General features: G+C 66.4%; 197 protein-coding genes, 5 tRNA genes and 3 rRNA genes. 85 read left to right on the top strand and 120 right to left on the bottom strand.

What is annotated here, in order from left to right; genetic code table 11:
• Positions 1–50 precede the first annotated feature (50 nt).
• Positions 51–2,033, top strand: a complete 1,983-nt coding sequence (gene parE / locus OF829_RS15860; protein ID WP_264941086.1) for a DNA topoisomerase IV subunit B — start codon at positions 51–53, stop codon at positions 2,031–2,033.
• A 64-nt stretch (positions 2,034–2,097) separates the two neighbouring features.
• On the top strand, positions 2,098–3,417 hold the full coding sequence (locus tag OF829_RS15855; protein WP_264941084.1) for a class A beta-lactamase-related serine hydrolase: 1,320 nt from the start codon (positions 2,098–2,100) through the stop codon (positions 3,415–3,417).
• Here the strand turns inward: OF829_RS15855 and OF829_RS15850 are convergent.
• Positions 3,404–3,949 carry a GNAT family N-acetyltransferase gene (locus OF829_RS15850; protein WP_264941083.1) on the bottom strand — a complete coding sequence of 182 codons (546 nt, stop codon included), beginning with the start codon at positions 3,947–3,949 and terminating at the stop codon, positions 3,404–3,406. The two genes, OF829_RS15855 and OF829_RS15850, sit on opposite strands and share 14 nt — an antisense overlap.
• Positions 3,946–4,779: an AIM24 family protein gene (locus OF829_RS15845; protein ID WP_264941082.1), complete on the bottom strand. Its 834-nt coding sequence runs from the start codon at positions 4,777–4,779 to the stop codon at positions 3,946–3,948. The genes OF829_RS15850 and OF829_RS15845 overlap by 4 nt, the downstream gene beginning before the upstream one ends.
• A 373-nt stretch (positions 4,780–5,152) precedes the next feature.
• Between OF829_RS15845 and OF829_RS15840 the strand changes: the two genes are divergently transcribed.
• Positions 5,153–6,154 carry a glycoside hydrolase family 43 protein gene (locus OF829_RS15840; RefSeq protein ID WP_264941081.1) on the top strand — a complete coding sequence of 334 codons (1,002 nt, stop codon included), beginning with the start codon at positions 5,153–5,155 and terminating at the stop codon, positions 6,152–6,154.
• A 32-nt stretch (positions 6,155–6,186) separates the two neighbouring features.
• Positions 6,187–7,131, top strand: a complete 945-nt coding sequence (locus OF829_RS15835; RefSeq protein ID WP_406701440.1) for an alpha/beta hydrolase — start codon at positions 6,187–6,189, stop codon at positions 7,129–7,131.
• Between the two features lie 9 nt (positions 7,132–7,140).
• On the opposite strand, the gene OF829_RS15830 is transcribed toward OF829_RS15835, so the two are convergent.
• From OF829_RS15830 to OF829_RS15820, 3 genes are all read right to left on the bottom strand, one after another.
• The gene (locus OF829_RS15830; protein ID WP_264941079.1) at positions 7,141–8,154 is read right to left on the bottom strand and encodes an inorganic phosphate transporter; all 1,014 of its coding nucleotides are present in this window, start codon (positions 8,152–8,154) and stop codon (positions 7,141–7,143) included.
• Complete coding sequence (locus OF829_RS15825; RefSeq protein WP_264941092.1) at positions 8,154–9,272, bottom strand: DUF47 family protein; 1,119 nt, start codon at positions 9,270–9,272, stop codon at positions 8,154–8,156. Before OF829_RS15825 ends, OF829_RS15830 begins: the two co-directional genes overlap by 1 nt.
• A gap of 65 nt (positions 9,273–9,337) precedes the next feature.
• Entirely contained in the window at positions 9,338–9,931 is a 594-nt protein-coding gene (locus OF829_RS15820) for a phage baseplate assembly protein V (RefSeq protein WP_264941078.1), read from the bottom strand.
• Positions 9,932–10,038: 107 nt separating this feature from the next.
• Between OF829_RS15820 and OF829_RS15815 the strand changes: the two genes are divergently transcribed.
• On the top strand, positions 10,039–10,431 hold the full coding sequence (locus tag OF829_RS15815; RefSeq protein WP_264941077.1) for a DUF4280 domain-containing protein: 393 nt from the start codon (positions 10,039–10,041) through the stop codon (positions 10,429–10,431).
• A gap of 10 nt (positions 10,432–10,441) precedes the next feature.
• Here OF829_RS15815 and OF829_RS15810 read toward each other — a convergent pair whose 3' ends face one another.
• From OF829_RS15810 to OF829_RS15800, 3 genes are all read right to left on the bottom strand, one after another.
• Positions 10,442–11,233, bottom strand: coding sequence for a LysR family transcriptional regulator (locus OF829_RS15810; RefSeq protein ID WP_264941076.1), 792 nt, complete (start codon positions 11,231–11,233; stop codon positions 10,442–10,444).
• 160 nt (positions 11,234–11,393) lie between these two features.
• Positions 11,394–11,792, bottom strand: a complete 399-nt coding sequence (apaG, locus tag OF829_RS15805; RefSeq protein ID WP_264941091.1) for a Co2+/Mg2+ efflux protein ApaG — start codon at positions 11,790–11,792, stop codon at positions 11,394–11,396.
• Between the two features lie 13 nt (positions 11,793–11,805).
• Positions 11,806–13,014 (bottom strand): trans-sulfuration enzyme family protein, encoded by a 1,209-nt coding sequence (locus OF829_RS15800; RefSeq protein WP_264941074.1) that lies wholly within the window; start codon positions 13,012–13,014, stop codon positions 11,806–11,808.
• 187 nt (positions 13,015–13,201) lie between these two features.
• Between OF829_RS15800 and OF829_RS15795 the strand changes: the two genes are divergently transcribed.
• Complete coding sequence (locus tag OF829_RS15795) at positions 13,202–14,512, top strand: phospholipid carrier-dependent glycosyltransferase (RefSeq protein ID WP_264941073.1); 1,311 nt, start codon at positions 13,202–13,204, stop codon at positions 14,510–14,512.
• Between the two features lie 109 nt (positions 14,513–14,621).
• Here the strand turns inward: OF829_RS15795 and OF829_RS15790 are convergent, their stop codons facing one another.
• The 7 genes from OF829_RS15790 to uvrC all read right to left on the bottom strand — a co-directional run bounded on the left by OF829_RS15790 (position 14,622) and on the right by uvrC (position 24,458).
• On the bottom strand, positions 14,622–15,716 hold the full coding sequence (locus tag OF829_RS15790) for a glycosyltransferase (RefSeq protein ID WP_264941072.1): 1,095 nt from the start codon (positions 15,714–15,716) through the stop codon (positions 14,622–14,624).
• Positions 15,713–16,765, bottom strand: a complete 1,053-nt coding sequence (gene leuB, locus OF829_RS15785; protein ID WP_264941071.1) for a 3-isopropylmalate dehydrogenase — start codon at positions 16,763–16,765, stop codon at positions 15,713–15,715. Before leuB ends, OF829_RS15790 begins: the two co-directional genes overlap by 4 nt.
• A 46-nt stretch (positions 16,766–16,811) precedes the next feature.
• The gene (recO, locus tag OF829_RS15780) at positions 16,812–17,543 is read right to left on the bottom strand and encodes a DNA repair protein RecO (protein WP_264941070.1); all 732 of its coding nucleotides are present in this window, start codon (positions 17,541–17,543) and stop codon (positions 16,812–16,814) included.
• A 115-nt stretch (positions 17,544–17,658) separates the two neighbouring features.
• The gene (locus tag OF829_RS15775; RefSeq protein WP_264941069.1) at positions 17,659–18,588 is read right to left on the bottom strand and encodes a GNAT family N-acetyltransferase; all 930 of its coding nucleotides are present in this window, start codon (positions 18,586–18,588) and stop codon (positions 17,659–17,661) included.
• Complete coding sequence (locus OF829_RS15770; protein ID WP_264941068.1) at positions 18,585–19,541, bottom strand: polysaccharide deacetylase family protein; 957 nt, start codon at positions 19,539–19,541, stop codon at positions 18,585–18,587. Before OF829_RS15770 ends, OF829_RS15775 begins: the two co-directional genes overlap by 4 nt.
• A gap of 122 nt (positions 19,542–19,663) precedes the next feature.
• A complete protein-coding gene (locus OF829_RS15765) occupies positions 19,664–22,465 on the bottom strand; it encodes a DUF3857 domain-containing protein (RefSeq protein ID WP_264941066.1) in 2,802 nt (933 codons plus the stop codon).
• A gap of 70 nt (positions 22,466–22,535) precedes the next feature.
• Positions 22,536–24,458, bottom strand: a complete 1,923-nt coding sequence (gene uvrC / locus OF829_RS15760; protein WP_264941065.1) for an excinuclease ABC subunit UvrC — start codon at positions 24,456–24,458, stop codon at positions 22,536–22,538.
• Between the two features lie 102 nt (positions 24,459–24,560).
• Here uvrC and OF829_RS15755 point away from each other — a divergent pair, with 102 nt between their 5' ends.
• Together OF829_RS15755 and OF829_RS15750 are read left to right on the top strand one after the other, a co-directional pair.
• The gene (locus OF829_RS15755) at positions 24,561–25,028 is read left to right on the top strand and encodes a surface-adhesin E family protein (RefSeq protein ID WP_264941064.1); all 468 of its coding nucleotides are present in this window, start codon (positions 24,561–24,563) and stop codon (positions 25,026–25,028) included.
• Between the two features lie 68 nt (positions 25,029–25,096).
• A complete protein-coding gene (locus OF829_RS15750; RefSeq protein ID WP_264941063.1) occupies positions 25,097–25,852 on the top strand; it encodes a class I SAM-dependent methyltransferase in 756 nt (251 codons plus the stop codon).
• A 40-nt stretch (positions 25,853–25,892) separates the two neighbouring features.
• Here OF829_RS15750 and OF829_RS15745 read toward each other — a convergent pair whose 3' ends face one another.
• Positions 25,893–26,174 (bottom strand): hypothetical protein, encoded by a 282-nt coding sequence (locus OF829_RS15745; RefSeq protein ID WP_264941061.1) that lies wholly within the window; start codon positions 26,172–26,174, stop codon positions 25,893–25,895.
• 149 nt (positions 26,175–26,323) lie between these two features.
• On the opposite strand from OF829_RS15745, the gene OF829_RS15740 reads away from it, so the two are divergent.
• A complete protein-coding gene (locus OF829_RS15740) occupies positions 26,324–26,758 on the top strand; it encodes a surface-adhesin E family protein (protein WP_264941059.1) in 435 nt (144 codons plus the stop codon).
• Positions 26,759–26,820: 62 nt separating this feature from the next.
• On the opposite strand, the gene OF829_RS15735 is transcribed toward OF829_RS15740, so the two are convergent.
• Genes OF829_RS15735 through OF829_RS15715 form a run of 5 tightly spaced genes read right to left on the bottom strand, consistent with a single transcriptional unit; the run spans position 26,821 to position 29,257 of the window.
• A complete protein-coding gene (locus OF829_RS15735) occupies positions 26,821–27,387 on the bottom strand; it encodes a F0F1 ATP synthase subunit B family protein (RefSeq protein WP_264941058.1) in 567 nt (188 codons plus the stop codon).
• An 11-nt stretch (positions 27,388–27,398) separates the two neighbouring features.
• Positions 27,399–27,884 (bottom strand): F0F1 ATP synthase subunit B family protein, encoded by a 486-nt coding sequence (locus OF829_RS15730; protein ID WP_264941057.1) that lies wholly within the window; start codon positions 27,882–27,884, stop codon positions 27,399–27,401.
• Between the two features lie 18 nt (positions 27,885–27,902).
• Positions 27,903–28,127, bottom strand: coding sequence for an ATP synthase subunit c family protein (locus tag OF829_RS15725; RefSeq protein ID WP_264941056.1), 225 nt, complete (start codon positions 28,125–28,127; stop codon positions 27,903–27,905).
• Between the two features lie 28 nt (positions 28,128–28,155).
• Positions 28,156–28,941: a F0F1 ATP synthase subunit A gene (locus OF829_RS15720; protein ID WP_264941054.1), complete on the bottom strand. Its 786-nt coding sequence runs from the start codon at positions 28,939–28,941 to the stop codon at positions 28,156–28,158.
• A 7-nt stretch (positions 28,942–28,948) separates the two neighbouring features.
• Positions 28,949–29,257: an AtpZ/AtpI family protein gene (locus OF829_RS15715; RefSeq protein WP_264941053.1), complete on the bottom strand. Its 309-nt coding sequence runs from the start codon at positions 29,255–29,257 to the stop codon at positions 28,949–28,951.
• A 272-nt stretch (positions 29,258–29,529) separates the two neighbouring features.
• On the opposite strand from OF829_RS15715, the gene radC reads away from it, so the two are divergent.
• The 5 genes from radC (at position 29,530) to OF829_RS15690 (ending at position 32,415) form a co-directional block, all read left to right on the top strand.
• The gene (gene radC / locus OF829_RS15710) at positions 29,530–30,216 is read left to right on the top strand and encodes a RadC family protein (protein ID WP_264941052.1); all 687 of its coding nucleotides are present in this window, start codon (positions 29,530–29,532) and stop codon (positions 30,214–30,216) included.
• A gap of 66 nt (positions 30,217–30,282) precedes the next feature.
• The gene (locus tag OF829_RS15705) at positions 30,283–30,744 is read left to right on the top strand and encodes a hypothetical protein (RefSeq protein ID WP_264941051.1); all 462 of its coding nucleotides are present in this window, start codon (positions 30,283–30,285) and stop codon (positions 30,742–30,744) included.
• Positions 30,745–30,758: 14 nt separating this feature from the next.
• The gene (locus OF829_RS15700) at positions 30,759–31,202 is read left to right on the top strand and encodes a hypothetical protein (protein WP_264941050.1); all 444 of its coding nucleotides are present in this window, start codon (positions 30,759–30,761) and stop codon (positions 31,200–31,202) included.
• A 21-nt stretch (positions 31,203–31,223) separates the two neighbouring features.
• Positions 31,224–31,721 (top strand): hypothetical protein, encoded by a 498-nt coding sequence (locus tag OF829_RS15695; RefSeq protein WP_264941049.1) that lies wholly within the window; start codon positions 31,224–31,226, stop codon positions 31,719–31,721.
• 1 nt (position 31,722) lies between these two features.
• Complete coding sequence (locus OF829_RS15690) at positions 31,723–32,415, top strand: hypothetical protein (protein WP_264941048.1); 693 nt, start codon at positions 31,723–31,725, stop codon at positions 32,413–32,415.
• 60 nt (positions 32,416–32,475) lie between these two features.
• On the opposite strand, the gene OF829_RS15685 is transcribed toward OF829_RS15690, so the two are convergent.
• Positions 32,476–32,883: an EF-hand domain-containing protein gene (locus tag OF829_RS15685; RefSeq protein ID WP_264941047.1), complete on the bottom strand. Its 408-nt coding sequence runs from the start codon at positions 32,881–32,883 to the stop codon at positions 32,476–32,478.
• A gap of 311 nt (positions 32,884–33,194) precedes the next feature.
• Here OF829_RS15685 and OF829_RS15680 point away from each other — a divergent pair, with 311 nt between their 5' ends.
• Genes OF829_RS15680 through OF829_RS15670 form a run of 3 tightly spaced genes read left to right on the top strand, consistent with a single transcriptional unit; the run spans position 33,195 to position 36,051 of the window.
• The gene (locus tag OF829_RS15680; RefSeq protein WP_264941046.1) at positions 33,195–33,806 is read left to right on the top strand and encodes a DUF1287 domain-containing protein; all 612 of its coding nucleotides are present in this window, start codon (positions 33,195–33,197) and stop codon (positions 33,804–33,806) included.
• A gap of 44 nt (positions 33,807–33,850) precedes the next feature.
• Positions 33,851–35,161, top strand: coding sequence for an adenylosuccinate lyase (purB, locus tag OF829_RS15675; RefSeq protein WP_264941045.1), 1,311 nt, complete (start codon positions 33,851–33,853; stop codon positions 35,159–35,161).
• 53 nt (positions 35,162–35,214) lie between these two features.
• Positions 35,215–36,051, top strand: a complete 837-nt coding sequence (locus OF829_RS15670; RefSeq protein ID WP_264941044.1) for a peptidoglycan-binding domain-containing protein — start codon at positions 35,215–35,217, stop codon at positions 36,049–36,051.
• Positions 36,052–36,142: 91 nt separating this feature from the next.
• Here OF829_RS15670 and OF829_RS15665 read toward each other — a convergent pair whose 3' ends face one another.
• Positions 36,143–36,547, bottom strand: a complete 405-nt coding sequence (locus tag OF829_RS15665) for a glycine zipper 2TM domain-containing protein (RefSeq protein ID WP_264941043.1) — start codon at positions 36,545–36,547, stop codon at positions 36,143–36,145.
• A 151-nt stretch (positions 36,548–36,698) separates the two neighbouring features.
• Between OF829_RS15665 and OF829_RS15660 the strand changes: the two genes are divergently transcribed.
• The gene (locus OF829_RS15660; RefSeq protein WP_264941042.1) at positions 36,699–37,364 is read left to right on the top strand and encodes a Fe2+-dependent dioxygenase; all 666 of its coding nucleotides are present in this window, start codon (positions 36,699–36,701) and stop codon (positions 37,362–37,364) included.
• Positions 37,365–37,399: 35 nt separating this feature from the next.
• On the opposite strand, the gene dnaJ is transcribed toward OF829_RS15660, so the two are convergent.
• A complete protein-coding gene (gene dnaJ, locus OF829_RS15655; RefSeq protein WP_264941041.1) occupies positions 37,400–38,515 on the bottom strand; it encodes a molecular chaperone DnaJ in 1,116 nt (371 codons plus the stop codon).
• 66 nt (positions 38,516–38,581) lie between these two features.
• Entirely contained in the window at positions 38,582–40,492 is a 1,911-nt protein-coding gene (dnaK, locus tag OF829_RS15650; RefSeq protein WP_264941040.1) for a molecular chaperone DnaK, read from the bottom strand.
• A 155-nt stretch (positions 40,493–40,647) separates the two neighbouring features.
• Here dnaK and OF829_RS15645 point away from each other — a divergent pair, with 155 nt between their 5' ends.
• Together OF829_RS15645 and OF829_RS15640 are read left to right on the top strand one after the other, a co-directional pair.
• Positions 40,648–41,088, top strand: a complete 441-nt coding sequence (locus OF829_RS15645; protein ID WP_264941039.1) for a copper chaperone PCu(A)C — start codon at positions 40,648–40,650, stop codon at positions 41,086–41,088.
• Entirely contained in the window at positions 41,085–41,582 is a 498-nt protein-coding gene (locus tag OF829_RS15640) for a GNAT family N-acetyltransferase (RefSeq protein ID WP_264941038.1), read from the top strand. Before OF829_RS15645 ends, OF829_RS15640 begins: the two co-directional genes overlap by 4 nt.
• On the opposite strand, the gene OF829_RS15635 is transcribed toward OF829_RS15640, so the two are convergent.
• On the bottom strand, positions 41,579–42,166 hold the full coding sequence (locus OF829_RS15635; protein ID WP_264941037.1) for a hypothetical protein: 588 nt from the start codon (positions 42,164–42,166) through the stop codon (positions 41,579–41,581). The two genes, OF829_RS15640 and OF829_RS15635, sit on opposite strands and share 4 nt — an antisense overlap.
• A gap of 96 nt (positions 42,167–42,262) precedes the next feature.
• Between OF829_RS15635 and OF829_RS15630 the strand changes: the two genes are divergently transcribed.
• Positions 42,263–42,781, top strand: coding sequence for a PH domain-containing protein (locus OF829_RS15630; RefSeq protein WP_264941036.1), 519 nt, complete (start codon positions 42,263–42,265; stop codon positions 42,779–42,781).
• A gap of 16 nt (positions 42,782–42,797) precedes the next feature.
• Here the strand turns inward: OF829_RS15630 and OF829_RS15625 are convergent, their stop codons facing one another.
• On the bottom strand, positions 42,798–43,235 hold the full coding sequence (locus OF829_RS15625) for a hypothetical protein (RefSeq protein WP_264941035.1): 438 nt from the start codon (positions 43,233–43,235) through the stop codon (positions 42,798–42,800).
• Between the two features lie 82 nt (positions 43,236–43,317).
• On the opposite strand from OF829_RS15625, the gene OF829_RS15620 reads away from it, so the two are divergent.
• Entirely contained in the window at positions 43,318–43,767 is a 450-nt protein-coding gene (locus OF829_RS15620) for a vgr related protein (RefSeq protein ID WP_264941034.1), read from the top strand.
• Between the two features lie 50 nt (positions 43,768–43,817).
• Here the strand turns inward: OF829_RS15620 and OF829_RS15615 are convergent, their stop codons facing one another.
• The 3 genes from OF829_RS15615 to OF829_RS15605 form a co-directional block, all read right to left on the bottom strand.
• Positions 43,818–45,377, bottom strand: a complete 1,560-nt coding sequence (locus tag OF829_RS15615; RefSeq protein WP_264941033.1) for a hypothetical protein — start codon at positions 45,375–45,377, stop codon at positions 43,818–43,820.
• 217 nt (positions 45,378–45,594) lie between these two features.
• On the bottom strand, positions 45,595–46,800 hold the full coding sequence (locus OF829_RS15610) for a hypothetical protein (protein ID WP_264941032.1): 1,206 nt from the start codon (positions 46,798–46,800) through the stop codon (positions 45,595–45,597).
• Between the two features lie 2 nt (positions 46,801–46,802).
• Positions 46,803–47,129 (bottom strand): hypothetical protein, encoded by a 327-nt coding sequence (locus tag OF829_RS15605; RefSeq protein ID WP_264941031.1) that lies wholly within the window; start codon positions 47,127–47,129, stop codon positions 46,803–46,805.
• Between the two features lie 225 nt (positions 47,130–47,354).
• On the opposite strand from OF829_RS15605, the gene OF829_RS15600 reads away from it, so the two are divergent.
• Positions 47,355–49,238, top strand: a complete 1,884-nt coding sequence (locus tag OF829_RS15600; RefSeq protein WP_264941030.1) for a transferrin-binding protein-like solute binding protein — start codon at positions 47,355–47,357, stop codon at positions 49,236–49,238.
• 10 nt (positions 49,239–49,248) lie between these two features.
• On the top strand, positions 49,249–50,601 hold the full coding sequence (locus OF829_RS15595; RefSeq protein ID WP_264941029.1) for a surface lipoprotein assembly modifier: 1,353 nt from the start codon (positions 49,249–49,251) through the stop codon (positions 50,599–50,601).
• Positions 50,602–50,765: 164 nt separating this feature from the next.
• Here the strand turns inward: OF829_RS15595 and OF829_RS15590 are convergent, their stop codons facing one another.
• Complete coding sequence (locus OF829_RS15590) at positions 50,766–51,188, bottom strand: hypothetical protein (RefSeq protein WP_264941028.1); 423 nt, start codon at positions 51,186–51,188, stop codon at positions 50,766–50,768.
• A gap of 345 nt (positions 51,189–51,533) precedes the next feature.
• Complete coding sequence (locus OF829_RS15585; RefSeq protein WP_264941027.1) at positions 51,534–53,105, bottom strand: DNA methyltransferase; 1,572 nt, start codon at positions 53,103–53,105, stop codon at positions 51,534–51,536.
• 212 nt (positions 53,106–53,317) lie between these two features.
• Between OF829_RS15585 and OF829_RS15580 the strand changes: the two genes are divergently transcribed.
• Positions 53,318–53,833, top strand: coding sequence for a hypothetical protein (locus OF829_RS15580; protein ID WP_264941026.1), 516 nt, complete (start codon positions 53,318–53,320; stop codon positions 53,831–53,833).
• A gap of 66 nt (positions 53,834–53,899) precedes the next feature.
• On the opposite strand, the gene OF829_RS15575 is transcribed toward OF829_RS15580, so the two are convergent.
• A complete protein-coding gene (locus OF829_RS15575; RefSeq protein ID WP_264941025.1) occupies positions 53,900–55,060 on the bottom strand; it encodes an HNH endonuclease in 1,161 nt (386 codons plus the stop codon).
• 183 nt (positions 55,061–55,243) lie between these two features.
• Here OF829_RS15575 and uvrA point away from each other — a divergent pair, with 183 nt between their 5' ends.
• From uvrA to OF829_RS15560, 3 genes are all read left to right on the top strand, one after another.
• On the top strand, positions 55,244–58,288 hold the full coding sequence (gene uvrA, locus OF829_RS15570; protein WP_264941024.1) for an excinuclease ABC subunit UvrA: 3,045 nt from the start codon (positions 55,244–55,246) through the stop codon (positions 58,286–58,288).
• A 115-nt stretch (positions 58,289–58,403) separates the two neighbouring features.
• A complete protein-coding gene (locus tag OF829_RS15565; RefSeq protein ID WP_264941023.1) occupies positions 58,404–59,555 on the top strand; it encodes an ATP-binding protein in 1,152 nt (383 codons plus the stop codon).
• The gene (locus OF829_RS15560; RefSeq protein ID WP_264941022.1) at positions 59,552–60,238 is read left to right on the top strand and encodes a hypothetical protein; all 687 of its coding nucleotides are present in this window, start codon (positions 59,552–59,554) and stop codon (positions 60,236–60,238) included. The genes OF829_RS15565 and OF829_RS15560 overlap by 4 nt, the downstream gene beginning before the upstream one ends.
• 311 nt (positions 60,239–60,549) lie before the next feature.
• Here OF829_RS15560 and OF829_RS15555 read toward each other — a convergent pair whose 3' ends face one another.
• Positions 60,550–60,873, bottom strand: a complete 324-nt coding sequence (locus OF829_RS15555) for a DUF5615 family PIN-like protein (protein ID WP_264941021.1) — start codon at positions 60,871–60,873, stop codon at positions 60,550–60,552.
• Positions 60,870–61,121 carry a DUF433 domain-containing protein gene (locus OF829_RS15550; RefSeq protein ID WP_264941020.1) on the bottom strand — a complete coding sequence of 84 codons (252 nt, stop codon included), beginning with the start codon at positions 61,119–61,121 and terminating at the stop codon, positions 60,870–60,872. The genes OF829_RS15555 and OF829_RS15550 overlap by 4 nt, the downstream gene beginning before the upstream one ends.
• Positions 61,122–61,254: 133 nt before the next feature.
• Here OF829_RS15550 and OF829_RS15545 point away from each other — a divergent pair, with 133 nt between their 5' ends.
• Entirely contained in the window at positions 61,255–61,494 is a 240-nt protein-coding gene (locus OF829_RS15545; protein ID WP_264941019.1) for a hypothetical protein, read from the top strand.
• A gap of 273 nt (positions 61,495–61,767) precedes the next feature.
• Here the strand turns inward: OF829_RS15545 and OF829_RS15540 are convergent, their stop codons facing one another.
• Positions 61,768–62,130, bottom strand: a complete 363-nt coding sequence (locus tag OF829_RS15540) for a hypothetical protein (RefSeq protein ID WP_264941018.1) — start codon at positions 62,128–62,130, stop codon at positions 61,768–61,770.
• Positions 62,131–62,226: 96 nt separating this feature from the next.
• Positions 62,227–62,598, bottom strand: a complete 372-nt coding sequence (locus tag OF829_RS15535; protein ID WP_264941017.1) for a hypothetical protein — start codon at positions 62,596–62,598, stop codon at positions 62,227–62,229.
• Positions 62,599–62,835: 237 nt separating this feature from the next.
• On the opposite strand from OF829_RS15535, the gene OF829_RS15530 reads away from it, so the two are divergent.
• The 5 genes from OF829_RS15530 to OF829_RS15510 all read left to right on the top strand — a co-directional run bounded on the left by OF829_RS15530 (position 62,836) and on the right by OF829_RS15510 (position 65,275).
• Positions 62,836–63,048, top strand: coding sequence for a cold-shock protein (locus tag OF829_RS15530; RefSeq protein ID WP_264941016.1), 213 nt, complete (start codon positions 62,836–62,838; stop codon positions 63,046–63,048).
• A 59-nt stretch (positions 63,049–63,107) separates the two neighbouring features.
• The gene (locus tag OF829_RS15525; protein ID WP_264941015.1) at positions 63,108–63,302 is read left to right on the top strand and encodes a hypothetical protein; all 195 of its coding nucleotides are present in this window, start codon (positions 63,108–63,110) and stop codon (positions 63,300–63,302) included.
• A 96-nt stretch (positions 63,303–63,398) separates the two neighbouring features.
• Positions 63,399–64,415: a GGDEF domain-containing protein gene (locus tag OF829_RS15520; RefSeq protein ID WP_264941014.1), complete on the top strand. Its 1,017-nt coding sequence runs from the start codon at positions 63,399–63,401 to the stop codon at positions 64,413–64,415.
• Between the two features lie 49 nt (positions 64,416–64,464).
• Positions 64,465–64,710, top strand: a complete 246-nt coding sequence (locus OF829_RS15515; RefSeq protein ID WP_319951559.1) for a hypothetical protein — start codon at positions 64,465–64,467, stop codon at positions 64,708–64,710.
• A 139-nt stretch (positions 64,711–64,849) separates the two neighbouring features.
• The gene (locus OF829_RS15510) at positions 64,850–65,275 is read left to right on the top strand and encodes an OsmC family protein (protein WP_264941013.1); all 426 of its coding nucleotides are present in this window, start codon (positions 64,850–64,852) and stop codon (positions 65,273–65,275) included.
• Between the two features lie 23 nt (positions 65,276–65,298).
• Here OF829_RS15510 and OF829_RS15505 read toward each other — a convergent pair whose 3' ends face one another.
• The 10 genes from OF829_RS15505 to yajC all read right to left on the bottom strand — a co-directional run bounded on the left by OF829_RS15505 (position 65,299) and on the right by yajC (position 73,302).
• Positions 65,299–65,700 (bottom strand): low affinity iron permease family protein, encoded by a 402-nt coding sequence (locus tag OF829_RS15505; protein ID WP_264941012.1) that lies wholly within the window; start codon positions 65,698–65,700, stop codon positions 65,299–65,301.
• 827 nt (positions 65,701–66,527) lie between these two features.
• Entirely contained in the window at positions 66,528–66,962 is a 435-nt protein-coding gene (locus OF829_RS15500) for a cupin domain-containing protein (RefSeq protein ID WP_264941011.1), read from the bottom strand.
• Positions 66,962–67,600: a TMEM175 family protein gene (locus OF829_RS15495; RefSeq protein ID WP_264941010.1), complete on the bottom strand. Its 639-nt coding sequence runs from the start codon at positions 67,598–67,600 to the stop codon at positions 66,962–66,964. Before OF829_RS15495 ends, OF829_RS15500 begins: the two co-directional genes overlap by 1 nt.
• A 39-nt stretch (positions 67,601–67,639) precedes the next feature.
• The gene (locus OF829_RS15490; RefSeq protein ID WP_264941009.1) at positions 67,640–68,038 is read right to left on the bottom strand and encodes a hypothetical protein; all 399 of its coding nucleotides are present in this window, start codon (positions 68,036–68,038) and stop codon (positions 67,640–67,642) included.
• 113 nt (positions 68,039–68,151) lie between these two features.
• A complete protein-coding gene (locus tag OF829_RS15485; RefSeq protein WP_264941008.1) occupies positions 68,152–69,339 on the bottom strand; it encodes a glycosyltransferase in 1,188 nt (395 codons plus the stop codon).
• An 89-nt stretch (positions 69,340–69,428) separates the two neighbouring features.
• Positions 69,429–69,779, bottom strand: a complete 351-nt coding sequence (locus OF829_RS15480; RefSeq protein WP_264941007.1) for a glycine zipper 2TM domain-containing protein — start codon at positions 69,777–69,779, stop codon at positions 69,429–69,431.
• Positions 69,780–69,979: 200 nt separating this feature from the next.
• The gene (locus tag OF829_RS15475) at positions 69,980–70,351 is read right to left on the bottom strand and encodes an Mth938-like domain-containing protein (protein ID WP_264941006.1); all 372 of its coding nucleotides are present in this window, start codon (positions 70,349–70,351) and stop codon (positions 69,980–69,982) included.
• Between the two features lie 11 nt (positions 70,352–70,362).
• The gene (gene secF, locus OF829_RS15470) at positions 70,363–71,352 is read right to left on the bottom strand and encodes a protein translocase subunit SecF (RefSeq protein WP_264941005.1); all 990 of its coding nucleotides are present in this window, start codon (positions 71,350–71,352) and stop codon (positions 70,363–70,365) included.
• Between the two features lie 13 nt (positions 71,353–71,365).
• Positions 71,366–72,961: a protein translocase subunit SecD gene (gene secD / locus OF829_RS15465; protein ID WP_264941004.1), complete on the bottom strand. Its 1,596-nt coding sequence runs from the start codon at positions 72,959–72,961 to the stop codon at positions 71,366–71,368.
• Positions 72,961–73,302 (bottom strand): preprotein translocase subunit YajC, encoded by a 342-nt coding sequence (gene yajC / locus OF829_RS15460; protein ID WP_264941003.1) that lies wholly within the window; start codon positions 73,300–73,302, stop codon positions 72,961–72,963. Before yajC ends, secD begins: the two co-directional genes overlap by 1 nt.
• Before the next feature lie 170 nt (positions 73,303–73,472).
• On the opposite strand from yajC, the gene OF829_RS15455 reads away from it, so the two are divergent.
• A tRNA-Pro gene (locus OF829_RS15455) sits at positions 73,473–73,549 on the top strand.
• A 185-nt stretch (positions 73,550–73,734) separates the two neighbouring features.
• Positions 73,735–74,208 carry a MarR family winged helix-turn-helix transcriptional regulator gene (locus OF829_RS15450; RefSeq protein ID WP_264941002.1) on the top strand — a complete coding sequence of 158 codons (474 nt, stop codon included), beginning with the start codon at positions 73,735–73,737 and terminating at the stop codon, positions 74,206–74,208.
• Positions 74,209–74,354: 146 nt separating this feature from the next.
• Here OF829_RS15450 and OF829_RS15445 read toward each other — a convergent pair whose 3' ends face one another.
• From OF829_RS15445 to OF829_RS15430, 4 genes are all read right to left on the bottom strand, one after another.
• Positions 74,355–76,766 carry a TonB-dependent receptor gene (locus OF829_RS15445; RefSeq protein WP_264941001.1) on the bottom strand — a complete coding sequence of 804 codons (2,412 nt, stop codon included), beginning with the start codon at positions 76,764–76,766 and terminating at the stop codon, positions 74,355–74,357.
• A 127-nt stretch (positions 76,767–76,893) separates the two neighbouring features.
• A complete protein-coding gene (locus tag OF829_RS15440; protein ID WP_264941000.1) occupies positions 76,894–77,760 on the bottom strand; it encodes an amidohydrolase family protein in 867 nt (288 codons plus the stop codon).
• Complete coding sequence (locus tag OF829_RS15435; protein ID WP_264940999.1) at positions 77,757–78,812, bottom strand: 4-oxalomesaconate tautomerase; 1,056 nt, start codon at positions 78,810–78,812, stop codon at positions 77,757–77,759. Before OF829_RS15435 ends, OF829_RS15440 begins: the two co-directional genes overlap by 4 nt.
• The gene (locus OF829_RS15430; RefSeq protein ID WP_264940998.1) at positions 78,805–79,476 is read right to left on the bottom strand and encodes a 4-carboxy-4-hydroxy-2-oxoadipate aldolase/oxaloacetate decarboxylase; all 672 of its coding nucleotides are present in this window, start codon (positions 79,474–79,476) and stop codon (positions 78,805–78,807) included. Before OF829_RS15430 ends, OF829_RS15435 begins: the two co-directional genes overlap by 8 nt.
• 92 nt (positions 79,477–79,568) lie before the next feature.
• Between OF829_RS15430 and OF829_RS15425 the strand changes: the two genes are divergently transcribed.
• The 9 genes from OF829_RS15425 to OF829_RS15385 all read left to right on the top strand — a co-directional run bounded on the left by OF829_RS15425 (position 79,569) and on the right by OF829_RS15385 (position 87,617).
• The gene (locus OF829_RS15425; RefSeq protein ID WP_264940997.1) at positions 79,569–80,771 is read left to right on the top strand and encodes a LysR family transcriptional regulator; all 1,203 of its coding nucleotides are present in this window, start codon (positions 79,569–79,571) and stop codon (positions 80,769–80,771) included.
• Between the two features lie 77 nt (positions 80,772–80,848).
• Positions 80,849–81,709 carry a DUF1932 domain-containing protein gene (locus tag OF829_RS15420; RefSeq protein ID WP_406701441.1) on the top strand — a complete coding sequence of 287 codons (861 nt, stop codon included), beginning with the start codon at positions 80,849–80,851 and terminating at the stop codon, positions 81,707–81,709.
• Positions 81,706–82,728, top strand: coding sequence for an amidohydrolase family protein (locus OF829_RS15415; protein ID WP_264940995.1), 1,023 nt, complete (start codon positions 81,706–81,708; stop codon positions 82,726–82,728). Before OF829_RS15420 ends, OF829_RS15415 begins: the two co-directional genes overlap by 4 nt.
• A 133-nt stretch (positions 82,729–82,861) precedes the next feature.
• Positions 82,862–83,272 (top strand): protocatechuate 4,5-dioxygenase subunit alpha, encoded by a 411-nt coding sequence (ligA, locus tag OF829_RS15410; RefSeq protein ID WP_264940994.1) that lies wholly within the window; start codon positions 82,862–82,864, stop codon positions 83,270–83,272.
• Positions 83,272–84,123 carry a class III extradiol dioxygenase subunit beta gene (locus OF829_RS15405; protein ID WP_264940993.1) on the top strand — a complete coding sequence of 284 codons (852 nt, stop codon included), beginning with the start codon at positions 83,272–83,274 and terminating at the stop codon, positions 84,121–84,123. The genes ligA and OF829_RS15405 overlap by 1 nt, the downstream gene beginning before the upstream one ends.
• Positions 84,120–85,061, top strand: coding sequence for a Gfo/Idh/MocA family oxidoreductase (locus tag OF829_RS15400; protein ID WP_264940992.1), 942 nt, complete (start codon positions 84,120–84,122; stop codon positions 85,059–85,061). Before OF829_RS15405 ends, OF829_RS15400 begins: the two co-directional genes overlap by 4 nt.
• Positions 85,058–85,447 carry a hypothetical protein gene (locus tag OF829_RS15395; protein ID WP_264940991.1) on the top strand — a complete coding sequence of 130 codons (390 nt, stop codon included), beginning with the start codon at positions 85,058–85,060 and terminating at the stop codon, positions 85,445–85,447. Before OF829_RS15400 ends, OF829_RS15395 begins: the two co-directional genes overlap by 4 nt.
• Positions 85,444–86,607 carry a 4-hydroxybenzoate 3-monooxygenase gene (gene pobA / locus OF829_RS15390; RefSeq protein ID WP_264940989.1) on the top strand — a complete coding sequence of 388 codons (1,164 nt, stop codon included), beginning with the start codon at positions 85,444–85,446 and terminating at the stop codon, positions 86,605–86,607. Before OF829_RS15395 ends, pobA begins: the two co-directional genes overlap by 4 nt.
• Complete coding sequence (locus tag OF829_RS15385; protein WP_264940988.1) at positions 86,604–87,617, top strand: aldo/keto reductase; 1,014 nt, start codon at positions 86,604–86,606, stop codon at positions 87,615–87,617. Before pobA ends, OF829_RS15385 begins: the two co-directional genes overlap by 4 nt.
• A gap of 4 nt (positions 87,618–87,621) precedes the next feature.
• On the opposite strand, the gene OF829_RS15380 is transcribed toward OF829_RS15385, so the two are convergent.
• On the bottom strand, positions 87,622–88,734 hold the full coding sequence (locus tag OF829_RS15380; protein ID WP_264940987.1) for a 5-methyltetrahydropteroyltriglutamate--homocysteine S-methyltransferase: 1,113 nt from the start codon (positions 88,732–88,734) through the stop codon (positions 87,622–87,624).
• A gap of 156 nt (positions 88,735–88,890) precedes the next feature.
• On the opposite strand from OF829_RS15380, the gene OF829_RS15375 reads away from it, so the two are divergent.
• The 4 genes from OF829_RS15375 to OF829_RS15360 all read left to right on the top strand — a co-directional run bounded on the left by OF829_RS15375 (position 88,891) and on the right by OF829_RS15360 (position 94,791).
• Positions 88,891–90,243: an MFS transporter gene (locus OF829_RS15375; protein WP_264940986.1), complete on the top strand. Its 1,353-nt coding sequence runs from the start codon at positions 88,891–88,893 to the stop codon at positions 90,241–90,243.
• A gap of 47 nt (positions 90,244–90,290) precedes the next feature.
• Complete coding sequence (locus OF829_RS15370) at positions 90,291–91,721, top strand: aldehyde dehydrogenase (protein WP_264940985.1); 1,431 nt, start codon at positions 90,291–90,293, stop codon at positions 91,719–91,721.
• 72 nt (positions 91,722–91,793) lie between these two features.
• A complete protein-coding gene (locus OF829_RS15365; RefSeq protein ID WP_264940984.1) occupies positions 91,794–92,651 on the top strand; it encodes a p-hydroxycinnamoyl CoA hydratase/lyase in 858 nt (285 codons plus the stop codon).
• A 46-nt stretch (positions 92,652–92,697) separates the two neighbouring features.
• Complete coding sequence (locus OF829_RS15360) at positions 92,698–94,791, top strand: acetate--CoA ligase family protein (RefSeq protein WP_264940983.1); 2,094 nt, start codon at positions 92,698–92,700, stop codon at positions 94,789–94,791.
• Here OF829_RS15360 and OF829_RS15355 read toward each other — a convergent pair.
• The gene (locus OF829_RS15355; protein WP_264940982.1) at positions 94,734–94,925 is read right to left on the bottom strand and encodes a hypothetical protein; all 192 of its coding nucleotides are present in this window, start codon (positions 94,923–94,925) and stop codon (positions 94,734–94,736) included. The genes OF829_RS15360 and OF829_RS15355 overlap by 58 nt on opposite strands.
• 170 nt (positions 94,926–95,095) lie before the next feature.
• On the opposite strand from OF829_RS15355, the gene OF829_RS15350 reads away from it, so the two are divergent.
• On the top strand, positions 95,096–95,965 hold the full coding sequence (locus OF829_RS15350; RefSeq protein WP_264940981.1) for a methylenetetrahydrofolate reductase: 870 nt from the start codon (positions 95,096–95,098) through the stop codon (positions 95,963–95,965).
• A 40-nt stretch (positions 95,966–96,005) separates the two neighbouring features.
• Here OF829_RS15350 and ligM read toward each other — a convergent pair whose 3' ends face one another.
• The gene (gene ligM, locus OF829_RS15345; protein ID WP_264940980.1) at positions 96,006–97,415 is read right to left on the bottom strand and encodes a vanillate/3-O-methylgallate O-demethylase; all 1,410 of its coding nucleotides are present in this window, start codon (positions 97,413–97,415) and stop codon (positions 96,006–96,008) included.
• Between the two features lie 136 nt (positions 97,416–97,551).
• Here ligM and purU point away from each other — a divergent pair, with 136 nt between their 5' ends.
• The 4 genes from purU to OF829_RS15325 all read left to right on the top strand — a co-directional run bounded on the left by purU (position 97,552) and on the right by OF829_RS15325 (position 100,556).
• On the top strand, positions 97,552–98,409 hold the full coding sequence (gene purU / locus OF829_RS15340; RefSeq protein WP_264940979.1) for a formyltetrahydrofolate deformylase: 858 nt from the start codon (positions 97,552–97,554) through the stop codon (positions 98,407–98,409).
• Between the two features lie 4 nt (positions 98,410–98,413).
• Positions 98,414–99,274: a bifunctional 5,10-methylenetetrahydrofolate dehydrogenase/5,10-methenyltetrahydrofolate cyclohydrolase gene (locus OF829_RS15335; protein WP_264940978.1), complete on the top strand. Its 861-nt coding sequence runs from the start codon at positions 98,414–98,416 to the stop codon at positions 99,272–99,274.
• Complete coding sequence (locus tag OF829_RS15330) at positions 99,264–99,629, top strand: dihydroneopterin aldolase (protein WP_264940977.1); 366 nt, start codon at positions 99,264–99,266, stop codon at positions 99,627–99,629. The genes OF829_RS15335 and OF829_RS15330 overlap by 11 nt, the downstream gene beginning before the upstream one ends.
• A gap of 471 nt (positions 99,630–100,100) precedes the next feature.
• Positions 100,101–100,556, top strand: coding sequence for a MarR family winged helix-turn-helix transcriptional regulator (locus OF829_RS15325; RefSeq protein ID WP_264940976.1), 456 nt, complete (start codon positions 100,101–100,103; stop codon positions 100,554–100,556).
• A gap of 3 nt (positions 100,557–100,559) precedes the next feature.
• Here OF829_RS15325 and OF829_RS15320 read toward each other — a convergent pair whose 3' ends face one another.
• The 7 genes from OF829_RS15320 to OF829_RS15290 all read right to left on the bottom strand — a co-directional run bounded on the left by OF829_RS15320 (position 100,560) and on the right by OF829_RS15290 (position 109,728).
• A complete protein-coding gene (locus tag OF829_RS15320; RefSeq protein ID WP_264940975.1) occupies positions 100,560–101,054 on the bottom strand; it encodes an aromatic-ring-hydroxylating dioxygenase subunit beta in 495 nt (164 codons plus the stop codon).
• Positions 101,051–102,391 (bottom strand): aromatic ring-hydroxylating oxygenase subunit alpha, encoded by a 1,341-nt coding sequence (locus OF829_RS15315; RefSeq protein ID WP_264940974.1) that lies wholly within the window; start codon positions 102,389–102,391, stop codon positions 101,051–101,053. Before OF829_RS15315 ends, OF829_RS15320 begins: the two co-directional genes overlap by 4 nt.
• On the bottom strand, positions 102,388–103,692 hold the full coding sequence (locus OF829_RS15310; protein WP_264940973.1) for a spinster family MFS transporter: 1,305 nt from the start codon (positions 103,690–103,692) through the stop codon (positions 102,388–102,390). Before OF829_RS15310 ends, OF829_RS15315 begins: the two co-directional genes overlap by 4 nt.
• The gene (locus tag OF829_RS15305; RefSeq protein WP_264940972.1) at positions 103,689–105,317 is read right to left on the bottom strand and encodes a thiamine pyrophosphate-requiring protein; all 1,629 of its coding nucleotides are present in this window, start codon (positions 105,315–105,317) and stop codon (positions 103,689–103,691) included. Before OF829_RS15305 ends, OF829_RS15310 begins: the two co-directional genes overlap by 4 nt.
• Positions 105,314–106,270: a TauD/TfdA dioxygenase family protein gene (locus tag OF829_RS15300; protein WP_264940971.1), complete on the bottom strand. Its 957-nt coding sequence runs from the start codon at positions 106,268–106,270 to the stop codon at positions 105,314–105,316. Before OF829_RS15300 ends, OF829_RS15305 begins: the two co-directional genes overlap by 4 nt.
• A gap of 79 nt (positions 106,271–106,349) precedes the next feature.
• The gene (locus OF829_RS15295) at positions 106,350–108,803 is read right to left on the bottom strand and encodes a TonB-dependent receptor (RefSeq protein ID WP_264940970.1); all 2,454 of its coding nucleotides are present in this window, start codon (positions 108,801–108,803) and stop codon (positions 106,350–106,352) included.
• A gap of 154 nt (positions 108,804–108,957) precedes the next feature.
• Entirely contained in the window at positions 108,958–109,728 is a 771-nt protein-coding gene (locus OF829_RS15290; protein ID WP_264940969.1) for an IclR family transcriptional regulator, read from the bottom strand.
• Positions 109,729–109,822: 94 nt separating this feature from the next.
• Between OF829_RS15290 and OF829_RS15285 the strand changes: the two genes are divergently transcribed.
• Both OF829_RS15285 and OF829_RS15280 read left to right on the top strand, forming a co-directional pair.
• Positions 109,823–110,218, top strand: coding sequence for a nuclear transport factor 2 family protein (locus OF829_RS15285; RefSeq protein WP_264940968.1), 396 nt, complete (start codon positions 109,823–109,825; stop codon positions 110,216–110,218).
• Positions 110,215–111,588 carry a spinster family MFS transporter gene (locus OF829_RS15280; RefSeq protein ID WP_264940967.1) on the top strand — a complete coding sequence of 458 codons (1,374 nt, stop codon included), beginning with the start codon at positions 110,215–110,217 and terminating at the stop codon, positions 111,586–111,588. The genes OF829_RS15285 and OF829_RS15280 overlap by 4 nt, the downstream gene beginning before the upstream one ends.
• On the opposite strand, the gene OF829_RS15275 is transcribed toward OF829_RS15280, so the two are convergent.
• Genes OF829_RS15275 through OF829_RS15265 form a run of 3 tightly spaced genes read right to left on the bottom strand, consistent with a single transcriptional unit; the run spans position 111,573 to position 114,177 of the window.
• Positions 111,573–112,022 (bottom strand): DUF3237 domain-containing protein, encoded by a 450-nt coding sequence (locus tag OF829_RS15275; protein WP_264940966.1) that lies wholly within the window; start codon positions 112,020–112,022, stop codon positions 111,573–111,575. The genes OF829_RS15280 and OF829_RS15275 overlap by 16 nt on opposite strands.
• On the bottom strand, positions 112,019–113,686 hold the full coding sequence (locus OF829_RS15270; RefSeq protein WP_264940965.1) for a CocE/NonD family hydrolase: 1,668 nt from the start codon (positions 113,684–113,686) through the stop codon (positions 112,019–112,021). Before OF829_RS15270 ends, OF829_RS15275 begins: the two co-directional genes overlap by 4 nt.
• An 8-nt stretch (positions 113,687–113,694) precedes the next feature.
• Positions 113,695–114,177, bottom strand: a complete 483-nt coding sequence (locus OF829_RS15265) for a DUF3237 family protein (protein WP_264940964.1) — start codon at positions 114,175–114,177, stop codon at positions 113,695–113,697.
• A 107-nt stretch (positions 114,178–114,284) separates the two neighbouring features.
• Between OF829_RS15265 and OF829_RS15260 the strand changes: the two genes are divergently transcribed.
• Entirely contained in the window at positions 114,285–114,797 is a 513-nt protein-coding gene (locus OF829_RS15260; protein WP_264940963.1) for a MarR family winged helix-turn-helix transcriptional regulator, read from the top strand.
• Between the two features lie 9 nt (positions 114,798–114,806).
• Here the strand turns inward: OF829_RS15260 and OF829_RS15255 are convergent, their stop codons facing one another.
• Positions 114,807–115,730 carry a ketopantoate reductase family protein gene (locus tag OF829_RS15255; protein WP_264940962.1) on the bottom strand — a complete coding sequence of 308 codons (924 nt, stop codon included), beginning with the start codon at positions 115,728–115,730 and terminating at the stop codon, positions 114,807–114,809.
• The gene (gene mdlC, locus OF829_RS15250; protein ID WP_264940961.1) at positions 115,727–117,280 is read right to left on the bottom strand and encodes a benzoylformate decarboxylase; all 1,554 of its coding nucleotides are present in this window, start codon (positions 117,278–117,280) and stop codon (positions 115,727–115,729) included. The genes OF829_RS15255 and mdlC overlap by 4 nt, the downstream gene beginning before the upstream one ends.
• Positions 117,281–117,368: 88 nt before the next feature.
• On the opposite strand from mdlC, the gene OF829_RS15245 reads away from it, so the two are divergent.
• Positions 117,369–118,820: a carotenoid oxygenase family protein gene (locus OF829_RS15245; protein ID WP_264940960.1), complete on the top strand. Its 1,452-nt coding sequence runs from the start codon at positions 117,369–117,371 to the stop codon at positions 118,818–118,820.
• A 6-nt stretch (positions 118,821–118,826) separates the two neighbouring features.
• Here OF829_RS15245 and OF829_RS15240 read toward each other — a convergent pair whose 3' ends face one another.
• From OF829_RS15240 to OF829_RS15230, 3 genes are all read right to left on the bottom strand, one after another.
• Positions 118,827–119,888, bottom strand: coding sequence for an amidohydrolase family protein (locus OF829_RS15240; protein WP_264940959.1), 1,062 nt, complete (start codon positions 119,886–119,888; stop codon positions 118,827–118,829).
• Entirely contained in the window at positions 119,885–121,315 is a 1,431-nt protein-coding gene (locus OF829_RS15235; RefSeq protein WP_264940958.1) for an NAD-dependent succinate-semialdehyde dehydrogenase, read from the bottom strand. The genes OF829_RS15240 and OF829_RS15235 overlap by 4 nt, the downstream gene beginning before the upstream one ends.
• A gap of 116 nt (positions 121,316–121,431) precedes the next feature.
• A complete protein-coding gene (locus OF829_RS15230) occupies positions 121,432–122,235 on the bottom strand; it encodes an alpha/beta hydrolase (protein WP_264940957.1) in 804 nt (267 codons plus the stop codon).
• Between the two features lie 63 nt (positions 122,236–122,298).
• Between OF829_RS15230 and OF829_RS15225 the strand changes: the two genes are divergently transcribed.
• Positions 122,299–122,484, top strand: coding sequence for a hypothetical protein (locus OF829_RS15225; protein WP_264940956.1), 186 nt, complete (start codon positions 122,299–122,301; stop codon positions 122,482–122,484).
• Positions 122,485–122,631: 147 nt separating this feature from the next.
• On the opposite strand, the gene OF829_RS15220 is transcribed toward OF829_RS15225, so the two are convergent.
• The 5 genes from OF829_RS15220 to OF829_RS15200 all read right to left on the bottom strand — a co-directional run bounded on the left by OF829_RS15220 (position 122,632) and on the right by OF829_RS15200 (position 127,690).
• Positions 122,632–123,024, bottom strand: coding sequence for a response regulator (locus OF829_RS15220; RefSeq protein WP_264940955.1), 393 nt, complete (start codon positions 123,022–123,024; stop codon positions 122,632–122,634).
• Between the two features lie 88 nt (positions 123,025–123,112).
• Positions 123,113–123,727, bottom strand: coding sequence for a response regulator FixJ (fixJ, locus tag OF829_RS15215; protein ID WP_264940954.1), 615 nt, complete (start codon positions 123,725–123,727; stop codon positions 123,113–123,115).
• A complete protein-coding gene (locus OF829_RS15210) occupies positions 123,720–125,237 on the bottom strand; it encodes a PAS domain-containing sensor histidine kinase (protein WP_264940953.1) in 1,518 nt (505 codons plus the stop codon). The genes fixJ and OF829_RS15210 overlap by 8 nt, the downstream gene beginning before the upstream one ends.
• A gap of 142 nt (positions 125,238–125,379) precedes the next feature.
• Entirely contained in the window at positions 125,380–127,254 is a 1,875-nt protein-coding gene (locus OF829_RS15205; RefSeq protein WP_264940952.1) for an ABC-F family ATP-binding cassette domain-containing protein, read from the bottom strand.
• A gap of 49 nt (positions 127,255–127,303) precedes the next feature.
• Positions 127,304–127,690: a hypothetical protein gene (locus tag OF829_RS15200; protein WP_264940951.1), complete on the bottom strand. Its 387-nt coding sequence runs from the start codon at positions 127,688–127,690 to the stop codon at positions 127,304–127,306.
• 194 nt (positions 127,691–127,884) lie between these two features.
• Here OF829_RS15200 and OF829_RS15195 point away from each other — a divergent pair, with 194 nt between their 5' ends.
• A complete protein-coding gene (locus tag OF829_RS15195; protein ID WP_264940950.1) occupies positions 127,885–128,298 on the top strand; it encodes a holin family protein in 414 nt (137 codons plus the stop codon).
• Positions 128,299–128,341: 43 nt separating this feature from the next.
• Here the strand turns inward: OF829_RS15195 and OF829_RS15190 are convergent, their stop codons facing one another.
• Both OF829_RS15190 and OF829_RS15185 read right to left on the bottom strand, forming a co-directional pair.
• The gene (locus OF829_RS15190) at positions 128,342–128,938 is read right to left on the bottom strand and encodes a Yip1 family protein (protein ID WP_264940949.1); all 597 of its coding nucleotides are present in this window, start codon (positions 128,936–128,938) and stop codon (positions 128,342–128,344) included.
• A gap of 225 nt (positions 128,939–129,163) precedes the next feature.
• Positions 129,164–129,823 (bottom strand): Yip1 family protein, encoded by a 660-nt coding sequence (locus tag OF829_RS15185; protein ID WP_264940948.1) that lies wholly within the window; start codon positions 129,821–129,823, stop codon positions 129,164–129,166.
• Between the two features lie 72 nt (positions 129,824–129,895).
• Between OF829_RS15185 and hslV the strand changes: the two genes are divergently transcribed.
• The 4 genes from hslV to OF829_RS15165 all read left to right on the top strand — a co-directional run bounded on the left by hslV (position 129,896) and on the right by OF829_RS15165 (position 134,973).
• Positions 129,896–130,450, top strand: coding sequence for an ATP-dependent protease subunit HslV (gene hslV, locus OF829_RS15180; RefSeq protein ID WP_264940947.1), 555 nt, complete (start codon positions 129,896–129,898; stop codon positions 130,448–130,450).
• Between the two features lie 99 nt (positions 130,451–130,549).
• The gene (hslU, locus tag OF829_RS15175) at positions 130,550–131,842 is read left to right on the top strand and encodes an ATP-dependent protease ATPase subunit HslU (protein WP_264940946.1); all 1,293 of its coding nucleotides are present in this window, start codon (positions 130,550–130,552) and stop codon (positions 131,840–131,842) included.
• A 145-nt stretch (positions 131,843–131,987) separates the two neighbouring features.
• On the top strand, positions 131,988–132,611 hold the full coding sequence (locus OF829_RS15170; RefSeq protein WP_264940945.1) for an outer membrane protein: 624 nt from the start codon (positions 131,988–131,990) through the stop codon (positions 132,609–132,611).
• A 235-nt stretch (positions 132,612–132,846) separates the two neighbouring features.
• The gene (locus OF829_RS15165) at positions 132,847–134,973 is read left to right on the top strand and encodes a S9 family peptidase (protein WP_264940944.1); all 2,127 of its coding nucleotides are present in this window, start codon (positions 132,847–132,849) and stop codon (positions 134,971–134,973) included.
• 41 nt (positions 134,974–135,014) lie between these two features.
• On the opposite strand, the gene OF829_RS15160 is transcribed toward OF829_RS15165, so the two are convergent.
• The 8 genes from OF829_RS15160 to ypfJ all read right to left on the bottom strand — a co-directional run bounded on the left by OF829_RS15160 (position 135,015) and on the right by ypfJ (position 140,698).
• Positions 135,015–135,407, bottom strand: a complete 393-nt coding sequence (locus OF829_RS15160) for a hypothetical protein (protein ID WP_264940943.1) — start codon at positions 135,405–135,407, stop codon at positions 135,015–135,017.
• Positions 135,408–135,412: 5 nt separating this feature from the next.
• On the bottom strand, positions 135,413–135,793 hold the full coding sequence (locus OF829_RS15155; RefSeq protein WP_264940942.1) for a hypothetical protein: 381 nt from the start codon (positions 135,791–135,793) through the stop codon (positions 135,413–135,415).
• A gap of 39 nt (positions 135,794–135,832) precedes the next feature.
• On the bottom strand, positions 135,833–136,567 hold the full coding sequence (gloB, locus tag OF829_RS15150; protein ID WP_264940941.1) for a hydroxyacylglutathione hydrolase: 735 nt from the start codon (positions 136,565–136,567) through the stop codon (positions 135,833–135,835).
• Complete coding sequence (locus OF829_RS15145) at positions 136,564–137,595, bottom strand: NAD(P)H-dependent flavin oxidoreductase (RefSeq protein ID WP_264940940.1); 1,032 nt, start codon at positions 137,593–137,595, stop codon at positions 136,564–136,566. Before OF829_RS15145 ends, gloB begins: the two co-directional genes overlap by 4 nt.
• 1 nt (position 137,596) lies before the next feature.
• Positions 137,597–138,013, bottom strand: coding sequence for a VOC family protein (locus OF829_RS15140; RefSeq protein ID WP_264941089.1), 417 nt, complete (start codon positions 138,011–138,013; stop codon positions 137,597–137,599).
• 130 nt (positions 138,014–138,143) lie between these two features.
• Entirely contained in the window at positions 138,144–138,884 is a 741-nt protein-coding gene (locus OF829_RS15135) for a tetratricopeptide repeat protein (protein WP_264940939.1), read from the bottom strand.
• On the bottom strand, positions 138,863–139,603 hold the full coding sequence (locus OF829_RS15130) for an alpha/beta fold hydrolase (protein WP_264940938.1): 741 nt from the start codon (positions 139,601–139,603) through the stop codon (positions 138,863–138,865). Before OF829_RS15130 ends, OF829_RS15135 begins: the two co-directional genes overlap by 22 nt.
• A gap of 198 nt (positions 139,604–139,801) precedes the next feature.
• Entirely contained in the window at positions 139,802–140,698 is an 897-nt protein-coding gene (gene ypfJ / locus OF829_RS15125) for a KPN_02809 family neutral zinc metallopeptidase (protein ID WP_264940937.1), read from the bottom strand.
• 260 nt (positions 140,699–140,958) lie between these two features.
• On the opposite strand from ypfJ, the gene OF829_RS15120 reads away from it, so the two are divergent.
• From OF829_RS15120 to OF829_RS15105, 4 genes are all read left to right on the top strand, one after another.
• Positions 140,959–142,089, top strand: coding sequence for a patatin-like phospholipase family protein (locus OF829_RS15120; protein WP_264940936.1), 1,131 nt, complete (start codon positions 140,959–140,961; stop codon positions 142,087–142,089).
• A 122-nt stretch (positions 142,090–142,211) separates the two neighbouring features.
• Positions 142,212–142,997, top strand: coding sequence for a 3-hydroxybutyrate dehydrogenase (locus OF829_RS15115; protein ID WP_264940935.1), 786 nt, complete (start codon positions 142,212–142,214; stop codon positions 142,995–142,997).
• Between the two features lie 20 nt (positions 142,998–143,017).
• Positions 143,018–143,638 carry a DUF4893 domain-containing protein gene (locus OF829_RS15110; protein WP_264940934.1) on the top strand — a complete coding sequence of 207 codons (621 nt, stop codon included), beginning with the start codon at positions 143,018–143,020 and terminating at the stop codon, positions 143,636–143,638.
• Positions 143,639–143,779: 141 nt separating this feature from the next.
• Complete coding sequence (locus OF829_RS15105; RefSeq protein ID WP_264940933.1) at positions 143,780–145,102, top strand: amidohydrolase; 1,323 nt, start codon at positions 143,780–143,782, stop codon at positions 145,100–145,102.
• A 9-nt stretch (positions 145,103–145,111) separates the two neighbouring features.
• Here the strand turns inward: OF829_RS15105 and OF829_RS15100 are convergent, their stop codons facing one another.
• On the bottom strand, positions 145,112–145,876 hold the full coding sequence (locus OF829_RS15100; RefSeq protein WP_264940932.1) for a COG4705 family protein: 765 nt from the start codon (positions 145,874–145,876) through the stop codon (positions 145,112–145,114).
• A 51-nt stretch (positions 145,877–145,927) separates the two neighbouring features.
• Between OF829_RS15100 and OF829_RS15095 the strand changes: the two genes are divergently transcribed.
• On the top strand, positions 145,928–146,653 hold the full coding sequence (locus OF829_RS15095) for a phosphatase PAP2 family protein (RefSeq protein WP_264940930.1): 726 nt from the start codon (positions 145,928–145,930) through the stop codon (positions 146,651–146,653).
• Positions 146,654–146,656: 3 nt separating this feature from the next.
• Here the strand turns inward: OF829_RS15095 and OF829_RS15090 are convergent, their stop codons facing one another.
• The 4 genes from OF829_RS15090 to OF829_RS15075 all read right to left on the bottom strand — a co-directional run bounded on the left by OF829_RS15090 (position 146,657) and on the right by OF829_RS15075 (position 149,838).
• Entirely contained in the window at positions 146,657–147,310 is a 654-nt protein-coding gene (locus OF829_RS15090) for a ferredoxin (protein WP_264940929.1), read from the bottom strand.
• A gap of 20 nt (positions 147,311–147,330) precedes the next feature.
• On the bottom strand, positions 147,331–148,281 hold the full coding sequence (locus OF829_RS15085; protein ID WP_264940928.1) for a cation diffusion facilitator family transporter: 951 nt from the start codon (positions 148,279–148,281) through the stop codon (positions 147,331–147,333).
• A 333-nt stretch (positions 148,282–148,614) separates the two neighbouring features.
• Positions 148,615–148,944, bottom strand: a complete 330-nt coding sequence (locus OF829_RS15080; protein ID WP_264940927.1) for a hypothetical protein — start codon at positions 148,942–148,944, stop codon at positions 148,615–148,617.
• A gap of 129 nt (positions 148,945–149,073) precedes the next feature.
• Complete coding sequence (locus OF829_RS15075) at positions 149,074–149,838, bottom strand: Bax inhibitor-1/YccA family protein (RefSeq protein WP_264940926.1); 765 nt, start codon at positions 149,836–149,838, stop codon at positions 149,074–149,076.
• 130 nt (positions 149,839–149,968) lie between these two features.
• Here OF829_RS15075 and thpR point away from each other — a divergent pair, with 130 nt between their 5' ends.
• Both thpR and OF829_RS15065 read left to right on the top strand, forming a co-directional pair.
• Positions 149,969–150,520: an RNA 2',3'-cyclic phosphodiesterase gene (gene thpR / locus OF829_RS15070; protein ID WP_264940925.1), complete on the top strand. Its 552-nt coding sequence runs from the start codon at positions 149,969–149,971 to the stop codon at positions 150,518–150,520.
• A complete protein-coding gene (locus tag OF829_RS15065) occupies positions 150,517–150,885 on the top strand; it encodes a cupin domain-containing protein (protein WP_264940924.1) in 369 nt (122 codons plus the stop codon). The genes thpR and OF829_RS15065 overlap by 4 nt, the downstream gene beginning before the upstream one ends.
• A gap of 22 nt (positions 150,886–150,907) precedes the next feature.
• Here the strand turns inward: OF829_RS15065 and OF829_RS15060 are convergent, their stop codons facing one another.
• Positions 150,908–151,375: a low molecular weight protein-tyrosine-phosphatase gene (locus OF829_RS15060; RefSeq protein ID WP_264940923.1), complete on the bottom strand. Its 468-nt coding sequence runs from the start codon at positions 151,373–151,375 to the stop codon at positions 150,908–150,910.
• 176 nt (positions 151,376–151,551) lie between these two features.
• Here OF829_RS15060 and OF829_RS15055 point away from each other — a divergent pair, with 176 nt between their 5' ends.
• Positions 151,552–153,171 carry a spinster family MFS transporter gene (locus OF829_RS15055; protein WP_264940922.1) on the top strand — a complete coding sequence of 540 codons (1,620 nt, stop codon included), beginning with the start codon at positions 151,552–151,554 and terminating at the stop codon, positions 153,169–153,171.
• A 164-nt stretch (positions 153,172–153,335) separates the two neighbouring features.
• The gene (locus OF829_RS15050; RefSeq protein WP_264940921.1) at positions 153,336–154,214 is read left to right on the top strand and encodes an OmpA family protein; all 879 of its coding nucleotides are present in this window, start codon (positions 153,336–153,338) and stop codon (positions 154,212–154,214) included.
• 149 nt (positions 154,215–154,363) lie between these two features.
• On the opposite strand, the gene OF829_RS15045 is transcribed toward OF829_RS15050, so the two are convergent.
• The 3 genes from OF829_RS15045 to OF829_RS15035 form a co-directional block, all read right to left on the bottom strand.
• Positions 154,364–154,921, bottom strand: coding sequence for a hypothetical protein (locus OF829_RS15045; protein ID WP_264940920.1), 558 nt, complete (start codon positions 154,919–154,921; stop codon positions 154,364–154,366).
• A 78-nt stretch (positions 154,922–154,999) separates the two neighbouring features.
• Positions 155,000–155,644 carry a hypothetical protein gene (locus OF829_RS15040; RefSeq protein WP_264940919.1) on the bottom strand — a complete coding sequence of 215 codons (645 nt, stop codon included), beginning with the start codon at positions 155,642–155,644 and terminating at the stop codon, positions 155,000–155,002.
• Entirely contained in the window at positions 155,641–155,943 is a 303-nt protein-coding gene (locus tag OF829_RS15035; protein WP_264940918.1) for a PadR family transcriptional regulator, read from the bottom strand. Before OF829_RS15035 ends, OF829_RS15040 begins: the two co-directional genes overlap by 4 nt.
• Before the next feature lie 375 nt (positions 155,944–156,318).
• Between OF829_RS15035 and relB the strand changes: the two genes are divergently transcribed.
• Positions 156,319–156,615, top strand: a complete 297-nt coding sequence (relB, locus tag OF829_RS15030) for a type II toxin-antitoxin system RelB family antitoxin (RefSeq protein WP_264940917.1) — start codon at positions 156,319–156,321, stop codon at positions 156,613–156,615.
• Positions 156,612–156,812, top strand: coding sequence for a hypothetical protein (locus tag OF829_RS15025; protein WP_264940916.1), 201 nt, complete (start codon positions 156,612–156,614; stop codon positions 156,810–156,812). The genes relB and OF829_RS15025 overlap by 4 nt, the downstream gene beginning before the upstream one ends.
• A gap of 41 nt (positions 156,813–156,853) precedes the next feature.
• Here OF829_RS15025 and OF829_RS15020 read toward each other — a convergent pair whose 3' ends face one another.
• The 3 genes from OF829_RS15020 to OF829_RS15010 form a co-directional block, all read right to left on the bottom strand.
• Complete coding sequence (locus tag OF829_RS15020; RefSeq protein WP_406701439.1) at positions 156,854–157,396, bottom strand: superoxide dismutase family protein; 543 nt, start codon at positions 157,394–157,396, stop codon at positions 156,854–156,856.
• Positions 157,397–157,458: 62 nt separating this feature from the next.
• Positions 157,459–160,386: a hypothetical protein gene (locus OF829_RS15015; RefSeq protein WP_264940915.1), complete on the bottom strand. Its 2,928-nt coding sequence runs from the start codon at positions 160,384–160,386 to the stop codon at positions 157,459–157,461.
• A gap of 191 nt (positions 160,387–160,577) precedes the next feature.
• A complete protein-coding gene (locus tag OF829_RS15010) occupies positions 160,578–161,549 on the bottom strand; it encodes a hypothetical protein (RefSeq protein ID WP_264940914.1) in 972 nt (323 codons plus the stop codon).
• 695 nt (positions 161,550–162,244) lie between these two features.
• Between OF829_RS15010 and OF829_RS15005 the strand changes: the two genes are divergently transcribed.
• The 4 genes from OF829_RS15005 (at position 162,245) to OF829_RS14990 (ending at position 167,723) form a co-directional block, all read left to right on the top strand.
• Positions 162,245–164,131: an SEC-C domain-containing protein gene (locus tag OF829_RS15005; RefSeq protein ID WP_264940913.1), complete on the top strand. Its 1,887-nt coding sequence runs from the start codon at positions 162,245–162,247 to the stop codon at positions 164,129–164,131.
• 183 nt (positions 164,132–164,314) lie between these two features.
• On the top strand, positions 164,315–166,984 hold the full coding sequence (acnA, locus tag OF829_RS15000) for an aconitate hydratase AcnA (protein WP_264940912.1): 2,670 nt from the start codon (positions 164,315–164,317) through the stop codon (positions 166,982–166,984).
• Positions 166,981–167,331 carry a hypothetical protein gene (locus OF829_RS14995; protein WP_264940910.1) on the top strand — a complete coding sequence of 117 codons (351 nt, stop codon included), beginning with the start codon at positions 166,981–166,983 and terminating at the stop codon, positions 167,329–167,331. Before acnA ends, OF829_RS14995 begins: the two co-directional genes overlap by 4 nt.
• Positions 167,328–167,723: a DUF2147 domain-containing protein gene (locus tag OF829_RS14990; RefSeq protein WP_264940909.1), complete on the top strand. Its 396-nt coding sequence runs from the start codon at positions 167,328–167,330 to the stop codon at positions 167,721–167,723. Before OF829_RS14995 ends, OF829_RS14990 begins: the two co-directional genes overlap by 4 nt.
• A 3-nt stretch (positions 167,724–167,726) precedes the next feature.
• Here the strand turns inward: OF829_RS14990 and mtnP are convergent, their stop codons facing one another.
• From mtnP to OF829_RS14955, 7 genes are all read right to left on the bottom strand, one after another.
• Entirely contained in the window at positions 167,727–168,599 is an 873-nt protein-coding gene (gene mtnP, locus OF829_RS14985) for an S-methyl-5'-thioadenosine phosphorylase (RefSeq protein WP_264940908.1), read from the bottom strand.
• A 14-nt stretch (positions 168,600–168,613) separates the two neighbouring features.
• The gene (locus OF829_RS14980; protein ID WP_264940906.1) at positions 168,614–170,035 is read right to left on the bottom strand and encodes an amino acid permease; all 1,422 of its coding nucleotides are present in this window, start codon (positions 170,033–170,035) and stop codon (positions 168,614–168,616) included.
• A gap of 90 nt (positions 170,036–170,125) precedes the next feature.
• On the bottom strand, positions 170,126–170,509 hold the full coding sequence (locus OF829_RS14975) for a DUF6916 family protein (protein ID WP_264940904.1): 384 nt from the start codon (positions 170,507–170,509) through the stop codon (positions 170,126–170,128).
• A gap of 136 nt (positions 170,510–170,645) precedes the next feature.
• On the bottom strand, positions 170,646–171,257 hold the full coding sequence (locus tag OF829_RS14970; protein ID WP_264940903.1) for an Isoquinoline 1-oxidoreductase subunit: 612 nt from the start codon (positions 171,255–171,257) through the stop codon (positions 170,646–170,648).
• On the bottom strand, positions 171,254–173,395 hold the full coding sequence (locus tag OF829_RS14965; protein ID WP_264940901.1) for a xanthine dehydrogenase family protein molybdopterin-binding subunit: 2,142 nt from the start codon (positions 173,393–173,395) through the stop codon (positions 171,254–171,256). Before OF829_RS14965 ends, OF829_RS14970 begins: the two co-directional genes overlap by 4 nt.
• Positions 173,396–173,400: 5 nt before the next feature.
• Positions 173,401–173,862, bottom strand: a complete 462-nt coding sequence (locus OF829_RS14960) for a (2Fe-2S)-binding protein (protein ID WP_264940900.1) — start codon at positions 173,860–173,862, stop codon at positions 173,401–173,403.
• 64 nt (positions 173,863–173,926) lie between these two features.
• Positions 173,927–175,486 carry an alpha-amylase family glycosyl hydrolase gene (locus OF829_RS14955; RefSeq protein ID WP_264940899.1) on the bottom strand — a complete coding sequence of 520 codons (1,560 nt, stop codon included), beginning with the start codon at positions 175,484–175,486 and terminating at the stop codon, positions 173,927–173,929.
• Between the two features lie 94 nt (positions 175,487–175,580).
• On the opposite strand from OF829_RS14955, the gene OF829_RS14950 reads away from it, so the two are divergent.
• Positions 175,581–177,635, top strand: a complete 2,055-nt coding sequence (locus OF829_RS14950) for an alkaline phosphatase D family protein (protein ID WP_264940898.1) — start codon at positions 175,581–175,583, stop codon at positions 177,633–177,635.
• Positions 177,636–177,679: 44 nt separating this feature from the next.
• Positions 177,680–178,009 carry a nucleotidyltransferase family protein gene (locus OF829_RS14945; RefSeq protein WP_264940897.1) on the top strand — a complete coding sequence of 110 codons (330 nt, stop codon included), beginning with the start codon at positions 177,680–177,682 and terminating at the stop codon, positions 178,007–178,009.
• A 59-nt stretch (positions 178,010–178,068) separates the two neighbouring features.
• Here OF829_RS14945 and OF829_RS14940 read toward each other — a convergent pair whose 3' ends face one another.
• The 8 genes from OF829_RS14940 to OF829_RS14905 form a co-directional block, all read right to left on the bottom strand.
• Positions 178,069–179,310, bottom strand: coding sequence for a threonine synthase (locus OF829_RS14940; protein ID WP_264941087.1), 1,242 nt, complete (start codon positions 179,308–179,310; stop codon positions 178,069–178,071).
• Positions 179,311–179,318: 8 nt separating this feature from the next.
• Positions 179,319–180,146, bottom strand: a complete 828-nt coding sequence (locus OF829_RS14935; RefSeq protein ID WP_264940896.1) for a glutaminyl-peptide cyclotransferase — start codon at positions 180,144–180,146, stop codon at positions 179,319–179,321.
• Between the two features lie 328 nt (positions 180,147–180,474).
• A tRNA-Met gene (locus OF829_RS14930) sits at positions 180,475–180,551 on the bottom strand.
• Positions 180,552–180,638: 87 nt separating this feature from the next.
• Positions 180,639–180,753 (bottom strand): 5S ribosomal RNA (gene rrf, locus OF829_RS14925).
• 141 nt (positions 180,754–180,894) lie between these two features.
• Positions 180,895–183,689: ribosomal RNA gene (locus OF829_RS14920) — 23S ribosomal RNA — on the bottom strand.
• A gap of 279 nt (positions 183,690–183,968) precedes the next feature.
• Positions 183,969–184,044 (bottom strand) — tRNA-Ala (locus tag OF829_RS14915).
• 38 nt (positions 184,045–184,082) lie between these two features.
• Positions 184,083–184,159: transfer RNA gene (locus OF829_RS14910), tRNA-Ile, on the bottom strand.
• A 191-nt stretch (positions 184,160–184,350) separates the two neighbouring features.
• Positions 184,351–185,839: ribosomal RNA gene (locus OF829_RS14905) — 16S ribosomal RNA — on the bottom strand.
• Together the 16S, 23S and 5S rRNA genes with 3 tRNA genes alongside form the textbook arrangement of a ribosomal RNA operon.
• Positions 185,840–186,285: 446 nt before the next feature.
• On the opposite strand from OF829_RS14905, the gene OF829_RS14900 reads away from it, so the two are divergent.
• Positions 186,286–187,764: a lipopolysaccharide biosynthesis protein gene (locus OF829_RS14900; RefSeq protein ID WP_264940895.1), complete on the top strand. Its 1,479-nt coding sequence runs from the start codon at positions 186,286–186,288 to the stop codon at positions 187,762–187,764.
• 155 nt (positions 187,765–187,919) lie between these two features.
• Here the strand turns inward: OF829_RS14900 and OF829_RS14895 are convergent, their stop codons facing one another.
• The 9 genes from OF829_RS14895 to OF829_RS14855 all read right to left on the bottom strand — a co-directional run bounded on the left by OF829_RS14895 (position 187,920) and on the right by OF829_RS14855 (position 197,735).
• The gene (locus OF829_RS14895; RefSeq protein ID WP_264940894.1) at positions 187,920–188,348 is read right to left on the bottom strand and encodes a CBS domain-containing protein; all 429 of its coding nucleotides are present in this window, start codon (positions 188,346–188,348) and stop codon (positions 187,920–187,922) included.
• Between the two features lie 71 nt (positions 188,349–188,419).
• Positions 188,420–189,949 carry a DUF4139 domain-containing protein gene (locus tag OF829_RS14890; protein ID WP_264940893.1) on the bottom strand — a complete coding sequence of 510 codons (1,530 nt, stop codon included), beginning with the start codon at positions 189,947–189,949 and terminating at the stop codon, positions 188,420–188,422.
• A 10-nt stretch (positions 189,950–189,959) separates the two neighbouring features.
• The gene (locus tag OF829_RS14885; protein WP_406701438.1) at positions 189,960–191,363 is read right to left on the bottom strand and encodes a DUF4139 domain-containing protein; all 1,404 of its coding nucleotides are present in this window, start codon (positions 191,361–191,363) and stop codon (positions 189,960–189,962) included.
• Positions 191,364–191,486: 123 nt separating this feature from the next.
• Positions 191,487–192,248 (bottom strand): DUF4167 domain-containing protein, encoded by a 762-nt coding sequence (locus OF829_RS14880; RefSeq protein ID WP_264940891.1) that lies wholly within the window; start codon positions 192,246–192,248, stop codon positions 191,487–191,489.
• A gap of 260 nt (positions 192,249–192,508) precedes the next feature.
• Complete coding sequence (gene prmC / locus OF829_RS14875; RefSeq protein ID WP_264940890.1) at positions 192,509–193,381, bottom strand: peptide chain release factor N(5)-glutamine methyltransferase; 873 nt, start codon at positions 193,379–193,381, stop codon at positions 192,509–192,511.
• Positions 193,382–193,427: 46 nt separating this feature from the next.
• Positions 193,428–194,501 (bottom strand): peptide chain release factor 1, encoded by a 1,074-nt coding sequence (gene prfA / locus OF829_RS14870; RefSeq protein WP_264940889.1) that lies wholly within the window; start codon positions 194,499–194,501, stop codon positions 193,428–193,430.
• Entirely contained in the window at positions 194,498–195,844 is a 1,347-nt protein-coding gene (gene hisS / locus OF829_RS14865; protein WP_264940888.1) for a histidine--tRNA ligase, read from the bottom strand. The genes prfA and hisS overlap by 4 nt, the downstream gene beginning before the upstream one ends.
• Before the next feature lie 254 nt (positions 195,845–196,098).
• Positions 196,099–196,842 (bottom strand): SDR family oxidoreductase, encoded by a 744-nt coding sequence (locus OF829_RS14860; RefSeq protein WP_264940886.1) that lies wholly within the window; start codon positions 196,840–196,842, stop codon positions 196,099–196,101.
• A complete protein-coding gene (locus OF829_RS14855) occupies positions 196,842–197,735 on the bottom strand; it encodes an SMP-30/gluconolactonase/LRE family protein (RefSeq protein WP_264940885.1) in 894 nt (297 codons plus the stop codon). The genes OF829_RS14860 and OF829_RS14855 overlap by 1 nt, the downstream gene beginning before the upstream one ends.
• Positions 197,736–197,798: 63 nt before the next feature.
• Here OF829_RS14855 and OF829_RS14850 point away from each other — a divergent pair, with 63 nt between their 5' ends.
• The 3 genes from OF829_RS14850 (at position 197,799) to OF829_RS14840 (ending at position 199,956) form a co-directional block, all read left to right on the top strand.
• The gene (locus OF829_RS14850; RefSeq protein WP_264940883.1) at positions 197,799–198,362 is read left to right on the top strand and encodes a methylated-DNA--[protein]-cysteine S-methyltransferase; all 564 of its coding nucleotides are present in this window, start codon (positions 197,799–197,801) and stop codon (positions 198,360–198,362) included.
• An 82-nt stretch (positions 198,363–198,444) separates the two neighbouring features.
• A tRNA-Gly gene (locus OF829_RS14845) sits at positions 198,445–198,518 on the top strand.
• A 199-nt stretch (positions 198,519–198,717) separates the two neighbouring features.
• Complete coding sequence (locus OF829_RS14840) at positions 198,718–199,956, top strand: tyrosine-type recombinase/integrase (RefSeq protein ID WP_264940882.1); 1,239 nt, start codon at positions 198,718–198,720, stop codon at positions 199,954–199,956.
• Positions 199,957–200,259 lie beyond the last annotated feature (303 nt).

Here is a 200,259-nt window from a genome sequence, read left to right as displayed (position 1 = left end):
GCCCACCCCCTCCCTTGCCTCCCCGACTCCCCGCCCCCTATACCCCCCCCATGTCCGACGAAGACCTGTTCGCGTCCCCCAATGCCGTGCCCGGCACCTATGACGCCTCCTCGATCGAAGTGCTCGAGGGCCTCGAGCCCGTCCGCCGGCGCCCCGGCATGTATATCGGCGGGACCGACGAGCGCGCGCTGCATCATCTCGCCGCCGAGGTGCTCGACAATTCGATGGACGAGGCGGTGGCGGGGCATGCCAACCGGATCGAGATCGTGCTGGAGGCCGGCAACCGGCTGACCATCATCGACAATGGCCGCGGCATGCCGGTCGATCCGCATCCGAAATTCCCGGGCAAGTCGGCGCTCGAAGTGATCCTGTCGATGCTCCATTCGGGCGGCAAGTTCGACGGCAAGGCCTATGCGACCTCGGGCGGCCTGCACGGCGTTGGCGTCAGCGTGGTCAACGCGCTGTCGGTCGAAACCATTGTCGAGGTCGCGCGCGACCGCCAGCTCTATCGCCAGCGCTTCAGCCAGGGGAAGACGCTGGGGCCGCTCGAGCATCTCGGCGGCACGCCCAACCGGCGCGGCACCTCGGTCAGTTTCGTCCCCGATGCCGAGATTTTCGGCGAGATGCTGTTCAAGCCGTCGCGGCTCTACAAGCTGGCGCGGTCCAAGGCCTATCTGTTCGCGGGCGTCGAGATCCGCTGGAAATGCGATGCCTCGCTGATCGGCGACGAGACCCCGGCGGAGGCGGTGTTCCAGTTCCCGGGCGGGCTTGCCGATCACCTCAAGGAGCAGATCGGGGGCCGCGAATGCGCGACCGCCGATTTCTTTGTGGGGTCGCAGGATTTCCCGGGCGAGCAGCAGGGCCGGGTCGAATGGGCGGTGGCCTGGCCGCTGTGGAGCGACGGCAGCTATAGCTGGTATTGCAACACCATCCCCACCCCCGATGGCGGGACGCACGAGCAGGGCCTGCGCACCGCGCTCACCCGGGGGCTGCGCGCGTTCGGCGAGCTGGTGGGGAACAAGAAGGCCAAGGACCTGACCGCGGACGATGTGATGACCGGCAGCGAGCTGATGCTCTCGGTCTTCATCCGCGAGCCGCAGTTCCAGTCGCAGACCAAGGACCGGCTGACCTCGCCCGAGGCCGCGGCGCTCGTCGAGCGCGCGGTGCGCGACCATTTCGACCATTTCCTCGCCGACCATATGGACCGCGGCAAGGCGCTGCTGAGCTATGTGCTCGAGCGGATGGACGAGCGGCTGCGGCGCAAGCAGGAGCGCGAGGTCAAGCGCAAGACCGCGACCTCGGCGCGCAAGCTGCGGCTGCCGGGCAAGCTCACCGATTGCTCGGCGGACGATCCCGCGGGCACCGAGCTGTTCATCGTCGAGGGGGATTCGGCCGGCGGCTCGGCGAAGCAGGCGCGCGACCGCAAGACCCAGGCGATTCTCCCGATCCGCGGCAAGATATTGAACGTCGCGAGCGCGACCTCCGCCAAGATTCTGGCGAACCAGGAAATCGCCGACCTCATCCTCGCCATGGGCTGCGGCACGCGCAAGGACTGCGTCACCGACAATCTCCGCTACGAACGCATCATCATCATGACCGACGCCGACGTCGACGGCGCCCACATCGCCACGCTCCTGATGACCTTCTTCTTCCAGGAAATGCCCGAGCTGGTCCGCCAGGGGCACCTCTACCTCGCCCAACCGCCGCTCTACCGCCTCGTCTCGGGCAGCAAGAGCGCCTATGCCCGCGACGAAATCCAGCGTGCCGAGCTGGAGGAGACGCTGTTCAAGGGCAAGAAGGTCGAAGTCAGCCGCTTCAAGGGCCTAGGCGAGATGAACCCGAACCAGCTCAAGGAAACCACCATGGATCCCGCGAGCCGCGGCCTGCTGCGCATCACCCTGCCGCAGGAGTATGAGGAGCGCGCGGGGGTGAAGGACCTGGTCGACCGGCTGATGGGCAACAACCCCGCGCACCGCTTCGCCTTCATCCAGGAAAATGCCGCGCGCCTCGACGAAGAAGTGATCGACGCCTGAAATTGAAAGAAACCCGCTACGCCCCCGACTACCGACGTAGAGGGACATGATGGAGAGGGTTTCGATGCGCAGCCTGTTCGCCTGGATCGCCGCGCTGACGCTGGCCGTGCTCGCACCGCTCCCCGCCCCGGCCCAGGTCGCGCCCGCCGCGCCGGTAGCCTCGGAGCAGCTCAAGGCGCGGATCGCGGAACTCCCCGGGATCGTCGCGGGCACGGGCGATTTCGAGGGCTTCTTCGCCCCCGGCTTCCGCGCGCAGGTCACCAAGGCGCAGCTCGCCGAGCTTACCCGATCGATGATCCAGAGCGCCGGTCCCGTGACGCGCATCGAATCGATCACGCCGTTCAGCCCCTGGGCGGCGGAGTTCACGCTGGGGTTCCAGAACGGCCGGGTCACGGGGAAGATCGCGATCGATTCCAATGCCCCGCACCAGGTGATCGGGCTGCTCTTCACGGGGCTCAGCGGGCCGGAGAAGAGCCTGGACGAGGTGCTGGGGGTCTTGCGCGGGCTCCACGGGGTGACCGGCTATGCGATCGCGCGGCTCGGCGAGGGGGCGCCCCAGCCGATGCTCGGCGCCAATGCCGAGCGGCCCTTCGCGATCGGCTCCGCCTTCAAGCTCATCGTTCTCGCCGAGCTGGTCCGTTCGATCGAAGCGGGCGAGCGCAGATGGACCGACGAGGTGGTGCTCGACGGCAAGCTCCAGATCCCCGGCGGCGCCTATATCATGAGCCCGGCGGGCACCCGGGTGACGCTGCGCGAACTCGCCGCCAAGATGATCTCGGTCAGCGACAACAGCGCGACCGACATCCTGATCCATACGCTCGGCCGCGAGCGGATCGAGGCGATGCTGCCGGTCGTCGGCGTGGCGAACCCGGGGGGCATGCGTCCGCTCCTCACCACGCTGGAGATGTTCAAGCTCAAGGGCATCGATCGCGGCGAGCCCGGCCGCCAATGGCTCGCCACCGCCGAGGCGGGCCGCCGCGCGATGCTCCCCGCGCTCGATGCCGAACCGATCCTCGCGATCGACCAGAGCCTGTTCGCCGACGGCAAGCCGGTGATGATCGGCATCGAATGGTATGCGAGCCCCGCCGACATGGTCCGCATCATGGACTGGCTGCGCCGTCACACCGAAAGCGGCCCCGGCGCCGAGGCGCGCGCGATCCTGGCGATCAACCCCGGCGTGCCCCCCGCCGCCGCGGGCAAATGGCGCTATGTCGGCTTCAAGGGCGGATCGGAGCCGGGCGTGGTGAGCGGCACCTATCTGCTCCAGGCAATGAATGGCGACTGGTATGTGCTGAGCGCCAGCTGGAACGACCCGGACGCTGCGGTCGATACCGGGCGCTTCATCGGCCTGCTCGGCTCGGCGGTCGGCTTCAGCGCACCCTAGGGTCCCACTCCGCCTTGAGCAGTCCGTACAGCGTGGTGTCGCGTATCCCCAGATGCGTCTCCCATTCGGCGCGCAACCGGGCTTCGAGCGTGAACCCCAGCCGTTCGAGCAGCGCGCGCGAGGCGGCATTGTCCGGATCGGTATCGGCGACGACGCGGCGCTGCCCTTCCGCAAAGATCTGGTCGATCAACGCCGTCACCGCCTCGGTCGCCAAGCCGCCGCCCCAATAGGGGCGCATGAGCATATAGCCGATCTCGCTGACATTGCCCTGCCGCTTCTCGCCCGCGGCGGCGAGCCCGATCGCGGTGTCGCTGTCCTTGAGCGTGATCGCCCAGTTCCGCCAGGCCGGATCGGTCTTGGCGAGGTTTTCGCGGGTCTGCCCGATATCGGCGTACGGCGCGTTGGACCAATATTGCATCGTCTCGAAGTCGGCGAAGGCGGGATGCAGCGCTTCGGCATCGTCCACGCGCCGCGGCCGCAGCCGCAGCCGCGCGGTCTCGATCACCGGCGTATCGCGCGGACTGAGGCTCAATTATTGCCCCCGATGAAATCGCCCAGCGGCCCGAGCAGCGATCCCTCGCCGCGATTCTGCCCGCCCGAGGGCATCGCCGTCGCGATCACGCGTCCCGCGAGCCGCGCGAAGGGCAAGGACTGGATCCACACCTTGCCGGGCCCGCGCAGCCGCGCGAAGAACAGCCCCTCGCCGCCGAAGATCACGCTGCGCACCCCGCCCGCGGCGATCAGGTCGAACTCGACCGACGGCGTCAGCGCGGCGAGGCAACCGGTATCGACATGCAGCTCCTCGCCGGGCGCGAGCGTGCGCTCGACCACCATCCCGCCGAACTGGACGAACACCCAGCCATCGCCGTCGAGCTTCTGCATGATGAAGCCCTCGCCGCCGAACAGCCCGGTCATCACCCGGCGCTGGAAGGCGATCCCCATCGTCACGCCCTTGGCGGCGCAGAGGAACGCGTCCTTCTGGCAGATCAGCGTCCCGCCGATCTCGTCGAGCTTGAGCGGGATGATCGCCCCCGGCACCGGCGCCGCGAACGCCACCCGCGCCTTGCCCGATCCGTTGTGGGTGAAGACGGTGGTGAACAGGCTCTCGCCGGTCACAAGCCTTTTGCCCGCGCCGAGCAGCTTGCCCATGAACCCGCCCTCGCCGCCGCTGCCGTCGCCGAACACGGTGGTCATGCCGACGCTGGCATCCTTCCAGACGAGCGCACCGGCTTCGGCGACAGCGCTTTCGCCCGGATCGAGCTCGATCTCGACGAACTGCAGCTCCTGCCCCTTGATCTCGAAATCGATATCGTCGGCGACGCCGGGGCTGCGGCTGTGATGGGCCCAGGGGCTGGTGGACATGGGACGTCTCCTGCGGTCGTAAGTTGACACTAGCTTCACACTATCGGCGGTTTCGGCGGGTCGCACTCTGGTTGACACGGTTGGCACCCATATCGCGAAAACCGGCCTTCTGCGCCGCCACCTTCGATGCCGGTTCGGCAAGCGCTTGGCGGCGCGGCCAGGGAAGCAGGGCAAATCCTACATTGCAAGGGCCGTTGCCGGCCGGCCTGCTCTCGCGCCGCCAACATGCTCGTTATAATAACTCGTACAATAAATTACGTGCTGGGTAACCGGTATCAGTCGATCATTCGAGTTTCCTGGGAGAATGGGTTGCTTCCTCAACACAAATACGTTCAGATACGGTCTGAGTATTTGGGTGAATGGGGCGCACTCGGTGAAGATCGGTCATTGTCTGATCGCGGTCGCGGCGTCGGCCCTTGTCGCCGCAGCACCGGCAAGCCCTGGGGATGGCGCGAAGCCGGGATCCAACCCGATCATCCGCGACAGGTTCACCGCCGATCCCGCCCCGCTGGTCGTCGGCGACACGCTGTACCTCTATGTCGGGCATGACGAGGCGCAGCGCGACGAGATGTTCAACATGCGCGAATGGCTGGTCTATTCGACCAGGGACATGAAGCATTGGACCGCGCACGGCCCGATCATGAAAGTGGCCGATTTCCGCTGGGCCAAGAAGGATGCCTGGGCCTCGCAGACGATCCGCAAGAACGGCAGATACTGGTTCTACGCCGCCGTCGAGCACGACAGCACGCATCCGGGCAAGGCGATCGCGGTGGCGGTGTCGGACAGCCCAACCGGGCCGTTCGTCGATGCCAAAGGATCGGCGCTGATCACCAACGCGATGACGCCCAAGGGCACCCATAGCTGGGAGGATATCGACCCCACCGTCTTCACCGACGAGGACGGGACGAGCTGGATCGCCTGGGGCAACCGGCAATGCTATATCGCGAAGCTCAAGCCCAACATGATCGAGATCGACGGCCCGATCACCGAGATCACCCCGCCGCATTTCGAGGAAGGGCCCTGGCTGCATAAGCGCGGCAAGCTCTACTATCTCACCTATGCCTCGCTCGACCGCTCGACGCAGCGTGACGAGCATGTCTCCTATGCGACCGCGCCGTCGCTCGCAGGGCCCTGGACGTATCGCGGGCTGCTGACGGGATCGGGCAAATACAGCTTCACCATCCATCCCGGCATCGCCCAGTTCCGGGGGGGCTGGTACATCTTCCTGCATAATGCCTCGCTAACGATCGGCGACCAGAATGGCGCGATCGGGCGCCGATCGGTGACGGTCGAATATCTTCGCTACAATGCCGACGGAACGATGAAGCCGGTGGTCCAGACCGACGCCGGCGTCTCGGTCCCGCCACCACGCTGACCAGAGAAACGCATCAAAGGGGAGCTTGCCGCATGACGATTTCCATCCGCATGGCGCGCCGCGCCGGCGCTACGCTCGCGGCGCTCGCGCTCGGCATCTCGGTGCTGGCGGCGCCGGTCGCGGCGCAGAACGACAAGATGACGCCGATCGCGACCCCGGCCCAGCCGACCGCGATCGTGCTCGGCACCGGGCCGATGCCCGGCCAGACCGCGCCCGAATCGTGGCACAGCCAATATGGCAGCGTGTTCGCCCGCAACGTGACGACCGCGACGCTCACGCCCTTCCTGCCCGATCCTGCCAAGGCGACCGGCGCCGCGGTGATCGTCGCGCCGGGCGGCGGCTTCCGGACGCTGTCGATGGAGAATGAGGGCTGGGACGTCGCCAAGGCGCTCGCCGCGCGGGGCATTGCCGCCTTCGTGCTCAAATACCGGCTCAACCCCACGCCGCCTGACATGCCGGGGTTCCAGAAATCGATGGCGGAGATGTTCTCCGGCCCGCCGCGGCCGCGGCCGACGCCCGAACAGGCGCTCGCCGGGATCGCGCCGATGATCGCCGATTCGCGCGCGGCCTTCGCGCTGGTGCGGGCGCACTCGGCCGAGTGGAAGGTCGATCCCAAGTGCATCGGCATGGTCGGCTTCTCCGCAGGCGCGATGCTGACCATGGCGACCACGCTGGCGGGCGAGGACGCCAAACCGGCGTTCATCGGCACGATCTATGGCTCGCTCGCCGCCGTGACGGTTCCGGCGGACGCGCCCCCGCTGTTCGTCGCGCTGGCGGCCGACGATCCGCTGTTCGGAAACTCGGGCTTCGGCCTGATCGAGAGCTGGCGCGCGGCGAAGCGGCCGGTGGAGTTCCACCTCTACGAGCAGGGCGGGCACGGCTTTGGCATGTACCCGAAAACGACGACCAGCACGGGCTGGTTCGACGCCTTTTACCGCTGGATCGTCATGCACGGCTTCACGAAAGCGGGAAGCTGAGGCAGCGCCTCAGAACAGCGTGATCAGCAGGTAGAAGAGCGCGCCGACAGTCGCAGAGGCGGGGATGGTCACCACCCACGCGATCACAACGTTGCGCGCCACGCCCCAGCGCACCGCCGAGGCGCGCCGGGCGGTTCCCGCGCCCACCACGCAGCCCGTGATGGTATGCGTGGTCGAGACCGGGATGCCGAGCAAGGACGCCGCGAACACCATGATCGATCCGCCGAGCGAGGCGCTGAAGCCCTGATGGTGCGAGAGCTTGGTGATGCGCGATCCCATCGTCTCGATGATCTTCCACCCGCCCGAGAGCGTGCCGAGCGCGATCGCGATGTAGCAGGCGATCGCCACCCAGTGCGGCACCTCGAAATCACCGTGGAGATAGCCGGTCGAATAAAGGAGCACGGTGATCACCCCCATCGTCTTCTGCGCGTCGTTGAGGCCGTGGCTGAGCGAATAGGCAGCCGACGAGACGAGGTGGAGCGAGCGGAAGGTCCGGTCCGCGCCGCGCGCGCTGGCGCCTTTCAGCGCCCAGCTCGATGCGAGCATGATGCCCATGGTGAGGATCATGCCGAGCGTCGGCGAGAGCACGATCGCGATGAGGGTCTTGTTGAGCCCGGTCCACTGGATGCCCGTGACGCCGGCATGCGCGACGCCCGCGCCGATCAGCCCGCCGACCAGCGCGTGACTGCTCGACGAAGGGATGCCCTTGAGCCAGGTGACGACGTTCCAGAACATCGCGCCCACCAGCGCGCCGAACACCACGCCGGGGGTCACCAAGTCCTTGTCGATCAGCCCCTTGCCGATCGTCTCCGCCACCTTGTGCAAGGAAGGGAAGACAATCGTCAGGAAATAGGCCGCGAAATTGAAGAAGGCGGCGAAGGCGACCGCGTGGACGGGCTTGAGCAGCCGCGTCGAGACCACCGTCGCGATCGAGTTCGCGGCGTCGTGCAGCCCATTGAGGAAGTCGAACGCCAGCGCGACCAGGATCAGGCCGACCAGCAAAGGAAACGCAAGCTCGTGCATCAGCTATGGTCGATCACGATGCCGTCGATCTCGTTCGCGACATCCTCGAACGCGTCCACGATCCGCTCGAGATGCTTGTAGACCTCGCGCTGGACGGAGAATTTGAGCGGATCGGTCGGCCCCAATTCCTTGAACGCGCGCTTCAGGCCGGCGCGGTGGATCTCGTCGGCATGGCTCTCCATGCGGACCAGCCGCTCGGTGAGCTCGTGGAGGCGCTTGCCGTTGCGGCCGACGTCGCGGAGCAGCGGCATCGCCTCGGCGGTGAGGCGCGCGGCGTCGATGACGATCGCGGCCATGTCCTTCATCTCCTGCTCGAAGCCGGTGACTTCGTAGAGATCGATCGCGAGCACGGTCGCCTGCATCTCGTCGATCGCATCGTCCATCGCGCCGATCAGCGCGGTGATCGCGCTGCGGTCGAACGGGGTAAGGAAGGTCTCGCGCACGGTGCGCAGCATCTGGCGGATGATCTCGTCGGCATCATGCTCGCGCTCGATCACCTCGCGGATATGGTCGCGATTGCCGTCCTGGACGAGCCGGGCGAGCGCATCCGCGCCGGCGGCCACGGTCACGGCATGGGCCTCGAACATCTCGAAGAAATTGCCGGTCTTCGGCAACAGGCGCTGGAACCAGGCGAACATGTGGTTGACTTTCGATTTCTGGGCGACGGCGGTGAGGATATTGCTGCGCTGGGTTGCGGCGCGGAATTCGGACTGGCCGAACGAGCGGATGAGGTCGCGCAGGTCGGGCTCGTCCACGGCGTCGGCCGCTTCCGCCAGGGTGAACCAGCGGCGCTCGCGCTGCGATTCCTCCTTCCACGAGACGAGTTCGGCGCTGACCGACAGGGGAAACACATCGACATCGACCATCAGCGAGGCGCCGTTGCTGCGCTTCTTGCGGTAACGGTACGAGCCGAGCGGGGTCGGGCAGACGAGCCCGCGCACCCCCGCCTCCTCCTCGGCTTCGAGCGAGGCGGCGTTGTGCGCGGCGAGATGGGGCGGGGGATTGCCCTTGGGGATCACCCAGCGGCCGCTCTCGCGCGAGGTCACCAGCAGGATGCTGACGGGCGCGTCGATCGCCAGACCTTCGGTGCGATACGGCAGGGCGGCGATCTGACGAATGGGCGGGACTCGGTTGGTGGTCTGAAGCCGCCCGTTACGCGGTCGGGGCGGGGGGTGGCAAGGCGTTAGAGCACCGTGAGCCCGCCCTCGTTGATCGTGACCTGCGGCTCGACGCCGCTGACGGTCGCCGAGCCATGCGCGATGGTGAAGCCCTCGGCCGTCACCGCGAGGCTTCCGGGTTCGGCGACGATGGTGACGCCGGCTTCGGTCACCGCGATGCGGACCTGGGCCAGGCCGATCGTGATACCCGAGCTCGATCCGCTGACCGTCACCGGCACCGCCACCGCCGGATCGGTCGCGGTCAGCGTGAACCCGCCCTCGCCGGGCAAATCGTCGAGCAGCAGCTTGCACGAGCTTGTCTGGATCATGTGCGAGGTCGGCAATTCGGCCTCGGCCGGGCGCTCGCCCTCGCGCCAGTAGCAGCCGGTCCAGATCGGATAGTCGGGCTCGCCGCCCTCGAACTCGACCCACACCGCCGCGCCGACCGGCGGCATCATGTAGAAGCCCACCTGCATCCCGGCATAGGGGACGCACGGCATCGCCCAGGCGGTCAGCACCTCGCCGAGCACCATCGGGGCGCTCACCTGAAGCCGGCCGAGCATCAGCGGATCCTCGTTATCGACGACGGTCCCGCGATATTTGCCCCAGAATTGCTTCATCGCCCGGCTCCCTCCGGCCTGACCAAGATACCGGTATAGGTGGCGCCCGCCTGCTCGGGCAAGCGCGCGGCTTGGCGATCGTCGCGGGCGGCTTTAGGCTGGGGTCGATGCCAACGCTGGTCAGCCTCGGTTCGGTGGTTTCGTGCAGCTTCGGCAGCGCGCCGATGCCGATGATCGTGCCGCCCGAAGCGCCGATGCTGCTGGAGAATCTGCCCGCCGCGACGATCTTCGATTTCGTGCCGCTCGAGAATATCCCCGCGTTCGGGATGTGCTCCAGCCTCGCCAATCCCGAAGTCGAGGCGGCGACCATCGCGGCGGAAGGCGTGCTGACGCCGATGCCGTGCATGCCGGCGACGGCCTCACCCTGGTTCCCGGGGTCGCCCATCGTGCTGATCGAGGGGAAGCCGGCGCTGTGCACGGGATCGATGTGCCAGTGCGACTGGCTGGGCGAGATCGGGATCGAGCAACCGGGACAGGAAACCGTCGGCACCGAAGGCTGAGCAGCGAGCCTCAGCTGGCCAGCGCGTCGACCAGTGTCTTGACCTTCTTCTGCCGCCACTGGGGCAGCGGGGCCACGAGCCAATAGCCGAGCCGCGACGAGCGGGCTTCGCCGATGGTCACCACCCGGCCCGCGGCGATATCGGTGCGGGCGAGGAGTTCGGGGACGGTGGCGCGGCCCAGGCCCTCCGCAGCGGCGTCGAGCGCGAGCCCGGCATCGGCGACGCGGACCAGCGACGAGGCATCCTCGGCGAGGCAGCCGGGCCAGCTAATCTTGACGTCGGTGCCGCCGCCGGGGCGCTCGACGGTGACCATGCCGTCGCTTTCGAGCGCTTCGCCCTCATGCTCGCCGGGCCCCTCGCCCCAGCGGATCGCGAGGTCGAGATTGGCTTCGGTAAAGTCGATCGCCTCGTCCGCCGCGACCAGCACGAAGCGGACCTCGCCATCGGCGCGAGCGATCTCGGCCAGGCGCGGCATCAGCCATTTGGCGGTGAGATCGCGCGGGGCGGCGATGGTGAGCGACTTGCTGCTCTGCCCCGCCTGCATCGCGCGGACCGATTCCTCGAACTGGAGGAAGCCCGCGCGCAGCGCCGCGAGCCCGGCCTCGCCCTCGGGGGTCAGCTCCAGCCCCTTGGTGGTGCGGCGGAACAGCACGACGCCGAGCGTATCCTCGAGCGCGCGGATCTGCTGGCCGACCGCGGCGGGGGTGACGGCGAGTTCGTCCGCGGCGCGGGTGAAGCTGAGGTGGCGCGCGGCGGCGTCGAGGACACGCAGGCCGTTCAAAGGGAGGTGGGTGCGTTTCATGCGACCACCCGCCCGAGGAGGCGCGCTTCCCCCTCCCCGTTCGGCCCCGGATCCAGTCCGGGGTTGTCGAAGCCCCGCACTTCCTCCTCACCGTCGCGCGAAAAGGAAAGCAGCCCTTCGACAAGCTCAGGGCGAACGGAGGTTTGGATTTTGGGCACGCTCATCCCATCACCGCAGGCGCGGTGAGCGCGAATTTGGGGATCGCCACGTCGAACGCCGAACCGTCCTCGCCGATCATCTGATAGCTGCCCTGCATGCTGCCCGTCGGTGTGGTCAGCGGGCAGCCCGAGACATAGTCGAAGCTGCCACCCGGCGCGATCATCGGCTGTTCGCCGACCACGCCTTCGCCCTCGACGGTGTGCATATGCCCGCGCCCGTCGGTGATGAGCCATTGGCGGGTGAGCAACTGGACGGTGAAGTCGCCCTCATTCTCGATGCGGATATGATAGGCCCAGAACCAGCGGCCGCGCTGGGGCTCGGACTGTTCGGGGAGATAGGAGACCGAGACGCGCACGGTCACCCCGCGCGTCGTCGCCTCCTCGGTGAAGAGGCCCTTGATCAACATATGTTCCTCACAGCCCCACCGCCCGCAGCGCCTGATCGAGATCGGCGATCAGGTCGTCCGGATCCTCGAGCCCCACATTGATGCGGATCATCCCCTCGGTCACGCCCATCTCCAGCCGCTTTTCCTCGCTGACGCCATAATGGGTGGTCGAACTCGGATGCGTCATCAACGAACGGGAATCGCCGATATTGTTGGAGATATCGATAAGGCCGAGTGCGTCGAGCAGCGCGTGCGCCTGCTTGCGCCCGCCCTCGACCTCGAACACGAAGATGGGCCCGCACGCCTCCATCTGCTTCATCGCGAGATTGTGCTGCGGATGGCTGGGCAGGCCCGGGTGGAGGATGCGCGGCACGCGGGTCTCGAGGAAGCGGCCTACTCGCAAGCTGTTCTCGCTCTGGCGGCGGATGCGCAGGTCGAGCGTCTCGAGCCCCTTGAGCACCACCCAGGCGTTGAATGGCGACAGGGTCGGGCCGGTGTTGCGGGTGAAGGGGAGCAGGACGTTGTTGATGAACTCCGCGGTCCCGGCGACCGCCCCCGCGAGCACACGCCCCTGCCCGTCCATCATCTTGGTGGCGGAGTAGGCGACGACGTCCGCGCCATATTCCAGGGGGCGCTGGAGGACAGGCGTCGCGAAGGCGTTGTCGACCACGCTGGTGATGCCGTGCTTGCGCGCGATGCCGCACACGGCCTCCAGATCGACCACGTCCATGGTCGGATTGGCGGGGGTCTCGAAGAAGAAGACCTTGGTGTTCGGCCGGATCGCATCCTCGAACGCCTGGGTGTCGCGCGCGTCGATGATCGTCGTCTCGATGCCGAACTTGGGCAGCAGCGTATCGGTCAGCCAGCGGCACGATCCGAACGCGGCGCGGCCGCCGACGAGATGGTCGCCCGCTTCGAGCTGGCAGAGCAACGCCGCGGTCATCGCCGCCATGCCCGTCGCCATCGAACGGCACGCCTCGGCGCCTTCGAGCAGGGCGATCCGCTCCTCGAGCATCTGGACGGTGGGGTTCTGGAGGCGCGAATAGGTCATGCCGACCTGCTCGCCCGAGAAGCGGTCCGCCGCGTCCCCGGCGCAATCATAGGCATAGCCGGAGGTGAGGAAGAGCGCCTCGCTGGTCTCGCCGAACTCCGAACGCACGGTGCCGCCGCGGATCGCCTGGGTTGCGGGCTTCCACTTCTGGGTGATGCTACGGTCTTGTCCGGTACGGCGCTTCATGGGGGACGCTTTGGGGCGGCAGGGGGCGGCGCGTCAACCACCGTGTGGGGACAGAAGCTTGCTTGTGCTCCGGCGAAGGCCGGAGCGCTGGAGATCGTAGCGCATCGCCCGCCGCCAGGGCTCCGGCCTTTGCCGGAGCACAGCAGCTCTCTTTCGCGGGGATGACGAAACGGCTATCCAGCCGCTCATGCTCGCCCGCCTCAAGGCTTTTGCCGACAGTCTCGCCCAAAGCCCCCTGCGCGTCGCGCTGCTGATCGGCCTAGCCGCCGAGCTGCTGTTCGTCTTTCACCTCGGCCAGCCGACCCAGCCCTTTTTCGACGAGACGCATTACCTGCCCGCGGCGCGGGGGCTGCTGGCGCTCGATATGCCGCGTAACACCGAGCATCCGCTGCTCGGCAAGGAGCTGCTCGCGGCGGGGATCGCGCTGTTCGGGGACAATCCCATGGGCTGGCGGCTGATCCCGACCTTGTTCGGCGCGGCGACGATCATGGGGGTGTTCGCCTTCCTCTGGCTGCTGTTGCGCAACACGCGGCTGGCGGTGCTCGGCGCGGTGCTGGCGCTGTTCAACCAGATGGTGTTCATCCAGGCGCGGATCGCGATGCTCGACGTGTTCCTGGGCGCGTTCATCGTCTGGGCGCTGGTGATGTTCCTCTGGGCGGCCGAGGGCACGCCCAAACAGGTGCGCCGGCGCTGGATCGCGGGGAGCGCGTTGCTGGGCCTCGCGGTCGCGGTCAAATGGGCGGCGATCCCCTATGAGGCGATGGCGGGGCTCGCCTTCATCCTGCTGCGCCTGCGCGACGCGTGGCGCGCGAAAAAGCCGTTCGCCACCGCCTTCGGTGCCAAGGACCAGCCGCACTGGGCCGGGCTCGGCACCTTCCAAGGGCTGCTGCTGATGGGGGCGGTGAGCATCCCCATCTATTTCGTCACCTTCGCGCCCGCCTTTTTCTACGATCAGAACCCGCTGACGCTCGCGACGCTCATCCCCTTCCAGATCGACATGTATGCGCAGCAGACCCAGGTCCTCGCAGCGCACACCTATCAGTCCAGCTGGTACCAATGGCCGCTGATCTCGCGGCCGATCTGGTATTTCTACGAGGAAGATATGGGCACCTGGCGCGGGGTGCTGCTGGTCGGCAATCCGCTGATCATGTGGGGCGGCGTGCTGGCTGTGCTGCTGTGCCTGATCGCGTGGATCGAGACCAGGGCGCTGCGGCCGGCGGCGATGGCGTTGCTGTGGATCGCCTCGGTCGCGATCTACATCATCATCCCCAAGTCACTGGGATTCTACTATTATTACTATCTGTCGAGCATCTTCCTGTGCTTCGTCCTGCCGATCGCGCTCGATCTGCTCGATCCGCAGCGCAAGTTCGGGCTCGGCGAATGGTTCGCGGCAGCCGCGTTCCTCGTCTTCTTCTATTTCTACGCGATCCTCTCGGCCGAGCCGCTCGAAGGGCCGATGAGCTTCCAATACTGGATGTGGTTCGACAGCTGGCGGTGAAGTGGGCCGACTGCATTGAAGCGTCATCCCGGCGAAGGCCGGGCCCCAGGAAACACAGGTGATACCGCTCGTGACTCTGGGTCCCGGCTTTCGCCGGGATGACGACTTTCTAATATCTGCCCCAGGTGAAACGCGAGCTCAGCGCATAGTTCCAGACCGCCGCTACCAGGATCCCCGCCATCGCCGCGAAGCGCCAGTCGCCGTGCTGGACATTGTGCATGAACGCCGCGACCCCGACATTCGCCGCCGCGCCGACCGAGCAGACGAGGCAGAAGCTCACCCAGCCGGCGAACAGCGCCGCCGCACCCTTGAGCCGTTGTTCGCGATAGGTGAGCGCATTGTTGAGGAAGAAGTTGAAGGTCATCGCCACGCCGGTCGCGACGATCGTCGCGGCAACGAAGGACCAGACCAATCCGCGATACAGCGCCGCGAGCACGAGGAAATGGACGAGCGCGCCCAGCGCCCCGATCGCGGAGAACATCGCGAACCGCACCGGCACGATCCGCCCGAAGCGGCGATCATAAAGCGCGATCAGATATTCGAGCGCGACGACGTGATCGAGCTTGGACTCGCCCAGCTCGCGCGTGCGGAACACATAGGGCAGCTCGAGGAAATTCAACGGCCGCGGGCTCGCCGTCATGATATCGAGCAGGATCTTGAAGCCGATCCCCGACAGCTTGGGCACCAGGCTGCGCACCAGACTGGTGCGGATCATGAAGAAGCCGCTCATCGGATCGGTGAGGTCGACCTTGAGGATCGCATGCGAAAGCCTTGTCGCGAAAGCCGATTTGGCGACGCGGTCGCGGTCCCATTCGCCCGTCCCGCCGCCCTCGACGAAGCGCGAGCCGACGACGACGTCGAGCCCCGCATCCCCCTGCAGCGCGCCCAGCATCTCGGGCAGCAGCGTCTCGTCATGCTGCATGTCGCCGTCGATCACCGCGACGACCGGCGCGGCGGTGGCGCACATCCCCTCGATGCACGCGGTGGAAAGCCCGCGCCGCCCGATCCGCTGGATCACCCGCACCCGGCTATCCAGCCGCGCCAGCTCGCGCACAGCGTCCGAGGTGCCGTCGGGGCTGTTGTCGTCGACGAAGATCGCTTCCCAGTTCCGCCCCTTCAGCGCCGTATCGAGCGCCGCGACGAGCCGCGGCACGTTCGCCCGCTCGTTGAAAGTGGGGATGACGATCGCGAGTTCCAGCGTCACGCAAGCGCCTTCAGGATCGCGTCGCCCATCTCGCTCGTGGTGTGGCTGCCGCCGAGATCGGCCGTGCGGAAGCCCGCCGCCAGTGCGCCCGCCACCGCCTTCTCGACCCGCTGCGCCGAAGCCTCGTCGCTCAGCGAATGGCGCAGCAGCATCGCCGCCGAAAGCACCGCCGCGCACGGATTGGCCTTGCCCTGCCCCGCGATATCGGGCGCCGAGCCGTGGATCGGCTCGTACATGCCGACCGTTCCCGTCCAGGCGTTGAGCGAGGCCGAGGGCAGCATCCCGATCGATCCCGCGCACATGCTCGCCTGATCGGAGAGGATGTCGCCGAACAGATTGCCGGTGACGATCACGTCGAACTGGGTGGGGTTGCGCACCAGCTGCATCGCGGCGTTGTCGACATACATATGGGTCAGTTCGACCTCGGGATAGTCGCCCGCGAGCCCGTTCACGACATCGCGCCACAGCTGCGAGGTTTCGAGCACGTTCGCCTTGTCGACCGAGCAGAGCTTGCGCTTGCGGCGCTTCGCCATCTCGAACCCGACGATCGCGATCCGCTCGACCTCGCGCTCGTCATACGACATCCAGTCATAGCCCTGGCGCAGGCCCTCATGCGTCTCGCGCCGGCCCTTCTCGCCGAAATAGACGTCACCGGTCAGCTCGCGGACGATGACGATGTCGAGGTTGCGAACGATCTCGGGGCGCAGCGGCGAGGCGTCCTCGAGCCCCGGAAAGATCGAGGCCGGACGGATATTGGCGAACAGGCCGAGCTCGCGGCGAAGGCCGAGCAGCGCCGCCTCGGGCCGCAGCCGCCGCTCGAGCGCCTCGAACCGCGGATCGCCGACCGCGCCGAACAGCACCGCGTCGCTGCGCTTGGCGAGTGCCAGCGTCTCGGGGGGCAGCGGCCGCCCGGTCGCGAGATAGCCCGCGCCGCCCACCGGCGCCTCTTCGAAGCTCAGATCGAGCCCCAGCGCCTCGAGCACGCGCCGCGCCTCGGCGGTCACTTCGGGTCCGATTCCATCACCGGCAAGCACTGCGATCAACGGCATTGTGGCTCCTCCGAAAGTCGAAGGGCCCTTGCCTTCCCTTGGGAGGTTACGCAACCGCCCGCTTGAGCCGATCGACCAGCCGCTCGCGCGCCGGCAGCACATCGGCCGCTTTCCCGATCAGCAGATCGCGGTCGAGGAAATGGCCGGTGAGCCTGAGCCCATCGAGGATATCGCCCCATTCGGCTGCCCCACCCTCGACGAGGAAGCGCGGCAGCGGGAGCAGGCGGTTCTCGTAACCGACCGCGCCCGACCGGCTCACCGCGATCCCGCTCTTGGGGCTGACAAAGGCGAGATCGTCATTGGCCCCCGTCGCCGCGCAGGTCTCCAGATCGAGGCCGAAGCCCAGCTCCGCCAGCAGCAGCAGCTCGTAGCGCACCAAAGCCACCGCCCATCCCCGCGCCGCGGGCGCCGCCTCGACCGCGCTCAGCACCCCGTCGAGCGCGGCATGGAGGCGCGGATAGGCCTGGCCCTCGGGCAGCAGCGCAGCGGTCACCGCCGTCACCCAGTCGAGCGCCGCGGCGGGAAGCGGCTCGCGGAACAGGGGCGCGCGGCTGTGGATCAGTTCGACGGTGAGCCCCGCCAATTGCTCTTCGGTGCGCGCGCGCCAGGCGCCGAGGATCAGGTTGGCGGGCTGGAGCACGGGCTTGAGCCGCCGGGAACGCCCGCCCCGGACATAGCCCGCCTGCATCCCGTCGCTCTCGGTCAGCGCCCGCACGATCGCGCCATGCTCGCCATGCGCGCGGACGGACAGGACAATGGCTTCGGCGCGCAGGTGCATGGGATGGGCTTACCCACCTAATCCCAAACCGTCATCCCGGCGAAAGCCGGGACACAGAGCCGCAAATCGCCGCGCCCGTAACCCTGGGTCCCGGCTTTCGCCGGGATGACGGCAATTACGAGCCCCGCCGCACCTTCTTCGCCAGCTTGCCCAACCCCGCGGCGTTGACCGCCTTCTTCCCCAGCGCCACGGTGCGGTTGAACCCGCCCAGCGCGAGCGTCGTCAGCCGGTTCATCAGGCTTGGGCGCAGCAGCAGCAGGTCGACGCATTCGACCCCGCCGGTCGAGAATTGGCGCTTGTGCTGCCCCTCCCCTTCGGTGAAGTCGAACCGCGCGTAGCGCTGCTCCTCGAACAGGTCGCGCATCGCTTCGAGCTGGAGCACCTGGCCGGGCGAGAGATCGTTGAACGCCGGATCGTGCCCGACATGGGCATAGATCACCGTATCGCCCACCACCGGGCAATAGAGATAAGCTGCCGGCTCGCCCGCGATATAGAGCAGCCAGGCGCGCACCTGATCCGCCGCGGCCTGGGTCACCATCTCGTGGAGGAATTCGGCGCTGTCGGGCAGGCCCGATCCCATCAGCCGTTCCTGATAGGTGCGCAGCGATATGCGCCGCGCGACATCGTGGAACGCCTCGAGCTCCTCGGGGGTGCGGAAGGCGCGGATGTCGAGATCGCCGCCGGACTCCGCCGCGATCTTCTTGGCCTTGCGGCGCAGCGACTGGCGCGCGTTCGACGAAAGCCCCTCGAACCAGGCATCGAACCCGCCCGCGAAATCGGTGAAATAGCGGGTGTAGCGCTGCCGCACGAAGGGCAGCATCCCGCCCGAGGCATAGACCATCGCCGCCTGGCGATCCTGGGGGAGCGAGGTGACGGTATAGCCGTGCGCCTCGCGTTCGAGCGGCGGCAACTGGGGGAGCCGGCCCTCGCGGGCATCATCGAGGGTGAGCGGCACGCGCGCGAGGCTGCGCGAGATCGCGATCAGCGTACGCGCGCCGACCTCGAACTTGAGCGGAACGGGCCGGGCGGGCAGCGCCACGGTCACGCCGCGCGCTCCTCGACCAGGTTCGACCAGAGCTGCTCGGCCTGGCGCAGCGTGGTGCGCAGCGTGTTCGGCCCCAGCGGCTTGTCGTCGCGGCCCAGCGGCAGATCGGGCCGCTCGGCGAAATGCGTGGTCATCAACACCCCCCGGCGCTCCGCCAGGATCCGGCACAAGGCCTCGAATCGGCGGACATGCACCGCGTTAGGCCGCGTCCCGCCGCGGTTGGCAAGCTCGAAGCCATGGCCGACGATCGTCACCGCGGCGTGATCGGCGCGCACGGCATGATCGAGCGCGTCGCGCATCTCGGCGGCGGAAAGCGCACAGATCTGGAAATGGCGCAGATGCCCGCGCTGGTCCTCGATCAGGGTGACCGGCACCTCGACGATCCCGCGATGCGCGATCGGCGCGATCTGCATGCGATCGAGGCTGATCGCGCTCGGCCAGGGATATTCGGAGCCGTTATGGCTGCTGTCGTAGAGGAAGCCGAGCTCCGCGAGCGCGCCGAGCGTATCGTCGCTCGCCGAATAGCTCCCCGAACGGAACGCCACCGGCTCGGGCACGCCCGCCGCGGTCAGCATGTCGGACGCGCCAGCAATCAGCTCTATCTGCTCGTCATAGCTGTAGTCGATCAGCTCATAGGGGGCGTGGCCTTCGCCGCCGTCCCCGGCCTTGGCGCCCGCCCAATTTGGGTGGAGATGGAGCTGCACCTCCTGCCCGGCTTCGAGGATCGCGGCGACCACGCGCTTCATCCAGTCGGTGCCGTAGAGCAGGCACGGCATCGGATCGACGAAGAAACTGGCCTTGAGATCCTGGCGCCGGAGCTGGTCGAGCTGCCAGCCGATCCCCACCCCCGCGGGCTCGAGCGAGCGCTGGGCGATGGCATCGGCATCGAGCCCGGCGACGTGGTGGCTCCACATCAGCTCGGTGTCGATCGTGAGGAAGACGCGCGTCGCCATGATGGCGGGATAGCGCGGGGGCGGTGAAGAAACTCCAAACTCCGGGAAATTTCAGCACGTTCCCCTTGGATAGCGCGCCTCCCCGGCGAAGGCCGGGGAGGCGTATTCGGATCAGCAGGCCGTTACGGCTTGATCCCGTAATGCGCATATTCCCGGTCGATCCGCGGGGAGATCAGCCGGGCCGCGGCGAGATCGGCATCGCCGCGCTTGTCGCCGCGCTCGCGCCGGATCACGCCGCGCATGAACAGGCTCGCCGCCTGGTTCGGGTCCTGCTTCAGCGCCGCATCGAGTTCGGCGAGCGCCTCGTCGATCCGGCCCATCCGGTAATAGACCATGGCGCGGCTATCAACGATGTTGGCCGGATTGTCGGCCAGCTCAATCCCTAGCGTGCAATCCTTCAGCGCGCCTTCGAGGTCGATCTTCATCGTCGCCTTGATCCAGCACCGGTTGTTGAGCAGCCACGGATCGCGCGGATCGGTCGTCAGCGCGGCGTCGAGCAACGCGAGCCCCTCGGGCACGCGGCCCCCGCGGGAGAGCAGCAGCGCCTGCTGGATCAGGTAGAAATTCTTCTCCTTCCCGCCATTCTCGACCCGCTCGCTCACCATGGCCAGCGCTTCTTCCAGCCCGCCATTTTCGGCGAGCAGATCGGTCAGCTGGGTCACGCCCCGGCCCAGGCCGGGATCGAGATCGAGCGCGGCGCGGGCATCGTCGATCGCCCCGGCATCGTTGCCCAGCGCCGAGCGGAGGATCGAGCGCTGCAGATAGAGCTCGGCGGAAGGCGCGATCTCGATCGCCTTGTCGATATCGGGCAGCGCCGCCTTGCGGTCGTAGATCGTCATGTTGAAGACCGCGCGGGCGGTATAGGTCTCGGCATCGTCGGGCTTGTTCGCGATCCGCTTGGCGAACATCGCCAGCACCGGATCGAACGCCTTCGCCCTGCGCAGCGCCTCGACCGTCTGCCAGTTGGGAGGCGAGTCGATCGGCGCGCTCGCCCGCAGGATCCGCGCCTTGGCGCGCGTGACCTGCTGGCGCGCGGCGGGAATGTCCGCGGGAACGATCTCGGCCACGCCGGTCACCGCCCGGTCCTCGATCGTGATCACGCCGTCGGCCATCGCGGTGCTGCGGGCCAGTTGCATCCCGGCCAATACGGGCGGCAGCGTTTGATCGCCTTCCAGCGTAAAGCCGCGCCCGCCATCGGGCAGCCGCAGCACCACCCGCACGCGCTTGTTCGCGAACTCGCCGGTGGTGACCGGAATATCCTTCCACGCGGCGCGCGCGCGATCGGGGGTGAAGTTGAAGCCGTCGAGCACGGTGTCGAGCCCGACCTTGTAATGCTCGCCATCCTTGGTCCAGCTCATGTCGACATAGCCGCTGGCGGTGATGGTGGTGACGCCGCTCTCCTCGTCATAGCTCATCTTCCGATCGACCACCGTGCCGCCGAAGACATAGGGCATCACGAGGATGTCAATCATCGAATTGGCCTGTTCGCTCTCCATCGAGGCGGTGGCCATGCGCACCATGCTGGTCATCCCGCCGCGCATCTTCGCGGTGACGGTGAAGGGCGCGGTGAAGCCGATCCCGGCGCGCTGGTCGATCTCGACCGTCACATCGGCGTCGGGCCGGGCATTGGCGCGCATCGGCAGCGCGACCAGATCGGTCACCCCGGCACGCAGCGGCAGCGCATAGCGGAAGGGCGGCACGTCGTTCAGATCGGCCAGCCGCGCATCGTTGGCGGTGCCGTCGAGCCACAGCACGTCGCCGCCGATCACCGCGCGGGTGATGACGTGATCGAACGCCCCCGGCATCGGCAGCCGCTGCGGCAGCAGGTCGCCCGCGCTCATGCTGGTCAGCGCGGCGTCGGCCTCGATCCCCAGCGCGCGCAGCATCGCGACGAGCAGCATCGTCTTGGCCTTGCAATCGCCGAAGCGCAGCTCCCAGGTCTGGGCCGGGGTTTGGGGCACGTAATTGCCGTCATCCATACCGCGGAAGAGATAGCGGATCTCGTCCTGCACCAGCCGCAGCGCCATCGCGGTGCGCAGCCGCGGATCGGGGGTCGCCTTGGCGATCTTGGCGACTTCGGCGGCGAGCGGGCTGCCCGGCGCGATCTTGCCCTCGCTGCTGAACAGGGGCGTCATCCGGGCCGCCACCGCGCCCCAGCTCCCGAAATCGGTCGCCTCGATGATCGACGGACGCTGGAAGCGCATCGGCGCGTCGCCGGGCACTTCGGGCTGCTTGGGCAGCGGCATCGTCAGGGTGAGTTCGCGATAGTCCCCGGTATCGCCGGTCTGGGTCACGGGGTCCTTCACATAGGTCCGCCAGTGCAGGTCCATCGCCTTGGGCCATAGCAGGCGCACCCGGCCGTAATTCACCCGGATCTGTTCGGGCAGCAGCGGCATCACCGTCTGGAAATTGCCGCCGAGCACCGGGTCTTTCTGGGTGATCGAGAAGCTGATGTGCAGCACGTCCCCGACGCGCAACCCTTCGACCGGCAGCGTCGCGGTGAGCAGCCCGTTGAGCATCGCCCGCTCGAGCATCTGCTCGCGCTGGAGCACGTTGAAACGCTGGCCCGCCTTGATCAGGTCGATATGCTCGGTGCCGCGGATGATCTCGACGGTGTGGATGATCAGGTCGCCCTTTTCGGGGCTCCACGGCAGGGTGATCGTGCCCGCGGCGGTGAGCATCTGCGGCGACGACATGCGCGTGGCGAGATTGGCATAGCCCCAGACCTGCCCGTCGGTGCTCATCCGCTGTTGCTGATCGAACAGGATGAACATCGGGCTGCTGCCGTTGAGCTTGGTCCCGTCGATCGGCGGCGCCGGGGTCACCCAGTCAGGAGCCGCCTGATAGAGAACCTTGTCGCCCGCATGCGCAACGCCAACGAAACCCAGCAGCGCAAGCGCCACCACAAAAATGCGAGCCAGCATGATCCCCCCTTGATTCTTGCCGCCAGACTAATGGCTTGCACGGGGCCGGCAAAGCGTATTCGGACTTGTTTCAGCGCGTGTGGAAATAATCGTAAAGTTGCTGCGCGACCGCCGCCGAGACACCCGGCGCCTTCTGCAAATCCTCGAGGCTGGCGCCGCGAACCGCGCGCGCTGTCCCGAAATGCATCAGCAGCGCCTTCTTTCGCGCGGGACCGATTCCGGGGACGTCGTCGAGCGGGCTCGCGCCGATCGCCTTGGCCCGCTTGGTGCGGTGCGCGCCGATCGCGAAGCGGTGCGCCTCGTCGCGCAGCCGCTGGAGATAGAAGAGCGCGGGCGAATTGACCGGGAGCATCAGCTCGCGGCCGTCCATCAGGTGGAATACCTCGCGCCCCTCGCGGCCATGGTGCGGGCCCTTGGCGACACCGACCAGGCAGATATCCTCGATCCCCAGATCCTCGAGCACGCCCTTGACCGCGTTGAGCTGCCCGCGCCCGCCGTCGACCAGCACCAGATCGGGCCAGGTCTCGCCCTGCCGGTCCGGATCCTCCTCCTGCGCGCGGGCGAAACGCCGCCCGAACATCTCGCGCATCATCCCGTAATCGTCGCCGGCGATCGTCTCGGGCCGCTTGATGTTGAACTTGCGGTACTGGTTCTTGCGGAAGCCCTCGGGCCCCGCGACCACCATCGCGCCGATCGCGGCGGTGCCCTGGATATGGCTGTTGTCGTAGATCTCGATCCGCTCGGGGGGCTCGGGCAGTTCGAAGACATCGGCGATCTCGGCGAGCAGTTTCGCCTGGGTCGTCCCCTCGGCCAGCCGCCGGTCCAGCGCCTCGGCGGCGTTGCGCTGCGCCTGTTCCATCAGCCGCCGCCGGTCGCCGCGCTGGGGGACCGACAGCGCGACCTTGTGCCCCGCGCGCTCGGCCATCGCCTCGGCGAGCAGCTCGGCCTCGGGCAGCTCGCGATCGACCAGCACGTTCCGCGGCGGCGGGACCTCCTCGTAGAATTGCATCAGAAAGGCCGACAACACCTCATCCTCGGGCACGTCGTTGGTGTGCGCGGGGAAGAAGCTGCGATGCCCCCAATTCTGGCCGCCGCGGATGAAAAAGGCCTGGATACCCATCACGCCGCTCTTGTGCGCCATCGCGAAGACATCCGCGTCGCCGACGCCCTCGGCATTGATCGCCTGGCTCCCCTGGATGAAGGTCAGCGCCTTCAGCCGGTCGCGCAGCACCGCGGCCTGCTCGAAATCGAGCCGCTCGGCGGCCGCCTGCATCGCCTCGCCGAGCTTGGCCTGGGTCTTGGTCGACTTGCCCTGGAGGAAATCGCGCGCATCTGCGACCAGCTCTTCATAGCCCGCCGCGTCGATCCGCCCGACGCACGGCGCCGAGCAACGGCGGATCTGGTAGAGCAGGCACGGCCGGTCGCGCGTCGCGAAGAAGCCGTCGGTGCACGAGCGGAGCAGGAACAGTTTCTGCAGCGCATTGAGCGTCTTGCGCACCTGCCCCGCCCCGGCGAACGGCCCGAAATAATCGCCCTTGAAGCGCCGCGCGCCGCGATGGAGCTGGACCCGGGCAAAGGGATGATCCTGGCGCAGCAGGATGAAGGGGAAGCTCTTGTCGTCGCGCAGCAGCACATTGTAGGCGGGGCGGAAGCGCTTGATCAGCTGCGCCTCGAGCAGCAGCGCCTCGGCCTCGTTGTTGGTCGTCACGATCGTCATCGACCGCGTCTGCGCGACCATCCGCCGCAGCCGGTTCGAGAGGCGCGTCACCTGCGTGTAGTTGGTCACGCGCGACTTCAGCGCCCGCGCCTTTCCCACATAGAGCACGTCCCCGCGCGCATCCTGCATCCGGTAGACGCCGGGCCGCGCGGGCAGCGTCTTGAGCACGTTGCGGATTGCGGCCACCCCTGCGTCGAGATCGGGCGTCCCCTCGCCGCGCACGGCATAGGTCGCCTTTTCCTCGTTGAAGCGGTTGGGGGAATTGGGGTCGGACATTGTCGGTGATTTAGGGGCAAGGCGCGCGCGAAACCACTCCCCCAAATCCCGCTTCCGCGCGGCGCATGCGCGTGGCAAGATGGCGGCGAGGAGGATCCGGCCATGATCCCGTTGCTTCTCGCCGCCGCCGCGTCAGTGCAGGCCCTTTCCCCCGCCATCGCCGCGCCGGCGTCCTTCGCGGCGACATCCGCCGAATCCTGGCAACTCGTGGCGCGCGGCTCCAACGAGATGATCTATATCGACGCCGCTTCGGTCGTACGGCGCGGCAACGCCGCTTACGCCGCCACGATGATGGCGCTGATCGATTTCGACAGCCTCGAGCTTTATTTCATGCGCGTCCAGATGGCGTTCGACTGCGCCGGGAGCACCTACCGGGTCGGCGAAATCCGCTATTATGCCCGGGACCGCACGCTGGCGAAAACCGAGCCGTCGAGCGCCGCCACGCCTTACAGGCTGCTCACGCCGGCCGACGCACTGACATATCCCCTGCTGAAATTCGCCTGCACGGGCGCGGGCGGGGAGCCCGTCGGCGATCCCTTCGTGGATGGCCCCGCGAGGCTCAGCATTTAGGCCCGGCCTTGAACGGTCGCAAACGCGGTGTAATAGTGCGGCAAAACACCCCCGGAGGAGAGTCGTTCATGAACCTGCTGGTTTCCGCCGCGCTGCTGGCGATCGCCACGCCCCTCGTCGCGCCGATCGTCGCGAATGCGCAGGTTGCCCCCGCCGTCGCCACCGCGCTCGCCGATCCGGGCCGCCCCGCCGACCAGCGCGCGCGCGATACGACGCGCCACCCGGGCGAGATCCTCACCTTCGCGGGCATCAAGCCGGGCGACAAGGTCGCCGACTTCCTGATGGGCGGCGGTTACTGGACGCGCATCCTCTCGCCGCTCGTCGGGACGAACGGCAAGGTCTATGCCTATCAGGCGGCCGAGTTCATCCAGTATCGCGCCGATTACGCGACCGAGCAGGATGCGGCGGTCAAGGGCTATGCCAATGTCGTCCCGCTGCGCATGAGCCTCGGCACGGTCGAGTTCGGCGAGCCGCTCGACGCGATCATCACCGTCCAGAATTATCACGACCTCCACCTCAAGTTCGCGCCGCCGGGCGCCGCGGCGTTCATCGCCGGGCGGCTGTTCGCGGCGCTCAAGCCCGGCGGGGTGCTGCTGGTCGTCGATCATGTCGCCAATGCCGATCCGGGCTTCGCGGTGCCCGACGCGCTCCACCGCATCGATCCCGCGGCGGCGCGCAAGGAGCTGGAGGGCGTGGGCTTCGTGTTCGACGGCGAGCTGGGCGTGCTCCGCAACCCGGCCGATCCGCATACCGCGATGGTGTTCGATCCCTCGATCCAGGGACATACCGACCAGTTCGTGTACCGGTTCCGCAAGCCGAAATGAACCTCCTCTCTCCATCCCCCTTCCTGCAAGGGAGGGGAGGTTAGGACGTGATCGCCACCAGCAAATTGGTCATCGGCATCGCCAATACCACCGGCGCGCTGATCAGCAGCCACCACGCCCCCGGCCCCTGGCGCCAGCGCGCGAACAGGATCGTCAGCACCCAGATGACGGCGAGCGCGCAGCCGCCGACGATCGCGTCGCCGTCATGATGGCCGTAAATGCCGCGCCGGGTGAGCGATGCCGCGCCGATCGTCAGCGCGACGACGACCACCTGCGTCAGCAGCCTCTCGATCTCGAGCATGACGGAACCGGGCTCGGCCATGACGGCGACCCTAGCCACAGAGTCCGTCCCTGTCGCAAGGGTCTTCCGCTCGGCGCCCCGCCATGGCACCATGTCCTTCGGATCCGGGGCGGGTTTCGAGGAACGCGCGATCATTAGCGCGGCCGCCCCGCGCTTGGAGGGAGATCGTCATGCGCCGTTTCATGCTCGCCGCAGCCGCGACCGTTCTGGTCGCCATTCCGGCCACCGCCATGGCCGCAACCTGGTACCGCTTCTACAGCGATTCGGACACGGCCTGGTATTTCGACGCCGATTCGATCCGCCGCAACGGCCAGTGGACCAGCGCCAACCAATATGCGGTCTATACCGTGGCTTCGGAGCGCACGGGCGTGAAGTCGGTCTCCGCGACGATCGAGATCAACTGCTCGACCCGCAAATACCGCCTCGCCCGCTTCGAGCCGTTCGACGCCAATGGCCAGTCGATGGGCGCGATGGACAATCCCGAGAATGGTACCGAGCATGACAATGTTCCCGGCTCGGCGAACGAGGCGGGCATGAAGTTCGTCTGCGACAATGCACGCAGCGGCGCGGTCCGGGTCTCGAGCCCGCTCGCCGACGGGCACTGATCCATCGCGATGATGCGATACGGGTCAAGGACCCCTACACGGACGCCGCGGGGAAATAGCCCCTAATTGACGCGGGCGAGGCCTGAGATCGTCTTGTCGACCAGCGGCTTGTCCGCCGCGGCGCCGTGCGTCTCGGCGATCAGCGAGGTCGCGGCACGGGCCGCGGCATCGGCAGCCCTGGCGCGGACCTCGGCGACCGCGCTGCGCTCGGCGGCGGCGATCTTGTCCTCGGCCATCTTGGCGCGGCGCTTGACCAGATCGGCGGCGTCAGCCTCGGCCTTCTTGACCAGGGCCGCGGCCTCCTGCTCGGCGTGCGCGACGATCGCGGCGGCGTCGCCCGCGCTCGCGGCGTTTCGCTTGTGCGCTTCGGCCAGCAGCGCCTCGGCCTCCTGGCGGATGGCATAGGCGCGGTCGAGCTCCTTGCGCGCCTCGGCGATGCGCCCGTCGAGCGCGTCGAGGATCTTGCGCGGCGCCTTGGCCACGAAGACCGCGATCAGCAGGAAGATGGTGAGGCCGACATAGACCCAGCCCTCGGCGCTCAGGCCGAGCAGGGTGGGACCATGATCCTCATGGGCCGGGCCGCCATCGACTTCGGTATTGGCGGTGGTCGCTTCGCCGTGCTGGGCCATCTTCTACGTCCTCAGGCCAGCGCGGAGCGCGCGGCGGCGTTCGCCTGCGCCCCCGCCGGCCGCTTGCCGGTGAGCTTCTCGACGATGTCGGCGGCGGCATCCGCCGCGACACCCTCGATCTCGCCCATCGCCCTGGCGCGCGCGGCCGAGAGGGCGGCTTCCGCCGCCTCGGCCTCGGCCGCGAGCTTCTCGTTCGCCTTGGCGAGCTTCTTCTCGATCGCCTTGGCGGATTTGACGCGCGATGCCGTCAGGCTGGCGCGCGCCGCTTCCTGCGCCGCCGCCACGCCCGCATCATAGTCCGCCGCGAGCCGGTCCGCCGAGGCCTTGGCCTTTTCGGCGGTGTCCAGATCGCTGGCCACCTGATCCTCGCGCGCCTGCATCACCTTGCCGACCTTGGGCAAAGTGAGGCGGACCACGCCGAAGTAGAGGACCGCGAAGATGATCGCGAGCCACGCTACCTGCGGGATGAAGACGGTGCCGAAGTCGAACTGAGGCATGGCGGTGCGCCGTTTCTCTTACGAGAAGGCGAGCGCGAGCGCGACGACCGCCGCGATCAGGCCGAGCGCTTCGGTCACCGCGAAGCCGAAGATCAGGCGACCGCCCATCTTGGCATCGGCTTCCGGATTGCGCAGCGCGCCCTGGAGATACATGCCGAAGATCGTGCCCACGCCGATCGCGGCGAGACCCGCACCGATCGCCGCGAGACCCGCACCGATCTTGGCTGCCATTGCTACGTCCATGATATTCCCTTCCGTTGGATAGTGTCGTTTAATGAAGATTGACGGCGTCGTTGAGATACAGCGACGCCAGCAGCGCGAAAACATAGGCCTGAACCACCGCGATCAGCACCTCGAGCGCCGAAAGCGCGATGTTCACGCCGAGCGGCAGGATGCCGAACACATAGGGCAACGCCCCGAACGACCCCAGCGAGACCACGAAGGTGCCGAACACCTTCAGCAGCACATGGCCCGCGGTCATGTTCGCGAACAGTCGGATGCCGAGGGTGAAGGGGCGGCTGAGAAAGCTCAGAAATTCGATGAGGAACACGAAAATACCGAGGAGCAGCTTCATGGTGATCGCGATCGGCGACCCCTGAAAGACCGGATCGCCCTTCGGCCAGAACAGGCTGAAGAAGTGCAGCCCATGGCGCGCGAAGCCGACGAAGCAGACCACCACGAAGACGAGCGCGGCGAGGCCGAGCGTCACCGAGATATGGCTGGTCGGGGTGAAGGTGCCGACCCAGGGGATCAACCCCAGCAGGTTGCACGCGAGCACGAAGATGAAGATCGAGAAGATCAACGGCGCATAGCGGCGCCCCTCGGGCCCGACATTCTCGTCGAGCATCTTGCGCACGAAATCGTAGAGATATTCGACCGCCGCCTGCGCGCGCGTCGGCACCAGTTGGGGGCGCGCGGTGCCGATGAAGAGGAAGATCGAGATCCCGGCCAGCGCTACCAGCATCCAGAAGGACGAGTTGGTGAGCGACACGTCGTACCCGGCCACTTCGAGCGGGACGATCTTCTTGATCTCGAACTGTTCCATCGGGCCGGGCATGTGCGTCTTACTTCTCGTTACCGGTGGAGGGATCGGCGTCGAACTGCGCCGAAGTCTTCTGCGCGCGATAGACGCCGGCGATGAAGCCGAGCACCAGCAGCGCGATCATCGCCCAGGGGCGCGTGCCGAGCCCGGCATAGCTGTCGATCAGCCAGCCGAGAAAGCCCGAGACGAGCGTGGTGCCGACGAATTCGATGCCGACCGCCCAGCCGCGGCTCTCGGCCTGGCCCTGCGCGTTCGAAATCCCGCGCACGCTCGCTGCCTTCGCATCGGCGATGCGGCGGTCGAGGTCGTCAGGATTGCGGTCGTCGGACAAGGCTCTCAGGCGATCCAGATATGAAAAAAGCCGCCGCGCTAGCAGGCGGCGACACCGAGCATCGCTGGCCGAGGCCGCGACGCGAGGGCGCTTTAGGAAGGGGGGGCGTTCGAGTCAACACCGCCATGTTGCGGCGCGGCGTATCCGCCCGCTCCCTTCGCGGTCACCCCGGGCTTGATCCGGGGTCCCGCTGCCTTGCGCGAAGAAGAAGAAGCGGGATGCCGGATCAAGTCCGGCATGACGAACGGGGATTTGCGGGTATAGTCGACGGGATGCCCTCCACCCCTCCCCCCGACAATAGCGGCCATCGCGCGCGCCTGCGCCAGCGGTTGTTCGCGGGCGGGCCCGACGCGCTTCACGATCACGAACTCGTCGAATATCTCCTCGCGCTTGCCATCCCCCGCCGCGACACCAAGCCGCTCGCCAAGGCGCTGCTCAAGGAGTTCGGCGGGATCGCCGGCCTGCTCACCGCCGATGCCGAGCGGATCGCGGCATTCCCGGGCATGGGCGAGACCAGCGCCGCCGCGATCAAGACCGCGCATGCCGCTGCACTCCGCCTCACCCAGGCGAGCATCAAGGAACAGCCGGTGCTCGCCAATTGGCAGGCGCTGCTCGACTATCTGCGCGCCGACATGGCGCACCAGCTGATCGAGCGCGTCCGCGTGCTCCACCTCAATTCGCGCAACATGCTGATCCGCGACGAGCTGATGAGCGAGGGCTCGATCGACGAGGCCGCGCTCTATGTCCGCGAGGTGATCCGCCGCGCGATCGATCTCGGATCGGCCGCGATCATTCTCGTCCATAATCATCCGAGCGGCGATCCCGCCCCCAGCCGCGCCGATATCGACCTCACCCGCCGCGTCCAGGAGGCCGGCAAGAAGCTCGGCATCGCGCTCCACGATCACATCATCATCGGGCAGGAAGGCCATGCCAGCCTGCGCGCGATGGGATTGATCTGAGGATGTGCCCGGCGCTTGCCCCCCGCGCCGCTCTCCCTTAGCCTCCCGCCCCAGAGGAGACCGACGATGCTCAAAACCGTTCTCACCGCCGCCGCCCTGCTCGCCGCCACCGGCGCGCATGCGCAAAGGGCCGACGAATTCCGCGTGGTCGGCGCGAGCGACAATGCCGCGGTGATGGCCTCGACGCTGATCACCGGACCGCGCAACGAGCGCCGTATGGTCGAGCTGCTGGTCCCCTATGAGCGCTCCGATACCGGCGCCGACGCCTATCATATCGAGAGCGTCATGGACTGCACCGCGGGCACGCTCGCGATCGGCGACGTCAAAGTCTATCAGGACGACCGCGTCATCGCCGAGGTCCCGCGCCAGGAGGGCAATGTGAGCAAGCCCGAGCCGGGATCGCTCGCCGCGCAGGTCCTCGCCTATGGCTGCAGCGGCGAGGCCGATGCCGGCGAGGCGGGCAAGGCGCGGCTGAACGGCGTGCCGGCCGCGATCGCCTATGGCCGGAGCTTGCACAACAAGCCCTGAGCAAGGAGTATCGCGTGATCAAATCCATCGCCGCCGCGGCCGCGCTGATCGTCACCCTCACCGGGGCGGCGCAGCAGGACGGCACGCGCTATCGCCTGTTGGGCAAGGTCAATGGCGCAGCGGTGATGGCGACCGAGGCGACCGGGCCGCAAAATGCGCGCCGGCTCGACGTGGTGGTCGCCACCCCCGGACCCTCGCTCCCCGGCGGCGCCGACAATGCCGAGTTCGGAATGATCGTCGATTGCGCGGCGCATACCGCGGCGATCGACGGCGCCGCCACCTTTCTTGGCGACAACGAGCAGAACCGGGTCGCGGCGAAGACCCAGCCCCAGGCGATCAATGCGGGATCGACGAACGAACTCATCTATACCGCCGCGTGCAGCGCGACGCCCGCCAACCCGAGCTGGGTGACCGGCCACGCCAAGGCGCGCGCGTTCGCGCGATCGCAGACCAAATGACCTCGAACACGGGAGCGAACGATGCGCGGAACCATCCTCGGCTATGACGCGGCCAGCGGCACCGGCGCGATCAACGATCTGTCGGGCGGACGGCTGAAATTCACCCGCGATGCCTGGCGCAGCCCCGGCGAGCCGGTCGCGGGGCGGCTGGTCGATTTCGAGGTGGCCGAGGGCGAGGCGACCGAGATCTTCCTCGTCCCGGGCAGCGGCGGCGTCTCGCTCGATTTCTCGGGCGACGATCCCGCCCGCACCGCGATGACAGCGGGTATCGTCTCGCTCGTCTGTGCGGTGGCCTCGTTCATCGTGCCGTTCGTCGGCCCCTTCACCCTGGTCGTGTCGATCTTCTTCGGCATCAAGGGCAAGAATCTGGGCCGCGAGCTGCCCGACAAGACCGCCTATTATCTCAGCATCGCGGGGCTCGTGATCTCGGGGATCGCGCTCGCGATCGTGCTGCTCGCGCTCGTCGCCTGCGCGGGCGTCATCGGCGTGGTCGGCCTCAGCTCCGCCACCTGGAACTGAGATGAAGCCCTTTCTCCTCGCCGCCGCCCTGCTCGCGCCGCTCGCCGCACTCCCTGCCGAGGCGCAGAAGAAGGGGAATGCCGCCCAGACGATGGAGGACGGCTCGCGCTTCTGCGAGATCGACGGCGTCGTGCTGCGCGAGCAGACCAGCGGCGGCTATGTGCTCAATTTCTACCTGCTGATGCCGGGCAATCTCGGGCAGGGGCGCTTCGATCGCCCCGGCATGTTCGGCGGCATCGAACCGCGGGTCGTGCTCTTCTACAGCGGCCTGCCCGACGCGCAGGGCAAGGTGAGCCAGGGCGTCCACGCCTTTGCGGTCACGGGCACGCTCGGCGACTATGCGTTGGGCGATTTCGCGCGCGACGATCTGCGTATCGTCATCGACGCGGGCAGTTTCCGCACCCCGCCGCTCAAGCTCTCGGTCAGCGCCGACAGTGAGACGCGGGTGACCGGCACCGTGGTCGAGCCCGGCGCAAAATATGACGCGAGCGATTCCGAACTGCCGCGCGCCGAGATCGGCGGGCTTGCCGACGCGGCGCTCTCGCGCGGCGCGACGCTGATCCTCTACCGCGGCGAGCGCGAGATCGCGCGGATCCCGGTCCCCGCCGGCACCATCGCCGAGACGCACAAGCGCGCGCTCGACTGGGCCGAAGCTGCCTATCCGTTGCTCAAACAGGGCAAATGCCCCGATTGACCACGCGCAACGGTCGCCGGATCTTCGATCCGGCGACCGCCACGGGAGCCGATCTGCGTATCAGGCGGCGGGCCTCGGGGTCAGGAAGCTGGTCAGTTCGGTCGCGTTGACCGACGCATTCTTGTCGGCATCCGCCTGGGTGAAGGCGGCGGTAACCCACGCCTTGCCCTCGGGCGAATCCGCCACGAAGGTCGGCTGCGCGCGGACACGGAGCGCGATCATCCATGCGCCGAACTCGGCCTGGTCCAGCGACCCGTTGCCGTCCTTGTCATAGCTCGCAAATTCGCTGTTCACGATCTGCGCGACCTGGGCTTCCTGGCTCGCAGGCTGAGCGGCGGGAGCCGGCTGCGCGGGGGGCCTCGCCTGCGCGGCCTCGGCGGCGGGCGCCGGTGTGGCGGCAGCGGTCGTGGGCTTGGGCACTTCGGCCGGCTGCGGCGCATCCTGCGCAGGAGAAACAGGCTCGGTCACAGGCTTCTGATCCTGAGTCTGCGTATCGGCGGGGGGAGTCGTTTCCTGCGCGAGCGCAGGCGAGGCAATACACATGGTAGTTGCCAGAAGAACATATCTCAGCATCTTGACCTCTCTTCGGCTGATGACCCAGGATAAACTTCGCGATCGATGGGTCCACCGGGTTGTTCATTCCCCCCAAGAACCGATGATCTATTGATCATGTTCCCTTGATCTGGGGCAAGAAACACAGCTTGCCTCAGACGAGCGCCGCCTCATCGCAATTCGATTGCCGTGTGTTCCCCGCGCCACGGCATGTTAGCATCGCCGCCGTGACCGCCCTCGACCGCCGCACCCTGATCCTCGCGCTTGGCGCCGGCCTGGCCGGTTGCCGCGGTGCCGCGTCGGCGCCGGTCGCCAAACCGACCACCAAGGCGGGCCAACTCATCGCCGCCGCGCGCAAGCAGGTGGGCGTCACGCTCCATTACGACAGCGCCTATACCAGCCTCCCCTTCCCGAACGGCGATGTCCCGCGCGAAAAGGGGGTGTGCACCGATGTCGTGATCCGCGCCTATCGCGACGCTTTCGGGCTCGACCTCCAGCGCCTCGTCAACGAGGACATGCGCGCGGCCTTCGCCGCCTATCCGCGCAAATGGGGCCTGAGCGCGCCCGACCGCAATATCGACCATCGCCGCGTGCCCAATCTGCGCACCTGGCTCGCCCGCCACCATGCCGAGCTGCCGATCCCGCGCGACGGGACCGGATGGCAGCCCGGCGACATCTTCACCTCTGCCGTCTCGGGCACCGGCACGCATATCGGCATCGTCTCGGACAAGCCGGGCCGCGCCTCGCCCCAGATCATCCACAATATCGGCGGCGGCACGCGCGAAGAGGATGCGCTGCTCGACTGGCCGATCACGGGGCGATACCGCTGGCAGGTCTAGAGATCGCTTGCTAGGGCCCGCGCGACTCTCCCGAAAGGCTATCGATGGTCCCCCGCTATTCCCGCCCCGAAATGACCGCGATCTGGTCGCCCGAGACGCGCTTCAGGATCTGGTTCGAGATCGAGGCGCACGCGACCGACGCGCTCGCCGAGCTGGGGGTGGTACCGAAGAGCGCGGCCAGGGCGCTGTGGGACTGGTGGGCGACCGAGCCAACGATCGACGTGGCGGCGATCGACGCGATCGAGGCGGTGACCAAGCATGACGTGATCGCCTTCCTCACCTGGGTCGCCGAGAATGTCGGCGACGAGGCGCGCTTCATGCACCAGGGCATGACCAGCTCGGACGTGCTCGACACCTGCCTCGCGGTCCAGCTCGCCCGCGCCAGCGACATCCTCCTCGCCGATCTCGATAAGCTGCTCGACGTGCTCAAGCGCCGAGCGATCGAGCACAAGCTCACCCCGACGATCGGCCGCAGCCACGGCATTCATGCCGAGCCCGTCACCTTCGGCCTCAAGCTCGCCGAAGCCTATGCCGAGTTCGACCGCGCGAAGAAGCGGCTGATGGCGGCGCGCGAGGACATCGCCACCTGCGCGATCAGCGGCGCGGTCGGCACCTTCGCCAATATCGATCCGCGGGTCGAGCAGCATGTCGCGGACAAGCTCGGCCTGGCGGTCGAGCCGGTCTCGACCCAGGTCATCCCGCGCGACCGCCACGCGATGTTCTTCGCGACCCTCGGCGTGATCGCCTCGTCGATCGAGCGGCTCGCGACCGAAGTCCGCCACCTCCAGCGCACCGAAGTGCTCGAGGCCGAGGAATATTTCTCGCCCGGGCAGAAGGGCTCGTCGGCGATGCCGCACAAGCGCAACCCGGTGCTGACCGAGAACCTCACCGGCCTCGCCCGCATGGTCCGCAGCGCGGCGATCCCGGCGATGGAGAATGTGGCACTCTGGCACGAGCGCGACATCAGCCACTCGTCGGTCGAGCGCTATATCGGCCCCGATGCGACCATCACGCTCGATTTCGCCCTCGCCCGCCTCACCGGCGTGATCGACAAATTGCTCGTCTACCCGGCGCGGATGCAGAAGAATCTCGACCGGATGGGCGGCCTCGTCCATTCGCAGCGCGTGCTGCTCGCGCTCACCCAGGCCGGGGTCAGCCGCGAGGACAGCTACCGCCTCGTCCAGCGCAACGCGATGAAGGTGTGGGAGAGCGACGGCGCGCTGTCGCTGCTCGAGCTGCTCAAGGGCGATCCCGAAGTGACGGCGGCGCTGCCCGCGGACCAGATCGAGCCGCTGTTCGACCTCGGCTATCACTACAAGCATGTCGACACGATCTTCGCGCGGGTGTTCGGCTAGCAATGTAGGAAAACGCCCGTTACCACTCCCTCCATCACACAGGAGGGCAAGTCATGGCGGCGATCAGCGGGTCGGTGGGCAGCGGCGGCGTCAATAACCAGGCCGATGTGCTGCTCGTCGAGCAGCTCCTGAACAAGTATCTGGCCGCGCAGGGCGAGCCCCTGCTTGCCGCTGACGGCGTGATTAGCATCGACACGATCCTCACCATCCAGGCCTATCAGCACCAGATCGTCGGGCTCAGCAGTCCCGACGGCAAGATTGATCCCGGCGGGCGAACCTGGAAGGCGCTCGACGCCGGCGCCGGTTTCACCCCCGCCCCGACTCCCGCGCCCGGCGCATCCAATCTCAGCGGCGCGGCCTGGTGGCATGCCAATGAGGGCAAATATCCGACGAGCCATTCGGTCGACGACCTCGTCAAACCCTTTCGCGACAATGCCGCCGCCTTCATCAAGGCGCTCAAGGATGCGGGCGCGAGCGTGTCGATCGGGGCGACCTATCGCCACCCGACGCGCGCCCATCTGATGCATTATTGCGTGAGGGTCGCGAACGGCGACATCGCCCCGAACAAGGTCCCCGCGGTCGCCGGCTGCGACATCCAATGGGATCACGGCAATCTCGCCGCGTCGAAACAGGGGGCGCAGGAGATGGCGACGCTGTTCGACATCGCCTTCCCCGCCTCGCTTACCTCGCTCCACATCTTCGGCCGCGCGATCGACATGACGATCGGCTGGAACGGCACGCTCGCGATCAAGGACGCCGCGGGCAAGACCCAGAATATCGGCGCGCCCCGCAGCGGCAACACCAACACCGCGCTCCACAAGGTCGGTGCGAGCTACAAGGTGATCAAGCTGGCGAGCGACCCGCCGCACTGGAGCGACAACGGGCATTGATAAATCCTCCTGGGAACGGGCAGGCTCCACAAGGCGAAAGGGCCCGGCGGTCTCCCGCCGGGCCCTCCCGATCGTGGCTGCTCGTCGCGCCTCAGCGGCAGCGATAGCGGCCATTGTTCCGGTTATTGTCCTTCTCGATCGCGTTGCCGATCAGGCCGCCCACGACCGCGCCGAGCAGGGTGCCGGCGGTGCGGTCACCACGGGTGTCGATCGTGCGGCCGACCAGCGCGCCGCCCACGGCACCGATCAGCAGGCCGGTCGAGCCATCCGAACGGCGGCAGCGATACTGGCCGCGATTGTCGCGCCAGGTGCGGCCGGTGTAATAGCCGCCGCGGTCATATTCATTGTAGCGGCGGTCCCGATAATGCCGGTCCTGATAGCTGCGCTCATAGCGGCCCTGATCCTGATAGCCGTAGCGCTGCGCGGAAGCCGGAGCCGCCGCCATGGTGGGAACCGCGACCGCAAGGGCCGTGAGGCCGATAAGGGTCTTTCTCATATCACTTACTCCTCTGTGGCCCGGCGTTTTCGCCGCGTCTGAGGATAGGTCTAGGCGATTCGGCTTGAGCCGATCCTGAACCCGATTGGCAGCTTACGTTCACGTAAAGTGACAGCTAGGCAGGGCAGCGCGGCGTTGATACCATCGCGCCATGTTCCGAAGCATCCCGGATGTCCTGACCCCCACCGAACTTGCCCAGCTCCGCGCGATCGCCGCGCGCGCGAGTTTCGTCGATGGCAAGCTCACCGCCGCGGGATCACCCCACAAGAACAACCTCCAGGTCGGTGACCGCGCTATCCACGGGCAGGTTTCGCAATTCATCGCCGACGCGCTGTTCCGCAGCGACGCTTTCCGCACCTTCGCCTTTCCCAAGACGATGATGCCGCCGCTGCTCACTCGCTACGATGCGGGCATGGCTTACGGTGTCCACGTCGATTCGGCCTATATGCCGGTGGGCGACCGCATGCTGCGCAGCGACGTTTCGTGCACCGTCTTCATCAGCGACGCGAGCGACTATGAAGGCGGCGAGCTGCGCATCCGGCTCGGCACGTCGGACGTCGCGATCAAGGGCAAGGCCGGCAGCGCGATCCTCTATCCCTCCTCGACGCTCCACCAGGTCGATCCGGTCATCTCGGGCTCGCGGCTGATCGCGCTCACCTTCATCGAGAGCCGCATCGCCAATGCCGAGCACCGCGAATGGCTGTCCGAACTCAAGCAGGTCGGCGCGATCATGGCCGAGAAGATGGACGTCGAAACCTACACAAGGCTCCAGCGCGTGGAGGAGAATCTGCTGCGCTACTGGGGGGATGCGGACTGAGGCTTCTAACTCCCCTCCCCGCAAGGGAGGGGAATTTAGCCCAAAGCCGACTTGATCTTTGCGAAGAAGCCCTGGCTCTGCGGGCACTCGTCCCCCGTCTCGGTCGCGCGGAATTCTTCGAGCAGCTCCCGCTGCTTCGCGGTCAGCTTGGTCGGCATCTCGACGACGATATGCACCACCAGGTCGCCATGCCCGCGCCCCTGGAGCACCGGCATGCCCGCGCCGCGATGACGGACCTCGCGGCCCGATTGGGTTCCCGGGCTGATCTTGATCGGATGCAGCGCGCCGTCGAGCCCCGGAATGTCGATCGCCCCGCCCAACGCCGCCGTGGTGAAGCTGATCGGCGCGCGCGCGTGGAGCGTGGTGCCCTCGCGCGTATAGATCGGGTGCTTGGCGACATGGATGAAGACGTAGAGGTCGCCCGGCGGCGCGCCACGCGGCCCCGCCTCGCCCTCGCCCGTCAGGCGGATGCGCGTGCCTTCATCGACGCCCGGGGGCACGTTGATGCTGAGCGTCTTGGTCTTGTCGACGCGCCCGTCGCCGCGGCAGCGCGAGCACGGGTCCTGGATCGTCTCGCCCGCGCCCATGCAGGCCGGGCAGGTCCGCTCGACCATGAAGAAGCCCTGCTGCGCGCGCACCTTGCCATGGCCGTTGCACTGGTGACAGGTCTTCGCCTTGGTCCCCGGGGTCGCGCCGGTGCCGTCGCACGTGTCGCACTGCCCGGCGACATCGACGGTGATCTCGGTCTTCTTGCCGTGGAACGCGTCCTCTAATCGGATCTCCATGTCGTAGCGCAGATCCGCGCCGCGCCGCTGCTGGCGCTGGCCGCCGCGCCCGCCCATGAACTCGCCGAACACGCTTTCGAAGATATCGCTGAACGCGCCGAAATCCTGCGGACCGCCGCCCCCGCCGCCCATGCCCTGCTTGAACGCGGCATGGCCGAACCGGTCATAGGCGGCGCGCTTCTGCGGGTCCTTCAGGCATTCATAGGCTTCGCTGACGGCCTTGAACTTGGCCTCATGGTCCTTGCAGCCCCCATTCTTGTCGGGGTGATACTGCATCGCGAGCTTGCGGTACGCGGATTTGAGCGTCGCCTCGTCGGCAGTCCGCTCGACCTGCAACAGCTCGTAGAAATCGACTTCGGTGGTCATTCACTCGGCCCCCGCCCCTCATCCCCGCGCTTGGCATAGCCCGAAGCGCGGGAAGAGTGCATCCGCTTACGCCTTGTTGTCGTCGACTTCGGAAAATTCCGCGTCGACCACTTCCTCAGCCGGACCGGCCTCCTCCGCAGCGCCGCCGGCAGAGGGCGAAGCCTCGGCCTGCTGCTGCTTGTCATAGATCGCCTGACCCAGCTTCATCGCCACCTGGGCGAGGTTCTGCGCCTTGGCCTGCATCTCGTCGGCGTCGCCGCCCTCGACCGCGGCCTTGGCCTCGTCGACCGCAGCCTGGATCTCGGCCTTGAGGCCGTCATCGATCTTGTCGCCATTCTCCGCGAGCTGACGCTCGGTCGTGTGGATCAGGCTCTCGGCATTGTTCTTGGCCTCGGCCGCGGCACGGCGGACCTTGTCCTCCTCGGCGAACTTCTCGGCATCGCGGACCATCTGGTCGATGTCCGCCTCGCTGAGCCCGCCCGAAGCCTGGATGCGGATCTGCTGCTCCTTGCCGGTGCCCTTGTCGCGCGCCGAGACGTTGACGATGCCGTTGGCGTCGATGTCGAAGGTGACCTCGATCTGCGGCACGCCGCGCGGCGCCGGGGGAATACCGACCAGGTCGAACTGGCCGAGCATCTTGTTGTCCGCCGCCATCTCGCGCTCGCCCTGGAAGACGCGGATGGTCACGGCCTGCTGATTGTCATCGGCAGTCGAGTAGACCTGGCTCTTCTTGGTCGGGATCGTGGTGTTGCGGTCGATCATGCGGGTGAACACGCCGCCCAGCGTCTCGATGCCCAGCGACAGCGGGGTGACGTCGAGCAGCAGCACGTCCTTGACGTCGCCCTGGAGCACGCCCGCCTGGATCGCGGCGCCGATCGCAACCACCTCATCGGGGTTCACGCCGGTGTGCGGCTCCTTGCCGAAGAACTCCTTCACGATCTGGCGCACCTTGGGCATGCGCGTCATGCCGCCGACAAGGACGACCTCGTCGATCTGCGCGGCCTTGACGCCCGCATCGGCCAGCGCCTTGCGGCACGGCTCGAGCGTGCGCTGGATCAGATCCTCGACCAGGCGCTCCAGCTCGGCGCGGTTCAGCGTCTTCACCAGATGCTTCGGCCCATTGGCGTCGGCGGTGATGAAGGGCAGGTTCACCTCGGTGGTCTGCGCGCTCGAAAGCTCGATCTTGGCCTTCTCCGCGGCTTCCTTGAGCCGCTGCAGCGCCAGCTTGTCCTTGGTGAGGTCGATGCCTTCCGCCTTGCGGAAATCCTCGGCCAGATAGGTCACGATCTTGGCGTCGAAATCCTCGCCGCCCAGGAAGGTGTCGCCGTTGGTCGCCTTCACCTCGAACACGCCGTCACCGATCTCGAGCACCGAAATGTCGAACGTGCCGCCGCCAAGGTCATAGACCGCGATGGTCTTGCCGTCATTCTTCTCGAGGCCATAGGCGAGCGCGGCCGCAGTCGGCTCGTTGATGATGCGCAGCACTTCGAGGCCCGCGATCTTGCCGGCATCCTTGGTCGCCTGGCGCTGCGCGTCGTTGAAATAGGCGGGCACGGTGATGACGGCCTGCGTCACGGTCTCGCCGAGATAGGACTCCGCCGTCTCCTTCATCTTCTGAAGGATGAAGGCCGAAATCTGCGACGGCGAATAGCTCTCGCCGCCAGCCTGCACCCAGGCGTCGCCGTTGCTGCCCTTGACGATCGAATAAGGCACCAGCTCGGTGTCCTTCTTGGTGATCGGATCGTCGAAGCGGCGCCCGATCAGGCGCTTCACCGCGAATACGGTGCTTTCGGGGTTGGTCACCGCCTGGCGCTTGGCCGGCTGGCCGATCAGCCGCTCGCCATCCTTGGCGAAGGCGACGATGGAGGGCGTCGTCCGCGCGCCCTCGACATTCTCGATCACCTTGGGCTTGCCGCCCTCCATCACCGCAACGCAGCTGTTGGTCGTACCCAGATCGATCCCGATAACTTTTGCCATGGTCCCTCGTCGGCCCCTCGTTCGAAAATTCAGACTAAGCCCGGGCCCCAAAAGAGGCGACCCGAAGCGGTTTCGGCACCGGATATAGGTGGCCTCCCGCTTGCCGCAAGATTTGAGCGCATCTAGGGGTTTTCCCGAATTGGGAGACGCGTGAAATGCGGGCGTTTGGAGCGATTGCGGCGATGGCGATGCTGGCGGGCTGCCAGCAGGCGCCCAGGGATGTGAGCGTGGACGGCGCCTGGGTCCGGCTCCCCGCGGTCGCCGGCAATCCGGGCGCGGCCTATTTTGCCCTCCATGGCGGCAGCAAGGACGCGATCCTCCTCGCCGTCATGGCCAAATTCGCGGTCCGCGCCGAGCTGCACGAGAGCATGGAGGGTCATGCCGGCATGACGAGCATGGCCCCGGTCAGGCAGGTCGCCGTGCCCGCCGGCGCCACCGTCACCTTCGCTCCCGGCGGCAAGCACGTCATGCTGTTCGACGTCTCCCCGAGCCTCAAGCCCGGCGAAAAGGCCCCGGTGACGCTCAGCTTCGCCGACGGCAAGACGGTCGAGGTCCAGGCGATTATCGTCGGCGCGGGCGATCCGGCGCCGAAATGATCGCGGTCCGTCGCCTGACGGCTGATGACTGGCGGGCCAATCGCGAGATCCGCCTCGAGGCACTCGCCGAATTCCCCGGCAACTACTTCACCTCGCTCGCCGAAGCCGAGGCGCGCAGCGACGAGAAATGGCGCGCGATGCTCGCCGATCCGAAGATGGCGATCTTCGGCCTGTACGACGGCGACGCTCTCGCCGGCCTCGCCGCCATCTATATCGCCGACGAGGACCCGAGCGGCCGCACCGCAGGTTTCGCCATGTCATACATCCGTCCCGTCTGGCGCGGGCACGGCCATGCCGCGACGCTCCACCGGGCCCGGCTCGACTGGGCCCGCGCGAACGGCATGGCGCGCGTCATCGTCAGCCACCGTGCCTCGAACGAACCCTCGCGCCGCGCGATCGAACGCAGCGGCTTCACCCGCACCGGCGCCACGCTCCACCGCTGGCCCGACGGGATCGAGGAAGACAATGTCGAATATGAGCTGCGGCTGGGTTAGCCCACCCGCTCCATCCGCCACTTACGGAAGGCCTGCACCGCCGAGAGCCCGCCCAGGAATATGGCCGGCAGCCACCATAGCCGTCCCCAGCCGTGCCACACATCGTATTTGATCGCTTTGAGCCCGGTTATCCCGAAGCCGAAGATCGCCGCCATCGCGAACGTGCCATAGCTGATCGAGCTCAGCGTCATCCGACGGCCTTCGTCGCGCGTCAGCGGCTCGCCCTCGGCGACGCGTTGTGCCAGCGCCCGCGCCGGTGCGCCATAAATCCGGCGCACGGCCCAGACGACACCGACGATGAATATGATCGCCGCGCCGGCCATTCCCAGCCCCATCATGACGGGGTCGGCGCCATCGTCCAGACCGCCCAGGGCGATCACCAGCGCCAGCAGCAGCACCACGGAAACCGTCATCACCGCAATCAGTACTTTATAGCTCCGCCGGAAACCGGCGACGAACATGTCGCGCTCAGCGGCGGTTACGCGGATCGGCGCGCCCCGCAGATTCCTGCGATAAATAAAGTCGGAGCCCTTACGCTCGAACTGGTCGGCAAAGGTCGAGGTGACATAGTCTGAGCTGGACATGGCCCCACTCTATCGCCCCCGCCGCCCCGATCAACGCCGCTATCTCCACCGCCCCCGCCCCGCTATGATCGTGTCATCATCAGGAGGGCCCGCCGCATGATCGACCGTTTCCGTTCTTCCACCTGGGGCTGGCTGCGCGGCACGCTCGCGGGCTGGGGCACGCTGTTGCTGATCGCCACGGGGCTGATCCTGACGCTCTGGGCGCTCGCCAAGGGTACGCTGATCGACTGGGCCTGGCTGTTCCCGCTGATGCTGCTCGCGGGCCTCGGCATCGCCGCGTGGAAATGGATCGGCAATCTCGCCACCACCTATGAGCTCACCGCCGACCGGCTGATCCTGCACAAGGGTATCCTGGCCAAGTCGATCGACGAGATCGAGCTTTACCGCGTCAAGGATGTCCGCATCGATTTCACCATCGTCAACCAGATGGCGGATATCGGCCGCATCACCATCACCTCGTCCGACGAGACCACCCGCGACGCCCCGCTCGCGATCCGCGACGTGCCCCAGGCCCGCGCCCGCCGCGAGAAACTGCGCGAACTGGTCGATGCGGCCCGCCGCCAGCGCGGGGTGCGCGAGATCGACATGGTGCAGGAGGGGCTGGGGGAACCCTGAGGTTCGCCCGCCCGCCCTACTTCAGCAGCGCGCGGATCGTGGGGACCGGATCGCCCGCGCCATAGCTTTTATGGGCATCCTCGGCCTTGGGATCGAACTGGCAGACATAGTCGAACAGGATCGCATGGCTCCCGCCAATCCCTTCCTGCCAGTCTTCCATGCCCGTCGTCTCCTTCGGGCCGTCGCCTTCCATCAGCCAGCCCGAGGTCGGGCGCAGCCTTTTGCTGGCGCAATCGAACTCGACATCGGCGTTGAGCACCAGACTGCCCCCGATCAGATAGAGCGTGGCAAAGGCGCTATCGCCCTCGCGGCGGATCGAATCGCGGTCGATCAGATAATAGGCGCTGTCGCCCGCGGCGCTGGTCGCGGTGCTGATCTCGCGCCAGTCGGTCGCCGCCGCCGGAGCCGCCGCGAGGAGCGCCGCCGCTACGGCCATGAAGGGTAGCAATCGCATCAACGTTCCTCCGGATTTCCTTGTGACCCTGGCTGCCTGAACCGAAGCTGTCGGTGCCCGCCGCATCGCGATAAGAGGCGTCATGGCCGGCCGCCCCCTCATCCCTTCCGAGACCGCGCTCGCCCGCACCGTCTTCGGCGACGCGATCGACTATGCCCGGGTGCGGCTCCACAACCGCAAATGGGCCTTCTTCCAGCCGCGCCACATCACCATGGCGCCGATGGGCCATATCCATTTCCACCCCGAGGGCGGCCGTTACCGCGAGGATTTCGCCGATGCGCCGCTGAGTGCCCAGGCGCTCCTCATCCATGAGATGGTGCATGTCTGGCAGCACCAGCGGGGCATCTTTCTGCCGCTGCGCCGCCTGCCCTGGGCGCGCTACGATTATCGCTTCGTGCGCGGCAAACCCCTCGCCCGTTACGGCATCGAGCAGCAGGCGATGCTCGTCCAGCACGCCTTTCTGATGCGCGCGGGCGTGGCGGTGCCCGAAGCCCCGCCGCTGGCCGAGATCGAGGCGATCCTGCCCTTCTGAGCCCGCGCCGCTCGCCGCCCATGCCCCCCCGGACATGGGCGGCGCCCCCGTCAATCGTCCCCGATGCGCGACGACGAATTGACGTGCGCGGGCGGCGGCGGGGGAGGCGGAGGAGCTGGCGACGGCGGCGGGCTATAGCTCGGCGGCGGAGGCGGCGGGCTATAGCTCGGCGGTGGCGATGGAGGCGGCGAGTAGCTGGGCGGCGGGGGCGGCGAGTAACTCGGCGCAGGCGGCGGCGTATAGCTGGGAGCCGGCGGCGAATAGCTCGGCGCGGGCGGCGTATAGCTTGGCACCTCGCGCACCCGCACGGGCTGCGAATCGGGCGGGCGATAGCTGGGCCGCGGCCGCGAATCATCGTCGCCGGAACGGGTACGCGGCGACGGCCCGTCGCCGCGTACCGGACGTGAGATGGGCGCGGGCGGCGCCATCGGCACATCGGGCGCGACCGTCACCGGCTGCGGATCGGACGCCCCCGTCACCGCCGGCATCGGCTGCGGACGATATCCCGGCTGACGCTCGGGCCGCGGCCGGTCGCCATTCTCCGCCGAGCCGGGGCGCGGCATCGGGCGTGCGGCCGGCGGCTCGCCCGCAGTGGCGGGGGCAGCGGGCTGCTGCCGCACCGGCCGTCCGCGCACGCCCACCGGCGCGGCGCCGGGCGCGATCCCCAGATCGGGCTGGAGCCCCGCCTCGCCGGCTTCGAGCGGCCGATCGTTGCGCGGCCCATTCTCGCCGCGACCGGGGCGTCCCGGACGATCGGCCATGCCCTGCCCGATCCCGGGACCGTTGGGCCGCCCGATCCAGTTCGCAGGCGGCGTCGCGGCCGGCATCGGCGTCCCGGCGGGCGGCGCGGTCAGATTGCCCGGCGGACGCCCATGGAACCCGCCCTCGCCCCAGCGGCGGAAGCGGTCGCCCTGGTCGGCGCGGCGCTGGCGCTCCTGGCCCCAATGCTGCTGGCGGACGCGGCCCGCGACGCTCTCGCGGATCCGCCGCCAGCCATCGTGCCGCCGCCGCCCTTCGTCCCAGCACCGGCGCCAGTCCCACCACAAATAGCTGGTGTCGAGCCAGGCGACCGTCTGGACCGCCCGCCGCTCCTGGCTCGCGATCAGGGTGCGCTTGAGCATCCGCCCGTGCTGATATCCGGACATGGCGGCATAGAGCCAGCCCTGCGCCGTCTCGCGATCGAGCACATCGCCCTCGGGCCCATAGACCACCGCGACCGCACCATCGAGGAAGCCGAAGCTCATCTCGGGATCGCGCACGAGGAAGGGCGTGTCCGATCCGCCCTCGAAATAATAGCTGTGCAGTCCGTCGGGCCGGTTCTCGACCAGCATCAGCGATCCGTCGCTGAAGGTCCACGCCCAGGGCTCGCTCCCGCCCGCGTAAAAGGCGAAGTCGGGCGGCGCCTCGCCGATCGCCTGCGAAAGCGCGTCGGCGCGGTCGATCCATTCGTAATTCTCGAAGCCCGCGATGTTCGCCCAGACCGGCGGCGGGGCATAGTCGCTGGTGGTCTCGACCGTCCCGGCCATCTCGACGCACCCGCCCAGCGCCAATGCGGCGGCCAGCGCGGCCACGCCGCTCAGCAACCTTGCCCGTCCTGCCCTCAACCGCATCGTCTCTCTCCCTCTCGACCGCTGCCCTCGATCGCTGATGCGCAGGATTTCGTTTCGACGCTGAACAGAAGATGACTGCGCGCATGCGATATCGCGGCGCGCCAGGCATTTAGGCAAGGGGCGGCGCGCGAAAACGCAATCTCCCCCGGGGGATGGGTACCCCAGGGGAGACGCCGAAGGCGCGGACCGGGTCGAAGGGCCCGTGCCGGTGGGCGGGTTAGAAGCCGAACTGGTCGAAGGACTTGACCATGAACACGCCGAAGGTCGTGTTCGGCTTGGCTGGCGTGCTGCCAACCGGTGCGTTGGGGCGCGATTCCCAGGTGAACCGTACGCCGCCGCGGAAGCCGCCATCGTCGTTGGTCAGAAAATAGACCGGCACCTGGACGCCCCACAGCTTGTCCTGGAAGTCATAGGCGACCTTGATCTCGACCATTGGCGCCACGCCGCCCACCCGGATCGGCGCCACCACGAAGCGAGTGAGCGCGAAGGCGCTGTGGTCAATGTCGGGCGTGGGCAGGTCGAAAATCTCCGACCGGCAGCCGGTGGTCGATCCCGCGGGGCAGACAATGCGCTTCTCGGGATCCGAATAGTCGCGGCGGTATTGATAGCCCGCGCCGACAAACAGGCCGGTATTGCCGAAACTGATGCCGCCGGCGACGTTGACCGCCACCGAGGTCCGATCGGTGCTGCGTTCCGCGAAATTTGCGGGATCGAACGAATCATAGGCGCGCTTGCCCACCGAGCCGGTGACGTTCAGCAGATAGACCGGGGCGCGAAGCTTTTCCCGACGGAACGCAAGAATCTGATCGACCTGGGCCCTTGCCTGCTCATCATTCTGGGTGATGCCCACAAGCTGGGCCCTAGTGAATTCGCTTGGCTCGACCATATCGACGCAGATCGAATTGACGACTGCCATCCGGGCCGCGTCGTCCTGCCATTGCCGCGTCAATGCGGGGCACCGGCGATGGAGCAGCCGGTTGGCGGTGTCCTGCGCATCCGAGGGACCAAAGTGCGTGCTGATCAGAGAATAGCTCAGGCTTGCGGAATATTTGTCCGAAAGCCCCTGGTCCGCGACGGTAGTGTTCCTTTCGCCGCCTAATGCGGCGCCAAGTGCGGCGCCCAGCGGGACCTTTACCGTGACGTTCAGCGCGGATTCGACCCCGCCGCGAAAGCCCTGCGAGGTGGGGGCGAGGGTCAGCGCAAGCACATTGTCGTCTGTCGATGCGGTAATCGCGTAGCGCTCGCGCGGGATGCCGGCACTCGCCTCGCCTTCCGGCGCGGTCAGAAGACGCGCATGGCCGCGCTTGACCTCAGGAAGCGCCTGCGACTCGGGAAGGTCCGCCGATGCGGCGCCCTGGGCCTGTGCGACGACGGGGATGAGAACGGCCGTACAGGCCGTCAGCAGGAGGAAGGTGGTACGCACGCTCAGCCTCCGATCACGGGCAAATAGCCCCTGCCCTCGGTCCGCCTGCGATCGCCGGGAACGGGGATGGAATTGCCGACAGTGATGGAACCGGTGGCCGCTCGACCGCTCTGGCCGTCCGCCCGCCAGTCGACCACGATCTTGTCGTTGATCGTGCCGGTCAGCTCCCATGCCACCGTATAGTCGGCCGTCGGATCGACCGCGTCGGTCGTCGCGTCGCCATTCTCGTCGAACGTCAACCGGATCCTGGCATGGATCTGGCTGTTCCTCAGCTCCACGGTGGCGTCCGTGCCGTCGGGCGTGGTCATATGAAAATTGACGGTCGTCATTGCCCTGACTCCTCCAGTTGGGATTGGAGCAAGCTAGGCGGCACGTAACGGGATGCGCGTGACGGCCATCACGCCATCGCAACAAATCTCACTCCGCACCCGCCCCGGGGTCACGCGCCGGAAACATCGGCCCGCTATCGCATGCCCCTGAATACGCGCATGAATTCTTGACGGCTTCCGTAACTCTACGGATAGTGCGCGCAACTTATCGAGAGGGCACGATCGATGGCGCGGATGCACAAGGGACCCGTTATCCTGTCGGCGCTGGGTCTGCTGACCGCCTGTACCTCGGGCTATGGCATGGGCGGGACCCCGACGCCGCCACCGGCTCCGACGCCAACCCCGACTCCCACACCGACGCCAACCCCGACCCCCACACCGACTCCCACACCGACACCGACACCGACACCAACTCCCACGCCGACACCAACCCCCACTCCCACACCCCCGCCCACCAACGTCTCGCTGCTGAACCTCACCGTCTCGGAGGATTTCACCAACGACAACGCCAAGGCCGAAGGCACGCAGGGCGGCGCGGTGACGGCCGCGGCGAGCCCGCTCACGGTCCATTACGACAAGGCGACCAACAGCTACACGCTGACCTCGACCACCGGCACGGGCTCGACGGTCACCTTCGGCCCCGCGAACGAGATCCCCAGCGGCGATCCGCGCGTGCGCCTCTATTCGGTCGGCGATTCGGCCGACCGGATCAACCAGCTGCTGCTCAGCAACAATTCGGCCGCGGCGACCAGCTATGTCGGCGCGGGCGTGTGGACGCGGCGCACCACCACCGGGACCAATGCCTTCCGCACCGATGCCTTCACCTATGGCGTCGAGACCCCCGACGCCGCCACCCCGCGAAACGGCGCCGCCAACTTCGCGGTCGATCTGGCCGGCACGGTCACCTATCCGAACGGTATCACCTTCGCTCCCGGCACCACGCGCAATTTCGCGCCTTTGCTCGGCAACGGCAGGATCGATGTCGATTTCGGCGGCGGCACCATCACCCTGACCGGCACCGCCTGGCAGCTGAATCCGGTCAATTCCGCCACCTTCGCCAACACCCATTTCGGCGGGGTCGCCAATCTGTCGAGCAGCGCAAACGCTTTTGCCGGGCTGTTCACCATGGGCGGCAGCCCCCAGGATCCCGCCGTCCCGCTCTATCTCGGCAACTGGCAGGGCCGCCTCTACGGGCCCGGCGCCGAGGAGGTCGGCGCGGTGTTCTGGAGCAGCGGGTCGGACGGCACCGCCGCGGTCGGCACGCTCATCGGCCGCCGGTTCGGCGGCGCCCAGGTCCCGCCGCAGGCCGCGCAGGCATCGGGCACCAGCTTCGTCACGCGCGACGGCGGCGCCGCGAGCCTCACCGGCAGCACCATCACCGGCGCGGGGGCGACCTCGGCGGTCAACCCCATCATCGTCGGCACCTATGACTTCAAGGGGCTGACGGGCAACCCCGGCACGGCCAGCTCGAGCACCGTTCCCGGCGAGCCGCTCGGCCGCTTCACCACGGTCAGCGGCAACACCACCACGATCATCGATCTCTACAACGGCTCCGCCTATCAGGGGATCACGCTCAGCTATTCGAGCTTCGGCACCTGGCTGACCGGCAAATTCACCCCGGGCGCCCCGGGCAATTGGGCGATCACCTATTATCCCTGGGTCCAGGGCGTGCGCACCCCGCTCTCGGCGATGCCCACCACCGGCACGGGCAGCTACACCGCCTTCCTGCGCGGCATCGGCACCGCGGATAGCGGCACGACGCTCTACAAGCTGACCGGATCGGCGGGCTTCGTCTTCAACTTCGCGGGCGGCACCTATGCCGGCACCTTCGCTCCCACCGCGACCGTGATCGGCGATCCGCTCCTCAACGGCCCGGGCACCGTCTTCGTGCTCACCCCCTATACGCTGAACGGCACGATCCGCTCGGGCGGCAACACCTTCACCGGCAACATCGTCTCGGGCGCCAGCAATGCCGGGACGATGGATGGCGGTTTCTTCGGCCCCAATGCCGAGGAGATTGGCGGCACCTACAGCTTCACCGCGGGTGCCACGCAGGGCATGCCTGGCAATACGAGCTTCGCGGGCACCGTCTCGGGCAAGAAGAACTAGGGCGGTCGTCATGGCGAATAACGGGCGGTATCGCGCCATGCGCGCCGCCGCCTTTTCCCTTGCGCCGATGCTGGCGTTCCTCTGCGCCGTCCCCGCCATGGCACAGGACAGCGCGCCCGTGCGGATGGAAGGCCTCAAGCCCGCCGACCTGTTCAACATCGCCGATCAGGCGCTCGCCGCGAACCGCCCCCAGGACGCCGAGGCGATCTATCGCGCCCTCACGCACGATCCCGATGTCGAGATCCGCAGCGAGGCGCGCTTCCGCCTCGCGCTGATGCTCTCGGTGCTCGGCCGCTACACCGAGTCCGCGGTCGAGCTGCGCGCGATCCTCGACGAAAAGCCCGATGCGGTCCGCGTCCGGCTCGAGCTTGCCCGCGTCCTGGCGCTTGGCGGCGACGAGAGCGGCGCGCGGCGCGAGCTCCGCCAGGTTCAGGCGGGCGAGCTGCCCCCCGAAGTCGCGCAGGTCGTCGATCAGTTCGCCGGGGCGCTGCGCTCGCGCAAACCCTTCGGCGCGAGCATCGAACTCGCCCTGGTTCCCGACAGCAATATCAACCGCGCCACCGATTCGACCACGCTCGACACGATCATCGCCCCGCTCGAACTCTCGCGGGACGCGCGCGAGCAATCGGGCCTCGGCGCGCGCGTCTCAGGCCAGGTCTTTCTGCGCCAGCGCATCGGCAAGCATCTCGCGATCGTCCCGCGCATCTCCGCCCAGGGCGAATTCTACCGCCAGAGCCAGTTCGACGACATCTCCGCCTCGGCGCTGATCGGCCTCGAATGGTCGCCGGGGAAGGAGCGTTTCCAGCTCTCGGCCGGCGGCACCCAGCGCTGGTACGGGCTCGATCCCTATGCCACCACCGCGACCGCCACCCTCAACTGGCAGCATCCGATCGGCCGCCGCACCCAGCTGAGCGCCACCGCGACCATGGCGAGCACCGACTACCGGCTCAACGACCTCCAGGACGGCATGCTCTATTATGGCGACATCTCGGTCGAGCGCGCCTTCGATCGCCGCTCGGGCGGGGGGCTGACCTTTTCGGTCACGCGCCAGAGCGCCGCCGATCCCGGCTATTCGACCACCGCGGTCGGCGGCACCGCCATCGCCTGGACCGAGGCGGGGCACAGCACGATCTTCGCCAATATCGGCGTCCGCGGGCTCCAGGCCGACGCGCGCATCTTCCTCTATCCCGAGCGCCGCCGCGACCTGCTGCTGAGCGCGAGCACCGGCGTGACGCTGCGCCGCCTGACGCTGGGCGGTTTCGCCCCGTTCGTGCGGCTCAGCGTCGAGCGCAACTTCTCGACCGTCGGCATCTACGACTATCGCCGGGCCGCGCTCAGCTTCGGCATCACCCGGGCGTTTTAGTGTGTAGCGGCATTCAACTCATCCTCCCCCGCCAGGGGGAGGTGTCGCGCGTAGCGTGACGGAGGGGGAGGGCGGCGGCCACGTCTGTGTCGGATCCGCCCCCTCCGACGCCTTCGGCGCCACCTCCCCCTGGCGGGGGAGGATTATCTACATGTCGATACGCCCTAATTCCCGCCCGGCTGGGGGATCACCCCGGCGGGCACATGATAGGTTTCCCGCCAGTCGAGCCAGCCCACATCGGTCGGCCCGATCATGAAGGCGACCACGACCCATTTTCCCGCGCGCCGCTGGAGCAACGCATAGATCGTATCGCCATCGAGCACGCCCTCTTCCTGCTGCTCGGCATAGCGGGTCTTGCTGAAATCGATCGGCGCGCCCGCGGGTGTTTGCGGATGCGCGACGATGAACGCCCAGTCGGTGCGCACCCGCAGATCATCGACCACGAACTTGACCGGCTGCCCCAGATCCTTGGCGATCACGATGCGCAGCGCGTCGAGCAGCTCGGCGCGCTGGGGGGCGGTCTGCGCCTGCGCGGCGGCCGGCACCGCGAGCATCACCACGGCACTCATTCCGATCCGTCCCCACATCGCCCGTCTCCCCTTCGCCGCGCAGCTTTCCACCCCAAGCGGCCCAGCGCAACCGGCCGCCACCGGTATAGTTACGGCCAATATCGCCGCTTTCGACGACAAGATCCGGATCGCGCGAGGCCGGACCGTCCCAGCATGTGAAAGTTGACACTAGCTTCACACTATCGCGCCTGTTTTCCGCCGCGCAGTTCCCGGGGGAAAAGGCCAAGTTCGCCGGGTGCGGATCGACAGAGTCAAAGAGCGGCCGGATCGACCGGCTGCGCGAGCCAAGCAGGCGAAATCCTACATTGCAAGACCTTGGGCCCCGAAGCGTCGAAGCCGAAGCGAATGGCGTACAGACCCCCCTCACAACAAGCTCCCCTGCGCCCCCGCCTGGTGCGACGCGCGCGTTTCCACCCGGGCGGCCTTCTTCACCGGGCTGATCAGCGTTGGCAGCCTCGGCTTCTGCCCGTTCATCAGGTCGGCCAAGGTGACGAACTGAAGCGCCGGGAAACGGCCGAATTCAGTCTCGATCACCGGCTGCGATGCCGCCTCGTCGCGCATGCCCCGGGTCGGCGCGCCCTTCATCACGAACAGGCCGAAGCGGTGCTTGTCGCGCGCCATCACCCGCCCCAGATCGCGCACCATGTTGGGCGTCACATGGTCCCCGGCCTTGACGCTGATCACGCCGGTCTCGATCCGGTTCTTGGCGGCGAGATAGTTGAACCAACCGTCGATGCCCCGGTCGCCGCCCTTCTTTTCGCGCGGGAAACCGCCGACCTGCCACGACACCCATTGCTGGAACTGGTGGGGATCCTCCACCGCCAGCCGCTCGGCGCTGGCCAGGTCCCTGGGCACGCCGAGCGTCTCGAACTGGATGCCCGGATAGCCGTTCCGCATCCGGTCCTCGATCATCCCGATCGCGATATGGGTGACGTCGATCCCGATCCATTTGCGCCCGAGCTTCTGTGCGGCATCGACCGCCGTGCCGCAGCCGCAGAACGGATCGAGCACCACATCGCCGGGGTTGGAGGATGCGGCGATGATTCGCTCGAGCAGGGCGCGGGGCTTCTGAGTGGGGTAGCCGAGGCGTTCCTGGGCATTGGACGACAAAGGCGGGATGTCGTCCCACAGCGATTGCAGGCGAGCCCCCTGACTTTCATCCTCATACATCTTGAGGCGGAGGGACCCGCTTTCCTTTGTCGGAAAGTGAAGCCGGTTTTCCTCGTCATATCGTTGCATGCGCTCGATGTTGCATGACCATCCGTTGGGATGGGGCTGATAGGTGACGCCGTTCCGTGCGGTGTACGGATAGTGGAGGTTGGGCCGGACGCTCGGATTTCGCAGCGTCACGGACTGCCAGCGTCGTCCGTCCGAATCCGATTGCGCATATACCCTGTCGGCCTTTGCCGCCGACATCCGCGTGTAAAGCTGATTCCAGGTGAAGCCTTTGGTCTTCGAATAGAAGTAGATCGTGTCCGTGACGTCGCCATAGCCGCGCGAGACGTTGCCGTGCGCGAACGTGCGCTTCCAGACAATCTCGTTCCTGAAATTCTCCGCGCCGAACACGGCGTCCAGCACCAGCTTGAGATAGTGGCTCGCGGTCGGATCGCAGTGAAGGTAGAGCGATCCCGCCGGCTTCAACACGCGGTGCAATTCCACCAGCCGCACCGCCATCATCGCGAGATAGGCCATCAGCGGATTCTCCCCGATGGCCGAGTGAATCGCCTCCATCATCACCTGAAGCTGGCGGTTGGTGCCCCCGGCGATATCGAGCAACGCATTCTGTGACGCCTCGCCCCATGTCCAGCTATCGTCGAAGGCCTGGATGCTGGCATCCGCGCCTTGGCCCTTCGTGGATTCGAAGACCAGATTGTAGCGCATGTTGGAATTGAATGGCGGGTCCAGATAGACAAGATCGACACTCTCGTCGCGCACATCTGCGCGAAGAACTTCAAGATTGTCTCCGTAATATAGCCTGCTGCCCAACGGGCGCCCCTGTCCCCAAGGGACAGAACGCTAGAGGGAGGGCGGCTGTGTTCCACATGGACACGCGTCCATTTCGAACCGAAACGCGATCTATTGGATCCGGAACGGTGCTTTGGCTGGCGAGAACATCCTCGACCGATCGGCTGGTGATTGCCTAGGCCGTGGCTCACCAAAGCGGCCTGTCGGCTACCGACCCACTTGCAGCCATCTTATCTAAGTTGCAGACCTTCCCCATGGGACCGCCACAAGCTGCATATTTGATCTTAATGTTGGCGACGGTCGCGGCATACTCTTCACCTGAGCAACGCGAACAGGAGAAGATCGCGCAGACCATTGAGCGTGCCGTGCGTTTGCCAGCCGGTGCCTTTCCTTTGGCTCGCTATGCGCGTGCATATGCGTTCGCTTCCGCAAACCGCGTATCTGCCATTTACTTCATTCCTGACGATGACCCTTCGAATACGTCCTGCACAAGCGCGAAGGCTGGTGGGACTGCGAACGCCGGGCAGATAGCGCTGCTCTGCGCGCCACCGGATGGATTGAAGGAAGGGGAGCGACGCTGGTTTAAGAATGCCCAAACACTTCCCCACGTGGATGATGGTGCCTGTTTCTACATCGACATCGAGTTTGATCTGACACGCAATGTGGTGATCAGCGCCCGTTGCCACGGCGGAACTTAGGTCCGCTCCCCACCCGATTCCAGCCGTTCAGCCATCATGAAAAAAAACCTGCCATTTCTAAATCCACTAATCGTGAAAGCATTCCGTTCTATGCCAGTGCAGATAACGCGGGTGCGGTTGATCCGCTTTCGCCTTCGGCAGCCGCGCCTTGCGATCAGGGAAGATAAGCCGCTCGACGCTTTCAAGGTCGTTGATCTTCCGCGACAACAGGATGTCGCCGGCGTCGCTGAGCGAAATCAGCCCGCGATCGAACATCCAGTGGATCGTGCCGGATAGCGCGATGCCGTTTTCGACGGCATCGGGGCCGCCTGCCTCCACACTCTTGATATGGGCGGCCTCCGTTTCCACGCGCCCTCCGCCATTGAGCAACTTCATGCCGGTCAGCGCACAGCGCGAGCCATAGACGTCGAGCACGCGCTTGCGGAACTGGCGGTCGCGCACGGTCCGATTGACCAACATCACCGTGCGATCGACCGGCCCTTCCCAGGGAGGGGGCTCCTCCGCGACGATGTTCGCGGACGGCATGTCCTCGCTCGCGTCGGTTCGCGGCAACAAATCACCCTCCGTTACCAGCCCGAGATCGAGGATCCGGTCGAAGTCGGCGCGCGACAGCACGCGGATCGGTTGTGCCGCGAGATCGGCGTCCAGTCCGCCAGCAACCTTCAACAGGCCGCGCTCGACGATCATGCCGTCGAGCTCGAACGGCACGGCGCGGCCGAATTCCAGATAGGTGCCGCGGGCGATCTTTGCGAGGAACGCGCCTTCGCGGTTCGGGTCGGGATCGATCCGTTCCACCCGCGCCGCCGCATGATAGTCTCTGCCGTGCGATCCTCCGGACCCTTGATAGATGATCCACTGATCGGCCATGCGGATCGCCCGCTGCAACCACTTAGCCTCGAAACCATAGCAAAGTTCCGCCGGTTCGCCGGCTTCCGGATGCGGCGGGAGCTGGAAAATCCCGTTGGTGGGAAAGTCCGGCTCGCGCTGCGGCATGACGCCGAGCCAGCGATAGGTGCCGGGCTGCAGAAATTCGAGCAGGCCCGCATCGCGAAGCTGTTGCAGCTCGCGCCCCAGGGTCTGGGTCGGCGTACGACCCGATGTGCGGGTTGCCGCTTCGATCGCGCCCATTTGCGATGCGATGAACGCCTGGCGCGTGAACACGGGCGAACCGGTTCCGGTAATATGACGCAGGATCGCGTCCTTCACGGCATCAGTCCAGATCGGCATGCCTCAGCCCCCTCGCTCTGCAATCGATACCGCGAGACCTCGCCCGCCGAAAGCGCCCAGCCCCCTCCGATTCGCTCGCGACAGATCGATATTCTCCCGAACCGCGCAGCTGGCGCCTGAGCGCGCGCATTCCTATCTCAACCCCTCTGGCATCTCCAAAAGAACGAAGATAGAACACGCTTCATGGCCCTCACTCACATCTCCGTCCGCGGCGCCCGCGAGCACAACCTCAAGGATGTCAGCATCGACATCCCCCGCGACACCCTGACGGTGATCACCGGCCTCTCCGGCTCGGGCAAATCCAGCCTCGCCTTCGACACCATCTATGCCGAGGGTCAGCGCCGCTATGTCGAGAGCCTCTCGGCCTATGCCCGCCAGTTCCTCGAACTGATGCAGAAGCCCGATGTCGATCATATCGAGGGCCTCAGCCCCGCCATCTCGATCGAGCAGAAGACCACCAGCCGCAATCCGCGCTCGACGGTCGCGACGGTCACCGAAATCTACGATTATATGCGCCTGCTCTGGGCGCGCGTCGGCATTCCCTATTCGCCCGTCACCGGCCTCCCCATCGCCGCGCAGACCGTCAGCCAGATGGTCGACCGCGTGCTCGCGCTTCCCGAGGGCACCCGCCTGCTGCTCCTCGCCCCGGTCGTGCGCGGCCGCAAGGGCGAGTATCGCAAGGAGCTCGCCGAGTGGCAGAAGGCCGGCTTCACCCGCGTCCGCATCGATGGCGAGACGATGCTGATCGAGGACGCCCCCGCGCTCGACAAGAAGTACAAGCACGACATCGAGGTGGTGGTCGACCGCCTCGTCGTCGGCGGCGACATCGCCACCCGGCTCGCCGAGAGTTTCGAGCAGGCGCTCAAGCTGGCCGAGGGGCTGGCGTACGTGGACCTGGTGGATACCACGGTCGAGCAGCTCACGGGCAGCCGTGTGAAGGAAGCCCCACAGGCGTTCCGTGCAGAAACCTCCGTTCGCCCTGAGCTTGTCGAAGGGCTGCCCTCCTCTGATCCCGACGGCCAAGAGGAAAGCAGTGCTTCGACAAGCTCAGCACGAACGGGAGGGATGAAGAATGCGGAAATCCCGCCCAACCGCATCGTCTTCAGCGAAAAGTTCGCCTGCCCGGTCTCGGGCTTCACCATCGCCGAGATCGAGCCCCGCCTCTTCTCGTTCAACGCCCCCCAGGGCGCCTGCCCCGCCTGCGACGGCCTCGGCGAGCGGCTCGTGTTCGACGAGGACCTCGTCGTCCCCAACCACGATCTCAGCATCAAGAAGGGCGCGATCGTCCCCTGGGCCAAGTCCAACCCGCCCAGCCCCTATTACATGCAGGTGCTGGGCAGCCTCGCCCGCGAATTCGGCTTCAGCCTCGAAACCCCGTGGAAGGACCTCCCCGGCGAGATCCAGCTGATCATCCTCCACGGCACCGGCGGCAAGCCCGTCACCCTCACCTTCGTCGATGGCCGGAAGAGCTACGACGTCCGCAAGCCGTTCGAGGGCGTGGTCGGCAATCTCAACCGCCGCATGCTCCAGACCGAAAGCGCCTGGATGCGCGAGGAGCTCGCCAAATATCAGGCGAGCCACCCCTGCGAGACCTGCCACGGCGCCCGCCTCAAGCCCGAGGCGCTCGCGGTCAAGGTCGCGATGCGCGACATTTCGAGCGTCACCAAGCTCTCGGTGGTCGATGCCCTCGCCTTCTTCGCCGATCTGCCCAAGGACCTCACCGGCCAGCAAAAGGAAATCGCCCGCGCGATCCTCAAGGAGATCGACGAGCGGCTCGGCTTCCTCAACAATGTCGGCCTCGATTATCTCAACCTCGACCGCACCAGCGGCACGCTGAGCGGCGGCGAGTCCCAGCGCATCCGCCTCGCCAGCCAGATCGGCAGCGGCCTGTCGGGCGTGCTCTACGTCCTCGACGAGCCCAGCATCGGCCTCCACCAGCGCGACAACGACATGCTGCTCGCCACCCTCCGCCGCCTGCGCGATCTCGGCAACACCGTCCTCGTCGTCGAGCATGACGAGGACGCGATCCGCACCGCCGACTATGTCATCGATATGGGCCCCGGCGCCGGCGTCCATGGCGGCGAGATCGTCACCCACGGCACGCTCGATCACATCCTGGCGAGCACGGGCAGCGTCACCGCCGACTATCTCAACGGCACCCGCGAGGTCCCCGTCCCCGCGAAACGCCGCAAGGGCAATGGCAAGAAGCTGACCGTCGAAAACGCCACCGCGAACAACCTCCGCGGCGTCACCGCGAGCATCCCCTTGGGCACCTTCACCTGCGTCACCGGCGTCTCGGGCAGCGGCAAATCGAGCCTCACCATCGACACGCTCTATGCCGCCGCCGCGCGCCAGCTCAACGGCGCGCGCCTGCTCGCGGGCAAGCATGACCGCGTCACCGGGCTCCAGTATCTCGACAAGGTGATCGACATCGATCAGTCGCCGATCGGCCGCACCCCGCGCTCGAACCCCGCGACCTATACCGGCGCCTTCACCCAGATCCGCGACTGGTTCGCCGGCCTCCCCGAAAGCCAGGCGCGCGGCTACAAGCCCGGCCGCTTCAGCTTCAACGTCAAGGGCGGCCGCTGCGAGGCGTGCACCGGCGACGGCCTGCTCAAGATCGAGATGCACTTCCTCCCCGACGTCTACGTCACCTGCGACGTCTGCCACGGCGCGCGCTACAACCGCGAGACGCTCGAGGTGAAGTTCAAGGGCCGCAGCATCGCCGACGTGCTCGACATGACCGTCGAGGACGCGGTCGAGTTCTTCAAGGCCGTCCCCCCGATCCGCGAAAAGATGGCGATGCTCGCCGAGGTCGGCCTCGGCTATGTCAAGGTCGGCCAACAGGCCACCACGCTCAGCGGCGGCGAGGCCCAGCGCGTCAAGCTGGCCAAGGAACTGTCGCGCCGCGCCACCGGCCAGACGCTGTATATCCTCGACGAACCCACCACCGGCCTCCATTTCGAGGATGTCCGCAAGCTGCTCGAAGTCCTCCACGCCCTGGTCGACCACGGCAACACCGTGGTGGTGATCGAGCACAACCTCGACGTCATCAAGACCGCGGACTGGGTGCTCGACCTGGGCCCGGAAGGCGGCGTGAAGGGCGGCGAGATCGTCGCCGAGGGCACCCCCGAGGACGTGGCAAAGGCGCCGCGGAGCTTTACCGGGCGGTATCTGGCGCCGTTGCTGGAGCTGGGGAAAGTGCGGGAGGTGGTTGGGGTGGAGTGACCCCGCCGAACCCCACATGTTAGGTTACAAGCAATCATTTGATAGAGCTTTGAACTGCATCTTGTCGTGTAACCCGAACCCGGTTAGCGACGCCGTGTAGATACAAGGGCACACCATGAAGCTCACCTCATTCTCATACTCGGAACTTGAGGAAAGTGATCGACAGTGGTCCGTCGACAATTTTTCACTCGATGGTATCAATTTACTTGTTGGCCAAAACGCCTCCGGGAAAACGAGAATACTAAATTGCATTAAAGCATTGGCGACTCTGCTTACGACGAAGCCCGACAGGCTCTTTTCCACTGGCAACTGGAAAGCAGTATTTGCCAACAAATCCTCGCGTATTGAGTATAACCTTCAGATTGGCGCGCGCAAAATTACGCGAGAAATCGTCACAATCGATGGAATGACGCGCCTTTCTAGAGACGAAAACGGTGAGGGTTCGATCTGGAACGAGCAGATTCAACGACCGTTGGATTTCAAAATTGACGACGACAGCGTTGCTGCATTCTTTAAGAGAGATGAGAAGCAACACGCTTTTCTAGAGCCGCTATTTGACTGGGCCTCGTCTCTTCGACACTATCCGTTTGGAACTGATTTCGGAAAGACAACCATCTTTGCCGCCTCAAGGGGACTCGAATCCACCGACGCAAGTGATTTCAAATCCCTTCTTGAGGCGCAAAATGTAGTGGGTCTTTACTGCATGGGATATGACAGATTTGGAGAGCAGTTTGACAAGGCTATCCTCTCTGATTTTCGAGCTGCCGGGTATGATTGCGAGGCCGTTGACGCGGTTCCTGCAAAGGGAATAGCCATTGATATTCCCCATATCGTGGGAAAAATCCCCGTCTACCTTCAGGTCAAAGAGAAGAAGCTTCCCTGCCCGACTCGGCAATTTGACATGTCAATGGGCATGTTTCGCTGTTTGGCCCTCATAATTCATATTACCTACAGCAGGCTTGCTAAAGAACAAACAACCATACTAATTGATGATATTGGTGAAGGACTCGATTTCGAGCGATCGACTTCTCTAATTAAGAGATTGATAAAACGCTGCACTAACCAAAGTATTCAGCTTGTCATGAGCACAAATGATAGATTTGTTATGAACGAAGTAGATTTAAAGCACTGGCATATTGTGCGCCGTCGGGCGAACAGAGTCACTATTTTCGATTACGAAAATTCTACTGAAGCCTTTGAGAAATTCAAATTTCTTGGTCTGTCAAACTTTGATTTCTTTGTGAAAGGTGCCTACCTTTCAAAATGAGAAAGGCAGCTATTTTTGTTGAGGGTCAAACGGAGCTCATCTTCGTTCGGCGCCTTATTGAGGAGATGGCGGGCGCACACAACGTGGTATTTCACGAAGAGAAATACCATGCGAAGACCTATCAAACGCTATCTGCGGTAACACCGGCAGGTGAAGCTTTTTTTATACTGCTGGTTAATTGCTGCGCTGATAACGCAGTTCTCTCTGCAATTTTGGATAGGCACCCCGGGCTATCAAACGCGAACTATGAAATAATAATTGGGTTGCGCGATCTCTACCCTCTATCGCATGCCGATCTGCCCGTGCTTTCTCAGAGCATTAATTCACAGCTACCTGCGGCGGGAACAATCGTATCAGTAATTATAGCCGTTGCGGAGGTTGAAGCATGGTTTGTACAAGAGAATCTCCATTTTCCCATTATTGACGCGGCAATAACAAGGGATAGTATTCAAACCGCATTTAATTACGATATTGATAACGATTTAGCAGAGAATCTTTCTAATCCGGCTCTATCGTTGGACTCTTTTTATAAAATAGCTAATAAGCGTTATACAAAAAAAAGAGCTAGGATAAGTAGGACGGTTGGTGCGCTGGACATCGATCATCTATACTTAGACAGGCGCGTTATGTTACCGAGTTTTGATAGCTTCGCCCTCGAGCTAGAGAATTTTTTCAATTTCTGACTGCTTCTTGCGGATTACGGTAACACGGATGACGGTGACAGGTGCAAAAACCCCCAAACCCATGGGATTACGTTGACAGTGCACTAATTCCCCAATCTCACCGCACCTCCACAAACCGCTCCCCGTCCCCCAGCAACACCTCAACCCGTGCCCACCTGACCTCCAGCCAAGCCGACAATCCCCGGGAATTACGGTGACAGGTGCAATTACCCCTTTTTTGCTACCCTAAAATTCGAATTACGGTGACAGTTTACTACGAATTACGGTGGAATTACGGTGAATTACGGTGACAGTTTACTAAATGCACTAATCTACCGCACCTCCACAAACCGCTCCCCATCCCGCAGCAACACCTCAACCCGCCCCCACCGCACCTCAAGCCACCCCACCAGCGCCCGGTTCGTAGCATTCCCGCACCGCAGCCACACGAACGCAAACCGGTCCGGCAGCCACAGCGTCACGAAATCCTCGTCCTTGCTAACCAACACCGCGCCATCGGCCGCAACCCGCGCCGCGATCTCGGCATCGCCGGCCGCCACCATCCCGATCTCGAAGACATGAACCGCCTCATGCCCACGCTCGCGCAACCACCCGCACAAAGCGGGCGGCAATTGCGCGTCGATCAGGAATTTCATTCGGCGGCGAGCACCACCGGATGGTCCGCCTGGCTGGCCGCATAGGCCAGCACCGCGCGAACATCATCTTCGCTCAAATAGGGAAAGTCCGCGGTGACCTCCGCCGGCGTCGCCCCGCCCGCCAGCATCTCCAGCACATCGGTCACGCGCATGCGCGTCCCCGTCACCACGGGCCGCCCGCCGCATACCGCCGGGTCCACCGAAATCCGAGGAAAGCCTGCCAAGGTCATGCCGGTATCATGTCCCATTTATCCGTATTGGTCAAATATCCAGAACAAACCAAAAACAAACCCCTGTCCTACAACCCCCATTCCCGCATAAAAACCCGGTCCACCCAACGACTCGCGCCCAACCGCGCGACGCAACCGGAGGACCGCGCCAATGCCAGCCATCACCCAGGCCACCCAAACCGCCCCCGAAATCCCCCACCCCGCCGACGCCCTCCGCGCCGCCCGCGAATGGCAGGCCCATCTCGACGCCGGCCGCCTCACCGCCGCCGCGCCCCGCGCCCCCTCCCCGCAAATCGTCGCCAACCGCGCCCGTACCGAAACCCTCCTCCGCGCCCATGCCGCCGCCCGCCGCGAGGCGCTCAGGACCACCGGCTTCTGGGAGCGCGACTGACATGGGGCACCCCAGCCGCGCGAACAGGCGTCGATCAGTGTCAAGTTGGTGTCAACTTCCGGCACCGGATGCCACGCGCGGGGGCCCCGCCGCGTGCGCGATTGGCCTCACCTTCGCCTCACCTTCCATCGCCGGCGCGCCCTCGGATTACGGTGACAGTGGGATTACGGTGATTACGGTGACAGTGCACCAATCCACCGCATCCCGGCAGCAGCGATCGAGATCCTCGCCCCGACCCGCCGGCATATCCTTCAGCCTACACCCCCGCCACGCCTATCCCGCGCGCCAGACCCTGCCGCCCCCCATCACCCGGCACATATAGCTGGTCCACGTCCCCGCCCCGGGCGCCTGCATCCGGAACACCGCCGGCTTCGCGAACACGCCGCTCTCGGGCACGAACTGGATCATCCCCAGCGCCCCGGTATAGTTCCACCCGCCATCCCCGGTCCGCGTGCACCGCCCGGCGGCGCCCCGTCCGCACAGCAAGGTCAGCTTTCGCCCGTCGTCCAGCGACAGCCGGTTGTCTCCCACCACGACGCCCAGCTCGTTCCCCCGGTCGCTGCGGCACGTATAGGTCTTGGCGGAGGCCGGGGCCGCCGCCAGCGCAGCGACGGTGAGCAAGGGGAGCATCTTCATGTCCAGCCTCCTACAATTGTCCTGTCCGGGGCATTACGGTGACGGGCCTGCCAGATTACGGCGACACGTGCAAAACCCCCAATCCCACCGCACGCCTCAAACAATCGAAGCCTCAATATCCCCCTGAATCCGCGCGTCCACCGTCAGGAAGTGCTGCCACGCATCCCCGATCAACCGCTCGTACGCCGCCGGCTTGAGATTGTCCCAGCCCGGCCCGTGCATCAGCCCCGCGCAGTCGGCGAGCACCCAGGTGAAGATGATCTGTGAGGTCGTCCTTGTCGGCCCCTTGTACCAGGCCGGCGGCGCCTCGTGCTGGAGATAGGCGTTCGATCGCTCGTCGATGCAGAGCGCCCATGCCCGGTACGGCCCGCTCCACAGGCCCTCCCAGCGGTCATAGCTCCGCGACCAATGCCCGGCGCATCCCGAAACCATCACTGCCATCGCCGCCAGCGGGCCCAATCGCCGCATCACCCTCTCCCCGTCAGGTCCCAGATCACGGGAACACGGTGACAATACACCAATTGCCGCCCCACCGCTCCGGGCGATATCCCTTGCGCTCACCCACCCCATCCCCCATATCCCCCCTCGCTACAGTCGCAATCAGACGGTCTCTCGGCGCTTTGCGGCTCCCTTTTTCCTTCTCCTCGCCTCCGCAGCGCGAGGCACGCCCGTTTGGGGTGCGCCGCCCACAGAAGGAAAATCAGCATGTCCATTTCCGGCACCGTCAAATTCTTCAATACCGACAAGGGCTATGGCTTCATCGCCCCCGATGAGGGCGGGCAGGACGCCTTCGTCCATATCAGCGCCGTCGAGCGCGCGGGCATGGCGACGCTCAACCAGAACCAGCGCGTCAACTATGAGCTCGAGACCGACAACCGCGGCAAGACCTCGGCGGTCAATCTCCAGTCGGTCGACTGATCCCGCTGTGCCGGGCGGGGATCCCCCGCCCGGCCGGCCCTATGTCCCGCGGAGCCCCCATGGCCAATCTCCATCTCAGCTACCGCCAATTTGCCGCGCGCGCCCGCGCCGATGCCGATCTCACGACGCTCGACAATGTCCGCGAACGCTGCCTCCGCGCCGAATCCGCCTGGCTCGACATGGCGATCCGCCAGGAACGGTTCGAAGCCAATCGCGCCGCGCGCGAAAAGGGCGCCACTCCCGCCGCCGGCTGAGCCGCGGCCGGCCTCGCTCCCCCTCTCCGCGATCGTATCGCAAACGCAATATTCAACATTTCCGGTCACCAGTCGTTTTACATGCCGGAGGTTCGAATGCTGTCTCGTCTGCGCCCTCGCCGCCGCGAGGAAAATCAGGATTCCGGCGCGCAGTCGGCCGATTTCGGCGCCGATGTCCTCGCCTATCTCAAGACCCACGGCATCCCCTCCGCGCCGCGCTATTACGCGCTCGTCCATGCAGCACTTTCGGACAGGACCAGCCTCGCCGCGCATGCCATCGCCGAGGCGACCGACAGCGCCCCGATGAGCCACGCGCTCGCCGATGCCATCCTCGCCGCCATGTCGGGCGGCAATGTCGAGGATGCCGAGGAGCATGAGCGCCTCCGCCACCAGACCCTCCATCTGGCCGACCTCGCCGCCGACGCCGCCGCCGCGACCAACAAGTTCGGGCGCGATCTCTCCGCGGGCCTGGGCGATATCGAAACCGACGTCCGTTCGGTCAGCGCGGTCCTCTCCTCGATGATCGAGCGCACCCGCGCGACCGAGGAGCGGCTCGCCGCCGCGGTCGAGGAGATCGAGCATCTGCGCGACGAGGTCGCCGAGGCGCGCAACGATGCGATGCGCGATGAGCTGACCGGGCTGCTCAACCGGCGCGGCATCACCGAACATATCGCCGGGCTCGATCCCAACCGGCCGCGCACCGTCGCGGTGTGCGATATCGATGCGTTCAAGGCGATCAACGACAGCCATGGCCATGAGGTGGGCGATCGCGTGCTCAAGGTCGTCGCCGCCGCGCTGGCCGACGGTTGCGCCCCGCATCTGGTCGCGCGCTGGGGCGGCGAGGAGTTCCTCGTCGTGCTCGACGAGCCCGATCCCGCGCGCGCCGCCGAGATCATCGACGATGTCCGCGAGACGCTCGGCTACCGCGCGCTGCGCGTCCGCGAGACGGGCGAGAGCCTGGGCAAGGTCACCTTCTCGGCCGGCATCGCCGCCTTCACGCCGCCGCCCTTCGATGCCGCGCTGCGCGTCGCCGATGCCCTGCTCTATCAGGCCAAGCTCGCCGGCCGGAACCGCGTCCTCGCCCATCCGCCCGAGGACCGCGCGGCGGCCTGAGCGTGCCGTGAGCCCGCATCGTCTTGCAATTCCGGCCCCGGCCACCCACATGGGGCGGGCCGTTCGCCGCGTCTCCTGCGTCCGCACGACACCGGAGAAGCGCATGGCCCATCACCTCAATTACCGCGAAAATGCCGCGCAGGCGCGCCGCGATGCCGATACGGCGACGCTCGCCAATGTGCGTGAGCGCTGCCTGCGCGCCGAGGCCGCCTGGCTCGACATGGCCGAGCGCGAGGAACGCGTCGCCGCCGCCCGCGCGATACGCGAGGCCCCGCGCGTGATCGAGCTGATCTAGCCGCCAGCCGGCGTCCCGCCCGCCGACATTGCGGGGGACGCCGGGCAATTGCCGCCATAACGGAGCGACTATCGGGGCGGCGTGACGGCGTTCGCGCCCGGCGCTATGTCCGTCCGGCCCATCATCCGAGGAGTCGCGCATGACCACCCGCACCGCATCCGCCCGCTATGTCGGCTTCGGCAAGGAGGGGCGCGGCAGCGTCTCGACCCAGTCGGGCGTGCTGACCGACCAGTTTTACGGCTTCGCCACCCGCTTCGAGAATGAAAAGGGCACCAACCCCGAGGAACTGATCGCCGCCGCGCATGCGAGCTGCTTCACCATGGCGCTCAGTTTCGCGCTCGCCCGCGCCGGCTTCAGCGAGGGAACGCTCGACACCAGCGCCGCGGTCAAGCTCGAACAATCGGATGGCGGCTTCACCATCACCCGCTCGGACCTGACCCTGAAGGCGTCGGTCCCCGGCATCTCCCCCCAACAGTTTGACGAACTCGCCGCGGGCGCCAAGGCGAACTGCCCCGTCTCCAAGCTGCTCAATGCCCAGGTAAGCCTGAGCGCGGAGCTGCTGTAACCGCGCCTCCCCAGCCTGGCCCGCTAGCGCCGCCCCAGCAGCCGCTCGATATCGCGATGCCGTCCAGGCTCGTCGCCCACGCATTCGCGCTCGAGCGTCTCGCGGATCTGCATCAGCTCATGCTCGCTCAGATGCTCGATCCCGATGAACTCGTTCCGCCCGCCCTTGAGCGCGCGGATGATCTCGTCGAGCTTGGCCTGGATCGCCGATGCGTCGCGATTCTGGGCGTTCTGGATCAGGAACACCATCAGGAAGGTCACGATCGTGGTGCCGGTGTTGATCACCAGCTGCCACGTGTCGGACCAATTGAAGAGCGGCCCGGTCACCACCCAGACGATGATGGTCAGCAGCGCAAGGACGAAAGCCGGCGGCCTGCCCGCCCATCCCGCCACGCCCTGTGCCAGGCGTTCGAACAATCGGCCCAACGGTGCCTCCCCTTGTTTTTCCGAAGTTTGGCGAAGCCGAACCGCGGCGTCACATACGCTGACGGCCTGCGGATGGGAAATACGCATGGCCACGCATGATCAGACAAGGGGAGGCGACCGGGGCGCGGGGCGCCAACTTGTCCTGGGAACAGGCTAATACGCGCATCGCCGGAAGAACAGCACCCCCGGCAAATGGTTCCACTGTGCCATGGGGTGACACATTGAACCAGAATGGATCGATTGCCGCCGGACAGCAAAAGGGGGCCGGCATCGCTGCCAGCCCCCGTGTCACCGGACTTCGGCTCTTGGGTCCCGAAGGACACTTGGGCCTGGTTTCGGCGGCATGCTCCGCTCGCGCCGGCAAGGGCATGCGAGCTTCGCGTCGGTCGTCGAGGCCGGTATGTTTCCGCTCCCGAAGGAGTTTCAGTTTCCCGGACCTCGGCGGCCCGCTTCGAGACTGCCGGGGGCAGCAACGAAGCCTTGCTGGACACTTTATTCCGAACAATCCCGAAGCTTCGAACCGCTTTCGCCGTTCTCCCCTTCGAGGCTTCCGGTCGGGCTTGCGCCTCCCCTTCCGCCCGATGTTTCCACGCTGCTTTCGCAGCCCTTCCGCATCCGACCCATCGGAGCATCCTGGACTGGATTTCGTTGGTCGCCCGAAGGTCTCCGCTGTCTTCCCGTCCGTTGTAAGTTCTTGGCTTTGCCTCGGTTTCCCTCGGCGCCACCGCCTCCTTACAGTTATGAAACTGTCACTGAATCGCCGCCATGGAAAGCGCGAAATGGGCCATTTGGCCTGTTGATAACGTGGATAATGGGGATAAGGCGGGCTATTCGAGGCCGGGTGGGCTCCAGCCCGGGGCTGCCAGCTCGAACCCCGCAAAGTCGAACCCGGGGACCACTACGCAGCTCACCAGCGCCCAGCCCGCCTGCGCCTCGGTCGATTGCCAGCGATTCGCCGGCACCAGGCACTGGGGCTGGTAGCCGCCGGCCACATCCCCGCCAAGCGCAGACTTTTGCACCGCACCATTTTCCTGTTCGACCAGCACTTCCAGCGGCGAACCCGCATGCCACAGCCACAGCTCGTCGGCATCGACCCGGTGCCAGTGCGAACGCTGCCCGGCCTCGAGCAGGAAATGGATCGCCGTCCCGCCCGCGCGCATGCCCGGCCCTTCCGCGGCCCGCCAGGTCTCGCGATACCAGCCGCCCTCGGGGTGCGGCGCCAATCCCAGCGCCGCGATCAGCGCGCGCGCTTCGGGATCCATCAGCCCCTGGGCCCGATCCGGCGCAGCAGGAGCATCCAGAACGGGATCGACATTATGGCGGGCTGGCCGAACGGCGGCGCGAACAGGCTGACCACTACCGCCGTCGCCGCGCCCAGCGCCACGCCAATTCCGCGCTGCCGGATCGCCCAGCGCCGCGCCGGAGTCATTTCCTCACCCGCAATCGCCGGCGCGGTCACCAGGGCGACGACGCGGATATTGAGCAGCGCGGTGAGCAGCAGCCAGCTGCAATAGAGCGCCACCGGCACCCGGTGCCCATAATATTTGGACGAGAAAGCGGTGAAGAAGGGCATGGCCGCGATCGCCGAGAGCATCATCAGATTGGGCCAGATCAGCCGCGGATTCCAATGCCGCGCGCAATCGAAGGCGCGGTGATGCCCTGCCCAGAACGCCCCGATCACGAAGAAGGACGTGAAGAAGCCGATGAAGTTCGGGGTCAGCTGCGCCAGCTCGGCGATGAAGTCGAGGTCGCTGAAATGCCCGTCATGCAGCTCGGGCACATGGATCTCGATCACCAGCAGGGTAATCGCGATCGCGAACACCGCATCCGAAAAGAAGATCAGCCGCTCGAGCGCATGGCCCGGCCCGCTCGGTGGATGCCCACTCATATCGTCCGCCATCGTCCCCTCCCCCTGGGAACCTCTGCCTAGCCTAAATCGTCAGCTGGCGACAGGCTTGCGCTTGGCGAGCGGGCGCTTCGCCGGCGCCTTGGCCGCAGGCTTTGCCGCGGCGGGTTTCGCAGCCGCAGGCTTGGCGGCAGCTGCCTTGGGCGCGGCCTTTTTGGCGGGAGCCTTCGCCGCAGCAGGCTTGACGGCAGCGGCCTTGGACGCCGGAGCCTTTGGCGAAGGCGCCTTCTTCGCCGGTGTCTTCTTCGCGGCGGGCTTGGCGGGCGGCGCTCCGGCGACGGCCTCGGCCGGCGTCTCGCCCTTCAGCTTGGCCGCGAGCGACACCAGCCCCGCGGCGAGCAGATTGGCCACGATCGGGTTCTTGGCCAGCGCCGCCAGATGCTCGCGCACCGCCTTGGGGATCTTCACCCCCTCGATGACCTTGGGAAGCATTGACGCTTTCTTCTCTTTCTTGGCGGCCACGATGCGCGTCTCCCTGTATCTAGCTGGATTGTCTTAAAACTGTAACAATTCCCTCTACCTGAAATCGCCCTGAAAAGCCACCCTCAAGCGGCCTGCGAAATGCCCCGCGCGCCGATCAACCGCGAATAATGCTGGATCAAGTGGGCGCTGTGAGCCGCCCAGCTATAAGGCTCGACGGCCGCACGCACCAGCTTTGCTTCCGGCGGCTCGGCGAGCAGCCCCGCGATCGCCTCCGCAAAGCCCCGCGGCGTGCGCGCCGCGAGCCGCCCCGCCGCGTCATGCCCGCGCAGCACCTGCCGCGCGCCGCCGACATCGGGGATCGCGATCGGCGTCCCGCTCGCCATCGCCTCGAACCACGCATTGGCCAGTCCCTCGCGTTCGGAGGCCAGCGCCATCACGTCCGCCGCCGCCAGCAGCGCGGCGACCTCGTCCGCCGGCACACCGCCCAACAGCCGCACCCGGCCCCCCAGCCCCATTCGCGCGATCTTCGCCTCGAGCCTGGCATGTTCGGGGCCCTGCCCCGCGATCCACAGATTGACCCCGGGCAGCCCCGCCACTGCGTCGATGACGATGTCATGTCCCTTGAGCGGGATCAGCGCGCCGAGCGACACCACCAGCGGCCCGCTCACCCCCGCCGCCGCCTTGGCCGCCGTCCGGTCGCGCGGCGCGAAGCGGTCGAGGTCGATGCCCGTGACGATCGGACGGATCCGCTCGCCCGGCATACCGAGCGCGATCATGTCGTCGCGCATCGCCTCGGAGACCGCGACCATCCCCTCGGCTGCTCGCCCCGCCGCGATCACCTGTCCGGCAACGCCCGGCGCCTTGCCCCACATATGGATGTCCGATCCGCGCGCGGTGATCGACACCGGCACGCCGAAGCGCCGCCCCAGCGCCACCGCCGCGGGCCCGCCGGGATAGAAGAATTCGGCCGCGATCAGGTCGAAGGGAAACGCCGTGCGGATCGCCGCCAGCACCGGCGCGACCGCCCGCGCCACCATGCGCGCGTGAAACCGCCCGCCGGTGCCGGGGAGGTTAAGGAAGCGCGGACGATAGACCTCCACGCCCTTCCAGCGTTCATGTTCGGGAAGCCCGGCCAGCGCGCGATAGCGCGGGTGGAGCGAGAGCGGCCAGGGCGGGATGCCGACGGGAGCCACGACCGTCACGGCGGCGCCCGCCTCCGCGAGCGCCAGGGTCTGGCGCTCGACGAAGATGCCGAAATTGGGCCGCGACGCGTCGGGAAACAGCGTCGAGAGAGTCAGCACACGCAGCATGCCTCCCTGCTTAGCGCAGGGAGGTTAACATGCCACGTTCCTGCGCCGCTTGCGGGCCGGCACCGCTTCATCGGCGTGAGCCGATCAAATCAACGGCAGCGGCGGCGCGAGCCGCTCCGGTCGATCTCGCGGCCGGCGAGACCGCCCGCCACCGCGCCGATCAGCGTACCCGCCGAACGGTCGCCGCGCGTGTCGATCGTGCGCCCGATCAGCGCGCCACCGACCGCACCGACCACAAGTCCGGTCGTGCCATCCGAGCGGCGGCAATAGGTGCGCCCGTCGCGGCCGCGCCATTCGCGGTATCTGTAGCGCTTGTGGCGGCGCTGCGCCTCGGCGCTCGCCTTATATTCCGCAGCCCCGGCCTTGGCCGCCGGAACCCCAACCGCCGCCACCGGAACCGCCAGCGACATCGCGCCGAGCGCGAGAAGCAATTTATACATGATCTACCTCACTGAACATGGCCCCGAAGAACCCATCAGTGAGCCTAACGCCGATCGATACGGGTTAGTTTCAATTTGCTTCGGCAAGCCCGGCACCAGCCCGCTCCCCCACCCGGCCTCCCATAGAATACTAAAGTAAGGGAGGCCGGGTGGGGGAGCGGGCTGGTGCCGGGCCTCGGCGTGAGCCGAGAAAAAACGCTTCAATCGAGCGGATACAAGGCTGCGGCGATCCAGCGCCGCTCGGCCCTCAGCACGCCCCAAAGCCTCGCCGCCGCACGGCTGTCCATGAAGTCGAGCCCGATGCTGCGTGCAGAAAGCGCGGCGATCAGTCCGGCGGGCGGGCGCACCAGTGCCGATCCCGTCCCGAGCACGATGAACTCGGGTGCCGGATCGAGCCCCAGCAACGGCGCCAGATCGCCCTCGGCCAGATCGGCGACCGGCGGCGGCGCCCAGCCATCAGCGCGCTCGGGCGTGATCAGCAGCCCCTCATAGACCCCGCCATCGACGCGGAAGCCCCGCCCCGAAAAGCCGGAGATCACCGGCCCTTCGGCGTCGCGGTTACCCTTCCGCATCGCTCAGCCCCTCAGGGCATGTCCTTGAAGTCGACCCGCTTGCCGCCCTTGCGCGCCGTCGCGGCCGCAGCCGCCGCCGTCTCCTCCTTCGGCACGAAGCTGTCGGGCTTGAGCCGCAGCCACAGCAGGATCGGCGCCGCGACATAGATGGACGAGAAGGTACCGACGACGATGCCGAGCAGCATCGATGCGGTGAAACCGAAGATCACGTCCGGCCCCAGCACCAGCAGCACCGCGAGCACCATCGCCAGCGACAGCGAGGTCACGATCGTGCGCGACAGCGTCTCGTTGACCGACAGGTCGAGCAGCTCGGGAATCGCCATCTTGCGGTATTTGCGCAGATCCTCGCGGATGCGGTCATAGACGACGATCGTATCGTTCAATGAATAGCCGATGATCGTCAGGATCGCCGCGACCACGTTGAGGTCGAATTCGAGCCGGGTCAGCGCGAAGAAGCCGAGCGTCAGCACCACGTCGTGGAACAATGCGAACAGCGCGCCCACGCCGAACTGCCATTCGAAGCGCACCCAGATATAGATGGTGATGCCGATCATCGCGAGCGCGAGCGACAGGAAGCCGGTGCGGAACAGCTCGTTCGAGACCTTGCCCGACACGCTTTCCACCTGGCCGACATGCGCGCCCGGATAGGCCTGCTCCAGCGTCGTGCGGATCTTGGTCGCGGCCTTTTCCGCGGCGTCCGGGCCGCCCGCGGGCAGCGGCGTGCGGATGCCGAACTCCTTGGCGCTGCCATATTCCTGGATCGTCGGATCGCCCAGGCCCAGCGCGCTGATCCGCTCGCGCAGATCCTCGGCCTTCACAGGCTGCTGGAATTCGACGCGGACCGATTGGCCGCCGACGAAATCGATGCCCAGGTTGAAGCCGCGCGTCACGCACAGGATGATGCTGGCGATGATCAGCACGAGGCTGATCGAGATCGCGATGTTCCGGTACCTCAGGAACGGGATGTTCGTGTTGTCCGGGATCAGCTTGAAGGGGCGCATATCGCTGGCGGCCTCAGATGTTGATCGTCTTCGGGCGGTTGCGCTTCAGCCAGTCCGCGACGAGCAGACGGGTGAAGGTGACGCCGGTGAAGACCGAAGTGACGATGCCGATCGCGAGCACCACTGCGAAGCCGCGGATCGGGCCCGATCCGACGCCGAACATGATGACGGCCGAGATGACGTTGGTGATGTTCGCGTCGAAGATCGCGCGGCTGGCTTCCGAATAGCCGAACTTGACCGATTCGAGCGCGTTGCGGTTGCGCACGCGCTGCTCCTCGCGGATGCGCTCGTTGATCAGCACGTTGGCGTCCACCGCCGCGCCGATCGTCAGCACGAAGCCGGCGATGCCCGGCAGCGTCAGCGTCGCGTTGAACACCGCCATGATCCCCAGGATCATCACGCCGTTCACCAGCAGCGCCAGCGTGGTATAGACGCCGAACCGCACATAGGTGATCAGCATGAACACGATCAGCACCAACGTGCCGACCAGCCCCGCGAGCACGCCCTTCTCGATCGAATCCTTGCCGAGCTCGGCCGAGACGCTGCGCTCCTCGACCACCTTCAGCGCGACCGGCAGCTTGCCCGAGCGCAGCGAGATGGCGAGCTGGTTCGCGCTGTCCGAGGTGAAGCTGCCGTCGATCCGCGCGACGCCGCCCAGGATCGGCTGTTTGAAATAGGGCGCGGAGATCACCACCCCGTCGACGATGATCGCGAACTTCTTGCCGACATTCTCGGTCGAGAGCCGCGCGAAACGCCGCGTGCCCGCGCCGTCGAAGGTGATGACCACGCCGGGCTGGCCGTCCTGCTGGTCGAATTCCATCACCGCATTGACCAGCTGGTCGCCGCTTAGCGAGACCGGCGAATAGACTCCGATCCGCCCGCCGCCTTCCTGATAGGGAAGGATCTGGCTGCCGATCGGCGGCTGGTTGGTCGCGAGCTGCTGGGGGGTGACGTTCTCATCGACCAGCTTGAATTCGAGCTTCGCGGTCTGGCCGATTTGCGCCTTGAGTGCCGCGGGATCCTTGAGGCCCGGAACCTGCACGACGATGCGGTTGCTGCCCTGGCGGATGATGGTGGGCTCGCGCGTGCCCATCTCGTTGATGCGGCGGCTGATGACCTCGCGCGCGTCGTCCATCGCGGTGTTGACCGCCTGGTCGAGCCCCGCCTGGGTCGGCGTCAGCACGAAGCGGCTGGTGTCGACCACCTGCACGTCCCAGATGCGCTGCCCGGTCATCCCTGCGCCGCTGCCGACCAGGTTGAGCAGCCGCTCGCGCACCGCATCGACCTTGCTCGGATCAGTGACGAGGAAGCTCACCTTGCCGTCGGCGATCGAGACGTCGCCGGTATTGATCCGTGGCGCGCGCTTCAGCTCGGTCCGCACCGATTCCTGCATCTGCTCGATGCGCGACTTGGCGACGTCCTTGGTATCGGCCTCTAGCAGCAGATACGAGCCGCCAGCCAGATCGAGCCCCAGGTTGATCGTCGGACGCATCCAGCCCGGCAGGCCCGCGATCGTCCTTTCGGGGAGGAAGCTCGGCACGGCGAGCAGCGAGCAGATGACGATCGTGAGGATCGTCGCCCACACCTTCCAGCGGGGGAAATCCAGCATCAGTCGTTCGCAGGCTTCGCGCCGCCCGCGGGCTGCACGTCATTGAGCGTCGACTTGACCACCTTCACCTTCACGTTCGGCGCGATCTCGACATCGGCGAACTGGTCATCGGTCTTGACGACCTTGCCGACGATGCCGCCCGCGGTGACGACGGTGTCGCCCTTCTTCACCGCCGCGATCTGCGCCGCATGATCCTTGGCGCGCTTTTGCTGCGGCCGGATCAGCAGGAAATAAAAGGCGACGAACATGATGAGCAGCGGGCCCATCGTCTGGACCATCGCGAACGTGCCGCCCGTTGCTGCGGCGCCGCTTGCCGCGGCGAGAATTGGGGTGATGAACATAGGTTCCCTGGGTGGCTTGTTCTGGCGGACGTATGTGTACGCCCGCTCTTGTTCAAGCGGGGCGCGCTATCATGCACCCATCCACCGCGCAACTCTTTCGCTCGGCACAAAAGTCTGGCCGGAGCGGCTTGCATCCCGCCGCGGACCCGCCTAGAGGGCGCACCCTTGGTCGGGGTGTAGCGCAGCCTGGTAGCGCATCACACTGGGGGTGTGGGGGTCGCAGGTTCGAATCCTGTCACCCCGACCAATTGGATCAATGGGTTAGCAGCCATCTGCGCACAGCTTGCCGCGCTTTTCCGCACCCGCGAACCCATGGCAATCACACCGCGCGGCCTAAGGGCGCGCCGCTGACCCGGTGCCATGTCCGCGCGGGCGCGATCGAAAGCTTCCATGGCGATTGACGCAAGCGATCAAACATGGCTTGCCGCACCAATGTCGCGAGCCAGGATCAAGATCGGTGCATTGGAGCCGCTGGCGGGATATCATCTGCGCCGGGCATCGGCGGCGTTTGCGGTCGATTTCACCATCGCGATGGAGGGGACCGGCCTGCGCCAGGTGACCTTCGCGGTCTTGTCGATCGTCGCGGCCAATCCCGGAATCAATCAGGGTACGGTCGGCCACATCCTCGGAATCAAACGCGCCAATATGGTGGCGCTCATCAACGAGCTGATCGAAAAGGGGCTGATCGATCGCCTGACCGATCCGCGCGACAGGCGCGCATTCGCGCTTCGCACCACGGCGAGCGGGGAAAATGCGATGCGCGACGCGACCGCCCGTATCCACGCGCATGAGGAACGGATGCTCGCCGGCTTTAGCGAGGCCGACAAAGCGGCGTTGCTCACCCTTCTGGAAAGGATCGAGCGGCAGCCGATCCCGAGCAAGGCGGGCCGGGCGGACCGGGATTAGGGTCTAGAGTCGGCTTCATCTCGTTTGAATCGTCATCCCGGCGAAAGCCGGGACCCGGAGCCAAGCAACGCACCGCTTGTAACCTTGGGTCCCGGCTTTCGCCGGGATGACGAGGTGCTTCGGTCTCAGACTCTAAAGGTAGCAGCTCAGAACTCGATCGACCCCTGGACGTACCAGTTGCGCGGCCGCGCGAAGATCCGCTCGGCATAGCCCAGCGTCCCGAGCGACGCGTTGCCCTGGATGAGATAGCGCTCGTCGAACAGATTGTTCACCCCGCCACTCAGCTCCAGCCCGTTGGAGAATTTGAGGGTGATCGACCCGTTGGCGACGAAATAGCCATTCTCCTCGATCTCCGGCACGCTGCCGGTGATGAAGGTGAATTTCGAGCTGTAGCTGCCGTCGAACCGCGGCCGCAGCTGCGTGCCGCCCCCGAGTTCGATCTTGTAGGCGATCCCGAAATTGGCCTGGAAATCGGGCGTGAAGGGCAGATCGTCCGCCGGCGTGACGGTCGCGGTCGCGCCCGGCACCGGCGTGATGGACTGGATATCGTCGTCGAGCATGCTGGCGCTGGCATCGACGATCAGTCCCCAGGGCGCGTGATAGCTCAGCTCGGCCTCGAGCCCCTGGATCCGCGCCTCGCCGGCGTTGAACAGCAAGGGCACCACGCCCTGGCGGAAGATCAGCTGGATGTCGCTGTAATCGGCCTGGAACGCGGACAGATTGAAGCGGACGCCACCGAAATTGGTCTTGGCGCCGATTTCATAGCTGGTGACGCTTTCCTCGCCGAACGAGAGCGGCACGTTGCCGGCGGGCACCGCATTGTAGCGGGTATTGAACCCCCCCGATTTGAAGCTGCGCGCAAAGGACGCATAGGTGCTGATCGCCGGGCTCCAACGATACTGGATCGTCGCCGACCCGGTGAGCGCGGAAAAGCTGTTGGAGAAGGGCCGGTGGAACAGGAACAGCGTGCCGCCTTCGGACGTCGCGAGCGTCGGCAGCGGGTTCGGATCGGGCAAGGTCGCCGGCGACAGATTGAGCACGGTGCCGAGGAAGGTCTTGCGATCGGTCGTGTACCGCAGGCCACCCGATAGCTCGAGCCCGCTCACCGGCTCGACATTGACCTGGCCGTACGCGGCGAGCGAGTCGGTCGACAGGTTCGAGATCTGGAGGTCGCGCGTCCCGGGCCCGCCGGCGAGGATCGAGCCGATCACCGGCGGCGAGGGCGGGAAGGACAGCGGCACGGTGGCGCGCTCCCTCGTTTCCTCGTTGAAATAATAGCCGCCGACGACCGCGTTCACGCCGGTCCAGTCGAACTGCACCTGCACTTCCTGACTGATCTGCTGCGATTTCGCCCCGACATCGGTCGTGATGATCAGGAAGGGCGTATTGTCCGCATCGCGCACGCCGCGCGACTGGGTCTCGCGGTAGGAGCCGATGAGCTTCACCGACGTGACATCGGACAGCTTCAGATTGGCCGTCGCGCCCACGCCCCAGACTTCGGACGTGCTCAGCACATTGGCGGTGCCGCCATTGACGAAGTCGCCGCGCGCCTGGAAGTCGTTCGCGCATCGCGGATCGTTGATCAGCGGAACGTTCGGCGCCCCGAAGCGCGGGTCGCCGGGCGCGAGCGGGGCGAACGGAATGGTCGCGCCGGGGCAGCCGGCAGCGACGCTCACGATCGCGGGGACCGGGGCCTTCTCGTTGATGCCGGCGAAGACGAAGGGCGCGCCATTCTCGTCGCGCTTGGTATAGTCGGCACGAATGAACAGGTCGAATGCCTGGGAGGGCTCCCACTTCAGCGCGGCGTTGAGCGTAAAGACATTGTCGTTGCCGAGATCGCGGCCGTCGAATGCGCGGATGACATAGCCGTTGCGCTTGCGAAAGCCGCCCGAGGCCCGCACCGCCGCGGTACTGCCGATCGGGATATTGAGCGCGGCAAATCCCTCGTAGAGCGAATCGTCGCCGACGCGGAACCGGGCGCGGCCGCTGAAGGCGCCGAGTTCGGGCTGGCGCGTGCGGATCAGGATCGCGCCGCCGATCGTGTTCCGGCCGAACAGCGTTCCCTGGGGACCGCGCAGCACCTCGACCCCGGCAATGTCGCCGAATTCGATCGTCCCGCCTACGGCCCGGCCCAGATAAACCTCGTCGAGATAGACGCCGACCCCCGGATCGACCGCCGCGGTGGGATCGACCTGGCCGACGCCGCGGATGAACACGACCGAGGACGAGCTGTTGCCCGAAAGCTGCCCGGCGGGTTTGAACTGGAGGCTCGGCGTGATCCGCTCGAGATCCTGCGTCTGCTGGATCTGGCGGTCCTCGAGAAGCTCGCCGCTGAAGGCCGAAACCGCGATCGGCGTATCCTGCAGGCTCTCCTCGCGCCGCCGGGCCGTGACGACGATGACGTCGTCGTCACCCCCGGTCACCTCCTGCGGCTTGTCGGCCCCGGATGCCGGGGTTTGCGCCGCCGCCGGAGCGGCGATCGTCAGGCCGCATGCAAAGGCAAGGGCGACAATGCTGCTGGTCGTGAGTCCGGTCGCGCGCAAGTTCAGTCCGGCCATGTGATCCTCCCCAATCGGCCCCGCGATCTTGATGAGTCCCGATGGCGTGAGGATCATTCCACGCAATATCGTTCAGGTCAATAACAGTTATATGATAAAGCTAAATCTGCTGTGCGCGGCGTCCGGATCAAGGCCAGTACAGCCGAACGGGATTGTCGATCAGCAGCTTGCGCTGCGCCTCGGCGGTCACGGCGATCCGCGGGATGACGTCGACGAGCGTCCCGTCGTCGGGGATGCGATGCTCCATATTGGGATGCGGCCAATCGCTGCCCCACAGCACGCGATCGGGATAGGCCTCGACCACCGGGCGGATCACCTCGACGAAATCGTCGAAGGGCGGGCCCTGGACCGACAGGCGCTCGGCCCCGGACACCTTGGTCCAGATCCTCGGATGCGAATCGAGCAGTGCCTTGAACGCGGTGATGTCCGCCCCGTCCGGCCCCTGCGCGATATCCGGCCGGCCCAGATGATCGACGACGACGATCGTCGGTATCGCCTCCAGGAACGGAACCAGCTCATCGAGGAGATCGGCTTCGAAATAGACGATGACATGCCAGCCGAGCGGTTCGATCTTCTTCGCGATCTCGAGGAACTTGTCCTTGGGCGCGTCATCGACCAGCCGCTTGAGAAAGTTGAAGCGTACCCCGCGGATACCGCCCTGGTGGAGCTGCTTGAGCTCGGTCACCCCGATATCGGGATCGACCACCGCGACACCGCGCGCGAGCCCTCTGGATTTGGCGATGCCTGCCAGCGTCGCGGCGTTGTCCGTGCCGTGGCAGCTCGCCTGCACGATCACGTTGCGCGAGAAGCCCAGCCGGTCGCGCAGCGCGAACAGCATTTCCGGCGTCGCATCCTCCGGATGATATTTAGCCTTGGGGCTGAACGGGAATTCGGCCTCGGGCCCGAAAACATGGACATGCGCGTCCACCGCGCCGGGCGGGGGCGTAAAGCCGGGCCTGGAGGGCCGGTCGATCCAGGTCTTGCTGCGGCTCATGCGAACACCACTCCGTCCATCAATTTGCGCGCGGTGCGCAGCATCCCCGCTTCCACCGGATTTCCCGCCGCATCGACCGTGACCACGCATTCGGTGATCCCGGTCGGGTGCTCGACCCCGAGCGTCTGGACGCGCCCGCCGGGAACCCGCGCCAGCGCGGCGGCAGGCGATCCTTCGATCAGGCATGCGGTGGCGACGCTGACCGCGCCGAGCACGCCGATCGACGCATGGACGCGGTGGGGGATCAGCGATCGCACCGCGATGGCCCCGCCTGCCTTCGGCGCCGCCACCAGCATCATCTTGGGCACCGACTTTTCGGCGACATCGCCCAGATTCATCATCGGCCCCGCCTTGAGCCGGATCGCCTCGACCCGCGCTTTCATCGCCGCATCGGCATCGAGCGTGTCGCGATCCTCGTAACCGGTGACGCCGACATCGCTCGCCAGCATCACCACGCAGGGCATGCCATTGTCGATTAGCGTGCAGGCGACGCCCTCGATCACGTCCACCCCCTTGCCCGTGGGGAGCAGCGCGCCGCAGCTCGACCCCGCCGTGCCGCGAAAGGCGAGCGGGATCGGCGCGGCGGTGCCGGGCACGCCGCTGATCGCCGCAGCGCCGGCATAGGTGACGCGTCCGCCCGGCGTCTGCAGCGTCGCCACCGCGACCTGGCCGGTATTCTCCATGAAGATCGCGACGCGGGTCTCGCCGTCCATCGCCGCGACGAGCCCGCGTTCGATCGCGAAGGGTCCGACGCCCGCGAGCATGTTCCCGCAATTCTGGCTGTCGGTGACTACGCCCAAATCGACAAAGACCTGGAGGAAGAGATAGTCGATATCGACCCCGTCGCGGGCGGATTTGGCGACCACCGCGACCTTCGAGGTCAGCGGGTCGGCGCCGCCCATTCCGTCGATCTGGCGCGGATCGGGCGAACCCATCACGCGCAGGAGAAAGGCGTCGCGCGCGGCAATGTCCGCAGGGAGGTCCTCCGCGAGGAAGAACGCCCCCTTCGATGTGCCCCCGCGCATCCACATGCAGCGGACGCCGTCATTCATAAGTGAGGCCCATCGCCGCCAGCTTGCCGCGCATATCGTAGATGTCGAGCCCGAGCTCGCCCGCCGCCAGCCGCTTGCGCTTGCCCTCTTCAGCGGCCTCGCGCGCCTGCGCCTTTTCGAGCACCGCGGCGGCATCGGCGCGTTTGACCACGCACACCCCGTCATCGTCCGCGACGATCACGTCGCCCGCCTCGATCGCGGCGCCCGCGCACACGATCGGCACATTGACCGATCCGAGCGTCGCCTTGATCGTCCCTTGCGCGAACACGGCCTTCGACCAGACCGGAAAGCCCATCTGCGTCAGGTCGCGCACGTCGCGCACGCCCGCGTCGATCACCAGCCCGCGGCATCCGCGCGCCATCGCAGAGGTCGCCAGCAGATCGCCGAAATAGCCGTCGAAGCACGGGCTGGTGGGCGCGAGTACGAGGATGTCGCCATCCTTCAGCTGCTCGATCGCGACATGGAGCATCCAGTTGTCGCCCGGTGGCGACGAGATCGTCACCGCCGAACCCGCGATCCGCGCGCCGGGATAGATGGGGCGCATAAAGTGCGCGAGCAGCCCGATCCGGCCCTGCGCCTCATGCACTGTCGCCACGCCGGCGGCGGCCAGCCCGTCGATCACCGCCGGGTCCGCACGCGCGATATTCTGGACCACCTTGCCCATCTGCAGCTCCTTTGCCGTCTCGTTCCGCCGCCCGGGCGTCGCGCGCAAATCCATATTGCCGAGCGCCGATAAGTTTTTGCTATAGATTGTTCATGATTCAATCCTTCGCGCTCAATCTCCGCCACCTGCGCGCATTGTCGACGGTGATTGCCGAGGGGAGCCTGAGCCGCGCCGCCGAGGCGACCGGACTGTCGCAGCCCGCGCTCACCCAGGGGCTGCACAAGCTCGAACGCCAGCTCGAAGTGGCGCTGTTCGAACGCCACCCCGACGGCGTCTCGCCCACCGCAGCGGGTCAGGCGCTGGCCGAGCGCGCCACGCGGGCGTTCGATTGCCTCGCGAGCGGGGTGCGCCGGTTCGGCCGAGCCGGCCGCGGCTTCGCCCGGCCCGAGCAGCTGATGACCGCGACCCAGCTCGACGCCTGGCTCCACTTCGCCGATGCGCAGAGCTTCGCCGGGGCGGCGCAGGCGAGCGGTCTGTCGCAGCCCGCGATCCACCGCGCGGTGCGCGACCTCGAACAGATCTGCGCCAGCCCGCTCGCCGAGCGGCGCGGGCGCGGCATGGTGCTCACCCCGGCGGGACGGGCGCTGGCACGCGGCGTGCGGCTCGCCCAGCAGGAGATTGCGGCGGGGATCGTCGAGGCGCGGGGCGAGGATCGCGATGGCGGCCGCGTCGCGCTGGGCGCGATGCCGCTCAGCCGCGCGCTGGTGCTGCCGCGCGCGCTCGCCGGCCTGCTGCGCGCCATGCCGCACGCCGTGGTCGATGTCGTCGAGGGATCGTGGCGCGAGCTGATCGATCCGCTCGCCGACGGCATCATCGATCTCACCATCGGCGCGCTGCGCGACGACGTGCCACCGGGGCTCGACCAGGAGCCGCTCTTCACCGACCAGCTCGCGATCTTCGGACGGCCCGGGCATCCGCTGCTGGCCGGCCCGATCGACATCGCCGCACTGCGCTCCCGGTCCTGGGTCATCGGCCCGGCGGGCACGCCGCTCCGCGCGCATTGGGAGGCGATGTTCGACGGCGGGCCGCTGCCGCATGTTCCCATCGAATGCGGATCGGTGATGGTGATCCGGGGACTGCTCGTGCAGAGCGACCTGCTCACGCTGCTTTCCCCCGATCAGGTCGCGCTCGAGGTCGAAACGGGGATGCTCGTCCAGATCGGCGCCGCGATCCCGCACGCGGTCCGCACCATCGGCCTGACGACACGCAGCGGCTGGCGGCCCACCCCGGTCCAGCGCGAGCTGGTGCGGCTGATCAAGGCGGCAGCAAAGAGCACAAGACTTCAGGAAAACTGATAGATAGAAGCGCAATTGGATTGGCGGGCGAGGGGCCGTCCTGACTAACCCGAACCATGGATTTTGCGGCACCCGCCCTGGACGAAATAGTCGTTAATCTGGGTTTTGGCGAAGCGGCCATGGCCTTCGCGAAACCAGGCGCGCGCGCGTTCGACCGCAAGACCGATGGCCCCGAGCGTGAGGCCAAGCTCGCCGACTACGCCGCCGCTGGCGTCGTCCCTTGCGAAAGCGCGGCCGAGGCGCTGGCGGGCGCAGGCGCGGTGCTCTCGCTCGTTACCGCCGATCAATCGCTTCCCGCCGCCCTTGCCGCCGCGCCCTTCCTCGCGCCGGGCGCGCTGTGGCTCGACATGAACAGCGTCGCGCCGGACACCAAGCGCGAGGCCGCGCGCGCGATCGAGGCGGCGGGCGGCCGCCATGTCGATGTGGCGATCATGTCCCCCGTCCATCCCAAAAGGCTGGGCACGCCGCTCCTCGTCGCGGGACCCCATTCCGCGGCGGGCGTCGAAGCGCTGCGCACGTTCGGCTTCACCAACGTGCGCAGCGTGGGCGGCGAGACGGGCGCGGCCTCCGCGATCAAGATGATCCGATCGGTGATGGTGAAGGGCATCGAGGCGCTGACCGCCGAATGCGTGCTCGCCGCCGACGCCGCGGGCGTGCTGGACGAAGTGATCGGGTCGCTCGACGCGAGCGAGCAGGCGAAGCCCTGGGCCGAGCGCGTCGACTATAATCTCGACCGGATGATGCGCCACGGCCAGCGCCGCGCCGAGGAGATGGGCGAGGTCACCCGGACGCTCGCTGCGCTGGGTATTTCGCCGATCCTGTCGGCGGGCACCGTCAAATGGCAGCAGAGCATCGGCGCGCTCGGCATCGATCCGCCCAAGGGACTGGCGGCCAAGCTCGCGGCACTCGGCGCACGCTGGAAGGAACCGGGCGCATGAGCCTGATCATCGACTGCCATGGCCACTATACCGTCCTGCCCAAGGCGCACGACGCGTGGCGCGAGGAACAGAAAGCCGCCTTCAAGGCCGGTGTCCCCGCCCCGCCCTATCCCGACATCAGCGACGACGAGATCCGCGAGACGATCGAGGCGAACCAGCTCCGCCTGATCAAGGAGCGCGGGGCGGACCTGACGATCTTCTCCCCCCGCGCATCGGCGATGGCCCCGCATGTCGGCGACGAGGCGGTCGCGAAGTTGTGGGCGACGCGCTGCAACGACCTCATCGCGCGCGTCGTCCGCCTGTTTCCGGGGACCTTCGCCGGAGTGTGCATGCTCCCGCAAAGCCCCAAGGCGGACATGGGCAATTCGATCGCCGAACTCGAACGCTGCGTCGATATGGGCTTTGTCGGGTGCAACCTGAACCCCGATCCGGGCGGCGGGCACTTCACCCATCCGCCGCTGACCGACCGCTATTGGTACCCCTTCTACGAGAAGATGGTCGCGCTCGACGTCCCCGCGATGATCCACGTCTCGGGCAGCTGCAACCCGGCGATGCACGCGACCGGCGGCTATTATATCGCGGCGGACACCATCGCCTTCATGCAGCTGCTGGAAGGCGACCTTTTCGCCGATTTCCCGACGCTCAAGTTCATCATCCCGCATGGCGGCGGCGCGGTGCCCTATCATTGGGGCCGCTATCGCGGGCTTGCCGACATGCTCAAAAAGCCCTCGCTCGACACCCATCTGATGAACAACATCTTCTTCGATACCTGCGTCTATCACCAGCCGGGCGTCGACCTGCTGGCGGACGTGATCGACACCAAGAACATATTGTTCGGGTCGGAGATGGTCGGCGCGGTGCGCGGGATCGACCCGACCACCGGGCATTATTTCGACGACACCAAACGCTATGTCGACGCGCTCGATATCAGCGATGCCGGGCGCCATGCCATCTTCGAAGGCAATGCCCGGCGCGTCTTCCCACGCCTCGATGCGCAACTGAAGGAGCGCGGGCTATGATGGCCAACCCCGTCATCCCCGCGAAAGCGGGGACCCATCTCCCAAGCGAGCGGCAAAATGCACCGGCGCGGTTGCGGAGGGTCCGGGAGATGGGCCCCCGCTTTCGCGGGGGTGACGATCGAGAGGTATCACGGTGAGCGGCCCCCAGGACATCCACAGCTATCTCGCCGAGTTCGAGGACATCCCCGGCACGCGCGTGTTCACCGCCGCCCGCGCGCGCCAGGGCTATCACCTCAACCAGTTCGCGATGAGCCTGATGAAGCCCGAGAATCGCGAGCGCTGGAAGGCCGATGAAGCGGCCTATCTCGACGACTGGAAGCTCACGCCCGAGCAGCGCGCCGCAGTGCTGGCGCGCGATTACAACGCGCTGCTCGATCTGGGCGGCAATATCTATTTCCTCGCCAAGGTCTTCTCGACCGACGGCAAGAGTTTCGTCCAGGCGGTCAGCACGATGACCGGCGTCTCGGTCGAGGAATATCAGGCGATGATGAACGCCGGCGGCCGCTCGCCCGAGGGGCTGCGGTCGAAGAAGGAGCAAGGCTGATGGCGCGGATCACTGCGGGCGTCGGCTCGAGCCACGTCCCCCTGCTCGGCGTCGCGCACGATCAGGGCAAGGACCGCGACGCCTATTTCGGGCCGATCTTCGCCGGCTATGACTGGACCCGCGAATGGGAGAAGACCGAAAAGCCCGACGTCGTGATCCTGGTCTATAACGACCATGCGTCGGCCTTCGACATGAAGATCATCCCGACCTTCGCGATCGGATGCGGCGAGCGTTACGCCCCCGCCGACGAAGGCTGGGGGCCGCGCCCGGTACCCGATGTGATCGGGCATCCCGATCTCGCCTGGCATATCGCGCAGAGCCTGATCCTCGACGAATTCGACATGACCATCATCAACGAGATGGCGGTCGATCACGGCCTGACCGTTCCCCTGTCGATGATGTTCGGCGCGGTCGAGGAATGGCCCTGCAAGGTCGTGCCGCTTGCGGTGAACGTCGTCACCTACCCGCCGCCCTCGGGCAACCGCTGCTGGGCGCTGGGCGAAGCGATCGCACGCGCGGTGGCGAGCTTTCCCGAGGATCTCAACGTGCAGATCTGGGGCACGGGCGGCATGAGCCACCAGCTTCAGGGGCCCAGGGCGGGGCTGATCAACAAGGAATGGGACAATCGCTTCCTCGATCGCCTGATCGGCGACAGCGACGAGCTGCGCCGCGTGCCGCATATCGAATATCTGCGCGAGACCGGCTCGGAAGGGATCGAGATGGTGATGTGGCTGATCATGCGCGGCGCGCTGGGCCCGGCCACCCGCCTGCTCCACCGCCACTATCACGTCCCCTGCAGCAACACCGCGATCGGGCATATCGTGCTTGAGCCAATCGGAGACCCACTGTGAAGATAGCCCTCGCCGGTGCCGGCGCGTTTGGGGAAAAGCATCTCGATGCGCTGAGACTGATCGACGGTGTCAAGGTCGTCTCGGTCGTCGGCCGCCGCCTCGAGCCCACCCAGGCCGTCGCCGCCAAATATGGCATCGGCCATGCCTGCACCGACCTTGCGGAGGCGCTCGAACAGCCCGGCCTCGACGCGGTGATCCTCGCGACGCCGACCCAGATGCACGCCGCCCAGACGATCCAGTGCCTCGAAGCAGGCAAGCATGTGCAGGTCGAGATTCCGCTGTGCGACAATCTCGCCGACGGTGAGGCGGTGCTGGCCAAGCAGCAGGAGACCGGGCTGGTCGCGATGGTCGGCCACACCCGCCGCTTCAATCCGAGCCATCAATATATCCACAACAAGATCGTCGCGGGCGAGCTGGGCATCCAGCAGATGGACGTCCAGACCTATTTCTTCCGCCGCAAGAACATGAACGCCAAGGGCGAGGCGCGCAGCTGGACCGATCATTTGCTGTGGCACCACGCCGCGCACACCGTCGATCTTTTCGCGTACCAGGCGGGCCCGATTGTCCAGGCCAACGCCTTGGAGGGCCCGATCCACCCCGAGCTCGGCATCGCGATGGACATGTCGATCCAGCTCAAGGCCGAAAGCGGCGCGATCTGCACCCTGAGCCTGTCGTTCAACAATGACGGGCCGCTCGGCACCTTCTTCCGCTACATCTGCGACAACGGCACCTGGATCGCGCGCTACGACGACCTCGTCACCGGGCGCGAGGAGCCTGTCGATCTGAGCGGCGTCGCTGTCTCGTCAAACGGCATCGAGCTGCAGGACCGCGAGTTCGTCGCCGCGATCCGCGAAGGCCGCGAGCCCAACGCCAGCGTCGCCCAGGTCATGCCCTGCTACCGCGTGCTCGACGCGCTCGAGCGGCAGCTGGCGCCGTGACCCAGGCGAGTGCCGCCAAATTGCTCTCGGAGCTGGACAAGCTCCAGCGCCTGCACGCGGATTTCGCAGTGATCGCCGCGCGGACGGACGACGGACGGCGCAAGGATCTGATTGCATTGCGGCGCGTGCTCGCCGAGCAAATTGCCGTTGTGGGAAATCTTGCGGATCCCTTCTTCGCCACGCTAGGCGATGAACTCTCGCGAACCTATCGCGCAAAATTCTCTCAGGTGCGTTCGGCGGCAGCCATGCACCAGGCGAATTGGCCTGCGGTCCGCATTGGCGAAGCGAATGACGCCTACCTCGCGTCGGCCAAGATCGTGCGCGAGACAAATCACGATTTCGTGGCGTGGGCGCAGCGCGCCATCAAAACATCGACTTCCTCGTGAAGGTAGAGGTTGCGATCGTCGGCGCAGGTCCCGCCGGCTTGCTGCTGGGCCATTTGCTGCGCAGCAAGGGCGTGGATTGCATCATCGTCGAGCGCCGGTCGCCCGACTATGTGCTCTCGCGGATTCGCGCGGGCGTGCTGGAAACGGTCACCACCGATTTGATGCGCCAGCTCGGGGTGGACGCGCGGCTGAACGCCGACGGGATGATCGAGGAAGGCTTCAACCTTGCCGATGGCGACCGCGTGGTCCGGATCGATATCGCCGCGCTCACCGGGCGGCACGTTACTGTCTATGGCCAGACCGAGCTGACCCGCGACCTGATGGAAGCCGCTCCTGATCGCGGGCTGCCGATCGTCTATGACGCGACGGATGTGGCGCTCCACGATCTGGAGAGCGGCGAGCCCGCGATCACCTACCGGAAGGATGGCGAGACGCACCGAATCCAGGCCGACTTCATCGCCGGGTGCGACGGCTTTCACGGCGTCTCGCGCAGGGCGATCCCGGATGGCCGCGCCTATGAGCGCGAATATCCGTTCGGCTGGCTCGGCATCCTCGCCGATGTCCCGCCCTGCCACCCCGAACTGATCTATGCGAACGGCCCGCGCGGCTTCGCGCTCGCCTCGATGCGTTCGGCGACCCGCAGCCGCTATTATATCCAGGTGCCGCTGACCTCCGCACTCGAGGACTGGCCCGAGGAGCGGCTGTGGGACGAACTCGCCGCGCGGTTCGATCCGATTTCCGACCGCGGCGTGAAGCGCGGCCCGGCGCTGGAGGTGTCGATCGCGCCGCTGCGCTCCTATGTGTTCGAGACGATGCGTCATGGCCGGCTGTTCCTCGCCGGCGATGCCGCGCATATCGTGCCCCCCACCGGCGCCAAGGGCCTGAACCTCGCGGCCTCGGACGTCGCATATCTGGCCGAGGCCTTGATCGGCTGGTATCGAAACGGCGACGAGGCGGGATTGACCGGATACGAAGCCCGCGCCCTGGCCCGCATCTGGAAGGCCGAACGCTTCAGCTGGTATCTCACCAAGCTGATGCACCGCTTTCCCGAGGACGGCGCGTTCGAGCACCGGATGCAGAGCGCCGAACTGGATTATGTCGCCGGCTCGCGCGCCATGCAGACCGCGATCGCCGAGAATTATGTGGGATTGCCCCTGTGACGACCCTCCCCGTCCGCGCCCTCGGCCCGCTTTCGGTGAGCGCGATCGGTCTTGGCTGCATGAATCTCAGCCACGCCTATGGCGAAACGCCCTCCGAGGAGGCGGGCACGCGCCTGCTCAACCGCGCGCTCGATCTCGGCGTGACCCTGCTCGACACCGCCGCGCTCTATGGCGGGGGCGCCAATGAGGCGCTGGTCGGCAAGAGCGTCATGCACCGCCGCCGCGAATTCATCCTGGCGAGCAAATGCGTGCTGGCGATGGAGGACGGCAAGCGCATCCTCGACGGCTCGCCCGCGGCGATCGCACGCACGCTGGATCGCTCATTGGCGCGGCTCGGCACCGATCATATCGATCTCTATTATCTGCACCGGCTCGACCCGAACGTCGCGGTCGAGGAATCGGTGGGCGCGCTCGCGCTGGCGGTCGCCGCGGGCAAGATCGGCGCGATCGGCCTCAGCGAAATGTCCGCCGCGACGATCGCACGCGCGCACCGCGAGCATCCGGTTGCGGCGGTGCAGAGCGAATATTCCGCGATGGTGCGCAACCCCGAAGTCGCAGTGCTCGACACCTGCCGCGAGCTTGGCATCGGCTTCGTCGCCTTTTCGCCGGTGGCGCGCGGGATGCTGGCGGGCGCGGTACGCGACGACGCCTATGCGCCGGGCGACATCCGCCGGTCGATGCCGCGCTTCATCGCCCCGCATCTCGCCCATAATCTGCGTGCGGTCGCCGCGTTCGAGGCGCTCGCGGCCGAAGCGGGCGCGACCCCCGCGCAACTCGCGCTCGGCTGGGTACTGGCGCGCGGCGATCATGTCGTGCCGATCCCGGGCACCCGCAGCATCGCGCATCTGGAGGAGAATCTCGCGGCGCTGGCGCGGACCTTCGACCCCGCTTTGCTGGTGCGGGTCGATCCCATCTTCGCCGGGGACGCGATCCGCGGCGCGCGCTATCCCGCCGCCGCCCAGGCGCAGATCGATACCGAGACCCTCCCCGGCGAGACGCTCGCGGGCTGAGCGCTCAGGCGTCGCCCCACACATCCTTCGCGACATCGAGCACCAGCTGGAGCTTGGCCGATTGCTGCTCCATCGCGATGTCGTTGCCGTGCACCGTCGACGAGAAGCCGCATTGCGGCGACAGCGCCATCTGGTCGAGCGGCATGAACGCCGCCGCTTCGTCGATCCGGCGCTTGACGTCGTCGGCGCTTTCCATGTCGGCGAGCTTGGTCGTCACCAGCCCGAGCACGACCGTCTTGCCGCCCGGCACGTGCCGCAGCGGCGCGAAATCGCCCGAGCGGGGATCGTCATATTCGAGGAAATAGCCGTCAACCTTCAACTCGTTGAACAGCACTTCGGCGACGGGTTCGTAGCCGCCCTCGGCCGCCCAGGACGAGCGGAAATTGCCGCGGCACAGATGGACGCAGACGGTCATGTCCTCGGGCCGGTCGCGGATCGAATCGTTGATGATGCGCGCGTAGAGCCGGGGCAGTTCGTCCGGGTCCATCCCGCGCTTGCGGGCGTTCTCGCGCTGGGTCGTATCGCACAGATAGGCGAGATTGGTGTCGTCGAGCTGGAGATAGCGGCACCCGGCATCGGCGAGGCTCGCGATTTCGGCGCGATAGGCCGCGGCCAGATCCTCGTAGAACGCCTCCAGATCGGGATAGGCGGTCGCGTCGATCGCGTCGCGCCCGCCGCGGAAGTGCAGCATCGTCGGCGACGGGATCGTCACCTTGGGCGTGCGCGACGTGCACGCGGCGAGATAGTCGAAATCGGCGCGCTGGATATCGCGGGCATGCGTCACCTTGCCGGTGATCTTCATGACCGGCGGCGCATATTCCAGCTCCTTGCCGCCATGCTGGTGGAACTTGACCTGCGTCCCGCCCGCCTCTTCGATCCCGTCGAGCTGGAGCAGGAAATCGGTGTGGAAATAGGTGCGCCGGAACTCGCCGTCGGTGATCCCCTGAAACCCCAGATCCTCCTGCATCGCCACCACATCGCGGATCGCGGCGTCCTCGGCGGCGCGCAGCGCGGCGGCATCGATCGTGCCCGCGCGATGCGCCGCACGCGCCTCGATCAGCGCCGCGGGCCGGAGGAAGCTGCCGACATGATCGGCACGGAATGGCGGCTTCGGCATTGCATTCTCCCGGGAATCAGAATTGTATGTAGTACATGCATTTTTGGCTTGCCTGGGGCAAGCCGGAGGATAAGCAGGAATCGGCCATTCGATCTGTTGTGCTATATAACAAACTGGCGCAGTGTCGGAAAAAATGAGCCGATGGGAGAGGGACATATGGGGCGCGATCCGCAGGCAATTCTCGACGCCGAGCCGATGTCGCGCGCACAATGGGCGACCGTTGCGGTGATGGTCGGGCTCAACGCGCTCGACGGGTTCGACGTGCTGTCGATCAGCTTCGCCTCACCCGGAATCGCCAAGGCCTGGGGCATCGATCGGGCCGCGCTGGGGCTGGTCCTGTCGATGGAATTGATCGGCATGGCGCTGGGCTCGCTCACGCTGGGCGGGGTCGCGGACCGTGTCGGCCGGCGTGCTACCATCCTGATGTGCCTGGTGGTGATGGCCGCGGGAATGACCGGCGCCGCCACGGCGGCCAATGTCGAAATCCTGTCGGGATGGCGCCTGCTGACCGGACTCGGCATCGGCGGGATGCTCGCGGCCACCAACGCCGCGGTCGCCGAAGCCGCGAATGCGCGTCACCGTTCGCTGTGCGTCGTGCTGATGGCCGCGGGTTACCCGGTCGGCACGATCGTCGGCGGATCGATCGCCGCAGTGCTGCTCGGCCATTATGGCTGGCAATCGGTCTTCGCGTTCGGAGCGATCGCCACTGCTTTGTTCATTCCGCTGGTCCTGCTGGCGGCCCCCGAATCGATCTCCTTCCTGATGCACAGGCGGCCGAAGAATGCGCTCGAGCGGATCAACCGCCTGCTGGCGCGGATGGGACATGCGCCCGCCGAGACGCTGCCCGACGTCGCGACCGCGCAGCGCAGCGTGCCGGTCGCCGCGCTGTTTTCGTCCGCGCACGCCCGCACCACGATCGTGCTGACCGCCGCCTATCTCGCACATATCATGACCTTCTATTTCATCCTGAAATGGATTCCGAAGATCGTCGTCGACATGGGCTATGCGCCCTCGGCGGCCGCAGGCGTGCTCGTCGCGGCGAGCGCGGGCGGGGCGACGGGATCGCTGTTACTGGGTTTGCTCACCGCGCGCGTGCGGCTGCTCGCGCTGACTGTCGTGGCGATGGTGGCGTCGGTGGCCCTGGTCACATTGTTCGGGCGCGGCGGATCGGATCTCGCGAGCCTGTCGAACATGCTGCTCGGGATCGAAATATCGAAGCTCGCAAGCCTGTCGATGGTCGCGGCGGCTGCTGGCTTCGCGACCAATGCCGGCGTCGTCGGCCTTTACGCCCTGCTCGCGCGCGGCTTCCCCACCGGCTTGCGCGCCACCGCGACAGGGTTCGTCATCGGCGTCGGGCGTGGCGGCTCGGCGCTGGCGCCGGCGCTGGCGGGCCTGTTGTTCGCGGCGGGCTATTCGCTGTCGCTGGTGGCGATCCTGATGAGCCTTGGCTCGGCGGTTGCGGCAATCGCGTTGCTCGCGCTGCGCAACCGACCGGTCGAGGCGCATTGACCGAACCAAGATTTAAGCTATAACGCATAACAATTCTGGAGAGCAGCATGGCTACCCTGACCGAAGACAAACCCGGCACGGCAACCTTTGAACGGCGCAATCCCGTGACCGGCGAAGTGGCCTCCACCATGCCCGCGGCAACCGTCGCGGATGCGAACGCCGCGTGCGAGGCTGCCGCCGCGGCTTTCCCGGCATGGTCGGCGATGGGCCCCAACGCCCGGCGCGCGCTGCTGAACAAGGCGGCGGTCGCCCTCGAGGCGCGCGTCGGCGATTTCGTCGAAGCGATGATGGGCGAAATCGGCGCGACCGAAGGCTGGGCGCGCTTCAACCTGATGCTCGCCACGGGCATGCTGCGCGAAGCCGCCGCGCTGACCACCCAGATCGGCGGCGAAGTCATTCCGTCGGACAAGCCCGGCTGCATCGCCATGGCGCTGCGCGAACCGGTGGGCGTGATGCTGGGGATCGCCCCCTGGAACGCGCCGATCATCCTCGGCGTACGTGCCGTCGCGGTGCCGCTCGCCTGCGGCAATACCGTGGTGCTCAAGGCGAGCGAGCAATGCCCGCGCACGCATGCGCTGATCGCCGAGGCCTTTGCCGAGGCCGGACTGCCCGAAGGCGCGGTCAGCATCGTCACCAACGCGCCGCAGGACGCCGCCGAGATCGTCGGCGCGCTGATCGACAATCCGCATGTCCGCCGCATCAACTTCACCGGATCGACGCATGTCGGCCGGATCATCGCGGTGCGCGCCGCGCAGCATCTCAAGCCCGTGCTGCTCGAACTGGGCGGCAAGGCGCCGCTGATCGTGCTCGAGGATGCCGATCTCGACGAGGCGGTGAAGGCCGCCGCGTTCGGCGCGTTCATGAACCAGGGCCAGATCTGCATGTCGACCGAGCGGATCATCGTCGTCGATGCGGTCGCCGACGCGTTCGCCGCCAAGTTCAAGGCCAAGGCCGCGTCGATGGCGGTCGGCGATCCGCGCGAGGGCAAGACCCCGCTCGGCGCGGTGGTGGATATCAAGACCAGCGACACGCTGCGCATGCTGGTCGCCGATGCCCTGGCCAAGGGCGCCGACCAGCTGGTCGGCGGCGAGGGCGACGGCGTGCTGATGCCCGCGCACGTCATCGACAAGGTCACGCCCGACATGAAGCTTTTCCGCGACGAGAGCTTCGGCCCCGTCGTCGGCATCATCCGCGCGCGCGACGAGGCGCATGCGGTCGAGCTCGCCAACGACACCGAATATGGCCTGTCGGCATCGGTGTTCACGCGCGACACCGCACGCGGGCTGCGCATCGCCAAGCAGATCAAATCCGGCATCTGCCACGTCAACGGGCCCACCGTGCACGACGAACCCCAGATGCCCTTCGGCGGCACCAAGGCCTCGGGATATGGCCGCTTCGGCGGCAAGGCCGGAATCGACAGCTTTACCGAACTGCGCTGGGTCACCATCGAGACCCAGCCGGGCCATTTTCCGATCTGAGCCGGGAGAGCCGGCGCCAACCTGCGCCGGCTCACCGAACCGGGCTCGCACAAAAGAGGAAGTCCAACCGGAATGACCGAACTGAGCAGCAACGGCGTCGTCGCTTATGACGTCGAGAACGGAATCGCATGGGTGCGCTTCAATCGTCCCGACAAGCGCAACTGCATGAGCCCGACGCTCAACCGCGACATGATGGAAGTGCTCGAAGCGCTCGAATTCCGCGACGATTTCGGCGTGCTGGTGCTCAGCGGCGAAGGTTCGGCCTGGTCGGCCGGAATGGACCTCAAGGAATATTTCCGCGAAAACGAGGCAAAGGGGCTGGCGGCGACGCGCAAGGCCCAGCGCGAGGCCTATGGCTGGTGGGAGCGGCTGCGCTGGTACCACAAGCCGACGATCGCGATGATCAATGGCTGGTGCTTCGGCGGCGGCTATGGGCCCCTGTTCGCCTGCGATCTCGCCTTCGCGGCCGAAGAGGCGCAGTTCGGTCTCTCCGAGATCAATTGGGGCATCCTGCCCGGCGGCGGCGCGTCCAAGGTCGCCGCGGAGCTGCTGCCGTTCCGCAAGGCGATGTATCACGCGATGATGGGCGAGAATCTGTCGGGTACGCAGGCCGCCGAATGGGGCCTGGTCAACGAAGCCGTGCCGCTGGACCGGCTCAAGGACCGCGTGACCGAGGTCGCCAGCGTCCTGCTGGGCAAGAATGCCGTCGCGCTCAAGGCGACCAAGGACGCGATCCGCCGCGTGCGCGAGATGACCTATGACAATGCCGAGGATTTCCTGATCCGCGCGCAGGAGGCCGCCAACAGCTTTGACGGCGAGGGGCGCAAGGAAGCGACGCGCCAGTTCATCGACGAGAAGAGCTTCAAGCCCGGGCTTGGCGCCTATGACAAGACCAAGGCCCCGCGCAAGACCGCCAAGGCCGGCGCCTGAACCTCGCCTCCTCCCCCCTGCCCCGGGGGGAGTCACGGAAAGCACGATGCCCGATATCGCCCGCCTGCTCACGCCCCGCTCCGTCGTCATCGTCGGCGCCTCTCCCACGCCGGGCGCGCTCGGCGCGTCGGTGCTCGCCAATCTGGAGCGGCATCGCTTCGCGGGCGATATCCATCTGATCAATCCCAAGCGCGACACGATCGGCGATCGGCCCTGCCTCAAATCGATCGAGGAGCTGCCGTTCGGCGTCGATGCGGCGGTGCTGGCGATCCCCGGCCCCGCGGTCGTCCCGGCGCTCCATGCGCTCGCAGCGCGCGGGGTCGGCGCAGCAGTACTCTTCGCCGCGGGCTTCGCCGAGGGGGGTGAGGAAGGCCTTGCCGCACAGGCCGAGATCGCCCGCATCGCCGCCGAGCATGACATGGTGATCGAGGGGCCGAACTGCCTCGGCCTGGTCAATTATGTCGATGGCATCCCGCTGACCTTTGTCGAGACTCCCGCGGCCCGGCTGGACGGCGCCCCCGGCATCGGCATCGTCTCGCAATCGGGCGCGATGGCGGTGGTGCTCGGCACGATCCTGATGGCGAAGCAGCTCGGCATCTCGATCTCGGTCTCGACCGGGAATGAGGCCGCGAGCGGCGCGGAGGATTATGTCGAGCATCTGATTGGCGAGCCGAACACGCGGGTGATCGGCATGATCGTCGAGCAGTTCCGCAACCCGGCCCGTTTCCTCGCGCTCGCCAATCGTGCGCGCGCCGCCGGCAAGACGATCGTGCTGCTCCACCCCGGCAAGTCCGCCGCCGCGCGCGAATCCGCCGCGACGCATACCGGCGCCATGGCCGGCGACTGGGACGTCATGCGCGTCATGGTCGAGCGCGCGGGCGTGGTGCTGGTCGATAGCCTGGAGGAGCTGGGCGACGTGCTCGACATCGCCCTGCGCGCAAGGCCCGTGGGTTGCGGCGGCACCGCAGTGCTCGCCGAGTCCGGCGCCTTCAAGGCGCTGACGCTCGATCTGTGCGAAGCGATCGGATTGGCGCTGCCCGCGCTCGCCGATGCCACGGTCGCCGCGATGCGCGAGGCGCTGCCCGACTTCATCCCGGTATCCAACCCGATGGACCTGACCGCGCAGGCGCTGGTCGATCCGGACCTATACCGCCGCACGCTCGCGCCCTTGCTGGCCGACGAAGCAATCGCCGCCGTGGTCCTCGCGATCATTCAGACCGACCAGGCGACCGCCGCGCGCAAATTCCCCCCGATCATCGACGCGATCCGCGGCCTCGCGCCGGACAAACCCGTGATCTTCGCCGGGCTGGACGAAGGCGCCGAGTTCGATCCGGCCTATATCGCCGACCTCCGCGCCCTGGGCGTCCCCTATTTCCCCTCAGCCGACCGCGCCTTCCGCGCGCTGCGCCAGCTTTCGAGCCGGGCGGAGCGCGACGTCGCCGCAAGCCCGCTGACACCCCATAGGCTGGACTCGCTGCCCTCAGGCATCATCCCCGAATATCGCGCGAAGCAATTGCTTGGCCCAGCCGGGATACCTTTCCCCGCTGGCGTGCTCGCCCGGTCGGTCGGCGAGGCGCAGGCGATCGCCGCCCGCATCGGCTATCCGGTGGTGCTCAAGGCCCAGGCTTCGGCGCTGTCGCACAAGAGCGACGCCGGCGGCGTGATCCTGGGCCTGGGCGATGCCGATGAACTGGCTGAGGGCTGGGACCGGCTCCATGCCAACATCGCGGCGCATGCCCCCGGCCTCGCGCTCGACGGGGTGCTGGTCGAGGCGATGGGCGCCCGCGGGACCGAACTGATCGTCGGCGCGCGCAACGATCCCGATTGGGGGCCGGTGATCCTGATCGGGTTCGGCGGGGTGCAGGCCGAACTGCTCAAGGACGTCCGCCTGCTGCCGCACGACCTCACCCATGCCGCGGTCCTCGCCGAGTTGCGCGCGCTCAAGGGCGCGGCGTTGCTCGAGGGGTTCCGCGGATCGCCGCCGCTCGATATCGATGCGGTCGCCGATCTGGTGTGCGGGCTCGGCGCGGTGCTGGCGGGGAACCCGGCGATCCGCGAGATCGATCTCAACCCGGTGATCGCCTATCCGCGCGGCGAGGGCGTGGTCGCGCTCGATGCGCTGATGCTCGTCAAGGGCTGAACGGGACCGGGCTCCAAAAGCGTCGCGCAAGCGTCGATCACCTGCTGCGCCTCGTCGCAATGATCGCGCCACGACGCGACCGATCCCGTGCGGCTTGCGGCGATCGCCGCGGCGATCCGTTCCACCATCGTCATCCGCGCTCTCCTTGCCCCCGGAGCATATCCGCGGCCCGCACCGGCGCAACATAAAAATACGCAACACCTACTAATTCGATATCGGAAACGGGACTCCATATCGCCAGAATTGCTGGCTTCGTTGGATCGATATATGTATGCATTACATACAATATCGATGGGAGGCGAATATGGCAGCTGCGGCGATGCGGGATTCACCGGGAGCAACCGCCGCGGGGGCGGCGCTGCTGCAGGGGCACTCGATCGAGATCACCGCGAAGGATCAGTTTCAGCTCGATCTCCTGCAGGGCCGGATTCCCCCCGCAACCCCGATCGCGATCACCTTTCTGCCCGGGGAAGACTTCGACTCGCGCGTCACCGCCGCGCGCCGCGTGCGCGAGGCCGGCTTCACTCCGGTCCCCCACATTTCGGCGCGGCGCATCCATGCCGAGGCCGAACTGGAGAATTTCCTCGAGGCACTGGTGGACACCGCATCGGTCGATCGCGTCTTCGTCGTCGCAGGCGACCTGCCCCAGCCCACGGGCCCGTTCGAGGATGCGCTGGCGGTGATCCGGTCGGGACTGCTCGCGCGCTACGGGATCGAGCAGGTCGGCATCGCGGGCTATCCCGAAGGGCATCCCGCCATTTCCCGCGAAGCGCTCGACAAGGCGCTGTTCGACAAGCTCGAGGCGCTGCGAGCGGCAGGGCATGAAAGCTGGATCGCGACCCAGTTCGGGTTCGATGCCGATCCGGTGCTGGCATGGCTCGCCAATATCCGGGCGCGCGGAGTCGATGCCGATGTGCGGATCGGCGTCGCCGGGCCGGCCAGCGTCAAGGCGCTGTTGCGCTTCGCCGCGCGATGCGGCGTCGGCGTATCGGCCAAGGTCATGGCGAAATATGGCCTGTCGATCACCCAGCTGCTGGGCAGCGCCGGGCCCGGGCCGTTGATCGACGCGCTGACGGACGGGCTGGACCCGCGGGTCCATGGCGACGTCCGGCTCCATTTCTATCCCTTCGGCGGGCTTGAAAAGACCGCCGAATGGATCGCGGCCCGCCTTTGAGATTGGGGGGAGAGCGGCAAGCGCCGCCCTCCCCGCAGCCTCACGCCTCGGCCTTGGCCGTGCGCCAGCCCTGATGATAGGTTTCGCGCGCGACGCGCGAATAGGGCACCGGACTCACCACCGCGCGGACCTCGATCTGCTGGTGCGGCTCGACCGTGGTCTTGCGCGATCCGCCACCCGGCTCGCCCCACACCACCCGGAGCTCGGTGCCGACCGGGATTTCGGGATCGATCGTCGCCAGGCTCAGCGCGGTCTTCTCGTTATAGCTATAGCCGGTGAACATCGACACGCCGACGGTGCGCCCCCCGGCATCGACGACGCGGTCATAGTTGGACGAGGCATAGTTGGCGAGCGGCAGATCGAAGAACTTGTACTGCGCGCCGTCGGGATCGAACAGCGACGCGAAGATCTTGGTCATGTCCTCGCCGTTCCACGCCAGCGTGACCTTGCGGCGCTGGCTGTCCTTGTCGAGCGATTCGAGCGCCTCGCGGCCGTGGAAATCATGGTCGAACTTGACGAACGGGCCATAGCCCAGCTCGTACGGGGTCAGATAATAATCCTCGATCCGGTCGGAGACGAAGCTGCCGCCGATGCCGCCGGTGGCCTCGTAGCTGTCGGCGCCGAGCCATTCGCGATAGGGCTTGAGCTTCTCGCCGGTATAGATCGCCGGCAGCGGCGAGGGGATCCAGCCGCTTTCCAGCGTGTTCGACGGATAGGCGCGGCTGCCGCACGGCACGATGCCGAATTCCTTGCCCGCCTCGAGGATCGCCGCGCGGATTTCCTCCTGCTCGTCATAGGGGCCCCAGATTTCGAGGCCCGGCGCGCCCGACATGCCGTGGCGCAGCGTGCGCACCTTGCGGCCGGCGATGTTCATCTCGCTCATGTTGAAGAATTTGAGCTGTTCGAGCGGGCCGCCATGCAGCTTTTCGATGATCGCCCAGGCATTGGGGCCCTGGATCTGGAAGCGCCAGTTGATCCGCCGCACCGGCTTTCCCATCGGGCGCGACGGGCTGCGGTCGTCCTTGACGATTTGGACATTGTAGCCGCCGGTCTCGGCATGGAACATCAGCCAGTTCGCGGCCGGCGCGCGACCGACATAGACGAATTCCTCCTCGGCCAGCCAGAACAGGATGCCGTCGCCGATGACATGGCCATAGGGCGTGGTCGGCACATATTGCTTGGCCTTGTTGACCCCGAAGCCCTTCATCGAATTGACCGCGGTGTCGCTGATCAGCCTGAGCGCGTCCGGGCCGGTGATGAACAGATCGACCATATGGTGCGACTGATCGAACAGCACGGCGCTGTGCTGCCACGCCCATTGCTCGGACCGCCAATTGTGGAATTCGGGCGCGACGACCGGATAGACATAGGCGCCGATCTGCGAATTGCGGAGCATCTCCACCGGATTGCCGGCGGCGCTCAGCACCTGTTCCAGATTGCTTGCTGACATACTGCGATTCCTCTCCTCGACATTCAGGGCGTAAGCCGCTGCCACGCGGCGCTTGCCCCTTTCTATGCGCGGCGATAATGGTATGCAATACATACAATATCAAACGCCCCGGTGCGGGCGGGGAGAGAGTGACGAGATGACCCGAATCGCCCATATCCTCACGCTGTCATGCGCGGATCAGCCCGGGCTGGTCGCGGGAATCGCCGGCCAGCTGTTCGAAGGCGGCGGCAACATCCTCGAGGCGCAGCAGTTCGACGATCTCGAAACCGGCCGCTTCTTCATGCGGATCCTGTTCGACGCCGCGCCCGATGCCGGCGAGGCGATCCGCGCGCGCATCGCCGATGCCGCGCAGCGCTATGCGATGACCTGGCGGATGCGCGAACGCGATCGGCGCACCCGCGTGCTCCTGCTGGTCTCGCGGATGGACCATTGCCTGGGCGACCTGCTCTATCGCACGCGCATCGGCGAGCTGCCGATGGACGTGGTGGGCATCGTCTCCAATCACCCGCGCTCGGCGCTCAACGTCTCGTTGATCGGCGACATCCCGTTCCACCATCTGCCGATCACCCGCGACACCAAGCCCCAGCAGGAGGCGCAGATCAAGGCGCTGGTCGACGAAACCGGCGCCGAGCTGGTGGTGCTCGCGCGCTACATGCAGATCCTGTCGGACGACCTCGCGACTTTCCTTTCGGGCCGCTGCATCAACATCCACCACAGCTTCCTGCCGGGCTTCAAGGGCGCCAAGCCCTATCATCAGGCGCATGCGCGCGGAGTGAAGATGATCGGCGCGACCGCCCATTATGTCACCGCCGATCTCGATGAGGGTCCGATCATCGTGCAGGACGTTGAGGCGGTGAGCCATGTCGATACGCCCGAGGACATGGTCCGCAAGGGCCGCGACATCGAGCGCCGGGTGCTGGCGCGCGCGATCCGCTATCAGCTCGAGGACCGCGTCCTGCTGAACGATACCAAGACCGTCATCTTCACGGGCTGATCCGATGGCGGCGATGATAGACGGCAAGGCGCTGGCGGAGCGCGTGACGCGCGAAGCGGCGATGCGGGCGGCGGCGCTGGCATCCGAGCGCGGGATCGTGCCCGGGCTCGCGGTGATCCTGATCGGCGACGATCCGGCCAGCCGCATCTATGTCGATCGCAAGCTCAGCCAGGCGGGCAAGGCGGGAGTGCGCTCGTTCGAGCATCGCCTCCCCGCCGATACCCCCGAAGCCGCGCTGCTGCGGCTGATCGCGGCGTGCAACGCCGATCCCGCGATCCACGGCATCCTCGTCCAGCTCCCGCTGCCGCCCCAGATCGATTCGGCGCGCGTGCTCGATGCGATCGATCCGGCCAAGGACGTCGACGGGTTTCACCCGGTCAATGTCGGGCGGCTCTCGACTGGCACCGGCGGGCTGGTGCCGTGCACGCCGCTCGGTTGCATGCGGCTGCTGGAAACCGTGATCGAGGATTTTCGCGGGCTGAAGGCGGTGGTGATCGGCAAATCGAACATCGTCGGCAAGCCGGTGGCGCTGCTGCTGCTCGAACGCGAATGCACCGTCACCGTCACCCATATCCTGACCCGCGGCCTGCCGGCGATCGCGCGCACGGCGGACATATTGGTGGCCGCCGCGGGCAGCCCCGGGCTGGTCGAGGGCAGCTGGATCAAGCCGGGCGCGGTGGTGATCGATGTCGGCATCAACCGCGTCACCGGGGTCGATGGCCGCGCGCGGATCGTGGGCGATGTCGCGCGCGAGGGCGTGGATCATGCCGCGGCGATCACCCCGGTCCCCGGCGGGGTGGGCCCGATGACCATCGCCTGTTTGCTGACCAACACCGTGCGCGCGGCCGAACGCCATGGCGCCTGAGGACGATGCGACGGTGGAGGTCACCGTCTCTGCGCTCCAGGTCGCGGCGGACATCGGCGTCTATTCTCACGAGCATGGCCGCGCCCAGCCGCTGCTGGTGGACGTGGCCGTGCGGATCACCGCGCCCACCGCGGATCGGCTGGAGCAAAGCATCGACTATCAGCGCATCGCCGACGACGCCCATGCGCTCGCCCTCGATCGCACCGCGCTGATCGAAACCTATGCGATGCGGCTGGCGCAGCGCTGCCTGGCGCATCCCCGCGCCATGGCCGTCGAAGTCCGGGTGTCCAAGGCCGGCACGCTGCGCGGCGGGCTCGCGGGAACGCGCGTGGTGCTCACGCGGGCACCGGGTTAGGTCCACTTCCCCTTGCAAAGTAGGATTTCGCCTGCTTGGCTCGCTACCCCTCTCCCGCTTTCGCGGGAGAGGGAGGGGCCCATGCAAAGCATGGGAGGGTGAGGGTCTTCTTCCAGGCGATTGCACGAGACGCGCGTGAAAGAAGAAGACCTTCCTCAACCCCTCCCGCGAAAGCGGGAGGGGCTCAAGAACCCCGGCCGCTCTTTGACCCTGTCGATCCGCACAACCCGTGCGAGGCGCGTTTCCCCGGAAACCGCGCGGCGGAAAACATGCGCATCAGTGTAACCTTGGTGTTACCTTTCATATGCTGGAACGCGTTGAACCACCGTTTTCGCCTAACTTTCGCCTAACCTTCCACATGCTGGGACGGTCCTGTCCGGTGCACCAATTGAGTCCGGACCCGATACTGGACGACGTCCCCACAATCGCGCAGGACGGTCCGGCGGCCGATATGAACGACAGGGGACGAAGTTGACGCAACCGGGCGAAACGCCGCCCAGCGACGATGGCGGCATCGGCGCGATCGGCGACATTCTGGGGTTCCACATCCGGCTGGCGCATGGCGCGGTCTATCGCCACTTCATGGAGACGTTCGAGCATCTCGGGCTCACCCAGAAACAGGTCTCGGTGCTGTGGCTGGTCGACGATCATCCCGGCATCGCCCAGGCCGAACTCTCCCGGCGGCTGCAGATGGACCGGGCCACGGTGATGGCGATCGTCAACCGGCTGCAGGCCCGCGACTTTCTGGAGCGCGGCGAATCGACCGAGGATCGCCGCCGCCAGACCCTGACCCTGCGCCCCGCGGGCAAGACGGCGCTCGCGCAGGCGCGCGAGGCGGTGGTGGAACATGAAAACTGGCTCAAGGGGCGCTTCAACAAGCGCGAACTCAAGCAGTTGATCGGGCTGCTCACCCGCATCCACGGCTGAAACTCAGACCGAGTAGAAATCGACGACCGCGGGAATCATGTCGTTGAGCAGCAGGATCTTCTTGCCCGCGATCCGCCACGCGCCGTCCTCGCGCCGCAACCGGTGGTGGTAACGGCCGAAAAAGGCATGGCTGCGCCCCGCGCGGACATCGTGCAGATGCACCACGAAGCTGGCGGCGGTTTCCGCGGTCTCGCTGTCGCTGCGGACCACCATGACGTTGCTGATGCAATGGACACAGCGCGGGCGCGGCTTCGACGCGACCGATTGCCCCGATCGCGCGCGGACCACGCGATCCTCCAGCCCGGTCCGGCCCTCATAATAGATCAGCGAAAGCTCGCTGTCCGGGTCGGCGGTCGGAGTCTCCTCTTCGCGCCAGGCGGGCATCCAGAACACCGCATCCTCGGTGTAGAGATCCAGCCAGTCATCCCAGAGCCCGTCATCGAGCAGCGCAGCCTCGCGGTAGAGCAGTTCCTCGGCCTCGGCGCGGGTCAGGGTCATGGCAACAGCGGCCCCAGCCGGCGCGCCCATTCGCGGTAATAGGCGTGGTAGAGCGTCTCGTCGCACAGCTGCGAATCCGCAAGCACGCTGCGCGCCGGGGCCGCGCCGATCGCGTCGGACAGCATGTTGCCGCCCTCGCGGCTCGCGGTCATGCCGCGCGCATAGCCCTGCAGCCAGGGATCGACCCGGCTCGCATGGCCGCGCTGGCAGCTTTCATAGATGATGGTGTCGTCGGGCGTCGCCATGCCCGAGGGATTGAAGAAATCCTCATATTGCCGGATTCGCTGCCGCCGCGCCGCGCCGCTCTCGCCCTTCGGCGCGATGCACCAGGTGCGCATCAGCGTGCGCCCCGGCGCGATCGGCTGGATCACCCGCAACTGGCTCGAGGCGTTCTCGGCGATCTGGAGGTTGGGGAAGATCGTCAGGTTGCGCATGTTGAACACCCAGTCGCGCCCCGCTCCCCCATGCCGCGCGCCGATCGCCTCGGCGCTTTCATGCAGCGGATGCGACTCCGCATCGCCGATCCGGCCCCAGTTGAGCACATGCCCGTGATCGAAGCTGTAGCTGCCGCCCTGCACGCCCTCGGCCTCTTCGCGCCACGCCTGCGATTCGGCCCAGACCGACCGCACCGCAACCGCGCCCTCGCCGCGCTGCCGCCGCTCCATGATCTTGATGTAGGACGGGTGCGTCGAGGTGAAATGATAGGCGTCGGAGCAGTTTTCGAGCTGGAGCTTCCAGTTGGCGTCATAGGTGAATGTGACCGCGCCGGGGACCAGCTCGATCCCCGCCTCGGGCTGGCCGACGACCAGATCGAGGAAGCGCGCAGCTTCGCCGAGATGTTCGGCGAGCGGCGGGACATCGGCGGCCAGGCTGCCGAACAGGAAACCGGCATGTTCGGCGAAATGCGGCAGCGCGGCGAGATCGTGGCTGTCCCGGTCGAAGCCCTCGGCATAGCAGCCGGCGCGCTGCCACTTGATCCCGCGGTTCCGGCCCGCGCTGTCGAAGGTCCAGCTGTGATAGGGGCAGACGAGGAGCCGCGAATTGCCCTGTTGCGTCTGCGCGACCTGCGCGCCCTTGTGCGGGCAGGAATTGACGAAGGCGCGCAACTGCCCCTCGCCGTCGCGCATCACCAGGATCGGGACGTTCCCGGCACGCGTCGTGAAGAAATCATGCGCGGCGGGGGCCTGCGATGCGAGACCGATGAACACCCAGCCACCCTCGAAGATGTGGCGCATCTCCAGATCGAACAGCTCGGGCTCGCGAAAGATCGCGCGATTGACGCGGAAAACACCCTCGGCGGGACGATCGTCGATCAGCCAGGAAAGATCGGTCGTCACGCCACACCGTCTCCGGGTTCGGCGCTCCCTTCCGACACGACGGCGTCAGCATAGAGCGCGGCGGCGCGCCAGAAACATAGCGCGGCCAGCACCGGTGTAACCGCGATCATCAGCATCGAATAGCGGATGGCTTCGTCGCCGAAGCGATCCTTGAGCAGATCGTTGATCACGCCCACCGCGCTCGGCCCCAATGCGTTGCCGATCAGGCTGGCGCCGAGCAGCACCAGCGAAATGGCGAGCGCGCGGCGGCGCGGCCCGACGATGTTCACCACCGCGGCGAAGATCGGGGCCTGGTGGATCAGGGTGAAGAAGCTGCTGATCGCAAAGCCGCCCACCCAGGTCTCATAGCTGGTGCCCAGCAGGAACAGCGCCTCCGCCGGCCCGGCGAGGAAACAGGCGATCGCGGGAATCCCGATGCGCCAGAAGACGCGGTCCTTCGGCAGCCGGTCGATCAGCGCGCCGCCGATCAGGATCCCCGCGATCCCGATCAGCCCGCGCGTCGGGCCGACGATATTGGCGACCTCGCTCACCGAAAGATGATGGACCCGTGCGAAGAAGGTCGGCGTCCAGGCGCCCGCGGCCCAGACATTCGCCCCCATCAGCGTCACCCCCGCGAAGATCCAGGCGAAGCAGCGGTTGGCGAACAGAGCGGCGAGATCGCCCCAGAGCGAACGCGCAAGCGACAGCCGGGCCGGCGGCGGCGAAGTGCGCTCGGGCTCCCTGACGGTCAGCATCATCAGCAGCGCCAGCACGACGCCGGGAAGCCCCATCGCCACGAACATCGCCCGCCAGCCATGATGCTGCGCGATCCACCCCGCGAGCGGGAACAGCGCGACATAGGCGAGCGGGGCGGCGGTGCCGAAGATGGCGAGCGCGAGCGGGCGGCGCTCGGGCTTGAACAGATCGGCGATGATCGAGTTGGACGGCGCCATCCCGCACGCCTCACCCGCGCCCATCAGCAGCCGCACCGCGCCGAGCTGCCAGATGGTCGAGACATAGCCGGTCAGCGCGGTCATCGCGCTCCAGAAGGCCAGGCCCGCGGCGATGATGTTCCGCCGGTTCACCCGGTCCGCCAGCCAGGCGATCGGGATGCCGAGCGTCGAATAGAAGAGGATGAAGGCGAGGCCCGACACCAGCCCGAGCACGGTATCGGACGAGCCCAGCTCGGCCTTGATCGCCGGCAGGGCGAGCCCGAGCAGCGAGCGATCGAGATAGTTGAAGATCGAAACGAGCGTGAGCACGACCAGCGGCCAGGTCGCCGACCAGGGCCAGGGCGACCGCGCTGCGTCCCCGCCGCTCACAGCCGGGATGCCCTTGTTTCCTGCGCGGTGATGAATTCGAGCAGCGCGGGCTGGCCGGCCTCGGTCGCCGCGATCCCGCGCAGGATCGCGGGCACGATCTGGTCGGGGGTGGTGATGCGCTCGCCATAGCCGCCCATCGCCCGCGCGAACGCGGCATAATCGCCCGAAATATCGGTCGCGCGGAAGCGTTCGGTCGCGACCGGCATGATCGGCAGCTCGATCGCCATCGCCGAATTGTTGAGCAGGATCGACAGGATCGGCAGGCGCTCGCGCACGGCAGTCTCGAAATCCATTCCGGTGAACCCGATCGCCGCGTCGCCCCACACATTGATGCAGAGCTTGTCGGGGCAAGCGAGCTTCGCGCCCATCGCGAGCCCGAGACCATAGCCGAGCTGAGTCGATTTGCCCCAGCCGATATAGCTGAGCGGCGCCCGGGTCTTCCAATAGGGCGTCAACTGGTCGCGCGGCGAGCCCGCGTCATGCGTGATGATCGTGTTCGCGACATCCACCGTGCGCTGCAGGTCCCACAGCACGCGATACGGGCTGAGCGGGGCATCGTCGCTTTCGAGCAGCGGCAGCCAGTTGGCGAGCCATTGCGCCTCGATCTCGGCGATCTCCGCCGCGACCGGCGCGGGATCGCGCGGCGCGGTCAGCCGCTCGCGGCAGGCCGCGATCAGCATGGCGAGCGTCAGCTGCGCGTCGCCGATCAGCGCATCGATGCACGGCACGCCCTTGTTGAGATCCGCCGGATCGAGCGTCGCATGGACGATCTTCGCGCCCGCCGGCATCGACACGCCGAACGCGGTCTCCGAAAAACTGCAGCCGATGCCGAGGATCAGATCGGCCCGGTCGAGGAAGTGACGCAACTGGCCGGGGATCGCCGCGCCGCCCGAGCCGAGCGCGAGCGGATGCGTCTCGTCGAACGCACTCTTGCCCTCGAGGCTGGTCGAAACCGGCGCGGCGAGCAGCTCCGCCAGCGTCCGCAATTCGTCATAGGCCTCGGCCCAGTGCACGCCTTGCCCGGCATGGATGACGAGCCGCTTCGCCGCGATCAGGCGATCGGCGACGCGCGCCACCGCTTCGGGATCGGGCGCCGAGCGCGTCGTGATGACCGGCGTGTAATTCAGCGGCTCGGGCACTTCCTCGTCGAGCACATCCCATGGCATCTCGACCAGCGCTGGGCGCAGCCGCCCATTGCGCAATGCCGTGAAGGCCCGCCGCAGGATCGCCGGCGTCTCCGCCGCGAGCAGGATCGGCTCGGCGGTCTTGGTGATATCGCGCATCGAGATGCAGGCGTTGTAATTGTCCGGCACATGCGCGAGCCGGCGCGCATAGCCCTGCGGCAGCACCAGGACCGGCACGCTCTCCGAATAGGCCTGGGCGACGCCACCATAGGCGTTTTCGGTGCCGGGCCCGTGCTGCATCGCGAACACCCCCATCCGGCGGCCGCGCGACAGACGCGAGAAGGCGTCGGCCATGTGCAGCCCGGTGCGTTCCTGGCGGACGATCACGGTCCGGATGCCGATCCCCGCCGCCTGCTCGAGCACGGCGTTGCGCGGGTAACCGAAAATGACGTCGATGCCCTCGAGCTTGAGGATTTCGGCAATCGCCCTGCCGACCTTCATGACCCGGTGACATCCCCGGGGCCGAGCGGGCGCTCGCCGACAACGGTGGTGCGGATCAGGTGGCGGCGCTCATATTTGAAATCATGGATGCCGCGGTGAAGCGTGAAGCGATTGTCCCAGACGATCAGCGTATCCTTCTGCCACTTCACCCGGCAGTGATAATGGAGGTGCTGGGCCAGGCTCTGGAGATAGGCGAGCAGCGCGCGGCTCTCCTCCTCGCTCCAGCCGACGAAGCGCTTGAAATAGGCGGTGGTCGCGAACAGCGCCTTGCGTCCGGTCACCGGATGCGTGCGCACCGCCGGATGGATATTCTCGAGCTGGTCCTCGGTGAAATCATGGCTCTCGCGCAGCCGCAGCCTCTTGTCGGGGGCGAGCTTCTCGTTCTTCGACCAGATATCCTTGCCCGAATAGACGACCTGAAGCCCGTCGAGCAGCGTCTTCATGCCGGCCGAGAGATTCTCGTAGACCAGATAGGCGTTCGAAAACGCCGTATCCCCGCCCCATTGCGGCACCTCCAGCGCGCGCATCACGATGCATTTGGGCGGGTGCAGCAGGAACGGGCTGTCGGTGTGGAAATGCTCGAACGAGGGCACGACATTTTCGGGTTCATGCGCTTCGCGGCGCACCTCCTGCATGTCGCGATGGCCGGCGTAGATCGGCGCCTGGGGTAGTTCGGTCAGCTCGCCGAAATGCCGGGAAAATGCCTTGTGCTGCTCGGGCGTCAGATCCTGATCGCGGAACAGGATGACGAGGAAATGCTCGAACGCCTTCATGATCTCGGCGAGCACTTCGGGATCGAGATCCTCGCGCAGATCGACACCGCTGATCTCGCATCCGCAGGCTCCCGAGATGGGGGTGACGCCGATGCGGCGAAACTCGGGCATCGGCAGCCCTGCGACGATCGGTTGCCCCGCAGGGGTCTTGGCTTCGACGAGATTCAACGGACTGGCCACAAGGGGCTCCTAGCAAAACGGCCCGGCGAGTTACCCGGAGGCGGCGGACCTGCCGCCTCCGGCATCCTCCCCAGGATGATCAGAAGCGGCGTTTCAGCGTCACCGCCCAGGTGCGCGGTTCGCCGGGCGAGCCCTGGATCGAGTTGGTCGAGCCGCGATTGTCGAAGATGTCGCTGTAGTAGAGCTCGTTGGTCGCATTGCGGACTTCGCCCGAAAGCTCCCAGTCGTTGCCCGGCGCGGCATAGCTGAGCCGGAGATTGACGAGGGTGCGGCCCGGCACGAGGCCGAAAATGTCCTTTCCTCCCGTCGCGGCGTCGACATTGTTCGAGTTGCGGTTGAAGGCATCCTCATGCGCGATGTCGATGCGGGGCGTCAGCGTGCCCGACGAGCCGAGGTCGATCTGATACTGGCCGCTGATGCTCCACTGCCAGGGCGAGATATACACGCCCTTGTCCTCGAGCCCGATCCCCGAGCTGGCCGCGATCGCGCTGATCGAGGTGTATTTGAAGTCGAGATAGGCAAGCGAGGCGTCGATCGACAGTCCGTGCACCGGATGAAGCGAGAGTTCGGCCTCGAACCCCTTCACATCGGCGGTTCCGGCGTTGAGCGGCAGCGCGCACGGCGCGACCGGCGCAAACGGGCAGCTCGAAACCGAGACCAGGATATTGTCGTATTTGTTGATGAACGCCGACCCGTTCAGCCGAACCGCGCGGCCGAACAGATCGCTCTTGAAGCCCACTTCATAGGCGACCAGCGTTTCCGGATCGTGCGGCAGCGCCTGCGCCGGGAAGAAGGGACGCGGATTGATGCCGCCGCCCTTGAAGCCGGTCGAGACCTGACCATAGACCATGAGCGCGCTGCTCGGGCGGAACTGCACGGCGCCGCGATAATCGAAACGATCGCCGGCATATTTGCCCACCAGCCCGTTGAGCGGCGCCAGCGACGCCGGGACGGCACCGCCCGACGACGAGCCGGGCACGCCGAGGCGGCCATAGATGAAGCTCTTGGTCTGATCGGTGTAGCGCAGCCCGCCGACCAGCGTCACCTGCGGGACCGGCGTCAGCTCGACATTGATGAAGCCCGCCTTGGTCCGCGCGGGCACCGAATTGTCCTCGATGAAGTTGAGCGTGGTCAGCGTGACGCGCGAGCGGTTGCGGCTGCGCTTGTCGAAATAGAAGCCCCCGACCGTGACGTTCAAAATGTCGCCGATCGCCGCCGACAGGCGGATTTCCTGGCTGAACTGGCGGTTGAAGATCGAATTGGCCTGGATCGTCGGGCTCAGCGGCGAACCGTCGCCCGAAGTGTAGGTGCCGTCGAACTTGCGATAGGCAGTGATCGAGGTCAGGCTGACATTGTCGGCCAGCTCGACCTGGATCGTGCCCGACAGGCCCCAGCTGTTGATCGCGGCCTTGTTCGGCGCCTGCCACGGTGCGGACCCGTCGCGCGGGGCGAGATCCGTGTTGTTCTCATAGTTGGTGTAGGCACTGTGGCTGAAGGTGTCCTGCGCGAAGTTGCCGTAGGGCGAATAGCTGATGAACGGCGAACCGGTCGAAGTGCCGTAAATATTGCCGTTCAGCGTATAGGCCGCCGCCGCGGGCGTGGCGACACCGGTGAGCATCGCGCCGGGGACGGCATTGCGGCCGACATAGAGCAAGGTCGTCGGCCCGTCCTCGCTCTCGTCGCGGGTGACGTCGCCCGCGATATCGACCGTGACGCGCGACGAAGGCTGCCAGCGGACCGCGAGGCGGCCGGCGACATAATCCTTGCCGCCCTGGGTACCCAGTTCGCAGCCATTGCCGGTCACCGAGCTCGGCACGGTCGAGCCGGGATGGGTGCAGGCATAATCGAGCCGCGTGACATAGCCGTCCTTGTGGACGCCCGCCGCCGACAGGCGGACGAACAGTTGCTCGGGCACGAGCGTGATGTTGGTCGCGCCGCGGATCTCGACGCGGTTGTAGCTGCCATAGGTGGCCGACAGATAGCCGTCGTTGCTGCCGTCCGGCTTCTTCGAATAGAGCTTGACCGCGCCGCCGATCGAATTCTGGCCGGCCAGCGTACCCTGCGGACCGCGCAGGATTTCCACGCGCTCCAGATCGAGCAGGTTGAGCATCGATCCGTGCAGCGTCGGCAGATAGACGTCATCGACATAGATGCCGACGCCAGGCTCGAGCGCGAAGGTGGTGTCGCGCTGGCCGACGCCGCGGATATAGGCGACGACCGACGGACCATAGGTGGCCGACGCCTGCCGCAGCGTCACATTCGGCGCATAGCCGCCGAGATCCGCGACGGTGATCTGCCCGCGCTGCTCCAGCGTCTCGCCGCTCATCGCGGTGATCGCGATCGGAACGTCCTGAAGCTTCTGCCCGCGAAACTGCGCGGTGACGACGATATCGTCCTTCGACTGCACGTCGCTGTCAGCGTTTCCGGTGGTTGCGCCATCGTTCTGCGCGGCGGCTGGCGCCGCAATCCCAAGCGTGCCCGCAATCGCGACGAGCGAAGCGGCGGCGTACAAGCGGCTAATTCCCAGCCTCATCATCATCCTCCCCAAAATGCTGCCCGCTCTTGTCCGGTTGCAGCCTCGGAGCTATGAGAGATGTTGATCAATCAACTGTCAAGCGCCTTCCGGATTACGGAACCGGTATTCCGCATAATGGAATTCCGGGCACCACTCCGCCCGCGTCTCCAGCTCAGCTGTGCGATATGGCGGCCATCTCGCTGAGCTTGAGCGCGGCCTCGCGGACCACCAGTGCCAGGTCATCTTCCAGGTGAAGTTGATAGCGTTTGGACGGCATCGTCACGCCCATGCAGCCCAATATCTGCCGGTTTGCGTCAAATATCGGGGCGGCAATACCGGCGATGTCATAGCGTGGATCATAATAGCGGGCGAAGCCGCGTTCGCGAACCAGTGCGAGTTCTTCATGCATCTTGGCGCGCGTCGAGCGCGGCCGTCCGGTGAGCGGGCCCACCTTACATTCGCGCAGCACGACTTCAATTTCGCCGTCGGAGAGAAAAGCCAGGATCGCATGGCCGAGCGACCCCCAGGGAAGCGAAATCTCGACCCCGCGTTCTACCGCGAAGCGGAGCGGATGCGGCGTCACGACCACGTCCGCGATCGTCGCGGTGCGCGAAATCGGGCTGTAGACGCATAGCACCGCGGTTTCGTGCCATTGCGAGACGAGCGTTTCGAGGAACGGGCGCGCGCTGCGCACCAGATCGAATCCGGCGACCAGTTGTGATGCGAGTCGGTGAAGTTCGCGGCCTGGCCGATAGCTCTGGCCCACGCCGCGTTCGACAAATCCGGCGCGCAGCAGCACCTGGAGGAGGCGGTGCACCGAGCTGACCGGGAGGCCCGCGCGCTCCGCCAGCTCACCAAGCGAAAACTGGGGAGCCCCCCCCGCGATCAGCTTCAGCAGGTAAACAAGCCTGTCGCCTGCGCCGCGCGGTGCTTTCGATGCCATTCGCCCCAATTCTGATGTTGATAAATCAACCATACTGCCCGATGGTGGCTGAAACAAGATCGGGAGGATGCGCCGCACTATGTCGCATGCGGATATGTTTGAGCAATATATCGCGGCATTCAACGCAGGCGACGCCGAAGCTTATGCCCGTTTCTACGCGCCGGACATAAGATTTCGGAACGGCGCCGGCGCCGAACTGACGGGCCCCGCCGCGATCATCGACTATTACCAGTCGCTCAAGGACTCCCTGTCGCGCACGATCGAGGTGAAGGCGCTTGCCCATGGCGAGCGTGCGTTCGCCGCGGCGCTGGCCTCCCGCTTCACCATCCTCGCCGACGGGGTCCGCTTCGCCGGCGAACTGCTGGGGCGCGGCGACCAGGTCCATCTCGAAAGCATCGCCCTCTACGAGCTCGAAGACGGCCGTTTCACCCGGATCGAAGCCACCACGCTGACGCGCCGTATCGCGCGTCATGGAGACCCAAGCCCATGAACACTCCCGCAGAGCAACCGGCGAGCGCCCCCCCGCATCGCACCCGCGTCATGGTGTTCATGCTGTTCGTCGTGTGCTCGCTGAACTTCGCGGATCGCGCGGTGTTCTCGGCGCTGGCGCAGACGATCAAGGCCGATCTGCACCTGACCGATCTCGAGCTCGGGCTGCTCCAGGGGCTGGTGTTCGCGCTGCTCTATGCGCTGGTCGGGTTACCGATCGGCCTGCTCGCCGAACGTTTCTCGCGAAAGCGGATCGTCGCCCTCGCGACGGCGATCTGGTCGGCGGCGACGATCGGCACGGGCTTTGCGGGCAATTTCGTCCAGCTTGCCGCGAACCGCCTGATCGTCGGGATGGGCGAAGCCGGGTTCACGCCCTGCGCCGCATCGATGGTGGGCGATGTCACCCCGCGCAACAAACGGGCATCAACCATGTCGCTGGTGCTGCTCGGCACCCCGGTCGGCATCTTCGCCGGGGCGACGCTGGCCGGGCAGATCGCCGCGAGCTGGGGCTGGCGCGCGGCGTTCGTTGCGTTCGGCGTTCCGGGCCTGATCATGGCCGCACTGTTCCTGCTGTTCGTCCAGGAGCCGCGCCGCGGGATGATCGACAATGCCGGGGCGGCGCCCGAACCGGCGCCTCCGATCGGCACCTTCCTCGCCACCGTTATCGGCAACCGGCCTTTGGTCTGGGTGATCGCGGGCGGGAGCCTTGCCGGGTTCGGCATGACCTCGATCTCGCAATTCCTCGCGGTGTTCCTCGCGCGCAGCCACGATCTGGGCATCCGCGAAGCCGCCGCGGCGTTCGGCTCGGTTTCGGGGATCTCGATCGCGTTCGGATTGCTCGTCGGCAGCTTCGGCACCGACTATCTCTCGCGCCGCGATCCGCGCTGGCCGGCATGGGGCGCGGCGATCGGCCTGATCTGCGCGCCGCCCATCTACCTGGCCGCCTTTCATGCCGAGTCGCTGACGACGGCGATCGTGCTGCTGCTCGTCGCCGGATCCTTCCTGCTGATGTTCTTCGGGCCCACCGCCGGCATGATCCAGAACCTGCTGCCCCCGCGGATGCGCGCCAGCGGCGTGGCGCTCTATACCCTGCTCTACACGCTGATCGGATCGGGCCTCGGCCCGGTCTTTGTCGGGGGGATGAGCGACGTCTTCGCCGCACAGGCCTATCCCGGCAACTATCTCACCGATTGCCCCCATGGGCTCGCACCCGGGGGCGCGCTTGCCGAGCGGGTAGCGGCATGCGCGGGAGCCTCGGCCTCCGGGCTGCAGATGGCGCTGTCGCTCTCGGTGCTGTCCTTCTTCGTCGCGGCGGGCTGCTTCCTGCTAGCCGCGACGGGGCTGAAACACAAAGCTCAGACCAGCGCGTAATAGCGGAACAGCGAGCGGTCGGGATCGGTCAGCCGCTCGCCCCCGCCGACGATCACGGTGCGCGACAGCCAGTCGTGCGGGCCGGCGGGAACGCGGAAATAGGGGGTAAGCCGGAAATAGGACGGCTTCGCCTCGCCCGGCGCGGCGCGGATCAGATAGCCGCGATTCTGGATATAGATTTTGGTCCCGTCATCGGCCTCGAGCAGATAATGGGCGCTGAGTTCGATCGTGCCGTCGTCGCGGACCAGCGCGTAGTCGGCCCCGCTGTGCGGAACGACGATCCCCGAAAGCCGGGGGCCGCTGATCGTGCCGCCGATCGCCGGGGTATAGCCTTGGCTGCCGCCACCGGGGAGCGGCCCGAAGATCGCGCGGTCGGCGCCGAACAGCACTTCGATGTCGAACACATGTTTCAGGCGGCAATTGGCGGGGCTCATGGCCGGCCCTCCCTGGGCGGGATGAACGGAAGCAGGATCGACGAATCGAAGCCGCCGCCGGTGCGGATGACATGCGTGCCCGCATTGCGGGTCTGCTGGTGCATCGGAAAGGGCAGCATCACGCCTTCCTCGCGGCGATAGATGTCCGCCCCGGCGACGATCAGCCGCAGCGTCTCACCCGCCGCGAAGCGCGCCGAAAAGGGCCAGATCTCGATCTCGACCGGCACGCATTCGCCGGACGACAACCGTTCCTCATGCATGTGCAGATGCACCGGCATCTCGGGGCGCGACCGCGCCGGATCGAGCGCGCGGTGGCTGACGCGCTGCCAGCCGAGAGCGATGGGCCCGTTCTCGTAAAAGGCATAGAAAGTGAAGCCGACATGCTCGCCCGCGGCATCGATCTTCTGCAGCGCGACGAACAGGTCGATATCGTCACTCCCCTCCGCCTCGACCCACAGGCGCAGGCTGGCATGGCCGGTGATCTCGGTCTCCGCGTCGAAGCGAAGGTCGAACGCCGCGCTTCCCGTTTCCGCCGGATAGCGCAGCTCCGCCGCGCCCGGCGCTTCGGCGACCAGCGCCCCGGTGGCCGCGTCAAGCGCGAACCGGCGATAGTCGGTGCGTGCGGGCGGCCATTCCTGCTCGGCGCGCTCCTCCGCGACCCCGTGGCGCTCGCGCACCTCGATCCGGACTTTGGGCCAGGCAGGCAGCGACGTCGGCCGGTCGCGCAGATAGTGATCGAAAAAGCTGAGCTGACGCTTGCGGCTTTCGGGCCGGTAATAATGCGCCCATTTCTTCTGGCCATGGACCTCGAGCCATTTCTCGGCGGAGCCCATCCGCCGCCACGCCTCGATCGTGCCGCGCAGATGCAGCCCCTGGTCGGACCAGCTGGCGACGACATAGGCCGGCTGGCGGATCGCCTCGAGATCGAATTCCTTCGAATGCCAGTATTCGTCGATCAACGGGTGCGCAGTGATGTTCGCCCAACTGTCTTCGGTCCGGTTCAGCGACCATTGGATATTGTCGCACGCGCGCGGCAGGAAGCTCGTTTCCAATATGCCGCCATGATAGGCGAATTCGCGATACCAGTCGGAGAAGCCCTCCCACGGGTTGAGCGCGGCGAGCGGCCCGGGGCGCAGCGGCGCGACCAGATACTGGATGCCCGCCAGATAGGAGACGCCGCTCATCCCGACGCGACCGTTGGACCAGGGCAGCCGCCCCAGCCATTCGATCGCGTCGGCGCAATCCTCGGCCTCCTGGATGCCGTTATGGTGGAAATCTCCGCCAGAGAGCCAGGCGCCGCGCGGATCGACGACCGCGACGGCGTAGCCCTGTTCGCCCCACCAGACCGGATCGGGCGCCTCGAACGCCGTCAGGTCCGACAGCCATTCGGGATCGACCCCGGATCGCGGCCAGAACACCCGGTTGGTCAACGCATGCTTGCCGTATGGGCCCCACGCCAGCAGCATCGGCACCCCCGACGAGGTGTTTTCGGGCCGGTAGAGGTCGCAGAACAACTCGACCCCGTCGCGTAGCGGGATGCGGCAATTGCGCTCGATCACCAGCCCGCGTTCGATGCGGCGATCCGGGTCCGCGGGGGGCAGCGGCGGCTTGGTCGGGTGGGTGTGCGGGTCGGTTCCCGCGCGCATCAGCGGCTGGAAACGCATGACCCGCCTCACTCGACCATGAAATAATGGATCCGGTTGGCGCCGGGGATCTTCTCCGCGACGCCGACAAAGACGTGCTGCGACAGCCATTCGTGGGGGCCCGCCGGGGCATCGAAGCGCGGGGTGACACGCATATAGTAATCGCCGAATTCGACCGGCTCGTTGCGCCGCATCTTCTCGGCAATCTCTTCGCTGCGCGCCCAGCGATAGCCGCGATTTTCCATATAGATGATCGCGCCGTCATCGGCCTCGAGCAGGTAGCGCGCATCGAAATCGATCACGCCATTGGGGCGCGACAGCGGAAAGTCACCCCCCGACATCGGCACGACGCGCCCGTTGAGCCGGGGTCCCTCCACCACGCCTTCGGCGGCATAGATCGCCGCGCGGGTGTCGCCGCGCACGCCCGGCTTCACCCAATAGGGCTTGGACAGGACGATCGAGATGGTGAAGGCGTGGCTCAGGCCGGGGGCGAAAGGATGGTGTCCGCTCATCGCGCCAGCGTAGAGGCGTAATGAGTTGATTTGTCAACATTGATCCGGCAACAATCCGCCTGGCCCCAAGTGAAGACAGATCGGTTGCAGGGAGCTAAAGGTACGCGATGCAGAACGCTAAATCCCGGGCCGGCGAGGCGCTCCCGGAACCCTCCGACAAGAAGCGGTTCGTGTTCGGACCCTCGCAGATACCCTATCGGATCCTGTTGCTCAGCAAGATGATCGACCGGGTTACTGCGCAGCATGTGCGCGATACTGCCCAGCTGTCGCTCGCCCAGTGGCGGGTGCTGACTCATGTCGAGATGATGGGCAAATGCAGCGCCGCGGAGGTGGCGAGCGTCGCCTATTCGGACCGCGCCGAGGTGAGCCGCGCGATCGCCTCACTCGAGGAACGCGGCCTGATCCAGCGCGAGACCCATCCGCGCAACCGCAAGAGCAGCCTGGTGTCGCTCACCGCCGAGGGCAATGCCGTCCATGCCGGGGTGCGCGGCGAGCGCGGCAAATTCTACGAGCAATGGCTGATGGACCTGGACGATGCGGAACGCGCCGCGCTGGGCGCCGCGCTGGAGAAGATCACCGACCGCATCGTCCTGAGCGCGCCGCATATGTTCGATCTGTAGGGTCGGTGCTCAATACCCCGCCTCGATGATCCGCACGAGATCGCTGAGGGTATCGCAGACCGGAGTCGGCACGCTCGCGCGCCGGCCCTCGGCGCTGATCGCGCCGTTGATCGTCTCGATCTCGCTGCGCCGACCGCCCTCGCGATCCTGCAGCATCGAGGCCTTGTGGCCGCCATGTTCGCGCAGCGCCGCATCGACCTGCGCGACCACGCCGTCGCGATCGATGGCAAGGCCCTTGGCCGCGGCGACCATCGCGGTTTCGTCGACCACGGCAGTGGCGATGCGGCGCCCCGACACATTGTCGATCCCCGCGTTGGGGACCTCGCAGATCATCCCCACGGCATTCAGCGCGGCGTTGAAGGCGAGCTTCTCCCACACCGCCACCGCGATCCGCGGATGCGGGTGGACCGCGAATCGTGCCCGCGCGAGCAGATCGGCGACGCGCGCGACATCGTCGCCGCCCGAATCGCGGAACGCGCCCATCTGAAGGCTGGCAAAGCCGTGCGTCTCGACCGCGCTAGGCCCGGTCAGGTCCGCCGGGATCAGCGCGGTGCCCATCAGCACCCGGTCCGCGCCGAACGCCCCGGCCAGCAACTCGGCATTGCCGATCCCGTTTTGCAGCGTGAGCGCGACCGGATTGAAGCGCCGCAGATGCGTCACCGAAGCGAGCGCCGCCGCACTGTGCATGCCCTTGGTGAAGAGGATCACCAGATCTGCGGGGCCATCGAAATCCTCCGCCCGCGCGGCCTTGACCGCGACCGTGCGGCTGCCGCCATCGTCGGTCAGTGCGATGCCGTTCGCGGCGATGGCCTCGAGCCGGGCGCCGTCGACATCGATCACGGTCACCTCGGCACCCGCCTCCGCCAGCCGCGCGGCGAACAGGCAGCCCATCGCGCCCGCGCCAATCATCGCCACCGATCGGATCGCGGTCATGGGACGATCACCTCGATCAGCGTCGGCCCGGCTTCAGCGAACGACCAGGCCAGCGCCGCGTCCAGCTCCTCGGGCGTGGCGGCCCGACGCGACGGCACGCCATGCCCCTCGCCGATCGCGCGGAAATCGAGCCCCGAAAGGTCGGTCCCCTCCACACGGTCCAGCCCGAAATGGCGGCCGAAATGCTCGAGCGCCTCATAGCGGCGATTGGCCATGACGATCACGCTGATCGGCAGCGCCGCCTTGCTGGCGCTGAACAATGCCTGGATCGAATACATCGCCGATCCGTCGCCCAGCAACGCAATCACCCGCTCGCCCGGCCGGGCCAATGCCACGCCTACCGAAGCGGGCAACGCATAGCCCAGCCCGCCGCCGGCAGTGGTGTAGAAGCTGTCGGGGCGCAGCATCGGCAGCCATTTCTGCATCGCGGGGCGGCTCGACGGGGCCTCCTCGACGATAATGGCGTCGGCGGGGCGCAGCGCGGCGATGCGGGCCATCACCAGCGCGTCGCTCATCTCGACCGGGACCGGGGCGGCGGACCGCCGCGACGCGGGCACCGGCCGCGCTGCGGGGGCCCCGGCGGCGGCGAGATGCGCGAGCGCCATGCCGCTATCGGCGAGGATCGCATTGCCGCCCGGCGCCCAGCTGAGCATCGCGGGATTGTCGTCGATAATCCACAAGGCGGTATCGGGCGGCAGATGCGGCCCCTCGGCCTCGGTATGATAGAGATTGAGCGGCCCGCCCACGGCAATCACCAGATCGTGCGGGGCCAGCCGCGCGACGATCTCCCCCCGGCTCGCGGGCAGGAAGCCCTGGAACAGCGCATGGTCCTCGGGAAAGACGTTGCGCGGGGCGAAGGGCGCGACAAAGACGCTGGCGAGCTGCGCCTCCGCGAGCACGATCGCCGCATCCCACCCACGGTCGCGCGCCACGCCCGCGCCCAGCACCAGCGCCGGGCGCTTCGCCGCGCGCAGCTCGCGCGCGAGCTGGTCGAGCGCGGCACGGTCGCCCGGATTGCCCATGGCGAAGGCGCGCGCGGCAACGGCTTCGCCCGGCCGGTCCCAGTCATCCACGGGGACCGAGACGAAGCACGGCCCGAACGGCGGGGTCATCGCGATGCGATACGCGCGCGCGATCGCCAGCGGCACATCGGCGGCGCGCGCGGGCTCGCACGCCCATTTGACGAAGGGCCGCGGGAATTCGGTCGGCCGCTCGGCATGGAGGAACGGCTCGAACGGCAGGATCGATCGCGCCTGCTGGCCGGCGGTGACGACCAGCGGCGCCTGGTTCTTGAACGCGGTAAACAGATTGCCCGCCGCGTGACCGACCCCCGCCGAGCTGTGCAGATTGACCAGCGCGGCGTTGCGCGTCGCCTGGGCATAGCCATCCGCCATCGCCAGCACGCTGGCTTCCTGGAGGCCCAGGACATAGTCGAAATCTTGCGGGAAATCGCGGAACATCGGCAGTTCGGTCGATCCCGGATTGCCGAACACCCGTGTCATTCCCAGGCTGCGCAACAGGCCGATGGTGATCTCGCGAACGGTCGTCATCCATCGCACTTTAGTTGATTTATCAATAAAGGCTAGGCTATCTGATGCCAGCCGGCGGCGACCGCAGGCGCATTTGAGAGAGGCCCGGATGAGCAGCTTCCCCGACAGTCCCGCGTTCACCGGCTTCAACACGCCGTCGCGAGTCGAGGCCGATGTCTTCGATCTCGCGGTCGAGGGGACGATCCCGCCCGAGATCCACGGCACCTTCTACCGCGTCCAGCCCGACCCCCAGTTTCCGCCACTGCTCGGCAACGATATTCCGTTCAACGGCGACGGCATGATCGCGCGCTTCCATTTCGAGAATGGCCGCGTCCATTTCCGCCAGCGCTGGGCGAAAACCGACAAATGGAAGCTCGAGCATGACGCCGGCCGATCGCTGTTCGGCGCCTATCGCAACCCGCTGACCGACGATCCGGCCGCCAAAGGCACGATCCGCGGCACCGCCAACACCAACGCCTTTCTCCATGGCGGCAGGCTCTATGCCCTCAAGGAAGACAGCCCGGCGCTGGTGATGGACCCGGATACGCTGGAGACGCTCGGCTATACCGATTTCGGCGGAATGACCGGCGAGACCTTCACCGCCCACCCCAAGATCGACCCCGAAACCGGCGACATGATCGGCTTCGGCTATGCCTCAAAGGGCATCTGCACGCGCGACATGACCTATTACGAAGTCGCGCCCGACGGCACGCTCAAGCGCGAGATCTGGTTCGAAAATCCCTATTACTGCATGATGCACGACTTCGCGGTCACCCGCGACTACGCGCTGTTCCATGTCGTCCCGATCGTCAGCAGCTGGGAAAGGCTCGCCGAGGGCAAGCCGCATTTCGGCTTCGACACGACGCTGCCCGTGCATCTGGGCGTGCTGCCCCGACGCGAAGGTGCGACCGCCGCGGACATCCGCTGGTTCACCACCGAGAATTGCTTCGCCAGCCATGTGATGAACGCCTTTCAGGAGGGCGACCGCATTCATTTCGACACGCCGGTGGCGAAGAACAACATGTTCCCCTTCTTCCCCGACGTGCACGGCGCACCGTTCAACCCGATGGAATCGGCGAGCTTCCTCACCCGCTGGACGGTCGACATGGCCTCCAATTCGGACGCGTTCGAAAGCCGGACCCGGCTGACCGATATGGCCGGCGAGTTCCCCCGCATCGACGACCGCTATCAGGGGCTGCCCTATCGCTATGGCTGGCTGCTGGTGATCGACCCCACCAAGCCGGTCGAGCTCAAGGGCGGGAGCGCGGGCGGCGCGGTGATGAACACGCTGGGGATGGTCGACCACGAGACCGGCACTGAGCAGAGCTGGTGGTGCGGCCCCGTCTCGAGCCTTCAGGAACCCTGCTTCATTCCGCGCGGCCCCGATGCTCCCGAAGGCGATGGCTGGATCGTGATGATCTGCAACCGGCTGGAGGACCGCGCCAGCGACCTGCTGCTGTTCGATGCGACCGATATCGCCAAGGGCCCGATCGCCAGCGCGCGGATTCCGGTGCGGATGCGCTTCGGCCTGCACGGCAACTGGCTGCCTGCCGCCGCGTGATCCGGTTCAGCCCGCGCTGAACCCGAACACCCGCTCGGCATTGGTCTGCATCAGCTTGCGCAGCGTCGCGGGCGGCAGATCGAGATTGTCGTGCGTGCGCACTTCGTCCGCCACATATTGATAGGGATAGTCCATCGCATACATCACGCGATCCTCGCCCATCACCTCGATGCACAGCTTGATCGCGGGCTCCCAGGGCAGGCCGCTGGTGGTGACGATCATATTCTCGCGCATGCAGGCGATCAGGTCCTTCTTGAGCGGCTTGAGCCGCTCGTAGCGCCCCGAGCGCACCCCCGCCTGGTGCATGAAGTTCAGCCGGAACAGCCAATAGGGCAGCGCCTCGCCGCCATGGCCCGAGATGATCTGGAGATCGGGATAGCGGTCGAAGATGCCGGTGGTCATCAGCCGCAGCAGATGCATGCCCGTCTCGACCCCGAACCCGTAGATCGCGCCGTCCAGCCCGGCCTCGAGCAGTGGATCGATCATCGAATCGGGTGGCGATTGCGGATGGATGTAGAGCGGCTGCCCGGTCTCGGCGAGCGCGCGGAAGATCGGGTCGAAGAAAGGCTCGTCGAGATAGCGGCCCTGGGTGTGGCTGTTCACCATCACCCCCTTGAAGCCCAATTCGTCCTTGCCGCGCCGGATCTCGGCGGCGGACCATTCGGGGTCCTGCGGGGCGATGCTGGTCAGGCCGACATAGCGCGTCGGGTGCCGCTCGACCGCGGCGGCCAGCTGATCGTTGGCGCGGGTAACGATCCCCCTCGCTTCCTCCGCCTCGAAGGGCTGGCCGCCGGGCGATGTCAGCGCCAGCACCGCCACGTCGATCCCCGTGGCGTCCATATCGGCGATGCGGCGATCGTCGAGATCGACCAGCCTCTCCATGATCTTCATCGCGCGTTCGGACGGCGACTGGGCGTAAAAGCCCCAGAGCGAGGTCATCCCCTTGTCGGCGCGGCCTTCGCGGATCAGCCGCAAAAAGCCGTCAATCTGCTCGCGCGTGGCAAAGGCTTCCTCGGTGGCGACGCGCAGATAGCCGCGGCCGCCGCCGGTTTCGAGCATATGGGTCATCCTTCGTGCACCGCCTTTGTGATGAGGCAGGCCTGGAGGCCTTCCATGCCGTCCTCGCTGCCATGGCCGGACCATTTGACTCCGCCGAACGGCGAGTCCGCGCCGCCGATCATCGATGTGTTGACCCCGACCATCCCCGCCTCGATCTCGCGCGCGACGCGCTTCTGCCGCCGCGAATCCTCGGTCCAGAGATAGGCTGCGAGGCCGTAGGGCAGCCGGTTCGCCTCGGCGAGCATCGCTTCCTCGTCGCGATAGGGGTTGATGATCGCCACCGGGCCGAACGGCTCCTCGTTCATCACCTGCGCGTCCACCGGGACCTCGCTCAGCACCGTCGGCGCGAAGAAAAAGCCCTGATTGCCGATCCGCTGCCCGCCGGTGTCCAGCCGGCCGCCCTGCGCGACCGCGTCGGCGACCAGCCGCTCCATCGCCTCGGGCCGCCGGGCATTGGCCATCGGCCCCATCTGCGACGCCGGATCGAGCCCGCCGCCGACGCGCAGGTTCCGCGCGCGCTCGATGAAACCGTCGCGAAAGCGCGCGAACACGTCCTGCTGCACGATATAGCGCGTCGGCGAGACGCAGACCTGCCCGGCATTGCGCCATTTGGACGTCGCCATCGTATCGAGCGCGCGGGTGACATCGGCATCGTCGAACACCAGCACCGGGCCGTGCCCGCCCAGCTCCATGGTGGTGCGCTTCATGTCCTCGGCGGCGAGCTTGGTCAGATGCCTGCCGACCGAAGTCGATCCGGTGAAGCTCAGCTTGCGGATCACCGGCGAGGCGAGCAGGTGGCGCGAAACCTCGTCGGGAACGCCGAACACCGACTGCGCCACCCCGTTCGGCAGCCCCGCATCGATCAGGCATTGCAGCACGCCAAGCGCCGATGCGGGCGTCTCCTCGGCCGCCTTGAGGATCACCGAACAGCCCGCCGCGATCGGTGCGCCGAGCTTGCGCCCGGGATTGCCCGCCGGGAAATTCCACGGCGCGAAGGCAGCGACTGGGCCCACCGGCTCATGCGTCACGATCGAGCGCTGTTCCGATCCGCGCACCAGCATGCGGCCATAGATGCGCTGGCACTCGCCCGCGTAGAAGGCGAACAGCCCGGCGACCATCATCACTTCGATGCGCGCTTCGGCGAGGGTCTTGCCCTCCTCGAGCGTCATCGTCCGGGCGAGGGCGTCGGCGCGTTCGTGGAGCAGCCGCGCCGCGCCGTTCAGAACGCCTGCGCGCTGCTGCGGCGTCGAATGGCGCCACTCGCGATAGCTGCGCGCGGCGGCATCGAGCGCGCGGTCGAGATCGGCGGCGTCGGCCAGCGGCAGCTCGCCCAGTATCTCGCCATTCGCCGGATTGACGACGGGAAACACCCGCCGTGCCCCGCGCCCCACTCGCTCGCCATCGATGTGCAGGCAAAGATCCGCGTAAGGCTCCACTCTTCCTCTCCAGCGCTGTTCTCGACGACGGGCGATGCGCGTCCGCACCTCGATAGCGCGGTTGCAATCTGTATGGAAGACATACAATTATGCGCAGGGCCGGCGGTAGCCCGGTCTTACGGCGCGAAGCCCCGCACCGCAGCGCCGAGCGGATTCGCGCCGTCGCCCAGCTCGCCGAGAATCGAGAAATGATCCGCGCCCGGCACGACGATCTGCCGCGCATCATTGCCCGCCGCGGCCCAGGCCTCGCCCATGCGGCGAGTCTGCGCGCGGAAACCCGCAGTTTCCTCCTCGCCAACCGCGAAGAGCGCCGGCGGCGAATCCGGCGCGACCCGGAACAGCGGCGACGCCTGTCGCGCGGCCTGTTCGTCGAGCGCGAGCCGGTCGTTGATGCTCGTCCCGATCAGCGGAACCAGATCGAAGACGCCGCTGATCGAGACGATTCCCGCAACCCGCCAGCCCTGGCCCCGCGCCGCCATCCCGATCTCGACCGCGATCTGCGCCCCCGCCGAATGTCCCGCGAGCACGATCGGCGCGTCGCCCAGCAGCACGACGATCCGCGGCATCCCCGCCAGCGTCGCCGCGACGATCTCGGCTACGCCCACCTCGGGGCAGAGCGGATAATTGACCAGCGCGACGTCGAACCCGTCCGCGGTCAGCGGCGGCGCGATGAAGCGGAACCCGCTCTTGTCGCGCGACTGCCAATAGCCCGCGTGCAGATAGAGGATCGTCGCGCGCGGCGGCGTCAGGCTGCGGAACAGGTCGAGCGTCTGGCGCGGATGCGGGCCATAGCGCAGATCGAGCGACGCCCCCTCCTCCACCGCCGCCGCGCTCGCCGCCGCGTAGCGCTCGAACAAGGCCGGATGGCTCGCCCTCAGCTGGCCGTCGAAATAATCATGCTGGGCGGAGGTGGCGGTCATCGGTGTCAGGATTACCGCGCGCCACCCCAAAAGCGATGCAGCAATGCTTTAGCGGAGTCAGTCGTGGCTTCCCGGTATGGCACCGGAAGCGCGGTGGCGAAGGTCGGCGACGGGAGGATGGGGGTCAATATGTGGCTCGCGGACGAAAGTGATCTTGCGGGGATCGAGCTGCGCTTTCCCGACGGCAAGGCCTGGGCCGGCGAGGGCGCGTTCGGCTATGTCCGCGAGGGGCGCATCCGGGGGGCCTAGGATCAGACCCATCTTCCCCAAGTCGTCATCCCGGCGAAAGCCGGGCCCCAGAGCCAAGCAGGTCACCCTCGTGACCCTGGGTCCCGGCTTTCGCCGGGATGACGCAGGTGGTTCGGTCTTGCCGGATCAAATTCCGAAGACCCGCCGTCACGCCCCGCCCGGGCCCTCCGGCCCCTCGGTCAGCGCCGCGATCAATTCGTGGCGTGCGAGCGGCTTTTCGAGCACCGCATGGTAGCCGGTCTCGCGTGCCAGCTCGGCGACCGCGTCCGAAACCCTCGCCGTGATCAGCACCGCGCGCCCCGGCCACCCGGCCCGCCGCAGCACCGCGAGCAATTCGATGCCGTCGCCATCCTGCAGATAATAATCGGCAACGAGCAGGTCATAGTCCGCCGGCGCCAGCTTCATCGCTGAGCCGGCAAGCGCATGCGCCCGGACGTCGAAGCCGTTCCATTCAAGCAGAAGCTGCAACGAACGCCGCACGCCCTCGTCATCCTCGACCAGGAGGACGGTGAGACCGCGTGGGGCGATTCGCGAGGCCATTCGAACGGGGTTCCCGGTGCTGGATCAGGCACCCGATTCTGCCACGCCTCCCCCACCCCGGTCTGTACGTGATGTTCCCAAGGGGTTCCTACGCCGCGAGCCCCGCCGCGAAGGCGATCCGCAACGCCTCCGAAAGGCTGCGCGCCTTGAGCTTGCCCATCAGATTGGCGCGGTGGACCTCCACCGTGCGCGGGCTGATGCCCAGATCATAGGCGATCGTCTTGTTCGGATGCCCGCGTACCAGCCCGCGCAGCACATCCTGCTCGCGCGGGCTGAGCACGCCGATGCGGACCTCCGCGTCGCGCTGGGCCTGATCCGAATCCTGGTCGTGCGCCAGCCGGCCGAACGCGGTGGCGATCGCCTCGAGCAGATGATCCTTCTCGAACGGCTTTTCGAGGAAATCGACCGCGCCCGCCTTCATCGCCTGCACGGCGATACCGATATCGCCATGCCCGGTCAGCACGATCACCGGCATCGTCACCCCGCGCGCATTGAGTTCGCGCTGCACCTCGAGCCCGTCCATCTCGGGCATGCGGATGTCGAGCAGCACGCAGCCGGGCTCGGCACGCTTCGCCTCGCCCAGAAAGGCGACGCCCGAGGGGTAGGTGCGCGTTTCGAACCCCGAGGTCCGAAGCAGGAAGCTCGCCGATTTCCGGATCGACTCCTCGTCGTCCACGATATGGACGAGTTGCGCTTCACTCATCGATCTCCTCCCCATCCGCGCTCATGATCGTGAACTGGAACACGGTGCCGCCGCCCTCGCGCGGCTCCGCCCAGATCCGGCCGCCATGCGCCTCCACGATTGTCCGGCAGATCGACAGGCCCAGACCCATCCCCTGCTCCTTGGTACTCGCAAATGCCTCGAACAATTGCGCCTGCACTTCGTCCGCGATCCCGCTGCCGGTGTCCGCCACGCTGATCCGCACCATGCCCTGCAAATCGCGCGCGGTAGTCACCGTGATCTCGCGCACCGCGCCCTCGCCGATCGCGTCGACCGCGTTGCGCAGCAGATTGACGATCACCTGCTGGATCTGGACACGGTCGGCGACGACCTTCTCGATGGCGGGATCGATCTTGAAGATCGTTCTCACGCTGCGCTCGCGTGCGCCCATCAGCGCCAGCCGCGAGGCTTCGTCGATCATGTCGGGCAGATTCTCGACGCGCTGCTCGACCTCGCCGCGCGCCACGAAGTCGCGCAGCCGCCTCACGATATTCCCCGCACGCAACGCTTCCTTGGCGGCCTCGGAGACCGCCTCCTGGAGCAGGTCGACCGGCGGCGCCCCGTCGCGTCCGAGCAGGTCGGAAGCGGCGTGCGTATAGTTGGCGATCGCGGTCAGCGGCTGATTGAGTTCGTGCGCCAGAGTCGACGCCATCGTCCCCATCGCGCTCACCCGCGCGACATGGATCAGCTCGGACTGGAGCTCCTGCAGCTTGAATTCGGCGCGCTGCTCCTCGCTCAGGTCGCGGATGAAGCCCGTGAAGATGCGGCGCCCGTCGCTGCTCGCCTCGCCCACCGACAGCTCCATCGGAAACTGCGTCCCGTCGCGGCGCTGCGCGACGATGATCCGGCCGATCCCGATGATCCGCCGCTCGCCGGTCGAACGGTAGCGCGAGAGATACTGGTCGTGCCGGTCGTGATCGGGATTGGGCATCAGCATCTTGACGTTGCGCCCGATCACATCGGCTTCGGACCATCCGAACAGCTTTTCAGCCGCCGCGCTGAACGACAGCATCGTCCCCAGCTCGTCGATCACCACCATCGCGCTCGGCACCGTCGCCAGGATCGAGCGGACATGGAGTTCGCTATGCGCCAGCGCCTGCTCGGCCGCCTTGCGCGCGGTGATATCGACGATGCTCAGCCCGAACCCGCGCAGACTGCCGTCCGGGTTTCGCAGCGCGACGATCGTCGTATCGGCAGCGAATTCGGAACCGTCTTTGCGGACCCGCCAGCCCTCGGAGCGCTGCGGGCCATTGTCCGCGGCGGCGGCGCGCTCGAGCGCGGGCAGCCCCGCGGTGAGGTCGCCGATCGGATAGAGGCGATCAGCCGGCTCGCCGGCAATCTCGTCCCGCCCCCACCCCATCAGCGTCTCGGCGCCTTTCAGCCAGGCGGTCACCCGCCCTTCAGCGTCGGTCAGGAGCACAGCCCGGTCGGTGGCGCTTTCGACGAAGAGCGCAAGATCCTCGGCAAGCGTGCCGAGGCGGGGAGGAGCCATTTGTGTGTCCACAATGTTTCCAGACTGATCAGGATTAAGCCTGTTTGCAGCCTGCGCAAGGTTATTTCTCGCCCGGCAAAATACCTAGGCCAGCCGGGGTTCGATCAGTCCAAAATGGACCGAATATCAGCGCCTTGCAGCCTCAAGCTGCAATGGCTTCCAGCGCCTCGCTGGCCTCGAGCCACGCCACTTCCGCCGCCTCGATCTTGGTCTCCAGCGCGGCGCGGCGCTTCATCAGCTCGGTCATCGTCAACCCCGCCAGCGCCGTGTCCGCAGTGCCGGGATCGAACATCGCCCGGTCGATCGCGCTGCGCTGCTCGGTGAGCTTCGCCAGCTCGGCCTCCGCCGCCTTGGCCGCCTTGCGCAAGACCGTGCCCAGCTCGCGCGCCTGCGCCGCCGCGCGCCGCGCGTCCTTCTTGCTGGCCTTGCCGTCGCCGCTTTTGGCCGCGTCGCTGGCATCCTTGGCGAGCACGAAGGCGATATAATCGTCGAGCGAGCCGTCGAATTCCTTCGCGGTCCCGCCATCGACGAGCACCAGCCGGTCCGCGGTCATCTCGAGCATGTGCCGGTCATGGCTGACGATCACCACCGCGCCCGAATATTCGTTGAGCGCCTGGACCAGCGCCTCGCGCGCATCGACGTCGAGATGGTTGGTCGGCTCGTCGAGGATCAGCATGTGCGGCGCGTCGCGGGTGATCAGCGCCAGCGCCAGCCGCGCGCGCTCGCCGCCCGAAAGCTTGCCGACCTGCGTCGTCGCCTTGTTCCCCGCAAAGCCGAACCGCCCCAATTGCGCACGCACCGCGCCCTGGGTCGCGCCCTTCATCAGCACGGTCATATGCTGGAGCGGAGTCTCGCTCGGCTCGAGTTCCTCGACCTGATACTGGGTGAAATAGCCCACCCGCATCTTGCCCGAGGCGTTCATCGCCCCGTCCATCGGCGCCAGCTGCGCCGCGAGCAGCCGCGCCAGCGTGGTCTTGCCGTTGCCGTTGCGGCCAAGCAGCGCGATCCGGTCGTCGGGATCGAGCCGCAGGTTGAGCTTCCGCAATATCTCGACCTCGCCGTAACCGACGCTCGCCATATCGAGCGTGATCAGCGGCGGGCGCAGCTCGTCGGGGCTCGGGAAATCGAAATGGAGCGAGGGATCGTCGAGCAGCTCGGCGATCGGCTGCATTCTCGCAAGGGCTTTGGCGCGCGACTGCGCCTGCTTCGCGGTCGAGGCGCGCGCCGAGTTGCGGCGGACATAGTCCTCGAGCTTCTCGCGCTCGGCCTGCTGCTTGGCCCGGGCCGAGGCGAGCTGCGCCTGCCGCTCGGCGCGCTGCCGCTCGAACGCGTCATAGCCGCCCGGATAGAGGGTCAGCTTGCCGCGATCCAAATGCAGGATGTGATCGACGACATTGTTGAGGAAGTCGCGCTCATGGCTGACGATCAGGATCGTCGCGGGATAGGAAACGAGGAAATCCTCGAGCCACAGCACCGCTTCGAGATCGAGATGGTTCGAAGGCTCGTCGAGCAGGAGCAATTCGGGCTGCGAGAAGAGCAGGCTGGCGAGCGCCACCCGCATCCGCCACCCGCCCGAGAAACTGTCGAGCGGCCGGTGCTGCGCTTCCTCGTCGAAGCCGAGCCCGACCAGGATCCGGGCGGCGCGCGACGGCGCCGAATGCGCGTCGATCGCGTTCAGCCGCTCGTGCAACTCGCCCAGCCGGTCGGGGTCATGGCTATGCTCGGCCTCGTCGAGCAGCGCCGCGCGCTCGGTGTCCGCCGCCAGCACCGTCTCGAACGGCGTCGCGGTCCCGGCCGGGGCCTCCTGCGCGATATAGCCGATCCGCGATCCCCGCGGCATGTCGACCGACCCCGTATCGGGCTCGAGCTGGCTCGCCACTACCTTGACGAGCGTGGTCTTGCCCGCCCCGTTGCGCCCGATCAGCCCGACGCGGGACTTGGGCGGCAGCTTGGCGGTCGCGCCGTCGATGATCGTGCGTCCGCCGAGGCGCACCGTGATGTCGGTCAGGTTGAGCATGATGGCGCGCGCCTAGCAGGGGCTGGTGCGCACGCCTAGTGTGCGGCGATCAGGCCGCGCGCCTTTTCGACGCCGCGTGGAACAACGCCGCCGATACCAGCCACAGCGCACTGAAGACGCCACCGAACAGCAGGGCCCTGAACGAAGCGTCGGGCACCCTCGCGACCACCGGCGCGGTCGCGGTGGCGATGCTCAGCGACGTCTGCATGGCCGCGACGCCAACCATGGTCCACGCCATGCCGGCCGCCCGGAACCAGGCAGCGAATCCGCCCACCATCGCCGCCATGATCACCAGGAAAAAGCCCATGCCGCTGCCGTCATCGCGAACGATGCTGGTCCACACGGTCAGCAGCGACGTCACCACCGCCACCGCGACCCCCGCACGATAGGACAGGGCGCCGCTCCCGGCGCTTTCGCTCGATTCGATCATCTGCATGCCTCCGTTGCCAATCCAGATCGCGTTCCTACACCGGCCCCGTGCAGGGACGATGCAGGCGATGAGGAGCGCCGGAGGAATCGACTCTTCAGGCCCGCGTTATGCATGCCCAGAGAAGAACCTAAACGGATTTCAAGCTTTCCTACAGATAACCATATAGGTTATTCCATCGCCCTCAACCGAAGGAGGGACACATGGGCATCATCGAAGGACTGATCGGACCAATCGCCGGGATCATCGACAAGATCATCCCGGACCCCAAGGCGCGCGACGCGGCCAAGCTCAGGCTGCTCGAACTGCAGGGCAGCCAGGAACTGGAAGCTACCCGCACCCAGCTCAGCGCGATCGTCGTGGAGGCGCAATCGGCCGATCCCTGGACCAGCCGGGCGCGGCCGAGCTTCCTCTACGTCATGTACGCGCTACTGCTCTGGGCGATCCCGATGGGCCTTATCGGCGCGTTCCGCCCCGACATGGCGCACGCCATCGCCGCGAACATGAACGCCTATCTCGCCGGCATCCCCGAGCCGCTCTACGCACTCTTCGGCACCGGCTATCTCGGCTACACCGCCGCGCGCCAATGGGGGAAGATCAAGGGCGTCGACAAATGACGCCCGGATGGCGGGGCCGGCACACGCCCGGCCCCGCCCGGCCTCACATTCTGAGTCCGGTGATCGGCGACCCCATGAACGCGACCATGATCGCGCCCGTCACCAGGTTGATCGTCCACATCACCAGGATCGCGACCACGATCGTGACGACGACATAGCCCACCGCCTTGTCGGGCGGCGACTTCATCAGGATCGGCAGCCCGATATAGAGGAGATAGAGGCTGTAGACCCCTGCAACCAAGCCGAGGATTCCGAGCATCGGAATGATCGCGAAGATCCCGCCGATATAGGCTGCCGTCATCGCATAGGCGAACGCCTTGAGTGCCTGCACCGGGTTCTTCTGCCCGCCAAAGCTGGGCGCCAGCGCATCGATGATCAGCGAGACGACATAGGCCGAGACCAAAGCGAGCACATAGGAGATCACCGCCGAACCGATCAGCCACGTCATCGACGGCCGGATGATCAGCCCGCCGAAACCGCTGAAGAACAGCGACATGCCGATCAGGCCCGCCACCGGCCCGATCGCCGCCAGCGGTACGACCCATCCGGTCATGATCCCGCTCACCGTCATCGGCTCGGCGTCGATCCGTTGGAACTCGTTCTTGGGGTCCATCAGGATCGCCTTGATGCGCCCGATCATTCCGCCTGGTGGTGCTGATGCCATCGATATGCCCTCCATTCTCGTTGGAATAGCCAACCGGCCGGCGGGGGGACTGGAGCCGCAAGCGCGGCGCCGCGACGCTCCTCCCGGGGGCCACGCGGCAAGGCGGGACCCGATGGATGCCGACGGGACCACCCTAGGGGCCCCGCGCCGCAGCCGCAATGGTTACCCCGGCCCAAGCCCTTTTATGGTCCCAAGCCCCTTTTACGGCGGCGTGTAATTATAGGCGGCGTCGGGAAATTCGGGCGTGAAGCTGTCCTTCGACAAAATCACCGCGATCGTCAGTGCGATCGTCAGCCCGATCGTCGCGAGCAGGGTCACCACGGTGAAGACCAGCGCCTTGCGCCGCGTCACATGCATCAGCGTGGGTAGCCCGGCGAAGATCAGATAGAGGCTGTAGAGCCCCAGCGCCTCGAACCATTCGAGCCGCGGCACCAGCGCGAAGCCGCCCGAAAGGAACGCCGCAGTCCCGCCATAGGCCGCCACCTTCATCGCCTGGGTCCGGTGCCCGCGCCCGCCGAAATAGACCGCCAGTCCCGAGATCATCCGCGCGAGCAGCCACACCCCGGCAAGCGTCAGCAGCCAGGTCACCGCCGCCTCGGTCAGCGCCGTCTGGATCGGCGGACGCATGTCGGCGCCATATTGGTTGCGCCCGAACAGCTGCGATCCGACCAGCTTGGCGACCGGCCCCACCGCGGCGAGCGGCGCCACCCAGCGCACCATCAGCCCGCGGATCGTGTCTTCCTCGGTCTCGATCACCGCCCATTCGGCGCGCGGCTCGGCCAATATGCCCCAGAGGCGCGCGATCCAGGGCCGCTCGCGGGGCACGCGCGCCTCTTCGGCCGGCGGATTTCCACTGTCCATGCGGGGCGTAACGCTCAAAGGCCGAAAAGTGGCCGATTGCAGACGCGGAACGACCTCCCCATATCGCCGCGCATGAGCGGAAACAGCAACGCGTGGCACGGCACGACCATTCTCTCCGTGCGCAAATCGGGCAAGGTGGTGATCGCGGGCGACGGCCAGGTATCGGCCGGCAACACCGTGATGAAGCCCAATGCCCGCAAGGTCCGCCCCTTGGGCGACGGCTCGGTGATCGCCGGGTTCGCCGGCGCCACCGCCGACGCCTTCACCCTGTTCGAGCGGCTCGAGGCCAAGCTCGAGCGGCACAGCGGCCAGCTGATGCGCGCCGCGGTCGAGCTCGCCAAGGACTGGCGCACCGACAAATATCTCCGCAACCTCGAAGCGATGCTGATCGTCGCCGACAAGGAGGTGACGTTGGTGGTGACCGGAAACGGCGACGTGCTCGAACCCGAAGGCGGCGTCGCGGCGATCGGTTCGGGGGGCAATTTCGCCCTCGCCGCCGCGCGGGCGCTGGTTGATTATGAGACTGATGCCGAGAAGATCGCGCGCCAGGCGATGAAGATCGCGGGCGAACTCTGCGTCTACACCAACGACCGGCTGACCGTGGAAAGCATGGACTCAGCCACCTGATCCCCCTCCGTTCGTGTCGAGCGAAGTCGAGACACTGTGACGAATACCCACCAGAGTTTCTCGACTTCGCTCGAAACGAACGGATTTTCCTGGATTCCCATGAACGACAATCTGACCCCCAAGACCATCGTCGCCGCGCTCGACGCGCACATCATCGGCCAGAAGGATGCCAAGAAGGCCGTCGCGGTGGCGCTGCGCAACCGCTGGCGCCGCCAGCAGCTCTCGGCCGATCTGCGCGACGAGGTGACGCCCAAGAACATATTGATGATCGGGCCCACCGGCTGCGGCAAGACCGAGATCAGCCGCCGCCTGGCGAAGCTCGCCGACGCGCCCTTCGTCAAGGTCGAGGCGACCAAGTTCACCGAGGTCGGCTATGTCGGCCGCGACGTCGAGCAGATCGCGCGCGACCTGGTCGAGGAAGCGATCCGCCTCGAGAAGGAGCGCCGCCGCGCCGCCGTGAAGGACAAGGCCGAGGAGGCCGCGATGCAGCGCCTGCTCGACGCGCTCACCGGCAAGGACAGCTCGACCGCCACGCGCGAGGCCTTCAAGCAGCGCTTCAACGACGGCATGCTCGACAATACCGAGATCGAGATCGAGATCGAGCAGGCCCAGCAGCTGCCGTTCGAGATCCCGGGTTCGGGCGCGCAGATGATCAATCTGGGCGAGATGATGAAGGGCTTCGGCGCCCCGCCGCTCAAGAAGCGCAAGATGAGCGTCCCCGCCGCCTGGACCAAATTGGTCGAGGAAGAGGCCGACAAGCGCCTCGACCAGGACGAGGTCAGCCGCGTCGCGTTGGCCGATGCCGAGGCCAACGGCATCGTCTTCCTCGACGAGATCGACAAGATCGCGGTCTCGGACGTGCGCGGCGGCTCGGTCAGCCGCGAGGGCGTCCAACGCGACCTGTTGCCGCTGATCGAAGGCACCACCGTCGCCACGAAGTACGGCCCGATGAAGACCGACCATATCCTCTTCATCGCGAGCGGCGCGTTCCACGTCGCCAAGCCCAGCGACCTGCTCCCCGAACTCCAGGGCCGCCTCCCCATCCGCGTCGAATTGAAGGCGCTGACCGAGGAGGATTTCGTCGCGATCCTCTCCGACACCAAGGCCAGCCTCGTCGCCCAGTACGGTGCGTTGCTCGGCACCGAAGGCGTGACGATCGACTTCACCGACACCGGCATCCGCGCGGTCGCGAAGATCGCCGCCGAGGTGAATGCCGAGATCGAGAATATCGGCGCGCGCCGCCTCCAGACCGTCATGGAGAAGCTGCTCGAAGAGGTCAGTTTCGACGCCGAGGACCGCAAGGGCGAATCGCTGACGATCGACGCAGCCTATGTCGAAAGCCAGCTCGCCAGCATCGCGCGCAACACCGATCTCAGTCGTTACGTATTGTGAACGACCGCTGAATAAAACTGTTGCGACTTGGCAACATCTATTTGTAATTCCAGCGTAATTACAGCCGTAATCGGTTAATTCCCCCTCGCCGAACGGAGATTGACGGGTTAACCGGTGCCCCTCTTCAAAGAGGAGTTGGGGACGAATGAAGAAGATGATTTTTGCAGCCGCGATCGCTTTGTGCGCGGCAACGCCGGCTTTCGCGCAGGACGAGGACAAGTCGTCCGAGGCGAGCCAGTTCAACGGCGTGTCGGTCGCCGCCATCGGCGGCATCGATGTGCTGACGATCCAGGAAAACAACGCCGCCGACAGTACGCGCGGCCTCGTTTACGGCGGCTCGATCGGCTATGATCATGCCGCGGGCAAGGTCGTGATCGGCGTCCAGGCCGAGATCACCAGCTCGCAAGCCTCGTACAAGATCGACAATCTGCTGGTGAACGGCGATCATTTCCGCTCGGAAGCGGGCCGCGACATCTATGGCGGCGTCCGCGTCGGCATGCCCGCGGGCAAGACCTTGCTCTATATCGGCGGCGGCTATGTCAATTCGCAGCTGACCTCGGTCTACACCTCGGGCGCCTCGACCACCGAGCAGACCGAGAACAAGGGCGGCTTCCGCGTCAGCCTGGGCGCCGAATATCAGTCGAAGCGCGTCTTCGGCCGGCTCGAGATGCGCTACCAGGATCTCGGCGACTATACGGTGTTCACCTTCCCGACCGGGTTCGCGCGCACCCACACCCAGATCGTCGCCGGCGTCGGCGTCCGTTTCTGAGGAATTACGGGCCGGGGGCATCATGCTCCCGGCCCTCTCGCTTTCCGGATTGAGGGGTTCGCTCGAACCCAGCCGTCATCCCGGCGAAAGCCGGGACCCAGAGCCAGGCAGGCCATCGCTTGCGGCCCTGGGTCCCGGCTTTCGCCGGGATGACGATTCAATTTGAGCCCCTCGCACCCCGCCTTCGGTCGTGCCACACAGGCGCATTCCGATTCGTCTTATGCGGGGTTTGCTCATGAAGAAGCTGCTTGTCGCCGCGCTTGCCGGGGCGCTGCTCGCGCCGGTCGCGATCGCCCAGATCGTTCCGAACCCGCCCATGGCTGCCCAGCGGCCGCACAGCGTCAAGGCCCCGTTCGGCGCCACCCGCAACGACGAGTATTACTGGCTCCGCGACGATACGCGGAAGAACCCCGAGATGCTCGCCTATCTCGCCGCCGAGAACGCCTATGCCGATGCGGTGCTCGCCCCCGGCAAGGGCCTCGCCGACACCGTCTATGGCGAGATCGTGAGCCATATCAAACAGGATGACAGCTCGGTCCCGGTGCTGCGCCACGGCTATTACTATTACCGCCGCTTCGATACCGGCGCCGATTATGCCATCACCGCCCGGCGCAAGGGATCGATGGACGCCCCCGAAGAGGTGATCTTCGACGGCCCCGCCATGGCCAGGGGCAAGGGCTTTTTCCAGATCGGCGGCTATGACGTGTCGCGCGACAACCGCTATATCGCCTATGCCGAGGACACGGTCGGCCGCCGCCAATATGTGATGCGGATCAAGGACCTCCAGACCGGCGCAACGCTCGCCGACACCATCCCCAACATGCAGGGCAGCCCCGTCTGGTCCGACGACGGCAAGTCGCTCTATTATGTCGACAAGGATCCGGTGACCCTGCTCTCGAAGCGCATCAAGGTCCATGCCGTCGGCACCCCCGCGAGCGCCGACAAGACCGTCTATTCGGAGGCCGACGACAGCTTCTATATCGGCATCGGCCGCACCACCGACGACAAGTTCATCTGCATCGCCATGGAATCGACGGTCAGCAGCGAGGCGAAATGCACCTCCGCGGCCAGGCCCGGCGCCTTCACCAGCCTCGCGGCGCGCCAGCGCGACTTCGAATATAACGCCGATCATGTCGGCGGCCGCTGGATCATCCGCACCAACTGGAATGCGAAGAACTGGAAGCTGATGACGGTGCCCGATGCCCATGCCGCGCACGGCCGCGCGATGTGGAAGGACCTGGTGCCCGTCGACGAGAAGGTGTTCATCGAGGATTTCCAGCCCTTCAACGGCTTCATCGCGATCGAGGAGCGTTCGGGCGGCAACAAGCGCATCCGCATCCTCACCGATGCCGGCAAGTCGAGCTTCCTCGACGCCGACGAGCCCGCCTACACGATGGGCCTCACTGGCAATGCCGAGCCCGACACGGCCTGGGTCCGCTACGACTATGACTCGCTGGTGACCCCCACCACCACCTATGAAACCAATGTCCAGACCGGCGAGCGCCGCACGCTCAAGGTCCAGCCCGTCCCCGGCTACGACCCCTCCAAATACGTCACCGAACGCGTCTGGGCTCCCGCGCGCGATGGCACGCTGATCCCGGTCAGCCTCGTCTACGCCAAGGGCTTCAGGAAGGACGGCAGCGCGGCGATGCTCCAGGAAGCCTATGGCAGCTATGGCTCGTCGTCCGACCCCGGCTTCTCGACGCTCAACCCGAGCCTGCTCGACCGCGGCATGGTCTATGCCATCGCGCATATCCGCGGCGGACAGGAAATGGGCCGCGCCTGGTATGACGACGGCCATCTGCTCCACAAGAAGAACAGCTTCACCGACTTTATCGACGTCACCCGTTACCTCGTGAAGCAGGGCTATGCCGCCCCCGGCCGCGTCGCCGCGCTCGGCGGCAGCGCCGGTGGGCTGCTGATGGGCGCTGTCGCGAACATGGCACCGCAGGATTATGGCGTGATCGTCGCCCAGGTGCCGTTCGTCGATGTCGTCACCACCATGCTCGACGCCAGCATCCCGCTCACCACCAACGAATATGACGAATGGGGCAACCCCGCGCAGAAGCCGTTCTACGACTACATGCTCAGCTACTCGCCCTATGACAATGTCAGCCACCAGGCCTATCCGGCGATGTATGTCGGCACCGGGCTATGGGACAGCCAGGTCCAATATTACGAGCCCGCCAAATGGGTCGCCCGCCTGCGCGCCCGCGCCATCCCGGGCAAGCCGCTCGTGTTCCGCGTCAACATGGAAGCCGGTCATGGCGGCAAGTCGGGCCGCTTCGAGCGCTACAAGCAGGAGGCGGAATGGACCGCCTTCATGCTGATGCAGTTGGGGGTGGCTCCGACGGTGCAATAGTCTGTCACATCATCCTGGCGAAAGCCGGGATGATGGTCAGTTTACTTCCGATACGGCGTGAACTTCCCGAACCGGCAATGGGGCCCCGGAATGCTCATCCCCGGCTCGATCACGCGGAAGCTGTCGTTCTGGCAGATCTGGCCGCCATTCACCTCGACGATCAGCGTGTTCCCGCTCTCCATCCCGCGGCATTCGCTGGGCAGGTCGTTGCGCCACACCGTCCGCCCCTCGCGATAGAGCAGGGTCTTGTGATCGATCAGTTGCGGCCCGCTGACGTTGGTCGCGCTGACACAGGTCACCGGCTCGCCCGGAGTCAGCCCCTTGAGCGCATCGGCCAGGTCGCGGTCGGCGCGTGTCACGCTCTGCGACTGAAAGCTCGCGCCCGAGGTCGCGGCCACCAGCGCCATCGCGGGCAGGATCATCCAGCGGTTCATGGCCGTCACCTCGCCTTGGTATAAGGGGTGAACTCGCCGAGCGAGCAGACCCCGGTGAAATGCCCGCCCGAACGGTCGTGCGTCTCGACCACGTCGCCACGGCAATATTGGCTCATCGTGGTGCGCGTGACGAGGATGTCGTCGCGCTTCGCCAGTCCTTCGCAGCCGCCATTGGTCTCGGTGCGCCAGACCTTGTTGCGGCCCTGGATGTACAGGAAGGTGTTCCCATAGCCCTTCACCTGGGTGACGTCGCGCTGGGAGATGCAGCTCACCGCCTTGCCGGGCGTGAGCCCTTCGAGCCTCTGCTCGAGCGTCTGCTCGGGCGCGGCCGCGGTGAGGGTGAAGGCCGACGCGATCAGGATCGCGGGCACGGCATAGCGGATCATCGGAATTCTCCTCTCAAGCCCTTGACCGATATAATGGCTTCAGCCGCGGAATACATCCTTGGCCGCACGCCTTTCAGCTAACACCGCCGAAGATTGCGCGCGCATGAACGGATTGGTCGCCAGCTCGGCGCCGATGGTGGTCGGCACCGTCGCCTCGCCCGCCGCACGCGCGCGGTCCACCTCCGCCATCCGCGCCTTGAGCGCTTGGTTTTCCGGCTCGGCGACGAGCGCATAGCGCCCGTTCGACTGGGTGTATTCGTGCGCGCAATAGACCCCGGTTTCGGGCAGCAGCGTCGCCAGCCGCTGCATGTTGGCGAACATCTGCTCCGCCGTCCCCTCGAACAGCCGCCCGCATCCCATCGCGAACAGCGTATCGCCGACGAACACCACCGCGTCGTCGGCGAAATGATAGGCGATATGCCCCGCGGTATGCGCGGGCACCTCCATCACCACCGCCTTGTGCTCGCCCAGCATCACCGTGTCGCCTTCGCGCACCAGCCGGTCCGCGGTCGGAATCTTCGCGGCTTCGGCGGCGGGCGCGATCACCTCGCACCCCGTCTTGGCCTTGATCCCGGCATTGCCGCCGGTGTGATCGGGGTGCCAATGCGTGTTCCAGATCGCGGTGATCGGCCAGCCGCGCCTGTCGGCCTCCTCGAGTACCGCATCGGCGACCGCGGGATCGACCACCATCGTCTCGGCGGTATCGGCGTCATGGACCAGCCAGACATAATTGTCGGTCAGCGCCGGAATGCGGACGATCTGGAGCGGGCTCATGGCGTCTCCTCTAGCAGCGCCAGCGCCTCGGCGGCCAGCCTTTCGGTCAGCGCCTGCGCCGACATCGGCCGCACGCGCGGCACTCCCGTCCCTGCCCAGAGCGGCGAATAATCCCCCCGCCCCTCCGCCTCGGCTTTCGCGCGCAGCGGGGCCAGCGCGTTCGAGGCATAAGGATATACCGGAGCTTCCGGCCGCATCGCCCCCAGCTCGCGCATCAGCCGGTTGCGGATCCCCCGCGCCTCGCGCCCGGAAAAGAGGTTGGTGAATTCGGTGTCGGCCCCGGTCCCCAGCAGCGCGCGGAACGGCGCCGAGATCAGGCTCTCGGGGCAGGCGAGATAGGCCGTCCCGATCTGCACCGCTTCTGCCCCGGCGCCGAGCGCAGCAACGATCCCCGCGCCATCGGCGATCCCGCCCGCCGCGATCACCGGCACGTCGATCGGCTCGGCCAGCAGCCCCGCCAGCGGCGTCGGCCGGTGCCCGTCGAGGAACCACCCCGCATGCCCGCCCGCCTCGGCCCCCTGCGCGATCACCGCATCCACGCCCCGCGCGGCCAGCCAGCGCATCTCGTCGCGCGTCGTCGCATTGCCGAACACCATCGCCCCGCTCGCCCGCACCCGCGCGAGCAGTCCCGCCTCGGGCAGCCCGAAATGGAAGCTCACAACCTCGGGCTTCACCGCTTCGACCACCGCGCACATCGCATCATCGAACGGCCGCCGCAGCGGCGGAGGATCGCCTTCGCTCACCCCTTCCGCGGCATGATAGGGCGCCAGCAGCGCCCGCCACGCGCGCTCGTCCGGCGGCTCGCCCAGCGTGTGGCAGAAGAAATTGAGGTTGAGCGGGCCCTGTGCCGCGGTCAGCACTTCGCCCGCCTGCACGATCGCCTGGGCCGGGGTCAGCATCCCGCACGGGAGCGATCCCATCGCCCCGCCGCGCATCGCGCCCACCGCCAGCGCCACCCCGCCGGCCCCGGCCATCGGCGCCTGGACGATCGGAACGCGCGCGCCCAGATCCTCCAGCAGCCGGCTCATCTCACCATTCGCCCACATTGGGCATCGACGCCCAGGGCTCGGCGACGGGCAGGTTCTCACCCTTCTGGAGCAATTCGATCGAGATATTGTCGGGCGTCCGCACGAACGCCATCCGGCCCTCGCGCGGCGGACGGTTGATCGTCACCCCGCCCTCCATCAGCCGCCGGCACGCCGCATAGACATCGTCCACCTGATAGGCGAGATGCCCGAAATTGCGCCCGCCGCCATAGGGCTCCGGGTCCCAATTATGGGTGAGCTCGACCTGCGCCTCCTCATCCCCCGGTGCCGCCATGAAGATGAGGGTGAACCGCCCCTTCTCGCTGTCGATCCGCCGGATTTCCTTCAGGCCGAGCAGCTCGAAGAACGCCACCGTCGCCACCGGGTCGGTCACGCGGATCATCGTGTGGAGATATTTGATCATGGGGGAGGAAATAGGGGCGCGGCGGCGCTTTCGCCAGCCTTCCGTGCTCCGGCGAAGGCCGGAGCCCCGGCCTCACTCGACTTGCCTGTAACGCCAGCGCTCCGGCCTTCGCCGGAGCACGACGACGTCATCGCTCCGCCCCGAACTGGCCCAAGGCCGCCCGCGCCGCGTTCGCCTCGGGGCTCCCCGGTGCCAGCTCGATCACCCGCGCCCAGGCCGCGCGCGCGGTCGGTTCGTCCCCCAGCACCACCGCGACATTGCCCGCCTCGAGCTGCACCGAGGCATCGTCGGGCGCGAGCCGCAGCGCCTGGTCGATATCCGCCTTGGCGCGCTTCGGGTCGTTCATCCGCCGCGCCAGCGTCGCCGAGAGCAGCCAGGCGAGCGGCTCGCCCGGCGCATTCGAGACCGCCCGGTCGAGATCGTCGCGCGCACCCTCCATATCCCCGCTCGCGACCCGCGCCCGCGCGCGGTCGAGATAGGCCTGCCCCAGCGCCGGCCCCAGCAATGTCCCCGTCCCCAGCGCCGAATCGAGCGCCGCCCTGGCCTTGCCCGCATTGCCCGCGGCCAGCCAGGCATTGCCCGCCTGCGCCCAATAGTCCGCCGCGCGCGGCTCCTTCGCCGCATCGGCCTCGCGCGCCGCGTCCTCGAACGCGCCCGCCGCCGCCGCCCAGCGCTCCTGATTGGCGAGGGCAATCCCCAGGCACTGCCCCGCGCGATAGCCGCCGCCCTCGCCCCGCCAGCGCATCGCGGCCGCCTCGCCCTGTTCGGGGCTGTTGGTGGCCAGCGTGATGCACTCGGCGAGCCGAGCGTTCGGATCGGCCGGCGGCGCGTCCTGGAGCAGGAGGATCAGGGCTGCGGCTGCAAGCATGCAAGTACGTCCTCGATGGCGCGGATGATGAGCGCGATATCCTGCCCGCGCGAAAGCCGGTGGTCGCCGTCCTTGACCAGCCAGGTCTGCACCTCGGCTGAACGCAGCCGGGCGGCGAGCATCGGGCTATGTTCCCAGGGCACGTCGGCGTCCTGCTGCCCGTGCACCAGCCGCACCGGCCCGTCGAACGCGATCGGCGCGGTCAGCACCCGGTTCGCCTCGCCCGACAGATAGAAATCGCGCGTGGTGACGCTCGGCTGGTCCGAATAGGGCGAGGGCTCCTCGATCCGCCCCTCCTGGAGCAGGGTCATCTTCTGCTCGGTGGTGAAGCCCCAATCGGTGAAGTCCGGTGCCGCCGCGATCCCCACCAGCCCCGCGATCCGCTCCGGCCGCGCCATCGCCGCGAGCAGCATCACCCAGCCGCCCATCGACGATCCCACCAGCACCACCGGCCCCTCGGTCAGCGAATCGATCAGGTGCAGCGCATCGTCGCGCCAGCTGGTCAGCGTCTGATCCTCGAATGCCCCCTCGCTCGCCCCGCATCCGGCATAGTCGAAGCGCAGGAACGCGCGCTTGTGCCGCCGCGCCCAGCCCTCGATCGCCAGCGCCTTGGTGCCGCTCATGTCCGAGGCATAGCCCGGCAGGAAGACGATGACGGGCCCCGCCCCCTCGGTCAGATGAAAGGCGAGCCGGGGCGCTTCGGGTTCGGAATCAGCCATTCTGGAGGGTTTAGCGGGGCGAGGAGCGGGGCGCCATGTCCCAAATCCTCCCCCGCCAGGGGGAGGTGGCGCCGAAGGCGTCGGAGGGGGAGGATACGAAACAGAAGTGGCCGCCACCCTCCCCCTCCGTCAGGCTGCGCCTGCCACCTCCCCCTGGCGGGGGAGGGTTAGAACTGGGATCGCTCCTTCAAGACCTCTTCAAATCTCCCCGCTGAACGTATCGCACTTGTCCGGATCGCCGCTCTCGAGCCCGGTCCGCAGCCACTTCATCCGCTGCGCCGAGGTGCCGTGGGTGAAATTCTCGGGCGTCACCCGCCCTTGCGCCTCCTGCTGGAGCGTATCGTCGCCGATCGCGTTGGCGGCGGTCATGCCTTCCTCGATATCGCCCGGCTCGATCCGGTCGCGATTGTGGAAGGCCCAGACCCCGGCATAGCAGTCCGCCTGCAGTTCGAGCCGCACCGACCAGGCATTGCCCTGCTCGCGGCTGCCGCGCTGCTGCATGCCGCTCACCTGCTCCGAGGTGCCGAGCAGATCCTGGATATGGTGCCCCACCTCGTGCGCGATCACATAGGCGCGCGCGAAATCGCCCTTGGCGCCGAAGCGCTTGTCGAGCTCGGCGAAGAAGCTGGTGTCGAGATAGACCCCGTCATCCCCCGGGCAGTAGAAGGGCCCCACCGCCGACGAAGCGCTCCCGCAGCCGGTATCCACCCCGCCCTGGAAGAAGTTGATCGTCGCCGGCGTGTAGCGCTTGCCCTCGCGCTGGAAGATCTGCCCCCAGGTGATCTCGGTCGACCGCATCACCCGGCACGCCTCGAGCCGCTCGGGCGTGTTGCACACCCCTTGGCCGCCGCCCTCGGTGCTCGTCTGCCCGGTGCCCGGCCCCTCGCCGCTGCGATCGACCGGCAGGCCGAGATTGCCGTTGTTCATCATCGTGAACAGCACCAGCACCGCCGCGACCAGCAGCAGCCCGCCGCACCCCAGCCGCCGCCCGAACAGCGCGAAGATCAGCCCGAACAGCGGCAAGCCCCCGCCCCCGCCGCCACCGCTCCCCAGATCGCGCGCATTGTCGGTGGGATCGAGATCGTCGAGCCGCATGGCGGATACCCTCTTGTCGTTCGCTCGGCGCAACAATGCCTGAGTAGGGCGGACGTTGCACCACCAATTCCTCCCCGAGCTTGTCTCGGGGAGGGGGACCGCCGCGAAGCGGTGGTGGAGGGGCGGCGGTGGAACACCGCCGTCTTCGCGGCGGCCCCTCCACCATCCTTCGGATGGTCCCCCTCCCCCAGCTTGCTGGGGGAGGAATGATGACACCAAATTCACTTGCCCCGCCCCTTCCCCTCCACCACATGGCCCGCATGGCCGATGCCACCCCCCGCCGCGCCGCCGCGCTCCCCCTGCCCGACACGGTGGCGCTCGTCCTCCAGGGCGGCGGCGCGCTCGGCAGCTACCAGGCCGGCGTCATCGAAGCGCTCGCCGAGGCGCGGATCGAGATCGACTGGGTCGCCGGCATCTCGATCGGCGCGGTCAACGCCGCGATCGTCGCGGGCAACCCGCCCGAACGCCGCCTCGCCCGGCTCCAGGCCTTCTGGGAACAGGCGACCAGCACGCTCCCCAGCTTCCCCATCCCGTTCGGCGACACCGCGCGCGAGATGGTGCATGAATGGTCCGCCGCGATGGTCGCCTTCACCGGCGTCCCCGGCTTCTTCGCCCCGCGCCTCATCCCGCCCGCGCTCGCCGTTCCCGGCACCCCGGGCGCGCTCAGCTTCTACGACAGCGCCCCGCTCGCCCGCACGCTCGACAGCCTGATCGACTGGGACCTGCTCAACACCGGCCCGGTCCGCCTCTCGGTCGGCGCGGTCGATATCGAGTCCGGCAATTTCCGCTATTTCGACACCACCGGCGAACGCATCGACGCCCGCCACATCATGGCCTCGGGCGCGCTCCCCCCGGGGCTGCCGCCCATCGAGATCGACGGCCGTTTCTACTGGGACGGCGGCCTCGTCTCGAACACCCCGCTTACCCATGTCCTCGACCATCAGAGCGCGGAGATGCTCGTCTTCCAGGTCGATCTCTTCCCCGCCGCGGCGGAGATGCCGCGCACGATCATGGACGTGATGGCGCGCGAGAAGGAGATCCGCTTCTCCAGCCGCACCCGCGCCATCTCGAACGAGCGGATGAAGCTCCGCCAGGAGCGCGAGGCGATCCGCACCCTCCTCGCCAAGCTCCCCGCCGAACTCCGCGACGATCCGGAAGTGAAGGCGCTCGAGGCCCAGGCCGACGAGCTCCCGGTCAGCCTCGTCCACCTCATCTACCGCGCCAATGCCTGGGAGGGCGGCAGCCGCGATTTCGAATTCTCGGCCCGCTCGATGCGCGAGCACTGGCTCGCCGGCCGCACCGCGGTCGCCGAGACGATCGCCAACGCCCAGCTCGTTGCCTCGAACATCCTCGACGGCAAGACCGCCGCCTATGATTTGACGCACCGATGACCACACCCACCCTCGTCATCCCGGCGAAGGCCGGGACCCAGAGCCAAGCAGGTCATCGCCCGTGACTCTGGGTCCCGGCCTTCGCCGGGATGACGAACAATTTTGAAGCACAGGAGTAAGCCATGTTCCTCAAGGGCAAGACCGCCATCGTCACCGGCTCCACCTCGGGCATCGGCCTCGCCTATGCCAAGGCCTTCGCCGCTGAAGGCGCAGCTGTGATGATCAACGGCTTTGGCGACGCGGCCGATATCGAGAAGGAACGCGCCGCGCTTGAGGCCACCAGCGGCGCCAGGGCGCTTTACGACGCGGCCGACATGTCCAGGCCCGATCAGATCGAGGCGATGGTCGCGCGCTGCCACGCCGAGCTTGGCGGTCCGGACATCGTCGTCAGCAACGCCGGCATCCAGCATGTCGCCCGGATCGAGGATTTCCCGCCCGAGAAATGGGACGCGATCATCGCGATCAACTTGAGCTCGACCTTCCACCTGATGCGCCACGCCGTGCCGCTGATGAAGGCGAAGAAATGGGGCCGCATCATCTCGACCGCCTCGGCGCACAGCCTTGTCGCCAGCCCCAACAAATCGGCCTATGTCGCCGCCAAGCACGCCATCGCCGGCCTCACCAAGACCGTCGCGCTCGAAACCGCGACCGACGGCATCACCGTCAACTGCATCTCTCCCGGCTATGTCTGGACCCCGCTCGTCGAGAACCAGATCCCCGACACGATGAAGTCGCGCGGCCTCACCCGCGAGCAGGTGCTCAACGACGTCCTCCTCGCCGCCCAGCCGACCAAGCAGTTCGTCCAGCCGGAACAGGTCGCCGCGCTCGCGCTTTTCCTGTGCCGGGACGAGGCGGCGGCGATCACCGGGTCGAACTATTCGATGGATGGCGGCTGGACCGCGGCCTGATTGAAGTGGAGAGTGGTGGGATGATCCGATTAGCCGTTGCCCTCGCCTTGCTCTCTCTGTCCGCCTGCTCGGTCTATCGCGAGGCGACCAGCACCACCGCCTTCACCTCCGACAATTGGCGCCAGATCGCCACCGACGGCGACCGCGACCGGCTGCGCGGCTGGCGCAAGGCGTGGGACGAGGCGCTCCCCCTCGCCCGCGCCGCCAATCCGGGCGCCATCGCCGCCGAGCCCGAGCTGTTCGACCCCGACCGCGCGCTCAAGGACGCGGGTATCCCGGCGGGCAACTATACCTGCCGCACCTACAAGCTCGGTAAATCGGGCTCGGGCCTCAGCGATTTCTCCGCCTCCCCGGCCTATTCGTGCGTCGTGGTCGCGAGCGAGGCCGGCCTCCCCAGCTTCCACAAGATGGAAGGCCCCCAGCGCCCCACCGGCCTGCTCTTCGCCGACACGCCCTCGCGCCAGGTGTTCCTCGGCACGCTGATCCTCGGCGACGAGGTCTCGCCCTTGCGCTACGGCCTCGACGCCACCCGCAACATGGCCGGCTATGTCGAACGCATCGGCGAACGCCGCTGGCGCCTCGTCTTCCCTTACCCGCGTTTCGAATCGAAGCTCGACATCATCGATCTCGTTCCGGCCTAGGCTTCAATCGTCATCCCGGCGAAAGCCGGGACCCAGGGTCGCAATCGACACCGCTCGTGGCTCTGGGTCCCGGCTTTCGCCGGGATGACGCCGGCGTCCCAGCTTGCTACGCTCCCCCCAACAACAGGGGACCCGCCACACATGCTCCGCAACCTCACCCTCTCCGCCGCCGCGATCGCGCTCGTCGCAACCCCGGTCGCCGCCGCCGCGGACCCCGTCCACGACGCCACCCAGCGCCAGCTCCCCCAGCTGATGACCTTCTACCGTGACTTCCACGCCAACCCGGAGCTCAGCAACCACGAGTCCGCCACCGCCGCCAAGCTCGCCGCGGAGGCGCGCGCCGCGGGGTACGATGTCACCGAGCATGTCGGCGGCAACGGCGTCGTCGCGATCCTGCGCAACGGCCCCGGCCCGGTGATCCTGATCCGCGCCGATATCGACGCGCTGCCCGTCACCGAACAGACCAATCTTCCCTTCGCCTCGAAGGTCCGCGCCACCACTCCCGAGGGCGTCGAGACCGGCGTGATGCACGCCTGCGGCCACGACACGCACATGGCCTCATGGATCGGAACGCTGCGCAACATGGCGGCGATGAAGGGCCAGTGGAAAGGCACGCTGATCATGATCGCCCAGCCCGCCGAGGAGGTCGGCACCGGCGCCAAGGCGATGATCGACGACGGGCTGTTCACCCGCTGGCCCAAGCCCAAATATGCCGTCGCCTTCCACGATGTCGCAGCGCTCCCCGCGGGCACGATCGGCATCCGTTCGGGCTATGTCATGGCCGCGGTCGACTGGGTCGATATCACCGTCAAGGGCGTGGGCGGCCACGGCGCCTATCCGCACACCACCAAGGACCCGATCGTCCTCGCCTCGCGCATCGTCGTCGCGCTCCAGACTTTGGTCAGCCGCGAAGTCGATCCGCTCGAATCCGCCGTCGTCACCGTCGGCAGCTTCCATGGCGGCGCCAAGCCCAACATCATCCCCGACACCGTCCAGCTCCAGCTGACCGTGCGCAGCTACAAGCCCGAGGTGCGCAAGCTGCTGCTCGACGGCATCGGCCGCATCGCGCGCGGCGAGGCGATCGCCGCCGGCATGCCCGACGACAAGATGCCGGTGGTCACGATCAAGGGCGGCGCCACCCCCGCCACCTTCAACACCGATCCGCTGACCCAGCACGTTGCCGGCCTGTTCACCACCCGCTTCGGCAAGGATCGCGTCGTCGATCTCGCGCCCCAGATGGGCGGCGAGGATTTCAGCCAGTTCTACGTCAACGATCCCTCGATCCAGAGCCTGATCTTCTTCGTCGGCGGCGTGCCGCTCGATCAATGGGCGCAGTTCAAGGCGGGCAAGCTCAGCCTCCCCTCGCTCCACAGCCCCTTCTGGGCCCCCGATGCCGAGGCGGTGGTCGGCACCGCCACCGAAGCGATGACCGCCGCGGCGCTGGACCTGTTCAAGGGGAAATAGCGCGCGCCCTCAGTCCCCCGCCGGATGCCCGCCCGCGCGCTGCGGCAGCACCAGGATCAGCGCCAGGATCGCCGCCGCCAGTACCGCGCTCGCGAGCGGCCGGCTGAAGTCGAGCCCGCCGCTGGCGATCGGCTTGTCGAGGAAATCCCCCACCGCCGCCCCCAGCGGCCGTGTCAGGATGAACGCCGCCCAGAACAGCCACACCCGGCTCACCCGGGTCCGGAAATAGAGCCCTGCCACCACCGCCAGCGCCCCCGCGAACACCAGGGCCGCACCCGAATAGCCCAGATCACCGGTATCCGCAGTCCAATCACCCAGCGCGGTGCCGAGCGTCTGCGAAAAGGTGATCGTCACCCAATAGAAGAGCTCGGCCCGCGGCGCGCTCACGCTCTCGACCGACACCGTCCCCAGCACCGCGCGCCACACCGCCAGCGATCCGATCACGCACGCCAGCAGCAGCAGCGACCCGCCCGGATAGCCGATCCCCAGGGATCGCGTCGCGAAATCGGCCATCGTCGTGCCCGCGGTGGTCGATGCGATGATCGTCGCCCAATAGAGCCAGACATTGAACCGCTTCGCCGCGATCTGCGCCCAGACGAGCACCACCAACAGGCTCAGGAAGATCGCGGTCCCGATCAGATAGCCCAGATCCATCGTCATGCTGACGGTGTCGCCCCCGGTTTCGCCCAGCGTGGTCGCGAGGATCTTGATCACCCAGAAACCCAGCGTCACCGCGGGCACCTTGCTCACCGTCTCGCGTTCGTCCTGGGTCATGCGGCCTTCCCGGTTGCGTGGGGCCCGATAGAGCGCGCAGAAAGCGGCAAGATGATCAACCCCCTCCCCCGCCTCCTCGCCCTCGCCCGCTCGATCCGCGGCGACGGCCGCCTGCTGCTCGCCTTCCTGGCGCTCGCCATCCTCTCACTGGTCTTCCTCAAGCTCGCCTCGGAAGTGGTCGAGGGCGACACCATGGCGTTCGACCGCTGGGCGATGCTCGCGCTGCGCGACCCGCGCGACCCCTGGATCCCCGTCGGCGTCGCCTGGCTCCAGGTTCCGATGCGCGAGATCACCGTGCTCGGCGGCCCGACCAGCCTCACATTGCTCACGTTCGCCATCACCGGCTTCCTCCTCTTCGCGCGCAAGTTCGCCACCGCGGGCTTCGTCGCCGCCTCGATCACCGGCGGCGCGATCCTGAGCGTGGCGCTCAAGGACCTGTTCCTTCGCCCTCGCCCGGCCATCGTCCCCCATCTCGTCGCGGTCGACGCCACCAGCTTCCCCAGCGGCCATGCGATGAACAGCGCGATCGTCTTCCTCACCCTCGGCGCGCTCCTCACCCGCACCCAGAAGGACCGGGGGGTGCGCATCTACCTGATCGCGGTCTCGATCCTGCTCACCCTGCTGGTCGGCTTCTCGCGCGTCTATTTGGGGGTCCATTGGCCCAGCGACGTCATCGCCGGCTGGATCGTCGGCGCCGCCTGGGCCACCTTCTGCCTGGCCATCGCGCGCATCCTCCAGGAACACCGCCGGATCGAGGCGCCCGAGGAGACGGGCTGACCGCTACATGCGATAGGCAGTGCCCGCGCCGCCCTCCGCCCATTCGCTCGCGGTGTACCAGCGCACCGGCCCCGCGTCGCATTTATGCAGCCACGCCTCGACCATGCGCCCCACCGCATGCCCCGGCTCCCCCGGCGGCAGGATCGCCACGAACGTGCCTGCCTCGCTACCCGCTTCGAAACTCACGGCGTGGAATCGCCACCCGAACCAGCTGAGCCGCACGGTTCGCGTCAACGGCGGGATGCCGGGCCACACCAGATACCCCTTTTCCGAACGCAGATAGGCGCGGAACGCCCCCGCGACCTCGCCGGCGCTCGGGGCGCGCGCTCGCCTGGGCGCCCAGGCAAAGCTGACCCGGTCGCGCATCATCCGGCGCGACCGGAAATCGCCGGGATGTTCGGCATGATAGATCAGGCCCGCCTCGGCCATCCGCCGCAGGATCGCCGCGTCGCGCCCGCGATAGGTGATGCAATCGAACTCCTGGCATTCGAGCACCTCGAACATCCGCCCGAGCTCATCGTCGGAAACCGGCTGGCGGACGATCCGACAGCCGCCTTGCTCGGTCCAGCCGAAAAGGTCGGGGGCGATGCTCTCGGGAACGCCGCACGCAGTGCAGCATGTCGGATCGACGTGAAAGGGTTCATCCGCCTCGGCCATGCCCGAGCCTAGCGCTGCCCTCATCCCAAAGCCACCGCGTCCACCGCGTCCTCGGCTTTCTCCGGCCGGATATAGATGGACTGGAGCATCGGCATCGCCGCCTTCAGCTCATGCTCGATCGCCTCGATCAGCGTCTCGCCCTCGCCCATCGTCAGCGAATCCTCGAAGTCCGCGCTGATCGCGACGAAAATGCGTTCGGGCGCGGTGTGGATGGTGCGGACGTGATTGACCCGAACGATCTCGGGCCGCCCTTCGAGCAGCGCGCGCACGCGCTCGACGATCGCCGGGTCCGCCCGCTCGCCGATCAGCAGCCCCTTGGCCTCGCGCGCGAGCAGGGTCGCGACCCCCGCCAGGATCGCCCCGATCGCGATCGAGGCCGCCCCGTCGATCCGCGGATCGCCCCAGGCCTGGCTCGCCCAGATCCCCGCGCCCGCCACCGCCAGCCCCGCGAGCGCCGCCGAATCCTCGAACAGCACGATGAACCCCGCCGGGTCCTTCGATTCCTTGATCGCCTGCCACCACGGCGTCGTGCCCTTGGCGGCGGCGAATTCGCGGCAGGCGATCCACCAGCTCGTGCCCTCGAGCGCGAGGGCGATGCCGAGCACCGCATAGTTGATCCAGGGATTCCCGAGCGGCTCGGGCTCGGCGATATGCTTCCAGCCTTCGTACACCGAGACCCCCGCCCCCAGCCCGAAGATCAGGATCGCAACGACGAAGCTCCAGAAATAAAGCTCGCGGCCATAGCCGAAGGGGTGCTCGCGGTCGGGCGGCCGCCTGGCGCGGCGCTGGCCGTAGAGGAGCAGCCCCTGGTTGCCGCTGTCGACCAGGCTGTGCACCCCCTCGGTCAGCATCGAGGAAGAGCCGGTGATCGCCGCCGCCACGAACTTGGCGGCGGCGATCCCCAGATTGGCGCCCAAGGCCGCCAGGATGACGATATTGGCACGCCAGCCCTTGGCGGGGGTGGCTGCCAAGTTAGGGCCTGTACCCGATGGCGGCAACGGCCGTGACGGAGCGCATTTTGGCGTACAGGTAGGAGCAAGGAGGGAGCGATGGAACTCCATCGTGACCGACGCCGCGACGCCGCTGTGCGCCAAAATGCGCCCGCCCCGAAGGGGTCGCCCGGAGAGGGGCGCTGGCTGCGTCACGCCGCTTGCGCGTAGCACCGCTACGCGACTGCACGACCTTCCTTGCCAGATGGGCAGGTGGAACTGCCCCCGGCAGTTCCAGCCATGTCCGGGGGACTTGGCGGCCTGCCCATCCTCTCCAGGCGATCACGGTCATTGCCGCCATCGGGTGCAGGCCCTTTAGTCGAGGCCCAGCTTGGCCGCGATCCTGTTGAACAGCCCGGGCTCCTTGCGCTTGGCGAGCTTGCGCTCGGCCTTCTCGTCATAGCCCGAGGAGGGCGCGGGGTCGTGCGCGCTCCCGCCATGCGAATGCACCGGCTGGACCGAGGCGGGCGGGTCCGACGCGTCCATCGATTCGTCGAGCCCGCGGTCGAGCCGCGCCTCCTTGCTCTCGGGGTTGGCATAGAGCCGCTTGGCGATCGACTCGTCGGTGCCCGCATCGGAAGGCAGGGTCGGGGCGGGCTTCTCATTCTCCGGCGTCAGCACCGGATTGACCGGGTTGGCGTCCATCACAGTCACTCCTTGAGCGTTGGCCTTCTGAAACGACCGGGCAGAGCGCCCGTTCCGCGCCTCGCCCCGAAACAAAACGGCCCGGCGTTTCCGCCGGGCCGCTTCGTCACGCTCTAGGGTGCGTGGCGATCAGTCCCGCCGGCCACCGAAAAGCTGCAGCAGGATCAGGAACATGTTGATGAAGTCGAGGTACAGCCGCAGCGCGCTCATGATGACGGCCTTGCCCATCATGTCGGTGCCGCGGACATAGTCGTACATCGCCTTGGCCTGCTGCGTGTGGAACGCGGTCAGCCCGGCAAAGACCAGCACGCCGATCAGGTTCAGCCCCAGCGCGATCACGCTCGATTGCAGGAAGAAGTTGATCAGCATGCCCGCGATCATCCCGAACAGCCCCATCACCATGAAGGCGCCGAGCGGTCCCAGGTTGCGCTTGGTCGTGTAGCCGAACAGGCTCAGCCCCGCGAACGCCGCCGCGGTCGCGAAAAAGGCGCCCGCGATCGAGGTGCCGGTATAGGCGAAAGCGAGGATCGAGAGCGACATCCCCATCAGCACCGCATAGATCCAGAACATCGCCTGGAGCGCCGCGGTCGAGAAGCGGTTCTGCCCGAAGCTCATCGCGAAAACGACGCCGATCGGCGCGATCGTGACGATCCAGCCCAGCGGCAGGATGCCCGCGATCTTGCCGGTGAGCGGGTCGAACGCGAACAGCAGTCCGCTCAGGCTCGTCTGCGAAAACAGCAACGCGACGATGCCCGTCAGCAGAACGCCCGACGCCATGTAATTGTAGATCGACAGCATATAGGATCTGAGACCCGCATCGATCGCGTCGGCGCGGGTGCCGGCCGGCGCCGCATAGGGCGAGGCGCCCGGACGGGGATCGGACCAATTGGCCATGGTGAACTCCTTTGCCCGGCATAGCCTCAAGACGAGGGGCGCCGGATGCGCGGAATATCGGAGTTCCCCTGCGCCAATACAAGCAAAACCGGTTCCCTTGGCGCCCGATTGAGGGTTAAGCGGACCCGTCATGCACCGCCTGTTCGTCGGCCTCAGGCCCCCCGCCTCGATCCGCGAGCGCCTGCTCGCGCTGATGGGCGGCATCCCCGGCGCGCGCTGGCAGAATGACGGCCAGCTCCACATCACCCTGCGCTATATCGGCGAGGTCGATCGCCCGCTCGCCGAGGATATCGCGCTCGGCCTCGGCCAGGTCCATTTCCCGGCTTTCGAAGTGGCGCTCCACGGCGTCGGCCAGTTCGACAGCCGCGGCCGCCCCAATGCGGTCTGGGCCGGCATCCGCCCGCACGACCAAGTCAGCCAACTCCACCACAAGCTCGACAAGGCGCTGGCCCGGCTGGGCCTCGAGCCCGAGCACCGCGCCTATCTCCCGCATATCACCCTCGCCCGGATGAACGGCGCCGCGGGCGTGGCGGACCGCTTCCTCGCCGATCATGCCGGGCTTTCCAGCCCGCCCTTCGGCTTCACCCATTTCACCCTGTTCGAAAGCCATCTCGCCGGCGAAGGCGCGATCTACGAGACCATCGAACGCTATCCGCTCGATCCGCCTGGAGGGCTCCCATGACCGACACCGCCTATGACATCGCCACCGACGAGATTCTCCACGCCGCCGGCGAGCATATCGACGCCGCCGCCATCGCCGGCGCGCAATCGCCCTGGTGGAACCGCACGCTCACCCAGGTCAACGACACCTGGGTCCGCCTCGCGGTGATCGAGGGCGATTTCCACTGGCACAAGCATGAGGCCGAGGACGAATTCTTCTTCGTCCTCGAAGGCCGGCTCGACATCGAGCTCGAGGACCGCACCGTCACCCTGCTCCCCCAGCAGGGCTTCACCGTCCCGAGGAACACGATGCACTTCCCCCACGCGATCGGCCGCACGGTGGTGCTGCTGGTCGAAAATGCCGGCGTGGTGCCGACGGGGGACTGATCCTCCCCGGAACTGGCAGGAATTAATCCCCCCGCATCACCGCGACCAGCGCCTCCGCAGCCACGCTCACGTCGCGCCACACCAGCTCGAACGCGATGTCGTCCTGATAATAGGGGTCGCTCACCCCTTCGCCCATGCGCCCCGGCACATGGTCCAGCAGCAGCGCGAGCCGCGCGCTGGTGTCGCTCGGCGCGATCTTCCTCAGGTCGCGCAGATTCTGGGGATCGAGCGCCAGGATATGGTCGAAGCTGCGGAAATCCTCGCCGCGCACCTGCCGCGCCTTGTAGCTTGAGATGTCGATCCCGTGCCGCGCCGCCACCGCGACCGCGCGCTCGTCGGGCGGGTGCCCGACATGCCACTCGCCGGTCCCCGCCGAATCGACCATGATCTCGAGCCCCGCGCGCGCCGCCGCATCGCGCATCGCCGCCTCCGCCAGCGGCGACCGGCAGATATTGCCGAGACATACGAACAGAATGGATGGCGTCTTCACACAACACCTCTTTCGTAAACACGGTATGCCCGCTACGCTTTGGCTTCGGCAAGCACGGTGCCGGCCCGCTCCCCCTCCCGGCCACCCTTATTCTAGTAGCCTATGGGTGGCCGGGAGGGGGAGCGGGCCGGCACCGTATCTCGGCGAGAGCCGAGCACAAAGAGGAAGAGGGCGACATGGCGGAAACCGACGAAGCGAAGCCCGCTCCCCTCGAAACCCGCGCCTCGCCCTACGCCTGGTACGTGCTCGGCGTCCTCTTCCTCGTCTATACGCTCAACTTCATCGATCGCCAGATCATCACCATCCTCGCCCCCGATATCCGCAAGGATCTGGGGCTCAGCCTGGCGGATATCGGCTTCCTCTATGGCACCGCGTTCGGCGTCTTCTACGCCCTGTTCGGCATCCCGCTCGGCCGCCTCGCCGACAATTGGCACCGCGGCCGGCTGCTCACCCTCGGCCTCGCACTCTGGTCGACCATGACCGCGCTGTCGGGCCTTGCCCGCACCGGGCTCGGCCTCGCCGGCGCGCGCATCGGCGTCGGCATCGGCGAGGCGACCGCGAGCCCCTCGGCCTATTCGCTCCTGTCGGACTGGTTCCCCAAGCGCCAGCGCGCCACCGCGCTCGCCATCTATTCGGCCGGCATCTATGTCGGCGGCGGTTTCTCGCTGTTCGTCGGCGGCAAGATCGCCGACACCTGGAACCAATGGTACCCCGCCAATCCGCCCTTCGGCCTCCATGGCTGGCAGGCGGCGTTCATGGCGGTCGGCCTGCCGGGCCTGCTGCTCGCGCTCTGGATCTCCACGCTCAAGGAGCCGATGCGCGGCCAGTCCGAGGGCCTGCGCGCGCCGCCCCACCCCGCCCCGTTCAAGGCATTCTTCGAAGAGCTGCTGACGATCGTCCCGCCCTTCACCCTGATCGGCGCGGCGCGAAACGGCGTGAAGGCGCTCAGCGCCAATCTCCTCGCGCTGCTCATCGTCGCCGCCCTTGCCATGGGCCTGGTCGCGCTCGAGACGAAGAGCGAGATCTGGTCGTTCGCGCACAAATGGTCGGCGGTGCGCGTCTCGGTCTTCGTGCAATGGGCCGCGGTCGGGATCGGCGCCTATGCGGTGTTCAGCTGGGCCTCTGCGCTGCGCCACCGCGACCGCCCGACCTTCCGGCTGATCGTCGGCACGCCTGCCTTTCTCTGCGTGGTGCTCACCTATGGCCTCAACGCCTTCCTCGCCTATGCCACCGCCGCGGTCGCCCCCAGCTATGCCGCGCACAATTGGGGCCTGGGCGCCGCCGAGATCGGCCTCAAGATCGGCGCCCCCGCGATGCTCGCCGGCTTCCTCGGCGTCACCCTCGGCGGCCTCGCCGCGGACCGGCTGCGCCAGCGCTACGCCACCGGGCGCGTCATGGTGATCCTGTTCGGCCTGTTCGCGCCGATTGCGCCGCTGCTGATCGCGTTCACCACCACCGACGTGACGATCTATTTCATCACCCTGCCCATCGCCCAGCTCCTCACCAGCACCGCGCTCGGCGCCGCCGCCGCCGCCTCGCAGGACCTCGTCCTCCCCCGCATGCGCGGCACCGCGACCGGCGCCTTCTTCATCGGCACCACGCTGATCGGCCTCGCGCTCGGGCCCTATCTCGCGGGCCGCATCGCCGACCTCACCGGCAGCATCGCGACCGGCCTGCTCTCGCTGCTCGCCGTGACTCCGATCGCGCTGGCCGCCGGCATCGCCGCGCTGAAGCTCGTCCCCAAGGCCGAGGCCTCGCGCGAGGAGCGCGCCCGCGCCGCGGGAGAGCCGATCTAGCGCCCCTCGGCTCGGGCCGCCGCACGACAGGCTCGTACCATCGGCTCCGTACCCGGCGGCAGGGCACCTTCATCCGCACGAAGGGTTGCCCGATCACGCGGGAACCTGACCTGCCAAGGCGCAGTGGCGTCCGCGTGCCGATCATCCTCTGTAAGGAGCCACGGATGCGTATTCTGTCCACCAGCCCAAGGACGCTTTTTCTGCTCGCCATGCTCACCGCGCCCGTCGCGGGCGCCGCGCAAGCGCAAGTCGTGCCGGGCGATGCCGAACCCTCGATCATCGTCAGCGGCATGCCCCCCGCCGATCTGGCCGGCCTGCCCGCGGGGCCCGAGGTCACCGGCTATATCTCGGCACGCCGCGACCGGTCGGTGCAGATCACCACCGTCGGCGGCAGCAAGACCGTGGTGTTCCTCAGCGACAGCACCCGCATCCGTTCGCGGGGCGGGTTCCTCGGGCTCGGCCGCAACCGGCTCGCCGCCGACGCGCTGCTCAACGGCCTGCCGGTCACCATCCGCACGGTGCAATGGGCCGACGGCCTCGTCGCCACCCAGATCGATCTCAAGTCCCGCGACATGCGCACCGCCTCGATGATCCACAACGGCACCGACCAGCGCTTCACCGACAATGAAGCCGCGACCGAGGCGCTGCGCGGCCGCATGGGCGATATCGACCAGTATAACGTCAAGAGCACCGTCAGCGTGAATTTCGACACCGGCAAGGCGGTCCTTTCCGAACAGGCCAAGGCCGATCTCTGCAACACCGCGCGCCAGGCCGGCCAGACCGACAACGCGCTGATCCTCGTCGTCGGCTACACCGATTCGACCGGCAGCGAGGAAGTGAACCAGGCGCTGAGCGAAAAGCGCGCCGGCCGCGTCGTCAACTATCTGCAACAGGCCTGCGGCTGGAAACCCTATCGCATGCTCACCCCCAGCGGCATGGCCGAAGCCGATCCGTTGGCCCCCAACGACACCCCCGAAGGCAAGGCGCAAAACCGCCGCGTCACGGTGAGCGTCCTGGTCAGCAAGGCCGTGGACGGGTTCTGAGACAGGCCGGGGTGGGTTCGCGCCCACCCCGGTTGCTCCCAAAGCCGTCATCCCGGCGTAAGCCGGGACCCAGAGCCACGCAGGTCATCGCCTGCCACTCTGGGTCCCGGCTTCCGCCGGGATGACGTTTCAATTTGGCGGGTCCGCCTCTAGCGGATGCGCCGGAAGTGGAAGGTGCGCACGAACGGCGCGCCCTGCGCATCGACGTTCGCCGCCGCCTCGGTCATTTCCTTGCCGTCGCCCGAGACGGTATAGACGCGAACCCCCGCCGAAGCCTTGTTCTTGGCCATGCTCATGACCAGGACATTCGGCGCCGGAGCGCTGAACGCGGCGCTGTCGCCATCGGCATCGTCGCCTTCGCCCTGCACCGCGCGGCCGTCCCGCCGGTAGCGGATCGCGATATGCCGGCTGCTGCCGTCGGGCGCCGCGATATCGACCTTGGTCACCCACTCGCCCGACCCGGCATCCTCGAAGGCGAAGGTCACGCGCTTGGGCGGCGGGCCATAGGTGTCGGGCATCCGGGTGAGATCCAGCTCCCATTCGCCGATAAAGGGCGATTGCTCGGCCGCCGCGCTCGCCGATGGCGCCGCGGCGCGTCCCGCCTCCCCCGGCTGCAGCAACAGGGAACCGCCGGCGATCAGGACTGCGGCGGCGGCAAGGCGGATCGAGGCATGCGAATAGGCCATATCGAGTCTCCTGTCGTTCATGGGCACGGCTTGCAGGCGCACGATCCCGGCTCCGGAACCGTGCTTCCGGAGGCAGGGCAATCGGACGATCGGCTATCGCTATCCGGGCTGTTCGACCGGCGGCGGCGGAAAGAGCTGCCCATGCCACCGCGCCACCACCGCGACGGTCGCAAGCTCCACTGCCAGCAGCCCGCCCTGCAGCAGCGCGCGCGAGCTATCGAGGAAGAAGGCGCTCATCACCAGCACCAGCGTCAGCGCCGCCGCCAACATCGCCGCCGCCGCGCGCAGCACCCGGCTCCAGTCGCGGTCGAGCATCGCCCAGGCAAGGCGGAGATGCCCGGCCCCGAGCACCAGCAGCAGAAAGGTGAACGACGGCAACCCGTTCAGATAGACGCTCCGCAGCAGCGCCTCGTGCGCGCCGCCCTTCAGCATCGCGACGGGCACTCCCATCGTCCCCGGATAGAGATAGGGGAGGCCCAGCAGCGCGCATCCGATCTGGACCGCGGCCATCGGGATCATCAGGCCGAGCACCAGCGCATAGCTGGTCAGGATGAAATGCCCCTCCTCGCGCGTCAGCATCCCGCGCCACGCCGCGGCAAGGCAGCCAATCGCGAAGCGCAACCCGTCACCCGCCTGCTCCGCCATCTCGAACTCGGCCCGCATCGCCGTGGCCCAGCCCCGCCGTCCCTCGCCCATGCAGGCGGCGGCCATCGCCATCAGCGCGCGGGAGACCGCCGCCCTCATGCGAGCGCCGCCCTGGCCGGAACAGCGCCACGGCCGCCCGGCGCCTCCAGCGCGAGCGCCAGCCCCGCCGCGGTCAATCGATAGGCATGCCGCGCCGGCCGCCCCGGCTGCGCCGGCGCATGCCACTCGGCCTCGACGAACCCCTGCTCGGTCATCCGCATCAGCAAGGGATAGAGCGTGCCCGAAGAGAGTCCGGTCTCCTTCATCAGGTCATAGCCATAGCGCCATTGCTGCCGCTGCACGGCCAGCGCATCGAGAAGGACGCGCATCTGCTTCGAGGGTTGCCGCTTTCTGCCCATGAACTTAATCCAACATATGTAGAGTTAAGAGTCAAGCGGTGCCGAAAGGGCGTGTTTTTGGGCTCATCGAGGCCAAATCGCGAAAGGCGCGAAAGGCCCGCCCGGCGAGCTTTCCCCCTCGACCGTCATCCCGGCGGAAGCCGGGACCCAGAGCTGCGAGGGCGCCGTTTGTGGCTCTGGGTCCCGGCTTTCGCCGGGATGACGTAGCTGCTTCAGACCCGCCGCGCCAACGCCAGCGCTTCCCCGGCGAAGGCCGGGGGCCCAGTATCGGTGAGCGGGCGAGGGCGCGAGAACCGCGAGGCCTCTCCCCGTTGGCGCACGGCGCTCGCCACTGCGCCTTTGCGCCGCCGGCCCGATCATTTATCGTGCAGCTCCATGACCGACCCGCCCCCCATCGTCTCCGAGTTCGACACGGTCGAACAGGCCGAAGCGCATCTGCGCTGGCTCGAGGCGAAGGTTGCGGCCTCACTCGCCGACGGGCGGCCGGTCGTCGAGCATGACGCGGCGATGGCCCGGGTGCGCACCTATCTCGGCACGTTCCTGACGTGGAGATATTGGCGGGCGTTGTGGCGGTTCTTTTCCGGTCCTGTCCGTTGGAATCACAATCAGAAATTCTGGGACCGGGTAGCGCGGGAAGCCGAGCGCGATAAGCAGGTGGAGAAGCCGGAGTGAGTGAGCGTCAGTGGCCGCTGTCGGGAATGACGGTCAACGAACGCCTTTCGGTGACAGGTCTGATGGATCAGTGGGACGTGGCCGTCCGAGCCCGCGACAGAGCCACCATGATCGATCTGATGCGTAAGGTAGAAGTCGAACCACCAGAACCGACCGTCGATTCTTTCCTGGCTAACCCCGCACCCTACGGTTTTTAGCGCCGGGTTTGTGTTCTACGGATGCGCCTCAGATTACCCCCTCAAACCGCCTCGAACACCCCGCAAGCCACCCGCCCCCCGCTATTCCCGCTGGGATCGGTCTTCAGATCGTCCTGCCCCGCATGCACCACCAGCGCCGCGCCGTCCTGGTCGAGCAGGCCTTCGTAGGTCCCCGGCAGCGTGAATTCGATATGCCCGCGCCCGTCCGCGGCCACCGACAAATTGGGCAGGTCGCCGGCGTGCGGACCCGCAGGGTTCATCGATCCGTGCTGGTGCCCGGTGGGGTTCCAGTGCCCGCCCGCGCTCGCGAAATCGGGCGCGTCGCACTTGCCGGCCGAATGGACATGCACGCCGTGCAGCCCCGGGGTCAGCCCCGAAACCTCCACCGTCACGCGCAGCGCGCCACCCGCCTCCTTTGCGGCCGCGGTTCCGATCTCGGCGCCGCGCGCGTCGCGCAGCACCGCAGTGGCCGTGAAGTGCCCCGCCATCGATCGCCCGCCGCCGGGCACCGCGACCTCGCCGTCCATCGCGCAGCCGCCCGCCAGCAGCGCCAGCCCGGCCGCCGCCATCCTGAGACCCGTCATGCTCCGTCTCCCATGAGGTTGTCCCCCCTCAATGGACCGCGGCGGCACCGGTTCCAAGCCGGTCAGATCACCAGCGCCCGGGGCTGCACCGGATCGCTGTAATCGGTCAGCGTCAGCACCACCGGAGACTCGATCCCCCCGGCGAGATCCTCGAGCGTCAGCATCAGCGCGAGCACCACCGGCTCGACCGAATTGCGGTCCTTGGCGAACAAGGGGGATCCCGCCGCGAGCCAGCGCGCGGTGCGATAGGCGATCACCTCCTGCTGCTGCTCGTACCGCTTCGCGCTCCACGCCTCGTCGCCCACCGGCGAGGCGCGATAGACCAGCCCCAGCCGCTCGATCGCGGTCGCCAGATCGTCGAGCCGGTAATAGGTCCGCACGAAGCGGTTGGCGTCGTCGCTGGCCGCGCCGGGGAAGCTGCGCGGGTCGTGATAGCGCTCGATCTCCTCGACCGCGCCGCGCGAAAAGAGCAGGAACTTGCCCGCCAGATCGGCCGGCAATGGCGTGGGGATCTGGTCGCGCTCCTCGTCGATGATGAAATCGGCCGCGCTGGTCAGCTTCTTGAGCGTTTCCTTGCGCGAGCGCGTATTGCTCTCGGTCCCCGCCGAGAGCAGCCCCTCCAGCCCCGCCTCGAACACGCGCCGCCGCCCCGCCCAGGCGAGCATGCCGGTAGGGTCGCGATAGGGCTTGCCCGGGATCGCCTCGCCGAACAGCATCACGCTCTGCGCGAGCTTGTCGTCGAGCCACAGCTCGGCCGCGATCCCCGCCTTCGCGGTGCCGCCGGCCGATCCCGCCACCAGCTTCGCGAACGCCGCGCGCGCATCGGCGCCCTCGGCGCTCGTGATCAGCAGATGATCGGGCGATTCGAGATCGTCGAGGAACCCCGCCAGCTTGGCCGCGCTGTAATTCCCGTCCTGATAGCTTGCGCTCACCCCGATCCGCATCGTCCGCGAGACCAGCGCGCCCTGCCCCTCGGCCAGGCTCTTCGCCGCCGCGACGCCCAGCACGTCGCCGAAGCTCGCGGTCCGCTCGACATTGCCGCCCTTCACGCGCTTCTCGTAATTGGCGCTGGTGTCGATCAGCACATTGCCCGCGGCGTCGAGCGTCGATTTGGCATCGACCGTCAGTTTCTCCGAATAGGTCGCGCCGAAGCCGAGCACCATGATCTCGAACCCGACCGACTGTTCGAGCCGGTCATGCTCCTCGATGCTCGACGCCGGATCGAGCAGGAACCCGTCATGCGCGCCGTTCACCAGGTCGTCCCAATGCTTCCGGATCGTCTTCAGATCGCCCCGCGTCAGCCAGCCGAACATGTCCGCCGCCTTATTGGGATCGGTGAACACCCCCTTCACGGTCAGCGTCAGCTCGTGCGTGCGCTTGTTCTGCACGGTGATCGCGATCGAGATCTTCTTCTCGGCCGCAGCCTGCGCCTTTTCGGCGATGTCGTGGATCGCGGCGTTATATTTGGTCAGCAGGTCGCGCACCCCCGCGAACGCGTCGTCGATCGTCTTGATCGCCCCCTGCACCTTGGCGCCTGCGTCCTGCAGCAGCTTCTGGAAGGCCTTGCCGTCGCCCGCGAACGAATCGAGCAGCTTTTGCACCGCATCGCCGAACCCGGTGTGCACCGATCCGATCAGCTTGGCGATCTCGGCCTTCACCGCCGCCTTGGCCTCGTCGGGCACCCAATTGCCGAGGTCCGCCATCACCTTGTCGGTGACCTCGGTGACCGCGGTCTCGGCCTTGCCCGTCAGGCTCGCCGAGGCGCGGTCGATCGCGCCCTTGATCGCGTCGGACAGCCAGTCGGCCAGCCCCGCATCGCTGCTGTCCTGCCCCAGCACCGTCCCCAGATCATGCGCCAGCGCGTTGCGCAACGCCTCGTTCTTCACCAGCCGGTCGAGCGCCGGCCCCAACTCGCCGAGCAATTTGGTCTGCAGGAAGGTCCCCGGCGACAGGATCGTCTGGATCTCCGCCCGCGCTGCGTCCCACAGCTTGAGCTTGGTCTTGACGATATCCTGCACCTTGGCGCGCAGCTTGGGCGCGTCGACCGTCACGCTCAGCGACGCCCCGATCGTCAGCGCGCTCAGCCGCGTCCGCTTGAGCGAGATCGCCAGCGCCGTGGCTCCCTCGCGCTGCACCGGCGACAGCGTCAGCCGATACCCCTTGGCATAGCTCGCCGCGACCGACACCTTGCCGCCCAGGTCGAACTTCAGATCCCCCGCCTCGATCAGATAGGCGAGCCCGACATCGAGGTTCGCCCCCGCATTCGCCGCGAACACATAGTCCACGCCCGCAAAGCCCGGCCGCGCCGCCGCTTCCCACACCGCCGAATAGTCGAACGGCAGCGGCGCCCGCGCCAGCCCCTCGGCCAGCGCCGCGACGTAGATCCGTTTGTCCCCGGTCGCATAATAATAGGCCAGGTCGAGCGCCGCCCCCGCGCTCGCCCCCGCCTTGATCGCCCCCATCGCATAGGGGATCTCCGCCCCGCCCTGGGCGCTCACATCGCCATGCGCCGCGATCTTGAGCAGCCGCGTCGCCGGGCTCCCGAACGCCTCGGTCGTCGTCGATGCCGCGCAGCTCAGCACCGCGCTCGCCTTCACCCCCAGCGTGAACGGTTCGTCGAGCGGCACCGTCTCGTCGAGCTTGAGCGGGGTCCAGGAAAGCGCGCCGGGATCGCTCTCGCCGAAACTGTCGAGCGGCCGCGCCAGCGTCTTCGCCCAGTCGGGGATCTTCGCCCCCGCCGCCTTCACCTTGGCGAGCAGCGCCGCCACCTTGGCGCGCACCGGCTCCAGCCCCAGATCGCCGAAAACCTTCTTGACCGAGGCATCGTCGATATCCGCGATCGCCTTGGTCAGCAGGTCCGCGAGCTTCGCGGGCCGCTCGGGCCCCGCCCAGCTCTCCGCGATCTTCACCAGCGCCTCGATCGCCTCCAGATCGTCGGCAAGCCCGACATAACCGGCGCCCTTGCGCACGAGCGGCAGAAACTCTCCCATCGAAACCCCCTTCGGCTGATCCGGCGCGCAACCGCCCCGGTGAAATCCATGCGACCTCCGGAGGTGCTCGTCGCGGCACCCGCCCGCGGCGATCCTACATCGTCCGCCCCGGCTCACAACCGGCTTTCGCGCCTCTCACGGTTCGCGCGATCGGAATAGGCGGGCCCGGGCCAGGCAACCCGTGACGGCGATCACGGACGCGCCATTTTCCGCTGCCGCGCCGTGCGTCCCTGCCCGTAGTGGCTCCCCCATCGCCGCTGCCAGCGCGCCCATTGCGCCGCATGGAGCGTGGCCGCTCGCTTCCGATGCCGCTGGCCGAGGATGTCGAGATTCTTCAGGATCGCATCGGTCAGGTCCTCGGTCGTCGCCTTCTGCACGAACGCGCCCCCCGCCGCCTTGGCGACTTCATAGGCATGGCGCTCCGCCGCATTCTTCCACGGCCCGCCCATCGGATCGCGCTCGCCCTTGCGCGCCGCCACTTCGGCCCGCGCCTGCGCCACCAGCGGATCGGCCTCGGCCGCCGCGTCGGCCCGCGCCTTGCCGGCGCCCTGCTCGGCGCGCAGCAGGTCGCGCAGCAGCCCGTCCGAATAGCGCCGCTTGACCGCCACCACCTGCCCGCCCTGGACGATCGGCTCCTCCCAGCCCTCGACCGCGCGCGCATAGGCCGCGTCGAGCACCGAGCCTGCCCCGGCCCGCAGCCTCTCCTCCCAGGCCGCCGCGAAGCGCGGCGATTGCCCGCGCAGATAATAGGCCGCCGAGGCCGACATCCCCGCCGCCTCCGCCGCCCGGCTCACGCTCTTGGTCCGCGCCAGGGTGCGCAGGAAGGTCCCGCGCTTCGCCGCATCCCAGCCGCCCGTCCGGTCGCGCCACGGCGTCAGCCGCCCGCCCGCCTCGCCATCCTCGGGCGCATCGAGCCCCGGCCCCAGCCGCGCCTCGGCCGCCGCGATCCACTCCGCCTGCTGCTCGGCGATCGCCCGGTCCCACTCCGCCGCGAACCCAGGATGCGTCCGCCGCCGCGACTGCGCCGAACTCCTGCTCCGCCCGATCGCCGCCGCCGCCTTGCTCACCTGCCCCGTGAGCCTGAGCGCCACCAGAAACGCCCGCTCGGTATCCGCCGTCCATTTCGACCAGGGCTTGCGGGGGGTGAGCGGCCCTTCTTCCAAGCCCCTCCCCTTCAGGCGCGTCAGGTCGGTCGTGCCCCCGGCATGACCTAAACAGCGCGGGGCGCTGTTTACCTGATGCGGGGTTGGGGTGGGGCAGCCCGGCAAGGGACCACCCTCGTCGTCGATCTCAAAGCTAAGCCCAGCCCCCGCCTCACCCGCCATCCGACTCACTCCTCAAGCTAAAGGAGCAGGACAGGTGTCACATGTTCGGGGCTGTAGGACAGAACAAAATGGGAATATGCCAGCGTGGTTTGTCCGCGTTCATAGCTACCACCTATGCGACCCCCATTTCCGCGGGTCCGATTTCACGATATGTTCCACTCATGAGTCGATCACCGCACGACCAACGAAGGAGACACTGGAAGGGAAAGAGTGCCCGCCCGCCAGAATTGCCACGCTTTGCGATCGCAGAACGGAACGACCGGACGGAGGATGAGGTCTTCATCCTCCTGCGGGAGCTCTGCACGAGCCCGGGATATATTCATGTATTGGCCTACCTTGGCTACAGAGACAATGTAATTCATAGCATAGGATCCGAATTTACTAAGGAGGATTTCTTGCCATCCTATAGCCCTGAGAGGCTAATTAGATCAGAGTTCGTGACCCTTCTTGGCCTTCTAATGTCGGCACACATTGATTTCAACATTCCACCTCCACTTGAATTTGAGAGAATGGTCGAATCCACTGATCGACTCATGATGGAATTGCATGGCGTTCTGCTTAAGCCAGCCCGTGAAGAATTCCAGGCTGCACTGAGAGGCAGAGAGGCAGGGTTGGAAGTTCCCAATCCACTGACTCGAGCGAGCGCCCTACGTGAAGCCGTTTTCTATTCCGCAGAGTCCGCTTTTCCCTTTCAATATATTGAACTTGCTGAAGAGCGCTATGAAAAGGATCGTGCATGGTTCGCAACCAAAAAGGGATTTGATATTGAGAACGCGGCTTCAGTAATACGAGCGGCGACCAAGATAATGTACACGCGCCTCGTAGATCGCCTCAGATCTCTCGCGTCATTAACCCCAGAACGACGGACATTCATCTCGCTCTTCAGCTTTACATCCGAAGAAATTTCCGGTGATACGGGAATAGATAAAGATATTGTTGAAAAAGTTCTGTTAGCATTTTCGTGTCCAATTGATAACAGGAATACTTCATTCACATCATTATCTGAGTTTAATAACGCAGTCTCTTACCCAATAATACGCACCCCGAATGGTGATTTCTTCTTATTGCTTGAATATAGCGCCTCGGAGGCGCTTTACGATTGCCCATTCTACTGGATGAGCGATGATACTGCATATCGAGATACGGCCTTGGCAAACAGAGGCGATTTTTCGGAGCGATCCGCCAGACGGCTCTTGTCGAGAATTTTTCCGAGCGACAAAATATTATCGAATATTATCTTTAAGAGTGGAAAAAAGAAAACGGATGGAGAGGCAGATGCATTGATAATTTTTGGAGAACGAGCGTTCGTTGTTCAAATAAAATCCAAAAAACTTACTCAGGTAGCGCGTTCTGGTAATAGTCAGGCGATCAACCGTGACTTTTCTTCGGCCGTCCAGTCAGCTTACGATCAGGCCATTACTTGTATTAATTGCCTTCGCTCCGGAACGCCGATTTACTCGGAAGGGAAGCGGATAAATCTCGATGATCTAAAAAGCATAAGAAAATTTTACCCGATATGCATTACGAGCGAGCACTATCCAGCCCTACTTTTTCAATGTGCGCAGTTTCTCCGCACGCTGGACGAAGATTATCTGTCGTATCCATTGGTATTTGATATTTTTACCTTGGACGTTATTACAGAATTTTTAAACACACCTCTCTATTTCTGTGATTATCTTGCTAAGCGCGCTAGGGTTGCGCAAGGCATTACAGCATCTCATGAGCTCATAATTCTAGCATTTCATCTAAAGAGAAATCTTTGGATAGAAAATGATGCGTTCGTGTCCCTACCGGACGAATTCTTGGTGGAACTCGACTTGGCGATGGCTGTGAGGCGGCGTGGTTTAAAGGGCGCTTCGACGCCGAAAGGCCTTCTGACGCGGGAAAAGGGAACTCCGTTTGGAGAAATATTGGACGAGGTTAACAAATCCAGTCGTCCGGATGTCCATCAGCTAGGTGAATTGTTGCTTAGCTTAGGTAGTTCGACCTGCGACGCGCTAAATCGAGGCTTGCGCCGAATACGGAATAGCGCGCGTCGTGACGGGAGAAGTCACGATGCGACAATGTGGTTTGAGGAGGCGGATTGTGGTCTGACGATCCATTGCAACTCGCTACCTGAGCAGGAAGCTTACGATAAGCTGAGGACGCATTGCGAGATGCGAAAATACACGATGCACGCCAACAGGTGGTTTGGCATTTGCCTCGGTCCGAAGGACGGACGAATTCGGTTTGGGTTGGGAATAGCTGCAGAATGGCAGCTCGTGCCAGAGCTGGAGGAGGAAGCTATCAATCTTCGGATACGTTCCGCGGGCCATCTTCGGTTGGACGATCGTCGCAGCGAAAAGGTCGGGCCGAACCAACAGTGCCCGTGCGGCAGCGGTCGCAAATTCAAGCATTGCCACGCGCGGCGACTGCAATAGCCCCCACACCCTTCCCCCCTCCCCCCTCCCCTGCTATCGGCTCCCCGACTCTTCGCACACGCAGCACTCCGGCGCGGCCCGCGCGGGAGCTGCGGGGGCGGCGCTCCACCGCGAACGCCGCGCATCCCGCCAGCCCCGCCTCCCCGAGCCCGCCGGCAAAAACAGGGAAGGAAACCCCGTCATATGACCGCCACCGGCTCGGACTTGCTCGGCACCCGCGACACGCTCAGCGTCAACGGCACCGCCTACGCCTATTATTCCCTCCCCAAGGCCGCGAAGAAGCTCGGCGACATCAGCCGCCTGCCCTTCAGCATGAAGGTGCTGCTCGAGAATATGCTCCGCTTCGAGGACGGCGTGACCGTCACGCGCGAGGATGCCCAGGCGATCGTCGACTGGCAGAAGGATGCCCGCTCGAACCGCGAGATCCAGTATCGCCCCGCGCGCGTGCTGATGCAGGATTTCACCGGCGTCCCCTGCGTGGTCGATCTCGCGGCGATGCGCGATGCCATCACCAAGCTCGGCGGCGACGCGCAGAAGATCAATCCGCAGGTCCCCGTCCATCTCGTCATCGATCACTCGGTGATGGTCGATGCGTTCGGCACGCCCCAGGCGTTCGGCGAGAATGTCGAGCTCGAATATGACCGCAACATGGAGCGCTACGAGTTCCTGAAATGGGGCTCGAAGGCGCTCGACAATTTCCAGGTGGTGCCGCCGGGGACGGGCATCTGCCACCAGGTCAATCTCGAATATATCGGCCGCGGCATCTGGTCGTCGGCGGGGGCGGACGGCGCGATGATCGCCTATCCCGATACGCTGGTCGGTACCGACAGCCACACCACGATGATCAACGGGCTCGGCGTGCTCGGCTGGGGCGTCGGCGGAATCGAGGCCGAGGCGGCGATGCTCGGCCAGCCGGTCTCGATGCTGATCCCCGAGGTGGTCGGTTTCAAGCTCACCGGTGCGCTGGGCGAGGGCATCACCGCGACCGATCTCGTGCTCACCGTCACCGAGATGCTGCGCAAGAAGGGCGTGGTCGGGCGGTTCGTGGAGTTCTACGGCCCCGGCCTCGCCTCGATGACGCTCGCGGACCGCGCGACGATCGCCAACATGGCGCCCGAATATGGCGCGACCTGCGGCTTCTTCCCGATCGACGACCGCACGCTGGAGTATATGCGCCTCACCGGCCGCCCCGATCAGGATATCGCCCTGGTCGAGGCCTATTGCCGCGCACAGGGCATGTGGCGCGAGGACGATGCCGCCGATCCGATCTTCACCGACACGCTCGAGCTCGACATGGGCAGCGTCTGCCCGAGCCTTGCGGGGCCGAAGCGCCCGCAGGACCGGGTGTCGCTCGACAGCGTCGACGAGGTGTTCAACGGCGACCTGTTCAAGGTCTACAAGAAGGAGGGCGCCGCGCGCGTCCCCGTCGAGGGCGCCGATCACGATATCGGCGACGGCGATGTGGTGATCGCCGCGATCACCTCGTGCACCAACACCTCGAACCCCTCGGTGCTGATCGCCGCGGGCCTCGTCGCGCGCAAGGCGCGTGCGCTGGGGCTGACGCGCAAGCCCTGGGTCAAGACCTCGCTCGCGCCGGGTAGCCAGGTCGTCACCGACTATCTCGACAAGGCCGGGCTTTCGGAGGACCTCAACGCGATCGGGTTCAACCTGGTCGGCTATGGCTGCACCACCTGCATCGGCAATTCGGGGCCGCTCGCCGAGCCGATCTCGGCCGCGATCGCTTCGGGCGATATCGTCGCCGCCTCGGTCCTGTCGGGCAATCGCAACTTCGAGGGCCGCGTGAGCCCCGACGTCCGCGCCAACTTCCTCGCCTCGCCCCCGCTCGTCGTCGCCTATGCGCTCAAGGGCACCGTGACCGAGGACATGTACGAAACCCCGCTGGGCGAGGGCACCGACGGCCCGGTCTTCCTCAAGGACGTCTGGCCCACCAATCTCGAGGTCGCGGACCTGATGGCCGCCAATATCGACGACGGCATGTTCAGGGCACGCTATGGCAATGTCTACCAGGGCGACAAGCACTGGAGCGCCATCCAGGTCGAGGGCTCGGACACCTATACCTGGCCGCCCGCCTCGACCTATATCCACAACCCGCCCTATTTCGAGGGGCTTACCATGACCCCCGCCCCGGTGCAGGACATCATCGAGGCCAAGCCGCTCGCGATCCTCGGCGATTCGATCACCACCGATCACATCAGCCCTGCGGGCAGCATCAAGGCCGACAGCCCCGCGGGCATCTTCCTCCAGGAGCACCAGGTCAGCCGCAAGGACTTCAACAGCTACGGCGCCCGCCGCGGCAACGACGAAGTCATGGTCCGCGGCACCTTCGCGAACATCCGCATCAAGAACGAGATGGTCCCCGGCGTGGAAGGCGGCATGACCCGCTACGCCGGCCAGGTCATGCCCATCTACGACGCCGCCATGAACCACAAACGCGACGGCACCCCCCTCGTGATCGTGGCGGGCAAGGAATACGGCACCGGCTCGTCGCGCGACTGGGCGGCGAAGGGCACCAACCTGCTCGGCGTCCGCGCGGTAATCGCCGAGAGCTTCGAGCGCATCCACCGCTCGAACCTGGTCGGCATGGGCGTCCTCCCGCTCCAGTTCCCCGAAGGCGTGGGCCGCGAGAGCCTCGGCCTCAAGGGCAGCGATCTCTTCACGATCGACGACGTCGCCGGCCTGCGTCCGCGCCAGGACGTTGAGGTCACGCTCACCCGCGAGGATGGAAGCACCGAGACCTTCACCACAAGGTGCCGCATCGATACCGTCAACGAGCTTGAGTATTTCCTCAACGGCGGCATCCTGCAGTATGTCTTGAGGAAGCTCGCCGCATGATCTTCGCCGCCGCATTCGCGCTCGTCGTCATTCCGCTCCCACCGCAAGAAGCGTGGGAGAAGATCGGCGAGTCGCAAGGCGGCGCCGCGATCGAGATAGCTCCGGTCCGCACTGAGGGCGGCTTGCGGTATGTCAGGGTCCGGGTCAGCCTGGCGCCCCGCGCCGTCATCGCGTCGATCACCGTGAATTGCGCTGCGAAAACGGCCGAGTTCACCGGCGGCGTGGAGATCTACGCAGATGGCAAACTCAGCCAAACGCACCCCTATCCCGGGGGCCTGACGGGTTTCCGGCCGGTCGCCGACGATCCGCTTTCCGGGCCCGTCGCTGCGCATATCTGCCCCGAATGAAGGCGGTCGCCCTCTTGCTCGCGCTGGCGGCAACCTCCGCCGCCCCCGCGCCGGTCACCGGCCGCTGGCTCACCGTCGACGGCAAGGCGGTGGTGGCGATCGCCCCATGCGGCAAGGCGATCTGCGGCCGCATCGTCGAGGTCCGCAACCCCGCCCCCGGCCAGGCGACCACCGACGTCCACAACCCCGATCCCGCCAAGCGCAACCGCCCGATCCAGGGCCTGACGATCCTCACGGGCTTCACGGCGGCGGAGACATGGTGGACCGGCGAGATCTACGATCCGAAGACTGGCAAGACCTACACCTCCTACCTCGCGATCGAGGGCGCGCGGCTCAAGGTCCAGGGCTGCATCGGCCCGCTCTGCCAGACGCAATATTGGACCAAGGCCTGATCGTCAGACCGGCCCCAAAGCCCGCCCCGCCACCGCATCGAGCTTGCGCAACAGCTCCGGATCGCGCACCCCTGGTGCGGTGATCAGCGCGGTGTCGAGACAGGTATCGATCGGGCTCGCGGACCGCTCCTCAGGCAGGTTCCTGAGCAGGTGCATCACCATCGCCCGCGCCTTTTCGGCATTGGCGCCGAGCTGCGCGATCACCTGCGCGACATCGACCGCCTCCTCGCCCTCGCGCCAGCAATCATAATCGGTGACCATGCCGACCAGCGCATAGGGAAGCTCGGCCTCGCGGCACAGCTTCGCCTCGGGCATGCCGGTCATCCCGATGATGTGGCACCCCCAGCTGCGATAGAGATGGCTCTCCGCCCGCGTCGAGAATTGCGGCCCCTCCATCGCCAGATAGGTGCCGGCATCGCTCACCTCGGCGCCCGCGGCGCGCGCCGATGCCGCCGCCAGCGCGGAGAGCCGCGGGCAGACCGGATCGGCCATCGAGACATGCGCGACCATCCCCTCGCCGAAGAAGCTCGACGGACGGCCCTTGGTGCGGTCGATGAACTGGTCGGCGATCGTGAAGCTCCCCGGCGGGCGATCCTCGACCAGCGACCCGACCGAGGAAACCGCGAGCACATCGGTCACCCCCAGCCGCTTGAGCACATCGATATTGGCGCGCGGATTGAGGTCGCTCGGGCTGATCCGGTGCCCGCGCCCATGCCGCGGCAGGAACACCGCCTTCACATGGCCGACATGCCCGACGAAGCATTCGTCGGACGGCTGCCCCCAGGGGCTATGGACCTCGACCCAGTCGCCCCCCTCGATGCCGTCGACATCGTAGAGCCCCGAACCGCCGATGATCCCGATCGTCCAACCGCTCATGCTTCGCTCGCTCCCTACGCCCTAGCCGCACTCCCGCGCGCATAGGCGAAGTAGACGAGCAATCCCACCAGGTTCCAGATGCCGAACGCGATCTGCGTCTTGGTGGGGAGGCTGATGAACAGATAGAGGCAGCCGAAGATCGCCCCGAGCCCCACCAGCCAGGCGGCGGGGGTGCGGAACGGTCGCGGCGCATCGGGGGCGCGCCGGCGCAGCACGAGCAGGCACAGGCCAACCGCCGCGAAGGCCGTCAGCGTGCCGGCATTGGCGAGCGCCGCGATCTCGCCGATCGGGAAGAAGGCGGCGAAGAAGGTCGCGACACAGGCGGTGAAGATCGTGATCCGCAGCGGCTTGCCGCCCGCCGAAACCCTGGCGAGCGCCTCGGGCAGCATCCGGTCGCGCGCCATCACGAAGAAGATGCGGCTCTGCCCGAACAGGAAGGCGAGGATCACCGTCGGCAGCGCGATCACCGCGGTGCCGCGCAGGAAGTCGGCGATCACGGGCTGGCCGATATCGACCAGGATCACCGCGAGCGGCTCGCTGCTGGCGGCGAAGCGCGAATAGTGCATCGCCCCGACCGCGGCGAGGCCGACCAGCATGTAGATGGCGACGCACGCCACCATCGATCCGACGATGCCGATCGCCAGGTCGCGCCCCGGATTCTTGGTCTCCTCCGCCGCCGTGGAAATGGCATCGAAGCCGTAAAAGGCGAAGAACATGATCGATGCGGCGACCATCACCCCGCGCTCCACGCCGTCGCCGCCATGATGCTTGCCGAAGCCATAGGGGCTGAAGGGCTCCATATTGGCGGCGTCGAAATGCGGCAGGGCAACCGCCACGAACAAAGCGAGCGCGGCGATCTTCAGCACGACCAGGATCGCGTTGAGCGTCGCGCTCTCGCGCGTGCCGACGCACAGCAGCCCGGCGACCACCGCGATGATGAACAGGGCGGGCAGGTTGAAGCCCCATTCGGCCACCTGCCAGCCCGCCATGGCCGGGCCGTGCGTCAGCGCCGCGGGCAAATGGATGCCGTGATCGAGCAGGAACCCGTTGCCATAGCCCGACCAGCCGACCGCCACCGTCGCCACCACCAGCGTATATTCGGCGAGCAGGCTCCATCCGACCACCCAGGCGATGATCTCGCCGAGCACGGCATAGCTATAGGTATAGGCGCTGCCCGATGCGGGCATCATCGTCGCCATCTCGGCATAGGCGAGCGCGGCGCAGGCGCAGATCGCCCCGGCAACGGCGAAGGACAGGATCACCGCGGGCCCGGCGCGCTCGGCACCGATGCCGATCAGCGTCAATATGCCCGTGCCGACGATGGCGCCGACCCCCATCGCGACCAGATGCGGCCAGGAAAGCGTGCGGGCCAATTGATGCTCGGGCGGGCGATCTTCCGCCGCCACGATCGGCTTCAAACGGAACAGGCTGGCCATCGACGCTCCCCCTCGGCTTGTTTCGCAACAGCCTATCGCCGGGCCGGCGCATGCGCCAGCCCGGGGAGCGATCGGCGAGGGTTTCGGCGCTTAGCTGAAGGAGGCGCGCAGGCGGGCCTTGCCGTCCTTGCTCAGGCTCGGCTCGAGATAGAGCGAAGCCTGGCCGAGATCGGCATGCGAAACCTTGTGGAGCCCGGCCGCGGGAACCGCATCGCCACGCACCTCGAACACGGTGGTGAAATTGTGCTTGCGGGCCCTGCCGGCGGGCTGACGATTGCCCGGCTTCACCGCGACGAGGCGCATCGGCGTGCCGTTGACCGCGAAGGTCTGGCCGACCTGCGCCTGCCAATCGTCGAGATCCTGCATTGCGAAAGGCTTGGCGCTGGCGACGGGCACGGCGCCCGGCAGCATAGAAGCGAGAACGGCGCCGCCAGCGATCAGCTGGCGCCGCGACGGCGCGAAATCATACGGCATGCAAAACCCCTCTTGCGACCCGAGGATCGTTTTTTTCGATCCTGACAATCATGCTGGACTCGCGCGCGCCGGACGTCAATCGCCGTTATGCGGCAACGCATCATCCATTATGGATTCGAGTCACAATTCGGGACGGCTATTTCGCCGCGGGACACTTCGCTCCGCTCGCGACCCACGCCCTGCTCAACTCGCCAAATTGAGCCTGCGATCCCGGCGCCGGCGCACGGCCCGCTCCCGGGTCCCAGCCCCAGCTGATCAGCCTGTCCTTCGCGTTATGCTCGGTGAGCTGGGCAAGCGTCCTGCCGCCGTTGCGCTTCGGATCCTTGAGCTGCTCGCAGATCTCGGCGAGCGACTTGCCCTCCCACGCCATCGATGCGGGCGCCAGATGCCAGTCCGGATGCCCGGGCATGCTGCTCTTGCCCCCCGCAAAGGCGACGTTGCGCGGCCCATGGCAGGCCGCGCATTCGAGCCCGGGCGCGCCATGCCCGTCGGGCCCGCGCGTCACTGGCGGGTCGTGCGGCGTCATCGCCTCACCCTGGTTGGGCCGGTCGGTGCGCGGGTGGCAGTTGAGGCAGCGCGGGTGCTGGAGCACCTTGCCCATCTCCTCGAACAGCGCGACCGAACGCGCATCCTTGTCGGCAATCGACGCAAAGGCGCTCACGGGCCTGAGCCCCGCCTCCTGCTGCGCCGAGGCGGTGATCGCCAGCGCCAGCGCCGCGCCGCCGAGCGCGATCAGTCCCGCCTTCATACCCGGCCTCCCACGCTGAACGGCAGCCGTCGCACCACCTTGCCCGTCAGGTTGCGCCAGGCATTGGCGACCGCGGGCGCGACCGGCGGCAGCCCCGGCTCGCCCACCCCGCGCGGATGTGCGCCGGACTCGATGATCGCCACCTCTACCTCGGGCATCTCGCCGATCCGAAGCGAGCGATAGGTATCGAAATTGCTCTGCTGGACGATCCCGCCCTCGCCGAGCACGATCTCGCCATAGAGTGCGTGGCCGAGCCCATAGCCGATCCCGCCCTCCATCTGCGCGCGGATGATATTGGGATTGACCGCCACCCCGCAATCGACCGCACACCAGATCTTGTGCACCTTGGGCAGCCCGTCGGGGCCTTTCGACACCTCGGCCACCTGCGCCACATAGGTCCCGAAGCTGAAATGCGCCGCCACGCCCCGCGCACGGCCCTCGGGCGGCTTGCTCCCCCATTTGGCGATCTCGGCGGCCTTGCGCAGCACCGCCTTCATCCGCTCGTCATGCATCAGCGCGAGCCGGCCCTCGACCGGATCCTTTTTCCCCCGCTCGAGCATCTGATCGAGGAAGGTCTCCATCGCATAGGCCGTGTGGGTATTCCCCACCGAGCGCCACCAGAGCGTCGGCACCCCGCCTTCCATGATGTGCTGGCCGACATAATGGTTGGGGAATCTATAGCTGCTCTCGGCGGCCCCCTCGGTGATCGACCCGTCGATCCCCTTCTGAATGCCCATGAATTCCATCGGCGTGCCCTTGAACGCCGATTGCGCCGCGACGACGTGATCCCAGCTGATGATCTCGCCATTGCCGTCGAGCCCGCCGCGCACCGTGTGGACGACCAGTGGACGGTAGAAGCCCCCCATCAGGTCGTTCTCGCGCGTCCAGACATGTTTCACTGGGACCTTGCCTCCCCATGCCTTGAACACGCTCGCCGCCTCGACGCCGAACTCCATCCCCGGCGACACGCGCCGCCCGAAGCTCCCGCCGGCATATTGCTCGTGCAGCACGACCTTGTCGGGCTTCACGCCCAGCACCGCGGCGATCGCGCCCATCTCGCCCACCTGGAACTGGCTGCCCATCCAGACATGGACCTCGTCGCCCTGCATCTCGATCACCGCGTCGAGCGTCTCCATCGGCGCATGGGCGAGATAGGGGAAGCAATAGACCGCCTCGAGCTTGCCCGCCGCGCCCTTGAACGCGGCCTTGGCATCGCCGCTCGCCTCGACCTGAACGCCCGGTTCCTCGGTCTTCTCGGCGAACTGGGCATAGAGTTCCTCGGTCGACCGTTTCTCCGCCTTGGAGAGGTCCCACTCGACCCGAAGCGCCGCGCGGCCCTGCATCGCCGCCCAGGTGTCGCGGGCATAGACGGCCACGCCCTGTGGGATCGGCTTGACCCCCAGCACGCCGTTCACCGCCATCGCCGCGCTGACATCGACCTTGCCGACCTTGCCGCCGAACAAGGGCGGATGGAGGATCGCGCTGTACACCATCCCCGGCCGCCGCACATCCATCGTGAACTGCGCCGCGCCGGTCGATTTGGCGACGCTGTCGATCTTGGGCGTATCGCGCCCGATCAGCGTGAACTGGTCGGGCGTCTTGAGAACGGGTTTCTCGGGCGGCTTGAGCAAGGCGGCCTCGCCCGCCAGCTCGCCAAAACTCGCCTTGTTGTCGCCATGGCTGACCACGCCCCTGGCCACCTTCACCTCGCCCACGGCCACGCCCCAGCGCTTCGCCCCCGCCTCGGCCAGCATCGCCCGCGCCGAGGCCCCGGCGCCGCGCATCTGCTCCCAGCTGTTTGCGATCGCCGAGGAGCCGCCGGTGCCCATCGTCCCGAAATAGAGATTCTTGTAGAGCGCATCGTTGGCGGGCGAGAATTCCACCCGGACCTGGCTCCAGTCGGCATCCATCTCATCGGCGACGATCGTGGCGAGCCCGGTCGCGGGCCCCTGTCCCATCTCGACATGCTTGATGATGATGGTGACCAGATTGTCGGGGCTCACGCGCACGAACGCGTTCGGCGCGAACGGCGCATCGGGCAGCGCCCTGGCCGCGCGGCCCGCGGCCGGCAGCGCCACCCCGAGCACCAGCCCGGTGGATTTGAGCAAGCCGCGGCGGGTAGGCGTGATGGCGTTCATGGCGTTCAGCCCTCCACCATCGCGGCGGCGTCGTGGATCGCCTGCCTGATCCGCACATAGGTCGCGCAGCGGCAGAGATTCCCCGCCATCGCATTGTCGATATCGGTATCGCTCGGCTTCTTCTTCGCCTTGAGCAGTCCGATCGCCGACATCACCTGCCCCGACTGGCAGAAGCCGCATTGCGGCACGTCGATCGCCACCCAGGCCTTCTGCACCGCCTTGGCCTCGGCGCCCTCGACGCCTTCGATGGTCGTCACCTTCTTGCCCGCGACCATGCCGACGGGCGTCACGCACGATCGCCGATTCTTGCCCTCGAGATGCACGGTGCACGCGCCGCACTGCGCGATGCCGCAGCCATATTTGGTGCCGGTGAGCCCCAGATGATCGCGCAGCACCCAAAGAAGCGGCGTTTCGGGATCGCCGTCGAAACTGGCGGGCTTGCCGTTGAGCGTGAAGTCGGTGGGCATCGGGCCTCCATTGGCGCTGCGCAGCCAACGTTAGCGAGCCGAATGGATCGGGCGAAGCGGAAAATCAGGCTCCGACGACGATCCCCGAATAGCCCGGCAGCATATCGAGCCCCGCCCCGTTCACCGCCACAAGGATCTCACCATCGCCATCCCACGCCACCGGCTCCGCTCCCAGATTGAATGCACAGCGCAGCCCGCCCCGCTCGAACACCAGCACCGCATCGTCCGCCCGCGTCACGACCAGCGGCCCGGTCACCAGCTCGGGCCTCGCCTTGCGCAACGCGATCAGCCGCCGGGTCAGATTGAGCATCGACTCCGCATCCCCCTGCTGCCGGTCCACCGCCATCGCAGGATGATCCGCCCCCAAGGGCAACCACGGCTTGCCCGTCGAGAACCCCGCATTCGGTGCCTCCGCCACCCAGGGCATCGGCGTCCGCGCCCCGTCGCGCCCCAGCGTCAACGGCCAGGTCGCGATCGCCTCGGGGTCCTGCAGGTCCTCGAAGCCGATCTCGACCTGGGTCAGCCCCAATTCTTCGCCCTGATAGAGGAACGGGTTCCCCCGCAGGCAGAGCAGCAACAACATCTTCACCCGCGCAAAGGCCGTGCGATGCTCAGCCGCCATCCAGCGCGACACCGCCCGCGGCGCGTCATGATTCTCGAACGCCCAGCTCGGCCAGCCACCCTCCGCCTCGGGCCATTTCGCCATCGCATCGCGCACCAGCGCCGGCGTCAGCCGGTCGGCATAGAGGAAGTTGAAGCCATAGGCCGAGCTCAGCCGCCCCGGCGCTGTGTATTCGTGCATCTCCTTCTCGGGCGACCGCCCGACCACCTCCGCCACCGTGAAACGCTCGCCATAGCCGTCGAGCACCCCGCGCAGCCGCTCGAAGAATTCCGGCAGGTCGGGCTGGTTGCGCGTGTAGGTCGGCAGCTGGAAGTCCGAAGACCGCGTCCGCTTGCCTCCCGTGTCCGGCGCCGGCGGATTATCCCTCAGCGCCGCATCATGCGCCGCGAAGTTGATCGCATCGAGCCGGAACCCGTCCACCCCCCGATCCAGCCAGAAGCGCGCGGTATCCAGCGCCGCCTCGATCACCTCGGGATTGTGGAAGTTGAGGTCGGGTTGCTCGGCCAGGAAATTGTGGAGGTAATATTGCCCCCGCCGCCCGTCCCATTGCCAGGCCGGTCCGCCGAACACCGATTGCCAGTTATTGGGCGGCGACCCATCCGCCTTGGGATCGGCCCAGACATACCAGTCGGCCTTGGGGTTATCACGGCTCGCCCGGCTCTCGACGAACCAGGCATGCCGGTCGCTCGAATGCGAATAGACCTGATCGATGATCACGCGCAGCCCCAGCGCATGCGCCCGCGCGATCAGCGCGTCGAAATCGGCGAGCGTCCCGAATACGGGATCGACGTCGCGATAGTCCGACACGTCATACCCGAAATCCTTCATCGGCGAGGTGAAGAAGGGCGACAGCCACACGCAATCCACCCCCAGCGACGCCACATGATCGAGATGCGCGGTGATGCCGGCCAGGTCGCCGATCCCGTCGCCATTCGAGTCGGCGAAGCTGCGCGGATAGATCTGATAGACGACGGCGCCCCGCCACCATTCGTGCCCGGTCATGGCGTGAGGATAAGCCCGAATGCCCGCCCGGCCTAGCCACCGTTGCAAGTCTTGCGTTTCGTACTATCCTGTCCGCAGCAACTAGGGGCACGATATGGACCGACGGCAATTTCTGGCAAGCGCCGCGGCGCTCGGCGTCAGCGGCATCTGGGCATCGCGATCCGCAGCATCCCCCTCGCGCATCCCATGGCGCGAGGACCGCAAGCTCTACCCCCAGGGCGTCGCCTCGGGCGACCCGGACGACCATAGCGTGATCCTCTGGACCCGCCGCCCGTTCGACCAGGGCGAGAGCCAGACCCTCACCGTCGAAGTCGCTCGCGATCCCGATTTCCGCCGCGTCGTCGCCACCGCCAAGGCCCCCGTCCTCGCCGCCGCCGACTGGACCTGCCGCGCCATGGTTGGCGGCCTCGCGCCCGCCACGACATACTGGTACCGCTTCACCGATGCGAGCGGCGCCGGCAGCCGCATCGGCCGCACCATCACCGCGCCGCGCGCCAGCGATCCCCGCCCGGTCCGCTTCGCCTTCGTCTCGTGCAACAGCGTCAACGAGGGCGCGCAAAACGCCTATGCCCGGATGATCTGGGAGGACGAGCGCGCGCCCGCCGACCGCAAGCTCGGCTTCGTCCTCCACTTGGGCGACTTCATCTACGAGGTCGTCGAATATCCCGACGAGGTGCAGCATCGCTATGCCCGCACCGTCTACGATCTCGGCAAGATCCCCGACGCGCGCAAGGTCGGCAATTTCCACGTCCCCACCACGCTCGCCGGCTATCGCCACGTCTATCAGGCGCATATCAACGATCCCGACATCCAGGATGCCCGCGCGCATTTTCCGTGGGTCTGCATCGGCGATAATCACGAATGGTCGTGGCAGGGCTGGCAGAGCTTCATCAAATACGGGAACAAGGTCGAGCCCGCGCAGCCGCTGCGCGTCGCCGCCAACCAGGCCTGGTGGGAATACGTCCCCGCGCGCGTCCGCAAGGCCTCGGGCCCCGGGCTCGACCAGTTCGGCCCGCCAACGGTCGAGAAGGCGCCCATCGAAACCTTCGACGAGCACGGCTTCGCCACCGAGCCCAACAGTGTCGCCGCTATCGCCAGCATGACCGCCTATCGCGCGATGCGCTACGGCCGCCACATCGACCTGATCCTCACCGACCTCCACAGCTACAAGGCGGCCGACCCCACCGACCGGCCCGAGGCCCAGGCGCTCGATTCGGGCGATTTTCCGGTCCTCCCCCAGGAATGGCTGGAGATCGTCGATGGCGGCCGCGCCTATGCCGGCGGCAATCCCCCCGCGGCCATCGCGATCGGCGACAAGACCATCCCCAATTTCCGAAAAGACGAACCCGCCCACACCGTGCTCGGCCGCGAGCAGAAGGCGTGGCTCAAGCAGCGCCTCACCGCCTCCACCGCGACCTGGAAGATCTGGGGCCTCACCAACGCCCCGCTCGACCAGCGCACCGATGCGCAGAACATTCCGGCCGAGCTGGTGAAGCAAAAATGGATGGGCAAGGATTACGGCAACTTCGGCAACGGCGATTTCAGCAACGCCTATGCCGAGCGCGCCGAGATCTACAACCTGATCCGCGACCGCAAGATCCCGGGCTTCGTCACGGTCTCGGGCGACCGTCACAGTTTCTGGGCGGGCTATGCCGCCCCCGCTTTGCCCCCCGCGGAGTTCAAGCCCGTCGGCCTCAGCTTCATCACCGGCTCGATCTCCGCGCCGGGGATGGGTGAGGCGGTCGAGTTCTACAAGGAATTCCCCCTGCGCCCGCTGTTCGTGCGCAAGGTCGAAGGCGCCGAGCCCGAGCACACCTGCAACCTCACGATCAAGCGCGGCGTCCGCGCGGCGCTAGAATATGCCGCGAGCGGCGACATCGAAAAGGCGCGCGCGCTCACCAATCCCGGCGTCGCGCCCCATGTCGAATTCGTCGACATGGCCGGCCACGGCTATTCGGTCGTCACCGCCGGCCCGGAGGCGATCGAAACCGAATTCGTCTGCATCGTCCGCCCGATCGCTCGCGCGACCACGCCGGACGGCGGCCCCCTGCGCTACCGCGTGACGCACCGGGCGCAGATGTGGCGGCCGGGCGCCAGGCCGAAACTCGAGCAGCGGGTGATCGAGGGGGATCCGAAGCTGTCGGTTTGATTTCGGACGATGACGCTGGCGTGCAAGCCGAGTAGCGTTAAGAGATGGCCGAGGGCATCGCTGCAGATTGGATCACCAAGATTGCAGCTTGGGCGGCGGTCGAACCGTTGGTACTTGAGGTTTATGTGTTCGGCTCTCGCGCCCGAGGAGATCATCGAACGGAAAGCGATTTAGATCTCGCTCTGCTGATCGAGGATGGCGATTGCGGCGAAAGCTTAGCCCATTGGACATGCGAGGCCGAGCGCTGGCGTGAGGCCCTAACAGCCGCGCTGCCTGTCACGGTCGATCTTCAGGTGATGCAGACCGACGACGGCGTGGTGATGCCCGCCGTGCAGCGTGAAGGAATGCTAATTTATCGCGCGGCGAGGACTTGATCGCGCAAGAAGGTTCCCTCGCGGATTTGGAAGCTTCTGACGGCTTTGCCGGCGCTTAGTTACAACGCCGAAAAGTCGATCGGCCCGTCCTTGTCCAACGTCCGCGACTGATCCGCCATCGGATATTTGAGCCCCGTCGCGCAGTTGAACAGCAGCGCCTTGTCGTCCGGCGAGATCAGTCCCTCGCCCAGCGCCTTGCGCCAGGCCGCCAGCGTCGCCCCGCCCTCGGGGCAGAGCAGCAGCCCGTCGAGCCGCGCGGCATCGTCCACCGCCGCGACGATCGCCTCGTCGCTCACCGCCATCGCGAACCCGCCGCTCTCGCGTACTGCATCCAAGATCAGGAAATCCCCCACCGCCTGCGGTACGCGGATGCCCATCGCGATCGTGTGCGCGTCGTTCCAGCGGGTCGCGTGGCGCTCGCCGGCCTCCCAAGCGCGCACCATCGGCGCGCAGCCCTCGGCCTGCACCGCAACCATGTGCGGTCTCTTTGATCCTATCCAGCCCAGCGCCTCCATCTCGGCAAACGCCTTCCACATGCCGATCAGCCCGGTGCCGCCGCCGGTGGGGTAGAAGATCACATCGGGCAATTCCCAGCCGAGCTGTTCGGCCAGCTCGAGCCCCATCGTCTTTTTGCCCTCGATCCGGTACGGCTCCTTGAGCGTCGACAGGTCGAACCAGCCATTGGCCTCCTTCCCCGCCGCGACCAGCTTGCCGCAATCGTCGATCAGCCCGTTGACGCGATAGACGCGCGCGCCCTGCGCTGCGATCTCGCGGACATTGATCTCGGGCGTGTCGGCGGGGCAGAAGATCACGCTCTCGATCCCCACCCGGCTCGCATAGGCCGCCGCGGCGGCACCCGCATTGCCGTTGGTCGGCATCGCGATGGTGGTGACGCCCAGCTCCTTCGCCATCGAGATCGCCATCACGAGCCCGCGCGCCTTAAACGAGCCGGTCGGCAGCCGGCCCTCGTCCTTGACCCACAGATTTGCTGCACCCTTGCTGCGCCCGATTTGGTCGAGCGAAATGATCGGCGTGGCATTCTCGCCCAGGCTGACGATATTCTCGGTCCGCCGCACCGGCAGCAACTCGCGGTACCGCCAAAGGTCCGCCGGCCTTCCGGCAAGTGCCTGTTTCGTCAGAACTTGCCCAGCCTTTTCAAGATCATACCGCACCAGCAGCGGTCGCCCGACGCGCGACAGGCCGTGCAGCATATCCGCAGCATAATGCTCCCCCGTCATCGCGCATTCGAGATGCGTGACGAAGGTCGGCCGGTCGCTGGTCAGGTTGGCGTCGTGCCGCAGCGCCGCGGTCACTGCTTCGCGCACGCCATGATCGTCTGCGCTTCCGCGGACTCGACATCCTCGCCCGCGGTCACCTCATAGAGCTGCGACCAGTTCTTGCCCGTGACGAACAGCCGCTTGCCCGCCGCGTCATAGGCGATCCCGTTGGCGACATCGTCGCGCCCCGGATTGGCCGGCCCGAGCGTGGTGACGTCGAGGAAACCGAGCACATGGCCGGTCTTGGGATCGATCCGCGCGATCAGATCGGTCTGCCAGATATTGGCGTAGATCTCGCCATCGACCCATTCGAGTTCGTTGAGATTCTTGACCGGGCACCCCTCCGCGGTCACCTCGAGCGTGCCGGTCGGCTTCATCGTCTCGGGATCGAGGAAGCGCAGGGTCGAGCTGCCGTCGCTCATGATGATGCGGGTGCCGTCCTGCGTCATCCCCCAGCCCTCGCCCTTGTACGAGAATTCGCCGCGCTGCGCGAAGTCGTTGGCGCCGTAGATGAAGCCCTTTTCGTCCTTCCAGGTGAGCTGGTAGATTCGGTCCTTCCACCCGACGATCCCCTCGCCGAAATAGGGCGGCGGCATTTCCTGCGACTGGACCACCGCGCCGGTCTCGGGCGTGACCTTGCGGAAACCCGAACTCCCCTCCTCGCCCGTGCTCTCGAAGAAATAGCCGCCCTGGAAATAGAGCCCCTCGGTGAAGGCCTGATCGTCGTGTGGCATCGCCTTGACGACCTTGACCGCCTGGATCCGCACGCCCTTGGCACCCCCGGAGAAGACGACGAACCAGACCGCGACGGCGATGACCGCCAGCGCGAGGACGATGATGAGAATCCGCTTGTTCTTCATGGCCGCGATAAGGCCGTCCGGAGGCTTGGCTGTCAATCGCGGCGCGGCGGATTCTCAGGCCCCAAACGCAACAAAGCCCGCCGGAGGGCCGGCGGGCTTTGTTGATCGAGGCGCGATGGTTGCGGGGAGCGAGGCGACGCATGATGCGGGGCATCATGCCAAAGCCGAGCTGATTTGAACCTGCGACCTTCAGGTTATGAACCTGACGAGGCGAAGGCACCAAGGGCCATGCGGGGCGTGGTCCGACCGCCTTCGCGGACAGCGGCTGCGCCACAAATACGACAAAACCCGCCAGTCCGGAGGACTGACGGGCTTGAATGTGACCTATTGGTTGCGGGGACAGGATTTGAACCTGTGACCTTCAGGTTATGAGCCTGACGAGCTACCGGACTGCTCCACCCCGCGCCAATAGCGCGATCGGAGGCCACACCTCTGACATTGTGAATGGGTTCTTCCAGGGAAACTTTCCTCCCAGCGCACACCGGCTGCAATGCCTGGCGACGACCTACTCTTCCATCGCTTGAGCGATAGTACCATCGGCGCTGTCTGGTTTCACGGCCGAGTTCGGGATGGGATCGGGTGGGTCACAGACGCTATAGCCACCAAGCAATGAAGCCGGTGTAAGCTGGGATTGGGTTTCAAATCGATACCGTGCACTTGGTAAGATGTTCGTAATACGGGCTGCGATGATCATCACACCCAACGCCACACTGAGCCAAGGCCCAATGCTGACATTGATGGTGGAACTCTCAAGCGCGAATAGGACAATTAGTACTGGTTAGCTCCACAAGTTACCCTGCTTCCACATCCAGTCTATCAAGGTGATGGTCTATCACCGTCCTAAGAAATCTTATCTCGAGGGAGGCTTCCCGCTTAGATGCTTTCAGCGGTTATCCCGTCCATACATAGCTACCCTGCTGCGCCGTTGGCACGACGACAGGTACACCAGAGGTATGTTCAACCCGGTCCTCTCGTACTAGGGTCAACTCCTCTCAAATTTCGACGCCCACGGCAGATAGGGACCAAACTGTCTCGCGACGTTCTGAACCCAGCTCACGTACCACTTTAATTGGCGAACAGCCAAACCCTTGGGACCTGCTCCAGCCCCAGGATGTGATGAGCCGACATCGAGGTGCCAAACGATTCCGTCGATATGAGCTCTTGGGAATCATCAGCCTGTTATCCCCGGCGTACCTTTTATCCGTTGAGCGATGGCCCTTCCACGAGGGACCACCGGATCACTATGACCGACTTTCGTCTCTGCTCGACTTGTCAGTCTCGCAGTCAGGCTGGCTTATGCCATTGCACTCTAACAGCCGGTTTCCAACCGGCCTGAGCCAACCTTCGCGCGCCTCCGTTACTCTTTAGGAGGCGACCGCCCCAGTCAAACTACCCGCCACAGAGGGTCCCCGAACCAGTTTCATGGTCCTGGGTTAGACATCAGAAAACAACAGGGTGGTATTTCACATTGTGGCTCCGCACGGGCTGGCGCCCATGTTTCAAAGCCTCCCACCTATTCTACACAATTATTTCCTAATGCCACTCTGAAGCTGCAGTAAAGGTGCACGGGGTCTTTCCGTCTAACCGCGGGTACTCCGCATCTTCACGGAGAATTCAATTTCGCTGAGCATGTCCTGGAGACAGTGGGGAAGTCGTTACGCCATTCGTGCAGGTCGGAACTTACCCGACAAGGAATTTCGCTACCTTAGGACCGTTATAGTTACGGCCGCCGTTTACCTGGGCTTCATTTCGGAGCTTGCACCCCTCCACTTAACCTTCAGGCACCGGGCAGGCGTCAGGCCCTATACGTCGTCTTGAAGCCGACTTAGCAGAGCCCTGTGTTTTTGCTAAACAGTCGCTACCCCCTGGCCTGTGCCCCCTCAACCTGCTTGCGCAAGATGAGGGCCTCCTTCTTCCGAAGGTACGGAGGCAATTTGCCGAGTTCCTTCAGGACACTTCTCTCAAGCGCCTTGGTATACTCTACCTGACCACCTGTGTCGGTTTCGGGTACGGTCTATACGGTGGGGCTATTTCCTGGGACCCCTTCGAAGCACGTCCAATCCGATAAGGACGTACAACACACGGGATCCGTCACACACCACCAGGCCCACGAATATTAACGTGGTTCCCATCGACTACCCCCTTCGGGCTCGTCTTAGGGGCCGGCTCACCCTGCGCGGATTAGCCTTGCGCAGGAACCCTTGGTCTTTCGGCGAAAGGGCATCTCACCCTTTTTATCGCTACTCATGTCTGCATTCGCACTTCCGATACCTCCACGGTCCATTACCAGACCGCTTCATCGGCTTACGGAACGCTCCGCTACCGCGTGTAGTAAACTACACACCCTAAGCTTCGGTGCACGTCTTTAGCCCCGATACATCTTCGCCGCAGGAACCCTTATTTAGACCAGTGAGCTGTTACGCTTTCTTTAAAGGATGGCTGCTTCTAAGCCAACCTCCTGGTTGTTTTGGGATTCCCACATGCTTTCCCACTTAGACGTGACTTGGGGACCTTAGCTGTAGGTCAGGGCTGTTTCCCTTTTGACGACGGACCTTAGCACCCGCCGTCTGTCTCCCGGATAGTACTCGTAGGTATTCGGAGTTTGGTTAGGTTTGGTAGATCTCGCGACCCCCTAGCCCATCCAGTGCTCTACCCCCTACGGTATTCATCCGAGGCTCTACCTCAATAGATTTCGCGGAGAACCAGCTATTTCCCGGCTTGATTGGCCTTTCACCCCTAAACACAACTCATCCGATAATTTTTCAACATTAATCGGTTCGGTCCTCCAGTGAGTGTTACCCCACCTTCAACCTGGTCATGCCTAGATCGCCGGGTTTCGGGTCTAATGCATCGAACTCAGTCGCCCTATTCAGACTCGCTTTCGCTGCGCCTACACCTAACGGCTTAAGCTTGCTCGATACACTAAGTCACAGACCCATTATGCAAGAGGTACGCTGTCACCCCTCAAGAGGGCTCCAACTGATTGTAGGCAATCCGTTTCAGGTACTGTTTCACTCCCCTCATCGGGGTGCTTTTCACCTTTCCCTCACGGTACTAGTTCGCTATCGGTCATGTACGAGTATTTAGGCTTAGAGGGTGGTCCCCCTATGTTCAGACAGGATTACACGTGTCCCGCCCTACTCAAGTCCTTGATCATCACTTTCGCATACGGGGCTGTCACCCGCTATGGCGCTACTTTCCAGAAGCTTCTGCTAGTTGAAATCAAGGCACTGGCCTGGTCCGCGTTCGCTCGCCACTACTAACGGAATCTCGGTTGATGTCTTTTCCTCCAGGTACTGAGATGTTTCAGTTCCCCGGGTTCGCTTCACCAAAGCTATTTTATTCACTTCGGTGATACCTTTCCCAATTAACTCGGACGACCATTGCTGGCCTTCTGAATTAATTGGTGAAGGTGGGTTTCCCCATTCGGAAATCTGCGGGTCAAAGGTTGCTCACACCTCACCGCAGCTTATCGCAGCGTGCCACGTCCTTCATCGCCTGTACATGCCAAGGCATCCACGAATTGCCCTTACCTCACGCTTGAGAGTCCACACCACCAACGACAACACTGGGTTGGCCAAAGACCAACCAAAACTCGGCAGAGCAGTGAAGCGCAGTATCTTGGTGCGGATGTTTATCTCAGCTCGTATTCGATCGACGACGCTCCCTCAGTCCGAAGACTGCTGAAACCGGCGCCGATCACGGCATCGATTTGAAAAACCCATTCACAATGTCAAAGACCGCTTGCGGCCCGTAGGCCGCGACATGCTGCGCACAATGTGTGCAGCAATTTCGTTTCTTCATCCCTGGATCTGATTAGCGTGGTGGAGCCTATCGGGATCGAACCGATGACCTCAAGCTTGCAAAGCTAGCGCTCTCCCAACTGAGCTAAGGCCCCGTCAGCGCGCTTTGGCTGCAAGCCACCTGCCTGAGCGATGGTGGGCCGAGTAGGAGTTGAACCTACGACCTCACGCTTATCAGGCGTGCGCTCTAACCACCTGAGCTACCGGCCCCACCGCATACCCGAACCGGCCATAAAGGCCGCGGGCGGCGTGAGCCAGCTCAGGCACCTGCCTCCGAAGAGGCAGTATCCAGTGATGAAGGGACATGAGGACGGCGGCTATGTTCTTTGGAATGGAGGAAGCTCTTCCACGAAGCTCAACTAATGGCCGAGGTTCGCGGCGCTTTCCGCCGATATCCTTAGAAAGGAGGTGATCCAGCCGCAGGTTCCCCTACGGCTACCTTGTTACGACTTCACCCCAGTCGCTAAGCCCACCGTGGTCGCCTGCCTCTCTTGCGAGTTAGCGCAACGCCTTCGGGTGAACCCAACTCCCATGGTGTGACGGGCGGTGTGTACAAGGCCTGGGAACGTATTCACCGCGGCATGCTGATCCGCGATTACTAGCGATTCCGCCTTCATGCTCTCGAGTTGCAGAGAACAATCCGAACTGAGACAAGTTTTGGAGATTAGCTCACCCTCGCGGGATTGCTGCCCACTGTACTTGCCATTGTAGCACGTGTGTAGCCCAGCGCGTAAGGGCCATGAGGACTTGACGTCATCCCCACCTTCCTCCGGCTTATCACCGGCGGTTACTTTAGAGTACCCAACTAAATGATGGCAACTAAAGTCGAGGGTTGCGCTCGTTGCGGGACTTAACCCAACATCTCACGACACGAGCTGACGACAGCCATGCAGCACCTGTGTGATAGCCAGCCTAACTGAAGGGATCCATCTCTGGAACCCATACTATCCATGTCAAACGCTGGTAAGGTTCTGCGCGTTGCTTCGAATTAAACCACATGCTCCACCGCTTGTGCAGGCCCCCGTCAATTCATTTGAGTTTTAACCTTGCGGCCGTACTCCCCAGGCGGATAACTTAATGCGTTAGCTGCGCCACCTAAGTACCAAGTACCCAGACAGCTAGTTATCATCGTTTACGGCGTGGACTACCAGGGTATCTAATCCTGTTTGCTCCCCACGCTTTCGCACCTCAGCGTCAATACCAGTCCAGTGAGCCGCCTTCGCCACTGGTGTTCTTCCGAATATCTACGAATTTCACCTCTACACTCGGAATTCCACTCACCTCTCCTGGATTCAAGCGATGCAGTCTAAAAGGCAGTTCTGGAGTTGAGCTCCAGGCTTTCACCTCTTACTTACAAAGCCGCCTACGTGCGCTTTACGCCCAGTAATTCCGAATAACGCTAGCTCCCTCCGTATTACCGCGGCTGCTGGCACGGAGTTAGCCGGAGCTTATTCTCCCGGTACTGTCATTATCATCCCGGGTAAAAGAGCTTTACAACCCTAAGGCCTTCATCACTCACGCGGCATTGCTGGATCAGGCTTTCGCCCATTGTCCAATATTCCCCACTGCTGCCTCCCGTAGGAGTCTGGGCCGTGTCTCAGTCCCAGTGTGGCTGATCATCCTCTCAGACCAGCTAAGGATCGTCGCCTTGGTGAGCCTTTACCTCACCAACTAGCTAATCCTACGCGGGCTCATCCCTGGGCGATAAATCTTTGGTCTTGCGACATCATCCGGTATTAGCACTCCTTTCGGAGAGTTATTCCGAACCCAAGGGTAGATTCCCACGCGTTACGCACCCGTGCGCCACTAAGGCCGAAGCCTTCGTTCGACTTGCATGTGTTAGGCATGCCGCCAGCGTTCATTCTGAGCCATGATCAAACTCTCAAGTTTATGTACGATACGAGCGAGGTGGAATGCCCTGCCCGAACCGCTCATTTCAAGGAGCCGCTCTGCACAAAATTCAATTCACGTATGGAAACGTGTAAGGACATGTAAGAGCGACTTAGCTTTTTTACCGAGTATCCAACGCCTTGAAGCCGTTGGACCCGGGGCCGCCGCCCACATGTCCCTTCATCTAAAATCACAATGTCAAAGAGCGCAAAAGACCGACGCCTTACCGTACCCCTTTTTTAGTGGGGCGGTCTGGCGCCTGGTTTTTGGTGACCGTAGAAGCGAACCGTGTGGCCCGTCGCTGCGGTGGAGGGGCATATATGTGGGGGGTTTGATTCGGTCAACAGCGTTTTGCAATTTTATGTCGCTTTTTCTCCAACACCCCCAAAACCCACGGAAATCCGCGCTTTACGCGCCGTAAACACGTGCTGTGGCATTAGCGCCGGGTGACCGAAACCACCGCCGCCAATCCGAATCAGCCGTCCGAATCGCTGCGCGATCAGGTGCGCAGCGCCGTGATCTGGCGATCGGGCACCCAGATTCTCGGCCAGATCATCACCTGGGCCTCCACCTTCCTCGTGATTCGCATCCTCAGCCCCAGCGACTACGGGCTGTTCGCGATGACCCAGGTGATCCTGGTGCTGCTCAACATGCTCAACGGCTATGGCCTCGCGAGCGCGCTGGTGCGGCGCGGAGACGCGGACCGCCACGCCCAGCGCCAGCTGTTCGGCATGCTCATCCTGCTCAACGGCGCGCTTGCGCTGGCACAGTTCCTCGCCGCCCCGCTCGCCGCCGCCTATTATCGCCAGCCGATCGTGACGCAGCTGCTCCACGTCCAGGCGCTGCTCTATCTGGCGACGCCCTTCATCGCCCTCCCCTATGCACTGCTCGCGCGCGCGATGGATTTCCGCAAGCAGGCGCAGGTCAACCTGTTCTCCGCGCTCGCCGGCGCCTTCACCGCGCTCGCGGGCGCGCTTTCGGGGCTCGGCGTCTGGACGCTCGTCCTCGCCCCGCTCGCGCTCTTCTTCACCCGCGCGATCGGCATGACCATCGCGGCACGTTCGCTGATGTGGCCGAGCTTCGATTTCCGCGGCGCGGGCGACATCGCGCGCTACGGGGGCGTGATGGCGGCGGGGCAGATCTTCTGGTTCCTGCAGAGCCAGGCCGATGTGTTCATCGCCGGCCGCATGTTCTCGCCGCACGAGCTGGGCATTTACACCACCAGCCTGTTCCTCACCCAGATCTTCGTCTCGAAGTTCGTCCCCCCGCTCAACGAGGTCGCCTTCTCGGCCTATGCCCGGATGCAGCATGAAGCGGGCGCGATCGCCGCGGCGTTCGTCCGCTCGGCGCGGATCATCCTGGTCGTCGGCCTCCCCTTCTATCTGGGCCTCGCCGCCACCGCGCGCCCGCTGGTCGCGGTGGTGCTCGGCCCGCAATGGCATGAAGCGGCGGACATCGTGCACTGGCTCGCGCTGGCGATGCCGATGATGACGCTGCAGATCCTGTTCGCCCCTGCGACCGACGCGATCGGCCGCCCCGATATCGGCGCGCGCAACGGCCTGACCGGCGCGGTCCTGCTGCCGGTCACCTTCCTGGTCGGGGTCCATTGGGGCGTGATGGGCATCGTCGCGGCCTGGTTCGTCGCCTATCCCTTCTATCTGGGGATCAGCGCGTGGCGGACACTGCCGGTGATCGGCGTGCGGACGCGCGACCTGGTCGATGCGATCACCCCGCCCGCGCTCGCCGCGGTGGCGATGGCGCTGATCGTGTCGCTGCTCGACGACGGGCTCCCGCCGATGGCGCCGCTCTCGCACCTCGCCTTCCTCGCCTGCACCGGGGTCGCCGCCTATGGCGCATGGCTCGCGGTGTTCGCCAAGGGCACGATCGAGGAAGTCATCGACATGGTGCGGAAGCGCAAGAGCTGAACCCAGCGTTGTAGCTTGTGTCGAGATTCAGCTCAGGCCGAGTCGAAAATGGTGATGTTTCGTGACCCGGAGCGCAGCGTGCTTTCGGCACGTGAGCACCGGAAGCGCGGAACAGCGCCATTTGCAGGCCGGCATGGGCTGAATATCGGCACAAGCTAAGCCGACTGGATATAGCTCCGCATCGCCTCGGCCTCGGTCTCAATCTTCTCGATCCGGTACTTCACCAGGTCGCCGATCGAGATGAAGCCGACGCAGCGCCCCCGTTCGATCACCGGCAGATGGCGGATTCGCCGCTTGGTCATCAGCGCAAGCGCGTTGAGCGCCGCCTCGCCCGGCCCCACCGAGATGGCGGGCGCGGTCATCACCTCGGCCACCTTGCGGTCGAGCGCCGCCGAGCCCTCACGCTGGAGGCAGTAGATCACGTCGCGTTCGGAGAAGATGCCGGCGACCGTGTCGCCCTCGATCACCGGCACCGCGCCGATGCGCTTGCCGGCCAGAAGCGCGACCGCCTCCGCCACGGTCCGATCGCCCGAGATCGAAACCACATCCTGCCCCTTACCGCTCAGGATTGCCGCGATGGTCATCGCCCATGCTCCTCTTCAGCGTAGGCGCCGAGTTTTCCCACGTTTCGCGCGCGAATGCAAAACGGCCGGTCCTATTTGCGCAGCCGCAGCGTCACCGTCGAATTGGCGGGAATCTCGACCGACCAATAGGCCTTGCCGTTGCGCCAGCTCAGCGGCGCGTCGCCGCGCACCCGCCGGGGCTTGCCGCGGTCTTCGACCGGGAGTGTCTGATCGCTCAGATCGATCCGCGCCTCGAATTGCACCGGATAGGGATTGGCGTTGGTCGCGGTCAGCACCCGGCTCTCCCAGCCGCGCTTGGGCGCCGCCGGCACGAAACCGGCGCTGACCTGATCGACCTCGCCCATATCGATGTCGATCCGCTCGCCCACCGCGCGGTCGTAGATGCTCCCCTCGCCCGCCAGCAGCCGCCGCTCGCCCAGCGGCTCGAACAGCGCGACATCGCCGCGTGGCAGCGGAATGCCGAGCCCGCGCGCCTTGGTATTGTCGAGCCGGAGCAGCATCGAGATGGGATAGACATTGTCCTCGATCCCCACCTCGGCGCGGTACACGATCTCCACCGGCACCGAGGGCCGGTCGAACAGGAGCACCTGCTTCTGGCTGTTCGACGCCACCGTGGTGCGCTCGGGCACGCGATAGAGCTTCACGTCGCCCAGATCCTCGGCAGTGATCGCATCGACGACGGTGTCCGAGTTGCGCTTCACGTTCCGATTGGGAAATTGGCCGACGTCCTCCGCCGAGATCGCATCGACCGTCACCGGCTCCGCGACGACGCGATCGACATGCGTCGCCATGCACTGGAATCGGAGCGACTGATCGCCGCCGAAGCGGCCGCGCGAATCGTCATCGTCCTCCTCGCGGTTGATCGCACCCGCGACCACCATCGTCTCGGCATCGGCGAAGCTGGTCATGTCGCCGCTCGCCAGCGTCACCCAGGCGACCAGATCGGCGCGCTTCCCGTCGGGGCGCATCGTCGCGACATAGTTGACCTGCCAGTCGAACCCCCAGGCGAGATAGGAAAGCGACAGCGTGACCTCGCGCTCGACCGGCGAATTGGTCTCGATCGACAGCGTCGGCTTCGCCGAAAGCCCGGCGGGCACATCGTCATAGACGATCGCCTCGCTGCCGGTGCAGTCTGCGGTAATGAAGCCGTCCCTGGTCTCGAAGATCGCCGCGCCGCCGGGGGCGGAACGGATGATCGCCCGCTCGCTCACCATCGTCCCGTTGGCGTTGCGGTGCGTGAGCATCACCGGCCGCCCGAAGCTGCGTGCGTAAAGGCTGCGCGGCGAGAGCAGGTCGGCGTCGAGATTCTTCTCGAGCACCCCGTCGGGCAGCCCGGTGATCAACGCGCTTTCGGGGAAGATGCCGCTGGCGACGCCTTCGAAGCGGATCACGGAGCGGCCCGCCGGGATACGCACCGTCCGCTTCTCGGTGATCAGCGCATAGCCCTGGAGCCAGCTCAGATCGAGCCGGCCCCCGCCCGGCACGGTGTAGATGGTCACCGACACCGTGTCCGGCCCGGGCGACGTGATCGCGGGCTGGGCGAACGCGGGCCATGCCGCGAGCGCCGCCAGGAGCAGGATCAGGGCGCGGATCGTCCGCACCGGCCTGCCCTCAGTACCGGGTGATGAAGACGGCGGTGACGATCGCCTCGCCATTGGCGGGCACGCTCACCTTCCACAGCGCCTCATCGGCACTGACGCGCTCGCTCGGCTGGCTCTCGCTCTCGATCCGCGTATCCTGCCAGCCGCTATCGAGCCCGCCCTGCGCGAGTTCGGCGACGACGGGCGTCCCGCGCGCATTGGTCAGCCGGTAGCGCATGGTCGTGCGCCACTTGCCGTCGCCCAGCCGCTCGCGCTTCTCGACCACGGGCTGGATCCGCACGTCGAACGCGTCGCCGGTCCGGATCGCGACATTCGATCCCATCTGCGTGTGCCCGATCCGGCTCTCGCCGATGAACTGCGGCACCCCGCGCGCATCGCGCATATAGACGCGGACGATCCCCGCAGGCAGCGCGTCGCCCAGCCCGCCGTTGCGCGAGGTCGAGAAGCGCAGCACCGTGCTGAAGCTGGCGGGGTCGTCCGACGCGCCCAGCCAGTCGTTGCGGTAATAATAGGCCTTGCTCGCGGGCGCCCCGCCCACGTCGAGGAAGCTCACCTGCTTCTGCTGGGCATTGGCGACGGTGGTGCGCTGCGCGAGCGGATAGACATAGAAATCGCCCAGCCGCTCGCGATTGGCGCTCTCGGTGCCCTGGCTGTTGCCGGGGATGGCGGGCTGGCGATAGACGCGCTGGTTCGATCCGGGCGCGCCCGCGACGAGCAGCAGGTTGGCGTTGATGAAATTGGTGCCGGTGGTGTTGGCGAGCGTCACCCAGCCCTGCACGTCCATCTTGCCCGCGCCCTCGTCGAACAGCACGACATAGTCGGCGCGCCAGCCCAGCCCCGAGGTCAGATAGTTGATCGTCACCGGACGCGGCCCCGCGGTCGCGCTCTCGACCGTGACCGACAGCGTCGGCCGTGCGCGCAGGTTCGGCGGCAGCGCCGGGAAGATCACCCGCGTGCCGGGCGCCAGCACCTCGATCCGGTTGCCGATCTGGACCACGGTGCCGTTATTGTTGGCGAGCACGCGCGCACTCTCGCGGGTCTCCTTGCCCGTCTCGTCGCGGCGGACGAGCGTGACCGTCTGGCCGATCGCCTTGTCCATCAGTTTCTCGGGCGTCAGCAGGTCATAGTCGAAATTCTGCTCGACCACGCTGAGCCCGCCGCCCGACAGCGTCACCGTCTCGGGCCGGATCGCGGCGGAGACGTCGGGGAATTCCTGGCGCGTGCGGCCGGTCGCCAGATCGAGCACGCGCTTGTCCTGCACCAACGCCTGATTGTCATTGTAGATGGTGAGCGAGACTTCGCCCTGCGCGGTCTGATCGGGGGCGGGCACCGAGGGTGCGACCTGCGCCTGCGCAGCGAGCGGTGCCGCGATCAAAACCAGTGCCGATGCCAATACCAGCTGGCGCATGGCCATCCTCCCCTAATGCTTGGGGACGAGACTAGCAGGCCGGAAGATGAACACTAGCTGTCCGAAACGAAACGGCCCGCCTCCCGGGATGGGGAGGCGGGCCGCTATCGTGTTGCGCGGTGAACCGGGTCAGGCGGCCGGAGCATCCGCATCGCGGCGCGGGCGGCCGCGGCGGGGCTTGGCTTTGGGCTCCTCGTCCGCGGACTCGGTCGCGATCGCCGGCGGCAGCACCGCGAGGTCGAGGCCCGAGGGCGCTTCGTCCTGGCGCGCTTCCTCGCGGCGCGGGCGGATATTGCCGCGGCGGCGCGGCTGCACCTCCCCCTCGTCGCGGGTCTCGCGGCGGGGCTCATAGCCCTCATCCTGACCCTCGGCCTGATGATGGCCATTGCCGTTCGCGCGGCCGTTGCGGCGATACTCGTCGCGATTCCCGCGGTCATCGCGGTTACCGCGATCGTCGCGCCCGCGGTCGCCATTATCCTCGCGGGCATAACGCTCCTCGCGGGGCTCGCGCTCTTCGCGCGCCTGCGGACGATCGTCGCGGCCGCCCTCATTGGCCTCGGCCTCGGCGAAATCATCGTCCTCGAGATCCGGGCGCGAGATCCGCGGGGCCTGCTGGCCGGGATTATTCTCTTCGAAGCGCGAGCGGGTCTCGCTCAGCACGCGGAAATAATGGTCGGCGAACTGCAGATAATATTCGGTGTTGACCCGATCGCCCTGCATCTGCGCGTCGCGCGCGAGATTCTTGTATTTCTCGAGCAGCTGCGCGGCATTGCCGCGGGCCCGATTGTCGATGCGGTTGCCATTGTCGCGCTGGTTGGCGTTGCCGCCGCCCTGGCGCTGCTGCTGACCGCCACGGCCGCGACGGCGGCCGTTTGCCTGACGATTGTTCATCAAGGTCTGTCTGTCCTGTCTTTACTAAGCTGTCCGTCGGTCCATCTGGGTCCCGGATGCAGTTTACATGTGCGGGGCCGCGCCAATGCTGGCGCAGTCCGCTTTGCCATGGCCACCGGACTGCAGCGGCTCACATGACGATGGATTGGGGCTGCGCTTTCAACGCCCTAATTTCAACGGCTTGGTTGAATGTGCCCTACCCCGTCGCCCTATTAGCGGGTGCAGCACCAATATCCAAGCAGAAATATGTTGTGCTTTTGCTACGATTCAAGGGCCGAGACCACTCGGGGATGTCCCTTAAGATCGAAAATTACGGCCGGACTTAACCCATGTTTGCGGACGAGCGCCGAAACGGCCTCCGCCTGGGTAGAGCCGATCTCCAGCACCGCGATTCCGCCCGGCGCGAGAAGGCGCGACAGATCGGGGACGATACGGCGGTAATCGACGAGACCGTCGGCGCCGGCGAACAGCGCGGCGGCGGGCTCGTGCTCACGGACCTCCGCGGGCAGCAGCTCGGCTGTCCCGATATAGGGCGGATTGGCGAGGATCAGGTCGAAGCGCTCGTCGATGCCCCTGGCCCAGTCGCCGAGCCGGAATTCGGCGCGGGTTGCAAAGGCTGCGGCATTGCGCCGGGCATAGGCCAGGGCGTCCCCGGAGGCATCGATGCCGATCCCCGTGGCGTCCGGCCATTGATCGAGCGCGGCGAGGAGCAGGGTCCCCGGTCCGGTTCCCAGATCGAGGATGCGCCGGGGCGCACGCGCGCCGAAATGCGCCACCGCCGCTTCCAGCAAGGTCTCGCTGTCCGCCCGAGGCACGAGCGCGCCGGGACCCACGGCGAGCTCGATCGTCCAGAAGGCGCGGCGGCCGACGATATAGGCGACCGGCTCATGCGCGAGGCGGCGCTCGAGCAGCGCGGAGAAAGCGGCAGGCTCGGGGTCGTCGAGATGCCTGAGCAGCAAGTCCTGCCGCGAGACCCCGAGGGCGTGTGCCATCAGCAACTCGGCGTCGAGGCGAGCGGTATCGGAAACGCCAGCGAGTTGTCCCGCCGCAGCAACGAGCGCCGCCCGAACTCCCTCTCCCCTCCGGGGAGAGGGTTGGGGAGAGGGGGAGTCGGAATCGCTATCGTCAGGCACTGCCCCTCTCCCAACCCTCTCCCCGGAGGGGAGAGGGCTTCTCGGCTCACCCATCCAGCTGCGCCAGCCGGTCGGCCTCGTCCTGCGCGATCAGCGCGCCGAGCAGCTCGTCCATCTCGCCCTCCAGTATCTCGGGCAGCCGGTGCAGCGTCAGATTGATCCGGTGATCGGTCACCCGCCCCTGCGGGAAATTATAGGTCCGGATCCGCTCCGAACGATCCCCCGATCCCACCATCGACTTGCGCGCGCCCGAACGCTCGGCGTCGAGCCGCTCGCGCTCCTTCTCGAACAGCCGCGTGCGGAGCACCTGCATCGCCTTGGCCTTGTTCTTGTGCTGCGACTTCTCGTCCTGCTGGGTGACGATCAGCCCGGTCGGGATATGGGTGATCCGCACCGCCGAATCGGTGGTGTTCACATGCTGCCCGCCCGAGCCCGACGCCCGGTACACGTCGATCCGCAAATCCTTGTCGTCGATCTGGACATCGACATCCTGTGCCTCGGGCAGCACCGCGACGGTGGCGGCGGAGGTATGGATGCGCCCGCCCGCCTCGGTCACCGGCACGCGCTGCACCCGGTGCACCCCGCTCTCGAACTTCATCCGCGCGAACACGCCCTGCCCCGCGATCGAAGCGATGACTTCCTTGTAGCCCCCCGCTTCGGACGGCGAGGCCGAGATCAATTCGACCTTCCATCCCATTTTGTCGGCATAGCGCTGATACATGCGGAACAGGTCGCCCGCGAAGAGCGCCGCCTCGTCCCCGCCCGTCCCCGCGCGGATTTCGAGCATCCCGGCGCGCTCGTCAGCCGCGTCCTTCGGAAGCAAGGCGAGCGCCAGTCGACGATCCGCCACCTCGAGCGCGGTGCGATTCTCGATCAGCTCGTGCTCGGCCATGTGGCGCAGTTCGTCGTCCGCGTCGTGGGTCATATGCTGGAGCGCCACCGCCTCGGCCCGCAACCGCCGTACCTCCCCCGCCGCCTGCGCGACCGGCTCGAGCTCGGCATATTCCTTGGAAACCGCGACAAAGCGATCCGACGGCAGATCGCCGGTTGCCATCAGCGCCTGCAATTCGTCCCGCCGCGCCTCGATGGCGGCGATGCGGTCGGCTGGAATGCGGGTCATTTCCAGGTCACGTAAATCTTGAAATCGAACTGCCCGTTGCCCGGTTCAACTCGAACGAAAACGAGGTCCGAAATTCGCTTCATCAGCGTTGCCGCCAGTGCCTCCTCCGATGAAAAATCCAGCCCGTCGACCGACCGCGTCCGATCCAGAATTTTCAGCTCAACAAGGCAGGCCCCAAGTTCCGCAGCACGGCCTTCTTGCGCGAAGACAATGGCGCCCACTCGGTTCTTTTGAGCTCGCTCAAAACGATACTTTCGATTCCCTCGAAATGGTTGTTCGGCCGAATAGCCGAGCGCCCGAAGCAAGCGCTGGAGCGCTTGGGCTTTGCCTTCCGACTCTGCGTCCATCGGGATCACAGCAAAATCGGATAGGCTTGCAGCCGGCTCCTCGATCAACATTGCCAACCGCTCGACCCCCGCAGCCCAGCCCACACCCGCCGTCTCCGGCCCGCCCAGCGAGCCGATCAGCCCGTCATAGCGCCCGCCCGCCAGCACCGTCCCCTGCGCCCCCAGCCGGTCGGTCACGAACTCGAACGCGGTGTGGCGGTAATAGTCGAGCCCACGCACCAGCCGGTCGTTGCGGGTCCATTTCACCCCCGCCGCGTCGAGCCCGTCGGTCACCGCCTTGAAGAAGGCAGCGGCCTCCCCGGTCAGGAATTCGTCGATCCCCGGCGCGCTATCCGCAATCGGCCGGTCGCGCGGGTCCTTCGAATCGAGAATCCGCATCGGGTTCTTCTCGAGCCGCGCCAGGCTGTCCTCGGACAGCTCGCCGCGATGCGCCTCGAAATGCGCCACCAAAGCCGTCCGCCACGCATCGCGCGTCTCGGCATCGCCCAGCGTGTTGAGCTGGAGCGTCACCCCGTCGGAGATTCCCAGCTCATGGAGCAGCTGGTCCGCGAGCACGAGCAGCTCGACATCCGCCGCCGGCTCGGGCGCGCCGATGATCTCGGCGTCGATCTGGTGAAACTGGCGGAACCGGCCTTTCTGCGGCCGCTCGTAGCGGAACACCGCGCCGCTGGTGACCAGCTTCATCGGCACATGCTGCAGCCAGCCCTCGGTGATGAAGGCGCGCGCGATCCCCGCGGTGAACTCGGGCCGCAGCGTCAGCGAATCCCCGCCGCGATCCTCGAAGGTGTACATCTCCTTCGAGACCACGTCCGAAGTCTCGCCCATGCTCCGCGCGAACACCCCGGTCGCCTCGAACACCGGCACCTCGACGCGCTGGAAGCAATAGAGCCGCCGGACATGATCGAACCTGTCGAGCACATGCGCGAACCGGCGCTGCTCCTCGCCGAAAATATCCTGGGTGCCGCGGATGCGTTTGGGGGTTTCGATACGTGCCATGTCGCGGCGCTCTCTAGAGTCTGCGCCGCCCCCCTGCAATCCGGGGCTCATCCGGGGCTTCACCGCTTGAAATGTTGGATTTCACCTGCTTGGCTCATCCTGCCGGATCGGGCGGCTCGCCCATCCGCCGCTCTTTGACATCGCAAGACCACGAAAAACGCGTTTTGGGCTGACTTTCGACTGACTTTCCGTTTTGTAATATTCTCGCTGCGAAAAACACGCACAGGCCTAACTTTCGCCTAACTTTCCGCGGCTCAACCCCTGCCCACATAGGGCATGCCGGTCGCCATCACCGTCATGGTGAGCACGTTCGCCCCCAGCGGCAGGCTCGCCATATAGGCCACCGCGCGCGCCACCTCGGCGACGTCGATATTGGGCTCGGGCTTGAGACTCATATCGGGCTGGAGCGCTCCCGGCCCGCCGCCCTGCAGCATCGGCGTCACGGCGTTGCCGATATCGATCTGCCCGCAGGCGATGTTGAAGGCCCGCCCCTCGAGCGCGGTCGCCTTGGTCAGCCCGCTCACCGCATGCTTGCTCGCAGTGTAGACCGAGGAATGCATCCGCGGCACGTGCGCCGAGATCGAGCCATTGTTGATGATCCGCCCGCCCTGCGGCGCCTGCGCCTTCATCTGGCGAACCGCGGCGCGGGTGCAGAGGAAGACCCCGGTCACATTGACGTCGAACACCTGCCGCCAGCTCTCGACCGATACCTCCTCGATCGGCCCGAACGCCCCCATCCCGGCATTGTTGAACAGCAGGTCGACCCGCCCGAACGCGTCCACGGCGCGCGCGAACAGCGCATCGACCTGCGCCTCGTCGCTGATGTCGGTGGGCACCGCGATCACCTCGCCGCCCCGTGTCGCGATGATCGCCGCGGTCTCGTCGAGCTCGACCCTTCGGCGCCCGGCCAGCACCACCGCGAACCCATGCACCGCCAGCGCCTCAGCCGAAGCCCGCCCGACCCCGCTCCCGGCGCCCGTGACGATCGCAACCTTCATCAAATCCCCCGGACCCTGAGATGCACCGAATAGAGCGACGTCCGCGCCGCGATGAACAGCCGGTTCCGCTGCGGCCCGCCGAAGCAGACATTGGCGACGGTTTCACCCACCTTGATCGTCCCCAGATGCGTGCCGTCGGGCGCGTAGCAGAAGACATTCGAGCCCGCCGAGGTCCAGACATTGCCCTGCACATCGACCCGGAACCCGTCATAGGCCCCGTGCGGGCAGGTCGCGAACAGGCTCGGCGTCCCCAGACCGCCGTCCTTGACCGGATAGGCATGGATCGTCCGCGGCAGGTCCGCCACATGCGTCACCCCGGTATCGGCGACGTAGAGCAGGCTCTCGTCGGGCGAGAAGGCGAGCCCGTTGGGCCGCACCCGATCGGTCACCACCGCCGTCACCGCGCCCGAAGGATCGACACGATAGACATTACTTGCCCCGATCTCGCTCTCGGCGAAGCGGCCCTCATAGTCGCTGTCGATCCCATAGGTCGGGTCGCTGAACCACACCGATCCGTCGGACTTCACCACCACATCGTTGGGCGAGTTGAGCCGTTTCCCCTCGAACCGGTCCGCCAGCACGGTGACCGATCCGTCATGCTCGGTGCGGGACACGCGCCGCCCCGAATGCTCGCAACTCACCATCCGGCCCTGCAGGTCGAGCGTGTTGCCATTGGCGTGACCGCAGGGCTGGCGAAAGACCGACACCGAATCGTCGGTCTCGTCGTAGCGCAGCATCCGGTCGTTCGGGATGTCCGACCAGACGAGATAGCGCCCCGCGGGCACGTACAGCGCGCCCTCGCTCCACCGGCATCCGTCCGCGAGCTTCGCCAGATCCTCCTGATTGGCGATCAGCGCGCGGAAGCGCGGGTCGTGTATGTCGTAGGTGCCCATGCCGCTTGGCTAGCATGGCCGGTTGCCCTTGCAACCCCGCGACGGGCGCGCGATCTTGCCGGCATGCAGCGCTACCACAGCTTCGAGACCGCGCACGGCATCGTCGCGATCGCCTGGAACGGCAATGGCGTCACTGCGCTGCGCCTGCCGTCGGCCAGCGCGGCCGAATCCGAGCGTGCCATCCGCCGCCGCCTGCCCGATGCCGATGCGAGCGATCCGCCGCCAGGGATGGCCGCGATCATCGCCGATATCCGCCGCTATTTCACCGGCGAACCGATCGATTTCAGCGATCTGCCGCTCGATATCGGCGAGCAGAGCCCGCTCTTCACCCGGATCTACGCCGCCGTCCGCGCGCTCAGATGGGGGGAAAGCACGACTTATGGCGCAGTCGCCAAGGCCATCGGCGCTGGCCCCGAGGCGGCCCGCGATGTCGGCCAGGCGATGGGAAGCAATCCCGTCCCGCTGATCATCCCCTGCCACCGCGTCCTGGCGGCGGGCAACCGCATCGGCGGCTTTTCCGCGCCCGGCGGATCGCAGGCCAAGGCGCGGATGCTGACGCTGGAGGGCGTGGCGTTCGCCAAGGACGAAACGCCGCGACCCTCGCCGCAAGCCAGCTTCGGATTCTAGCGCGCGGCGCCATCGGCGGTTGACGCTCAACCATCCCCTGTGGCACTCGCGCCGCGCATCGACGCCGGACGAACGGCTCCGGGCGGGTATAGCACAATGGTAGTGCAGCAGCCTTCCAAGCTGAATACGCGGGTTCGATTCCCGCTACCCGCTCCACTTCCCTGTTCATCGACGCCCGCCACTGTCTGGATAAACCGCAGAAAATCAACGTATTCTTAGCGCTCATTGACCGCTCGCGTTCAAGCGTGTCCGCTCAAAGTCGCCTTTATGTGGGGGCCATTGTGGGGGCCAAGAACAAAGGGCAATGCGGGTGGCCCCCACGCTGGGGGCCACTTCAGCGGGAAAGGCGATAACCGTGGCCCTGACAGACATTGCAATCCGAAACGCGAAGCCCCGGCCCAAGCCTTACAAGCTTGCCGATTCGCTCGGCCTGTTCCTGTTGGTCCAGCCGTCCGGTGGCAGGCTGTGGCGGCTGAAGTACCGAGTCGATGGGCGCGAGAAGAAATTGGGCTTTGGCACCTATCCCGATGTTAGCCTGAGCGATGCCCGCAAACGGCGGGATGAGGCGCGCGAGCTGGTCGCGTCTGGCAAAGACCCTTCCCGCGAGCGGCAGCGGAGCAAGGTCCGTTCGCGGCTTGATGCCGACAACACCTTCACGGTGATTGCCGACGAATATTGCGCCAAGCGCAAGCGTGACGGTGAGAAGGCGTCGGCACCGGCGACGGCCAGCCGCAGCGGATATCTGCTTTCCCTGCTGAACGGATCGATCGGGCGGCTGGCGATCAACGAAATCGAGCCCGCCGACGTGCTGAGCGCCATTCGCAAGATTGAGGGCAAGGGCAATCTGGAGAGCGCGCGGCGCACCCTGCAACTCGCTAGCGCCGTATTTCGCTACGCGGTGGCGACGGCGCGACTTTCGTCCGACCCGACGCGCGATCTGCGCGGCGCGCTGACTGCCCCCAAGGTGACGCACTATGGCGCGGTCACGAAGGCCAGCCGCGTCGGGGAGTTGCTGCGCGCAATCGACGGCTACGAGGGGCAGGGATTCACGAAGCTGGCGATGCAGATTGCGCCGCATGTGTTCGTGCGCCCCGGCGAACTGCGCCATGCCGACTGGAGCGAAATCGATCTGGACGGGGCGCTGTGGATCATACCGGCGGAAAAGATGAAAATGCGAAAGCCACATCATGTGCCGCTGTCGCGGCAGGCGGTGGCGTTGTTCCGCGAGGCGCAGGAGGTGTCCGGGCCAACCGGGTTTGTGTTCCCCTCGATCCGTACCCGAACGCGGCCAATGAGCGAGAACACGATCAATGCCGGGTTGCGGCGGCTAGGCTATGCCAGCGATGAAATGACGGCCCACGGCTTCCGGGCGATGGCGTCAACGCTGCTGAACGAGTGCGGTAAGTGGCACCCAGACGCGATTGAACGAGCCTTGGCACATGGTGACAGCGACAAGGTCCGGGCAGCCTATCATCGAGGCGCGCATTGGGATGAGCGCGTGAAGATGGCGCAGTGGTTGAGCGATCATTTGGACGTTCTGCGCAACGGCGTAGACATCATCCCAATTAGTTCGGCTGTCGCCACTAACATCTAGAGTAGCGCCGGGTTAGCGTCGCCGCCTGACTGCCCGCAATCACATCGCGCATTAGCTGCCGGTGGGGGTGACAAGCGGCGAACTTGTCCTGATAGTCTTCTATATTCTGCGTTGGCACTCAGGGATTTGGCCGATAGCTGGCTCAGCAGCGGGGATGATTTCGGCTTCCTAAAGAGCAGGCCGGAAATCGTGCCCTCCCCGTCAATTAAATTACGGTGACAAATTACGGTGATCGACCGCAAGCGCTTCGAGGCGGCGCCCTTCGCGGCGGAGATGGCGCGGCTGTTCGCCGCCGAATGGCCA

This window comes from Sphingomonas caeni, from assembly GCF_026013415.1.
GTDB lineage: Bacteria > Pseudomonadota > Alphaproteobacteria > Sphingomonadales > Sphingomonadaceae > Sphingomonas > Sphingomonas caeni.
Note: the sequence above shows the minus strand (reverse complement) of the source record. Positions and strands in the feature narration are given on the sequence as shown.

Bases quoted from the DNA above. Each gene is read 5' to 3' on its own strand.
- parE (WP_264941086.1), top strand. From the start codon at position 51: ATGTCCGACGAAGACCTGTTCGCGTCCCCCAATGCCGTGCCCGGCACC.
- OF829_RS15855 (WP_264941084.1), top strand. From the start codon at position 2,098: ATGCGCAGCCTGTTCGCCTGGATCGCCGCGCTGACGCTGGCCGTGCTC.
- OF829_RS15845 (WP_264941082.1), bottom strand. From the start codon at position 4,779: ATGTCCACCAGCCCCTGGGCCCATCACAGCCGCAGCCCCGGCGTCGCC.
- OF829_RS15835 (WP_406701440.1), top strand. From the start codon at position 6,187: ATGACGATTTCCATCCGCATGGCGCGCCGCGCCGGCGCTACGCTCGCG.
- OF829_RS15830 (WP_264941079.1), bottom strand. From the start codon at position 8,154: ATGCACGAGCTTGCGTTTCCTTTGCTGGTCGGCCTGATCCTGGTCGCG.
- OF829_RS15820 (WP_264941078.1), bottom strand. From the start codon at position 9,931: ATGAAGCAATTCTGGGGCAAATATCGCGGGACCGTCGTCGATAACGAG.
- OF829_RS15815 (WP_264941077.1), top strand. From the start codon at position 10,039: ATGCCAACGCTGGTCAGCCTCGGTTCGGTGGTTTCGTGCAGCTTCGGC.
- OF829_RS15810 (WP_264941076.1), bottom strand. From the start codon at position 11,233: ATGAAACGCACCCACCTCCCTTTGAACGGCCTGCGTGTCCTCGACGCC.
- OF829_RS15800 (WP_264941074.1), bottom strand. From the start codon at position 13,014: ATGAAGCGCCGTACCGGACAAGACCGTAGCATCACCCAGAAGTGGAAG.
- OF829_RS15795 (WP_264941073.1), top strand. From the start codon at position 13,202: ATGCTCGCCCGCCTCAAGGCTTTTGCCGACAGTCTCGCCCAAAGCCCC.
- leuB (WP_264941071.1), bottom strand. From the start codon at position 16,765: ATGCCGTTGATCGCAGTGCTTGCCGGTGATGGAATCGGACCCGAAGTG.
- recO (WP_264941070.1), bottom strand. From the start codon at position 17,543: ATGCACCTGCGCGCCGAAGCCATTGTCCTGTCCGTCCGCGCGCATGGC.
- OF829_RS15770 (WP_264941068.1), bottom strand. From the start codon at position 19,541: ATGGCGACGCGCGTCTTCCTCACGATCGACACCGAGCTGATGTGGAGC.
- OF829_RS15765 (WP_264941066.1), bottom strand. From the start codon at position 22,465: ATGCTGGCTCGCATTTTTGTGGTGGCGCTTGCGCTGCTGGGTTTCGTT.
- uvrC (WP_264941065.1), bottom strand. From the start codon at position 24,458: ATGTCCGACCCCAATTCCCCCAACCGCTTCAACGAGGAAAAGGCGACC.
- OF829_RS15755 (WP_264941064.1), top strand. From the start codon at position 24,561: ATGATCCCGTTGCTTCTCGCCGCCGCCGCGTCAGTGCAGGCCCTTTCC.
- OF829_RS15750 (WP_264941063.1), top strand. From the start codon at position 25,097: ATGAACCTGCTGGTTTCCGCCGCGCTGCTGGCGATCGCCACGCCCCTC.
- OF829_RS15745 (WP_264941061.1), bottom strand. From the start codon at position 26,174: ATGGCCGAGCCCGGTTCCGTCATGCTCGAGATCGAGAGGCTGCTGACG.
- OF829_RS15740 (WP_264941059.1), top strand. From the start codon at position 26,324: ATGCGCCGTTTCATGCTCGCCGCAGCCGCGACCGTTCTGGTCGCCATT.
- OF829_RS15735 (WP_264941058.1), bottom strand. From the start codon at position 27,387: ATGGCCCAGCACGGCGAAGCGACCACCGCCAATACCGAAGTCGATGGC.
- OF829_RS15730 (WP_264941057.1), bottom strand. From the start codon at position 27,884: ATGCCTCAGTTCGACTTCGGCACCGTCTTCATCCCGCAGGTAGCGTGG.
- OF829_RS15725 (WP_264941056.1), bottom strand. From the start codon at position 28,127: ATGGACGTAGCAATGGCAGCCAAGATCGGTGCGGGTCTCGCGGCGATC.
- OF829_RS15720 (WP_264941054.1), bottom strand. From the start codon at position 28,941: ATGCCCGGCCCGATGGAACAGTTCGAGATCAAGAAGATCGTCCCGCTC.
- radC (WP_264941052.1), top strand. From the start codon at position 29,530: ATGCCCTCCACCCCTCCCCCCGACAATAGCGGCCATCGCGCGCGCCTG.
- OF829_RS15705 (WP_264941051.1), top strand. From the start codon at position 30,283: ATGCTCAAAACCGTTCTCACCGCCGCCGCCCTGCTCGCCGCCACCGGC.
- OF829_RS15695 (WP_264941049.1), top strand. From the start codon at position 31,224: ATGCGCGGAACCATCCTCGGCTATGACGCGGCCAGCGGCACCGGCGCG.
- OF829_RS15690 (WP_264941048.1), top strand. From the start codon at position 31,723: ATGAAGCCCTTTCTCCTCGCCGCCGCCCTGCTCGCGCCGCTCGCCGCA.
- purB (WP_264941045.1), top strand. From the start codon at position 33,851: ATGGTCCCCCGCTATTCCCGCCCCGAAATGACCGCGATCTGGTCGCCC.
- OF829_RS15670 (WP_264941044.1), top strand. From the start codon at position 35,215: ATGGCGGCGATCAGCGGGTCGGTGGGCAGCGGCGGCGTCAATAACCAG.
- OF829_RS15665 (WP_264941043.1), bottom strand. From the start codon at position 36,547: ATGAGAAAGACCCTTATCGGCCTCACGGCCCTTGCGGTCGCGGTTCCC.
- OF829_RS15660 (WP_264941042.1), top strand. From the start codon at position 36,699: ATGTTCCGAAGCATCCCGGATGTCCTGACCCCCACCGAACTTGCCCAG.
- dnaJ (WP_264941041.1), bottom strand. From the start codon at position 38,515: ATGACCACCGAAGTCGATTTCTACGAGCTGTTGCAGGTCGAGCGGACT.
- dnaK (WP_264941040.1), bottom strand. From the start codon at position 40,492: ATGGCAAAAGTTATCGGGATCGATCTGGGTACGACCAACAGCTGCGTT.
- OF829_RS15645 (WP_264941039.1), top strand. From the start codon at position 40,648: ATGCGGGCGTTTGGAGCGATTGCGGCGATGGCGATGCTGGCGGGCTGC.
- OF829_RS15640 (WP_264941038.1), top strand. From the start codon at position 41,085: ATGATCGCGGTCCGTCGCCTGACGGCTGATGACTGGCGGGCCAATCGC.
- OF829_RS15635 (WP_264941037.1), bottom strand. From the start codon at position 42,166: ATGTCCAGCTCAGACTATGTCACCTCGACCTTTGCCGACCAGTTCGAG.
- OF829_RS15630 (WP_264941036.1), top strand. From the start codon at position 42,263: ATGATCGACCGTTTCCGTTCTTCCACCTGGGGCTGGCTGCGCGGCACG.
- OF829_RS15625 (WP_264941035.1), bottom strand. From the start codon at position 43,235: ATGCGATTGCTACCCTTCATGGCCGTAGCGGCGGCGCTCCTCGCGGCG.
- OF829_RS15620 (WP_264941034.1), top strand. From the start codon at position 43,318: ATGGCCGGCCGCCCCCTCATCCCTTCCGAGACCGCGCTCGCCCGCACC.
- OF829_RS15615 (WP_264941033.1), bottom strand. From the start codon at position 45,377: ATGCGGTTGAGGGCAGGACGGGCAAGGTTGCTGAGCGGCGTGGCCGCG.
- OF829_RS15605 (WP_264941031.1), bottom strand. From the start codon at position 47,129: ATGACGACCGTCAATTTTCATATGACCACGCCCGACGGCACGGACGCC.
- OF829_RS15600 (WP_264941030.1), top strand. From the start codon at position 47,355: ATGGCGCGGATGCACAAGGGACCCGTTATCCTGTCGGCGCTGGGTCTG.
- OF829_RS15595 (WP_264941029.1), top strand. From the start codon at position 49,249: ATGGCGAATAACGGGCGGTATCGCGCCATGCGCGCCGCCGCCTTTTCC.
- OF829_RS15590 (WP_264941028.1), bottom strand. From the start codon at position 51,188: ATGTGGGGACGGATCGGAATGAGTGCCGTGGTGATGCTCGCGGTGCCG.
- OF829_RS15575 (WP_264941025.1), bottom strand. From the start codon at position 55,060: ATGCCGATCTGGACTGATGCCGTGAAGGACGCGATCCTGCGTCATATT.
- uvrA (WP_264941024.1), top strand. From the start codon at position 55,244: ATGGCCCTCACTCACATCTCCGTCCGCGGCGCCCGCGAGCACAACCTC.
- OF829_RS15565 (WP_264941023.1), top strand. From the start codon at position 58,404: ATGAAGCTCACCTCATTCTCATACTCGGAACTTGAGGAAAGTGATCGA.
- OF829_RS15560 (WP_264941022.1), top strand. From the start codon at position 59,552: ATGAGAAAGGCAGCTATTTTTGTTGAGGGTCAAACGGAGCTCATCTTC.
- OF829_RS15555 (WP_264941021.1), bottom strand. From the start codon at position 60,873: ATGAAATTCCTGATCGACGCGCAATTGCCGCCCGCTTTGTGCGGGTGG.
- OF829_RS15550 (WP_264941020.1), bottom strand. From the start codon at position 61,121: ATGGGACATGATACCGGCATGACCTTGGCAGGCTTTCCTCGGATTTCG.
- OF829_RS15545 (WP_264941019.1), top strand. From the start codon at position 61,255: ATGCCAGCCATCACCCAGGCCACCCAAACCGCCCCCGAAATCCCCCAC.
- OF829_RS15540 (WP_264941018.1), bottom strand. From the start codon at position 62,130: ATGAAGATGCTCCCCTTGCTCACCGTCGCTGCGCTGGCGGCGGCCCCG.
- OF829_RS15535 (WP_264941017.1), bottom strand. From the start codon at position 62,598: ATGCGGCGATTGGGCCCGCTGGCGGCGATGGCAGTGATGGTTTCGGGA.
- OF829_RS15530 (WP_264941016.1), top strand. From the start codon at position 62,836: ATGTCCATTTCCGGCACCGTCAAATTCTTCAATACCGACAAGGGCTAT.
- OF829_RS15525 (WP_264941015.1), top strand. From the start codon at position 63,108: ATGGCCAATCTCCATCTCAGCTACCGCCAATTTGCCGCGCGCGCCCGC.
- OF829_RS15520 (WP_264941014.1), top strand. From the start codon at position 63,399: ATGCTGTCTCGTCTGCGCCCTCGCCGCCGCGAGGAAAATCAGGATTCC.
- OF829_RS15515 (WP_319951559.1), top strand. From the start codon at position 64,465: ATGGGGCGGGCCGTTCGCCGCGTCTCCTGCGTCCGCACGACACCGGAG.
- OF829_RS15510 (WP_264941013.1), top strand. From the start codon at position 64,850: ATGACCACCCGCACCGCATCCGCCCGCTATGTCGGCTTCGGCAAGGAG.
- OF829_RS15500 (WP_264941011.1), bottom strand. From the start codon at position 66,962: ATGGATCCCGAAGCGCGCGCGCTGATCGCGGCGCTGGGATTGGCGCCG.
- OF829_RS15495 (WP_264941010.1), bottom strand. From the start codon at position 67,600: ATGGCGGACGATATGAGTGGGCATCCACCGAGCGGGCCGGGCCATGCG.
- OF829_RS15490 (WP_264941009.1), bottom strand. From the start codon at position 68,038: ATGCTTCCCAAGGTCATCGAGGGGGTGAAGATCCCCAAGGCGGTGCGC.
- OF829_RS15485 (WP_264941008.1), bottom strand. From the start codon at position 69,339: ATGCTGCGTGTGCTGACTCTCTCGACGCTGTTTCCCGACGCGTCGCGG.
- OF829_RS15480 (WP_264941007.1), bottom strand. From the start codon at position 69,779: ATGTATAAATTGCTTCTCGCGCTCGGCGCGATGTCGCTGGCGGTTCCG.
- OF829_RS15475 (WP_264941006.1), bottom strand. From the start codon at position 70,351: ATGCGGAAGGGTAACCGCGACGCCGAAGGGCCGGTGATCTCCGGCTTT.
- secF (WP_264941005.1), bottom strand. From the start codon at position 71,352: ATGCGCCCCTTCAAGCTGATCCCGGACAACACGAACATCCCGTTCCTG.
- secD (WP_264941004.1), bottom strand. From the start codon at position 72,961: ATGCTGGATTTCCCCCGCTGGAAGGTGTGGGCGACGATCCTCACGATC.
- yajC (WP_264941003.1), bottom strand. From the start codon at position 73,302: ATGTTCATCACCCCAATTCTCGCCGCGGCAAGCGGCGCCGCAGCAACG.
- OF829_RS15450 (WP_264941002.1), top strand. From the start codon at position 73,735: ATGTCGCGAGCCAGGATCAAGATCGGTGCATTGGAGCCGCTGGCGGGA.
- OF829_RS15445 (WP_264941001.1), bottom strand. From the start codon at position 76,766: ATGGCCGGACTGAACTTGCGCGCGACCGGACTCACGACCAGCAGCATT.
- OF829_RS15440 (WP_264941000.1), bottom strand. From the start codon at position 77,760: ATGAGCCGCAGCAAGACCTGGATCGACCGGCCCTCCAGGCCCGGCTTT.
- OF829_RS15435 (WP_264940999.1), bottom strand. From the start codon at position 78,812: ATGAATGACGGCGTCCGCTGCATGTGGATGCGCGGGGGCACATCGAAG.
- OF829_RS15430 (WP_264940998.1), bottom strand. From the start codon at position 79,476: ATGGGCAAGGTGGTCCAGAATATCGCGCGTGCGGACCCGGCGGTGATC.
- OF829_RS15425 (WP_264940997.1), top strand. From the start codon at position 79,569: ATGATTCAATCCTTCGCGCTCAATCTCCGCCACCTGCGCGCATTGTCG.
- OF829_RS15415 (WP_264940995.1), top strand. From the start codon at position 81,706: ATGAGCCTGATCATCGACTGCCATGGCCACTATACCGTCCTGCCCAAG.
- OF829_RS15405 (WP_264940993.1), top strand. From the start codon at position 83,272: ATGGCGCGGATCACTGCGGGCGTCGGCTCGAGCCACGTCCCCCTGCTC.
- OF829_RS15380 (WP_264940987.1), bottom strand. From the start codon at position 88,734: ATGCCGAAGCCGCCATTCCGTGCCGATCATGTCGGCAGCTTCCTCCGG.
- OF829_RS15375 (WP_264940986.1), top strand. From the start codon at position 88,891: ATGGGGCGCGATCCGCAGGCAATTCTCGACGCCGAGCCGATGTCGCGC.
- OF829_RS15370 (WP_264940985.1), top strand. From the start codon at position 90,291: ATGGCTACCCTGACCGAAGACAAACCCGGCACGGCAACCTTTGAACGG.
- OF829_RS15365 (WP_264940984.1), top strand. From the start codon at position 91,794: ATGACCGAACTGAGCAGCAACGGCGTCGTCGCTTATGACGTCGAGAAC.
- OF829_RS15360 (WP_264940983.1), top strand. From the start codon at position 92,698: ATGCCCGATATCGCCCGCCTGCTCACGCCCCGCTCCGTCGTCATCGTC.
- OF829_RS15355 (WP_264940982.1), bottom strand. From the start codon at position 94,925: ATGACGATGGTGGAACGGATCGCCGCGGCGATCGCCGCAAGCCGCACG.
- OF829_RS15350 (WP_264940981.1), top strand. From the start codon at position 95,096: ATGGCAGCTGCGGCGATGCGGGATTCACCGGGAGCAACCGCCGCGGGG.
- ligM (WP_264940980.1), bottom strand. From the start codon at position 97,415: ATGTCAGCAAGCAATCTGGAACAGGTGCTGAGCGCCGCCGGCAATCCG.
- purU (WP_264940979.1), top strand. From the start codon at position 97,552: ATGACCCGAATCGCCCATATCCTCACGCTGTCATGCGCGGATCAGCCC.
- OF829_RS15335 (WP_264940978.1), top strand. From the start codon at position 98,414: ATGGCGGCGATGATAGACGGCAAGGCGCTGGCGGAGCGCGTGACGCGC.
- OF829_RS15330 (WP_264940977.1), top strand. From the start codon at position 99,264: ATGGCGCCTGAGGACGATGCGACGGTGGAGGTCACCGTCTCTGCGCTC.
- OF829_RS15320 (WP_264940975.1), bottom strand. From the start codon at position 101,054: ATGACCCTGACCCGCGCCGAGGCCGAGGAACTGCTCTACCGCGAGGCT.
- OF829_RS15305 (WP_264940972.1), bottom strand. From the start codon at position 105,317: ATGAAGGTCGGCAGGGCGATTGCCGAAATCCTCAAGCTCGAGGGCATC.
- OF829_RS15295 (WP_264940970.1), bottom strand. From the start codon at position 108,803: ATGAGGCTGGGAATTAGCCGCTTGTACGCCGCCGCTTCGCTCGTCGCG.
- OF829_RS15290 (WP_264940969.1), bottom strand. From the start codon at position 109,728: ATGGCATCGAAAGCACCGCGCGGCGCAGGCGACAGGCTTGTTTACCTG.
- OF829_RS15285 (WP_264940968.1), top strand. From the start codon at position 109,823: ATGTTTGAGCAATATATCGCGGCATTCAACGCAGGCGACGCCGAAGCT.
- OF829_RS15280 (WP_264940967.1), top strand. From the start codon at position 110,215: ATGAACACTCCCGCAGAGCAACCGGCGAGCGCCCCCCCGCATCGCACC.
- OF829_RS15275 (WP_264940966.1), bottom strand. From the start codon at position 112,022: ATGAGCCCCGCCAATTGCCGCCTGAAACATGTGTTCGACATCGAAGTG.
- OF829_RS15270 (WP_264940965.1), bottom strand. From the start codon at position 113,686: ATGCGTTTCCAGCCGCTGATGCGCGCGGGAACCGACCCGCACACCCAC.
- OF829_RS15265 (WP_264940964.1), bottom strand. From the start codon at position 114,177: ATGAGCGGACACCATCCTTTCGCCCCCGGCCTGAGCCACGCCTTCACC.
- OF829_RS15260 (WP_264940963.1), top strand. From the start codon at position 114,285: ATGCAGAACGCTAAATCCCGGGCCGGCGAGGCGCTCCCGGAACCCTCC.
- OF829_RS15255 (WP_264940962.1), bottom strand. From the start codon at position 115,730: ATGACCGCGATCCGATCGGTGGCGATGATTGGCGCGGGCGCGATGGGC.
- mdlC (WP_264940961.1), bottom strand. From the start codon at position 117,280: ATGACGACCGTTCGCGAGATCACCATCGGCCTGTTGCGCAGCCTGGGA.
- OF829_RS15245 (WP_264940960.1), top strand. From the start codon at position 117,369: ATGAGCAGCTTCCCCGACAGTCCCGCGTTCACCGGCTTCAACACGCCG.
- OF829_RS15240 (WP_264940959.1), bottom strand. From the start codon at position 119,888: ATGACCCATATGCTCGAAACCGGCGGCGGCCGCGGCTATCTGCGCGTC.
- OF829_RS15230 (WP_264940957.1), bottom strand. From the start codon at position 122,235: ATGACCGCCACCTCCGCCCAGCATGATTATTTCGACGGCCAGCTGAGG.
- OF829_RS15220 (WP_264940955.1), bottom strand. From the start codon at position 123,024: ATGGCCTCGCGAATCGCCCCACGCGGTCTCACCGTCCTCCTGGTCGAG.
- fixJ (WP_264940954.1), bottom strand. From the start codon at position 123,727: ATGAGTGAAGCGCAACTCGTCCATATCGTGGACGACGAGGAGTCGATC.
- OF829_RS15210 (WP_264940953.1), bottom strand. From the start codon at position 125,237: ATGGCTCCTCCCCGCCTCGGCACGCTTGCCGAGGATCTTGCGCTCTTC.
- OF829_RS15205 (WP_264940952.1), bottom strand. From the start codon at position 127,254: ATGCTCAACCTGACCGACATCACGGTGCGCCTCGGCGGACGCACGATC.
- OF829_RS15200 (WP_264940951.1), bottom strand. From the start codon at position 127,690: ATGCAGATGATCGAATCGAGCGAAAGCGCCGGGAGCGGCGCCCTGTCC.
- OF829_RS15195 (WP_264940950.1), top strand. From the start codon at position 127,885: ATGGGCATCATCGAAGGACTGATCGGACCAATCGCCGGGATCATCGAC.
- OF829_RS15190 (WP_264940949.1), bottom strand. From the start codon at position 128,938: ATGATCGGGCGCATCAAGGCGATCCTGATGGACCCCAAGAACGAGTTC.
- OF829_RS15185 (WP_264940948.1), bottom strand. From the start codon at position 129,823: ATGGACAGTGGAAATCCGCCGGCCGAAGAGGCGCGCGTGCCCCGCGAG.
- hslV (WP_264940947.1), top strand. From the start codon at position 129,896: ATGAGCGGAAACAGCAACGCGTGGCACGGCACGACCATTCTCTCCGTG.
- hslU (WP_264940946.1), top strand. From the start codon at position 130,550: ATGAACGACAATCTGACCCCCAAGACCATCGTCGCCGCGCTCGACGCG.
- OF829_RS15170 (WP_264940945.1), top strand. From the start codon at position 131,988: ATGAAGAAGATGATTTTTGCAGCCGCGATCGCTTTGTGCGCGGCAACG.
- OF829_RS15165 (WP_264940944.1), top strand. From the start codon at position 132,847: ATGAAGAAGCTGCTTGTCGCCGCGCTTGCCGGGGCGCTGCTCGCGCCG.
- OF829_RS15160 (WP_264940943.1), bottom strand. From the start codon at position 135,407: ATGAACCGCTGGATGATCCTGCCCGCGATGGCGCTGGTGGCCGCGACC.
- OF829_RS15155 (WP_264940942.1), bottom strand. From the start codon at position 135,793: ATGATCCGCTATGCCGTGCCCGCGATCCTGATCGCGTCGGCCTTCACC.
- gloB (WP_264940941.1), bottom strand. From the start codon at position 136,567: ATGAGCCCGCTCCAGATCGTCCGCATTCCGGCGCTGACCGACAATTAT.
- OF829_RS15145 (WP_264940940.1), bottom strand. From the start codon at position 137,595: ATGAGCCGGCTGCTGGAGGATCTGGGCGCGCGCGTTCCGATCGTCCAG.
- OF829_RS15135 (WP_264940939.1), bottom strand. From the start codon at position 138,884: ATGCTTGCAGCCGCAGCCCTGATCCTCCTGCTCCAGGACGCGCCGCCG.
- OF829_RS15130 (WP_264940938.1), bottom strand. From the start codon at position 139,603: ATGGCTGATTCCGAACCCGAAGCGCCCCGGCTCGCCTTTCATCTGACC.
- ypfJ (WP_264940937.1), bottom strand. From the start codon at position 140,698: ATGCGGCTCGACGATCTCGATCCCACCGACAATGCGCGCGATCTGGGG.
- OF829_RS15120 (WP_264940936.1), top strand. From the start codon at position 140,959: ATGGCCGATGCCACCCCCCGCCGCGCCGCCGCGCTCCCCCTGCCCGAC.
- OF829_RS15115 (WP_264940935.1), top strand. From the start codon at position 142,212: ATGTTCCTCAAGGGCAAGACCGCCATCGTCACCGGCTCCACCTCGGGC.
- OF829_RS15110 (WP_264940934.1), top strand. From the start codon at position 143,018: ATGATCCGATTAGCCGTTGCCCTCGCCTTGCTCTCTCTGTCCGCCTGC.
- OF829_RS15105 (WP_264940933.1), top strand. From the start codon at position 143,780: ATGCTCCGCAACCTCACCCTCTCCGCCGCCGCGATCGCGCTCGTCGCA.
- OF829_RS15100 (WP_264940932.1), bottom strand. From the start codon at position 145,876: ATGACCCAGGACGAACGCGAGACGGTGAGCAAGGTGCCCGCGGTGACG.
- OF829_RS15095 (WP_264940930.1), top strand. From the start codon at position 145,928: ATGATCAACCCCCTCCCCCGCCTCCTCGCCCTCGCCCGCTCGATCCGC.
- OF829_RS15090 (WP_264940929.1), bottom strand. From the start codon at position 147,310: ATGGCCGAGGCGGATGAACCCTTTCACGTCGATCCGACATGCTGCACT.
- OF829_RS15080 (WP_264940927.1), bottom strand. From the start codon at position 148,944: ATGGACGCCAACCCGGTCAATCCGGTGCTGACGCCGGAGAATGAGAAG.
- OF829_RS15075 (WP_264940926.1), bottom strand. From the start codon at position 149,838: ATGGCCAATTGGTCCGATCCCCGTCCGGGCGCCTCGCCCTATGCGGCG.
- thpR (WP_264940925.1), top strand. From the start codon at position 149,969: ATGCACCGCCTGTTCGTCGGCCTCAGGCCCCCCGCCTCGATCCGCGAG.
- OF829_RS15065 (WP_264940924.1), top strand. From the start codon at position 150,517: ATGACCGACACCGCCTATGACATCGCCACCGACGAGATTCTCCACGCC.
- OF829_RS15055 (WP_264940922.1), top strand. From the start codon at position 151,552: ATGGCGGAAACCGACGAAGCGAAGCCCGCTCCCCTCGAAACCCGCGCC.
- OF829_RS15050 (WP_264940921.1), top strand. From the start codon at position 153,336: ATGCGTATTCTGTCCACCAGCCCAAGGACGCTTTTTCTGCTCGCCATG.
- OF829_RS15045 (WP_264940920.1), bottom strand. From the start codon at position 154,921: ATGAACGACAGGAGACTCGATATGGCCTATTCGCATGCCTCGATCCGC.
- OF829_RS15040 (WP_264940919.1), bottom strand. From the start codon at position 155,644: ATGAGGGCGGCGGTCTCCCGCGCGCTGATGGCGATGGCCGCCGCCTGC.
- OF829_RS15035 (WP_264940918.1), bottom strand. From the start codon at position 155,943: ATGGGCAGAAAGCGGCAACCCTCGAAGCAGATGCGCGTCCTTCTCGAT.
- relB (WP_264940917.1), top strand. From the start codon at position 156,319: ATGACCGACCCGCCCCCCATCGTCTCCGAGTTCGACACGGTCGAACAG.
- OF829_RS15020 (WP_406701439.1), bottom strand. From the start codon at position 157,396: ATGACGGGTCTCAGGATGGCGGCGGCCGGGCTGGCGCTGCTGGCGGGC.
- OF829_RS15015 (WP_264940915.1), bottom strand. From the start codon at position 160,386: ATGGGAGAGTTTCTGCCGCTCGTGCGCAAGGGCGCCGGTTATGTCGGG.
- OF829_RS15005 (WP_264940913.1), top strand. From the start codon at position 162,245: ATGATGGAATTGCATGGCGTTCTGCTTAAGCCAGCCCGTGAAGAATTC.
- acnA (WP_264940912.1), top strand. From the start codon at position 164,315: ATGACCGCCACCGGCTCGGACTTGCTCGGCACCCGCGACACGCTCAGC.
- OF829_RS14995 (WP_264940910.1), top strand. From the start codon at position 166,981: ATGATCTTCGCCGCCGCATTCGCGCTCGTCGTCATTCCGCTCCCACCG.
- OF829_RS14990 (WP_264940909.1), top strand. From the start codon at position 167,328: ATGAAGGCGGTCGCCCTCTTGCTCGCGCTGGCGGCAACCTCCGCCGCC.
- mtnP (WP_264940908.1), bottom strand. From the start codon at position 168,599: ATGAGCGGTTGGACGATCGGGATCATCGGCGGTTCGGGGCTCTACGAT.
- OF829_RS14980 (WP_264940906.1), bottom strand. From the start codon at position 170,035: ATGGCCAGCCTGTTCCGTTTGAAGCCGATCGTGGCGGCGGAAGATCGC.
- OF829_RS14975 (WP_264940904.1), bottom strand. From the start codon at position 170,509: ATGCCGTATGATTTCGCGCCGTCGCGGCGCCAGCTGATCGCTGGCGGC.
- OF829_RS14970 (WP_264940903.1), bottom strand. From the start codon at position 171,257: ATGAAGGCGGGACTGATCGCGCTCGGCGGCGCGGCGCTGGCGCTGGCG.
- OF829_RS14965 (WP_264940901.1), bottom strand. From the start codon at position 173,395: ATGAACGCCATCACGCCTACCCGCCGCGGCTTGCTCAAATCCACCGGG.
- OF829_RS14960 (WP_264940900.1), bottom strand. From the start codon at position 173,862: ATGCCCACCGACTTCACGCTCAACGGCAAGCCCGCCAGTTTCGACGGC.
- OF829_RS14955 (WP_264940899.1), bottom strand. From the start codon at position 175,486: ATGACCGGGCACGAATGGTGGCGGGGCGCCGTCGTCTATCAGATCTAT.
- OF829_RS14950 (WP_264940898.1), top strand. From the start codon at position 175,581: ATGGACCGACGGCAATTTCTGGCAAGCGCCGCGGCGCTCGGCGTCAGC.
- OF829_RS14945 (WP_264940897.1), top strand. From the start codon at position 177,680: ATGGCCGAGGGCATCGCTGCAGATTGGATCACCAAGATTGCAGCTTGG.
- OF829_RS14935 (WP_264940896.1), bottom strand. From the start codon at position 180,146: ATGAAGAACAAGCGGATTCTCATCATCGTCCTCGCGCTGGCGGTCATC.
- OF829_RS14895 (WP_264940894.1), bottom strand. From the start codon at position 188,348: ATGACCATCGCGGCAATCCTGAGCGGTAAGGGGCAGGATGTGGTTTCG.
- OF829_RS14885 (WP_406701438.1), bottom strand. From the start codon at position 191,363: ATGGCCATGCGCCAGCTGGTATTGGCATCGGCACTGGTTTTGATCGCG.
- OF829_RS14880 (WP_264940891.1), bottom strand. From the start codon at position 192,248: ATGAACAATCGTCAGGCAAACGGCCGCCGTCGCGGCCGTGGCGGTCAG.
- prfA (WP_264940889.1), bottom strand. From the start codon at position 194,501: ATGACCCGCATTCCAGCCGACCGCATCGCCGCCATCGAGGCGCGGCGG.
- hisS (WP_264940888.1), bottom strand. From the start codon at position 195,844: ATGGCACGTATCGAAACCCCCAAACGCATCCGCGGCACCCAGGATATT.
- OF829_RS14860 (WP_264940886.1), bottom strand. From the start codon at position 196,842: ATGAAGGTTGCGATCGTCACGGGCGCCGGGAGCGGGGTCGGGCGGGCT.
- OF829_RS14855 (WP_264940885.1), bottom strand. From the start codon at position 197,735: ATGGGCACCTACGACATACACGACCCGCGCTTCCGCGCGCTGATCGCC.
- OF829_RS14850 (WP_264940883.1), top strand. From the start codon at position 197,799: ATGCAGCGCTACCACAGCTTCGAGACCGCGCACGGCATCGTCGCGATC.